This window comes from Streptomyces sp. NPDC031418 (assembly GCF_055581605.1).
This window is the reverse complement of record NZ_JBVIJC010000008.1, coordinates 56425-278694: the sequence shown is the minus strand read 5'-3', so window position 1 is coordinate 278694 and position 222270 is coordinate 56425. Positions and strand designations below refer to the sequence as shown.

The following is a 222270-nucleotide window of genomic DNA, read 5'->3' as shown; positions in this document are numbered from 1 at the left end:
GGTGGAGGAGATCATCGGTCAGGGCCAGCAGGCCCCGTCCGGGCACATCCCCTTCACCCCCCGTGCCAAGAAGGTCCTGGAGCTGTCGCTCCGCGAGGCCCTTCAGCTGGGCCACAACTACATCGGCACGGAGCACATCCTGCTCGGCCTGATCCGCGAGGGCGAGGGCGTCGCCGCCCAGGTCCTGGTCAAGCTGGGCGCAGACCTCAACCGGGTGCGGCAGCAGGTCATCCAGCTGCTCTCCGGTTACCAGGGCAAGGAGACCGCCGCCGCCGGCGGGCCGGCCGAGGGCACCCCCTCGACCTCTCTGGTCCTGGACCAGTTCGGCCGGAACCTCACCCAGGCCGCTCGTGAGTCCAAGCTCGACCCGGTCATCGGGCGCGAGAAGGAGATCGAGCGGGTCATGCAGGTGCTGTCCCGCCGTACCAAGAACAACCCGGTGCTGATCGGTGAGCCCGGCGTCGGCAAGACCGCCGTCGTGGAGGGCCTCGCCCAGGCCATCGTCAAGGGCGAGGTTCCCGAGACGCTGAAGGACAAGCACCTCTACACGCTGGACCTCGGCGCCCTGGTCGCCGGCTCCCGCTACCGCGGTGACTTCGAGGAGCGCCTGAAGAAGGTGCTCAAGGAGATCCGCACCCGCGGCGACATCATCCTGTTCATCGACGAGCTGCACACGCTGGTCGGTGCGGGTGCCGCCGAGGGCGCCATCGACGCCGCGAGCATCCTCAAGCCGATGCTGGCCCGCGGTGAGCTCCAGACCATCGGTGCGACCACGCTGGACGAGTACCGCAAGCACCTGGAGAAGGACGCGGCCCTCGAGCGCCGCTTCCAGCCCATCCAGGTCGCCGAGCCGTCCCTGCCGCACACGATCGAGATCCTCAAGGGCCTGCGCGACCGGTACGAGGCGCATCACCGCGTCTCCATCACCGACGAGGCGCTGGTCCAGGCCGCCACCCTGGCCGACCGTTACATCTCCGACCGCTTCCTGCCGGACAAGGCGATCGACCTGATCGACGAGGCCGGTTCCCGGATGCGCATCCGCCGGATGACCGCTCCGCCGGACCTGCGCGAGTTCGACGAGAAGATCGCCGCCGTCCGCCGGGACAAGGAGTCCGCGATCGACTCGCAGGACTTCGAGAAGGCCGCCTCGCTGCGCGACAAGGAGAAGCAGCTCCTGTCCGCCAAGGCCAAGCGGGAGAAGGAGTGGAAGGCCGGCGACATGGACGTCGTCGCCGAGGTCGACGGCGAGCTGATCGCCGAGGTCCTCGCCACGGCCACCGGCATCCCGGTCTTCAAGCTGACCGAGGAGGAGTCCAGCCGCCTGCTCCGCATGGAGGAGGAGCTGCACAAGCGGGTCATCGGCCAGAACGACGCCGTCAAGGCGCTGTCGAAGGCGATCCGCCGTACCCGCGCCGGTCTGAAGGACCCGAAGCGTCCGGGTGGTTCGTTCATCTTCGCCGGCCCGTCCGGTGTCGGTAAGACCGAGCTGTCCAAGGCGCTCGCCGAGTTCCTCTTCGGCGACGAGGACGCGCTGATCTCCCTCGACATGTCGGAGTTCAGCGAGAAGCACACGGTCTCCCGGCTCTTCGGTTCCCCGCCCGGATACGTGGGTTACGAGGAGGGCGGCCAGCTCACCGAGAAGGTGCGCCGCAAGCCGTTCTCGGTCGTCCTCTTCGACGAGGTCGAGAAGGCCCACCCGGACATCTTCAACTCGCTGCTCCAGATCCTGGAGGACGGTCGTCTGACCGACTCCCAGGGCCGGGTGGTGGACTTCAAGAACACGGTCATCATCATGACGACCAACCTCGGCACCCGGGACATCTCCAAGGGCTTCAACCTGGGCTTCGCCGCCCAGGGCGACACGAAGACCAACTACGAGCGCATGAAGAACAAGGTGTCGGACGAGCTGAAGCAGCACTTCCGTCCCGAGTTCCTCAACCGCGTCGACGACGTGGTCGTCTTCCCGCAGCTGACGCAGGAGGACATCCTGCGGATCGTCGACCTGATGATCAGCAAGGTGGACGAGCGCCTGAAGGACCGGGACATGGGCATCGAGCTGTCCCAGTCCGCCAAGGAGCTGCTGTCCAAGAAGGGCTACGACCCGGTGCTGGGCGCGCGTCCGCTGCGTCGCACGATCCAGCGCGAGATCGAGGACACGCTCTCCGAGAAGATCCTCTTCGGCGAGCTGCGCCCCGGTCACATCGTGGTCGTGGACACCGAGGGCGAGGGCGAGACCAAGACCTTCACCTTCCGCGGTGAGGAGAAGTCGGCGCTGCCCGACGTCCCGCCGATCGAGCAGGCGGCCGGCGGTGCCGGGCCGAACCTGAGCAAGGACGCGTAAGGCGTAGGCCGAAGCAAAGGGGCCGGTGCTTTCGAGCACCGGCCCCTTTCGCATTTCATTGGCGCTCCAGGCGGACCTCCGCGCCCGGGAAGAGATCGGCGAAGCGGGCGGGAACGAAGTGTCCGGGCTCGTTCTGAAGGATCACCGAGCGTAGTCCCGGCAGCTTGAGCGCGAGGGCGGCCAGATTCTCGGAACCCTGCATGTTGGACACTGTGAGCACCTGAATTCCGGGCATTTCCGGCATGAGTTCCAGGGAATCCGCAAATTCGCGGCTGAGAAACGCATTCAGGTACAGATGCTTCAGCTCGGGCAGTCCGGCGACCGCCTGCCAGTCCTCGGCCGTGAGCGCCGTGGTCAACCGTCCGAGGCTGAGGTCGCGGAGTCCAGCCCAGTGCTCGAGCCCACGCAGTCCGGTGCGGTCCGTGCTGTGCCGACCGAGGAAGAGGTTGTCCAGCGGGGCTTCGACGGGCAGGACCTCGGTGAGGTCGCGTCCTGGCAGTTCCTGGAACACGGAGAGCCAGGTCAGCGAACGCAGGGACCCCAGCCCAGCCAAGTCGGCGATCTCACTGAAGCCGAGTTGGGTGACCGGCAGCTCCGCCAGCGAGGCCAGACCTCGCACCCCGGCACACTCGCGCAGCCACAACCCTCTCAGCGAGGTCAGCGGCAGCAGGGCGGTCAGATCGTCGAGCCGTGGATTGTTCTGTAGGTCGAGCGTGATCACCGCATCCGGCTCGGGCAGGGCGGCCAGCACATCGACGAGGTCATGGGGGCCCCGCAGGGTGAGGACGCGCCAGGGGCGCATCCCGGCGAGGGCAGCGACCTGCTCGGGCGTCTCGCAGCTCAGATACAGGTCGTCACGGTCCAGATGGTCCAGGACCTCCGCCGCGTACTCCTCCGTGTCGAACCGGTGCCACGTCCCGGCGAGCTGCCGGCGGACCTCCAGGTCGGGATGCCCGCGGAACCGGCGCAGCACCGCCAGCGCGCCTTCGGGTTCCTCGTCCCCGAGCAGCGAGGCGGTGACGGCAACGCCGTGCGCCTCTTCGTCGGTCAGCCCTTCCGGGGGTGGCAGCAGTTCCAGCACCAGCGGTCCCGCCTCCGCCAGCGCACGGGCGTCCTCCGTCGACCGCGGCGGGATCAGAGTCCCCGCCCGCGCCTCCACCTGCGCCCGCACCGCCGGATCCAGGGCCGTGGCGTGTTCCAGGCAGGCCAGGGCGAGCAGGGTGCGCCGGGGTGAGTCATCGGTCAGCAACTGGCGCAGCATCCAGGCCCGTTCCCGGGGCCGGGCGTGGGCCACCGCCATGCGGATGACGTCCTCCCACTGGGTGTCGTCGGCATGGCTGACCAGGACCTCCAGGTGGCCTTCCGCCACGGCGTAGCGGGCGCCGAGATAGTCCTGGAAGGTGCGGTGGACGAAGTCGACCACGCCCTCGACCGGCTGGCGCAGCAGACCGCTGCGCAGCAGCAGGGTGGCCAGGACCGTCGCCGCGTCGCCGTGCCCGGCCGCCGCGGCCACCGTGGGCAGGCAGCGCTCGACGATCCCCTCGGCCGTGTCGCGGGCCATCTCGGTACGGCCGCCCAGCACCAGGGCGTAGGCCAGCCGCTGGAGCAGCTCCAGCTGGGCCTCCTCGCCCAGCTCCGAGCCGTCCACCGAGCCCATGCCCCGCTCCCGGTCCCGGCGGGCGAGCAGCATCGTGAGGGCGGCGTCGTACAACTCCTTGCGGCCGGTGGGGAGATAGCCGCGCCGCTCGCGGTGGAGTGCGCAGATCAGGCCGCACATCAGCGGGTTGGTCGCCAGCCGGGCCAGGTCGCGCTTGGTGCGCAGGGAGTCCAGCAGCGGTTTCTCGAACTCCGGTGCCTGGGCGGCCCGGTGCCAGCGGTGGACGAAGGTGGCCAGCTCGGAGCGGCGCATCGGGGCCAGGGTCAGTTCCCGGAAGCCCTGCTCGGCCAGCCAGTCGGGGCGTACGGCGGTGGGGCGGGAGGTCAGCAGCCAGCGGTTGCCGGGGTAAGCCGCGAGCAGGGCGTGCAGCCAGTCGCGGGTGCGGTGGCGGTCGGCGGCCGGGATCTCGTCCAGGCCGTCCACCAGGACCAGGCCCCGGCCGGTCGTCAGCACGCGCTCGGTCCAGCCGTCCGGCGGGGTCAGCGGGCAGCTGACGGCGGGCAGGAAGCCGGCGGGCGGCGGCAGCGGGCCGGTGCGGATCAGGGTGCGCAGCGGCAGGACGAAGGGGACGCGGTCGCCGTCGCGGGCCGCCGTGACCGCGAGCCACTGGACGAGGGTGGTCTTGCCGGATCCGGCGTCGCCGCGCAGCAGCACCCGGGTGTCGGCGAGCAGGGCCTCCTCGGCCGGCAGTCGTCCGGGGGCGGCCGGCCGGTGCTCACCGGGCGCCGGGTCGCGGACGGTGTCCTCCGCCGTCGTGGCCTCCAGGCTGAGATACGCCACTTCCAGGGGCCAGCGGTCGGGGGAGTCGCGCAGGTCGATGCCGTAGATGGTGATGTGGTTGTGCTGGTGGGCGACATGGGCCAGGTAGCGGCGTTCGAAGGCGGTGTCGCGGGCGTCGGGGCGCGGGGTGCGGGCGATCAGTTCGTCCACCCTGGCGATGAGTTCCGCCTGCGCCCGCGTCTGCTCCACGAGGGTGCGGGCGACAAAGGTGGACCGCCGGGTGAAGAACTCCAGGATCTGGAGGCAGGCCCATTCGGTGGCGGAGTTGAGGAAGTCGCGCGCGTCCGCGGAGAGGCCGTGTTGGTGCAGAAAGCCGCACGCGTGGCGCAGCTGTCTGGCCAGTTCGCCATGGCCCAGCCGTACGGCCTGTACGTCGTCCATGTCCAGGTCGCCGAGGGCGAGCAGCCGCCGGGCGAGGGCGTCGGCGACGGCCGGTTCCTCGTCGGCCGGGAACGGGGGCTCGCCCGGGGAGCGGACCGCCTGCGCCACGATCCGCTCGGCCAGCCGGTGGACGTCCTTCTCGCCGAGGGTGCGCTTCTCTCCCCGGAAGGACACGAGCGAGGACAGCCGTACGGGTCTGTCGACCACCCCCGCGCCCGGCCCGTCCTGGACGAACAGCTTGCGCACCAGCGGTGCGACCAGGCTGGACGCCAGCTTGCCGCCCAGTACCGTCGGCTCCACCCGCCACCCCCGTGGTCGTACGATCGCGAACGAGCAACGGGTGGAGCCTAGTCAGCGGATCCGCTCCGCGGCAGCGCAATCTCAGGACAGCTGGCCGTTGTAGTCCGGGAGCTTGAAGGTCTTCTCGGCGTGGCCGCCGGACAGGTCGGTGGCGCTGTTGCCGATGTTCGCGATGATCGTGTAGCCGTTGTCCTCGATGTTCTCGCGCTGGGCGGTCTTGTAGGCGGCGACGTCCTTGAACAGGTCGAACAGTCCGCGGACGTAGAGGCCGGAGACCTGGTAGCCGTCGTGCTCGAGGTTGTACTCGGTGGGCCAGGAGAGGACGCCGGGGCGGGCGGTGACGAAGAAGACCGAGACGCCGTGCTCCTGGGCGTACTGGGCGACGTTCAGGACCGGCTTGTTGGCCGGCTGGGGGTAGCTGAAGCCGAAGTCGGTCTCCAGCGCGGTGTTGTCGATGTCGAGGACGATCGCCGGCTTCTCGCCGGGCGCGGCGGCGGCGATGCGGTCCTTCAGGTATGGTAGTGCCTGGTCCATGACCGCCTGGCAGTCCTTCTGCCAGGTGGCGTAGTCGACCTTGGTGGTCGCCGCGGCCGTCGTCTTGGACGTGACCGAGGTGGTGGTGTCGGCGGCCTGGGCCGGGGCGGTCAGCGCGGTGAGCGCGGCGGCGGTGACCACGGCGACGGATATGTGGCGTGCCCAGGGGCGGCTGGTCATCGGTGGGGGTCCTCTCACGTCCGGTACACGGGCCTGATCTTGTGGACTGTCAGGGACATGCTGTGTGGTGTGGGTGGCGTGAGGGGAACCGTAGGGTTACTGAACGGTAGGAGTACAGAGTCGTGCAGCACTTTTACCGGGAGCGGTCGAGACGCTCGGCTGCCAAGGGACGGCCACCGCGGTGACCGTCCCTTGGCAGCCGGAGCCGGAGCCGGAGCCGATGCCCTGGCCGTGCTCGGGACCGGGGTGGCGAACGCCGCTGTTCCGCGCGCGGCACCGTCGTCGAGGCCGGGCCGGGCGGCGCCGGTGACGGCCCCGCGTACGGCAACGCGATCGTCATCAGACGGCGACGGCGCCTACTCGCAGTACGCGCACCTGTCCCGGGTCGACGTACGCGTCGGCCGGATCGTCGCCACCGGCCGGCACATCGGCCTGTCCGGCTCCACCGGCAACTCCACCGGCCCGCACCTGCACTTCGAGATCCGTACGACCCCGGACTACGGCTCCGCGGTCGACCCGGTCGCCTTCCTGCGGGCCAAGGGCGTCCTTGTCTGAGGCGGATGAGGCGGATGAGGCGAAGCAAGCTCTCCGGGGCCTCGCCTCAGTGGGCGTGGTGCTGGAGGAGGCTGCCCTCGCCGCACGCGGAGGGGTCCCCGGTCAGCGGCAGCGGGGAGACGGCCTTGAGCGCGGGCAGCACGGCCAGGTCGGTGGCGCAGCGGGCGGTGTCGGCGGTGGTCCAGTGCGGGTCGGCGTGGGCGGCGGGGGCGAGGGCGGCGGCGGTGGCCGTCAGGGCGGCGGTGGCCAGGAGCTTCTTCATCATGCCCGGGGGAACGAACAGCCGGGTCGGTGCGTCACGCCGGGTGCGGCCGGGTGGGGGGTGCGGCCGGGTGGGGGGGGTGCGGTGCCGTGGCCGGACGGAAGCCGCGGCCCCGGCGCGATGCGGGAGAAGGGCGCTAGCGGGGGCGGCCGGTGGGGGTGCCGAGGAGCCAGGTCGCCGTGAAGCCCACCGCGTAGGCGGTGAGCAGGCCGCCCGCGTACACGGCCGTCGCCCAGCCCGGGCCGCGGTTTCCGGTCAGCAGCGGGAACAGCGCCCAGCCCGAGGGGCCGATCGCCGTCGCGCCGACCCGGGTGCCGAGCATCGCGAAGCAGCCGACGAACGCGCCGCCCGCCGCGCCGCCCGCGCACGCGGTCAGGAACGGGCGGCCGAGGGGCAGCGAGACGCCGTAGACGAGGGGTTCGCCGACGCCCAGCAGCCCGGCCGGGAGCGCCGATCTGATCGTCGTACGCAAGGCGGTCGTACCGGCGGAGACGTCGTGGCGCAGCCGGATGTACACCGCGAGGGCCGCGCCGACCTGGCCCGCGCCCGCCATGGCCAGCAGGGGGAGCAGAACCGTGTAGCCCTGCTGCTCGATGAGGGTGGCGTGGATGGGGATCAGGGCCTGGTGCAGGCCCAGCATCACCAGAGGGAGGAAGAGGCCGCCCAGGACGAGTCCGGCCACGGCGCCGGCCGTGCTCAGCAGCCAGTTCGCGGCCGTGCCGATCGCCGTCGCCACCGCGCCCGCCGCGTACATCAGGCCGTACAGCGTCACCAGGCCGGAGACCAGGACGGTCACGGTCGGGGTGAGCAGCACGTCCAGCGCGCCCGGCACCCGGCCCCGGACCCACTTCTCCACCCGGGTGGCCAGCAGAGCCGCCGCCAGCGCGCCGAGCACCCCGCCCTGTCCGGGGACCAGGTGCGTCCCGAACACCGTCACCTTCGCGACGCCCGGATACACCACCACAGCCGCCACCGCCCCGCCCAGCACCGGGGTGCCGCCGAACTCCTGGGCGGTGAGGTAGCCGACGAACACCGCGATCAGCGCCATGAAGGCGGCGGAGAGGGCGGACAGCGCGGGGGTGAGGAAGGGCAGCCAGCCGGCGTTGCGGAGCAGGCCGTCGAGGCCGGCGAGGATGCCGCAGCCGATGAGGGCGGGGATGAGCGGGACGAAGACGTTCGCGATCCGGCGCAGGAGGTTCTTGAGGGGGGTGCCAGCTGAGGCGGGCGCCGTGGACTCCGCCCTCTGCGCCATCCCACGCGCCTCAGACTCTGCCGTCAGCCCTGCCCCTGCCCCTGCCCCCGCCCCCGCCCCCGCCTCCACCCCCGCCCTCACCTCCGCCGTGACCTCGTCCACCACCCCCGGGCCCAGGACGATCTGCCGGCCGGTGCCGGCGGCGACCACGCCCAGGACGCCGGGCAGGGCGCGCAGCCCCTCCTCGTCCACCGCCGCCGGGTCGGCGAGGTCCAGGCGCAGCCGGGTCAGGCAGTGGGTCACGGAGACGACGTTGGCCGGGCCGCCGACGAGGGCGAGGATGGCGGTCGCGGTGGCGGAGCCGCCGGCGGGGGCGGGGTCGGTGTGCACACCCCGAGCGTGCGGGTCAGCGGGCGGCGTGCGCCAGCGCGGCACGCAGCCGGCCGCCGGACTCCTCCAGAAGGCGGGCGGCCGTCGGGCCGTCGACATCGGCGAGCAGGGCGAGGATCGCCTGCTTCACCTCGCCGCCGGACGCGGTGAGGGCGTGCTCGATCTCCTCGTCCGACGCGCCGGTGGCCAGGGACACGATCCGCCGGGAGCGGGCGCGCAGCTTGTCGTTGGAGGCGCGGACGTCGACCATCAGGTTCCCGTACGTCTTGCCGAGCCGGATCATCGTGATCGTCGACAGCATGTTCAGGACCAGCTTCTGGGCCGTACCCGCCTTCAGCCGCGTGGACCCGGTGATCAGCTCCGGGCCGACGACGACCTCGATGCCGTGCTCGGCGGCGGCCGCGAGGGCGCTGTGCTCGTTGCAGGCCAGGCCGATGGTCAGCGCGCCCAGGGCACGGGCGTGCGCGACGGCGGCGACCGCGTAGGGGGTGCGGCCGGAGGCGGAGATGCCGACGACGGTGTCGTCCGGGCTGAGCTTCAGCGCGTCCAGGTCCCCGCGGGCCAGCTCCGCGGAGTCCTCGGCGCCCTCGACGGACGTCAGCAGGGCGTCCGGGCCGCCCGCGATCAGGCCGACGACCTGGGCGGGGTCGGTGTTGAAGGTGGGCGGGCACTCGGCGGCGTCCAGCACGCCGAGCCGTCCGGCGGTGCCGGCGCCGGCGTACACCAGGCGCCCGCCCCGGCCCATACGCTCGGCCACCGCGTCCACGGCGGCGGCGATGCGGGGCAGCTGGGCGGCGACGGCGCCGGCCACGCCCGCGTCCTCGCCGTTCATCAGGCGGGCGATCTCGAGGGTGGGCAGTTCGTCGATCTCGGCCAGCTCGGGCCGGAAGGCCTCGGTGGTCAGGGAGTCCAGCTGGCTGCGCAGGTCGGAGGAGGAGGTCATGGGGGGCGGCTCTTTCAGGTGCGGGGGGTGTCGTCGGGGGCGTCCGGGGGTGCGGACGCTCACCTGCGGGTCGAGCGGTGCCGGTGGGCCAGCGCCTCGTACGACGCCGCCAGAGCAGGCGCCGCCGTCTCGTACGTACGCTGCGCCACCCCGACGAACAGGCAGTCCACGACCAGCAGTTGACTGGTCCGGGAGGACATCGCGGCCGGCCGCAGCTCGGTCTCCCGGGAGGTGGAGGTGGTCAGCACATGGTCGGCGTACTGGGTGACCGGCGAGTCCGGGCGGCCGGTGATGGCCACCGTCGTCGCGCCGCGCTCGAACGCCACCCGGAGCGGCTCGATGACGTCCCCGGTGGAGCCGGAGTGCGTGATCGCGATCGCCACGTCGCCCGAGCGGAGCTGTACGGCGTTGGTCACCGCCAGATGCGGGTCGCTGTGCGCGTGGGCTATGAGGCCTATGCGCAGCAGCTTCTGGGTGAGGTCCTGGGCGACCAGCCCGGACGCCCCTATGCCGTACACATCGGTGCGCCGGGCGGCGGCCAGCGCGGAGACGGCCGCGCCCAGTTGGGCGGTGTCGAGTCCGGCGGCGGTGTCGGCGAGGGTCTGCTGCTCCTCGTAGGCCAGCTTGGCGACGACGTCGGCGATCGGGTCGTCCACCGCGATGTCGGTGGTGATGGCGGGGGCGCGCCCGGACTGCTGCTGCGCGGCGAGCCCGGCGAGCGCGAGGCGCAGATCGCGGTAGCCGGGATAGCCGAGCAGCCGGGCGGTGCGGACGACGGTGGCCTCGCTGGTCCCGGTGAGTTCGGCGAGGCCGGTGACGGTGAGGGCGGCGCAGCCGGCCGGGTCGTTGGCGACGGCCTCGGCGACGCGCTGCATGGACCGGGTCATGGACGGGGCGAGGGTGCGCACCTTGGCGGCGAGGGAGCCGCCCGGACTTCCGAAACTTTCCTTCACGTCCTTGGTCACAGGTGAAAGCTATTTTCGGTTCGGTGCCGGGGTCAAGAGTGCGCACAATGGGTCGTATGGAGCCCGTCAGCCCCCTCAGCCCCCTGGAACAGGCCCTGCACGCCGCCCGCGCGCTGGTGCTCGCCGATCTCGTTGCGCGGGAGGTCGCCCAGGCGGACGTCGTCTCGCTGGTGGAGGACTCGATCGCGCAGCGGCGCTGGTGGGTCGAGCAGTGGCCGGACGGCGCCGGGTATGTGGCCGGGCTGGTCGCCCAGGACGTGCAGGACGCCCTGCTGGAGCGGTACGGCCGCTGGCCGCTGTGCTCGGTGTGCGGCTCCGGCGACCCGCACGCGCTGGACGTGGAGCCGGAACTGGGCCCCGACCCGCACTGGGTGTGCCACAAGGCGGGCGTGCGGGTCGCGGCGGTGGGCTCGCTCGGGCCGGCCGTCGGCGGGGCGTCCTCGTGAGGCGCCCGTGACGGTCTATGTCGACCCGCCGGCCTGGCCCGGTCACGGCCGTATGTGGTCGCACCTGGTCAGCGATGTGTCGTACGACGAACTGCACCGGTTCGCCGCGACCTTGGGGGTGCCCCGGCGGGCCTTCGAACGCGACCACTACGACATTCCGTCGCACCGGTACGCGGAGGTCGTGGCGGCCGGCGCGGTGGAGGTCAGCAGCCGTGACGTGGTACGGCTGCTGCACGCGTCCGGACTGCGCCGGCGCAAGGGGCGGCGGCAGCCGTAGCCCTCAGGGGTGGCTCTCAGGGGCAGCCCTCAGGGGTGGCTCTCAGGGGTGGCTCTCAGGCGTGGCGGATGTAGAGCTGGAGTCCCTCGTCCATGCCGTGCTCCTCGTGGGCGAGCCGCTCCTCCGCCACGGTCGCCCGGGTGAACCCGGCCCGTGACACCACGCGCTGCGAGGGCACGTTGTCCCGCTCGATGGTCGCGAACACCATGTGGACGTCGTCGCGCGCCAGCGCCCACTCGGCGAGCGCCTTGAGGGCCTCGGTCGCGTACCCCTGACCCCGGGCGTCCTCGACCAGGTCGTAGCCGATCTCGACGCGGCCCTCCTCGTCCGGGACGCCGTGGAAGCCCATGCCGCCGATCGCCAGGCCGTCCTCGTGCCGGACGAGGGCGAAGACGCCGAACTCGGGCCGGTGCACGCCCGCTTCGTACGCCTTGAGCAGGTACGAGGAGGCCTCCCGGGTGCCCTGGTAGGGCTCGCCCCCCAGCCAGGTGAAACCGCCGTCGCCGCCCAGCCGCAGATCGTGGGCGGCGCCCGGGCGGACACCGGTGAGGGTGACCCGCTCGGTGCGGATGGTGAGGTTGTTGTACCAGTGCCACTCGGTCACCGGCGCCCGGCCGGGCAGCTCGCCGCGCCCGGTGGCCCACAGCAGGGTCGGCCAGGGTGCGGGGCCGGGCTGGACGTGCGGGAAGAGCCAGGCCAGCACGGACTCGGCCAGCTCGGCGGGGGGTTCGTAGGCGATCCCGAGGCCCTGCGCGATGTCGTGGGTGTGCAGCAGGATCTCGGTGACGCCCATCGCGGCGCAGCCAGTGCGGTCGGCGCTGCCGAAGGGATAGGGGTGGAAGGTGCGGGCGGTGGGCGCGGCGGTGCGGACGGTGGTGGCGAGGAGCGTGCCGGTGGACTCGATGACCTTCAGCAGGCCCGCGTTGTCGGTCCCGTCGTCCAGGGCGAGGTGGAAGGGGACGCGGACGTCCTCGACGCCGACCGCCAGTCCGCTCGCGTAGCGCAGGAGGGCGTAGCCGATGTGCTCGGCCGTCTTCCGGCAACTCCACTCCAGGCGCCCGGCGCCGGCCTCCTCCCAGTCCCGGTCCAGTGCCGGTCGCAGGGCCGCCGTGCAGCTCGCCACGGCCTCGGTCAGATGGTCAGCGTCTGTCGGTCGCATGCGCGCAGGGTATGGGCCGGCGGCGGTCAGGTCGACAGCATTTCCAGCTCGGAGGCGAGGTTGTGCCGGGCGGTGGCCTCCCAGTTCCGCCGGCCGTACGGGGTGTGGAACAGGCGTGGCAGCGCGAGAAGTTGGCGCAGGACCGCCGAACGGCCCGTGCGGAAGGCGTCGTTGGGCACGAAGTGGTACTCCTCGCGGACCTCGGCGGTGTAGACGGCGTACGCCGACGGAGGCGCGGCCAGGATGGCGAGATCCGCGTCGCACAGCACCTGGCCGTTGCGGTCGTCCTCGGCGGGGTCGTGGCCGACGGTGAGCCGGACCAGCCGGGCCACCTCGGCGGTCGTCGGCTCCGGCACCCCGGCCTCCGGCAGCGCGCGCTCGGCCAGCCGTGCCGACCGCTCCTCGTTCTCGGACCGGTCGGGGAGGTAGACGGCGTCGTGGAACCAGGCGGCGAGGCGTACGGCGTCCGGGTCGGCCGCGTGCTCCTGGAGGAGGTCGACCCGGTCCAGGACGGCGGTGAGGTGGGTGAGCGTGTGATACCGGCGCTGCGGCTCCTGCCAGCGGGCGAGGAGGTTGTCGGCGTACGGCGCCGGGTCGGGCGCGGGGCCGTCGCTTGCGGGGGTGCCCCCCGGCGTGCGGGCTCCTTCGAGTGCGCGGGCGAAACGCAGACGCAGGGCGTCGAGATCGGCCATGTCCTCATTCTCCCGTGAATCTCCCGGGCCCTCCCTCCGCAGGCGCAGCGGGTGAAGCAGGGAGAGGCGTAGTCTTGGATTGGACTAGACCTGTGCCCGCAGCCGACGAATGGGGTCTCATGAGCAAGCGTGCAGTCCTGGAGGTGATCGCCCTCGGCCCCGAGGACGCGGTCGCCGCCCAGGCCGGAGGCGCGGACCGCCTCGAACTGGTCACGGAGATGGCGGCCGACGGGCTGACCCCGTCGGTGCACACCTTCGCGGCGATCCGGGCGGCCGTCGACATCGACCTGCGCGTGATGCTGCGGCTGGCGGACGGGTTCGCGGCGGGGGACACGCACCGGCTGGTCCGGGTGGCGCGGCAGCTGCGGGACGCGGGCGCCGACCAGTTCGTCCTCGGCTTCCTCGACGCCGAGGGCGGGGTCGACCTGGCCGCCGTGGAAGAGGTGGTGGCCGCGCTGGACGGCTGCCCGTGGACCTTCCACCGGGCCATCGACCGGGCCGCCGACCGGGACGCGCTGCGCAGGCGGCTCGCCGGACTGCCCGGCCTGGACACCTATCTCACGGCGGGCTCCGCCACCGGCGTGGACGACGGTCTGGCCACGCTGGTCGCCGAGGCGGCGCGGAGCGGCCGCCCGGGGTACGAGCAGCGGATCATGGTCGGCGGCGGCCTGCGCCTGGAGCATGTGCCGCGGCTGCGGGCGGCCGGTGTCGACGCCTTCCACATCGGCGGCGCGGCCCGCCCCGAAGGCTGGGCGGGCCCGGTCTCGACGGAGGCGGTGGCCCACTGGCGTTCCCTGCTGGACGAACGCATCACGGCCACCGCCTGACCCCCGGCCGCCCCAGCACCCCTCCGACGCACGGGCCCCCTCCGACGCACGGGCCCCCTCCCGGCCGAACGCCCGCCGAGGCGCCCTGCCTTCCTGGCCGAGCGCCTGTCGCCTGGGCGTACGGCCGTCGGGCCGGGGTGGTCTGCCCGGGCAGCCCCTGCCGTCGGGTCGTACGCCCGCCGAGGCGCCCTGCCTTCCTGGCCGAGCGCCTGCTGCCGGGTCGTACGTCCGCCGAGCCGGGATGGCATGCCCGGCCGAGCCCCTGCCGTCGGGCCGTACGACTGCCGAGGCGCCCGGCCGAGCCCTTGCCGATGGGCCGTATGACGGCCGAGGCGCCCTGCCTTCCTGGCCGAGCGCCTGCTGCCGGGTCGTACGTCCGTCGGGCCGGGATGGCATGCCCGGCCGAGCCCCTGCCGTCGGGTCGTACGACTGCCGAGGCGCCCGGCTGAGCCCTTGCCGATGGGCCGTATGACGGCCGAGGCGCCCTGCCTTCCCGGCCGAGCGCCTGCTGCCGGGTCGTACGTCCGCCGAGCCGGGGCGGCATGCCCGGCCGAGCCCCTGCCGTCGGGTCGTACGACTGCCGAGGCGCCCGGCTGAGCCCTTGCCGATGGGCCGTATGACGGCCGAGGCGCCTGCCTTCCTGGCCGAGCGCCTGCTGCCGGGTCGTACGTCCGTCGGGCCGGGATGGCATGCCCGGCCGAGCCCCTGCCGTCGGGCCGTACGGCCACCGGCTGAGCGCCCCGCCCCCCCAGGCACCGGCCTCCCGGGCGAAGCCCTGCTGCGGGTCGGCGCGGCTCTGTGGGGCGGGTCCGGCGTCAGCCTGCCGTCGCGCCGATGATGATGAGCAGGACGAACAGGGCGAAGCCCGTGAGCGGGAGCAGGCCCACCATGCCCATCGGCCGGCGCAGGACCGGGGCGCCCGGGTCCAGCGGGGCGCGCCAGGCGCCGGCCGGCTCGGGGAGGTTGCGGAGCTTCTTCAGGGTGAAGAGATTGATCAGCAGCGTGATCGGCGTGATCAGCGACGACGCCGGACCCCACCACCCCTGCGCCATGGTGTCCGACTGCATCTTCCGGAATATCGCGGTCCCGCAGGTGCGGCAGAAGACGCCCTGCCGCCGCAGGAAGCGCATCATCACGATGAAGCCCTGGTGGCCACGGACGGTCACCTGCTCGGCGGGCGCCGCCCCGCACACCTCGCACCCGACACCGGGGGCCGGCGGATAAGGAGCCGCGGCGGCCTGCGGGTTGTGGGCGTAGCCGGTGGCGCCCTGCGGGGCCGGGACGGCGGCCGGGGGCTGGCCGTAGCCACCGGGCGCGTGCGGGTACGGCGCGGCAGGCTGCCCCACGGGGGCCGCGGCCGGCGGCTGGGCGTACCCGGCGGGTGCCTGCTGGTAGGGGCCCGGAGCCTGCTGGTACGGGCCGGGCGCCTGCTGGTACGGGCCGGGGTTCTGCTGGTACGCGGGGTGCGAAGGCGGAGGCGTGCTCAAGGGAGGCCTTTCAGGGGACGAGCGGGACGGCCGACACCCTACTCATCGCCCGCCGCACCGAGTTCCGCAGGCACCGGTGCCGAGTGCGCCACGATCAGGCCCGACACCGCACGGGTCAGCGCCACGTACAGCCGCCGCAGGCCCGTCCGTTCGTCCGGCTCGCCGTCGACCACCGCCTGCGGCTCGTCCAGGACCACGTAGTCGTACTCCAGACCCTTGGCGAGGGATGCCGGGACCAGCGTCAGCCGGGTCTCGCGGGTGGTCTCCGCGCCGGGGTCGAGATAGGCGATCCCCGCCGCCGTCAGCGCCTCGGCCAGCACCGGCACCCGCGCGTCCGCGGCGATCAGCCCGATCGAGCCCTCGTGCCGCAGCAACTCCTCGCAGGCGGCGACGACTTCCGCCTCCGTGCCGACCGGACGGATCTCGAAGAAGCCCGGGTTCTCCCGGACGGAGGCGACCGGGGTGAGCCCCGGCGCGATGTGCGGGAGCAGCCGGGAGGCGTAGGTGATGACGTCCGTGGGGACACGGAAACCGGCCGTCAGCTCCTCCACGACCCCCTCCGGCTTGCCGAGGTGCCCCAGCGCGTCCGCCCAACTCCGCGTCGCCCAGGGGGTCGTACCCTGCGCCAGGTCGCCCAGCACGGTCGCGCTGCCGGTCGTACAGCGCCGCCCCACGGCCCGGTACTGCATCGGCGACAGATCCTGCGCCTCGTCCAGCACCACATGGCCGAGCGAGTGCGTGCGCTGGATCAGGTCGGCGGCCTCGTCGACCAGTACCGCGTCCGCCGAGGACCACTTGGCCGACTTCACGCTCCGCACCGGCTTCGCCCAGAGGATCGTCTTCTGCTCGTCCTCGTCCAGGATCCCCTCCGCGTGCTCGGCGAGGAACTCCGCGTCGGTCAGCAGCCGCAGCACCAGCTTGGCCGGGTCGACGGCCGGCCAGACCGCCTTCACGGCCGCCTTCACCGCGGCGTTGCGCGCGACCGCGTCCTGCACCCGGTCGTCCGGCGCCTCCCCGGCCCGCTCCATCTGCACCAGCACCGCGTGCGCGATCCGCTGCGGCAGCGCCTCCCGGGCGGCGCCGTACCGGATGTCCCGGTCCAGCAACTCCCGTACCAGCTCCTCGATCTCGTACGCCGGGACCCGCCAGCGCCGCGACCCGCGTACGACCATCACGGGCTCGGTCGGCATGGTCACATGCGCGTACAGCGCCCGGCGCAGCACCTCGGCCATCCGCGCGTCGCCCTTGATCACGGCCGCGGCCGCGTCGTCCGTGCCGCGCACCTCCACATGCGCGACCAGGTCGTCCACGGTGGCCTGCTGGACGGCCAACTCGCCCAGCGCGGGCAGCACTTGCTCGATGTAGTGCAGGAAGGAGCGGTTCGGCCCGATGACCAGGGTGCCGGTGCGGGCGAGCCGCTCCCGGTGGGCGTAGAGCAGATAGGCGACCCGGTGCAGACCGACGGCGGTCTTACCGGTGCCGGGGCCGCCCTGCACACAGACCGTGCCGGACAGACCGGAGCGCACGATCTCGTCCTGCTCCGGCTGGATGGTGGCGACGATGTCCCGCATCGGACCGACACGCGGCCGCTCGATCTCCCGCTGGAGCAGCTTGCTGGTGGCGGCGGTCTCCTCCGGGTCGGAGAGATGCTCGTCCTCGTAGGCGGTCAGATCGCCGCCGGTGTAGCCGAAGCGGCGGCGCAGCCCGACGTCCATGGGGTCCTTCTTGGACGCCCGGTAGAACGGCTGCGAGACCGGCGCACGCCAGTCGATCACCATGGGGTCGCCGTCGGCGTCGTGCACATGCCGCCGCCCGATGTAGAACCGCTCGCCCTCCGCGCCCTCGGCCTGCGCCGCGCCCGGGGCGTGCAGATAGTCGAGCCGCCCGAAGAACAGCGGGGTGTCGCTGAGGTCCGCCAGCGCCTTGATGCGGTCGTCGATCTGGCGGGCGAGCACCTCGGCGTTGACCCAGTTCGCGGTGACGTCGCGGATGTCCAGGGACTCCACGTCCTCGCGCATGGCGCGCAGGGCGGCGCGGGACGCGGCGAGGTGGGCGCGCTCCCGGCCGAGGGGGTCGCTGTGGGCGTCGGAGTGCTGGGCGTCGAGCGGTTCTTGGGCGGGCGCGGACAAGGGAGTGCCTCCGGTGGACCTGCGGGGTGGCTACGACGGTGCCGTCCGGTTTCCGTCCGGGCGGCGGCGCTCCGTGGGGGAGGCGGGCAAGAGCGGAGATTGTAGGGGAGGCGGCACGGCCGCGGCCAACGAATTTCCGGCCGCGGCCGCTGCACGCCGGCCTGCCGGGGAGGTCGGCGCTCTGGTGACCCCTAGGGGACGGAAGGCCCCCGGAGTAGGGGGCCGCCTCCACCCGGAGGTGCAGGCGGAGCCGTCCGGAACTGGCTCCGCAGACCGATGCGGACTACCCGCCGGAAGTTCCACCATGGAGACATGACCGCAGCAACCATCTCCCCATCCCCTGTCCGGCCCCCGAGCGGCGCCACTGCGGTGGACGGCGCCCCCCGCCACCTGATCGGCAGCGCCCTGCGCGCGATCAAGGTGTTCGCGGAGGCGGCGTTCGGCGTGGTCGTGCTCGGTGAGTACGGCGAGGACGTGGGCATACGCAGAAAGTGAGCCGGCTCTACCCGTCGGCGAGGATCTCGTCCGCGTCCATGATCCGGTAGGCGTACCCCTGCTCGGCCAGGAAGCGCTGGCGGTGGGCGGCGAAGTCCTGGTCGATGGTGTCCCGGGCGACCACCGAGTAGAAGTGCGCCTGGTGACCGTCGGCCTTCGGACGCAGCACCCGGCCGAGCCGCTGGGCCTCCTCCTGCCGGGAGCCGAAGGTGCCGGACACCTGGATGGCGACCGTGGCCTCGGGCAGGTCGATGGAGAAGTTCGCGACCTTGGAGACGACCAGGACGCTGATCTCGCCCTCGCGGAAGGCGTCGAAGAGCTTCTCGCGCTGGGCGTTGGAGGTCTCGCCCTTGATCACCGGCGCGTTCAGATGCTCGCCCAGCTCGTCCAGCTGATCGATGTACTGGCCGATCACCAGGATCTGCTGCCCGGCGAACCGGCGGACGATCGCCTCGGTCACCTTCCGCTTGGTGTCCGTGGTGGCACAGAAGCGGTACTTCTCCTCCGCCTCGGCGGTCGCGTAGGCGAGCCGCTCGGAGTCGGTGAGATTGACCCTGACCTCGACACAGTCGGCGGGCGCGATATAGCCCTGCGCCTCGATCTCCTTCCAGGGGGCGTCGAAGCGCTTGGGCCCGATCAGCGAGAACACGTCCGACTCGCGGCCGTCCTCACGGACCAGGGTGGCCGTCAGCCCCAGCCGCCGCCGGGCCTGGAGATCGGCGGTGAACTTGAACACCGGAGCCGGAAGGAGGTGCACCTCGTCGTAGACGATCAGACCCCAGTCCCGGGAGTCGAACAGCTCCAGGTGCGGATAGACGCCCTTCCGCCGGGTCGTCAGCACCTGGTAGGTGGCGATGGTGACCGGGCGGATCTCCTTCTTCGTGCCGCTGTACTCGCCGATCTCCTCCTCGGTCAGCGAGGTCCGCTTCACCAGCTCGTGCTTCCACTGCCGGGCGGAGACCGTGTTGGTGACGAGGATCAGCGTGGTGGACTTGGCCTGCGCCATGGACCCGGCGCCCACCAGCGTCTTGCCCGCACCGCAGGGGAGCACGACCACGCCGCTGCCGCCGTGCCAGAAGTTCTCCACGGCCTGCTTCTGGTACGGCCGCAGCGTCCAGCCGTCCTCCAGCAGTTCGATCGGGTGCGCCTCACCGTCCACATACCCGGCGAGGTCCTCGGCCGGCCAGCCCAGCTTCAGCAGCGTCTGCTTGATCTGCCCGCGCTCGGAGGGGTGCACGACCACCGTGTCCGGGTCGATCCGCGCCCCGACCAGCGGGGCGATCCGCTTGGACTTCAGCACCTCCTCCAGCACCGGCCGGTCGGTGGTGGTGAGGACGAGTCCGTGCGCCGGGTGCTTGCTGAGGGTGAGCCGGCCGTAGCGGTCCATCGTCTCGGCGATGTCCACGAGCAGCGCGTGCGGCACGGGATAGCGGCTGTACTCCACGAGCGCGTCCACGACCTGCTCGGCGTCGTGCCCGGCGGCCCGCGCGTTCCACAGACCGAGCGGGGTCACCCGGTAGGTGTGGATGTGCTCGGGCGCCCGCTCCAGCTCGGCGAAGGGCGCGATGGCCCGACGGCAGTCGTCGGCCCGCTCGTGGTCGACCTCCAGCAGGAGGGTCTTGTCGGACTGGACGATCAGCGGACCATTCACGCGCGGCACACCCTTTCCACACGGCCATTCGATACGGCCAAACGTCCAGTGTGCCTCACCGGCGGCGGCAGGGCCGTATGTGTGCCACAGGGCTCAGTCCTCCGCCAGTTCCGCCACGCCCGTGATGCGGTGGAGGGGGTAGGTGCGGACCTCGTCGGCGGTGTGGTCGTAGGCCGTGACGAAGCCGCCCTCGACACGGATCGGGGCGATGACCCGCTGGCTGGCGGCGCCCTCGGCGTTGACGTAGCCGATCCACAGGGACTCGCCGGTCAGGACGGCCGCCTGGACGGTGGCCAGGGTCTCGGCGGAGGAGGTGCGGGGCAGCTCGCCGCCCGCGAGGGGGGCGGCGGAGCCGGGCGGCTTGCGCGGGGTGGTCGCGGCCAGGTCGCCGGCCCGGATCGCGCGGATCGCCGCCGCGAGAAGCGTGGGGTCGGGCGGCGGCGGACCCTCCGGCACCGGCTCGGGCGCGGTGCGCGGCGGGGTGCGGTGGGCGTGGGCCCGGGTGATCAGGACGTCGCCCTCGGCGGACTCCGCGGCGGGCGCGTAGCCCATCGCGCGCAACCCCTCCAGCAGGGACGCCGGGTCGGTCTGGGCGGCCAGCACGGTCGGGGCCAGGCGGCGCAGCCGCAGCGGGGCGGCGCGCTTGTCGGCGAGGATCTCGCCCAGCAGGGTGTCGTCGTCGCAGCGGACGTACGCGGAGGCGGCGCCGACCCGCAGATGGCCGTGCTTACGGGCCACGTCGTCGATCAGATAGGCGAGCGGCTGCGGGACCGGCGTACGGGAGTGCTGGTTGAGGAAGGCGTGCAGATCGGCGGCGGTGCGGCCGGCGTCCAGGGCGCGCCGGACCGAGGCGGGGGTGAACCGGTACACCGTCGCCCCGCCCTTGGACTCCACGTCCGCGAGCACGCCCAGCATGTCGGCGAGCGGGCGCTGGAGGGGCCCGGGGGCCACCGCCGTCAGGTCGGCCTGGAGCAGGACGTGGTCCAGGGGCTCCGGGAGGAGCGGGGCGAGAAGCCGGGCGGCGGCGGCCGTCGCCACGGCCTGCTCAGCTGGGGCGAGCGGCGCGGACCCGGCGACGGGCCGGCGGTGATGGACGGGGAGCTTGTCGCCGGGACCGGAGGGTTCGAGGGAGGGGGAGGGGGAGGGGGAGGGTTCCCCCGTGGGTGCCGGGCTTCCCGCCGGCCCAGCCCCGGGGTGTCCCGCCGGCCCGGCTGCCGTATGCCCCGCCGGCCCGGCCTCCGTGTGTCCCGGCGGGCCGCCGAGCAGGGCGCGGCCGTGGGCCGACAGGGCGCCGCGGCCGGTGACGCCGAGGAGTTCCGCCTCGGTGAGGGTCCAGCGGGCGAGCCGGGTGCGCAGATCGTCGGCGCCGTCCTGCTGCGGGCCGCGCAGCGGGCGTTCCCAGCTCAGCCGGGCCAGCACCGACTCCTGGTCGGGGGCGGCGCCCTCCGGCAGCGCGGCCAGCAGGGTCAGCACCCGGTGCCGTACCTCGGGGGCGGCGGAGCGGTCGAGGCCGGGGCCGAGCGCGGAGAGCGTACGGTCCTTGGCGTCCCGGCCGCCGACCAGCCCGGAGGTGCGGGTGGCCGTGAGCCAGGCCTCGGCGAGCTGGGCCCAGCGTTCGGCGGGGGGCCGTTCGAGCCACTCGTCGTAGGCGGGGGTGGCCGCGTACCGCTCGTCGGCCTCGCCGTCGGAGGCGACCAGCCCGGCCGTGTAGGCCAGCTCGGCCCAGAAGGCGGCCACCGGTTCGGACACGTCGAGGGCGACGGCGGTCCGCTTCAGGTCCCGCACGCTCAGTCCGCCGGCCCGCAGCACCGCGGGGCCGCCCTCGTCCCAGTCCTTCAGCAGCTCCTCGACGGTGGCGAGCGCGGTGTACGCCTGCCCGGCCGCCGTGGCGTCCACCATCCGGGGACTGTGCGTGGCGGCCGCCTCGACCGCGGGCGGCAGCGGCTCCGGCGCCCGGTGCGCGCGGCCCTCGCGCAGGTGCAGGGCGACCTCGCGGGGCAGGACGACCGTGCCCGGCGTGGTGGGCAGCAGCAGGCCGCGGTCGAGCAGCCAGCGCAGATGGGCGGCCGGTTCCGCGGTGACCTGGCCGTACGGCGGCCCCCACACCAGCCGGGACAGCACCTCGCGGGCGCCCTCCGGTGCGCCGGCGAGCAGCTTGGCCATCTTCTTCCGGTGGCCGAACAGGGCGGACAGCGCACCCACCGCGGACACCGAGTCATGGGTCGAGGGCAGCCCGGCCGCCGCGACGATCTCCTGGATCCGGCCCGGCGACATACCGGAGGTGGCCTCCTGCACGCTGGGTCCGAGCCCGGTCGGGGAGGGCCGCCCGGGGGCGGGCGCGAGCAGTTCGCGGGCGGTGCGGACGAGCCGGAGCCGGTCGTCGTCGCCCCACACCAGCGCCTGTTCGCGCAGGGTGGCGAGGGCGTGCGGGAGCGCGGCGGCCACGGCGGGGTCACCGCTGTCGCCCGCCATCAGACCGAGCAGGACCGGGTACGGGGCCGGGTCCGGGGCGACGGCCAGCGCCTCCGCGGTCTGGAGGGCGAACCGGTCCAGCCGTTCCAGGGCGCGCAGCACCGAGGCGCGGGTGCCGGCGCGGGTGGCCAGCTGGGTGAGGTCGGTGGGGACGGGCGTGATGAGGTCCGGGCGGCTGCGCAGAAGCACGGCCAGGGAGGCGTCGTCCCTGGCGCGGAGTGCCTCCGCCAGGGACCGAGGGGCGGCGTGGGCCTCGGGGCTCATCCGGTCAACGGTAGCGGACGCCCCGGCCCGTCCGGTGGCCGAGAAGGAGTACGGTCCTCACGGGGTTTCAGTCGGCGTCGCCCCGGAGGGGTAGTCCGTTGGGGATCGAAAGCGACCAGGTCGTCTACGAGTATCTGAGCCGCGTCGGGGACATCGCCCAGCAGCGGCAGTTGCCCTCGTCCACGCGGATGCGGCTCGTGTCCGAGCTGCGGAACGAGATCGACCGGCACCGGGCCAAGGTGACGGTGGACTCCCCGGCGGCCGTCCGCCGCATCCTGGAGCGCCTCGGCAGCCCGGACGAGGTGGTCACGGCGGCGGGCAGCGGGTCCGGTGGGCCGGGCGGGGCGGGCGTGCCGCAGCCGCCGGCCGCCTCGGTGCCCGTCCAGCCGGCGCCGTGGGAAAGGACATCGGGCGCTTCGGGCGCTTTGGGTGCTTCGGGTGAGGAGCGGCCGAAGGGACTGCGCCGGGTGCCGCGGCCGCGCCGGAAGCCCGCCGAGCCGGCCCCGCCGTCCGCTCCGCGCGATGTGCCGTCCCCGCCGCATCTCGCCGGGGCGCAGGAGCTCGGGGGCAGCGCGGTGCAGCCGGACTGGTGGCGGGTGGCGCCGGGGCCGGCCGGCTTCGCCGAGACCGACTCGGTTCCGGGCTTCGTGGGGGGAGTGGAGATTCCGGAGCTGCTCCGGCGGCCCCCGCAGCGGGAGGAGGAGGCGGACGGGCAGCTCACGGAGGAGGCGGCACCGGAGCCGGAAGCGGCGGTCCGGCGCCGTGGCCTCTTCGGCCGCCGGACCCCGGCCGCGCCCCCCGCCGCGGCGGTCGCGGACGAACCGGCCGCGGCCCCGGCCCGCCGGCGTCTCCTGGCTCCGGCCGGCGGCTGGTCCAACCCCCTTCTGCTGCTGGCTGCCGCCTCGCTGGTGGCCGGGGCCGTGCTCGGCAGCTGGATCGCGCTGCTCCTGGGCTGGCTGATCGCCTACGGCTCCCGGCGGCTGAGCCCGGCGGAGAGCAAGTGGGCGGTGCTGGTGCTGCCCGGTACGGCGGCGGCCGCCGGGATGGTGTGGCTGTGGGGCAGGCAGACGGGCCGCTGGGGTGAGCCGATCGCCCAGGGGCAGATGAGCGACGCGATCGGGCAGACCTGGCCGTGGGTGGTGCGGGGTGCGGCGGTGGCGTCGGCGCTGTATCTGGTCTGGCGCTCCCAGCGGCAGCGGTAGCGGTAGCGGTGCCGGGCACCGGCCCGGCGGAAGCAAACAGCGTTGGCTGTACCGGGCACCCGCCCGGCGGAAGCAAGCAGCGTTGGCTGTGCCGGGCACCGGCCCGGCGGAAGCAAACAGCGTTGGCTGTACCGTGCACCGGCCCGGCGGAAGCAAGCAGCGTTAGCTGTACCGTGCACCGGCCCGGCCGGATAAACGGTCACCCCGCCCGGCGCGACCCGGCAGAATGATCCCCATGACCCTCACCGTCGGCTTCGATCTCGACATGACCCTCATCGACTCCAGGCCGGGCATCCGCGCCTGCTATCTGGCACTGTCGGAGCGGACGGGGACGTACATCGACGCGGACCTCGTCGTCACCCGGCTGGGACCGCCGCTCGCCGACGAGATGGCCAACTGGTTCCCGGCCGAGCAGGTGCCCGCGATGTCGGATCTGTACCGGGAGATGTACCCGTCGTACGCCATCGCCGCGACCCCCGCCATGGCCGGTGCGCGGGAGGCGATCGCCGCGGTGCGGGAGGCCGGCGGGCGGACGATGGTGGTCACGGCGAAGTACGAGCCGAACGCCAAGCTGCACCTGACCCACCTCGCCCTCGAGCCGGACGTGGTCGTGGGCGACCTGTGGGCCGAGCAGAAGGCGGAGGCGCTGCGCGAGTACGGCGCGGACGTGTACGTCGGCGATCACACCGGCGATGTGCGCGGGGCGCGTGCGGCGGGCGCGCTGTCGGTGGCGGTGGCCACCGGCCCCTGCCCGGCCGACGAGCTGCGCGCGGCCGGTGCGGACGTGGTCCTGGAGGACCTGTCCGCCTTCCCGGCATGGCTGTCCGCCCACCGGGCGGCCGCGGCCTAGCACGGCCCGGGCCCGGCACCCGCCGGATACCGGGCCCACCGCACGGCGGGCTCAGTGGGCGGCCGAGGCGTCCCGTGCCTGGCGGCGGCCCGCGGCGATCGAGCGGAGTACGCCCGCCCCGGCGAGCAGGAATCCGACGGCCATGAGCATGCTCAGGCCGTACATATAGGTCGGAAAAGGCTTCGCGCCGAGGAACAGCGGAACCACCGTGACCAGGGTGGCCAGGGCACCGATGAAGAAGACGACGGCACCGGCGCGGATCAGTCCGTCACCGGGTCCGGCGGAATTCGTTTGGGTTTTGTCACGCACCGGACCAGGGTAGTTCCCTGCGCGAGAGAACAACCGGGGGACGTCTTGTCACCCGCCCGAAGACCATTAGCCTTGGTAGCGGCGGGTCACGGTCGACCCGCTCTAGTGCTATCAAGAGCCGTTTCCGAGCAGTTTTCCCAACGAGTACGAGGACGAGGACAGACGTGCCTACCGGCAAGGTCAAGTGGTTCAACAGCGAGAAGGGCTTCGGCTTTCTCTCCCGCGACGACGGCGGTGACGTCTTCGTCCATTCCTCTGTTCTCCCCGCCGGCGTCGATGCGCTCAAGCCCGGACAGCGGGTGGAGTTCGGTGTCGTCGCCGGTCAGCGCGGCGACCAGGCGCTGTCGGTGATCCTGCTGGACCCGACCCCGTCCGTCGCCGCCGCCCAGCGCAAGAAGCCGGACGAGCTGGCCTCGATCGTGCAGGACCTGACGACCCTCCTCGAGAACATCACCCCGATGCTGGAGAAGGGCCGTTACCCCGAGAAGGCCTCCGGCAAGAAGATCGCCGGCCTGCTGCGCGCGGTCGCCGACCAGCTGGACGTCTGACCAGCTGGACGTCTGACCAGCAGCTAGACCGCCGGGAAGGCGAGCGCATCCGGGCCGAGGGGCGGCAGCAGCCCCTCGGCCGCCGCGCGGGTGAGCAGCCCGCGGACCGCCGCGTAGCCGTCCTCGCCGAGGTCGGCGGTGAACTCGTTGACGTAGAGACCGATGTGCTGGTCGGCGACGGCCGGGTCCATCTCCTGGGCGTGCTCCATGACGTACGGCCGGGAGGCCTCGGGGTCGTCCCAGGCGGCGCGTACCGAGGCGCGGACGGCGTCCGCGAGCCGGCCGAGCGCCTCGGCGCCCAGCGAGCGCTTGGCGATGATCGCGCCCAGCGGGATCGGCAGCCCGGTGGTGTGCTCCCAGTGCTCGCCCATGTCGGCCAGCTTGTGCAGCCCGTAGTCGCGGTAGGTGAACCGGGCCTCGTGGATGACCAGTCCGGCGTCCACCTTCCCGTCCCGCACGGCCGGCATGATCTCGTGGAACGGCATGACCACGATCTCGCCGACCCCGCCGGGCAGGGTGTCCGCCGCCCAGAGGCGGAACAGCAGATAGGCGGTCGACTTCTCGCTCGGCACGGCCACCGTACGGCCCGTCAGGTCCGTGCCCGCCTCCCGGCTGAGCACCAGTGGCCCGCAGCCCCGCCCGAGCGCACCGCCGCACGGCAGCAGCGCGTACTCGTCGAGGACGTACGGCAGGACGGCGTACGACACCTTCAGTACGTCGAACTCGCCGCGCTCGGCCATGCCGTTGGTGAGGTCGATGTCGGCGAAGGTCACGTCCAGCGCGGGGGCGCCGGGGACGCGGCCGTGGGCGAGGGCGTCGAAGACGAAGGTGTCGTTGGGGCAGGGGGAGTAGGCGATCTGCAAGGACCGCTGCTCAGTGGTCGTCATGCTGGTTCCAACTCTCCAGTGCGGGCGCGAGCTTCCCGAAGGCCTCGGTCAGGGCGGCGAGGGCGTCGCCGATGCGCCAGGCGGCGCGGTCGCGGGGGCCGACCGGGTTGGAGATCGCGCGGATCTCCAGGACGGCCGTGCCGTGCGCGTCGGCGGCCTCCGCGACTCCGAACCCCTCCATGCCCTCGGCGAGCGCCCGCGGGTGCCGGGCGCGCAGCTCGGTGGCGCGGGCGGCGGTGCCGGTGACGGTGGAGACGGTCAGGACGGTGCCGGCCGGGGCGCCGGTGGCCTGGGTGGCGGCGCGGACGAGTGATCTCGGCGGGTGGTGCTGGACGGTCCCGAAGCCCAGTTCGGTGACCGGCAGAAAGCCGTCGGCGGTCTCGGCGCCCAGGTCGGCGACGGTGATCCGGTCGGCGACGACCAGCGACCCGACGGGCGCCTGTGGCAGGAATCCGCCGCCGATCCCGGCCGAGACGACCAGGTCGTACGGGGTGCCGGCGAGCCGGGCCGCGGTGAGGGCGGCGGAGACGGAGACGGCGGCGCGGGCCGGGCCGACGCCGGCGTCGAGCAGGTCCCAGCGCCCGGATCCGAAGGTCGCGCGCAGCAGCCCCGTGCCGGGCAGCCACACCTGCTCGAACGGCGAGTCGGGGGACCCCGGCGACTCCGGCGACTCGGGGGACTCAGGCGACTCCGGCGAGCCCGGTGGGAAAAACGCACGCGCCACCGCGTCCCGTTCGGCCGGGACGGCGGTGGCGACGAGGATCCGGTTCCGTGCGGACGTCGGAATCAGGCCTTCTTCAGCTTGAAGGCCCACACGCCCTTGGCGGGGCTGGTGCCCATCTGGATCAGGACGGTGTTGGTGTCGCCCTCGGTGCCGTACTGGGCGTTGAAGAACGCGCTGCCGGGGATCGTGCGGTAGGTCTTCTTGCTGGTGTCCGTGAACTGACGGCCGTTCACCAGGAGCGTCCAGCCGCTGTCCGCGATCTTCGGGTCGACGCCGAAGCGGACGGTGGAGTCCTGGTCGACCTTGATGGACTTGGCGTCGTTGGAGTTCTTGGCGCACTGCACCAGGGACTTGGTGTCCAGCGCCTTCCCGTCGTTGTAGCAGACCGCCTCGGAGTGGACCGAGTCCTCGCCGACGGTGATCGTCGCGACGGGCGTCGGCTTGTCGCAGGCCGACAGCAGAAGCAGTCCGGCGGAAACGGCGCCGGCGGCGGCGACGGCGCGGCGGCGTCGCACAGCGGATTGCAGCGTGGTCATGGCCGAAGGCTATCGGTCGCCCGGAGCCGCCCGCCCACGTGGGGTGCGGCGTGCCCGGTTCGTTACGCCGGGCGGGGCCGGGCGGCGTAACCGTGGCCGGTTCGTTATGCCGGCCGGAGCCCGACTTGCACCTCGTCGGAGCGCCCGCCTGCTGCCGGCCGGAGCGCCCGTGCCTGGTGCCGGCCGGAGTGCCCCTGCCTGCTGCCGCCGGAGTGCCCGTGCCATTGCCGGCCGGCGGCCCCACGCGCCCCCGGTCAGGTCACCCGGCCCCGGGGATAGCCGCCGTGCCGGGCGGAGGACAGCAGCCCCTTCAGCGTGGCCAGCCAGCCGACAGCGACGAAGCAGGCGCCGATCAGCAGGCCCAGAGGGCCGTTGAGCGGCAGCACGATGCCGACCGCGCCACCGAACACCCACGCCATTTGCAGCAGCGTCTCCGAGCGCGCGAACGCCGAGGTGCGCACCAGCTCCGGCACGTCCCGCTGGATCAGCGCGTCCAGCGCCAGCTTGGCCAGCGCCTGCGCGAACCCGGCGACCGCGGCGAGACACGCCACCAGCACCGCCCCGAAGAACAGCGCCGCGACGATCGCCGTGCCCAGCACCACCGCGACGACCGTCACGATGATGATCTCCGGAGCACGTGATTTCAGCCAGGCCCCCACGGCCGTACCGAGGGCGTTGCCCGCGCCCGCCGCGACCCCGACCAGACCCAGCGAGACCGCCGCGCTCTCCCCGGTCAGCGGGTGCTCGCGGAGCAGGAACGCGAGGAAGAAGATCAGGAAGCCGGAGAGGCAGCGCAGCGCGGCGTTGGCGCCGAGCGCGTGGGTGACGGCGGGGCCGACGGTCCGCAGCCCCGGCCGCTTCACCTCCTTGCGGTGCGGCCCGTGCAGATGCTGCGCGTCGGCGGCGAGCAGCGCCACGTCCTCGCCCTTGGCCGAGTCGACCTTCGGGGGCAGCGAGAACGACAGGAACGTTCCCGCGACGAAGATGACGAAGGCGCCGTAGAGCGGCCAGGGATCGCCGGCCCGGTGCAGCCCGGCGGCGATCGGCGCGGCCACACCGGTGGCGAGCAGCCCCGCGAGGGTGACCCGGGAGTTGGCCTTCACCAGGGAGAACCGGGGCGGCAGCAGCCGCGGCACGACGGCGCTGCGGACCACGCCGTACGCCTTGGAGGCGACCAGCACACCGAGCGCGGCCGGGTACAGCTGGAGGCTTCCGGTGGCCACGGCGCCCGAGATGACCAGGGCGAGCAGCGCGCGGGCCAGCATCGCGCCGGCCATCGCGGCCCGGCGGCCGTGCGGCAGCCGGTCCAGGAGCGGGCCGATGACGGGGGCGAGGACGGTGAACGGCGCCATGGTGATGGCCAGGTACAGGGCCACCCGGCCGCGCGCCTCGTCGGTCGGCACGGAGAAGAAGACGGTGGAGGCCAGCGCCACGGTGACCATCACGTCCCCGGCGCCGTTCACGGCGTGCAGCTCGATCAGCTTGCCGAGCCCCGACTCGCCCGCTCCGTGCGCGTGCGTCGCCTTGCGGATACCGCGCGCCGCACCGGTGACCGGCAGGTGCAGGGCACGCCCGACGGAACGGACGGCGCCGCCGACCCGGCTCGCCCCGCCCAACCGAACACCACGCCTGTCCGCGGTTGCCACGTGCTTCATAGTGCCCCGAGAAGGCACCGGATAGTGCGCGACGACCCGGACATCCCGGGCGGGGTTTCGGGTCCGGCGGTGACCGGCACGGTTGTGGAGGGGGTGGGAAAACCTGCCGCGTGGCGGTAACGAATCTTGTTCGGTGTAGCGTGCGTATCTCAGCCATAACGCAGAATGGATGGCAGAGGTGCGCCCGAGCGCGCGGATGCAGACGTCGATGCGGTCCCCCGGTCCGCTCCGTCGGACAGCCCGCCGGAGGCAGCCGCACTCGTGGAGACGGCGTAGGAGAGAAGCGATACCTGTGAGCGCAGCGACAACGCGAAGCCGCACCCCCGACCGCCTGTGCGCCGAGGCCGTCGACCTCGCCCGCACCGCCGCCGAGGAGGCGGCCGCGCCCGGGGTGGTCGGCGAGCACGTCGGCCTGGTGTCGGAGGGCGACCGCGTTGTCACGCACTTCTTCGAGTGCAAGGAGCCGGGCTACCGCGGCTGGCGCTGGGCGGCGACGGTGGCCCGCGCCTCCCGCGCCAAGATCGTGACCCTGGACGAGGTGGTCCTCCTCCCCGGCCCCGACGCCCTCCTCGCCCCCGAGTGGGTGCCCTGGAGCGAGCGGCTGCGCCCCGGCGACATGGGCCCCGGCGATCTCCTCCCCACCGACCAGGAGGACCTGCGCCTGGAGCCCGGCTACTCGGGCGAGGACGAGCCGCTGCCGAACTCCCCGGTGTCCGAGGAGATGGCGGAGCTGGCGGAGGCCGAGGACGCGGACGTCGCCCCCGGCGCCCCCGCCGTCCAGCCCACGATTCCGACCCGGGGCTCGATCGCGGCCGTCGCCGAGGAACTGGGCCTGCGCCGCGCCCGGGTGCTGTCCCGGTACGGCCTGCACACCGCCGCCGACCGCTGGGAGGAGGCGTACGGCCCGAAGACGGCCATGGCCCAGGCGGCCCCCGCCTCCTGCGTGTCCTGCGGTTTCCTCAACCCCATCGGCGGCTCGCTGGGCCAGGCCTTCGGCGTGTGCGCCAACGAGTTCTCGCCGGCGGACGGCCGTGTGGTCTCCCTCGCCTACGGCTGCGGCGGCCACTCGGAGGCGGCGGTCATGCCGAAGCCCCCGCAGCCGGCCCCGCCGGTCCTCGACGAGACCCGGGTCGACCCCTTCCCGCTGCGCCCCGCCCGCGACTCGGGCTCGGTCCCGGAGATCGGCGACGAGGAGACGGCGGAGCTGGGCCACTCCTGAGCCCTCCCGCCACCGCGTCCACCTCCTGCACCTTCCTGTCACCGGGCCGTGGAGAAGCACCTCCGCCGGTCCACGGCCCCGGTGGCGGAAACGGCGCATGCCGGACTGCTCGGCGCTCTCTCCGGCGGTACGGCCCCTGGCCCCACCCTGGGCAAGCCCTCGCCGTCCGCGCTGTACCTTCGTCCCCACGTAGGTGAGGAGAGTGAACGTGAGCAAGTACGTGCGTCCGGCTGCCGAGGGCGCCGACCCCTTCGGCACCGCCCGGCTGCGGCGCGGTGTGCTCGACGCCTGGGCCACCAGCCCCGCGCGGTTCCGCGAGGACGCCAACGCGGAGGAGGACCTGGTCCTCGGCGGCTACCGGGACCGTCTCGTCATCGAGCTGGCGCAGAACGCCGCCGACGCCGCCGCCCGGGCGAAGGTGCCGGGGCGGCTGCACCTCACCCTCCGGGACGGGGTCCTCGTGGCCGCCAACACCGGGGCCCCGCTGGACGCGACCGGTGTCGAGTCGCTGTCCACGCTGCGGGCCTCGGCCAAGCGGGACGCCGAGGCGACGCAGGGGGCCGTGGGCCGGTTCGGGGTCGGCTTCGCGGCCGTGCTCTCGGTGACCGACGAGCCGGCGATCGTGGGCCGGCACGGCGGGGTGCGCTGGTCGCTGGCCGAGGCCCGGGAGCTGGCCCGCGACACGGCCCGGCACAGCCCGGGACTCGGCGACGAGGTGCGCCGGCGGGACGGGCATGTGCCGCTGCTCCGGCTGCCGTTCGCCGCCGAGGGCACCGCTCCGCAGCCGTACGACACGGCCGTCATCCTGCCGCTGCGGGACGCGGCGGCCGCCGGTCTCGCCGAGCGGCTGCTGGACGCCGTCGACGACGCCCTGCTGCTCGCCCTGCCGGGGCTGGCCGAGGTCGTGATCGAGGTCGACGGCGCGGCTCCGCGCACCCTGCGCCGGGAGGCCGACGGCGCCGTCACCGTGGTGGCGGACTCGCGGGGCGGCACCACCCGGTGGCGGACCGTCTCCGCGCACGGCCCGCTCACCCCGGATCTGCTCGCCGACCGGCCCGTCGAGGAGCGGCTGCGACCGCACTGGTCGGTGACCTGGGCCGTACCCGAGGACGGTGACGGGCGCCCCGGGCGGCCCCGGACGTCGGCCGTCGTGCACGCGCCCACCCCCAGCGACGAGCCCCTCGGGGTGCCCGCGCTGCTCATCGCCTCGTTCCCGCTGGACACCACCCGCCGGCACGCCGCGCCCGGCCCCCTCACCGACTTCCTGGTGCAGCGGGCCGCCGACGTCTACACCGAACTGCTCGCCGAGTGGCGGCCGGTGACGGACGGGATCATCGACCTGGTCCCCGGGCCGCTGGGCAAGGGCGAGCTGGACGGCGCGCTGCGGCAGGCGATCCTGGAGCGGCTGCCGCGCACCGCCTTCCTGCCCCCGGCGGCCCCGGCCGGGCGGGACGGCGAGAGCGACAGCGAGCTGAGCGACAGCGAGCTGCCGGTGGCCCTCCGGCCCCGGGACGCCGAGGTCGTGGAGGGCGCCGGGACGGACACCGTCCGGGTGCTCGCCGAGGTGCTGCCCACGCTGCTGCCCGCCGGGCTGGAGCGGCGCGTGGAACTGCGCACCCTCGGTGTCGCCCGGCTGCCCCTGGCCGACGCCGTGGACCGGCTCGCCGGGCTGGAGAAGGACCCGGACTGGTGGTGGCGGCTGTACGACAGCCTCGCCGGGGTCGACCCCGACCGGCTGTCCGGGCTGCCGGTGCCGCTCGCGGACGGGCGGACCACCATCGGGCCCCGCCAGGTGCTGCTGCCCACCCCGGACGGCGCCCGCCTGGACGCGGACGTGCTGGGGCGGCTGGGGCTGAAGGTCGCCCACGAGGACGCCGCCCATCCGCTGCTGGAGAAGCTGGGCGCGCTGCCCGCGACCCCGCGCGCGGTGCTGACCACCCCGCAGGTGCGGGCGGCCGTCGCCGCCTCGCTGGACGAGGACGGCGGGATCGGCGGGTGGGAGGAGGACGCCCCGGACGCCGAGGAGCTGGCGGAGACCGTGCTCTCCCTGGTCCGGGACGCCGGCCTTGAGCCGGGTGACGAGCCCTGGCTGGGCGCCCTGGCGCTGCCCGACGAGGACGGGGAACTGGCTCCGGCCGGTGAGCTGGTGTATCCCGGCAGCGCCTTCGCCCGGGTGATCCGCGAGGGTGAACTGGCCGCCGTCGACCAGGAGTTGGCGGAGCGCTGGGGGGAGCAGCCGCTGACCGCGTGCGGGGTGCTCGCGAACTTCGCGCTGGTGCGGGCCACCGATGTGGTCCTCGACCCGGACGAGCTGGAGCCCCGGGAGGGCGACTACGCCGAGCCGGACGACGCCGGGCTGCTGGACGCCGTGGACGTGTGGTGCGAGGACATCCTCGACCGGTTCCCGGACAGTCCGGTGCCCCCGGTCGCCACCGAACTCGTCGCCGTCCGCGACCTGGATCTCGTCGACGACGACCACTGGCCGGAGGCGCTCGCGCTGCTCGCCCGGCCGCCGCTGCGCGACGCCCTCACCCAGCCGGTCCGCATCCTGCTGCACGACGGCACCCATGAGGTCGTACGGCCGTACACCGCGTGGTGGCTGCGCGGGCACCCGGTGCTCGACGGGCGCCGGCCGGCGGGTCTGCTCGCCGCCGGCGGGGACCCGCTGCTGCGGGGCCTGTACGACGAGGCCGACGCCACCGGGTTCGAGGACGAGCAGGTGCTGCGGGCGCTCGGGGTGCGCACCTCCGTCGGCGCGCTGCTGGACGAGCCGGGCGGGGCCGCCGAGCTGCTGGACCGGATGGCCGACCCGGAGCGGACCGTCACCCCGGCCCAACTGCACGCCCTGTACGGCGCGTTGGCCGAGCTGGACCCCGAGCAGGTGACCCTGCCGGACGAGCTGCGGGCCGTGGTCGACGGGCGGGTGGCGGTCGTGGACGCGGGGGAGGCGGTCGTGGTCGACTCGCCCGACCTGCTGCCGTTCACCTCGGGCGTGCCGCTGCTGCCGGTGCGGCCGTCCCGCGCCGCCGACCTGGCCGAGCTGTTCCAGGTGCGCAGGCTGAGCGAGTCCGTCACCGGCGCGGTCGACTCCGAGGGCGCCGAGCACGACGTACCGGAGCCGGTGCGGGTGCTGCTCGGGCCGCGTACCCCCGAGCGGTACGTCGAGCACGACGAGCTGGTCGTGGACGGCGTGGAGATCGACTGGCGGCTGACCGACGACGGGGTGCTGCACGCGGCCACCCTGGAGGGCGTCGCCGCCGGGCTGGCCTGGGCGGCGGGGCAGTGGCCGCGCCGGTTCGAGGTGGCCGCGCTGCTGGAGGACCCGTCCCGCACCGAGGAGCTGGCCCGCGACCGCTGGTTCGACTGAGCCGCCGAGGAGGGAAAGGGCGCAAAACGGAGCCCTTTCCCTCACTTGTGCAATGGATCAGTAATTCGAGCCCAAAATCGCATCCCGGGGGGCTCCTCTCGTACAACCAAGCGCATCCCCCACGGGTCTCGTCCCGCGAGTCGACCGACTCCTAGGACACTCCTCCCTCCAGGGGAACGCACATGCGCATTCGTGCCACCGTGGCCGCCGTCTCCGGCGCCCTGGCCCTCTCCGCCTTCGCCGTCCCGGCCGCGCACGCGACCGGGACCGACGGCACGCCGTACACGCTGGACGCCCACTTCTCGAACGTCTCGATCGCGAAGGCGATCAAGGTCGGCACCAGCAGCGAGGTCAGCGCCAAGTACACCTACACGCTGACGCACGGCGCCGACGTGGACATCCACGCGAGCGACTTCCACACGGACGTCTTCCTCTACCACGGCAGCTACACCGACACCGCCCCCGAGCTGTACGGCGACAACGACGCCACCTGCACGGACGTCACGTCGACCACGGCCACCTGCACGGGGTACGTCAACATCTACCCGGCCGACGGCGACCTGAAGATCGCCTGGGCGGGCAGCTGGAACGTGGCCGCCGAGGCCATCGCCTTCAACGGCCAGGACGAGCAGAACCCCGCCGACATGAGCAAGGTCGGCTACACGGACGACAGCAGCCTCGGCACCACCCTGGTGCAGCGCTACTCCAAGCAGACCGTCGCCGCCGGCTCGACCTCGGTCTACAAGGGCAAGACCTTCACCGCCTCGGGCAAGCTCTCCCGCGCCGACTGGGACGACCACCTGTACCACGGCTACGCCAACCAGCCGGTCAAGCTCCAGTTCCGCAAGGCCGGCACCACCACGTACACCACCGTCAAGACCGTGTACACCGACTCCTACGGCAACCTGAAGACCAGCGCCACCGCGAACTACAGCGGCTACTGGCGCTACAGCTTCGCCGGCACCTCCACCACCCCGGCGGCCACCGCCACGGGCGTGTACGTCGGCGTGAAGTAACCCCCTTCCGGGCACCTCACTCGGGAACGCGGCGGTCGACCCACTTCCAGGCACCCTCCAGGGCGGCCGCCGCCAGCACCGCGATGCCCACGGCGGTCCACGGCATCGCCAGCCCCACGAGCCTCAGCGCGAAGAACTCCTGGAGCGCCGGGACGGCGAGGACCAGCAGGAACGCCACGCCCATCGCCGCCACCAGGACCACCCGCCACCAGGTGTAGGGGCGGGCGACGATCGCCAGGACCCACATGGAGACCAGGAACAGGGTCAGCGTGGCCGCGCTGGTCTCCGCGTCCAGCCGGCCGGGGCCGGTGTAGTAGTGCCGGGCGGTCAGATACGTCACGAAGGTGGCCAGGCCCGCCACCAGCCCGCCCGGCACCGCGTACCGCATGACCCGGCGCACGAAGTGCGGTCTCGCCCGCTCCCGGTTGGGGGCGAGGGCCAGGAAGAAGGCCGGGACGCCGATGGTGAGCGTGGACAGCAGCGTCAGGTGCCGGGGCAGGAACGGGTACTCCACCTGCCAGCAGACCACCAGCACCGCCAGCAGCACCGAGTACACCGTCTTGACCAGGAACAGCGTCGCCACCCGCGTGATGTTGCCGATCACCCGGCGGCCCTCGCCGACCACCGAGGGCAGGCTCGCGAAACTGTTGTCCAGCAGCACGATCTGCGCCACCGCGCGCGTGGCCTCCGCGCCCGACCCCATGGCCACCCCGATGTCGGCGTCCTTCAGGGCGAGGACGTCGTTCACGCCGTCGCCGGTCATCGCGACCGTGTGCCCGCACGACTGGAGCGCGCCGACCATGTCCCGCTTCTGCCGTGGGGTGACCCGCCCGAAGACGGTGCCCGCCTCCAGCGCCCGGGCCATCCCCGCCGGGTCGGCCGGCAGCCGCCGCGCGTCCACGGCCGACCCGTCGAGCCCCAGCTTGGCCGCGACCGCGCCCACCGACACCGCGTTGTCCCCGGAGACGACCTTGGCGCGGACGTCCTGGTCGGCGAAGTAGCGCAGGGTGTCGGCCGCGTCGGGCCGCAGCCGCTGTTCCAGCACCACCAGGGCGGTGGGCCGGGCACCCCGGGCCGGCTCGGGGTCGTCCAGCTCACGGGCGGCCCGGGCCAGCAGCAGCACCCTGAGCCCCTGCTCGTTGAGCCGCTCGGTCTCGGCCAGCGCGGGGTCCCCGTCGCCGAGCAGCACGTCCGGGGCGCCGAGCAGCCAGGTACTGGTCTCGCCGTCGCCCTCGCTGAACGCGGCCCCGCTGTACTTGCGGGCCGAGGAGAACGGCAGCGACTCCACACAGCGCCAGTCCTCGCTGTCCGGGCAGGCGTCGATGATCGCCTGGAGGGAGGCGTTGGGGCGCGGGTCGGACTCGCCGAGCGCGCCGAGCACCTGCCGTACGTACGGCTCTTCCGCCCCGTCCAGCGGCCGCAGCTCGGTGACGTCCATGCCGCCCTCGGTGAGCGTGCCGGTCTTGTCCAGGCAGACGGTGTCGACCCGGGCCAGCCCCTCGATGGCGGGCAGCTCCTGTACCAGGCACTGCTGCCGGCCCAGCCGGATGACGCCGACCGCGAAGGCGACGGAGGTGAGCAGGACCAGCCCCTCCGGGACCATCGGCACGATCCCGCCGACGGTGCGGGCCACGGAGTCCTTCAGATCGTTGCTCTTGACCACGAGCTGGGTGACGACGAGCCCGATCGCGGCCGGGACCATCATCCAGGTGACGTACTTGAGGATCGTGGAGATGCCGGTGCGCAGCTCGGAGTGGACCAGGGTGAAGCGGGAGGCCTCCTCGGCGAGCTGGGCGGCGTAGGCCTCCCGGCCGACCTTGGTCGCCTGGTAGGCGCCGCCGCCCGCGACGACGAAGCTGCCGGACAGGACGGCGGCACCGGGGCGTTTCACCACCGGGTCGGCCTCCCCGGTGAGCAGCGACTCGTCGATCTCCAGCCCCTCGGCCTCCACGCAGACGCCGTCCACGACGACCTTGTCGCCGGGCCCGATCTCCAGCAGGTCGCCGAGGACGATCTCACGGGTGGGGATCTCCACGGCGGTGCCGTCGCGCCGTACGGTCGGCCGCGTCTCCCCGATCACCGCGAGCGAGTCCAGGGTCTGCTTGGCCCGCCACTCCTGGATGATGCCGATGCCGGTGTTGGCGAGGATCACGAAGCCGAAGAGGCTGTCCTGGATCGGCGCCACGAAGAGCGTGATCAGCCACAGCACGCCGATGATCGCGTTGAACCGGGTGAACACGTTCGCCCGGACGATCTCCCCGAGCGACCGGCTGCTGCGCACCGGTATGTCGTTGACCTGCCCGCGCGCCCGCCGCTCGGCCACCTCGGCCCCGGTCAGCCCGGCCGGCCCGGTCGCCGGCGGGGCCACCGGATGCACGGGGTCCAGCTCGGCGCCCGCGTCTGTGTGGGTCATGCATTCGACGGTACGTACAGATCCGCCGGGCCGCCCACCGATGGCGTCACTCGGCCGGGGCAGCGGTCCTCTTGATCGCCGCGTCCCGTTTGATCGCCGCGTCCCGCCTGCGGACGTACCAGACGCCGATCAGGCCCAGCCCGCCGCCGGCCAGGCAGGTCCACAGCCACCAGGTGTGGTGGTGGTCCGCGAACCAGCCGTAGAAGGGGAGCTGCACCAGGAAGAGGACGAACCACACGATGGTGCCGCCGGTGATCGTGGCGACCACGGGCCCCTCCAGGGGCTCCGGCGCCTCGTGCTTGGGGGTCCACTTAGCCATGGGCACAGCTTAAGCCGACCGGCTGTCTCTCTTGCTGGACGTATCTACGCGCGGAGATAGCGATCTGCGGCTCATACGTTCATACTGAAACCGTTTGTCTTTGACCGCTTCTGTTCGTATGAAACGCCAACGAGGCTCGGGGGAACCCTCTTGGTGATGAGGTCTCGCATGTCCACCTCGGCACCTGCCAAGGTCCCCACCCCCGGCAAGCCGGACGGGGTGCCCGCTCAGAGCGCTCTCGACCGCTACTTCAAGATCTCCGAGCGCGGCAGCTCCGTCGTCCGGGAGATCCGTGGCGGTTTCGCCACCTTCTTTGCGATGGCGTACATCATCGTGCTGAACCCGATCATCCTGGGCAGCGCGAAGGACATGTACGGTCACCACCTGGACAACGGCCAGCTGGTGACCGCCACCGCGCTGACGGCCGCCTTCACCACCCTCCTCATGGGCGTCATCGGCAACGTCCCGATCGCGTGCGCCGCCGGCCTCGGCGTGAACTCCGTGGTCGCGCTCCAGCTGGCGCCCCGGATGACCTGGCCGGACGCGATGGGCATGGTCGTCCTGGCCGGCTTCGTGGTGATGCTGCTCGTGGCCACCGGTCTGCGGGAGCGCGTGATGAACGCGGTGCCGTTCGGTCTGCGCAAGGCGATCTCGATCGGTATCGGCCTGTTCATCATGCTGATCGGTCTGGTCGACTCCGGTTTCGTCAGCCGTATCCCGGACGCCGCCCAGACCACCGTCCCGCTCCAGCTCGGCACGGGCGGTCATCTGCTCGGCTGGCCGGTGCTGATCTTCATCCTCGGTGCGCTGCTGACCTTCGCGCTGATCGTCCGCAAGGTGCCGGGCGCGATCCTGATCTCGATCGTCGGCATGACCGTCCTCGCGATGATCATCGACGCCGTCGCCAAGGTGCCGTCCTGGGGTCTGACGGTCCCGAAGTGGCCCGGCAACCCGGTCGCCAGCCCCGACTTCGGCCTGGTCGGCAAGGTCAGCCTGTTCGGCGGCTTCTCCAAGGTCGGCGTGCTGACCGGCGTCCTCTTCGTCTTCACGGTCCTGCTGTCGAGCTTCTTCGACGCGATGGGCACGATCATGGGCGTCAGCGACGAGGCCAAGCTGACCGACGCCCAGGGCTACATGCCCGGCATCAACAAGGTCCTCTTCGTCGACGGCCTCGCGGTCGCGGCGGGCGGCGCCAGCTCCGCCTCGGCCAACACCGCGTTCGTGGAGTCCACGGCCGGTGTCGGCGAGGGCGCCCGCACGGGCCTCGCGAACGTGGTCACCGGCGCGCTCTTCGCCGTCGCCCTGTTCCTCACCCCGGTCGCCACGATGGTCCCGTCCCAGGCGGCCACCCCGGCGCTGATCGCGGTCGGCTTCCTGATCCTGTCCAACTCGATCAAGGAGATCGACTGGGCGGACTACACGATCGCGATCCCGGCCTTCGTGACGATGCTGATGATGCCGTTCACCTACTCGATCACGAACGGCATCGGCATGGGCTTCATCACCTTCGTGGTGCTGCGCCTGGTCGCCGGACGCGGCCGGGAGATCCCGGTCCCGATGTACGTCGTCTCGGCGGTCTTCGCCTTCTTCTACCTGATGCCGGCCCTGGGTCTGACCTGACCCGCTCCCTACGGCGTCAGGTGACCCCGTAGAACCTCTCCGTCTCCTCGACGGCGGTCTGGAACCGCTCGTCGAAGTCGTCCCGGATGAGCGTGCGGACCACATAGTCCTGCACGCTCATTCCTCTTTTCGCCGCGTGATGCCGGAGCCGTTCGAGCAGCTCCCCGTCTATCCGCAGGCTGAGCACACTGGTCGCCATGCGTACGAGGGTCGCCACACCCGGCCGTCCACTGTGTTCCTTTCCGGAACCGTGTCACCCATACGGGTGATCAAAGGGTTCAGTGGCGGGTGTCACGGGCATTCACGCGCGTCCCGGTGGTCCTTAGTCAGGGTAATGAGTTACTCTAAAGAACATGCAGGACCTCACCCATGGCGACGACGCGGCCGCCGTGAACTCACTCCGCTCCGCCGTGATGCGGCTGTCCCGTCGCCTCAAGCACCAGCGGGTCGACGAGTCGCTGAGCCCCACCGAGATGTCGGTGCTCGGCACCCTGGCCCGCTGCGGCAGCGCCACCCCGGGCGAGCTCGCCCGCAAGGAACACGTCCAGCCGCCGTCGATGACCCGCATCGTCGCACTGCTGGAGGCCAAGGGGCTGGTCCGGCTGGAGCCGCACCCCGAGGACCGGCGTCAGAAGGTCGTCACCCAGACCGAGCAGGCCGAGGCCATGCTCGAGGAGAGCCGCCGCAAGCGGAACGCATTCCTCGCCGGTCTGGTCGAAGGCCTGGACGACGAGGAGTGGGCGACCCTGCGCGCCGCCGCCCCGGTCCTGGAGAAGCTCGCACACCTGTAAGCGCGGCCTGAGGAGGCGAACCCTTTTGAGTACGGGACCCGGAACACCTTCCGCCCCCGCACCGACCACCCACAACCCCCGCACGTCCTCGATGTTCAGCTCGCTGAGGATCCGGAACTACCGCCTCTTCTTCCTCGGCCAGGTCGTCTCCAACACCGGCACCTGGATGCAGCGCATCGCCCAGGACTGGCTGGTCCTGAGCCTCACCGGCTCCTCCGCGGCCGTGGGCATCACCACCGCCCTCCAGTTCCTGCCGATGCTCCTCCTCGGCCTGTACGGCGGCGTCCTCGTCGACCGCCTGCCCAAGCGCCCGACGCTGCTGGTGACCCAGACGGCAATGGCCCTGACCGGCCTCGCGCTCGCCTTCCTGACCCTGTCCGGCCATGTCCAGGTCTGGCACGTCTACGTCGCCGCCCTCGCCGTCGGCCTCGCCACCGTGGTCGACAACCCGGCCCGCCAGTCCTTCGTCTCCGAGATGGTCGGCCCCGAGCAGCTCCAGAACGCGGTCAGCCTCAACTCGGCGAACTTCCAGTCCGCCCGTCTCGTCGGCCCCGCCGTCGCCGGTCTCCTGATCACCGGCGTGGGCACCGGCTGGGCGTTCCTCGCCAACGGCCTGTCCTTCGCCGCGCCCATCGCCGGCCTGCTGCTGATGCGCGCCCGCGAACTGCACGTGGTCGAGCGCGCGCCGCGCGGCAAGGGCCAGCTGCGGGAAGGGTTGCGCTATGTGGCCGGCCGGCCGGAGCTGGTCTGGCCGATCGTCCTGGTCGGCTTCATCGGCACCTTCGGCTTCAACTTCCCGGTCTGGCTCACCGCCTACGCGGACCACATATTCCACGCCGGCGCCGGCTCCTACAGCCTCTTCAACACCCTGATGGCCGCCGGCTCCCTGTGCGGCGCCCTGCTGGCCGCCCGCCGTGGCACGGCCCGGCTGCGCGTCCTGATCGCCGCCGCGCTGGCCTTCGGCGTCCTGGAGACCGTGGCCGCGCTGGCCCCGTCGTACTGGCTGTTCGCGCTCCTCATGGTGCCGATCGGCATCGCCGGCCTCACGGTCAACGTCACCGCGAACACCGCGGTGCAGATGGCCACCGACCCCGCCATGCGGGGCCGGGTGATGGCCCTGTTCATGATGGTCTTCATGGGCGGCACACCGCTGGGCGCGCCGATCGTCGGCTGGATCACCGACACCTACGGCCCCCGGGTGGGTTTCGCCTGCGGCGGCCTCATCTCGGCGGGCGCCGCGGTCGCCATCGGCCTGATCCTCACCCGGGTCGGCGGCCTCCGGGTATCGCTCCGCTGGCATCGCGGCCACCCCCGCCTGCACTTCATCCCGAAGGAGGAGCTGGCGGCGGCCGCCTGAGGGGGGCTGCGGCTCGGATGCCGGGTGCGGGTAGCTGCGGGCCGGTCGCGCAGTTCCCCGCGCCCCTTCGGGCGCGCTAGCTGCGGGCAGTCGTGCCGCTGGGGGCGGCACGGGTGGGCGCAGCGGCACCCCGCAAGCGCGGGTGAGCGGAACACCCCCCGGCCAGCCACAGCACACGGCACCCGGCAAGCCAAGTCCGCTACAGCACCCTCTTCGCCAGCACCTGCCCCGGCCACGCCTCCTCGCCCACCGTGAACGCCTCGGTCCGGATGAACCCGTTGCCCTCGTAGTAGGCGACCAGCTTCCCGTCGTCCCCCGCATAACAGTCCACCCGCAGCAAGGACACCCCGGCCCGCCGCGTCTCCTCCGCCGCGTGCGCGAGCAGCGCCGCCCCCGCTCCCCGCCCCCTGAACCGCCGGTCGGTGGCGAAGAGGTGGATGTACCGCTCGGGCTCGTCGGCGGGCTCCAGATACGCCCCCGGGCGCTTGCTCAGGGTCAGCGTGGCGGCCGGCGTGCCGTCTATCTCGGCGATGTACGGGGTGCCCTCGGCGGCGTACCGGTGCACCAGCTCCACGGCCCGCTCGTTCGTCGACCACGGCTCGGTCCCCCACTGCCCGGTCCGCCCCTGTGAGACGAGCCACTCCACGGCGCTGTCGAGCATGCCGAGGATGAGGGGAGCGTCGTCGCGGCCACCGGTGCGGATGCTGATCGTCATGGGCCCATCCTGCCCGCGCCGTCATGGGGAGGCGACGGCATTTCGGTCTGGGATGGTGAGGGCATGAGACTCTTCGCCGCCGTACTGCCCCCGGAGGACGTCACCCGCCAACTCGCCGCCGAAGTGGACCGGTTGAAGCAGCTGCCGGGTGCCGCCGGCCTGCGCTGGACGGGCCGCCCCGGCTGGCACTTCACCCTCGCCTTCTACGGCGAGGTCGCCGACGATCTCGTACCGGACCTGTCGGACCGGCTGGCCCGCGCGGCCCACCGTACGGACCCCTTCGAGCTGGCACTCTCCGGCGGGGGCCAGTTCGGGCAGGGCCGGGCGCTGTGGACCGGGGCGTCGGGCGGGGTGGAGGCGCTGCGCCTGCTGGCCGACCACGCCGAGGCGGCGGCCCGCAAGGCGGGCGTGCCGATGGGCGAACACCGCCGCTACAAGGCCCACCTGACGCTGGCCAGGAGCCGGGAGGCGGTCGACGTACGGCCGTATGTGCAGCTCCTGCGCGAGTTCAGCTCAGACACCTGGACCGTGACCGACCTGGCCCTGGTGCGCAGCAACCTGCCCCGGTCCGGAGTGCCGGGGGAACAGCCCCGGTACGAGGCGGTCGCCCGCTGGGCACTGGGCGGGGCCGGTTAGGCTCGATGGCGTGGACCCGAAGACGCGGAACCGGATCATGGCCGGTGTGTTGGTGTTGATGTTCGCGGTCGTCGCCTTGGCGTCGGCCGTCAGGTAGCGCCCGGGGGCCTGCGGGGCCGCATCTCGCATGCGCCCCCGCGCCCCCGTGCACCCTCGGTCACCAGGCGAAGGCCTCCGGCGACGGTCCCGGCCCCGGGAAGATCTCGTCCAGGCCGGCCAGCACCTCCTCGCTCAGCTCCAGCTCGACCGCCCGCAGCGCGGACTCCAGCTGCTCGGCGGTGCGCGGGCCGACGATCGGGCCGGTCACCGCGGGCCGGGTGAGCAGCCAGGCCAGGGCGGCCTCGCCGGGCTCCAGGCCGTGCTTGTCGAGGAGATCCTCGTACGACTGGACCCGGGCGCGGGCGGCCGGGTCGGCGAGGACCTGGGCGGCCCGCCCGGAGGCCCGGCGCGCGCCCTGCCCCTCCTTCTTGATCACCCCGCCGAGCAGGCCGCCGTGCAGCGGGGACCAGGGGATGACCCCGAGGCCGTACTCCTGCGCGGCCGGGAGCACCTCCATCTCGGCGCGCCGCTCGTAGAGGTTGTACAGGCACTGCTCGCTGACCAGGCCGAGGGTGCCGCCGCGGCGGGCGGCGGTCTCGTTGGCCTGGGCGATCTTGTAGCCGGGGAAGTTGGAGGAGCCGGCGTAGAGGATCTTGCCCTGCTGGACCAGGACGTCGATGGCCTGCCAGATCTCCTCGAAGGGGGTGTTCCGGTCGATGTGGTGGAACTGGTAGACGTCGATGTGGTCGGTCCGCAGCCGCTTCAGACTGGCGTCGATGGCCCGCCGGATGTTGAGGGCGGAGAGCTTGTCGTGGTTGGGCCAGACGTCGTCGCCGTCCGCGCCCATGTGCGCGTACACCTTGGTGGCGAGCACGACCTTGTCGCGCCGTCCGCCGCCCTGGGCGAACCAGTTGCCGATGATGCTCTCGGTCCGGCCCTTGTTCTCGCCCCATCCGTAGACGTTGGCGGTGTCGAAGAAGTTGATGCCCGCGTCCAGCGCCGCGTCCATGATGGCGTGGCTGTCGGCCTCCTCGGTCTGCGGACCGAAGTTCATCGTCCCGAGGACGAGCCGGCTGACCTTGAGCCCCGTGCGTCCAAGCTGCGTGTACTTCATGGTCCACCAGCCAACGTCCTGGAGTGCGCTCAAGGCAAGGGGAGTTGGTCAGTCGCGGGGGAACTCGTCGGTCCTGAGGGTGAGGCCGAGGGGGGTGGTGGTCATGTCGAGGTCCACCCCGAAGACGACGGTCAGCTCGCTGAGGTACTCGCCGTCCTTGGGCTGGGTGTGCAGATGGCACCTGCCCTGGTACGGGTCGACGATGAGGTAGACGGGGACTTCGGCGGTGGCGTAGGCGGTCTTCTTGGGGCCGTAGTCGTTGCGCGCGGTGTCCTTGGAGATGACTTCGGCGACGAATTCGACGTCCTGATAACGAAAGCGGCCTTTGTCGTCCTTTACGGATCCCTTGGCCAGCGCTGCCACATCACAGGCGAAACCGTTCAGATGCCCCGGGAAGTCGATGCGTACGTCTGATGCCAGCCGCTCGATCGGATACGTGCTCCGCAACTGATCCAGGACGCGGAAAATGATCTCCCAGTGGTTGGCCCGCTGCGGCGACATGAAGATGTGCCCCCCGACGATCTCGACTTTCGTTCCCTCGGGGATGGGCATCTTGTCGAGCCACTCGAACATGACGTCCAGAGTCAGCTCGCCGCTCTCCTCGGCCATCTCGATCCTGTCTTCGAGGACGGTCATCGTGGCGCTCCTCCCCGGCTGCCCACGGACAAGTGCAGCCGCGCGGTTCAACGATACGCACGGTGACGAGGAGACGCCGCAAATCAGGTCAATCCGTTCCGGCCACGAACATCTGTCCGAGTCCCCACGCCTCCCGCATCGCCCCGGCGAACGCCCCCGCGATCCGGTGCTCACCGCTCGCGTTGGGATGGGTGCCGTCGTAGGTGTCGGTGTGGATGTCGTACGGCCGTGGCGGCGAGGCCAGCAGGATGGGCGAGCGGGGTTCGTCCAGGTCGGCGGCCGTTTTCGCGAGGAGGTCGTTGAAGAGGTCGACCTGTGCGGCGAAGGGCTCGTCGGCCTCGGCCCGTATGTTCGGTATGACCGGCAGCAGCACCATGCGGATGCGCGGGTTCGCCGCGCGGGCGCCGGTGACGAAGGCCCGTACGTTCTCCGCGGTCTGCTCGGCGTTGGTGTAGAAGCCCAGGTCGATCAGGCCGAGCGAGACCAGCAGCACATCCGCCCGGTGCTCCCGCACCGCCGGGCCGATCAGCGGGGCCATGTGCAGCCAGCCCTCGCCCCAGCCGGCCAGGTGGGCGCGGGGAAAGTCGGGCTCGGCGTAGGCGAGGGAGGTCGGGGCCTCGGTCTGCTTGTCGTACAGCGTCTCGCGCGGGCCGACGAAGGTGAAAGGACCGTCGTACGCCGTGCACAGATGCCGCCACAGCCGGTAACGCCATGTGTGTTCGCCCGCGCTTCCGATGGTCATGGAGTCGCCTACGGGCATGAACCTGAGCATCCGCTCATGATGGACGATCACGCGTACGCATGGGATGTGAGGGCCGCCACGCGGGCCGCTACGTGGGCCACCCCTGGGCCACCATCCGTGGGAGCCGTGGGCCACCCCTGGGCCACCACCCGTGGGAGCCGTGGGCCACCCCTGGGCCACCATCCGTGGGAGCCGTGGGCCACTCCTGGGCCACCACCCGTGGGGCCCCTGGGTCACCCCTGCGCCACCACCTGGCCGCCTCGGCCGGTGAACGCGGAGCGGGGATGGCAGGCTTGGGGGATGCGTCGATCGTCCGCCCGCCTCGCCCGAGCCCTGTCCGCCGGAGCGCTGCTCGCCGGCGTCTGCGCGCTGCCCGCGGTCCCCGCCTCCGCCGCCCCGGCCGACGGCGCCGGTGACCAGGGGTTCACCCTGAAGGACCCGAGGATCGCCGAGTCCAGCGGGCTCGCCGCCTCGCATCTGCACCCCGGCATCTACTGGACGCACAACGACAGCGGCGACGGGCCGTACATCTACGCCGTGGACAGCGCTACCGGGAAGACGGTCGCCCGTGTCACCCTGCGCGGTGTCGGCTCCCCGCGCGATGTGGAGGCGATCTCCGTCGGCCCGCACGACGAGATCTACGTCGGCGACATCGGTGACAACTTCGGCGGCAGATGGCCGTACGTCTGGATCTACCGGCTGCCCGAGCCGAAGGTCCTCAAGGACCAGACGGTCACCGCCACGCAGTACGTGGTGAAGTACGAGGACGGTCCGCGGGACGCCGAGTCGCTGGTCGTCCACCCGAAGACCGGGCGCGTCTACATCATCGACAAGAAGCAGGACGGCGGGCATCTCTACGAGGGCCCGGCCACCCTCTCCACCTCCGGCGCGAACATCTTCAAGCCCGTCGCCCCGGTCGACCTGTGGGCCACCGACGCGGCCTTCTCCCCGGACGGCCGGCAGCTCGCCGTGCGCGGCTACTTCGGCGGCATCTACTACGACTGGAACGGCGGCCGGATCAAACGCGCGGGCCAGCTGGACGTGCCGTTGCAGGGGCAGGGGGAGGGTCTCACCTACTCCCCGGACGGGGCGAAGCTGCTGTACAGCAGCGAGGGCGCGGAGAGTGCGGTGGAGGCGAAGGACGCGCCCGGCCGGCCCTCCGACGACGAACCGGGCGGCAGCGCCAACGCGGCCTCCGGGGGCGGCTCGGGTCTCGCCGGGTTCGGGAGCGGCTCCGGTGTCGGGGTCGGCGCGGCCGTCATCGCCGTGGGCGCCCTCGCCCTGCTCGGGCTGCGCAGGCTGCGCCGACGGGGGTGAGGGGACTGAGCGGCGCCCGCCGTTCCCGACCGAGATCTTGACGTGCGCATGGTCTCCGGGTTGTCTGGAGGCGAGCGGTTTATGGGAGCGCTCCCATAGTTCCGGGGCCGCACCTCCGAGAGGAGACCAGGCACATGTTCCGCAGTTTGCGAAGAGCCCTGTGCGCGGCCGGGGCGGCACTCCTGTTGCCCCTGGCGGGGCTGGCCGGGGCGCAGACCGCCCACGCGGACACCGCACCCGGGGCCGGTTACTGGCACACCAGCGGCCGTCAGATCCTGGATGCGGCCGGTCACCCGGTGCGTATCGCCGGGGTCAACTGGTTCGGCTTCGAGACCACCAACAAGGTGGTCCACGGCCTGTGGTCCCGGGACTACAAGAGCATGATCGACCAGATGCGGTCGCTCGGCTACAACACCATCCGGCTGCCCTACAGCGACGACATCTTCAAGCCGGGCGCGATGCCCGACAGCATCGACTTCTCCGGCGGGAAGAACGCCGACCTCCAGGGCCTGACCTCGCTCCAGGTCATGGACAAGGTGGTGGCGTACGCCGGCCAGGACGGCCTGAAGGTCATCCTGGACCGGCACCGCCCGGACTCCGCGGGCCAGTCGGCGCTCTGGTACACCTCCTCCGTCCCCGAGTCGACGTGGATAGCCGACCTCAAGGCGCTGGCGACCCGGTATCTCAACCAGGACACGGTCATCGGCATCGACCTGCACAACGAGCCGCACGATCCGGCCTGTTGGGGCTGCGGCGACCAGGCCACCGACTGGCGCCTCGCCGCCGAGCGGGCCGGTGACGCGGTGCTCTCGGTCAACCCGAACCTGCTGGTCTTCGTCGAGGGTGTGCAGTCGTACAACGGCGCCTCGTACTGGTGGGGCGGCAATCTGATGGGCGTCGGCCAGTACCCGGTGCGGCTCAGCGTGCCCAACCGGGTGGTGTACTCGGCCCACGACTACGCCACCAGCGTCGCCCAGCAGAGCTGGTTCAGCGACCCGTCCTTCCCGGCCAACATGCCGGGCATCTGGGACAAGTACTGGGGCTACATCTTCAAGCAGAACATCGCCCCGGTGTGGGTCGGCGAATTCGGTACGACGCTCCAGGCGACGGTCGACCAGAAGTGGCTGGCGGCGCTGGTGAGTTACCTGAGGCCGACGTCGACGTACGGGGGCGACGCCTTCCAGTGGACGTTCTGGTCGTGGAACCCCGACTCGGGGGACACGGGCGGCATCCTCAAGGACGACTGGGCGACCGTGGACACCGCGAAGGACGGATACCTGACCAGCATCAAGGCACCGCTGTTCGGGAGCACGGGAAGCGGTGGCGGCGGGGGCGGTGGCGGTGGGGGCACCTCGGCGAGTTGCAGCGCGACCTACGCCGTCAGCAGCGACTGGGGGAGCGGCTTCAACGCCGATGTGACGGTGCGGAACACCGGCACGACCGCGCTGTCGTCCTGGAAGGTCACGTGGACGTGGAGCGGCTCGCAGCGGATCAGCACCATGTGGAACGCGACGTACACGCAGAGCGGCTCGACGGTCGCGGCCGTGAACGCGCCGCAGAACGGCAGTGTGCCGGCGGGCGGTTCGGTGAGCTTCGGCTTCGGCGCGGCGCCGGGCGGCGCCGCCGTACCGAGCGTGAGCTGCACCGCCTCCTGACGGGCGGCGGATACCGGGCCTGACCACGGCGAGGGGCCGCATCTCCCTCCGGGGGTGCGGGCCCTCGCCGCACAGCTGACGACTTTCGAGCCCGACGCGCAACCAAATCTCAGCTTTCGCCCAGCAATGCGGCAAAGTGTCCACCGGTCCATGACCCACCCACCACACTGGAGGACGCTGCCGTGCTCTCGACCGACTTCGTCCCGGGCGCGCCGAACTGGCTCGACCTCGGAACGCCCGACACCGCTGCGGCCGCCGCCTTCTACGGCGCGGTGTTCGGCTGGGAACTCCAGTCGGCCGGACCGGACGCCGGGGGCTACGGGTTCTTCCGGCTCGACGGCAAGGTGGTCGCCGGGATCGGCCCGCTGACCGAGGAGGGGGCCGCCTCCTCCTGGACGGTCTACTTCCACACCCCCGACGCGGACGCCACCGCCGAGGCAGTGAAGCGGGCGGGCGGCAGGGTGCGCATCGCCCCCGCCGACGTCTTCTCCGCGGGGCGCATGGCCCAGTTCACCGACTCCACCGGTGCGGACTTCGCCGTATGGCAGCCGGGCGAGACGGCCGGTTTCGAGACCGTCGGGGTGCCGGGGGCCCTGTGCTGGACCGAGCTGTACACCACCAACGCGGCGGCGGCTCGGGCCTTCTATGGCGCGGTGTTCTCCTGGCAGTTCCAGGACTGGCCGCTGGACGCGGAACTGGCCTACACGGTGGTGTCCCCGGCCGGGGGCGGCCAGGAGGCGGGCCAGGGCGGCATCATGCAGCTGCAACAGCAGCACCTGGACGCCGGTACCACCCCGGAGTGGCACCCCTACTTCGCGGTGGCCGACTGCGACGCCACGGTGGCCACGGCGACGGAGGCCGGCGCCACGGTGCTCATCCCGGCGATGGACGTCGAAGGAGTGGGCCGCCTGGCGATGCTCCTGGACCCGACGGGAGCAGCCTTCGCTCTGCTGACGCCGGACCCGTCGATGGGGGGCTGAGCGGACAGCCCAGCTCGCGGCGCCCTCGGTTCGGCGAACAGGTCACCAGGGCGAGGGAGAGATACGCGGGGCGTTCGAGATAGAAACCGAGCGACACGTCACCGCCCGCGGCCAGCCGCTCCCGGGCGGAGGCGAGCAGGGCCCCGAGGCGGCGGGCCTCGCGCTGCGCGCCGGAAGCGAACCGGGGGGCGAACTCGGTGAGCCGCTCACCCAGCCAGGCCGTCGCCCCCGCCGGGTCCTGCCACGTGCCCCGCACCAGCGAGCGTGGTTTGACGAGCCAGTAGGAAACCTCCAGCGGCGGCAGATCGGACGCGGGGAACTCGGCGGCGACCATGCGGTACCGCTGGACCAGCTCCGGTCTGCTGCCGGCGGCCGCCAGCTCGGCCGAGCTGAAGCGCAGCGGCTGCGCCTCCGGCCGCTTGCTGTCCCCGAGGGCCCAGGCGTCCTGGCCGATGCGGGCCAGGGTCACGCACGCCTCGCCGTCCGGGTGGGTGCTGCCTCCGCAGGCCCTCACGAACGAGGCGCCGCTGAGATCGAGTGCGTAGAGGTCGCTTCCGTTCACCATCACTGCACCTTCCTGCTGTGCTGTCGCGGCCATGACCGACCGCTTCCGCCTCTTGGGCGGAAGTTCACGAGGGCCTCCGGTGGACGCCGGAGGGGTGGTCCCGGATCTCGGTGGCATGGCGCACGGCCTGAGTGACGTCACCGGCCTGCCGGCAGGCGAGGAGCTGTCGCCAGTTGGCGGCGCAGACGTCACAGCCGGTGGCGGGAGCGCAGTCCAAGAGCCAGGCGTCGTAGCCGGCGGGCACCTGGGGCGAGCGCTGCCGTTGGGTTTTCGCCATGGCGGTCACCGTGATTCCCGAGGGGGTGTGAGTTCGGGACGACGGTAGGAGCCGGGCGGAGAATGGCGAGCGCGATATTCGAGACTATTCTCTTGCGGTCACTCTGGATGCATGGACATTCACTCAGAGGTACCGACATCCTGGGGCCACCAACATCGTCAACGCTCAGGGGGTGGTCGTCGTGGTGCGCAGGTTGCGGTTCAACGGGACGGGGAGTGGTGACGGCGGATGCCCGTCGGTGCATGAGGACTTGGACAGTGGAGAGGTGATCGTGCATGGTCCGCCGCTCACCGACCCGGAGGACATCGCACAGCTTCAGCATCTTTCGGAAGGAGAGGTCGCCGTCGTAGTGCCACGGGACGTGCTGGTCGACTGGACACCGAAGGAGCGGACGAGGCAAATGCGGACGATCGGCCTGGACGAGTTCGGTGCGCTGTTCAGCAAGTTCGAGCACACTGCCTGGCGGCTGGAGACACGTCGCCGGTACGCGAGCGACGAAGCCACCGACACCTACCGACAGTTCGTTGAGACCGGCCAGGTCGACTGGAACTTCGACAACCCCTACTGCCAGGTCATCATCGAGCAGACCGCTCGGGGCAAGCGCGTCGAGCGGGTGCGCATCGTGGATCAGCCGCCGACCACGGGTCAGCTGTACCTCCTCGACAACGCCAAGCGGAACAGTGGCATGGGCGAGGACATCCGCAATCTGACGCGCGCCGAGGCGGACCGACTCCGCCTGCCCGCAGACGACTTCTGGATCTTCGACAGCCGCCTCATCGCGCTGCTGCGCTTTGACGACGACGACCAGCTCACCCACGTGGACCTGATCACCGAGCCCGCGGAGGTGGTGCGCTGCTGCATGGTGCGGGATGCTGCTTGGCATCACGCCGTGCCGTGGCAGAAGTTCACGGCCGATATGGGCATCAGCGCGTAGGAGCAAGAGCGGGTACCGGTGGGCACGGACTATCAGAGGGCGCGGGTGGAACTGGGCCGCAGGCTCAGGGAACTGCGCATCGAGAGCCCGGATGGCCGGCTCACCGGTACGGAACTGGCCCGACGGCTGCGATGGCCCCAGTCCAAGGTCAGCAAGCTGGAGAACGGCCGGCAGACACCTACGGATGACGACCTCCGTGCCTGGGCCGAGGCCACAGGGCAGTCAGCCGCGCTCGGTGAACTGCGTGCACGGCTGAAGGGATTCGAGAGTCACATCCGCTCGTGGCGGCGCCAGCTGGCGGCAGGGCACGCCCCGGTACAGGAAACGTGGAACGCCCTCGTCCGTGATGCCCGCACTTTGCACGTGTGGGACAACTTCGCCGTCAACGGGATGCTTCAGACGGCTGAATACGCCCGGAACCTCTTTGAGCGCTCCGCAGAACTCCGGCGCTCGCCACGGGATGCGGAGGACGCGGTGCGAGCGCGCATGAAGCGGCAGGAGTGGCTCTACCAGCCAGGCAAACAGTTGAACCTGCTCATGTGGGAAGGCGCGCTGCGGGCGCAGGTGTGTCCGCCGGAGGTGCTGGTAGCCCAACTGGACCGGCTGCTGGGAGTCGTGGGCATGGACACCGTCCGCCTGGGGATCGTGCCCTGGGACGTCGCGCTGCGCCTGCCTCCGGCGAACGGGTTCTGGATCCTGGACGACCGGCTGGTCACCGTCGAGGACTGGCACGCCGAACTCTGGCTCGAAGACGCCGAAACGATCGCTCTGTACCGCCGCGTCTGGGACACCTTCGCCGAGTCGGCCGTCTTCGGCGCCGAGGCTCAGCAAGTGATCGCCCGCGTCCGCCGGAGCATCAAGGTCTGAGGACATACGGCCGGACCACGTCATCAGCGGCTTCCCACAGGGGCCCGCCGGGGTGGATCGCGGGGCTCCGCCAGCACTCCTCGTCGTACGGGAACGGCAGTTGGTGACCGGCCGCCCGGTTGAGTCTGGACCAGCGGCGCCACCGGGCGTCGTACGGGCTGGGGAGCGGCCATACGTACGGGTCGGGGGTGCGAACCTCCTGCGCGGGCTGCCAGTGATTCGTGGCGGCGGGCTTGCGGCGCAGGCGAGCGAGCATCTCATAAAGGCGCCGGAACACGGGATACCTCCGGCTTCTCGGTGAGTGAGAAACGGGCCCAGACGCACTTTGCGTACGGCTCCTGCCGATGGCCCCAGGAGTCGGAAAGCTCGTCAACCAGCGCCAGCCCGCGTCCCCGCTCCTCGTCCGGCGACGAGTGGTGAAGCAGGGGGAGCCGGTCCCGGTCGGGGTCGGACACCTCCAGCACGAGTTCCGGTTCCTCGAGTACGAGGGCGATCTCGATCTGGGCGTACGAGGTACGGCAGTGGGTCACGGCGTTGGTGACGAGTTCGTTGGTACCGAACCGACGGTCCAGGCCGTGGCCTTGGAGAATTTGAGAGGCACCTCGGTCCTGGAGGGGCAGGAAGACCTCACCGCTTACGCCAATATGTACGACCAACTACGATCGTCGGCACTGGCGCCGGATGCGAGTGCGAAGCTCATCCGGGACGTAATGCGGAGCTTGAAGGAAGACGCATCGTGACCGAGGTTATAGGCCCCTTCCTGAAGTCGTCGTACTCAGGGGCGCAGAGCAATTGCGTAGAGGTCGCCCCCACCACCGCCAACGGCCGAGCCGTCCGCGACAGCAAGCAACACAACGGCCCCCTCCTCACCGTCTCCCGCGACGCCTGGCAGGCCTTCCTCCAGCAGCTCGCGTAGGCGTCTCGGCATATTCCAGCGGCACATTCACTCATCCGGCTGACTCTGTCGCCGTACACCCCGGCTGGTCGGGCTCCCGTGGCTACGTTCCGTCGCATGGTCAGCTCACCGCATGACACCATGCACCACATCTTCCGCAAGGAGCCGGATCTGCTCGCCCGGCTCCTGCCGCGGGCGGGTATGGAGTTCCCCGAGTACCACTCGATCGAGCCGCTGGACACCGACCTCACCGAGATCAGGCCGTTGGAGCGGAGGGTCGACAGCCTCTTCCGGGTCCGGACGGCCGGGAGCGAGGGCGGTTTTCTGCTCGCCGTCGAGTCGCAGGGCAAGCCGGACCGCGACAAGCACAACAGCTGGACGTACTACGTGGCGCATCTGTACGCCAAGTACCGGCTGCCGCCCATCCTGTTGGTCGTGTGCCAGGACAAGAAAACGGCGTCCTGGGCTGCGGAGCCCATTCGCATCGGTAGCGACTTCCACACCAGCATGCAGCTCTTCCCGCTGGTGCTGGGACCGAAGAACCTGCCGGTCATCACCGACCCGGACGAGGCAGCGAAGGACCTTCCCGCCACCGTGTTCTCCGTGCTCGCCCACGCCAAAGATCCGGGTGTGCTTGCCATACTGGACGAGGTCGGGCCGGTGGTGGGGCCCCATCAGGAGTGGGCAGAAATCATCGAGATGGGTTTGGGTGATGGCCCGGCCCGTGACCACTGGAGGAAGCTGATGGACGTGTACACCCCGGTCTTCCCTGGCGCGGGCACCGTGATGGAGGAGGCTTGGCGGAAGGTCGTCGCCTACGGGGAGGCGAAGGGCGAGGCGAAGGCCGTTCTTCGGGTTCTTGATGCGCGGGGCATCGAGGTCTCCGACGCCGTCCGCGAGCGGGTCATGGCCTGCACCGAGCTCGAGGTGCTGGAAGCCTGGCTCGACCGCTCCCTGACCGCTTCGGTCGCCGAGGAGCTGTTCGCCGGGGAGGGAGAGCAGGGTTCCGGAGCCGCGAAGGGCGCCCGGTGACGATCACCGGGCGCCCTTCGTCGTACATACCGAGAGGTCAGAGCTTCTCGATGACGTAGTCGATGCAGTGCGTCAGTGCCTCGACGTCGGCCGGGTCGACCGCCGGGAACATCGCGATGCGCAGCTGGTTGCGGCCGAGCTTGCGGTAGGGCTCGGTGTCCACGATGCCGTTGGCGCGCAGCACCTTGGCGACGGCGGCCGCGTCGACCTCGTCGGAGAAGTCGATCGTGCCGATGACCTGGGAGCGCTTGGCCGGCTCGGTGACGAACGGGGTGGCGTACTTGGACTCCTCCGCCCAGGTGTACAGGCGGGTCGAGGAGTCCTTGGTGCGGGCCGCGGACCAGGCGAGACCGCCCTGGCCGTTGAGCCACTCCAGCTGCTGGTTCAGCAGGAAGAGGGTGGCGAGGGCCGGGGTGTTGTACGTCTGGTTCTTGCGGGAGTTGTCGATCGCCGTCGGCAGGCTGAAGAACTCCGGGATGTGGCGGCCGGACGCGTGGACGCGCTCGGCGCGCTCGATCGCGGCCGGGGAGAAGACACCGATCCACAGGCCGCCGTCGGAGGCGAAGGACTTCTGCGGGGCGAAGTAGTAGACGTCGGTCTCGGACACGTCCACCGGGAGACCGCCGGCGCCGGAGGTGGCGTCCACCAGGACCAGCGCGCCTTCGTCGGCACCCTCGACCCGCTTGATCGGCATGGCGACGCCGGTCGAGGTCTCGTTGTGGGTGAAGGCGTAGACGTCGACGCCGGACTCGGCCCGCGCCTCCGGGTGGGTGCCCGGGTCGCCGGCGATGACGGTCGGCTCGGCCAGCCAGGGGGCGAGCTTGGCGGCCTTGGCGAACTTCGAGGAGAACTCGCCGAAATTGAGGTGCTGGGACTTGTTCTCGATCAGTCCGTGGGTGGCGATGTCCCAGAAGGCGGTGGAGCCGCCGTTGCCGAGGACGACCTCGTACCCCTCGGGCAGGGAGAACAGGGAGCTGATGCCCTCGCGGACCTGGCCCACCAGGTTCTTGACGGGCGCCTGGCGGTGGGAGGTGCCCATGAGGGACGTACCGGTGGCGGCGAGGGCGTCCAGCGCCTCGGTCCGCACCTTGGAGGGGCCCGCACCGAAGCGTCCGTCGGCGGGCTTGATGTCAGCGGGGATCTGGATGTCGGCCACGAGTCGGAGGGTATCGGCTGGGTGAAACCGGATGGAACGGTGTCCGTCCGATGAGACGAGATCGACGGTCTGTGGACTTGTGAATTTGTACGACGATAGGGGCGGCCCTGTGGAAAAGTTTCGGTGACGGAGCGTGATCGGGCGCATCCTGGACGCATGACGGATCTCACGGATCTCACGGGTCTCGAAGCAGAGCTGCGCGGCGCCGTCCGGGGCGAGGTCGGGTTCGATGTCACCAACCGGGCGCTCGTGACGATGGACGCGTCCAACTACCGGCGGGTCCCGCTGGGCGTCGTCGCCCCCCGTGACACGGACGACGTCGCGGCCGTACTGGAGGTGTGCCGGGCGCGCGGCGTGCCGGTGGTGGCGCGCGGCGGGGGGACCTCGATCGCCGGGCAGGCGACCGGCACCGGGGTGGTGCTGGACTTCACCCGGCACATGAACCGGCTGCTGGAGCTGGACCCCGAGGCGCGGACCGCCGTCGTACAACCCGGCCTGGTGCTGGACCGGCTCCAGGAGGCCGCCGCCCCGCACGGCCTGCGCTTCGGCCCGGACCCGTCCACCCACAGCCGGTGCACGCTCGGCGGGATGATCGGCAACAACTCCTGCGGCTCGCACTCGGTCGCCTGGGGCACCACCGCGGACAGCGTGCGGGAGCTGTCCGTCCTCACCGCGCGCGGGCGGCGGCTGCGGCTCGGGCAGGGCTGGGCCGGGGCGCCGGACGGGCTGCGGGAGCTGGCGGAGGGCGAGCTGGCCCGGCTGCGCACGGGCTTCCCGGACCTGCCCCGCCGTATCTCGGGGTATGCGCTGGACGCGCTGCTGCCCGAGAAGGGCGCCGACGTCGCCCGCTCCTTCTGCGGCTCCGAGGGCACCCTCGGCATCCTCACCGAGGCGGTCGTACGGCTGGTGGCGGCACCCCGCGCCCGCGCCCTGGCCGTGCTGGGGTACGGCGACGAGAGCGCCGCCGCCGAGGCCGCGGCCGGGCTGCTGCCCCTCGGGCCGCTGACCGTGGAGGGCATGGCGGCCGACCTGGTGCGCTCACCGGCCGGGCTGCCCAGGGGCGGTGCCTGGCTGTTCGTGGAGACCGGCGGGGAGTCGCCGGCCGAGGCACGCGCGCGTGCGGAGGAAATCGTCCGCGCGGCCGACGTGTTGGACGCGTCGGTGGTGGTTGACCCGGCCGCCCAGCGCACCCTGTGGCGCATGCGCGAGGACGCGAGCGGCACGGCCACCCGCATTCCCCACGGCACCCCCCGCCGGTCCGTCCCCGACGGGCGGGACACCTCCTTCCCGCCCCTTCCCGACGGGCAGCACACCCCCGACCTGCCCGCGCCCGCCCGCGGACTCGGCGCGGAGGCCTGGCCCGGCTGGGAGGACTGCGCGGTGCCGCCCGCCCGGCTCGGCGCCTACCTCCGCGACTTCCGCGCCCTGCTGGCGGCCCACGGCCTGCGCGGCACGCCGTACGGCCACTTCGGCGACGGCTGCATCCACGTCCGGATCGACTTCGACCTCCTCACCGAGGCGGGCGTGGGCCGCTTCCGCCGCTTCTCCGAGGAACTCGCCGACCTGGTCGTCGGCCACGGCGGCTCGCTGTCCGGGGAGCACGGCGACGGCCAGGCACGGGCCGAGCTGCTGCCCCGCATGTACGGCGAGGAGACGGTCCGGCTCTTCGAGCGGGCCAAGGCGGTCTGGGACCCCGACGACCTCCTCAACCCCGGCATGCTGGTCCGCCCGGCCCGGCTGGACGAGAACCTGCGCTTCTCGGTGCTGCCCCGCGAGCCGGTCGAGGTGGCCTTCGGCTACCCGGCCGACGGCGGCGACTTCCGCGCGGCCGTCCGCCGCTGCGTCGGCGTCGCCAAGTGCCGTACGACGTCCGTCTCCGGCCCCGCCGTGATGTGCCCCTCCTTCCGCGCCACCGGCGAGGAGCGGCACTCCACCCGGGGCCGGGCCCGGCTGCTGCACGAGATGCTCGCGGGTGAACTGGTCACCGACGGCTGGCGGTCACCGGAGGTCAAGGACGCCCTGGACCTCTGCCTGTCCTGCAAGGGCTGCCGCTCGGACTGCCCGGTCGGCGTCGACATGGCCACCTACAAGGCGGAGTTCCTGCACCACCACTACGCCGGCCGCCGCCGTCCCGCCGCCCACCACACCATGGGCCGGCTGCCCGAGTGGCTGCGCGCCGTCGCCCGCACCCGCACGGCCCCCCTCGTCAACGCGCTCGCCGCCGTACCGGCACTGGCGGCCGTGGCGAAACGCCTGGGCGGGATCACCCCCGAGCGGGACCTGCCCCGGCTGGCAACCGGCACCTTCAGCGGCTGGTGGCGGCGGCGTGCACCGGCCGGAGGCGCCGGGGACCTGGTGGTGCTGTGGCCGGACACCTTCACCGAGCATCTGTCCCCGTCCGTCGGGCGGGCCGCCGTCCGCGTCCTGGAGGCCGCCGGGCTGCGGGTGGCCCTGCCGCCGACGCTGCTGCCGCGCCGGGGCGCGATCGGCGACGGCCGGACCCGTTCGGCGACCGCGCTGCTGGCCGCCCGCCGGGGCCGCGTCTGCTGCGGGCTCACCTATGTCTCCACCGGCCAGCTCGACCGCGCCCGCGCGGTGCTGCGCCGCACCCTGGACCTGATGGAACCCGTGCTGCGGGCCGGGGTCCCGGTCGTCGTGCTCGAACCCAGCTGTGCGGCGGCCCTGCGCGCCGACCTGCCCGAGCTGCTGCCCGACGACCCCCGTGCCGCCCACCTCGCCTCCGCGGTCCGCACCTTCGCCGAGACCCTGGAGCGCCACGCTCCGCACTGGACCCCGCCCGCCGTCGACCGCCCGGTCACCGGACAGACCCACTGCCACCAGCACGCGGTCCTCGGCGACACCGCCGACCGCCGGCTGCGCGAGGCCGCCGGACTCAGCGGCGAACTCGCCGGGGGCTGCTGCGGCCTGGCCGGCAACTTCGGCTTCGAGAAAGGTCACTTCGAGGTGTCCCGGGCCTGTGCGGAGGAACAGCTCCTGCCGTCCGTGCGCAGCGCCCCGGCCCAGGCGGTGGTCCTCGCGGACGGCTTCTCCTGCCGTACGCAACTGGAGCAACTGGCAGGAGTGCGCGGCCGCCACCTGGCGGAGGTACTGGCGGAGGCGCTGGACGAGCCTCCAGGCTCATAACGGGCGAACTGCGCATACCGCTGCCGGAGGGGGGAGGTCTCGCCGGATAGTCGATGTCAGCATGTGGGACAGTTGCATAAAGGGTTCACGCACCTGTCCGGGTTCCCTAACCTGGACCAGGTAGTACATCCCGCTGAACGAGCCCGATCGAGCACCTGGACCGCCCGTGACCCCCTCCGGCACCGCCACCCCGACCCCGGCCGCCACCGCCACCGCCACCGCCACCGCCACCGCCACCGCCCGCGCACCGCGGCGCCTCGGCTCGCTCGGCCCCGTCGGACTGGTCCTGGCCGGCGGTGTCTCGGTGCAGTTCGGCGGCGCGCTCGCGGTGACGCTGATGCCGCGGGCCGGAGCGCTGGGCGTGGTCACCCTGCGCCTCGTCGCGGCGGCGGTCGTCCTGCTCCTGGTCTGCCGGCCCCGGCTGCGCGGCCACTCCCGTACCGACTGGGGCACGGTGGTCGCCTTCGGCCTCGCCATGGGCGCGATGAACGGCCTCTTCTACGAGGCGGTGGCCCGCATCCCGCTCGGTCCCGCGGTCACCCTGGAGGTCCTCGGCCCGCTCGCGCTGTCCGTGCTGGCCTCCCGCCGCGCGATCAACGCGGTATGGGCGGCCCTGGCCCTGGCCGGTGTCTTCCTGCTCGGCGGCGGGGGCTTCAGCGACCTCGATCCCGTAGGTGTCGGGTTCGCCCTGGGCGCCGGAGCCATGTGGGCCACCTACATCGTCTTCAGCGCCCGCACGGGCCGCCGCTTCCCCCAGGCCGACGGCCTGGCCCTCGCCATGGCCGTCGCGGCCCTTGTCTTCCTCCCCCTGGGCATCGCCTCGGCCGGCACCCGCCTGCTGAACCCCACCACCGCCGGTCTCGGCGCGGCCGTGGCCCTGCTCTCCTCGGTCCTGCCCTACACCCTCGAACTCCTGGCCCTGCGCCGCCTGCCCGCCTCCACCTTCGCGATCCTGATGAGCCTGGAACCGGCCCTCGCGGCGACGGCCGGCTTCCTGATCCTCGGCCAGACCCTCTCCCCGGCCCAGGTGGCGGCCATCGCCCTGGTCATCGCGGCGAGCATCGGCGCGGTACGCACCCAGGTGGGGCGCGCCCACACGTCGTAGGCCCACACGCCGTAGGCCCCCACGTCGTAGGCCCACATGGCGTAGGCGCACATGGAGTCAGCGCACATCTCCTTGGCGCCTACATCGGCCAGAAATCCATGCAAGCACGCTTGATTGTTTCCACCCCCACTGCCATGCTCCCCTCATGGCCGACCCGACGCCCGTCATCGACGACCTGCGTGCGGAGAGTGAGGAACTCGACCTGCTCGTGGCCGAGTTGAGCGCCGCGCAGTGGGCGCTTCCCACCCCCGCGCCCGGCTGGACCCTCGCCCACCAGATCGCCCACCTCGCCTGGACCGACCACTCGGCGCTGCTGGCCGCCACCGACCCCGCCGCCTTCCAGGCGCTGGTCGAGAAGGCGCTCACCGCCCCGGACTCGTTCGTGGACGAGGGTGCGGCGGAGGGCGCCCGGCGCCCGCCGGACGAGCTGCTGCGGGCCTGGCGCGAGGGCCGCGAAGCCCTCGACCGGGCGCTGCGCGCGGCCCCGCCCGACGCGCGCTTGCCGTGGTACGGCCCACCCATGTCGGTCGCCTCGATGGCCACGGCCCGTCTTATGGAGACCTGGGCCCATGGGCTGGACGTCGCCGACGCGCTGGGTGTGATGCGCCCACCCACCGACCGGCTCCGGCATGTGGCGAGACTCGGTGTGCGCACCCGGGACTTCGCCTTCACCGTCCATGGACTCACCCCACCTGCCGACGCCTTCCGCGTGGAGCTGACCGCCCCGCCCCCGTCCGGCGCGATCTGGGGCTACGGCCCGGAGGACGCCCCGCAGCGCGTCACCGGTCCCGCGCTGGACTTCTGCCTGCTCGTCACCCAGCGGGCCCACCGCGCGGACCTCGCGCTGACCGCCACCGGCCCGGACGCCGACCGCTGGCTGGACATCGCCCAGGCCTTCGCCGGTCCGCCCGGCAGCGGCCGCCCGGCGAAGGGGGGCCAGGCGTGACGGTCCTGCGCGTCGGCAACTTCTCCGGCTTCTACGGCGACCGCTTCACAGCGCTGCGCGAGATGCTCACCGGCGGCGAGATCGACGTCCTCACCGGCGACTACCTCGCCGAACTCACCATGCTCATCCTCGCCCGGGACCGGCTGAAGGACCCCTCGGCCGGATACGCCCGCACCTTCCCGCGCCAGCTGGAGGAGTGCCTCGGCCTGGTCCGGGAGCGCGGGGTGCGGATCGTCACCAACGCGGGCGGGCTCAACCCGGCGGGCCTCGCCGACGCCGTCCGGACGTCGGCCGCCCGGCTCGGCATTCCGCTGCGCGTCGCGCACGTCGAGGGCGACGATCTGACCGGCGCCCTTCCTCAGGTTCTGGGCCCCGCTCGACCAGGGGGGACCCCCTCCGACACCCTCGCCGCCCACGCCTACCTCGGCGGGTTCGGCATCGCCGCGTGCCTGCGGGCGGGCGCGGACGTCGTGGTCACCGGGCGGGTGACGGACGCGGCCCTGGTCACCGGGCCGGCCGCCGCCCACTTCGGCTGGGGCCCGGGGGAGTACGACCGGCTCGCGGGCGCCGTCGTCGCCGGACATGTGCTGGAGTGCGGCACCCAGGCCACCGGCGGCAACTACGCCTTCTTCCAGGAGGCCGACGTGCGCCGCCCCGGCTTCCCGCTGGCCGAGATCCACGCCGACGGCAGCAGCGTCATCACCAAGCACCCCGGCACCGGCGGCCTGGTCGACGTCGGCACGGTCACCGCGCAGCTGCTGTACGAGACGGGCGGCGGCCGGTACGCCGGGCCGGACGTCACCGCGCGGCTGGACACCGTACGGCTCGCCCAGGACGGGCCGGACCGGGTACGGATCGAGGGGGTGGGCGGCGAGGCCCCGCCGCCCACCCTGAAGGCCGGGCTCAACCGGCTGGGCGGCTTCCGCAACGAGGTCGTCTTCGTGCTCACCGGTCTCGACATCGAGGCCAAGGCCCGACTGGTGCGCGAGCAGCTCGGCGACGCCCTGGCCAAGGCACCGCCCGCCGAGGTCCGCTGGGAGCTGGTCCGCACCGACCGGGCGGACGCCGGTACCGAGGAGACGGCCAGCGCCCTGCTGCGGCTCGTCGTACGGGACCCGGACCAGCAGGTGGTGGGGCGGGCACTGAGCGGGGCCGCGGTGGAGCTGGCGCTGGCCAGCTACCCGGGCTTCCATGTGCTGGCGCCACCCGGGAAGGGTGCGCCTTATGGGGTCTTCGAGGATGTGGCCGTCCCCCATGGCGTCGTCGACCATGTGGCCGTCCTCGACGACGGCCGCCGTATCCCTGTGCCGCCGCCCCAGGCCACCCTGCCCCTGACGGACGTACCGGCCCCGCCGCTGCCCGACCCGCTGCCGCCCGGGCCCACCCGCCGCGCCCCGCTCGGCCTGGTCGCCGGGGCGCGCAGCGGCGACAAGGGCGGCGACGCCAACGTCGGGGTGTGGGCGCGCACCGACGACGCCTGGCGGTGGCTCGCGCACGAGCTGACCGCCGAAAGGTTCCGGCAGCTGATCCCCGAGAGCCGGGAACTGCCCGTCACCCGGCATGTGCTGCCGAACCTGCGCGCCCTGAACTTCGTGGTGCAGGGCATCCTCGGCGCCGGTGTCGCCGCACAGGCCCGTTTCGACCCGCAGGCCAAGGCCCTCGGCGAATGGCTGCGCTCCCGCCACCTGGACGTTCCGGAGGCCCTCCTGTGACGGTTCTCAGCACCTCCCTGGACCCCGCGAGCGCCGGCTACCGCGCGGCCCGCGAGGCCATGCTGGCCAAGCTCGCCGACCTGGAGGCGGAGCACGCCAAGGCGCTCGCGGGCGGCGGCGAGAAGTACGTCGCCCGGCACCGCGCGCGCGGCAAACTGCTCGCCCGGGAACGCATCGAGCTGCTGCTCGATCCGGACACCCCGTTCCTGGAGCTGTCCCCGCTGGCCGCCTGGGGCAGTGACTACACCGTCGGTGCCTCGCTGGTCACCGGCATCGGCGTGGTGGAGGGCGTGGAGTGCCTGATCACCGCCAACGACCCGACCGTCCGCGGCGGCGCCAGCAACCCCTGGAGCCTGAAGAAGGCCCTGCGCGCCCATGACATCGCGCTCGCCAACCGGCTGCCCTGCATCAGCCTGGTGGAGTCGGGCGGCGCCGATCTGCCCTCCCAGAAGGAGATCTTCATCCCCGGCGGCGCCCTCTTCCGGGACCTCACCCGCCTGTCCGCCGCCGGCATCCCGACCGTCGCCGTGGTCTTCGGCAACTCCACCGCGGGCGGCGCCTACGTCCCCGGCATGTCCGACCACGTGATCATGGTCAAGGAGCGGGCGAAGGTGTTCCTCGGCGGGCCGCCGCTGGTGAAGATGGCCACCGGCGAGGAGAGCGACGACGAGTCCCTGGGCGGCGCGGAGATGCACGCGCGCGTGTCCGGGCTCGCGGACCACTTCGCCGTGGACGAGCGGGACGCCCTGCGCCAGGCGCGCCGGGTGGTCGCCCGCCTCAACCACCGCAAGGCGTACCCGGACCCCGGCCCGGCCGAGCCGCCCAAGTACGCCGAGGAGGAGCTGCTCGGCATCGTCCCCGGCGATCTCAGGACCCCGTTCGACCCGCGTGAGGTCATCGCCCGGATCGTGGACGGCTCCGACTTCGACGAGTTCAAGCCGCTGTACGGCACCAGCCTGACCACCGGCTGGGCGAGCCTGCACGGCTACCCGGTCGGCGTCCTGGCCAACGCGCAGGGCATCCTCTTCAGCGCGGAGTCGCAGAAGGCCGCCCAGTTCGTCCAGCTGGCCAACCAGCGCGACATCCCGCTGCTGTTCCTGCACAACACCACCGGCTACATGGTCGGCAGGGAGTACGAGCAGGGCGGGATCATCAAGCACGGCGCGATGATGATCAACGCGGTGTCCAACTCCCGCGTCCCGCACCTGTCGGTGCTGATGGGTGCCTCCTACGGCGCCGGGCACTACGGCATGTGCGGCCGCGCCTACGACCCGCGGTTCCTGTTCGCCTGGCCCAGCGCCAAGTCGGCCGTCATGGGCCCGCAGCAGCTCGCGGGCGTGCTGTCGATCGTCGCCCGGCAGTCGGCGGCGGCGAAGGGGCAGCCGTACGACGAGGACGCGGACGCCGCCCTGCGCGCGATGGTGGAGCAGCAGATCGAGTCCGAGTCGCTGCCGATGTTCCTGTCCGGGCGGCTGTACGACGACGGCGTCATCGACCCGCGCGACACCCGCACCGTCCTCGGCCTGTGCCTGTCCGCGATCCACACCGCCCGCTACGAGGGTGCGCGGGGCGGCTTCGGCGTCTTCCGGATGTGAGGCATCACGTGATTTCGACACTCCTTGTGGCCAACCGGGGCGAGATCGCCTGCCGGATCGTCCGGACCTGCCGCGAGCTGGGGATCCGGACGGTCGCCGTGCACTCCGACGCCGACGCGGACGCGCTGCACGCGCGCGTGGCCGATCTGGCGGTACGGCTGCCGGGGGCGGCGCCCGCCGAGACGTATCTCCGTGGCGACCTGCTGGTGAAGGCGGCCCTGTCCGCCGGCGCGGACGCCGTGCACCCCGGTTACGGCTTCCTCTCGGAGAGCCCCGGCTTCGCCCGTGCCGTCCACGCCGCCGGACTGACCTGGATCGGGCCGCCGCCGCAGGCCATCGAGGCGATGGCGTCCAAGACCCGGGCGAAGCGGCTGATGGGGCTGGCGCCGCTGACCGAGGTCACCGAGGCCGACCTGCCGGTGCTGGTGAAGGCGGCCGCGGGCGGCGGGGGGCGCGGGATGCGGATCGTGCGCCGTCTGGAGGAGCTGCCCGGCGCGTTGGAGGGCGCGCGCGCCGAGGCGGCGAGCGCCTTCGGTGACGGCGAGGTGTTCGTGGAGCCGTATCTGGAGCACGGCCGCCATGTCGAGGTGCAGATCCTCGCCGACACCCACGGCACGGTCTGGCCGCTCGGCACCCGCGACTGCTCCCTCCAGCGCCGCCACCAGAAGGTGATCGAGGAGGCCCCGGCGCCCGGACTCACCGAGGGGCTCGCGGCCGAGCTGCGCACCCTGGCCGTGCGCGCCGCGCGCGCCGTCTCCTACGTCGGCGCCGGCACCGTCGAGTTCCTGGTCGCCGACGGGCGCCCCCACTTCCTGGAGATGAACACCCGCCTCCAGGTCGAACACCCCGTCACGGAGGCGGTGTTCGGCATCGACCTGGTCGCGGAACAGATCCGTGTCGCGGAGGGCCGCGCCCTCGAAAAGGACCCCCCATGCGCGCGTGGGCACGCGATCGAGGCCCGCCTGTACGCGGAGGACCCCGCCCGGGACTGGGCCCCGCAGACCGGCATCCTGCACCGGCTCGCCGTACCGCCCGGCGTCCGCCTGGACACCGGCTACACCGACGGCGACACCATCGGCGTGCACTACGACCCGATGCTCGCCAAGGTCGTCGCGCACGCGCCCACGCGCGCGGAGGCGATCCGCAAGCTGGCGGGAGCCCTGGAGCAGGCGGCGGTGCACGGCCCGGTCACCAACCGCGACCTCCTCGTCCGCTCGCTGCGGCACGAGGAGTTCGTCCGGGCCCGCATGGACACCGGCTTCTACGACCGCCACCTCGCCACCCTCACCGAGCCCGCCCCCGACGCGTACGCCCCGCTGGCCGCCGCCCTCGCCGACGCCCACGGCCGGTCCCGCTTCGGCGGCTGGCGGAACGTTCCCGCGCAGCCGCAGGTGAAGCGGTACGCGAGGGCGGGGGAGGAGCACGAGGTCCGCTACCGCCACACCCGGCAGGGACCCGTGGCCGAGGGGGTGCGCGTCGTGCACACCGACGCGCAGCTGGTCGTCCTCGACGTGGACGGCGTGCAGCGCAGGTTCGACATCGCCCGCTACGGCGACGAGATCCATGTCAACGCCACCCGCCTCACCGCCCTGCCCCGCTTCCCCGACCCGGTCGCCCAGCTCGCCCCCGGCTCCCTGCTCGCCCCGATGCCCGGCACGGTCGTACGCGTCGCGGAGGGTCTGGCCGAGGGGACGGCCGTGACAGCGGGCCAGCCGCTGATCTGGCTGGAGGCGATGAAGATGCAGCACCAGATCTCGGCACCGGTCACCGGAACGCTGACAGCGCTGCACGCCGAGCCGGGACAGCAGGTGGAGCCCGGCACGCTGCTGGCGGTCGTCCAGCACACCTCTTCCTAGGAGCCCCATGACCCCCGTCATCGAATCCGAAGAGCACCAGGCCCTCCGCGCCGCCGTGGCCGCCCTCGGCAGGCGCTACGGCCGCGACTACCTCACCCGGACCGTCGCCGAGGGCAAGCCGCCCACCGAGCTGTGGACCGAGGCCGGCAAGCTCGGCTACCTCGGCGTCAACCTGCCCGAGGCGTACGGCGGCGGAGGCGGCGGCATCAGCGAACTCTCCGTCGTCCTGGAGGAGCTGGGCGCCGCCGGCTCCCCGCTGCTCATGCTCGTCGTCTCACCGGCCATCTGCGGCACGGTGATCGCCCGCTTCGGCACCGAGGCGCAAGCGCGGGCCTGGCTCCCCGGACTCGCCGACGGCAGCCGCCTGATGGCCTTCGGCATCACCGAACCCGACGCCGGTTCCAACTCCCACCGCATCACCACCACCGCCCGCCGCGACGGCACCGACTGGCTGCTCACCGGCCGCAAGGTCTTCATCTCCGGCGTCGACCTGGCGGACGCCGTCCTGATCGTCGGCCGCACCGAGGACGCCCGCACCGGACGCCTCAAGCCCTGCCTGTTCATCGTGCCGACGGACGCCGAGGGCCTCCAGAAGCGGCCCATCGACATGGAACTGAAGGCGGCCGAGAAGCAGTTCGAGCTGGCCCTGGACGACGTACGGCTGCCCGCCGAGGCGCTCGTCGGCGACGAGGACGCCGGTCTGCTCCAGCTGTTCGCCGGCCTCAACCCGGAGCGGATCATGACGGCCGCGTTCGCGATCGGCATGGGCCGCTACGCCCTGTCCCGGGCGGTCGAGTACGCCCGCGACCGCACCGTCTGGCAGGCCCCCATCGGCGCCCACCAGGCCATCGCGCACCCCCTGGCACAGGCCCACATCGACCTGGAGCTGGCGCGGCTGATGATGCAGAAGGCCGCCCGCCTCTACGACGCGGGCGACGACACCGGCGCGGGCGAGGCCGCCAACATGGCCAAGTACGCGGCCGGAGAGGCCTGTGTGAAGGCCGTCGACCAGGCCGTGCACACCCTCGGCGGCAACGGGCTCACCCGCGAGTTCGGGCTCGCCTCGCTGATAACGGCCGCGCGCGTGGCTCGTATTGCACCGGTCAGCAGGGAGATGATTCTCAACTACGTCTCCCACCAGACCCTGGGCCTGCCCAAGTCGTACTGATCGCACCCGGCCGTGCGAGGAGGAACCGTGTTCCGCAGCGAGTACGCAGACGTCCCGCCCGTAGACCTCCCCATCCACGAGGCCGTCCTCGGCGGCGCCGCAGCCTTCGGCGACCTGCCCGCCCTGATCGACGGCACGGACGGCACCACCCTCGGCTACGCGCAGGTGGACCGGTTCCACCGGCGGCTCGCCGCCGCCCTCGCCGACGCCGGCGTCCGCAAGGGCGACGTCCTCGCCCTGCACAGCCCGAACACGATCGCCTACCCGACCGCCTTCTACGCGGCCACGCGCGCGGGTGCCGCCGTCACCACCGTGCACCCGCTCGCCACCGCCGAGGAGTTCGCCCGGCAGCTGCGCGACAGCGCGGCCCGCTGGATCGTCACCGTCTCCCCGCTGCTGGACATCGCCCGCCGGGCCGCCGAACTCGCGGGCGGGGTACGGGAGATCTTCGTGTGCGACAAAGCCTCCGGACACCGCTCGCTCGGCGACATGGCGGCCACCACCGCCCCCGAGCCGCGGCTCGCCTTCGACCCGGCCGAGGACCTCGCCGCGCTGCCGTACTCCTCCGGCACCACCGGCGTCCCCAAGGGCGTCATGCTCACCCACCGGCAGATCGCCACCAACCTCGCCCAGCTGGAACCGGCCGTCCCGCTCGGCCCCGGCGACCGCATCCTCGCCGTACTGCCGCTGTTCCACATCTACGGCCTCACCGCCCTGATGAACGGCCCCCTGCGCAGGGGCGCCACCGTCGTCGTGCTGCCCCGCTTCGACCTGGAGACCTTCCTCGCGGCGATCGAGAAGCACCGCATCACCGCTCTCTACGTCGCCCCGCCGATCGTCCTCGCCCTCGCCCGGCACCCCGCGGTCGGCCGCTACGACCTCTCCTCGGTGCAGTACGTCATGAGCGCCGCCGCCCCGCTCGACGCCCACCTCGCGCGCGCGTGCGCCGAACGCCTCGGCGTGCCCCCGCTCGGCCAGGCCTACGGCATGACGGAACTCTCCCCCGGCAGCCATGTCGTCCCCCTCGGCCGGCTGCGCGAGGCACCCGCGGGCACGGTGGGCAGACTCGTCGCCGGCACCGAGATGCGGATCGTCTCCCTGGACGAGCCCGGCAGGGACCTCGGCCCCGGGGAGGCGGGGGAGATCCTCATCCGCGGCCCGCAGGTGATGAAGGGCTACCTCGGCCGCCCCGACGCCACCGCCGCCCTGATCGACAGCGACGGCTGGCTGCACACGGGAGACGTCGGGCGGGTGGATGAAGCCGGCTGGCTGTACATCGTCGACCGGGTCAAGGAACTCATCAAGTACAAGGGCTACCAGGTGGCCCCCGCCGAACTGGAGGCCCTGCTGCTCACCCACCCCGGCATCGCCGACGCCGCCGTCATCGGCACCGACGACCCCGACGGCAACGAGATCCCGCACGCCTTCGTGGTCCGCCGCACCGGCACCGCCGACGACCTCACCGAGAACGAGATCATGGCGTACGTCTCCGCCCGCGTCGCGCCCTACAAGCGCGTCCGCGCCGTCACCTTCCTCGGCACCGTCCCGCGCGCGGCCTCCGGCAAGATCCTGCGCCGCGAACTGAGGGAGCTGCCGTGACCCCGATCGGCCGTACACGCGCGCGTGGCGTGGAAACCCTCAGCCTGGACGCCACCGACACCCGCAACGCCCTGTCCACGGCCCTGGTCTCCGGCCTCGCCGCCGCCCTCGCCGACTGCGCCGCCGACCCGGGCGTCCGGGCCGTCGTCCTCACCCACACCGGCACCACCTTCTGCGCCGGCGCCGACCTGCGCGACCCGCCCCACCCGGACGCGCTGGTGGCGCTGCTCCGGCAGATCGTCGAACTGCCCCGCCCGGTCGTCGCCCGCGTCACCGGACACGTCCGCGCGGGCGGCCTCGGCCTGCTCGCCGCGTGCGACATCGCGGCCGCGTCGACGGCGGCCACCTTCGCCTTCACCGAGGTCCGCATCGGCGTCGCGCCCGCGGTGATCTCCCTGCCGGTGCTCCCGCGCACCGACCCGCGGGCCGTCGCCCGGTACTGCCTCACCGGGGAACGCCTCACCCCCGAGGAGGCCGTGCGCGTGGGCCTGCTGACCACCGCCGCCGACGACGTGGACGCGGCCCTGGCCCCCGTCCTCGACGGCCTGCGCCGCTCCTCACCCGAGGCCCTGGCCGAGACCAAGCGGCTGCTCACGGCTAGGGTGCTGGAGGCATTCGACCGGGACGCGGCCGCCCTGACCGCGCTCTCGGCCCGGCTGTTCGCCTCCGACCAGGCCAGGGAGGGGATGACGGCCTTCCTGGAGAGACGGGACCCGGCATGGGTGGTGTGACCGCGTGAGACCGACGGCGGAACGTGAGCGCGTGCCCAAACAGGACCGCAGCCGGGCCACCCGGCAGCGGCTCCTCGAAGCCGCCGTGGCCTGCCTCGCCGAACATGGCTGGGCGGGTTCCACGGTCGCCGTCGTCGCGGAACGCGCCGGCGTCTCCCGCGGCGCCGCCCAGCACCACTTCCCCACCCGCGAGGACCTGTTCACCGCGGCCGTCGAGTACGTCGCCGAGCAGCGCTCCACCGCCCTGCGCGACCTCTTCCCCGAGGGCGCCGCCGACCGCCGGGCCGTCGTCTCCGCCCTGGTCGACCTCTACACCGGCCCGCTCTTCCGCGCCGCCCTGCACCTGTGGGTCGCCGCCTCCAACGAGGAGCAGCTGCGCCCGCGCGTGACCGAGCTGGAGGCCCGCGTCGGCCGCGAGACCCACCGCATCGCCGTGGAACTGCTCGGCGCCGACGAGTCCCGCCCCGGCGCCCGCGAGACCGTCCAGGGCTTCCTGGACATGGCCCGCGGCCTCGGCCTCGCCAACCTCCTCACCGACGACACCGCCCGCCGCGAACGAGTCGTCGCCCAGTGGGCCGAGCTGCTGGCCCACGCCCTGGACTGAGCCACTGTCAGGGGCGCCGGTCACGGTCTTTCCAGGCCGCGGGGTGAACCGGCCCGCGCACGGGTGATCCGGGTCACATCGGGATCCGGCCAGGGGCAGTACCCTTGCCGCATGCTTCCGATGCTCGTCCGCCGCCGCCACGTGGACTACGTGCGCGTCACGAGCATGGGCTGTCGGCGCTTCTCCGCCTGACCCAGCCCCCTCTTCTTCTTTTCCTTTTCCGGAACCGGATCTCGGCACCGGGGGCCGCCCTCACCCCTCGGCGGCCACCCGTGCCCCGTACACCCCGCGGACGCACCATGACCACGCACAGAGCGACGTCGTACGACCAGCTCCCCATCATCGACCTGTCGGCCGCCGACCGCGGCCCCCAGGCCCGCGACCTGCTCCACGCCCAGCTGCACAGCGCAGCCCACGACGTGGGCTTCTTCCAGCTCGTCGGCCACGGAGTGACGGCGGCCGAGACCGACGCGCTGCTCACCGCCATGCGCGCCTTCTTCGCCCTCCCCGAGGCCGACCGGCTCGCCCTCGACAACGTCAACTCCCCGCACTTCCGCGGCTACACCCGCACCGGCGACGAGCGGACCGGCGGCGCCCGCGACTGGCGCGACCAGCTCGACATAGGCGCCGAACGCCCCGCCCGCGTCCCCGGCCCCGACGAGCCGCCGTACTGGTGGCTCCAGGGCCCCAACCAGTGGCCGGCCGCCCTCCCCGAGCTGCGCACCGCCGCCCTGGCCTGGATCGACAAGCTGAGCGCGGTCGCGGACCGGCTGCTGCGCGAGCTGCTCACGGCGATCGGCGCCCCCGCCGACTTCTACGCCCCGGCCTTCGGCGACCACGCCCACCCGCACCTCAAGCTGGTCCGCTACCCGGGCAGCGCGGGCGACGGCACCGACCAGGGCGTCGGCGCGCACAAGGACTACGGCTTCCTGACCCTCCTGCTCCAGGACGCGGTCGGCGGCCTCCAGGTCCAGCGCGAGGACGGCCGCTTCCACGACGTACCGCCGATCGAGGGCGCCTTCGTGGTCAACCTCGGCGAACTCCTGGAGGTGGCCACCAACGGCTACCTGGTGGCCACCAACCACCGCGTGGTCAGCCCGCCCGGCGCCACCGAACGCTTCTCGGTGCCCTTCTTCTACAACCCCCGCCTGGACGCGCGGATCGAGCCGCTGCCCTTCCCGCACGCGTCCCGGGCCCCCGGCATCACCACCGACCCGTCCAACCCGCTGTTCGCCGAGTACGGCTACAACGAGCTGAAGGGCAAGCTGCGGGCCCACCCGCTGGTGGCCGAGCGGCACCACACAGGTCTTCTGACACCGGCCTGAGCGGCCGGTCCCGAGGGGCGCGGAAGCGCCCCTCGGGCACCCCTTCAGTGGGCGATGTCCACGAACCCCGCCACGTCCTCCGGGCGGCGCGGCCCGGGACCGACATACCGGGCCGACGGCCGCACCAGCCGCCCCGTCCGCTTCTGCTCCAGAATGTGCGCCGACCACCCCGCGGTGCGGGCACACGTGAACATGGACGTGAACATGTGGGCCGGAACCTCGGCGAAGTCGAGCATGATCGCGGCCCAGAACTCCACGTTGGTGGCCAGCACCCGGTCCGGCCGCCGGTTGTGCAGCTCCTCCAGCGCGGCCTTCTCCAGCGCCTCCGCGATCTCGAACCGCGGCGCCCCCAGCTCCCGCGCCGTACGCCGCAGCACCCGCGCGCGCGGGTCCTCCGCCCGGTACACCCGGTGCCCGAAGCCCATGAGCCGCTCACCGCGGTCCAGGGCCTGCTTGACGTAGCCTTCCGCGTCCCCGGTGCGCTCGATCTCCTCGATCATCCCGAGCACCCGCGAGGGCGCACCGCCGTGCAGCGGCCCGGACATCGCGCCCACCGCACCCGACAGCGCGGCGGCGACGTCCGCGCCCGTGGACGCGATCACGCGCGCGGTGAAGGTGGAGGCGTTCATCCCGTGCTCGGCCGCGGAGGTCCAGTACGCGTCCACGGCGGCGACATGCTTCGGGTCGGGCTCCCCGCGCCAGCGGATCATGAACCGCTCGACCACCGAGTTCGCCTTGTCGATCTCCCGCTGCGGCACCATCGGCAGCCCCTGCCCGCGCGCGGACTGGGCGACGTACGACAGCGCCATGACGGCGGCCCGCGCCAGATCCTCCCGCGCCTGGCCCTCGTCGATGTCCAGCAGCGGCTTCAGCCCCCACACCGGGGCCAGCATCGCCAGCGCCGACTGGACGTCCACCCGGATGTCGCCGGAGTGGACGGGGATCGGGAACGGCTCGGCGGGCGGCAGCCCCGGGTTGAAGGCGCCGTCGACCAGCAGCCCCCAGACGTTCCCGAAGGAGACATGGCCGACGAGATCCTCGATGTCGACGCCCCGGTAGCGCAGGGCCCCGCCTTCCTTGTCGGGTTCGGCGATCTCCGTCTCGAACGCGACGACTCCTTCGAGCCCGGGTACGAACTCGGACATGAGGCGGCTCCTCGTGCGTGATGTGGCGGCGGCGGTCACCCCGGTGATGCCCCGACGGACCGGTGGTCACCCAAACCGCGAAGGGACCAGCACGATATCCCCCAGTGCCATACATGGGCAGCCCATAAGACACTGAGTGCCACACACGCGCGCGTGCGATGAGGCCGCGGACGCCCGGTACGGCGCGGACGCCCGGTGGCAGGATGGCCGCGTGACCGACCGCAACCCGCTCCTCGACCCCGCCTTCGACCCCGCGGCCATGCGCAAGCAGTACCGAGCCGAGGGTCTCGACGAGCGGGACCTCGCCACGCACCCGATGGACCAGTTCGCCCGCTGGTTCGAGGAGGCGGCCCGCGCCGCCCTCCACGGCACCCTCTACGAACCCAACGCCATGGTCGTCGCCACCGCGGACGCCGCCGGCCGGCCCAGCACCCGCATGGTCCTGATGAAGCAGTACGACACCGAGGGCTTCGTCTTCTACACCAACTACGACTCCCGCAAGGGTCGCGACCTCGCCGAGAACGACCAGGTCTCCCTGCTCTTCCCCTGGCACCCGCTGGCCCGCCAGGTCGTCGTCACCGGCACCGCCCGCCGCACCGGCCGGGACGAGACCGCCGCGTACTTCCGCACCCGCCCGCACGGCTCCCAGCTGGGCGCCTGGGCCAGTGTGCAGTCCGCGGTGATCGCCTCCCGCGCCGAACTGGATGCCGCCTACGCCGACCTGGAGGCCCGCTACCCGGAGGGCGAGCAGGTCCCGGTGCCCCCGCACTGGGGCGGCTACCGCGTCACCCCGGAGACGGTCGAGTTCTGGCAGGGCCGGGAGAACCGCCTGCACGACCGGTTCCGGTACGTCGCCCGGCCCGACGGCACCTGGACGACCGAGCGCCTCAGCCCCTGAGGAACCTGGCGCCTGAGAACGCAGACGACCCGCGGGCTGGGTTCCTCCGAGGAGGAGCCGGCCGGACGTACCGGCAGCCCGCGGGTCGGGTGACTGCTTGGGAATGGGGCCGGCTGCACGTGTCTCTCACGTGCCGGTCCGGCACCGCACAGTGTGTGGTGACGGGCCGCTAGCCCGCAGCCACCTCACGCGTCCGGTATTCATACATCTGCCGAACCACCTCCCTTCTCGTGTACCGCCACACTAGAAAGTGCCCGGGGACCGCCTCAACTGTTTTTTCGCGGGAACTTCTCGAGGGAACTTCGCGCGGAACTTCTTGAGGGAACTTCTTGTGGGAACAGGGTGTGGGGTGTGTCACGTTCGAGTTGAATGAAGGCAGTGAGCGAACGCGCCGTCAGGGCGTGTGGACGCGGCTTCAGGGGGTCCAGGGTGAGTGCTTCCCGGCGGAGTGGGACCACCGACGAGCTGGGGCCGGAAGACCCCGGCGAGTCCGGTGAGCACGGGGGGTCCGATCTGCTCGCCGCGCTGCTGGACGGCATGGACGCGGCCCTGTGCGCCTTCGACGCCGACGGGGTCGTCACCCACTGGAACCGCGAGGCCGAGCGGATCCTCGGCTGGACGGCGGCCGAGGCGGTCGGGCGGCACGGCTTCGCCGGTTGGGCGGTGCGCAGCGCCGACGCCGAGGAGGTCCAGTCGCGGCTGATGTCGGCGATGCACGCGCCCGGACGCCAGGTGCACGAGTTCGCGCTCGTCACCAAGGACGGCGGGCGGGTGCTGGTGCGGACCCAGGCCGCGGCCGTGCGCGGGCCGGACGGCAAGCCCGCCGGGCTGTACTGCGCGTTCAGCGAGGTGCACGCGCAGATCGACCTGGAGCGGTCCATCGCGCTGAGCGAGGCGCTGTTCGAGGACGCGGCCTGGGGGGTCGTCCTGATCGACGCCGATCTGCGGCCGGCCGTGGTGAACGCGTACGCGGCCCGGGCGCTGGGCACCGGACGCACCTCCGCGCTGGGGCGGCCGCTCGGCGAGCTGCTCGCGCAGGGCGTGGAGGAGCTGGAGGCCGCGCTGACCCATGTGCTGTCCGAGGGCGCGCCCCCGGCACCGGCCGAGATGTGGGTGACGCTGCGCACCGCCGAGGGCGAGAAGCGGCGGTGCTGGCGCAACGGCTTCCTGCGGCTGGCCTCACCGCTGGCCGAGGAACCGGTGCCGCTCGGCGTGGGCTGGTTCTTCATGGACGTCACCGAGGCCAAGCAGACCGAGCAGGAGGCGGCCCTGCTGCGGTTCCGCACCAACCAGCTGCACCGCGCGGCGCGGGCCGCCGCCGAGTGCGAGGACCCGGCCGAGGCCGCCACCGTCCATCTGGACTTCGCCCTCGCCGGTTTCGCCGACCACGCGCTGATCGACCGGGTGGCGCCGGCCCCCGCGCGCGCGGAGGACGGGGCCGAGGAGAGCGCCGTACGGCTGGTACGGCTCGCCGCCACGCCCGCCGGTGCGCCCGGGCCGAGTCTGCTGACGGGCGCGGCCGGGCTGCCCGTGCGCTACCCGGAGGGTCATCCGGCGCTCCAGTGCGTGGCGCGGGCCGGGACGGTGCGGGCGGACGCCGGAGCGGTGCCCGCCGAGCGGGCGCGCGAGTGGGCGCTGGAGCGGCAGTGGCCGGGCGACGCGGTGCACGCGCTGTGCGCGGTGCTGCGCAGCCGGGGCCGCACCCTGGGCGTGGTGACCTTCCTGCGCGGCCCCGGCCGCAGCCGCTTCGAACGCTCCGACACGGCCTACGCCGAGGACGTCGCGGTCCGCATCGCGACCTCCCTGGACCTGGCGGAGTCGACGCGGGAGAAGTCCTAGCCGCCGTTCAGTGGCGGTAGAAGATGCGGTCGGCGTACTCCTTCATCACCCGGCCGTTCCACTCGTGGCCGCCGTCGACGTTGCCGGAGCGCAGCAGCGGGGGTTCGAGGCCGCGGTCGGCGAGGGTGGCGGCGGTGGTCGCCATGACGGCCTGCATCAGGGCGCTGGTGACGACCGTGGAGGCGGGGGCGAAGGGCGCCGGGATGGTGTCGAGGGTGAGTTCCGCGTCGCCGACGGCGATCTTGGAGTCGAGGACGACGTCGCAGTGGTCCTTCAGGAAGGTGCCGGAGGCGTGCCGGGACGTCGTCTCGGCGGCGTAGGCGACCGAGGTCACGCCGATGACCTTCACCCCGCGCGCGCGGGCGCTCTGGGCCATCTCGACCGGGAGGGCGTTGCGGCCGGACAGGGAGATGATCACGAGGGCGTCGCCGGCGCGGACCGGCGAGGTGTCGAGGACGGCGCCGGCGAGGCCGTCGACGCGTTCGAGGGCGGAGCCGAGGGTGGCCGGGGTGACGTCGACGCCGACGACGCCGGGGACGGCGAGCAGGTTCATCAGGGCGAGGCCGCCGGCGCGGTAGACGACGTCCTGGGCGGCCAGCGAGGAGTGCCCGGCGCCGAAGGCGAAGAGGCGGCCGCCGGCGGCGACGGTGTCGGCGAGCAGCGTCCCGGCCGCGGCGATCGCTCCGGCCTCCTCCTCGCGGACCCGTTGCAGCAGGCCGATGGCGGCGTCGAAGAACAGGTCGGCAGGCGTGCCGTCGCTCATGCGGTGCCCCTTCGCAGCGTCTGTGTCGCGGATCACCGTGCGGTCTGGACCAGTGCGGTGTCAATACGGCCGCAGGTCACCGCGGGCACCCGGTTTCCCCGGCACCCCCCGGATGTCAGTGGGATCCGGCAGAATTGGTGGCAGGGCCAGCGCACGCGCCGGGTGACCTTCCGGCAGAGGTAATCGAGGGGCACGTATGTCCGGACTGATCGACACCACGGAGATGTATCTCCGCACCATCCTCGAGCTGGAAGAGGAAGGCGTCGTCCCCATGCGCGCGCGCATCGCGGAGCGGCTGGACCAGAGTGGTCCGACGGTGAGCCAGACGGTGGCGCGGATGGAGCGCGACGGGCTGGTCTCCGTGGCCAGCGACCGCCACCTGGAGCTGACCGACGAGGGCAGGAGGCTCGCCACCCGCGTGATGCGCAAGCACCGCCTCGCCGAGTGTCTGCTGGTCGATGTGATCGGCCTGGAGTGGGAGCAGGTCCACGCGGAGGCGTGCCGCTGGGAGCACGTGATGAGCGAGGCCGTGGAGCGCAGGGTGCTGGAGCTGCTGCGGCACCCCACCGAGTCGCCGTACGGCAACCCGATCCCGGGCCTGGAGGAGCTGGGCGAGAAGGACGGCGCCGATCCGTTCCTGGACGCGGGCATGGTGTCGCTGGCCGACCTCGACCCGGGCACGGACGGCAAGACGGTCGTCGTCCGCCGGATCGGCGAGCCGATCCAGACGGACGCGCAGCTGATGTACACGCTGCGGCGGGCCGGTGTGCAGCCGGGTTCGGTGGTGAGCGTGACCGAGTCGCCGGGCGGGGTGCTGGTGGGCAGCGGCGGCGAGGCGGCCGAGCTGGAGGCGGACGTCGCCTCGCACGTGTTCGTCGCCAAGCGCTGACCTCCCGAGCGCGTCACGGACAGGAGAGGGCCCCGGCACCCTGTGGGCGCCGGGGCCTGTCCTCCCCTTTGCTGACCCGGAGCCCCGAGCTCTCAGGGTCATTCCCCTCGGACCGGTTTCCCCGAGCGGTCCGCCTCCCGCCAGAAGAGATCCCCTCGGCGGCGGCGATCATTCCTTGAGGGGTGTCACTCGAATGAGGGGTGTTGTCCGCAGGGACAGCATTTTCGAATGCGCATTCGATAGTGTGCGGCGGTAAACCACCGATCGAGCAGGCGGAGCTGGGGGGTGCCAGGTCCATGGCGCGGCGTATCGAAGTGACGGGAGCGGGCGGGGTGCGCCTGGCCGCATGGGAGTTCGCCGATCCTCCCAAGGGCGGGCCGGACACCGGCAGCGCTCCCGGAGTGCTGTTACTTCACGGCCTGATGGGCCGTGCTTCGCACTGGGCGTCCACCGCCCGCTGGCTGTCCGCCCGCCATCGCGCGGTCGCCCTCGACCAGCGCGGCCACGGCCGCAGCGGCAGGCCCGCACGGGCCGGCTACACCCGCGAGGCGTACGTCGAGGACGCCGAGGCCGCCGTGGAACAGCTCGGTCTCGCCCCCGTCGTCCTCATCGGCCATGCCATGGGCGCGCTCACCGCCTGGCAGCTGGCCGCCAAGCGCCCCGACCTGGTGCGCGGCCTGGTCATCTGCGACATGCGGGCCTCCGCGCTCGGCGCGGCCTCGCAGCGGGAGTGGGCCGACTGGTTCCGCTCCTGGCCCGCCCCCTTCGCCACGCTCGCCGACGTCCGCACGTGGTTCGGCGAGGACGATCCCTGGGTGGAGCGGCCGAACCCCGCGCGCGGTGCCTTCTACGCCGAGGTCATGCAGGAGGGCGAGGACGGCTGGCGGCCCGTCTTCGACCCCGAGCACATGCTCGCCTCGCGCGAGACCTGGGTGTACGACGCGCACTGGGACGAGCTGACCCAGGTCCGCTGCCCCACGCTGGTGGTGCGTGGCCTGGACGGGGAGCTGGGGCGGGCGGAGGCCCAGGAGATGGTGCGGGTGCTGCCGCACGGGGAGTACGCGGAGGTCGCCGACGCCGGGCACCTCGCGCACTACGAGACGCCGGAGGCCTGGCGCTCGGCCGTCACACCCTTCCTGGACCGGCTGCTCGCGGACTGAGCGCCCCCGGCTAGGGCCCGCGACGCCGGCAAGATCCGAAAGAGAGGCCCTACCGGTCCCGGCCGCACGCGTACGCCAGCGGAGAGATCAGCTCCTCCGCGTCCGGCAGCCAGCGGTTCGCCGGAGTCGGCCGGCGAGCCCACTGCACGGCGCCGCGGGAGCCGAAGCGGGTGGGGGGAGCGGCGACATACGCCCCCTCGCCCAGCGCCACCAGGTCCAGCGAGGAGAGCGACCACCCCAGCTTGCGCACCAGCTCGGCGACCTTGCCCGAGGCCCCCGGCAGCACGAAGAAGTTCATCCGCCGGTCCGGGGTGAGCGTCACCGGGCCGAGCGTCAGCTCCATCCGCTCCATGCGGGCCAGCGCGAGAAACCCCGCACTCTCCGGGACGGACAGCGCGTCGAAGGTCCGCCCGGTCGGCAGCAGGATCGACGCCGTCGGCTGCTTCTGCCACATCCGGCGGGCGACGGTCGCACTGCCGGTCGCCTGGGTCGCCCAGTCGGGGCGCGCGGGGTGCGCACCCGGCGCAGGGCAGGAGGCGTCGTCGCACGAGCAGCGCTGCATCCCGTCGACGGCTTCCAGCCAGGTGCCCGGGAACACGTCCCAGTGCCGCTCCTCGGCGTAGCGTACGGCGGTTTCCAGCAGCGATTCCCCGCGCTGCTGCGGAATCTGGGCGGCTTCGGGGCCGGCGATCGTCTCTTCCACGCCCCTCTCAACTCCCGCACTCACCCGGAGTTACGGCCGTAGCGCGCGCGGGGGAGGAGCATCGATTCCGCAGCCGGGGCGCATGGGTGCATGGACGGGGGCGCGCAGGAGGAGGCGGGGCGTGCGGTGGGTAGCCAGGGGTGGGGTGGGCGTCCGCCTTTACCCCGGCAAACCGCATATGTCACGCATTGACGGTATGTCAGCTGGGCAGTGATCTTTGCAACCGGATCACCGGCCTGATCGTCACGCTCCAGGGTTCCCAACGCAGGGGGTAGCACATGGCCGCAAGGCCTCTCGTGGCGAGGCAGCCGAACGAACGGCTGCAAGCTCTCATCCAGGAAGCGGGGTGCTCCAACGCCGGCCTGGCCCGGCGGGTGAACATGTGCGGCGCCGAGCACGGGCTCGATCTGCGCTACGACAAGACGTCCGTGGCCCGCTGGCTGCGCGGACAGCAGCCGCGGGGCCGGGCGCCGGCGATCATCGCGGAGGCGCTCGGGCGCAAGCTCGGCCGTACGGTCACGATCGACGAGATCGGCATGGCCAACGGCAAGAACCTCGCCTCGGGAGTCGGTCTCCAGTTCTCGCCGACGGTGCTGGGGGCCATCGAGCAGGTCTGTGAGCTGTGGCGCAGCGACGTGGGCCGGCGGGACTTCCTGTCCGGCTCCTCCGTCGCCGCCTCGGCGCTGGTCGAACCCAGCCGGGACTGGCTGATCTCGGCACCGGACGCCCAGGTGGCCCGGCAGGCGGGCCCGCGCGTGGGCCAGGCCGACGTGGCGGCCGTACGGTCCATGACCCAGGCGCTGACCGACCTGGACCACCAGTTCGGCAGCGGGCATGTGCGCCCGGTGGTCGTGCACTACCTCAACAGCGTCGTCTCCGGGCTGCTCGCGGGCTCCTACCGGGAGGCGGTCGGGCGGGAACTCTTCGCCGCCGTGGCCCGGTTGACGGAGCTGGCCGGGTACATGGCCGTCGACACCGGGCAACCCGGCCTGGCCCAGCGGTACTACATCCAGTCGCTGCGGCTCGCCCAGGCCGCCGGCGACCGCGGCTACGGCGGGTATGTGCTGGCCGCCTCCATGAGCCATCTCGCCGCACAGCTCGGGAACCCGCGCGAGATCGCCCAGTTGGCGCGGGCCGCGCAGGAAGGGGCGCGCGGACAGGTGACCCCGCGCGCGGAGGCGATGTTCCACGCCGCCGAGGCACGCGGGCACGCGCTGCTCGGCGATGCGCGCGCGGCGCAGGCGTGCACCGGACGCGCGGTCGCGGCGATGGAGCGGGTGGACCCCGACTCGGGGGACGACCCGGTGTGGATCCGGCACTTCGACGAGGCCTACCTCGCCGACGAGTTGGCCCACTGCCACCGCGACCTCGGCCAGCCCGAGCAGGCCGCCCGGTACGCCGAGCAGTCGCTGGCCGGGCACCCCGAGTCCCGGGCCCGCCGGCGCGCCATCGGCTATGTGCTGCTCGCCACGGCCCAGGTGCAGCAGCGCGAGGTCGAACAGGCCTGCGCGACCGGACTGAAGGCGGTGGAACTGCTGGAGAACCTCCGCTCCACCCGGGGCGCGGAGTATCTGGACGACCTTCAGCAGCGGCTGGCCCCGTTCCGGGAAGAGGCGGTGGTACGGGAGTTCGGGGCGCGCCTCGACCTCCAGCAGGCAGCGTGAACACCCGCCCCGCGATTGCGTGAACGCACGGCCAACACCGCCCGGGTGCGCGTGCGGTGCCCGGGAGCGGGATCGCGGGGCGGTGGTGTTGCGGCCGTCACAGGCCCCAAGGTTGCGCCCTGAGCTGCGTAGCACCCGGCTCGGGGGACCCGGTAGCGTGAGCCGACGATTCACAAGGTCCCCCATTGGTAGGAGTCCCGGTGACGCAGAGTGGACAGGGCGAGGAGCCCTCGGCGCGGCAAGCGCGCGAAGGCATCGTGCTGCCCTCCGACGGAGGCGAGCCGTTGCTGCCGGGCATGGCCGGCGCACCCGCCCCGACGGCACCGGCCGGCGGGCAGGCCTGGAGCGGGCAGTGGGGCCCCGGGCAGCAGACGCCGCAGCCGGGCGAGGGCTGGCCCCCGGCGGCCGACCAGCAGTGGGAGGCCCCGGCCGGCCCCGAGCAGCCGCCGGCCGCGGCCCACCCCGGCCCGCTGCCGCCCGAGGGCGCCCCGGCACCGTCGTACGGCGGCCAGGGGTACTCCTACGGCGGTCAGGACGCCGGATACGGCGCGGCGGCCGGACCGTACGCCCAGCAGGGCCAGTACCCGCAGCAGGACCCCTACCAGCAGGGTCCGCGGCAGGACTCGTACCAGCAGGGCGGGCAGCAGGACTCGTACCAGCAGGGTCAGCACGAGGACCCGTACCAGCAGGGCGGGCAGCCCCACCCGGCGGCGCAGGGGTCGGCCGGGCCGCTGCCGCCCGCCCATCCGGCCGCGGGCGCCCCGCTGCCGCCCGCCGCCGACGCGGCCACCCAGTACCTGCCGCCCGTCCCGGGCGGCCCGGCGGGCGCCGGCCTGCCCGGCATTCCGGGCGTGCCCGGTGCGCCCGGGGGCGAGGCCGCCACCCAGTACCTGCCGCCGATCCCCGCCGCTCCGGCGCCGGCCGACGAGGGCGCCACCCAGTACATACCGCCGGTCCCGCCGGCCGCCTCGGGCGCGCTGCCGGCCGAGTCGGGCGCCGAGGAGACCCGGTACCTGGGGCGCGCGATCCCGCAGTCGGCGCCCGCTCCCGGGTCGTCGGACGCGGAGGCCACCCAGTACATCCCGCCGTTCGCCGCGGCGGCGCAGGCCGACGGGGACCGGCAGCCGCCGGCCGAGTTCGACAGCCTCTTCCGCAGCGGCCCGGGCGGCGGTGACGGTCCGGCGGGCTCCACCCAGCAGCTCCCGCTCGTCCAGCAGCCGGACGCCTACCCCGGCCCGGCCCCGTCGTCGTACGGCCCGGGCCCCTCGTCGTACAGCCCGGCGCAGCCGTCGTACGACGCGGCGCTCGACAGGGACGACCGGCCGCGCGGGCGGTCGCGGGTGCCGCTCATCGCGGCGATCGGGGTCGGCCTCGTCGTCGTGGGTGTGGGCGCCGGTGCGCTGCTGAGCGGCGGCGGGGGCGACAAGAGCCAGGGCAACGACGACAAGACCGTCGCCGCCGCCTCCCCGGCCACCCAGGGATCCGCCTCGCCGTCCGCCGACCCGGCCCGGGCCCAGGCGGTCGAGCTGGACAAGCTGCTCGCCGACAGCGGCAGCAGCCGCGCCTCGGTGATCCAGGCGGTGGGCGACGTCCGCCGCTGCGACAACCTGGACCAGGCCGCCTCCGACCTGCGGGACGCGGCCAAGCAGCGCACCGGGCTGGTCACCCGGCTCGGCAAGCTGTCCGTGGACAAGCTGCCGGCGAACGGACAGCTCACCGACGCGCTGACCAAGGCCTGGCAGGCGTCGGCGGCGGCCGACGACCACTACGCGGCCTGGGCCGACCAGGCCAAGGGCCGCAAGGGCTGCCACAAGGGCCATGCCCGGGTCACCGGGCAGACCCAGGCGGCCAACAAGGAGAGCGGCACCGCCAGCGTGCAGAAGACCAAGGCGGCGGCGCTGTGGAACGCGATCGCCCGGAAGTACGGCCTGACCCAGCGCCAGCCCACCCAGCTCTGACGCCGGGCGCGGGCGTCACTGGATGTCCGCGTCCGCCAGGATCCGGGTCACGTCGGCGGTGCCGCTGCCGGTGCCGCCGAGGGCGCCCCGGGCCGCGACCAGCCGGCCGTCCCGGACCACCTGGAGGGTCACGTCGGCGTTGACCAGGCGCGGGAAGCCGACCGAGGCGAGCTTGCCCTGGTAGGGCCAGTGCAGGGCCGGGGTGAGGCCGCCGGTGGACACCCGCAGGCCGCCGTCGAGGGTGTGCCGCACGGTGTCGGCGCTGACCTCGCCGGAGCCGATCCGCTCCAGGACGGCCTTGAGCACGGTGTAGGCGATCCAGGTGGTCTGCACTCCGGCGTCCGCGGGGTCGATGCGGTTGTCGCCGAAGGCCTCCTCGTTGATCACCTTCTTCATGGTGGCCCAGCGGGCGTCGGACGCCGGCGGGTACCAGCCGGTGATGTACGCCCCCTCGTACGGCCCGCCCGTCCCGCCCGTGGCGTCGATCACCGTCTGGTCGACGCTGCCAAGCACGGTCGCGGTCCGTACCTCGGGGAAGTTCTCGCGGCTGCGCCGGAAGGAGTCCATGAAGGTGTCCGTGCGGTCCCCGAGCGCGGGCACCACACAGCCCTTCTTCGCCAGGCCGGTCGTCCCCGTGGCAATCGTGGTGGCCGTATCCTTCGTCGCGGAGCGCAGTGCCTGCGCGGCCTGGTCGCCGTACTCGGTGGCGTCCTCGGGCGCGAGCTGGTCGACGGCGTCGCGGTGCCCGCCCGCCTTCAGGCCGGAGTTCAGCAGTGTGGGCAGTTCGTCGCCGGCGATGCTGTCGGGGCGGACCAGGGAGACCTGCCCGCAGACGGCCGAGAGGGCCTTGCCGAGACCGGCGAGCAGGGCGGGCTGGCCGCCGTTGACCGGGTACGACATCGGGCCGGTGAACTCGTCGTTGGTGACGCCGTAGCCGCCGATGTAGGGGATGCCGGCGCCCTCCAGCGGGGCGAGGTAGGAGTCGCCGAACTGGCTGTAGGAGCCGACGACCGCGACCACGTCCTCGTCCGCCGCGCGCCGGGCGCACTTCGCCGCACCGACGGAGTCGTTGTGGTCGTTGCAGGTCAGGACCTCGAGCTGGTGTCCCGCGATCCCGCCGTGGGCGTTGATCCACTTGGCGTAGGCGCGGGCCATCGCGGGCATGCCCGGCTTGTTGGTCGCGTCCGTGTTCTCCGGCGCCCAGGTCATCACCTTGACCGGGTCGTCCCCGGAGCCCCCCGTGGCACCGGGGACGACCCCGCACCCGGCGGCGAACGAGGTACACAGCGCCAGGATGGCCGCCGCGCGGGCGGAGGCCCTGACGGGCCGGGATCGGAGGGAGGAGAAGGTGCTGCGCGTATGTCGCCTGCCGGTCATGTCCCCACACCATTCCCCCACACCGGTAACCCGGGAGTGACCCTCGGTCAACGAAAGGTGACGCCGAGGTGAATTACGGGGGCCGGTGTGGCCGGTGGTGCGAAGAACGTACGATCGGTGACCGTGCAAGGTTCGGAGAACTCTTCCCGTCGTGGCCGTCGCTCCTCCACCATGGGCGGCATGCCCCTGAACGACATGCCGTGGTGGCGCTGGCGCAGCAATGTGCGCTCGGCGCTGCACATGCTCTCCGACCCCGTCTTCCAGCGGGAGGTCTGGCTGGCCGGCGTGGACGGGTACGGCGACGTCACCGACGCCGTGTACCGGCTGGTGGAGGACACCTGGCTGGACAACTGGTCCGCGGAGAAATACGTCGGCACCATCTTCCGCGACTCGCAGGAGGCGGCGCTGGTCGACACCGCCGTGCTGCGGGTGCTGCGGATCATGCACCAGGTCGGCCCGGACGCCCCCGTCGCCGCCTATCTCGAGCACGCCGGGTGGCCGGAGGCGGTGCGGGCGGCGCGGGACGCGCATGTGCGGATGTCGGCGAGCGACGGGGAGGACCCGGACGCGCCGCCGAAAACGCTGGAAGTACTGCGGATCATGACCCGGACCGCGTAGCCGGGCCGGTCCCGGCAGGCGGGCAGCCGTCCCGTCCTGCGGGACGACCGCCCACGGGGGTACGGCGGTGTGGGACCCTGTAGTGCATGAACGAGCAGCCCTCGCCCGCCGCCGCCCCGGCCGACCAGTACGTCCTCACCCTCTCCTGCCCGGACAAGCAGGGCATCGTGCACGCGGTGTCCAGCTATCTGTTCATGACGGGCTGCAACATCGAGGACAGCCAGCAGTTCGGCGACCACGACACGGGTCTGTTCTTCATGCGGGTGCACTTCTCGGCGGACGCGCCGGTGACGGTGGAGAAGCTGCGGGCGAGCTTCGCCGCGATCGGTGACTCCTTCCACATGGACTGGCAGATCAACCGGGCCGACGAGAAGATGCGCATCGTCCTGATGGTCAGCAAGTTCGGCCACTGTCTGAACGACCTGCTCTTCCGGGCGCGGATCGGCGCCCTGCCGGTGGAGATCGCGGCCGTGGTCTCCAACCACACCGACTTCGCCGAGCTGGTGGGCTCGTACAACATCCCCTTCCACCACATCCCGGTGACGCGGGAGAACAAGCCGGAGGCCGAGGCCAGGCTGCTGGAGCTGGTGCGCGAGGAGAACGTCGAGCTGGTCGTCCTCGCCCGCTATATGCAGGTCCTCTCGGACGACCTGTGCAAGCAGCTGAGCGGCCGGATCATCAACATCCACCACTCCTTCCTGCCGAGCTTCAAGGGCGCCAAGCCGTACCACCAGGCGCACGCCCGGGGCGTGAAGCTGATCGGCGCGACCGCTCACTACGTCACCGCCGACCTGGACGAGGGCCCGATCATCGAGCAGGAGGTCGAGCGGGTCGGCCATGACGTCACCCCCGACCAGCTGGTCGCGATCGGCCGTGACGTGGAGTGCCAGGCGCTGGCGCGCGCGGTGAAGTGGCACGCGGAGCGCCGCATCCTCCTCAACGGCCGCCGGACGGTGGTCTTCGCCTAGGCATCGCGCCGGCGGGCGAACTTTTCGATCGCCGCCGGGGTGACGGGGGTGAAGAAGTTGACGAGGTTGCCGTCGGGGTCGCGGAACAGCAGCGACCGGTTGCCCCAGGGCATCGTGGTGGGCTCGGTGACGACATCGGTGACGAAGCCGGTCAGGTTCCGGTGCACACGGTCCACGTCGTCCACGAGGAACTCGGTGATCACGCTGTGGTTGGCCGCCGGGCGGGCGGAGCCCGGGGCGAACAGCGGGACCGTGCGGGTGCCGGCGATCGCGAGGGTGGCACCCGTGGTCCTGAGTTCGGCGAAGTCCTCGGTGGCCCACGTCGCCCGCGCCCCGGTGGCTCGCTCGTAGAACTCCACGAGGCGTGCGACGTCGCTGGTGATGATGCGGATCGAGACGAAGTCCATGGGTATCTCCTTGGCTGTGCCGACGGCGTGCAGTTGCAAGCAAGCTAGGAGACATAGAGGACAGATTCGGTCCTGTTTACGGCCTGCCGGGCGGGCTGGTCACATCCGGCTCAGTGAGGCCGTCGCGAAGAGGACGTCTCTGATCGCCTCCCGGTCGCCGAGCTGGCCGGCCGCGGCTTCCTCCGGCGGGATGCGGCCCGCGGCCAGGCGGCAGAACTCCACGCCGTCCAGGGCGACATGGGCCACCTCGAACTCCGCGGAGCCCACCGCCGCCGGCGAGTCCAGCGGGATCAGCCACTCGCCGCCCGCCGCGCCCTCGATCTCCAGGCGCAGGCTGCGCCCGGGCGCGCCCGCCGGCACGAGATGGGGGACCGGCCCGGGCGCGGACAGCCCCGCGCGGCGCCGCTCGGCGAGGGCCGCCGGCAGGGTGCGGGCGGCGAGGTCGATCATGGCGCGCAGATGGCGGGGCGCGGGCGGCTCGTAGGGGTAGTCCACCGCCTCCGCGATGTCCTCCGCGTGCACCCAGCACTCGAAGGCGCGGTCCAGCAGCGCGTCGTGCAGCGGGAGTTCGAAGTCGTCGTAGGAGACCGCGAGGCCGCCGGAGTGGCTGCCCGTGAAGGCCACCGTGCGCACCAGGGCGTGGCTCTGCTCCCGCCAGGGCGCCCGCACCGAGCGGCCCGGCGGGAAGTGCGCGGCCCGCCAGTACGCCTCGGTGCGCTCGGCCGGGCCCAGGGGCTTTGTCCCGGCGTCGGCCGGCTCGGCCAGCGGGTCGGCCAGGCCGAGGGCGGCGGCGACCAGTCCGTCGACCGCGAGGAGATGGGCGATGACCCCGGCGACGGTGGTACGACGGCTCGTCGGGCGGTCGGCCTCGAACCAGCGCAGCCGCACCGGGGCGTGCCACTCCGCGTCCCCGATGTCCTGGAGCAGGGCGTCCAGGCGGGCGGTCTCGGCGTCGTACGGCGCCGCCCACCCGGGTACCGAGATGCGCGGCGGGCGGCGCTCCAGGCAGCCCTCCAGGACCCGGGTGCGCAAGGCGGGGTCGAGGTCGAGGCTCTCCGGCTGGTGCAGCAGACCGACCGCCTCGCGCAGCCGCCGGGCCTCGTCGGCGCAAGCGCCACAGTCACCCAGGTGCTCCTCCACGGCCTCGGTCTCCGCCGCCGAGCAGGCGGCCAGCGCCCAGGCGCCGAGCAGCGACTTCAGCACGCCGTGCGGCAGGTCGAGCGGGGCGGGCGCGGGCTCCTGGCCGGCGAGGTCGGGCAGCGGCCGGCCGCCGTCCTCGACGGAGGCCCGGGGCAGCGGTATGCGGGGCGCCCGGTCCGGACCGGGCCCGTCTCCCGGCGGCACCCGGCCCGCGTCTCCGGAAGGCTGCTGCCCCTCCGGATCCTCCGGACCCTCACCGTCGTACGCCCCGAAGCCTTCCGCGCCGCTCATGCCGCACCACCTCCGTGTCCCGGGGGTGTCCCGGTGTCGTGGGCGGTGGACAGGAGTTGCAGGCCGAGGCGGAGCCTGCGGCGGGCCTCGTCCTCGGTGACGCCGAGGTCGGTGGCGGTCTGGCGGTAGTCGCGGCGCTGGAAGTAGGCCCGTTCGAGGGCGGCGCGCAGCGGGGCGGGCATGGAGTGGACGATGTAGTCGGCGCGGGCGGCGACCGAGGCGCGGCGCACCGTGCGCTCCAGCGCCTCGTGGTCCGGCTCCCCGCCCTCCGGCCGCTCCCGCTCCTGCCGGTCCCGCAGGCGTTGCACGGCGAGCCGGTGGGTCACGGCGGCCATCCAGGTGCGCATCGGGCCCTGTCGGGGGTCGTAGGTCTCGGGGTGTTCCCAGGCGTGCGCGAAGACCTCGCGGGTGACCGCGTCGGCCGCGGACTCGTCGGCGAGGACGCGGTGCGCGAGGCCGTGCACGAGCGAGGCGAACCGGTCGTACAGCTCGCCCAGGGCGGCCGCCTCGCCGCGGGCCAGCCGCTGCTGCATCTTGCGGTCCCAGCGGGGCGGTACGTCCTTCCCGGCCATGCGGTCCCTCCCCTCGCCCGTGTCCGGCCCGTCCAGCGTGTCTGCACCGTCATCCCGAATGTAGTCGGCACCTCTGACAGCGCACGCCCCTTTGTGTCCACGCGCGCCCCCGAGGCACCGCAGGTGATAGTGCCCTCTTCACATAACCTTCACACGAGCCGGGTACAACTCCGTTCCAAGTCCGATCGAACAGGATCGATAGTGACCGGAACAAGCCCTTTGATGATCATCCGTGGTTTGCCAGTGGAAGTTTCAGGGAACGGCCGCTGGGCAGCCGCGCGGAAAGAAGCGTAGGAACTGCTTCCGGTTCTGGGCGGTTCCGGTGGGTTCCGGCGAGCGGAGGGGCTAGGCCGTGGCATTCAACGTGACCGGCGTCGAAGAGGGCGAGTGGGCCGTGCTCCGGGTGTCCGGGGAGCTGGACCTGATGACCTCGCCGGTATTGCGCCAACGTGTGCACGACGTCGTGGCCGAGGGCCACCACAGTCTCGTCGTCGACCTCTCCGACGTCTTCTTCTGCGACTCCAGCGGCGTCGGCGTGCTGGTCGCCGCCCGCCGCCTCATCCGCTCCTGCCAGGGCCGGCTACGGCTGATCCTGCCCGACCGGGGCGCGGACGACGGCTCACACGTCAACCGGGTCCTCGGCGCACTCGGCGTCCGCCGCCTCTTCGACGTCCGCCCCGACCTCACCTCCGCCACCACGGAAGACGCCGACCCCCTCTCCGCCTGACGCCCCCCCCGACAGCCGCCACCTCCGCGACAAGGTCACACCACGGCCGCGGAATTCCCCCGGTCCCGGCACAACCGCCGGTTTCCCGTCGGTTCACCGCCTGTTTTCCGTCATCCGCGTCGTACGCTCGCCGCCAGGGCATCCGCAGGCTTCACACGTAAGGCGGCCGAACAGGCATGGTCAGCATCGAGTACGAGCGCAGGATCGCCGCCCGGTTCACCACGTTCGACCAGGACGGCAACGGCTGGATCGACCGGCAGGACTTCTGTGCGGCGGCCAAGGCGCTGCTCGCCGAGTTCACCGTGGCCGCCCGTTCCGCCGCGGGGCAGTCGCTGTACGCCGGTGCGGAGGCGTTCTGGCAGGGCATGGCCGGGATCGCCGACCGCGACGGTGACCAGCGCATCACCCGGGAGGAGTTCGTCACCGGCGCGGTCCGCCGGCTGCACGACAGCCCCGAGCGCTTCGCCGAGATCGCCCGCCCTTTTCTGCACGCGGCCCTGGCCGTGGCGGACGGCGACGGGGACGGCCGGGTGACGGTCGCCGACACCGTGCGCGCGCTGCGGGTGTTCGGGGTGCCGGAGGAGACCGCCCGGACGGCCGCCGCGGCGCTGGACACCGACGGCGACGGCCTGGTGGGCGAGCCGGAGCTGGTCCCGGCCCTGGCCCGGTACTTCAGCGTCCCCGTGTAGCCGCGGCGAACCGCTCTCTGAGCTTGTACTTGAGGACTTTGCGCAGGGTGTCGTTGCGGGGCAGGGCGTCCACCACCTCCAGGCGCTCCGGGAGCTTGTGCACGGCGAGGCCCTTCCCGCGGAGGTAGGAGACGAGTTCGGGGAGGGTCACGGCTGGTGTGCCGGGGCGCTGTTCGAGGACCGCGCAGACCACCTCGCCGCGCTCGGCGTCCGGCAGGCCGATCACGGCGGTGTCGGACACCGAGGGGTGCCCGGCCAGCAGGTCCTCGATCTCCTTCGCCGAGATGTTCTCCCCCTTGCGGATGATCACGTCCTTGGCCCGGCCGGTGAGCACCAGATGCCCCGAGCCGGTGATCCGGCCCAGGTCGCCGGTGCGCAGAAAGCCCTCGGGGTCGAAGGCCGCCGCGGTGTGCGCGGGGTCGAGATAGCCCCGGCAGACGGCCTCGCCGCGCAGTCGTATCTCGCCGTCGACGATCCGGATCTCCATGCCCGCCGGTGGGCGGCCCTCGGTCGTGGCCAGGTTCTCCGGGGTGTCCTCCGGGTCCCCCATGGTGATCATCGGGGCCTCGGTCATGCCGTACCCGTGAGTGAGCCGGACGCCCATCTCGCGGACCACCGCGTGGTACAGCTCCGGCGGCTTGGGGGCGCCGCCGCCCGCCAGCAGGCGGAGCGTCGGGATCAGCCGCTCGCCGGGCCGCCTGCGCTGCTCGGCCAGGAACAGCGAGTAGAACGCCGTGGAGCCGCCCGCCACCGTCACCCCGTGCCGCCGGTACTCCGCCAGCACCCCGGGCAGCGCGAAGTGCTCGAACAGCACCGCAGGGAAGCCGTACAGCAGCAGCATCACCAGGTAGTCCGGGCCGCCTATGTGGGCGTACGGGAAGGCCATGGAGCCGACGTCGTCGGGGGAAAGGCGCAGCGCGTGGGCCAGGCAGGAGCCGCCCGCGATCAGGGAGCGGTCGGTGTGCAGGACGCCCTTGGGCTCGGAGGTGGTGCCCGAGGTCCAGTAGATCCAGCGCACCGGGGTGCCGTCGCCGGGCGGGGCGGGCAGCGCCGAGGGGTCGCCGTCCGGAAGGGTGTCGTACGCCTCGAAGATCCCGCGCGCGCCGACCCGGCGGGCCGTCTCCGTGTGGTCGTGGCCGCGCCAGACACCCGGTACGGCGAAGAAGCGGGCCTTCGACTCCCGGAGCGCGAAGCCGACCTCGCGGTCGCGGTAGAAGGGGATCAGCGGGGACTGGACGGCGCCCAGGCGGGCCAGCGCGAGGGAGAGGACGACCGTCTCGATCCGGGTGGGCAGCTGCCAGGCGACGACGGTGCCGGGACGTACGCCCATGCCGTACAGGCCCGCCGCGGCGCGCTCGGAGCGAGCCCGCAGCCCCTCGAAGGTGAGGACCCGGTCCCGCTGGAGCAGCACCGGGCGGTCGGGGGTGAGCCGGGCGCGGCGCTCCACCAGCTGCCACAGCGTCGGTGCGGAACTCAGCGAGTGCGGGGTCTCGTTCACGGCGGCTGCCCCCTGCTTGGCTGACGACTCGTCAGCTGACATGCTATCTGACGGACCATCAGATGACGCCGGTCCGGCGCCCGGTCCGGTGGAGGGGAGAGGCCATGACCAGCGAACTGCCCCGCATCATCAGCGTCGACGACCATGTGATCGAGCCCGCGCACCTCTTCGAGACCTGGCTGCCGGCCCGGTACCGGGACCGCGGTCCGCAGCCGCTCACCGCCGGGATCGGCCGGCTCGCCTACGTCGGCGGCAGCTACCAGATCACCATGGACCCGGACGGGCCGCCGACGGACTGGTGGATCTACGAGGACCTGAAGTTCCCGTACAAGCGCAACATCGCCGCCGTCGGCTTCGACCGGGACGAGATGACCCTGGAGGGGATCACCCGGGAGCAGATGCGGCGCGGCTGCTGGGACCCCGTGGCCCGGCTCGCGGACATGGACCTCAACCATGTGGAGGCCTCGCTCTGCTTCCCCACCTTCCCCCGCTTCTGCGGGCAGACCTTCGCCGAGGCGCACGACAAGGAGGTCGCCCTCGCCTGCGTACGGGCCTACAACGACTGGATGGTGGAGGAGTGGTGCGGGGACAGCGGGGGGCGGCTGATCCCGCTGTGCCTGGTCCCGCTGTGGGACGTGGAGCTGGCCGTCGCCGAGATCCGGCGCAACGCCGGGCGCGGGGTGCGGGCCGTCACCTTCTCCGAGATCCCCACCCACCTCGGGCTGCCCTCCATCCACTCCGGCTACTGGGACCCGTTCTTCGCGGTGTGCCAGGAGACCGGGACGGTCGTCAACATGCACATCGGCAGCAGCTCGCAGATGCCCGCCGCCTCGCCGGACGCCCCGCCCGCCGTCCAGGCCTCGCTCAGCTTCAACAACGCGATGGCCTCGATGATGGACTACCTGTTCAGCGGGGTGCTGGTGCGGTTCCCGCGGCTCCGACTCGCCTACTCCGAGGGGCAGATGGGCTGGATCCCGTACGCCCTGGAGCGGGCGGACGACGTCTGGGCGGAGCACCGCGCCTGGGGCGGGGTGCGGGACCTGGTCCCCGAGCCGCCCTCGACGTACTACTACCGGCAGATCTTCTGCTGCTTCTTCCGCGACCGGCACGGCGTCGCCTCGCTGGACGCCGTCGGCCGGGACAACGCCACCTTCGAGACCGACTACCCGCACGTCGACTCGACGTTCCCGCACACCAAGGAGGTCGCCCTCGAGCATGTGAAGGGCCTGGACGAGGAGACCGTGTACAAGCTGATGCGGGGCAACGCCATCCGCATGCTGGGCCTGGACCTCGACCGGTGACGGACCTGTCGTACACGCCCGAGGAGGAGGAGTTCCGGGCCCGGCTGCGGGAGTGGCTCGGCGCGGTGCTGCCCACCCTCCCGGCCCGGCCCTCCCCGGACGACTGGCCCGGCCGCCGCGCCTACGACCTCGGCTGGCAGCGGATGCTGTACGACGCCGGGTACGCCGGCGTGCACTGGGACGCCTCCCCGACCACCCGGCTGATCTTCCTGGAGGAGACGGAGAGGGCGGGCGCGCCCTATGTGGGGGCCAACTTCGTGGGGCTGCTGCACGCCGGGCCGACGATCGCCGCCGAGGGCACGCCGGAGCAGCGGGCGCGCTGGCTGCCGCCGATCCTGCGCGGCGAGCAGGTGTGGTGCCAGGGCTTCAGCGAACCGGAGGCCGGTTCCGACCTGGCCGCGCTGCGCACGCGCGCGTGGCGCGACGGCGACGACTATGTGGTGAGCGGGTCCAAGATCTGGACCTCGCACGCCGAGGTCGCCGACTGGTGCGAACTCCTCGTCCGCACCGACCCGGACGCGCCGAGGCACCGGGGCATCACCTGGCTCGCGCTGCCGATGGACGCCGCCGGGATCACCGTACGGCCGCTGCGCACCCTCGCCGGGTCGGCGGAGTTCGCCGAGGTGTTCCTGGACGAGGTGCGGGTGCCGGCCGCCAACCGGGTCGGCGCCGAGCACGACGGCTGGCGCGTGACCATGGTGACCCTCTCCTTCGAGCGGGGCACGGCGTTCGTCGGCGAGGTCGTCGCCTGCCGCCGGGAGCTGCGCCGGCTCGCCGCCACGGCCCGGGAGAACGGCCGCTGGGACGACCCCGCGCTGCGCCGCCGGCTCGGCCGGCTGGAGGCGGAGTTCCGGGCGCTGTGGCGGCTGACCCAGTGGAACGTGAGCGAGGCGGAGGCGCGCGGCGGAGTGCCCGGGACCGGGGGCTCGGTCTTCAAACTCCGCTACTCGCACGCCCGCCAGGAGCTGTACGACACCGCAGCCGACGTCCTCGGCCCCGACTCCCTCGACCTGGAGCACCCCTGGGTCCTCGACCGCCTGTCCTCCCTCTCCTACACCATCGCCGCCGGCACCTCCCAGATCCAGCGGAACATCGTGGCCGAGCGCATCCTGGGCCTGCCGAAGGGGAGATGAGGGGGTCGCTGGGGGCGGGGTGACGGGTGGTTGTCGGAGAGGAGAGGGAGTGTGCGGTTTCAACTGAGTAGCGAGCAACGGGCGTTGCAGGAGTGGGTGCGGGGGCTGATGGGGCGGTGGTTCGGGCGGGAGGCGCTGCGGGCGGCCGTGGCGGTGCCGGGACGGCTCGACCGGGGGCTGTGGCGGGCGCTCGGGGAGGCGGGATTCTTCGCGCTGCGGGTGCCCGAGGCGGCGGGCGGTGCGGGGCTCGGGCTGCCGGAGGCGGTGCTGGCCTGCGAGGAGGCGGGGCGGGCCCTGCTGCCCGGGCCGCTCGTCGCCACGCAGCTCGCCGCCGGGCGGGTGCCGGGCGCGGCCACCGGGGAGACGGTCGTGGCCGCCGTACAGGGGCGGCTGGTGGAGTGGCTGGACGCGGCGGACGCGGTGGAGGGGGAGGTGTCCGGGGCGGTGCCCCTGCGGTCCGTGGACCCGCTCACCCCGCTGCACCGGCTGCCCGCGGCGGACGCCGGCCCGGCGCCCGAGGCCTCGCTGCTCACCGCCGCGGAACAGCTGGGCACCGCGGCCCGGGTGGGCGAGCTGGCCGTGCAACACGCCCGGACGCGGGTGCAGTTCGGACAGCCCATCGGCGCCTTCCAGGCGGTCAAACACCTGTGCGCGGAGATGCTGGTGCGCACCGAGACCGCCCGCGCCGCCGTCTACGCGGCCGCCGTCACCGCCGACCCCGCCGACATCGCCGCCGCCCGGCTGCTCGCCGACGAGGCCGCCGTGCGCGGCGCCCGGGACTGCCTCCAGGTGCACGGCGGCATGGGGTTCACCTGGGAGGCGGACGTGCATCTGTACCTGAAGCGGGCATGGGTGCGGTCCCAGCGTGGCGGTGGGGCCACGGAGAGTGAGGAGCTGCTCGCCGAGGGGCTGGTGAGCTGATCGGGCGGTACCCCGCTGGGCTGCACCGACGGCCAAGCTTTGGCCCAAGATGTCGCGGATCGTGGCGCTCCGGAATCACTCAGCGTCGATACCGGGTTGTGTCCTGCGCGGGGCTCGTCACGGCCCGGAGTCGACGGTCCGCTCCGGTACCTTGTGTGGGATGCGAGTGGCTGCGAGCACGGGCCGGGTCGACGGCGTCCCAGGGGCGCTGCCGGGTCGCGCGGTGCGCGCCGCTGCTCACGAGGCGGTCGGAACCCCCGTCCCCGCCTGTTCGACTCCCCGGCACGAGCGTCGCACAGTATGCCTCACGCGTACTCCTTCGCGCGGGAATATGCCCGAAGCGCTTGTTGGGGTGACTGTACGTCAACCATGCTGTCTCGTAAGGGAATCACGTTCCGTGACCCTTGCTCTGGCCGTTGTTCTGGCCATGCAGAAAATGGCTACGATCGTGGCCCTCGTCGTGATCGTCGTCGCGGTCCGTGCCGTGGCGTCCGGATGGCGTGGGGTCATGAGTCCGCCGGTTCGGATGGTGTGAGCGGTGCAGGTGCTTCAAGTGCAGCTGGAGATCCGGCCCGACCCCGCGGAGGTGGGGCGGGCCAGGAGATGGGCCCGCTCGCGGCTCGCCGGGTCCGGGATAGCGGCCGACGAGCCGTTGGCCGAGACGCTGATCCTGCTCGTCTCCGAGCTGGTGACCAACGCCGTGGTGCACACCGGCCGTCCGGCCGTGCTGCGGCTGTGTCTGCCGGCTCCGGCGGCCGCGGACGACGCGTCGGTCACGGTCCGGGTGGAGGTGGCCGACGCCAGCTCCCGCGCGCCCGTGCCGCGCTGCGCGGACGGTGACGCCACCGGCGGCCGGGGCCTGGCGCTCGTGGACTGTCTCGCCGACCGCTGGGGCTGGAGCCCGGAGTCGGAGGGCAAGAACATCTGGTGCGAGCTGGACCGCTGTGCCGAGTCCGCACAGAGCGCGGCGACGGCCTGCGGGGGTGCACTGTCCGCGTACGAGCAGCTGGCCTTCGAGGTGGTCTGAGGGCCGCCTCCCGGCCGACGGCGGGTGAGGCTCCTCAGAGGACGGCCACCGGCGCCACCGGTGTTCCCGTCGCGCCCGCGAACGGCTCCGGCGTCGCCGCGAGCAGGAACGCGTAGCGCCCGGCCTCTCCACAGGCTGTGGACAACTCTTCGAGATTCCAGTTCTGGCCCTGGACCATCCCCATCTCCACCAGGTCCAGCGCGTGCACCGGCAGCCACAGATCCTCGATCTCCGGCGGAAATATCTCGAACGTGAGCGTGTCGTTCGCCACGGCGGCCACATCGCGCGCGTGGAACCACTCCGGCGCCCGGATCGACAGCCCCGGCGACGGATAGCCGTAACCGTGCCGGTCCCCGGCGAGGTACACCTGCATCTGTCCGGTGCGGACCAGCACGATGTCCCCGGACCGCACCCGCACCCGGCCGAACTCCTCCGCCGCCGCCAGATCCTCCGGCGTGACCGCGTGCCCGCCCGCGAGCCGGTCCACGCCCCGCGCGCGTGCCACGTCCAGCAGCACCCCGCGCGAGACGATGTGCCGCGCCTTGTCGATCCCGCCGAACTCCGCCCCGCCGTGCGCGGTGACGCTGGCCGCGGGGCGCCCGTTGTAGAGCCGGCCCGAGTGCGAGACATGGCTGAGCGCGTCCCAGTGGGTGCCGGACTGGAGCCCCATGGTCACCGTGTCGTCGCTGCACGCCACCGTGCCCGGCCCGAACAGCTCCTGGTTGATCTGCACCATCGCGTGCAGCGGATTGACCCGGCCCGGGATCACCCCGGTCTGCACCCCGTCCTGCCGGAGCGGGAGGGCCAGCGGGACCCGGCGGCCGGTGCGGACCTCGGCGGCGGCGGCGCGTACGACCTCGTCCGTGATCAGGTTGAGCGTGCCGATCTCGTCGTCGGCGCCCCAGCGCCCCCAGTTGTTCACCCGCTCGGCGATGTCGTGGAACTCCTTCGGCAGTGCCATCCGGTGCCTCCCCGGGGCTTGTGTCCGCGCGTCCGACGGGCCATAAAATCTAACGGACCGTCAGAAACTGCGGGAAGGGGCCGGGCGTGGGGAACTTCTTGGCCGGAAAGGTCGTCGCCGTGACCGGCGCCGGGCGCGGGATCGGACGGGCGGTCGCGCGGGCCGCCGCCGCCGAGGGGGCGAAGGTCGTCGTCAACGACTACGGCGTCTCCGTCGACGGTGCCTCGCCCACCAGCGAGGTCGCCGAGGCCGTCGTCAAGGAGATCGAGGCGGCGGGCGGACAGGCGGTGGCGGTCGCCGACGACATCTCCACCATGGCGGGCGGACAGCGGGTGGTGGACACCGCGCTCGCCGCGTACGGCCGGCTCGACGGGGCGGTGTGCGTGGCCGGGATCCTGCGGGAGCGGATGCTGTTCAACATGACCGAGGAGGAGTGGGACCCCGTCGTCGCCACCCACCTCAAGGGCACCTTCACCGTCTTCCGGGCGGCCTCGGCGGTGATGCGCACCCAGCGGTCGGGCACGCTCATCGGGTTCACCAGCGGCAACCACCAGGGCTCGGTCTCCCAGGCCAACTACAGCGCGGCGAAGGGCGGGATCATCTCGCTGGTCCGCAGCGCCGCGCTGGGCCTGCACAAGTACGGGGTGACGGCGAACGCGGTGGCGCCGGTGGCGCGGACCCGGATGTCCGCGAACGTGCCGATGGAACTGGCGGAGATCGGGGAGCCGGAGGACGTGGCCGCGCTGGTGGTGTACCTGCTGTCCGAGCGGGCTGCCGCGCAGGGCGTCACCGGGCAGGTGTACACGGTCGCCGGGCCCAGGATCGCGGTGTGGGCGCAGCCGAGGGAAATCCGCTCGGTGTACGGGGAGGCGGCGTGGACGCCGGAGCGGATCGCGGAGGTGCTGCCGGGGGCGGTGGGGGTGGATCCGATGCCGATGCTGTCCCAGCTGGGGGCGATGGAAGAGGCTGCCCGTGGCGGGGGCCGGCCTAACGCCTAGTAGCTCGGGGCGCGTTGTGGTGTGGCGGCTGCGGGTGCGTTGTGGCTTGTCGCGCAGTTCCCCGCGCCCCTTGCGGGGCCGCCGTAGCTGCGGGCAGTCGTGCCGCTGGGGCGGCACGGGTGGGCGCAGCGGCACCTTGCCAGCGCCAGTAAGCGATCCAACCCCCCCCCCGCCCAGCCCTGGTGCCGGGCGCTCGACGCAAGGCGGCTGAGATGGACTTCGGGTTCAGTGAGGAAGACCGGGTGTTTCGGCGGGAGGCGCGGGAGTGGCTTGCGGCTCAGGGCGGGGCCTGTGCGGATCGCCGTACCTGGGAACGCACTCTCGGCAAGGCCGGGTGGATCGGGCTCGGGTGGGGTGAGGAGGGGTACGGCAACCGCAGCGCGACCCTCACCCAGCAGGTCGCGTGGGCCGAGGAGTACGCCCGGTCCGCGGCGCCGCCCCGCTCCGGGCACATCGGCGAGAACCTGCTCGCCCCCACCCTCCTCGCCCACGGCGACGACGAGCAGAAGGCCCGCTTCCTGCCCGCCGTCGCGGCCGGCGAGGAGCTGTGGTGCCAGGGCTACAGCGAGCCGGACGCGGGCTCCGACCTCGCCGGGGTGCGCACGGCGGCGGTGCGCGAGGGGCCGTACTACCGGGTGACCGGGCAGAAGATCTGGACGTCGCTCGCCCACGAGGCCGACTGGTGCTTCGTGCTGGCCCGTACCGACCCGGGCTCCCGCCGCCACCACGGGCTGAGCTTCCTGCTCGTGCCCATGGACCAGCCCGGGCGCGTCGAGGTGCGGCCGATCCGGCAGATGACCGGGACCAGCGAGTTCAACGAGGTCTTCTTCGACGGCGCACGCGCACGCGCGGCGCACCGCGTCGGCGCGGAGGGCGAGGGCTGGCGGGTGGCGATGAGCCTGCTCGGCTTCGAGCGGGGCGTGTCGACGCTCGCCCAGCAGATCGGGTTCGCCGCGGAGCTGGCCGAGGTGGTCCGGGTGGCCCGGGAGACCGGCGCCGTCCACGACCCCGTGCTGCGCGAGCGGCTGGTACGGCAGTGGGCCGAGCTGCGGGTGCTGCGCTGGAACGCCCTGCGCACCCTGGGCGGTTCGGCCGACCCGGGCGCGCCCAGCGTGGCCAAGCTGCTGTGGGCCGGCTGGCACCAGCGGCTGGGCGAGCTGGCCGTGCAGGTCAGGGGTGCGGCGGCCACCGTGGGGCCGGCGGACTGGTCGCCCTCGGCGCCGTACCGCATCGACGCGGCCCAGCACCTGTTCCTCTTCTCCCGGGCCGACACCCTGTACGGCGGCACGGACCAGATCCAGCGCGGAATCGTCGCCGAGCGGGTGCTCGGTCTGCCCAGGGAGCCGAAGGGGGCCGGGTGATGCGGGGTGTGGTGTTCGACGGCGAACGGGTCCGGGTGGTGGACGATCTCGCCGTACGGGAACCGGGGCCGGGGGAGGTGCTGGTCGACATCGCGGCGGCCGGGCTGTGCCACAGCGATCTGTCGGTGGTGGACGGCACCATCCCGTTCCCCGTGCCGGTGGTCCTGGGCCATGAGGGCGCCGGGGTGGTGGCGGCGGTCGGCGCGGGCGTCACCCATGTCGCGCCCGGCGACCATGTGGCGCTGTCCACGCTCGCCAACTGCGGCACCTGCCCGGAGTGCGACCGGGGGCGGCCGACGATGTGCCGGCAGGCGATCGGGCGTCCGGCGCGGCCGTTCACCCGGGGCGGGGCGGGGGCGGTGTACCAGTTCGCCGCCAACTCGGCCTTCGCCGAGCGTACGGTCGTCAGGGCGGTGCAGGCCGTGCGGATCCCCGACGACATCCCCTTCCCGTCCGCCGCGCTGATCGGGTGCGGGGTGCTGACGGGTGTGGGGGCGGTGCTCAACCGGGCCCGGGTGGGGCTCGGGGAGAGCGTCGTCGTCATCGGCACGGGCGGGATCGGGCTGAACGTGCTCCAGGGGGCCCGGCTCGCGGGGGCGGGCCGGATCGTGGCCGTGGACACCAACCCGGACAAGGAGGCGGTGGCCCGGCGGTTCGGCGCCACGGACTTCCGTACCTCGGCCGGACAGGTGCGGGAGCTGCTGCCCGCCGGCGCGGACCACGTCTTCGAGTGCGTGGGGCGGGTGGAGCTGATCCGGGCGGCGATCGACCTGCTCGACCGGCACGGCCAGGCCGTCCTGCTCGGCGTGCCCCCGGCCGGTGCCGAGGCCTCCTTCCTGGTCTCCTCGCTCTATCTGGACAAGTCCGTCCTCGGCTGCCGCTACGGCTCCTCGCGCCCGCAGCGGGACATCGCCCGGTACGCCGAGCTGTATCGGCAGGGCCGGCTGCTGCTCGACGAGCTGGTGACGGCCGTCCACCCGGTGGAGGACTTCGAGAAGGCACGGGCGGACGCGGAGGCGGGACGGGTGGCGCGGGCGGTGCTCACGTTCTGACGCCGCTCCGGAACGTCCTGCGGTAGGCGGTCGGGGTCACCCCGAGCGCCTGCTGGAGGTGCTGCCGCATCGACTGGGCGGTGCCGAAACCGGCCTCCCGGGCCACCTGGTCGATGGACAGGCCGGTGGACTCCAGCAGGTGCCGGGCCCGTTCCACGCGCTGCTGGGCGAGCCACTGGCCGGGGCTGATGCCGACCTCCTCGCGGAAGCGGCGGGTGAAGGTGCGCACCGACATGGCCTGCTGCTCGGCCATGTCCCGCAGCTGGATCGGCTCGTGCAGACGGCCCAGCGCCCAGGCGCGGGCGGCGGTCGTGGTCGCCAACTGGGGGTCGGGGACCGGCCGTTCGATGTACTGGGCCTGCCCGCCGTCGCGGTGCGGCGGTACGACCGTGCGCCGGGCCACGTCGTTGGCGACGGCCGTGCCGAAGTCGCTGCGGACCATGTGCAGGCACAGGTCGATCCCGGCGGCCACCCCGGCCGAGGTCAGCACGTCCCCGTCGTCGATGAACAGCACCTCGGGGTCCACCCTGACCCGCGGGAACATCCGCTGGAAGCGCTCGGCGTCGGCCCAGTGCGTGGTCGCCGGGCGGCCGTCGAGGAAGCCGGCGGCGGCGAGGACGTAGGCGCCGGTGCAGATGGAGGCCAGCCGGGTGCCGGGGCGGACCCGGGCGAGCGCGGCGGCCAGTTCCGCGGTGAGCCGGCCCTCCTCGTAGACGGGGCCCATCTCGTACGAGGCCGGGACGATCACCGTGTCGGCCGCCGCCAGGGCCTCGGGGCCGTGGGCGACGTGGATGGCGAAGTCGGCGTCCGTCTCGACCGGGCCGGGAGGCCGGACCGAGCAGGTCACGACCTCGTACAGGTGCCGCTTCCGGGCGTCCCGGGGGCGGCCGAAGATGCGGTGCGGGATGCCGAGTTCGAAGGGGAGCAGGCCGTCCAGGGCGAGGACGGCGACCCGGTGCGGACGGAAGGCGCCGGGGGCGGCGACGGCCCGCCGGTCGTCCGCATCGGCCATATCAGCCATGACTCGGTGGGTCGTATCGGCCATGACCCGGTCGCCTGCTTCCGCCCTGGCCCAGTCGGCTGGTCCTGCCATGGCCCGATCGCCTGCTTCCATCATGGCCCGATCCTAGCGAACGCTGTCCCTCGGGCCACTCGATGGAAGGGAACCGGCCGGGGAAGATCGGTGACGTGACCCAGACAAGTCCAGCCGCAGCCCCCGTCCAGGCCCCGCCCGCCCGGCGCCGCCGAGTGCACCGGGCGTGGTTCGTCGCCGCCGTCACCTTCGTCACGATCATCGGCGCGGCCGCCTTCCGCTCCCTGCCCGGTCTGCTCATCGACCCCCTGCACCAGGAGTTCGGCTGGTCGCGCGGCACGATCGGCGCGGCCGTCTCCCTCAACCTCGCGCTGTACGGCCTCACCGCGCCGTTCGCCGCCGCCCTCATGGACCGCTTCGGCATCCGCCGGGTGGTCGCCGTCGCGCTCACCGTGATCGCGCTCGGCTCCGGGCTGACCGTGTGGATGACGGCGGCCTGGCAACTGTGGCTCTGCTGGGGACTCCTGGTGGGCCTCGGCTCCGGCTCGATGGCCCTCGCGTTCGCCGCGACGGTCACCAACCGCTGGTTCGCCGAGCGGCGCGGCCTGGTCAGCGGCATCCTCACCGCCGCCTCCGCCTCCGGCCAGCTGATCTTCCTGCCGCTGCTGTCCTGGATCGTGGAGCACCACGACTGGCGGCCCGCCGCCGTGACGGTCGCCCTGGCCGCGCTCGCCGTCGTGCCCTTCGTCTGGCTCCTGCTCCGCGACCACCCGGCCGACGTCGGCGAAAAGCCGTACGGCGCCCAGGAGTTCATACCCAAGCCGCCCCCGGTCACCGGTGCCGCCCGGCGCACCCTCTCGGTCCTGTCCGGCGCCGTCCGGACGGGCACCTTCTGGCTGCTCGCCGGCACCTTCGCGATCTGCGGTGCCTCCACCAACGGCCTGGTGCAGACCCACTTCGTGCCCGCCGAGCACGACCACGGCATGCCGGTGACCACGGCGGCCTCGCTGCTCGCGGTCGTCGGCGTGTTCGACGTCGTCGGCACGGTCGCCTCCGGCTGGTTCACGGACCGCTTCGAACCGCGCCGGCTGCTCGCCGTCTACTACGCCCTGCGCGGCCTCTCCCTGCTCTTCCTGCCCATGCTGCTGGGCCCGTCCGTCCACCCGCCGATGATCTTCTTCATCGTCTTCTACGGCCTCGACTGGGTGGCCACCGTCCCGCCGACCCTGGCGCTCTGCCGCGAGCAGTTCGGCGAGGACAGCGCCATCGTCTTCGGCTGGGTCCTCGCCTCCCACCAGGTCGGCGCGGCCCTCGTCGCCTACCTCGGCGGCGTCGCCCGCGACGTCTTCGGCTCCTACGACGTGGTGTGGTACGCGGCCGGCACGCTGTGCGCGGCGGCGGCGCTGATGGCGCTGGTGATCCGCCGCGCCCCGGCCCCGCAGCCACTGCCGGCCGTATCCTGAACCCACCCGTACGAAAGGTGAGTTGATGACATCCGGAATGCCCCTCCCACTGGTCCCCGGCCTGGTCCTGGGCGACGCCCTGCGCGCGCCTGCCCACGACCGACCGCGACCCCGAGGAGCATTCCGTGTCCGCCACACCCACGGTCCGCTGGACCGAGGAGGCCACACCCCTTTCCGCCCGCTGGCACTCTGAGAGCCGGCTTCCGCACCCCCGCCGCCTGGTCGTCGCCGACGACCGCATCCGCGCCGCGACCGCCCACCGCCTCGTCTGCGAGGGCACCGCGCTGCTGTGGCGGGGCGACTACCAGGGCGCCCGCCAGCTGCTGCGCGCGCTGGAGCGCCGTATCGACCGCAAGGCACCGGGGCCGGCGGCCGCCCCGGCCGAGGCCTTCCACCTCCAGCGCCGCTTCCGCGCCCACCGGGCCCGCACCCTGGGCCGGCTGCTGGTCCTGCTGGAGGCGGACCACAGCCTCGCCCTGCGCCGCGCCCCCGACACCCGGCGCGCCTGCGCCGACGCCTACGGACCGCCGACCGGACCCACCCTGGTCCCGCTCCGCGAACTCCTCGGCGTCCTCGGCGCCCGGCAGTGGCGCGAGCGGGGTGTCGAGGTGCCCGCCCTGGGCGCCCGCATCCACCCGCACTACGGCGTCTTCGCCCCGGTCCGCGGTGAGTACGTCGACCTCGTCGCCGAGGCACCGCTGCCGCCCGGCGCCCTGGCCCCGGGTGGCGGCACCGCCTTCGACCTGGGCACCGGCACCGGTGTGCTGGCCGCCGTCCTGGCCCGGCGCGGGGTGCCCCGGCTGACCGCGACCGACATCGGCCCCCGGGCCCGCGCCTGCGCCCGCGCCAACCTGGAGCGGCTGGGGCTGTCCGGGCGGGTCACGGTCACCGGCCCCGAGCTGTATCCGCCGGGCCGGGCCGACCTGATCGTCTCCAACCCGCCCTGGCTCCCGGCGCGCCCCACCTCCACCCTGGAACAGGGGGTGTACGACCCCGGCGGCACCATGCTGCACGCCTTCCTCTCCGGCGCCCGCGCCCACCTGACACCGGGCGGCGAAGCCTGGCTGATCCTCTCCGACCTGGCCGAACACCTCGGCCTGCGCACCCGCACCGAGCTGCTCGAAGCGATCACCGCCGCAGGCCTCCACATCCTGGCCCACACCACCACCCACCCCACCCACCCCCGAGCAACCGACCCCACCGCCCCGCTGCACCAAGCCCGCGCGGCGGAAAGGACCTCGCTGTGGCGGCTGGGGGCGGCATGAGGGGGAGGTCTCACCGCCCCCGCGCCCTCGCCCTCCCTTCGCTCAGCAGCAGCGCGCAGGCCGTCGCCGTCAGTAGGCCGCCCGTGAGGAAGATGGTGTGGAGGCCGGTGAGGGGGAGGGTGAGGGCGCCCAGGGCGGCGCCTGAGGCGATGCCGGCGTTGTAGCTGGCCGAGTTGGCGGCGAGGGCGAGGTCGGTGCGGGCGGGGGCGCAGGCCAGCATCGCGTGTTGGGTGGTCAGGAAGACCGGGCCGAGGGCGGCGCCGGTCAGGAGGAGGAACGGCACCGCCGCGGCCGGGTGGGGGCCGGCGGCGTAGAGGCCGAGCATGCCCACCGACTGGGCGGCCACGGCGGTGGGCAGCGCGGAGCACGGGAAGCGGTCCAGGACCGCCCCGGTGATGCCCGTGCCGGCCAGGCAGGCGGCTCCGAAGGCCATGAGCAGGGCGGCGACGGTGCCGGGGGAGAAGCCGGTTGTTTCGGTCAGGTACGGGGTGAGATAGGTGTAGCCCGCGAAGGCGCCGGTGGCGGACAGGGCCCCGGCCGCGAGGACCGTTCGGAAGCGGCGGGCGTCGGGGTGGGGGGCGTAGGCGGCGGGCTCGGTGTCCGGGGGTGTGGTCGGCAGCAGCGTGGCGATCGTCACCAGTGAGGCGAGGCCCAGTGCCGCCGGCAGGGCGACGGGGGCCGGCCAGCCGGTGCGGTGGCCCAGCCAGGTGCCGGCGGGCACCCCCAGCACGAGGGCGAGCGAACCGGCGACGGACAGCGCCCCGACCACCCGTCCCCGGACCACGGGCGCGAACAGCCCCACCGCGACCGGCCCCAGCACGGCCCAGAACAGTGCCTGCGCGAGCGCGGTCAGCAGCCGGGCCGCGAGGAGCACCGGGTAGGAGGTGGCCGAGGCGGCGAGCAGGCTGGAGCCGGCCAGCGCGGCCAGGACGGCTGTCAGGACATGGCGCCGGGGCACGGCCCGCACGAGCCGGGCGAGCGGCACCGAGGTCACGGCGACCGTCACGCCGTAACCGGTGACCAGCAGCCCGACGGCCGACAGGGACACCCCGAGGCTCGCGGCGATCGGTTCGAGGAGGCCGACCGGCAGGCTCTCCACGGTGTTGAAGGTGAAGGCGGCCAGCATCAGCGCTCCGAGCACGGCGGATCTGCGCCGCAGGGACGGTCGCCGTTCGGCCGCGGGCCGCCGTGACTCCGTGACACCGCTCATTCGCCCAGCTCACCGGGCGCGTCGGTGTCACCGCAACCGAATTGCCGGTCAGGGGGAGGCGAGGCGGGTGAAGCGGCCGCGGTGGAAGAGGAGCGGCTCCGAGGGTTCCTGGGGGGCGCCCAGCGCGGTGACCCGGCCGACCACCACGAGGTGGTCGCCGCCGGTGTGGACGGCGTGCACGGCGCAGTCGATCCAGGCCGTGGCGCCGGTCAGGCGCGGGGCACCGGAGACGGGTGCGCGGTCGTACGCCACCCCCGCGAACTTGTCCGCGCCGCTCACCGCGAAGGCCCGGCACAGCGCCTCCTGGCCGGCGCCGAGCACATTGACGCAGAAGACGCCCGCGCGGGCGATGCGCGGCCAGGTGGTGGACGTACGGCCCACCAGGAAGCAGACCAGGGGCGGGTCGAGGGAGAGGGAGGAGAAGGACTGGCAGGCGAAGCCGGCGGGGCCCTGCGCCGCGTCGGCGGGGGGTGCCGTGATCACGGTGACCCCGGTCGCGAAGGTGCCCAGCACCCGCCGGAACTCGGCCTGCTCCACCGCGGGCCGTTCGTTCTCCCCGACGCACCGCAGCCGCGGGCGTGGCAGCGGCTCCGGCGGTCCGTGGGCCGCTCGCCGAGGTGTCAGGTATCGGACGGCTGCGGCGGCCGCCCCCGCGTGTCCCATCACCCGCCCATTGAAGGTGACGGGCCGTCAGATGGGAAGGGCCGTGCGGGCGGTCAGGGCGCCGCCGCGGCCGCGGGGACGGGCTGGACGCGGTCGGGGTCGAGCCGGGTGCGTACCGCGACCGCCGGGACGGCGATGCCCGGCAGCAGCAGCCGCCACATGCGCAGCACGCGGTCCATCAGGTCCTCCCGGCCGCTGACCGCCTTGGAGTACAGCTGCATGCCGGTACAGGACTCCACGATGTACTCGGCCAGTTCGCGCGGCTCCACACCGGCCTGGAGTTCGCCGTTGTCGGCGGCCTCGCGCAGGTGCGCCTCCATGATCTCGGCCCACTGCTGGTACGGCTTGGCGGCGTCCTCCATGCCGAAGGTGGTCTGCTCGGTGGTGAGGCGCACGCCCGCGCGCAGCATCAGGTCCGCCTGGAGCTGCTGCGCCCAGATCAGGGTGATGTCCACGGCCCGTTGCAGGCCGTGCGAGTCGGAGGCCGGGACGACGGTCTCGGGCTGGGCGAGCATCACCGCGTGCGCCAGCCCCTCCTTGGACTTGAAGTGGAAGTACAGCGCGCCCGCCGTGGTGCCGGCCCGCTCCAGGATCCGGTTGATGCTCGCGCCCGAGTAGCCCAGCTCGTCGAAGACGGCTGCCGCCGCACGAAGGATCGCTTCGCGAGTCTGCACGGCGCGTTGCTGCTTCGGCTGCCGCATGACGCCTCCAAAAAATTAGAACGTTCGCTAGGTAACAGGTATCCGGCTGGGTGGGGTCAGTCAAGTTCGGGCGCCTCTGAGCTGCGGAGAAATGGGGTGGAGCCGGGTAAATACGGGCGGGCGGTCCGTCACTTGGCTGCGGCCTGGCCGAAACTTTGCACGCCGTTGAAAGAAGGAAAAAAGAACGCTCTTTATGTTTGAGGCGGCTCAGGTGCCACTCACGCATGCTTCTAGGGGGAAGCGCATGTCCAGCACTGTGCAGAGCATCCAGTCCTATGTGCACAAGAACGCGGCGTCCGAAGTCCTGGTGACCGGATGGCGCCCCGAGGGGGAGGACACCTTCGTCGTCAACGCCCGGTGGCCGCAGGACCACCCGTTCCACCCGCCGGTCCACGGCTGCCACGACCCGCTGCTCGTTGCCGAATCGATCCGCCAGTCGGTGCTGCTGCTCGGGCACGCGGCGTACGGCGTCCCGTTCGGCAACCCGCAGTCCTGGAGCCAGTTCCGCTACACCGTCGACCCGGTCCCGCTCGCCACCGACGGCGCCGAGGCCGAGGTCGAACTGCATGTCGTGTGCGCCGACGCGGTCCGGCGCGGCGGACGGCTCGCCGCCATGACCGTACGCGTCGACGTGGTCAAGGACGGCGTGCGGGTCGGGGCCGGGGAGGTCGACTACGTCGGCCACACCCCGAGCGTCTACCGCCGGCTGCGCGGCCGGTACGCCGACGCCGCGGAGGCCATGGCCCGGGTGGTGCCGCTCGCACCGCCCATGCCGCCGGCCCGGGTGGGCCGCGAGCACTTCGAGGACGTCGTCCTCTCGCCCACCGACGCGCCCGGCCGCACCCAGCTGCGCATCGACGTCAACCACCCGACGCTGTTCGACCACGCGGTCGACCACGTCCCCGGGATGCTCCTGCTGGAGGCCGCGCGCCAGGCCGCGCACACCATGTCGTACCCGCGCCCGATGATCCCGGCCGCGATGGACGCCGCCTTCTACCGGTACGTCGAGTTCGACACGCCCTGCTGGATCCACGTCAACCCGCTCCCGGCCGACAGCCGGGGCCGCAGCAGAGTCCTCGTGTTCGCCCTCCAGGACCAGGGCTGCGTCTTCTCCAGCATCACCACGCTGGTGCCGGCGGACGAGGGCCCGGCACAGAAGTAAGGGGTCCTCAGGGGCTCCCCTTCCGGCCCGGCCCGGCCCCGCTCGGTCCGGGCCGGGAGCACGTACCGGACATGGTCGGGAGCAGGTACCGGTCCGGGCCGGGAGCACGTACCGGTCATGGTCGGGAGCAGGTACCGGTCATGGTCGGGGGCAGCTTCCGGCCGATTCGCCCGGCCGGAACCGGAGGACTGGAACAGTCGGCTTCGGGGTGCGGACCGGTACGTTTCCACGGCCGTCCGGCCCACCGCCTTCCGGGCGGCCGGTGTGTCGCCGCGGCCGCCCGCCACTCACCCCCCGCGCGGTCTCCGGCCGCGCGGGGGGCGGCGCGCGCGCCGTTCAGCTAAGGGGGAATCACCTATGGGACGCCGGCTCACCCAGCTCGGCCTCGCCGCGCTCAACATCGACGGAGTGCTGCTCAACGACACCTTCAGCCCGGTCATCCACCGCTTCGTCACCACCCGGGGCGGCAGCTACACGGCCGAGACCGAGCGGGCGGTGTTCTCGCAGCCGCAGGCGGTGGCCGCCCGGCGGCTGGCCGACGCGGTCGGCGGCGGGCTCAGCGCCGAGCAGGTGCTCGCCGCGTACTTCGCCGAACGCGACCGCTATCTGGCCGACCACCCGGTCGTCGTCCAGCCGGGCGTGCCCGAGCTGCTGCACCGGCTGCGCGCCCTGGGCCTGCGCGTGGTCTGCTACGGCGGTCTGCCCAAGCACCACTTCGACACCCATCTCGGCGCCTGGGCCGAGCTGTTCGACGGCCCCGGCTATGTGTGCACCGACGCGTTCCGGCCGGGTCTGCACGAGATCACCACGGAGATCTTCGGACTCCGGTACGACCGGGCGCTGTTCGTGGACGACGTGGCCCGGGTCGCCGAGGAGGCCCGCCGGCTCGGCACCGCCTTCATCGGCCTGCCGAGCCCGTACGAGCACGGGCACCAGCGGGAGTTGATGCGCGCCGCGGGCGTACGGCACCTGGTGGACGGGCTGGACGCCATCGACGAGGAACTGCTGCGCACGGTGGACGCCGAGGCGGCCGCCGGCCGGGTCTGGGAGGCGTGACGTGCTGACGGGGAAAGTCGCGATGATCACCGGGGCGTCGAGCGGGATCGGCGCCGCCGCGGCCCGGCTGTTCGCCGCCGAGGGAGCCGCCGTCGTCCTCATGGCCCGGCGGGCCGAACGGCTGGACCGGCTGGTCGACGAGGTGCGTGCCGCCGGGGGCCGGGCGCTGGCCGTCGCCGGGGACGTGACCCGGTCCGCCGATGTGGGCCGGGCGGTGGACGCCGCCGTCACCGAGTTCGGCGGGCTGCACGCCGCTTTCAACAACGCCGGGTACGGCACCGCGGGCGTGCCGCTGCACCTGCTCGGCGAGGACGACTACGACCTGACCATGGACGTCAATGTGCGCGGGGTGTGGAACTGCCTGCGCCACCAGGTGCCGGTGATGCTGCGCGACGGCGCGGGCGGCGCGGTGGTCAACACCTCCAGCGTGGCCGGTACGTCGGCCACCGGGGCGTCGGCCGCGTACGTGGCGGCCAAGCACGCGGTGCTGGGGCTGACCCGGGCGGCGGCCGCGGACTACGGCGAGCAGGGCATCCGGGTCAACGCGCTGGTCGTGGGCGCGACCCGGACCGAGATGCTGGACCGGGCGATCAGCGTCGTACCGGGGCTGGAGCAGACCTTCATGGCGGAGTCGGTGCAGAAGCGGATGGCCGCGCCGGAGGAGGTGGCGCGGGCCGCGATGTGGCTGTGCAGCGACCAGGCCTCCTTCGTCACCGGCGCCGCGCTGGCCGTGGACGGGGGCGCCACCGCGGTGTGAACACCCTGTCCGAAGGGGCAGTTCCGTGACGGGATTCCGTGACGGGGCTGCCCCTTCCGTTTTGCAGCGGCAAGTTTCCAGCCAATAAGAAAGCGAACGATCGCTTTGCTTTTGCGGGCTGCTGGGGCTACCGTCGACGTACGACCTCATCCAACGTGGGAGAGTGGGATGACGCAGGCCAGGGCGGCACGTACGCGCGAGTCACTCATCCTGGCGGCCGCCGCCGAGATCGACCGCAACGGGTACCGGGGCGCGACCGTGAACGGCATCTGCGCCGTGGCCGGGGTCTCGCTCGGTGCGCTGACCTTTCACTTCCGCAGCAAGCTCCAGCTCGCGCTCGCCGTCAGCGAGGCCGGTGCCGCCGCCGCGCGCCAGTGCGCCGAAGGCGCGGCGGCCCGCGGCGGGGCCGCGCTGGCGTCGGTCACCGCGCTGGTCAGGGCGGTCGCCGGACTGCTGGAGGAGGATGTCGTCGTCCGCTCGGCCGCCCGGCTGGAGCGGGAGCGGCCGACGCCCGTCGGCGCCTGGAGCCCGTCCTGGACGGCCGTGCTGCGCCGCTCGCTGGAACGCGCCGAGGCGGCGGGCGAGTTGCGGCCCGGGGCGGCTCCGCAGCTGGTCACGGACCTGGTGGAGTACCTGCTCACGGGCGTCGAGACACACCCCGCCGGGCCGGGGGCGAGCGCCGGGAGCGGCGGGCTGGTGGGCCGGCTGGACCGGATCTGGCCGCTGGTGGAGCGGGGTGTCGCGGCCGAGCGGGGCGTCGCCGCCGAGCGGGTCTGAGCGACGGCCCGCGGTACGGCCAAGTCCGTTATCCGGAGCGGTGGTTCTGCTTTCGAACGGACCTGCCGAGTTCTTTTCCTGATTCTTACCCTTCCCGGCACCTCTCGTCTGGAAAACATAACGAGCGTTCTCTATTCTTCTTGGTGTCAGCTCGCCGGGCCTCTCAGTCGCCCGGCAACGGGGGGACGCCTGTGTGTCCCACGCAGGAAGGCAGGACCGTAGTGACGTACATGGAAGGTGCTCTCGACACGGCAACACGCACCCTGCTGGCCCGCGAGGTGCACGACCGCATCGGCACCGGGCTCGCGGTGGCCCTGCGCCGGCTGGAACTCCTCGAAGCGACCGCCACCTCCCTCGCGCCGGCCGACCGCGCCCGGCTCGTCCAGGCCCGCGACGCCCTCGTCGACACCCTCTCGGTGGCCCGCGAGGTCGCCTCCGCGCTGCGCAGCCTGCCGTCCGCCGCACCGGCCGCCGCCCGCTCCCTGCGGCAGGCCCTGGACGGCTTCCTCGTCTCCATGGCCCCGCTCCGTCCCCATGTCCGGGTCCAGGTGGACGGCGACGACGGCCGGCTCGGCCCGCGCCTGACCGACGAGGTGTTCCTCGTGGTCCGCGAGGCGCTGCGCAACGTGCTCGCGCACGCCGGGGCCCGGCGGGTCACCGTCGACGTCGTCATCGGCGACCACGACGTGCACGCGAGCGTCACCGACGACGGCACCGGGTTCGACCCCGAGGCCGCCCGGCGCGCCGGCGCCGCGAACGGGCTGCACGGCATGGAGGAGCGCGCCCGTGCCCTCGGCGGCGTCACCACCATCACCTCCGCGCCCGGCCGCGGCACCCGGATCACCTGCTGGATCCCGGTCGAGGAGGACCGTCCGGACGACCGTTCGGACGACCGAGCCGAGGAGAACCGGGCATGACCGAGAAGACCACCCGCATCCTGGTCGCCGACGACCACACCCTGCTGCGGGACGCGCTGTGCGATCTGCTCGCCGCCGAGCCGGACTTCGAGGTCGTCGCCCGGGCCGGTGACGCCGAGGCCGCGATCCGGCAGGCCGCCGAGGTACGGCCCGACGTGGCCCTGCTGGATGTGCAGATGCCGCACAACGAGGACCCGGCCGCCACCGTGCGCCGGCTGCTCGCCCGGCGGCCCGAGCTGCGGATCATCGTCGTCAGCATGGACGACCACCCGGTGCTGGTACGGCAGTTGCTCGGGCTCGGGGTGCGGGGCTATCTGCACAAGAGTGTCAGCCGGGAGACGCTGGTCGCGGCGATACGGGAGCGGGCCGATGCCGGGCGGCGGACGGTGACCGTGACCATGCCGACCGGGGGTCCGCACCAGGCGGGGGCCGGGGTGGCGCCGGGGGAGCGGTTGTCCGAGCGGGAGGCGGAGGTGCTGACGCTGGTCGCCGTGGCGCTGAGCAACCGGCAGATCGGGGTGCGGCTCGGGATCACGGAGGGGACGGTGAAGCGGCATATGCGGAAGATTTTTGACAAGTTGGGGGCGGTGTCGAGGTTGGACGCGGTGAACAAGGCGGTGGAGGTGGGGGCGATACGGGTGCCGGGGGTACGGCAGCGGAGGCGGGGGGCGGCGTGAGGTGGGCGTTTCGCTCACCCGCCCGCCAAGCCGCGCTCACACGGCCACGTAGCCGCCGTCCACCGGGAGGGCCGTGCCCGTGATGTAGGAGCTGGCGTTCGAGGTGAGGAAGAGGAGGGCGCCGTTCAGTTCGTCGAGGCGGCCGGGGCGGCGCATCGGGGTGCGGCGTTCCACCCAGGCGCGGCCCTTCTCCGTGCCCAGCATGGACTCCGTCATCTCCGACCAGAACCAGCCCGGGCACAGCGCGTTCACCCGGACCCCGCGCGCTCCCCATTCGGCGGCCAGTTCCCGGGTCAGGTTGACCACCCCGCCCTTGCTCGCGGTGTACGCGGCCTGTGGGAGGCTGCCGCTCGCCACCAGGCCGTAGACCGAGGCGATGTTGACGATGGAGCCGCGGCCGCGTTCCAGCATGCCCGTCCCGAAGGCCTGGCTCAGCGCGAACACCGCCGTGAGGTTGACCGCCAGGATGTTCTGGAAGGTCTCCACCGACTGCTGCTCGGCGGGCACCGTCTCGGACAGGCCCGCGTTGTTCACCAGCACGTCCACCGGCCCGAGTTCCTCGGTGACCGTGCGCACCAGCCGCTCCCGGTCCGCCGCCAGCGTGACGTCGCAGGGCACCGCCAGCGCCCCCGGCAGCCGCTCGGCCAGCTCCTTCAGCGGTGCCTCCCGGCGCGCGGCCAGCGCCACCCGGGCGCCCGCCGCGGTCAGCACCCGGGCGATGTGCGCGCCGAGCCCGCTGGAGGCCCCGGTGACCACCGCGACCCGGCCGTCCAGCCGGAAGAGGTCCACCGGGTCGGTGCTGTCGAAGTCCTCGTGCGTCATGGCTGTGCCACCTCCACTGTCGTCGTTGTGTGCGGGGCCGCCACCGAGCGGGCGCTCGGTGGCGGCGGGGCGGACCGGCTGGTCAGCGCGCATCGCCGGTCACGGCGGGCAGCGCGCTGTCCAGTCGTACGCGCATCCGGGCGACCTCCTCGCCCTGCTGCACGAACGCCACGTCCGTGAGCAGGCCGGTGCCGAGGCCGGCCGGGGTGGTCACCACCGTGATGGGGGTGTCCAGTTCGGCGAAGCGCAGGTACTCGGCGTGCACCCCGGCCAGGAAGGAGGCGCCGGGCGAGACGCCCCGGTGGTCGGCGGCCAGCAGCAGCGACGCCTGCCGGGCGGCCTCCATCATCACCGGGCCCGGCACATGGTCCTGGGCGTGGTCGAACATGCTCGGGTGGTCCACCGGTACCCGCAGCCGGGCGACCAGCTTCCCGCCCTCGGCGCGGGCGTCCTCCAGGACCACGTTCTCGGCGTGCTCCCGGCCCACCAGCCAGGGCGCCGGCGCCACCCCGTCCGTGCGGCCGGTGAGCGTGTCCGACATCGGCGGCGGGCTGGAGCGGTGGCTCATGCGCAACCTCTCGTACACGTCGTTGGGGCGCTGCGCGGTGTCGACGGTGATCACGCCGACCTCGCGGCCCCCGGCCAGCACCCGCACCCGGTGCACCACCCGGGAGATCGCGCCCTGGTACTCCTTGGCCAGGTCCACGGAGCCCTCGAGGGCCAGGTCCAGCGCCCCGCGGGTGCGCAGCGGGGTCACGTCGGTGATGTCCAGCGTGGCGGTGGCGGTGATCGACTTGGTGTCGGCGCCCGCGTCGTGCTGGAGGTGCATCGCGCACAGCAGCATCTGCCGTACGGCCTCGAACACGGCGAGCGGGTCGTGGCCGGCGGGCCGGGTCGTGTGGTCGCCGTAGTAGAAGTGGCGCGGCGGGAGCTGGGCCGCGGCCCGGAAGGTGTGCTCGTCGACCGACTGGAAGTCGGTCAGGAACACCTCGGCGAGCGCCGAGCGGTGCACCAGGTGGCGGGCCAGGGTGCGCTGCGTGGAGAGTGCGGCGGCGGGGCCCGCGGCGGTGCGGGGCAGGGGCAGTACGGTCATGTCGGTACCTCGTCTCGGCGGGTGGGCGGTGCTCAGCGGGTGGCGGCGGCCGGGGTGGGGCGGGCCGCGTCCAGCAGGCCCTGGACCTGGCGGGCGGCCTGCTCGGCGTCGTGGAAGAGCACCGCCTGCCAGCCGGCCTCCATCGCGCCGGCCACGTTCTTCTCCAGGTCGTCCACCAGCACGCAGCGGTGCGGTTCGAGACCGGCCCGCTCGGCGGCGAGGCGGAAGATCTCCGGGTCCGGCTTGCGGGCGCCGACGGCGTGGGAGCAGACGATGTCGTCGAAGAGGGAGTCGTCGGCCATGTAGCGGCGGTGCCGCTCCCAGGACGGCGGCAGGTTGGACAGCAGGCCGACGAAGGCACCCTGGGCGCGGAAGTCCGTCAGGTGCCCGGCCCACGCCTGGTTGGCGGGGCGTCCGGCGAACCAGCGGTCGCCGAAGTCGGACAGGTCGGCGATGATCCCGAACTCGTTGCCGAGCACGTCCTCCAGCTCGCTCGACCAGGTGGCCTCGTCGATCAGCGGGATGTCGAGGGCGCCCATGGAGTCGGTGCCGTACTTCTCGCCGACGATGCGCATGGCCTCCTTCAGCGACCACAGCGGGACGCCGGCCCGGTCGCAGAAGAGGTTGAAGGTGACGGAGACCGGAGGGGTGAGCACGCCGCCGAAGTCGGTCCAGACGGCGAGGGGTGCGGTGGTGGTCATGGTGAAGTCCTTCGCGGTGAGGGCGGTGGTGGGGGGAGGAGCGGGGATCAGAGGCGGTAGAGGAGCCCGCCGTAGTACCAGCCGGAGCCGACCGCGGTGGACAGCACCAGGTCGCCGCTCTTGACCACGCCCTTCTCGGAGAACTCGGACAGCGCGATCGGGATCGACGCGCAGCCGGTGTTGCCGCGCTCGGCGAAGTTGGTGAGGAACCGCTCGGGGTCCAGGTCGAGGCCGTCGCGGACGCCCGCGTGGATGGCGTTGTTGCCGGGGTGCGGCACCAGCCAGTCGAGGTCCGAGGTCTTCAGGCCGTTGCGGTCGAGGACGTTGTCGGCGACGCGCAGGCTGGAGGCGACGGCCAGGTCGATCAGCTCCGGCTTCGGGCGCAGCCAGCCCTCCGGCGGCCGGGCGGCGACCGCGTCGGCCTGCGTCGAGTCGCAGTCCAGCACCGAGTCCAGCAGACCGCTCGGGTCGTCCGGGTCGCCCTTCTCCAGCACCACCGCGCCGGCCGCGTCGCCGAAGACCAGCTGGCCGCGGGTGCCGGGGCGGGCCCGCCGGGTGAAGCGGTCCGCGGCCACCACGACCGCCCGCTTCCAGCCGGGGTGCGCGGTCAGGAACGAGGCCGCGGTCTGCACGCCGTGCACGAAGCCCGTGCAGGCGCCGCACACGTCGAAGGCGAGCGCGCCGTGCGCGCCGAGCGCCGTCGCGACCCCGGGGGCCAGCTCCGGGATCCACTGCCGGTCGGTCCAGTTGGCCAGCACCACCAGGTCCAGCTCACCGGCCTCGCGGCCGGCCCTGGCGAGTGCCGCCCGGGCCGCCTCGACGGCCATGAACTCCACCGTCTCGTCCTCGGCGGCGACGTGCAGGCTCCGGACGCCCAGCTCGGCGGCGGCCTGCGGCGGGTAGGTCCGCCCGTCCAGGGTGACCTCGCCCTCGTGGCTGCGCTGCTCGCGGGGGAAGTAGTGGCCGAGGCCGGTGAACTTCAGACCGCTGCCGGTCCAGGTGCGGCCTTCGGTGCGTGCGTGCATGGTGGGACTCCTTGGATGTACGAGTGGCGTGAGGGGGGTGTCGTCAGCGGTAGCGGCCGCTGGGGTCGAGGGAGCGCAGCAGCGCCAACTCCTCGTCCGTGACCGGCTTCTCGGGGACCACGGCGCTGACGTCCGCGGTCCAGGAGGTACGGGTGGCCACCGCCTCCGCGGCCAGCCGGCGCATCTCCTCGGCGCTGTCGGCTGCCTCCTCCGCGGGCAGCCAGGTCGCCAGCCGGAAACCGGGGCTCTGCGGGCTCTGCGAGGCCTCGGACGTCTCGCGGACGAACCGGCCGAAGTCGCTGACGACCTCGCGGACCCGGTGTCCGGGGCTGGTGCGGTAGGCGACCTCGCGGACGTAACGGCGCCTGGACGACGGGGCGATGACCACGCAGTCCGTGCTGGAGGCGATGTCGTTGGCGCCACCGGAACCGGTCAGCCAGCGGCCGTCGGTGGACCGGCTGGTGTTGATCGTGCCGGTCTCGTCGATCTCGGCGGCCGCCAGCACACCGAGGGCGCGGGGGTTGGCCGCGACCATGCCGCCGAGGATCTCGGGGATGCCGGCGAGCATCTCGCTGCGCTTCGCGTGCCGCAGGCTGAACAGGTACACGTCCCCGGGGTCGGGGGAGAAGCCGTACATGCCCAGTTCCGCGACGACCTTGACGTCGTGACCGCCCGCCCTGAGGAGTTCGGCGGCCAGCCAGGCGGACATGTGGGAGGTGCCGATGCCGGCCAGGAGGGTGTCGTAGCCGTGCTGCCGTACCTGCTCCGCGACGGCCCTGGCGCCCAGGACGATCAGGCGTTCCTGGCGGGTCGCGGCCGGCTCGGCCGTCCCGTCGGCGACGGGCTTCGCGACGGCACCGTCCGCGCGGGACTCGGGTGCGAGGGGCGCCGGCGGGACGTGGTCGCCGTCGGCGGCCGCCCGCCCCTGCGGGGCGATCAGGCCACCCTTGGTGCGCAGCGCCCGTTCCACCGCCTCCTGCTCGCAGCGGTAGACCTCCGACCAGGCCTCGGCGTCGGCCTCGTAGTCGCCGGGCCCGCTCGGCGCCGGCTTCAGCGGGGCCGTCAGGGAGGCGATCCGGGCCTCGCCCAGCCGGGCCAGGTAGCCCTCGTGGGAGCCGGGGCCGGTGACCCAGGTGTCGTACCAGTCGGTGCCGCGGGACGGGCCGTGGCAGGAGTCGACGATCTCCTCCAGGAAGGCGTAGTCGTCCAGGTAGCCGTCCACGCCCGCCAGTTGGCCGGTGCGCAGGGACTGCGGGTGGGCGCCGAGCGGGGCCTCGGTCAGGCCCAGGACGCGCTGGCCCGGGATGACGACCCGGTCGGCGATCTCGCGCAGCTCCGCCCGGGTGACGATCCGCTCCACCGAGGCGATCACCCCGCGCCGGGCCGCGTACGCCGCCCACGCGCCCTCGCCGAGCGGCGGGGCCAGGGCGATGTTGCCGTCCTCGTCGGCGACCGCCCCGTGCACCAGGGTCACATCCGGGCGCAGCGCGGTGACCAGGGTGACCTCGCGGTCCGGGTCGGCCGGGTCGGGCACGACGTGCAGCTCCTCCGGCTTGCCCGCGGCGAGGTCGGTGCCGGCCAGCGAGCCGGTGACCGCGTACGGGGCGCCCTGCGCACCGGCGATCAGCCGCTGGACGTAGGACAGCAGGGACCAGGCCTCGAAGGTGAAGGGCCGGCCCTCGGCGAGGTCCGCGTAGAGCGGGTTGGGGCGGGGGGAGGGGTAGGTGTCGCCCGCGAAGCCCGCGATGACCTTGTCGGCGACGCCGGACAGGGCGAGGGCGTGGGCGGAGGAGTGCACGGCGGTGGTGGAGACCGTCAGACGACCGTCCGCGCCGAAGACCCGGCACAGGGCGTAGGTCAGGGCGTTGGGGCGGGACGGGGTGCCGGCCAGATGGACGTGGTCGCCGGGGCGGACCAGGCGTCGTACCAGCTCGTCGACGTCACGGGCGAGCAGCGGGCGGCTCATGACGGCGCTCCCACCGCGACGACCGCCGTCTGGCTGCCGAAGGCGAAGGACATGGAGACCGCCAGGTCCACCGTGGCGGGCCGGGCGCCCTCGAACACGTGGTCGTGGTCGCACTCGGGGTCGGGCGTGGTGAAGTTGATGGTCGGCGCGAGCGTCTGGTGATGGATCATCAGGCTGGTCGCGGCGACGTTGATGATGCCGGCCAGGCCGAAGGTGTGGCCGTAGATCGGCTTGTTGGAGCTGAGCGGCGGCAGCGCGGCGGGGGTCCGCTCGGGGTACAGGGCGCGCAGCGCGCGGGACTCGGCGATGTCGTTGTAGCGGGTGGCGGTGCCGTGCGCGCAGAAGTAGTCGACGTCCTCGGCGCTGCGGCCGGCCGCGGTCAGGGCGTCCTCGATGAGCGAGGCGGTGACCTTGCCGGTCAGGTCCATGGTGGTCGGGTGGGCGGCCTCGTTCAGGGAGGCGGCGGAGAGGATCTCGGCGTACACCCGGGCGCCGCGGGCCTCGGCGGCCGAGGCGCGCTCCAGGCACAGCACGACCGAGCCCTCGCCGAGCGCGAAGCCCTCGCGGCAGGCGCTGTACGGCCGGACCGCGCGGGTCGGCTCGTCCCGCTCGGAGGAGATCACGCCGTGCCCCATCGCCCGGTAGCAGGCGGCGACCTCGGCGAGGACCGGGAACTCGTGGCCGCCGACCAGCATCACGTCGGCGGCGCCGGAGCGCAGTTCGCCGAGCGCCAGCTGGATCGCCTGGTGGCCGCCGACGCAGGCGTTGCTGACGGTCGTGACCAGGCCCTGGGCGCCGGTGTAGATGGCGGACAGGGTGGCCGGGCAGCCGGCCAGGCCGCGGAACATCGCGCCCTTGTCGCCGTAGGCCGCCGGGTCGCCGCCGGTCATGACGTTCTGCCACCAGGCCAGCGGGCCGCGGGAGGAGGACATCACGATGCCGAGCCGGCGCGGGTCCACGGCGCCGTCGGCGAGACCGGCGTCGCGCCGGGCCTCGGCCACCGCGGACATCGAGATCAGGATCTCGCGGGAGTACTTGGCGGCGTGTGCGTCGGTGAGCCGCGGCAGGAAGGGGCGGTGGTCGAAGCCGTTGATCTCGGCGGCCGCGTGCACCGGCAGCCCGGCCGCGGCGCTGTCGAAGCGGGTGAGCGGGCCGACCTGGGAGCGGCCCTGGGAGACATTGGTCCAGAACTGGTCGACCGAGTAGGTGTTGGGGAGCACGACACCGATTCCGGTGACCACGATCCGGTTGTCGCGGTCATTCGATATTCGCTCGTATTCCGTCATGGGAAAAACAGTAGGAGTGAAGTGCGGGCGGTACATGGGCCGCCGGGTACCGAATAAGCGGAGGACCGGTACTCCCGGTACCGGTCCGTGTTACAAAAGAAAACCGCCCCTCCGGATGGAGAGGCGGTTCTTGGGAAAAGCGGCTCAGTTGCCGGCGTACCGGCGCAGTTCGCGTTTTGCCAGCGAGGCGCGGTGGACCTCGTCGGGGCCGTCGGCCAGGCGGAGTGTGCGGGCGTGCGCCCACAGTTCGGCCAGCGGGAAGTCCTGCGAGACCCCGCCGCCGCCGTGCGCCTGGATGGCCTTGTCGATGACCCACTCGGCCATCGCCGGCACCGCGATCTTGATGGCCTGGATCTCGGTGTGGGCGCCCTTGTTGCCGACGGTGTCCATCAGGTACGCCGTCTTCAGCACCAGCAGCCGGGCCTGTTCGATCCGCACCCGGGACTCGGCGATCCACTCGCGCACCACGCCCTGCTCGGCCAGCGGCCGGCCGAACGCGACCCGGTGACTGACCCGCTCGCACATCAGGTCGAAGGCGCGTTCCGCCATGCCGATGAGCCGCATGCAGTGGTGGATCCGGCCGGGACCGAGCCGGGCCTGGGCGATGGCGAACCCCTCGCCCTCGCCGGCGATCAGGTTCTCGGCGGGCACCCGTACATCCTCGAAGACGACCTCGCCGTGCCCGCCGTGCGGCCCGTCGGTGTAGCCGAAGACGTGCACACCCCGCTTGACGTGCACGCCGGGCGTGTCCCGGGGCACCAGGACCATCGACTGCTGGCGGTGGCGGGGCGCGTCGGGGTCGGTCTTGCCCATCACCACCAGCAGCTCGCACTCGGGTGCCATGGCCCCGGACGACCACCACTTGCGGCCGTTGATCACGTACGAGTCCCCGTCCCGGCGGATCCGGGTGGCGATGTTCGCCGCGTCCGAGGAGGCGACGTCCGGCTCGGTCATGCAGAACGCGGACCGGATCGCGCCGTCCAGCAGCGGCTTCAGCCAGCGGTCCTGCTGCTCCGGGGTGCCGAAGAGGGCCAGCACCTCCATGTTCCCGGTGTCGGGGGCGGCGCAGTTGACGGCCTCGGGGGCGATGAAGGGGCTGCGGCCGGTGATCTCGGCGAGCGGCGCGTACTGGAGGTTGGTCAGTCCGGCGCCGAACCGGTCGTCCGGCAGGAAGAGGTTCCACAGGCCCTGCCGGCGGGCCTCGTCCTTCAGCTCGCCGAGGACCTGCGGGCGGCCCCAGGGGTGTCCCGCCAGGTGCTGGGCGTGGAAGACGGGCTCGGCGGGCAGCACATGCTCGTCGAGGAAGGCGCGCATCCGGCCGCGCAGCTCCTCGGTGCGGGCGTCGTAGGCGAAGTCCATGGCGTGTCTCCGTTGCGTGGTCTGCGAAGTCTGCGTCTGCGTCGGCTGTGTCGTTCGTGGGGAGGGGCGCGGGGTGCGGCGCGGGGTCAGCCGGCCGCGTCCAGGGCCGCGTGGCCGCGCTCCACCAGCAGCGGTACGGCGGCGGCGAGGTCGGCGGTCTCCTCGCCGACGGTCAGGCCCCGCACGGTGCGGCAGTGGATGCCCTCGAGGATCGCGGCGAGCTTGTAGAAGGCGAACGCGGTGTACCAGCCGAGCCGTTCGAGGCCGTCCGGGCGGTGTGCGGCGTACCGCTCCACCAGCTCCTGGCGGCCGGGCCAGCCGGGCAGCGCGCCGGGGGCGGCCACCGGGGCGCGTTCGACGCCGGCGAAGCCGTCCCAGTACATGCAGAGCATCCCGAGGTCGGCCAGCGGATCGCCGAGCGTGGACATCTCCCAGTCCAGTACGGCGGTGATCCGGCCCGGGTCGGCCCGGTCGAACAGCACGTTGTCCAGCTTGTAGTCGCCGTGCACCAGCGCGACCGCCCCGGAGTCCGGGCAGCCGGCCGCGAGCCGGTCGTTCAGCTCGTCGGCGCCGGGCACCTCACGGGTCCGGGAGTCCTCCCACTGGCGGCGCCAGCGGGCGACCTGCCGGGCCATGAAGCCGCGCGGCCGGCCGAAGTCGGCGAGCCCGGCCGCCGCCGGGTCCACCGAGTGCAGCAGGGCCAGGGTGTCGACCAGCGCGTGCGTGGTGCGCAGCGCCGAGACCTGGCCGAGCGGGACGAGATCGCCGTCGCCCCGGTACGTCGTGCCCTCGACCAGTCCCATCAGGTAGAACGGCGCCCCGAGCACCGCCGGGTCGGTGCACAGCCCGTAGGTCGGCGGCACCGGCACCCCGGTCGGGCCGAGCGCGGTCAGCACCCGGTGTTCGCGGGCCATGTCGTGCGCGGTGGCGAGGACATGGCCGAGCGGCGGGCGGCGCAGCACCAGGCTGCGGCCGCCCCAGTCGATCCGGTACGTCAGATTGGACCGGCCGCCGGCCAGCGGGCGCACCGCGCCCAGCGGACCGCGTCCGGGCAGGTGGGCGTCCAGCCACGCGGCCAGCCGGCCGGTGTCGATGCCGTCGGCGGCGGTGAGGGTGTCCGGCACGGTGCGCTCACTCTCCTGCTCGTGTGCTCGGGGCGAAGCGCCGCGGTCCCGGCGCCGTGTGGGGCGACCGGGACCGCGACGAGGGGGAAGACGGGGGAAAGGGGGTGTCCAGATGTGCTGGGGGGGGGAGTGCTCAGCTGTCGGCGACGAGCTTGCCCGCGTTGGCCCAGCTGTCCGCCGGCACCTCCTGGATCCAGACCTGGACCGTCTCGGCCGGGATCTTGTACGCGTCGACGAAGGCGTCCGTGATCCGGGCGACCAGGTCGCGCTTCAGCTCGATGTCGCGCGGACCCTGCTGCACGGTGACGATCGGCATTTCTTCCTCCGGGAATTCAAAAGGGGGGGAGTGTTTATCGCTGTGAGTGTTTATAGCTGTCGAGTGCCGGGGCTTTTCCGGTGGTGCATTCCGTGGTTTCCGGCGTCGCCCCGGGCACAACCAGAACGTTAGGAGCGGGCTGCGGACCCCGGCAAGGAATGTGCCCCCTAGGCGACCCCCCGATGTCTCTTCGGAAACACGGGCCCGGCGTGCTGCCCGGGCCCGTGCCTACATTCGACGCGCCCGTGTCCGCAGAATTCTTCGCTTCCCGAGTGGGGTAAGACCGTGACGCAGACAGAAGACCGCCCCCTTGCCCTGGACCACCCCGGCCCCGTGGACCGCCCCGTGCTGGTCGTCGGAGCCGGCCCCGTCGGGCTGACCGCCGCCACCGAACTGCTCCGCCGCGAGGTGCCGGTGCGCTGCGTGGACCGCGCCCCGGGGCCGTCCCCGCTGAGCAAGGCCCTCGCGGTGTGGCCGCGCACCCTGGAGCTGCTGCGCCGGCTCGGCGGCGCCGCCCGGATCGAGCAGTACGGCCTGCCCATCGAGTCCCTGCGCTACCACTCGCTGGGCCGCGAGGTGGCCCGGGTCCGCTTCACCGAGCGCACCCGCCCGGTGACCCTGCCCCAGAACGACGTGGAGACCCTCCTCGCCGAGTCGCTGGCCGGCGTCGGCGGCAAGGTGGAGTGGGGCACCGAGCTGGTCGCGCTGGACCAGCGGCCCGACCGGGTCTACGCCACCCTGCGCGGCCCCGACGGCACCGAGCTGCGCGAGGAGTTCTCGTACGTCATCGGCAGCGACGGCGCGAGCAGCACCGTGCGCAAGCTGCTCGGCATCCCCTTCGAGGGCAGCACCTACGAGAACCTGTTCGCGCTCGCCGACGTGCGCATCGAGGGCCCGCTGGTGCCCGACGCCAACTACTACTTCTGCGGCCCGAAGGGCATCGTCGTCCTGGTCGGGATGCCCGGCGGCCGGTTCCGGGTGTTCACCGCAGCCCCGCCCGGCACCGACCGCGAGGACGTCGACCTGGCCCTGATCCAGCGCCTGGTGGACGAGCGCTGCCCGGGCGGGCTGCGGCTCCTCGACCCCACCTGGACGGCCGGCTTCGCCGTGCACGCCCGGCACGCGGGCCGCACCCGCGAGGGCCGGATCTTCCTCGCCGGGGACGCCGCGCACATCCACAGCCCGGCCGGCGGGCAGGGCCTGAACACCGGTGTGCAGGACGCCCACAACCTCGCCTGGAAGATCGCCCTCGCGCACTCCGGCCGGGCCGGCGATCCGCTGCTCGACAGCTACGCCGGCGAACGCGAGCAGGTCGCGAAAACCGTGATCCGCCAGGCCGACCTCCAGACCCGTGCCTGGACCCCGAAGAAGCGCAGCCAGATCGTGCTGCGGGACGCGGCACTGCGCACCGCGTCCGCGCTGCGGCTGTTCGGCCTCGGCTATGTGCCGGGTCTCGCCGGTCTCACCACCGTCTACCGCGAGGGCGCCGCGGTCGGACCCGCGGGCCGCTCCGGCGGGTTCACCACCGGCGCCCTGGTCCCCGACCGCCCGGTGTGGGACGAGCGCACCCAGCAGCGCACCCCGCTCCGGCTCGCCCTGGACGACCTGCGGCTGACCCTGCTCGTCACCGCCCCCTCCGACACCGCCGTCCCCGACGCGGCGCTCACGCTCGCCGGTGAACTGGTGTCCCGGTACGGCGACCTGATCGACGTCCGCTACCTGGACACCACCCGGCAGGAGCTGACCGACACCCCGCCGGCCACCCCGTACCTGCGCCGCGACGACCGCCGGGTCACCCTCGCCCTCACCCGCCCCGACGGCTATGTCGCGGTGTGCGGTACGGCCGAGGCCCCGCACCTGATCCGCGACTGGCTCCGCACGGCCCTGGTCTGACCCCGCTCCCGCCTACCCGAAGAAGACCTGGAAGGAACCCCCTATGTCCCTCACCTCGCAGCGGGTCGCCGTCGTCACCGGGGCGGCCCGCGGTATCGGCGCGGCCACCGCCGAGCGGCTGGCCGCCGACGGGCACGCCGTCGCCGTACTCGACCTGGACGCCGGCTCCGGCGCCGAGACCGTACGGCGCATCGAGAAGAGCGGCGGCCGGGCGCTCGCCGTCGGCGCCGACGTCTCCGACGAGGCGCAGGTCGAGGCGGCCGTCGCCCGGGTCACCGAGGAACTCGGCGCGCCCACCGTCCTGGTCAACAACGCGGGTGTGCTCCGCGACAACCTGCTGTTCAAGATGACCGTCGCCGACTGGGACACCGTCGCCGGCGTCCATCTGCGCGGCGCCTTCCTGATGACCCGCGCGGTGCAGAAGCACATGGTGGACGCCGGGTACGGCCGGATCGTCAACCTGTCCTCCTCCTCGGCGCTCGGCAACCGCGGCCAGGCCAACTACGCGGCCGCCAAGGCCGGTCTCCAGGGCTTCACCAAGACCCTCGCCCTGGAGCTGGGCAAGTTCGGCATCACCGCCAACGCGGTCGCCCCCGGCTTCATCGCCACCGAGATGACCCGGGCCACCGCCGAGCGGATGGGCATCAGCTTCGAGGAGTTCCAGGAGCGCGGCGCCGCGGGCATCCCGGTGCGCCGGGTCGGCACCCCCGACGACGTCGCCGAGGCCGTCTCGTTCTTCACCGGCGAGCGGTCCGGCTTCGTCTCCGGCCAGGTGCTGTACGTCGCGGGCGGCCCGCTCTGCTGACCGGGCCGCACACACCGCAAGGGGGCCGGCGCCCGAGCACCGGCCCCCTCAGGGCTGTCGCGGCACACCGGGCACACGGCCCCCTCAGGGCAGCGGCCGACAGCGCATACCCCGCTGCCGGTCCCCGCAGAGCGGTTGCGGCCGGCAGCGCACCTCCCGCTGCCGGCCGCTCAGGTCCTGCCGTCGTCCGCTCAGATACCGCCGCCGGCCGCGATCAGGCCGCCGTCCACGGTGAGCGTCTGCCCGGTCACCCAGGACGCGTCGTCCGAGGCCAGGTAGGCCACCGCGGCGGCGATGTCCTCCGGGGTGCCGAGCCGGCCCAGGGCGTAGCCCGCGGCGACCTCCTGCTCCCGCTCCTCGTACAGCTTGGCCGCGAACCGGGTCTTCACCACGGCCGGGGCGACGGAGTTGACCCGGATCCGCGGGCCGAGTTCCTGGCCCAGCTGTTCGGTGAGGTGGATCAGCGCGGCCTTGCTCGCGCCGTACGCGCCGATGCCCTCGGCCGGCCGCAGCCCGGCGACGGCGGTCATGTTGACGACCGCGCCGCCGTGCTCGCCCATCCAGGCGTCCCGGGCCCGGCGCAGCCAGCCGAGCGCGGCCAGCACGTTCACCTCGAACACCTTGCGCAGCGCGGCGTCCTCCAGGTCCAGCACCGGCCCGAACACCGGGTTGATCCCGGTGTTGTTGACCAGTACGTCCAGCCGGCCGAAGGTCTGCACGGTGCGGGCGACGGCTTCGCTCTGGTGGGCGGGGTCGTCGGCCTTGCCGGCCACGGCGATGGCGTGCTCCGGGCCGCCGAGCAGGGTGACCGCCTCGGCGAGCGGTTCGGGCGAGCGGGCGGTCAGACAGACCCGGGCGCCCTCTGCGACCAGCCGCTCGGCGACGGCGAGCCCGATGCCGCGGCTGGCTCCGGTGACGAGGGCGACCCGGCCCTGGAAACGAGGACGGGAGACAGGGGTGGTCACGGTGGGTTACCTCCGTAGGCGGGGAAATCCGAAACGGGACTAAAGCGTCAGCAATTCACGCCGGTTGGCCACGCCGAGCTTGCGCAGCACATTGCTCACATGGTTTTTCACGGTCTGTCTGGCCACATGCAGCTCGGCCGCTATCTCGTCATTGGAATAACGGGCCAGCAGCAGCCCCAGGACCTGTTGCTCGCGCGATGTCATGCCCGGCGCCCGGGCCCCGTCCGGCGGCTGCGGCGGCTCCTGGCCGCGCTCGCGCAGGTACCAGACGGGCCGGCCCACGGCGAGCGTCTCCACCGCGTGCACCAGCCGCTCGGGGGACGCCGAGCGGTGCACGAAGCCGTCCGCCCCGCCGGTCAGGCAGGCGGCGACCACGGCCGGGTCGTCGGCGCCGGTGAAGACCAGCACGCTCGGTGGCCGGGACAGCCGTTTCACCTGGTGACACAGGTGTACGCCGTCACCGCGGGCGACCAGGTCGACATCGGTCACCAGCAGATCGGCGCGCAGCCGGCGCACCAGCTCCACGGCGGCCGGCCCGCTGTCGGCCTCCCGGGCGTCGTCGAGGGCGCCCGAGTGCCTGAGCAGCGAGGCCACCGCCGTCCGCGAGACCGGGAACGGGTCGGCCACCACCGCCACGCGGTACCGGGACAGCGCACTCGTCGCATCGTCCTGTGCCATCGCCCCTCCTTCCAGCGGATGCGGGGGATGCGAACGTAAACCGGTCGCCCCGTAACCGGCCCGGAAAATGGCGCGAAGGTACCCGGAGAATGTCTCTTTCGACACCCGATCCTGTATTCCCGCACCTCTTTCCGCCTACCGTGAACGGCAGTTGAGAGGAGGCGCAGATGGCGTTGCAGGAACGGCTCGGCGAACTCGCCGAAAGGAAACGGAAGGCGGCCGAAGGGCCCGGCGCGGAAGCCACCGAACGGCAGCACGCCCGCGGCAAACTCACCGTCCGTGAGCGGCTGGAACTGCTGCTGGACAAGGGTTCCTTCACCGAGGTGGAGGGGCTGCGCCGGCACCGGGCCACCGGCTTCGGACTGGAGAGCAGACGGCCGGACGGCGACGGCGTGGTCACCGGCTGGGGCACCGTCGACGGCCGTCAGGTCTTCGTCTACGGCCATGACTTCCGCGTCTTCGGCGGCGCGCTCGGCGAGGCCCACGCCCAGAAGATCCACAAGGTGATGGACCTGGCGGAGGCCGCCGGCGCGCCCCTGATCGCCCTCAGCGACGGCGCCGGCGCCCGCATCCAGGAGGGCGTGACCGCGCTCGCCGGGTACGGCGGCATCTTCACCCGCAACGTCCGCTCCTCCGGGGTCATCCCGCAGATCAGCGTGATCCTCGGACCCTGCGCGGGCGGCGCCGCCTACTCGCCGGCCCTCACCGACTTCGTGTTCATGGTGCGCGGCACCGCGCAGATGTACATCACCGGTCCGGACGTCGTCCAGGCGGTCACCGGGGAGCGGGTCGGCCATGACGAGCTGGGCGGCGCCGACGTCCACTCCGTCCGCTCGGGGGTCTCCGCGTTCGTCCACGACGACGAGGAGTCCTGCCTGGCCGACGTACGGCACCTGCTGTCGCTGCTGCCCGCCAACAACCGGGAGCTGCCGCCCGAGGAACCCACCGCCGACCCGGTCGACCGCTCCTGCGACGCCCTGCTCGACCTGGTGCCCGCGCACCCCGGCAAGGCGTACGACATGCGCCGGGTCGTCGAGGAGATCACCGACGACGGCGACTTCTTCGAACTGCACGAGCGCTGGGCGCCCAACCTGATCACCGCGCTGGCCCGGCTCGGCGGCCAGGTCGTCGGGATCGTCGCCAACCAGCCGCAGGTCCAGGCCGGTGTCCTGGACATCGCCGCGTCCGAGAAGGGCGCGCGGTTCGTGCAGTTCTGCGACTCCTTCAACATCCCGCTGGTCACCCTGGTCGACGTGCCCGGCTTCCTGCCCGGCACCGGACAGGAGCAGGACGGCATCATCCGGCGCGGCGCCAAGCTGCTGTACGCGTACTGCGACGCGACCGTGCCCCGGATATCCCTGGTGCTGCGCAAGGCCTACGGCGGTGCGTACATCGTCATGGACTCCCGCTCCATCGGCTGCGACCTGGCCTTCGCCTGGCCCACCAACGAGATCGCGGTGATGGGCGCCGAGGGCGCGGCCAACGTCGTCTTCCGCCGGGAGATCGCCGCCGCCGACGACCCCGAACAGGCCCGCGCCCGGCGCGTCGCCGAGTACCGGGAGCAGCTCATGCACCCGTACTACGCCGCCGAACGCGGCCTCGTCGACGATGTCATCGACCCCCGCGAGACCCGGGCCGTGCTGATCCGCTCGCTGCGGATGCTGCGCGGCAAGCACGCCCCCCTGCCCGAACGCAAACACGGGAACCAGCCGGTATGAGCGGCGCCGACACCGTACGTGTGCTGCGCGGCCGGGCCGACGAGCGCGAGCTGGCCGCCGTCCTGGCGGTGCTGCACGCGCTCGCCGCCCGCGCCGAAGCCGTCCGCGCCGAAGCCGTCCGCGCCGAAGCCGCCACCCACCCGTCCGCCTCCGGCCCCTCCGCCTCCGGCCCGGGGGCCGCCGCACGGACCCGCGCCGGCTGGCGGCGGCCCCATCAGCGCCCCCGCACCGGCACCTGGCGCACCCCGCCGGCCGGGCCGATGTCACTTAGGTGACACCGGGGCCGTACCTCGGTGGCACTTTCCTTGAGCGGCCCGGGACCGCTTCCTAGCGTGCTGCGTACGGGCGGGAACGCCCCCGCAACGCGGCCGAGTTGAGCTTCCTCACCCGTCAGAGCCCGAATCCCCGCCCCACCACGATTGGAACGTGATGGCTACCACCTCCGTAGACGCGCCCGTCGCCGTCCCGGAGTCGACGCGTATGACCTCGCGGCAGCGCCTGGTCCTGAGCCTGCTGCTCGGCTCGCAGTTCATGCTGTCCGTCGACTTCTCCATCCTGAACGTCGCCCTGCCCGACATAGGCAAGGGGCTCGGCTTCTCGCTGGCGAACCTCCAGTGGATCTCCACCGCGATGATGCTGCCCTCGGCCGGCTTCACGCTGCTCTTCGGCCGCCTCGCCGACCTGGCCGGCCGGCGCCGGATGCTGCTCCTCGGCATGGCCCTGCTGGCCGCCGGCTCCTTCGTCGGCGGTATCGCCAACGGCCCCGCCGTGCTGCTCGTGGCGCGCGTCGCCCAGGGTCTCGCCTGCGCGCTGGCCACCCCGGCGGCGCTGTCCCTGCTGACCACCACCCTCCCCGAGGGCCCGCTGCGGGACAAGGCGCTCGGTCTCAACGGCATGCTGCTGTCGGCCGGGTTCTGCGTCGGAGCCATCTTCGGCGGTGTCCTCACCGACCTGCTGAGCTGGCGCTGGGCCTTCTTCATCAACGTGCCCGTCGCCGCCGCGATCCTGCTCGCCGCGCCGGCCGTGATCCCCGAGAGCCGGGGTGAGCGCACCAAGCTGGACGTCCCCGGCGCGGTCACCGTCACCGGCGGTCTGCTCGCCCTGGTGTACGGCGTCACCGAGGCCGGCCAGCACGGCTGGACCGACCCGGTCGCCCTGGCCACCATCGCCGCCGCCGTCGTCCTGCTCGGCGCCTTCTGGCTGATCGAGCTGCGCGCCAAGGCCCCGCTCGCCCCGGTGCGGGTGCTGACCCGGCAGACCGTGAAGTGGGGCAACTTCGCCGGTCTGATCACCTTCACCATGGAGAGCTCGGTCATCTTCCTGCTGACCCTGTACCTCCAGGAGGTCTTCGGCTACACCCCGCTCCAGACCGGTCTCGCCTTCTGCGGCATCGGTGTCGCCGCGTTCCTCGGCGGCCTGTACGCCCCGAAGCTGATCGGCCGCTACAGCAACCGCCTGGTCCTCGGCTCCGGCATGCTGCTCCAGGCCGTGGCCACCAGCGCGCTGTTCCTCGCCGGCCACGGCGGCGGCGGGGCCCTCGCGGTGATGCTGGCCGCGTCCTCGGCCGGTGCCTTCGGCCATATCTCGGCGGTCGTCGGCTACATGGTCACGGCCACCTCCGGCCTGCCCGACGGCGAGCAGGGCCTGGCCACCGGTCTCGCCTCGATGACCCAGCAGGTCGGCATCACCATGGGCATCCCGGTGCTCAGCTCCATCGCCACCGCCCGGATGAACGCCACCGGCTCCACCCTGGCCGGCATCCACACCGCGCTGCTGGTGGACGCCTCGATCGTCCTCATCGGCTCGATCCTGGTCAGCACCGGCCTGCGCCGCCGCTGACCCGGACCCGCACGGAAGGGCCCCGGCGTCAACGAGGCCGCCGGGGCCCTTCCGGCGTCCGCTACCGCCCCCGGAACTCCGCGTTCCGGCGCTCCGCGAACGCCCGAAGCCCTTCCCGTGCGTCCGCCGTCGACAGGTTGATCTCCTGCGCCCAGGCCTCCGCCGCGAACGCGGACGCGCGGTCGGTGTCCAGGGAGGTGTTCACCAGGTGCTTGGTCAGGGCCAGGGCGCGGGTCGGGCCGGTGGCCAGCCGGGTCGCCCACGCACGGGCGGTCTTCGCCAGCTCGGCGTCGGCGACCACGCGGTTGACCAGCCCGAGACGCTCCGCCTCCGCCGCCGGGACCGTGTCCCCGAAGAACATCAGCTCCTTCGCCCGCTGCACCCCGACCAGCCGCGGCAGCAGATACGCGCCGCCGCCGTCCGGTACGAGTCCGCGCCGCACGAACACCTCGACGAACCGGGCCGACTCGGCGGCCAGCACCAGGTCGCAGGCGAACGCCAGCTGCGCACCGAGCCCGGCGGCCGTGCCGTTCACCGCGGCCAGCACCGGCTTCTCGCAGTCCAGTACGGCCCCGATCAGCCGTTGGGCGCCGGTACGGAGGGTGCGCGCGACGTCTCCGGGGATCCGCTCCCCCGCGGCGGGCGCACCGCGCAGATCCGCGCCCGTACAGAACCCGCGCCCGGTGCCGGTGAGCACCACCGCCCGCACCTCCGGATCGGCCGAGGCCTCGGCCAGCAGCTCGGTGATCCGGTCCCGCATGGCCGGAGTGAGGGCGCCGAGGGCCTCGGGGCGGTCGATGGTCACGTACGCGACCTGCTCCCGCCCCTCGTGCCGTACCCCGCTCACCTGCACACCACCAGCGCGTCCACCGCCACGGCCCCCTGGCCCCGGGGCAGCACCAGCAGCGGGTTGATGTCCAACTCGGCGAGGGAGTCGGACAGTTCGAGGGCCATGCGCTGGACCCGCAGGATCACCTCCACCAGCGCCTCCCGGTCGGCCGGGGGCCGGCCGCGGACGCCGTCCAGCAGGGCCCGGCCGCGCAGCTCGGCCAGCATGGCGTGGGCCTGGTCCTCGCCGAACGGCGGCACCCGTACGGCCGTGTCGTGCAGGACCTCCACCAGCACCCCGCCCAGCCCCACCGTCACCGTCGGCCCGAACAGCGCGTCCTGGCCGATCCCGACGACCGTCTCCACGCCCCGCTCGACCATCTGGCACACCAGGATCCCGTCCAGCCCGATCCCCTCGTAGCGGGCGATGTCGGTCAGCTCCCGGTAGCCGTCGCGGACCTGGCTCGCCGAGGTCAGCCCGATCTTCACCAGGCCCAGCTCGGTCTTGTGGGCGAGCTGCGCGCCGGATGCCTTCATCACCACCGGGTAGCCGATCTGCGCGGCCGCCCGTACGGCCGCCGCGGCGCTGGTCACCAGCTGCTCGCGCGGCACCCGGATGCCGTACGCGCGCAGCAGCTGCTTGGCCGCGTGCTCGCTGAGCTGCCGGCCGGGCTGGAGCAGCGGCTGGGCCTTGCGGAAGGAGGGGGAGAGGGTGCGCGGGGCCGCGTCGAAGGGGGAGCGGTAGCCGGCCACGAAGCGGTGGTGGCCGAGCCAGGCCCGCACCGCGGTGAGGCAGTTGCCGACGGTCCGGAAGGTGGCCACCCGGGCGGAGCCCAGCAGCACCTCCCGGTACGCGGGCTCGGTGCCGACCGGTGAGCCCCACACCACGCACACCAGCTTGTCGGTCTCCTCGGCCGCGTCCACCAGATCCCGCACCAGCCGGTCGCTGAGCGGCGGGAAGGGCCCGGTGACCGGGCAGATCAGCACGCCCACCTCGGGGTCGGCGAGCAGCGCGTCGATGATCATGCGGCCCCGGTGGTCGCCGACCGGGTGGCCACCGCTGTCCACCGGGTTGGCCACGCTCAGGTACTCCGGTATCCACTGGTGCAGCTCGGCCTGCCGGGCCGCGGACAGCCGGGGCAGCCGCAGTCCCGCCGCCGCGGCCAGGTCGGCGACATGGGCGCCGGTACCGCCGGAGATGGAGTACACCGCGACCCCGTCCGCGAGCGGCGCCCGGGCCCGGGCCAGCAGGGCGGCGGTGTCCTGGAGTTCGTCGAGCGCGTCGACCCGTACCACCCCGAACTGCCGCATGGCCGCGTCCACCACGTCGTCGGCGCCGGTGAGCTTGCCGGTGTGCGAGGCGGCCGTACGCGCGCCGGTCTCGGTGCGGCCCACCTTGACCGCGACCACCGGCACCCCGCGGCGGGCGGCCCGGTCGGCGGCGAGCAGGAAGGCGCGGCCGTCCTTCAGCCCCTCCAGATAGGCGGCGATGGCTCCGACCTCGGGCTGCTCGGCGAACCAGGAGAGGAAGTCGGCGGTCTCCAGGTCGGCCTCGTTGCCGGTCGGCGCCCAGTGCGAGAGCCGGATGCCCAGCTCCTGGAGGGCGAAGACCGGGCGGCCCTGGTGCCCGGACTGGGTGATCAGCGCGATCGCCGGGCCGTCGAGGTCGTCGCGGAACCGTTCGAAGGCGTTGAGGTTGGTGTTCGGCCCGAGCAGCCGCACCCCGGACCGCCGTACGGCCTCGGCGAGCCGCTCCTGCGCCGCCGCCCCGGCCGCCCCGGTCTCCGCGAACCCGGAGGCGAAGGCGACCGCGAACCTCACCTTGGCCTCGGCCAGTTCGCCGATCACCGGCAGCGGGTCGGCGACCAGCAGCACGGCCAGGTCGACCGGTTCCGGCAGGGCGGCGACGGAGCGGACGCAGGGCAGGCCGAAGACCGACGGCCGGGCCGGATGCACCGGGTGCACCCGCGCGCCCACCCGCTCGGCCCACGCCAGCAGCTGCCGGGTGATCCCGGTGTGGGGCCGTCCCTCGGCGTCCGAGGCGCCGATCACGGCGACGGACTCGGGGCGGAAGAAGCGGGTCAGGTCGGGCACGTCCGCGTGCAGCGGGCGCCCGCTGACGTCCAGGTCGTCGACCCGGCCGGAGACGACGGGTCCGGGCCGCTGCTCGCCGCAGGCGAGGGCGCGGGCCCGGCGGGAGTCGGTGGTGAGGGTGCCGTGGGTCGATCCAAGCATCGTTCCGCCCGCTCCTCGTGAGACGGCACCGCGGGGGACGGCGCCGTGAGACGGCATTCAACTGACGCTCTGTCAGATTACTGAACTGACGAAGCGTCAGGAACATGCTGGAACGGCAAACTTACGGGCGGGACCCGGGTGTCATCGGCGCGCGCCGACCCCCTTGGCGACCGCCTTCGCGATCTTCACGGCGTCCAGCGCCAGCTCGCGCAGCATCCCGCTGATCGGGTTGGTGTACCCGGTGAAGTACAGGCCGGGCGCCTCGGCGGGACTGCGGCCGCCGTGCACCACCGGCCTGCCGCGCCCGTCCAGCACCCCCAGATGCCCGACCAGCCCCTCCAGCGCCCGGGTGTACCCGGTGGCCGCGATCACCGCGTCCGGCGCGATCCGGCTCCCGTCGGCGAGCACCACCTCGCCGCCCTCGAACCCCTCGACGGCCGCCACGATCTCCACCTTCCCCCGGCGCACGGCGTCGATCAGACCGACGTCCTGCACCGGGATGGCGCCCTCGCGCGCCCTGCTGTACAGCCCGGTGTCCGGCCGTGGCAGCCCGTGCGCGGACAGGTCGGGGACGGCGACGCGGGCCTGGAGCCGGCACAGTCCGTCGACGAGCCGCACCGGCAGCCGTCTGATCAGCACCCCCGAGTGCTGCGCGGGCCAGCCGAGGGTGGAGCGGCGCACGATGTGCGGCACCGTCCGCACCGCCAGCCGCACCCGCCCGGCCCCGCCCTCCACCAGGTCCACGGCGATCTCGGCGCCGGTGTTGCCGACCCCGACGACCAGCACGTCCCGCCCGGCGTACGGCTCGGCGTTGCGGTAGCCGCCCGCGTGCAGCAGTTCGCCCTCGTACGACTGCCGGCCCGGCCAGTCGGGCAGCCGCGGGGTGTGGTTGTAGCCGGTGGCGACGACCACCGCGCTGCCGGTCAGCTCCCGCCCGCCGGAGGCGTGCAGCAGCCAGCCGGTGCCGTCCTCGGCGCGCTCGACCCGGAACACCTCGACCCCGGTGACGATCTCCAGCTCATGGTGCTCGGCGTACTTCTCCAGGTAGCGCACCACGTCGTCGCGGGCCACCCAACGGCCGAACCGGCGCGGTATCGCGAGCCCCGGCAGCGCGGACAGCCGCCGGGTGGTGTGCAGCCGCAGCCGGTCGTAGTGGCCCCGCCAGGACGCGCCGACCCGGTCGCTCTTCTCCAGCACCACCGCCCGCACCCCCTGGCTGCGCAGCGCGTGGGCGGCGGCGAGACCGCCGGGACCTGCGCCGATGACATAGACCGGGCGGTCGGCGGAGGTCTGGTGCAGGGGCGTGGGGGCGGGACGGGAGACGGCCATGAGCGCGAGCGTAATCACACCCTCGCTTGATGGGTCTCGGTCAAGACCGGAATTGGTTGCGGATTGATCACGGATGTGGAAGGAGTGGGCGGACGGGGTGACGTGCGCCACCCGCATGTGTCCGTACGGCGCCCGTTCGGCCTGTACGGAGGTCGGTTCCTGACGTACCGTCAGGTTCCATGGACTCGATATGGCTCGACGGCGCACAGTGGCTGGCGGTCCTGCGTATCGGCCTCGGCCTGTGGTGGCTGGAGAGCTGGCGCCACAAGGACAAGAAGGCATGGTTCCAACGCGGCAGCGGGATCGCGTGGGCGGCGGAGATGGCGGCGAAACACCGCTGGGCACCGGTCCGGACCGGCTTCGACAAGGTCGTCCGCCCCCGCCCCAGGCTGATGGCCTACGTCGTCGCCTACGCCGAACTCGCCCTCGGCCTGGGGCTCATCCTCGGCTTCCTCACCCCGGTCGCCCTGCTCGGCGGCCTGCTCCTCAACGCCCTCTACTTCACCCTCATGATCCACGACTGGGCGGAACAGGGGCAGAACTCGATGATGGCGCTGATCTCGCTCGTCGCGTTCTTCGCCGTGTCGTGGCAGGTGTGGTCGCTGGACGCGTGGCTGGGATGGTTCCGATGACGCCGGAAGGGCCGGTGGCTCGGGAAGGCCCGCTGACTCCGGAGAGCCCGCTGACTCCGGGGGGTCCACGCTATGACTTGCCGGAGCCGGACGCCTTCACCCGCCCCTACTGGGACGCGGCGGCGGCCGGCCGCCTCCTGCTCCGCCGTTGCACCGCCTGCGCCCGCGCCCACCACTATCCCCGCGAGTTCTGCCCGCACTGCTGGAGCGAGGACGTCCGCTGGGAGGAGGCGACCGGCCGGGCCACCCTCTACACCTGGTCCACGGTCCACCGCAACGACCTGCCCCCCTTCGACACCCGCACCCCCTACATCGCGGCCGTGGTCGACCTCGCGGAGGGCCCGCGCATGATGACCGAGGTGGTGGGCTGCGGGGAGGGGGAGCTGAGGGCGGGGATGGAACTGGAGGTGCGCTTCCGGGAAGGCGTGCCGGTGTTCGCACCCCGGCGACCTGCGCAGTAGCGGGCGTTGTCAGTGCTGCTGGATAGCGTGCGTCGCGGACCTGCTGGTGCGACGCGACGGGGGATGTACGGATGCACGGGATGGAGTTCCGGATCGAGCGAGGCATGTTCGCCGAGGCCGTGGCCTGGGCGGCCAGATCGCTGCCCGCACGGTCGCCCGTGCCGGTGCTGGGCGGCCTGACGCTGGACGCGGCGGAGGGACGGCTGCGCATCTCGGGCTTCGACTACGAGGCGTCCGCGACCGTCGAGATCCCGGCGGAGACGCCGACAGCCGGCCAGGTCCTCGTCCCCGGCCGCCGACTGCTCGACATCTGCCGGGTGTTGCCGGACGCGATGGTGGAGTGCGCGCTGGAAGGAGCGCGCTTCACGGTGGAAGGGGGCGGTACGCGCTTCGGGCTGTCGACCCTGCCCCGGCACGAGTATCCGGCCCTCCCCGAGCTTCCCGCCTTTCGCGGAACGCTGGACGCGGCGGAGTTCGCGGCGGCGGTCGCCCAGGTCGCGGTGGCCGCCGGCCGGGACGACTCCCTGCCGGTGCTCACGGGCATCCAGCTCCGCCTGCACGGCGACTCGATGACCTTGTCCGCCACGGACCGCTACCGGTATGCCGTGCGGGTGCTGCCGTGGCAGCCGGAGGAACCGACATCCGAGCCTGTGGAGGCAGTGGAGGCGGTGATCCCCGGCCGCAGGCTGACCGAGATCTCCCGTGCGCTGACGAAGTCGGGGCGGATCCGCATCGGGCTGAGCGGCACGGGCGGCTCGGGCGGCTCGGGCGGTGGCCTGATCGCCTTCGAGGGAAGCGGGGTGCGGACGACACTGCGGCTGCTGGACGGACGACTGCCGCGCCACGACAAGCTGTTCGCACTGGACGCCCCGGCCGTCGTGGTCATGGACCGGGAGCCGCTCGCCGACGCCGTCCGCCGTGTCGCGGTCGTCGCCGAGCCGAACAGCCCGGTCCGGCTCGACTTCTCCGCCCGGGGAACCGTCCTCCTGCACGCGGGCTACCAGGACGACGTCGCTTCGCAGCAGCTCGCGGCCACGCTGACCGACGCCGACGACCTGGCGGTCGCCTTCAACCCCGCCTACCTGCTGGACGCCCTCAACTCCTTCAACGCCTCCCGGGTGCGGCTCGAACTGCTGGGCCCGGGCCGGCGGGCACTGCTCACCGGCGCCCCGGGCCCGGAGGGCGGGGCAACCGAGGACCACCGCCATCTCCTCATTGCGGTACGGCAGTTGAGCTAGCTCAGGATGGCGCAGAGCAACCCGGCGATGCAGAGGAGGGTGAGGGCGAGGACACCCGTCTCGTGCCTGGTGCGGGACGCGGTGGGCGTCCTCGGCATCGGCGGCGTACTCGGCGTACTCGGCGCACTGGCGTACCCCGGATGGAACGGCGGGAGCGCGTACCCGGGCCACGGGCCGGTCCGGTCGCGCGGCGGGGCGTGCTCGGCCTGCCGTCGGCACTCCTCGTACGGCAGGCCCTGGGAGGTGCCCTGGGAGATGTCCTTCACGCGCGGTGTTCCTTCCTCTGGTGCTGGCGCAGCAGGACGTTCGCGTCGGTCTCGGCGCTCCGGTCGTACGACACCCGGGCGGCCTCCCGCTGCTCCGCCAGCTCCGTGCAGGGGGCGCAGCCGGGAACCGGGCGGGGCGGCCGGCTGAGGTCGTCGAGGCACGGCGGCGCCCCGGTGGACGGCTGGCTGCCGGTGCGGTGATTGACGGCCTTGACCTTCGCGCCGAGCCGCTCCCCGTCCGTGGGCGCCCGCAGCGCCGCCGGGTCGGCCTGCCACTCCAGCCCGCCGCCGACCGGGCGGAGCATCGCGTAGGGCCCGGCCCGGTCCCGGTACTCACCGACCTTGCCGGTGCCGGGGTCGTAGAAGAGGGTGCCGGGCTCGGGGGGCTCCGACGTCGTTGTCATCGTGGCCAGCTCCTTTCCGTGAACGCCAGTGCGTAGCGCACGCGCGGCGCTACGCTGCGTGTTCGGGTGCTTAGAGAATGGCGCACGGAAGAGGCGTTTGCGCTGTTGAGAGGCCCACGTTCAACGCTTTGCCGAGCACGTTCACCAAATTCAACATGGAGGTGGGATGCCTCAACGCCTGATGGTCACCGGCCGCAGCCAGGAGCCGAGGGCCCGCTTCGCCGAAGAGTTACGGCGACTGCGCACCGAACGCGGCCTGAGCCTGCGGGAACTGGCGAAACAGGTGGGCTGGGACGCGTCCCAGTTCTCCAAGATGGAGAGCGGGCGAACGCTGGGCGGCCCGGAGGTCGTCCAGGCGCTGGACCAGTTCTACGGGACACCGGGCTTGCTGGTGACGCTGTGGGAGCTGGCGGTGGCGGATCCCACGCAGTTCAAGGAGCAGTATCGGCGGTACATGGTGCTGGAGTCGGAGGCGATCAGCCTGTGGCACTACGCCGTGAGCGCACCGCCGGGCCTTCTTCAGACAGCCGGGTACGCACGCGAGGCACTCGGAGTGGGCTGGATCAAGGGTCTTGAACTCGAGCAGCAGGTCGAAGCGCGCCTTGGTCGGCAACAGTTGCTGGAGGGTGACGATCCGCCACCGTTCCGCGTCATCCTCTCCGAGGCGGTGCTTCGCACGTCGCTGCGCGACATGGGGGCGTGGCGTGAGCAGTTGGAGCACCTGGCCAAAGCCGCCGAGCGCCCGAACATCACCCTTCAGGTGCTGCCGTTCAGCGCTGGTCTCCACGGCCTGTTGAAGACCGCCGTGATGTTCCTGCGCCTGACGGACGGCCGAACAGTCGCCCACACCGAGAACGATTTGCGCGGCGAACTTGTCGAAGAAAACGCCTCAGTTGAGCAGTTGCAGCGTAGGTACGATGCGATGCGCGACCTCGCCCTGTCCCCGGCCGAGTCGCGGACGTTCATCCTGCGAATGTTGGAGGAAATGCCGTGCGAGCCATAGACCTGAGCGGCGTGACCTGGCGCAAGAGCAGCTACAGCAACACGAGCGGCGGCGAATGCGTCGAGGTCGCCGCCAACCTCCCCTCCCTCGTCCCCGTCCGCGACAGCAAGGACACCACCCGCACCCCCCTCCTCTTCACGGCCCCGGCCTGGGCGGCCTTCGTGGACGGGGTCAAGGGCTGAACTCTGTGAGCCGGATGGGGGCACTGGGGATGGCCAGTGCGGTGGCCGCCCTGGCGTTGACGGGCTGCACCAGCACGGCCTCGGATGGGCACTGGGCAACTACCACTAAGCCGGCAGCCACGACGACTTCACTCAGTACACCTGGTACCGCCCGCTCGACCACCGCGGATCCCCGGACTCCGCCTCAGCTCCCTGGGGTGGAGAAGGTGTTCATCCGAGCAGGAGGACGAAGCGGACCTTTCACATTCCCTGTGATCCCTCAAGTCGGGCAGGGAGGTCTGGAGGTCGGGGTGATCTGTTCCGGCTCCGGCACCATCGACGTCAGTGTCGGCTCGATCGTGAGCTACACCGTTGTATGTGCGAACGGTGACCCCGGACAGCTGAACGAAGTGGGGCTGAGGCACATTCACAAGAACGTTGCCGTATCGGTGACGACCAAGACGAACGGCACCTGGGGGCTTTCGGTGGGGTGGACGAGAAGGAGCCCCGCTCACGACTAGCCCGATCGTGAATAGCGGTGCGCGACGCGGCTCTGTCCCCGGCCGAGTCGCGGAAGTTCATCCTGCGGATGTTGGAGGAAGTGACGTGCGAGCCATCGACCTGAGCAGCGTTACGTGGCGCAAGAGCAGCTACAGCAACACGAGCGGCGGCGATTGCGTCGAAGTCTCCGACGACCTCCTCCACACCGCCGACTGGCGCAAGAGCAGCTACAGCAACACGGACGGCGGCAACTGCGTCGAAGTCGCCGACGGCGTCCCCTCCCTCGTCCCCGTCCGGGACAGCAAGGACAACACCCGCACCCCCCTCCTCTTCACGGCCCCGGCCTGGGCGGCCTTCGTGGACGGGGTCAAGTGATCGTGCCCGCCCAAGGAGAAGGCATGCGGTTACGTTTTCTCGGGATCATTCCGAACACGCCTGACACGGACTCGCCGACGATCTGGCTGGACGAGGACACGGGAGACCTGCTGATCCAGTCGTACAAGGCCACGGAGGCGGAGGTGAAGGCGTGCCAGCAGATCGGCTCCATTCCCGGCCACTCCACGGACGTGCCAGATCACGAGACGATCGTCCGGCTGCCCAGGGTCATGTTGCAGTTCATCCCGCGCCCGGAGGACGCTGCCGGTGACGAACCCCGTTCTTGAGGGCCTGGCGAAGGCGCGCCACTCAGCCGTTCACCTTGAAATGCGCGATGCCTACCAGCCCAACGACCCCGAGTTCGTCGCGTGGCAGGACGGCAAGCGCCTCGATCCCGCCGCAGACCGGTCGACGTGGTGGCGTCCGTTCCTGGACGTGGTGACCGAGACGACGGCGCGCGGAGTCGTGATGCGGCGGGCCCGGATCGTCTCGGAGCCGGTGACGGACTACATCAAGTACGAGTACGACGTCACGTTTCCCAACATCGCTGCGGGAGAGCTGGTCCGGTGGCTGCCCCGCAGAAAGGCGGGCGACATCCCGCTCCCAGGGACCGATCTCTGGATGTTCGACAACTCGGCGGTGCTGTTCACGTACTTCTCCGGGGTGGGTGAGGTGGTCGACCGCGAGTGGCGCACCGAGCCGGCCGTCGTGGAGCTGGTCGGTACGGCGTTCGAGACGGTCTGGGAGCGGGCCACGCCGCACGAGGAGTACAAGCCGGTCTGACCGGTCCGCGCCATGCCCGTATCAGGATCGTCGAGCGTTCAGGCAGCACGGAAGGTCCTTGCCGATCGCCTCCGGGAGATCTGCAAGGACGCCGGGTTGGACGGCAAGAGGCTTGCGGAGGCGTGCGGCTGGCATCCGTCGAAGGTCTCTCGGATCTCCACTGCGAAGACCCAGCCCTCGCCTGACGACATCCGGGCCTGGTGCCGGGCCTGCGGCGCGGAGGAGCAGACGGACGACCTGATCGCCTCCCTCCGGGCCGTGGAGGGCATGTTCGTGGAATGGCGCCGGATGGAGCGCACGGGGCTGCGGCAGGCGCAGGAAGCCCGCCTGCCGCTGTACGAGCGAACCCGCTGGTTCCGGTCGTACTCCCCTGGGCTCGTTCCCGGGCTCATCCAGACGTACCGCTACACGGAAGACGTGTTGCGGGCGGTCCAGCGCAGGCGCGTCGAGATCGACGACGTGGCGAATGCCGTGGCCGCGCGTATGGAGCGCCAGCACGTGCTCTACGAAGGGCATCGTCGGTTCGCGTTCCTGATGGAGGAGCCGGCGCTGCGGAACGCGCTGGGTGAGGCGGACACGCAGCGTGAACAGCTCGACCACCTGCTCGCTGTCGCCTCGCTGCCCCATGTCAGCCTGGGCGTGGTGCCCACGCGGCCGCGCCGTTCACGCATGCCGGTGGAAGGGTTCTGGATCTTCGACCGGGAACAGGTCAACGTGGAGCTGGTGTCCGGCTACCTGACGCTCACGCAGCCCGGCGAAATCGAGGCATATGCCGACACGTTCGCCGCGCTGGCCCAGGTGGCGGTCTACGGCGCGAAGGTTCGCGCGCTGATCACGGCCGCGAGGGACTCGCTCGGGTGATCGGCCCGCAATCACGTGCAATCCGCTGGGAGTTGGGGCGCGTCCGTTTCTAGCGTTGTCGTACCGATCGAAGCGAAGGAGACAGCGCGATGAGGGTATCCAGCGACCCGCACGCCCACGGAGACGACGACGACCTTCCCGGGCAGCCGTGGAATCCGCCCCAGGAGCCGCCGAGCCCGGACGGCGGGAGTCCCGAGGGGGACGGGAAGCACCGCAAGTGAAGGGGACCGCCCTGCGCACGGACCGCCCCGGCCGCAAGGAGCTGGGGCGGGTCCTCATGGACTCGGGGGCGCTGTCCTCGGACTGGGCGCCGACATTCGCGGCCGTCGACCGGGCCGTGTTCCTGCCGGATCTGATGTGGCCCTACGACATGGCGACCGGCGCGAGCGTCCCCGTCGACAGGAGGGAGGACCCGGGCGCCTGGTACGCGGCGGCGGACAGCAATGTCCCGATCGTCACCCAGTGGGACGACGGCGCCCACAAGGGCCCCGCCCCAGGGACGCTGTCCACCAGCTCCTCCTCGATGCCCTCCGTGGTCTACGCCCTGCTCCAGGACCTGGACGTGGACGAGGGCATGCGCGTGCTGGACGTCGGCACCGGCACCGGTGAGACGGCCGGCGCGCTGACCCACCGGCTCGGGCCCCGCCATGTGACGACCATCGAAGTGGACGCCACCGTGGCGGCAAGGGCTCGCGAGCGGCTGTGCGGGCACGGACTGTATCCGGAGGTGGTCGTCGGCGACGGGTTCGCGGGCCACCCGGACACGGCGCCCTACGACCGCATCCTGGCCACAGCGGGGGTGCGTGAGATCTCCCCGGCATGGCTGCGGCAGACTCGCCCCGGCGGCGTGATCCTCGCCCCCTGGGGCACGCCCTACGGCAACGCCGACGCCGTCCTCCGCCTGGTGGTGAAGGGCGAGGTGGCCACGGGACGCTTCGTCCGGCCCGTGGAGTTCATGAAGCTGCGCGCCCAGCGGGGACCGGCCATCGTCCACGGCGACTATCTGGCGGCGGGCCCGCTGGAGGCGGCGGAGCGGACCACGACGGCCCTCACGGAGGAGGAGTTCGTCACGGGGCGGTTCACCGACCTGCCGTTCGTGCTCGGTCTGCGGGTGCCTTGGTGCCGTCAGGCCGTGGCGGAGAAGCGGGACGGCGCCCGGCCCGTCTGGTTCTACGGCCTGACGGACACCTCGTGGGCCTGCGTCCTGTTCCGGGACGGCGAACGGCACGCCACCGTCTGGCAGTCCGGTCCCCGGCGCCTCTGGGACGAGGTGACCGACGCCTACCGGTGGTGGCTGGACCGGGGCTTCCCGGACCTCACCCGCTTCGGTCTCACGGCCGACGCGCACGGACAGCTGGCATGGCTCGACGACCCGGCGAACGAAGCCTGGCCTGTTCCGGCGGGACGTTCTCAGGGACCGCCGGAAATCGGTGGCTCATAGCCGACCCCCGCCCAGATCATGACCGCATGAGCCCTGACGCCTGGCACCTCACCGAAGACCTCGACGACTTCCTCTCCCGCGCGGGCGATTTCCTCCGCTCCCGGCCCGCCCTGCACACCGTGCCGTTGTCGGTGGTGGACGCGTTGCAGCGGCGCGGGTTGCGGCACTTCGGGGGTGAGCCGCCCCGGTTCGGGGTGCTCGCGGGGGAGGACGGGACCGTGCGCGCGGTGCTGGTGCACACCCCGCCCTACCCGCCGAACCTCACCCCGCTCGGGCCCGGGGAGGCCGACGCGCTGGCCGCCCGGCTGGTGGAGCTGGGGCACCCGGTCTCCGGGGTCTCCGCCGAGCGGGACACGGCGGCGGCCTTCAGCGAGGCATGGCAGCGGCGGACCGGGGTCACGGCCGCGATCCGGACCCGCCAGCGGCTGTACCGGCTCACCGAGCTGACCGTCCCCGAGCCCGCGCCCGAGGGGCGGCCGCGCGTGGCCGTACCGGCCGACCGGGACCTGGTCGCCCGCTGGTACGAGGAGTTCGCCGAGGAGACCGGCTCGCACACCGGCGCCGACGCCGCCGAGTGGGCCGACGCGCGTATCGCCCATGGCGGCATCACCCTCTGGGAAGCCGCCGACGGCACCCCCCTCTCGCTGGCCGGGGTGACCCCCGAGATCGCCGGCCAGGTCCGGGTCGCCCCCGTCTACACCCCGCCCGGGCTGCGCGGACGCGGCTACGCGGGCGCCGTCACGGCCGAGGTGAGCCGCGCCGCCCGCGCCGCCGGCACCGCCGAGATCCTCCTCTTCACCGACCTCGCCAACCCCACCAGCAACGGCCTCTACCAGCGCATCGGCTACCGCCCGGTCGGGGACTTCACGGTGTGGGACTTCGAGGGCTGAGCCGTCCTCACGGCCACAAAAGCCCCCTGCTCCAGCCGAAGCCCGTGCTCCGGTACTCCAGCCGGACATGGCGTCGCTCGGGGTCGCCCTGGAAGAACTCCACCGTGTCCGGGGAGAGGTGGTAGAGGGTCCAGGTGGGGGAGGGTTCGGAGGGGTTGGCGCGGGCCTGCCGCCAGGCCGCCTCGGAGGCGTCGCGGAGTTCCTCCAGGGAGGACAGCTCCGCGCTCTGGCGGCCGGTGAGGGCCGCCGCCAGCGCGCCGGTGGAGCGGGCGTGCAGATCGGCCTGGCTGTCCTCGGCGGGGGCCGCCGCCACCGGGCCGCGCAGCCGGACCTGGCGGCCCAGCACCGGCCAGTAGAAGACGAGGGCCGCGTACGGGCGGGCGGCCAGGGCCTGGCCCTTGCGGCTCGTGGCATGGCTGGCGAAGGACCAGCCGGCGGCGTCCGCGCCGTGCAGCATCACGATCCGCGAGTCCGGCCTGCCCTCCGCGTCCACCGTCGCCAGCGACATCGTGTGCGGCTCCGGCTGCCCGGCCGCCACCGCCTCCGCGAACCAGCTCGTGAACAGCGCCAGCGGGGTGGGCGGGGCGGTGTCCGGGTCGAAGGGCCGCAGCTCCGTCACCTTGGTGTCCCAGACCCGCAGGGACCGGAGCAGTGAGTGGAGATCGTCGTGTGCCATGCGCCGAGTATCGCCCGGGCCTCCGCGCCCGTGCCGTCTGCCCTCGCCCACCGCACCCGGCGATTTCCGTCACTCCCGGCCCCCCCACCCCCTTCACTCCCGCCCCAGCACCACCGTCCCCGACGAGCAGAACCACCCCCCGGTGCCCGACGCGACCCCCAGCCGGGGCACGCCGCCGCCGGCCCCGCGCACCTGGCGTTCGCCCGCCTCCCCGCGCAGCTGCCGTACCGCCTCCACCAGCAGGAACAGGCCTCTCATCCCCGGGTGCTGGGCCGACAGGCCGCCGCCGTCCGTGTTCACCGGCAGCCCTCCGCCGCGCACCAGCAGCCGCCCCTTCGCCACGAACGCCCCGCCCTCGCCCTTGGCGCAGAAGCCCAGGTCCTCCAGGGTCACCAGGGTCATGTAGGTGAAGGCGTCGTAGATCTGGGCGAAGTCCATCTCGGCGGGTCCGACCCCGGCCCGGGCGAAGGCGAGGCGGCCGCTCACCGCCGCCGGGGACACCGTGAAGTCGGGCCACTCGGACATCGCCGCGTGCGAGACGTGCTCACCGGTGCCGAGGATCCAGACGGGGGCGGTACGGCAGTCCCGTACGTACTCCTCGGCCGCCAGCAGCACCGCCGCGCCGCCGTCCGAGCGCAGACAGCAGTGCAGCTTGGTGAAGGGGTCGGCGATCATCGGGCCGGAGAGGACGTCGGAGACGGTGAGGGGGGTGCGGAACATCGCCTCCGGGTTCAGCGCCGCGTTGGCCCGCGCCTGCACCGCCACCTCGGCGAGCTGCTCGACCGTCGTGCCGTACTCGGTCATGTGCCGGCGGGCCGCCATCGCGTACTTGGCGATCAGCGTATGGCCGTACGGCACCTCGAACTGGAGCGGACCCCGGGCGCCGAAGGACAGGTTGCCCGTCCGCCGGCCCGCCCTGATGTCCGCGCGGGCCGTGGAGCCGTAGGCCAGCAGGACCACGTTCGCGTGGCCCGCCGCGATCGCGTCCGCCGCGTGCGCCGCCATCACCTCCCAGGTCGAGCCGCCGACCGACGTGGAGTCCACCCAGGTGGGCCGCAGCCCCAGGTACTCGGCGACCTCCACCGGGGCGAGGGTGCCGAGCCCGGCGGAGCCGAAGCCGTCGACCACCGAGCGGTCGAGACCGGCGTCCGCGAGGGCCCGGCGGGCGGCCTGGGCGTGCAGGCGGTACGGCGTCGCGTCGTCCACCCGGCCGCAGTCGGACAGGGCCACGCCGACCACGGCGACCTTCCGCTTCCCGCGCGTCATGAGGGCTCCTCCCCCTGGGCATCTCGCTCCGGCCCCCCTAATATGACGACCCGTCAGATACGGGGGAAGGGTGAGGGAAGAAGCCATGGACACGCGTCTCACCGCCGAGCAGGACGAGATCCGCCGCACCCTGCGCGAGCTGCTGCGCGCCCGCTGCGGCTCGGCCGGGCTGCGGGCCGCCCTCGACAGCCCGGCCGGGTACGACCCCGCGCTGTGGTCCGCGCTCGCCGGCCGGCTCGGGCTGCCCGGACTCGCCCTGCCCGAGCGGTACGGCGGTGTCGGCTGCTCGGTCACCGAACTCGCCCTCGCCTGCGAGGAGACCGGGCGGGCCCTCGCCCCCTCCCCGCTGCTCGCCACCTCCGTCCTCGCCGCCCCGCTGCTGCTCGCCCTCGGCACCGACGCCCAGCGCGCCGAGCTGCTGCCCCGGCTGGCGGCCGGCACCCTCACCGCCGCCCTCGCCGTCCCCGGGCCCGCCCTCGCCACCGCCCTCGCCCTGACCGGCCCCAACGCGGGGTACGCGGCCGGCGGGGGCCGGGCGGGCGGGGTGCAGGCCCGGCGCACCGACTCCGGCTGGACCCTGTACGGCCAGGCCGACCAGGTGCTGGACGGGCACAGCGCCGGGCTGCTGCTGGTCGCCGCGCACACCGGGGGCTTCGCCCGCTCCCGCACCCGGCTGTTCCTGGTGCAAGGGGACGCGCCGGGGCTGGTCCGCGCCCGGCACACGGCGCTGGACGCGACCCGCCCGCAGGGCCGCGTACAACTGCGTGACGTACCCGCCGAGTTGCTCGGTGAGCCGGACGCGGACGTGCTGCCCGCGCTGGCCGCCCTCGGCGACACCGCCGCGACCGTGCTGGCCGCGGAGGCGGTGGGGGCGGCGGACCGGGTGCTGGAGCGGACGGTCGAGTACGTCGGACAGCGCGAGCAGTTCGGCCGGCCCGTCGGCTCCTTCCAGGCCGTGAAGCACCGGCTGGCCGATGTGTATGTGGCGGTGCAGGCGGCGCGCTCGGCCGCCTACTACGCCGCGTGGGCGGCCGGGCGCGGGGAGGGCGTCGGCGGGCTGGCGCTCGCCCAGGCGCTGGAGGCGCTGCGCTTCGCCGCCGCCGAGGCCGTCCAGGCGCACGGCGGCATCGGCTTCACCTGGGAGCACGACGCCCACCTGTACTTCAAGCGAGCCGCCGGCGACGAGCTGCTGTTCGGGCCGACGCACCGACTGCGGGACCGGGCCGCCGAGATGGCGGGGCTCTTCGAGGGTGCGGGGGTGGCGGTGTGAGGGGCGGGTTCGGTGTGCGTGTCGTGCAGCGGGTGTCGGGCACGCGCGGCTTCGCCAAGGTCGCCCGGCACGTGATCCCGGCCCTGGGTCGAGCCGTCCACCGGCTCACCGGGGGCCGGGTGCCGCCCGGGGTGCCGCATTGCCCCGAGCGGGCCGCCGAGATGGCGGGGCTCTTCGAGGGTGCGGAGGTGGCGGTGTGAGGGGCGGGTTCGGTGTGCGTGTCGTGCAGCGGGTGTCGGGCACGCGCGGCTTCGCCAAGGTCGCCCGGCATGTGATCCCGGCCCTGGGTCGAGCCGTCCACCGGCTCACCGGGGGCCGGGTGCCGCCCGGGGTGCCGCATTGCCCCGAGCGGGCCGCCGAGGCGGCGGGGTTCTTCGAGGGTGCGGGGGTGGCGGTGTGAAGGGCGGGTTCGGTGTGCGGAGCGTGCAGCGGGTGTCGGGCGCGCGTGCCGGGGGCATGCACCGGTTGCGGGACCGGGCCGCCGAAGTGGCGGGGCTCTTCGAGGGTGCGGAGGTGGCGGTGTGAGCGGCGGGATCGGCGTGCGGATCGTCCAGCGGGTGTCGGCCACGCGCGGCTTCGCCAAGGTCGCCCCGCATGTGATCCCGGCCCTGGACCGGGCCGTTCACCGGCTCACCCGGGGCCGGGTGCTGCTCAGCGCCCAGCTGTTGCCCGGGGTGATCCTCACCTCCACCGGTGCCCGCAGCGGACAGCCCCGCAGGACGCCGCTGGCCTGTATGCCCGAGGGGCGCGGCTGGCTGCTCGTCGGCTCCAACTTCGGCCGTACCGACCACCCCGCCTGGACCCACAACCTGCTCGCCCACCCCGACGCGGTCGTCAACTGGCGGGGCCGCGACATCCCGGTCACCGCCACCCTGCTCACCGGGGAGGAACGGGCCGCCGCCTGGAAGACCCTGCTGTCCTTCTGGCCGCCGTACGCCACCTACCAGGCCAGGGTCCGGCGCGAGATCCGCGTCTTCCGGCTCACCCGGCGCGAACCCTAGCCGTCGGGCGGCTCCCCGCTAGCCGGCGGCCGGCTCCTCGACCACGCGGAACCGCTGGGCGACCACCGGCGTGTCCCCGTCGATCTCCGGGGTGCGGCCGAGGAATGCGCGCACGCCCTCGCTGCGGAAGAACTCCTCGTGGGCGGCCCGCCATTCGGCCGCGTCGGCATAGCCGCGCCCCTCGGCGCGGGCGAAGTCGTCGTCGATCTCCCGCATCGGTACGACGCGTACCTCGACCAGTTCGACGACGACCGCCGGTCGGTTCGCCGAGTCGACCACGCAGAACCGCTGTCCGGCCCGCGGCAGTGGTTCTCCGGCGTGCTCGTAGAGCGCCGGGAGCCCGGTGAGCGCGGTCTTCTGCCCGCTGAGGATCGCCGCGACGCCGCTGTCGCGGAGCGGGCCGGGCAGGGCGAGTTCGAGGGTGGGCAGGCCGGTGTGCGTCATCGGGTGAGGCTACAAAGGGTCCGGCGGGGCGGACAAGGGATCCGCCGGGGGACCGGCGCGGCGCCGTAGCTGCGAGCTAGAGCGTCGCCAGCCGCTCCACCAGCAAAAACGCCCCGATCCCCAGCATCGCCGCCCCCGACGTCCGGGTCACCGCCCGGGCCGCCGCGGGCCGTGCGGCGAGCAGGACGCGGGCGAGGGTGCCGACCGCGAGGTACACCGCCGCGCAGCAGGCCATGTGGAGCAGGCCGAGGGTCGCCGTCTGCACCGGCACGGGCAGGTGGGCGCCGCGCAGGGTGAGGAACTGGGGGAGGAGGGAGAGGTAGAGCAGCAGCCCCTTGGGGTTCAGACCGCTGATCGTCGCCCCGCGCAGAAAGAGCCGCCCCTCCGCCGCGTCCCCGGACCGGGAAAGCCGCCCCTCCTCCGTCGCCCCGGTGTCGCCCGCCCCCGGCACCGCCGGCCGCCGCAGCACGCTCCAGCCCAGCCAGAGCAGATAGCCGGCGCCCGCCACGGTCAGGCCGGTCAGCAGCCCCGGGGAACTCGCGACGAGGACCGCCAGGCCCGCCGTCGCCAGGGCCGTGTGCAGGGCGTACCCGGAGACCAGACCGGCGACCGCGCGCGGCACCGAGCGACCGCGCAGGGCGGTGGCGATCACATAGGCCCAGTCGGCGCCCGGCACACACACCAGCAGCAGGTCGAGAAAGAGAAAGGAAAGGAGGAGTCCCGCGTCCATGGAAGGGACATTAGGCGCGATCAGCCCAAAGGTGTTCCTGAAATTACCCCTGAGTGCGAGACGATGGGCAAGAATCTTCTCCATGGACGACGTGGACCGGAAAATCCTTGCAGAGCTTCAACAGGACGGGCGGCTGACCGTGACCGAGCTGGCCGCCCGGGTGCGGCTCAGCGTCTCGCCCTGCCACCGCCGGCTGCGCGAGCTGGAGCGCTCCGGCGCCATCCAGGGCTATCGCGCGGTGGTGGACCCGGCGTCGCTGGGGCTGAACTTCGAGGCGCTGGTCTTCGTCTCCATGCGGCAGGAGGACCGGGACACGGTCGCCGAGTTCGAGCGGGCGGTCAGCGAGCTGGATCACGTACTGGACGCCCAGCGGCTCTTCGGCGAGCCGGACTATCTGCTGCGCGTCGCCACCGCCGACCTGGCGGCCTTCCAGCGGCTCTACGACGACCGGCTCGCGGCCCTGCCGGGCGTGCAGCGGCTCACCTCGACGCTGGTGATGAAGCACGTGGTCCGGGACCGTCCACTGCCGGCATAGCGAGCGCTCAGCGACCCGCACAGCCACCCGCACAGCCACCCGCACAACGCCCCGCACAGCCGCCCGCACAGCAGCGCGGGCGGCGGCTCACCGGAAGTGAACCACCGCCCGCCAGACAGGACGCGTGGAAAACGGCACTACAGAAAACGGCGTGACAGAAAACGGCGTTACGGAAAGCAGCCTTACTTGCTCGGCTTTCTGCCGGTCACGCCCAGATGCACCAACAGCGCCAGATTCGGCTTGAGTTCGGCCTGCTTCACACCCCACGACGTGAACCCCTTCTGGTGCGAGGCCACCGCCGCGAGCATCGCGACCAGGGATCCGGCCACCGCGGCCGGGTTCACGTCCTTGTCGACCCGCCCCTTGGACTGGAGTTCCGCGATGGAGTCCGCGAGGGAGTTGTTGACCGAGTTGAGGATCTTCATCCGGATCTTGTAGAACCGTTTGTCCCCTTCGGCCGCGCCCAGGTCGACCACGCGCAGGATCGCATCGTTCTTGCGCCAGAACTCCAGGAACCCGTCCACGAGTTCCTGCGCGGTCTGCCACCCCGACTTCCCGGCCCAGGACCGCCCTTCGAGCAGTTCGGTCAACCCCGCGCCCTCCGAGGCCATGTGCTCGGCGATCTCCAGGACGGCGCCCTCGACGTCCGGGAAGTACTGATAGAAGGTCGCGGGCGAAGTGCCCGCCTTCCGGGCGACATCGATGACCTTGACGTCCCGGTAGGGGGAGGAGCTGAGCATCTCGCTGAGGCAGTCGAGCAGCTTCTGCCGGGTCGCCTGCCCTCGCCGGCCGGCCACCCGGCCGTCGACGGTACGCACTTGTCCTGTCATGCCGTCAGCTTACCGAGGGGTGATCGGAGCGCGATTCGGCCGACTGCAAATGGGGTGCGCGGGGGTGCAGAGGATGGTGTGCCTGGTCTGCGGGGTGCGCGCGGCCCGGTTACTTTGACGGCATGGCCGAAAACAGGGCATCCGCGAACGAAGAGGTCTACCGGGAGGGCGTCCCGTGCTGGGTGGACGCCCAGCTGCCCGACGTGGAGGCGGGCAAGCGGTTCTACGGTGAGCTTTTCGGGTGGACCTTCGCCGAGCCGGGGGACGAACCGGAGGACGAACCGGGAGGCGAGCCGGGGGAGGGGCACGGAGAGGGGCGCGGAGAGAGGTACGGCGAGGGGTACGGCTCCTCCGTCTGGGCCCGGCTGGGGGGCGACCCGGTGGCCGCGCTCGCCCCCAAGACCGACGGCCGGATGCCCACCGTCTGGACGGTCTACTTCGCCACCCCGGACGCCACCGCGCTCGGCCGCCGGATCACCGCGGCCGGCGGACAGCTGGTCATGGCCCCCTTCCCGGTGGACGGCCTCGGCACGGCCGCCCTCGCCGCCGACCCCGACGGCGCGGTGTTCGGGCTGTGGCAGCCGGGCAGCCATCGCGGCTTCGGGCGGCGCCACGAGCCCGGCACCTTCGTCTGGGCCGAGCTGTACACCCGAAACACCGCCGCCGCGAACGCCTTCTACGGCGGCCTCTTCCACGACGCCCTGTTCGGCGGCGGTGCCGAGCCGGACTTCGGCCGGGCCGACGTCACCGAGGTGTTCCCGGCCGAGATGCCCCCGCACTTCCTCGCCCACTTCCGGGTCACGGACCTGGAGGACGCCCTCGGGGCCGTACAGCGGCTGGACGGGCGGGTGCAGGCGCCACCCTTCGAGACGTCGTACGGACGGGTGGCCGTCGTCACCGACAATCAGGGGGCGTCGTTCGCGCTGCTGCACCGCTGACCGGTCCGGTTCGGGGCTGATCGACACGATTAAGGTGGAGACACCCTGATTGTTACCGGGTTCGCAACCAGCCGCCCGGCCAGGAAGAATCGGGGTGCGTGCCGCCATGGCGGTGCGGTGGTGAGACGCTGCACTTCGGCCGCGTACATATGTGGGTGGCGCGGCTCGTACGGGGAGGTGGCAGGCAAGTGGTGGATCAGCTGACGCAGCACGATCCGCGGCGGATCGGGCCGTTCGAGGTGCTGGGCCGGCTGGGTGCCGGCGGCATGGGGCTGGTCTATCTCGCGCGGTCGGCGTCGGGCCGGCGCGTGGCGATCAAGACGGTGCGCACCGAGCTGGCCGAGGACCAGCTGTTCCGGGTCCGCTTCACCCGCGAGGTGGAGGCGGCCCGCGCGGTCTCCGGCTTCTACACCGCGGCCGTGGTCGACGCCGACCCGCGCGCCGCCGTGCCCTGGCTGGCCACGGCGTACGTCCCCGCGCCCTCCCTCGAGGAGATAGTGAACGAGTGCGGGCCGCTGCCCGCGCAGGCGGTGCGCTGGCTGGCGGCCGGTGTCGCGGAGGCCCTCCAGTCCATCCACGGCGCCGGGCTGGTCCACCGCGACCTGAAGCCCTCCAACGTCCTGGTCGTCGAGGACGGCCCCCGGGTGATCGACTTCGGTATCGCCTCCGGCGTCTCCAACACCCGGCTGACCATGACGAACGTCGCCGTCGGCACCCCCGCCTACATGTCGCCCGAGCAGGCCAAGGACTCCCGCAGCGTCACCGGCGCCAGCGATGTCTTCTCGCTCGGCTCCACCCTGGTCTTCGCGGCCACCGGCCATCCGCCCTTCCACGGCGCCAACCCGGTCGAGACCGTCTTCATGCTGCTGCGCGAGGGCCCGGACCTCAGCGGCCTGCCGGACGAGCTGCGCTCGCTGATCGAGGCGTGCATGCAGATGGAGGCCCCCGCACGGCCCAGCCCGGCCGATCTCCAGGCCCAGCTGGCACCGCATCTCTTCGCCGCCGGTTCGGACGACAGCGGCACCGCCTCCGCCTGGCTGCCGGAGAAGGCCGTCGCCCTCATCGAGTCCCGCCGCAACGGCGGCCGCCACACCGCCCAGCCCGCCCAGGTGTCGACCGGTGGCCCGCGCAGCGGCAGCCGCGCGGCCGTCCCCCCGCCGCCGCCGTACGACCCCGCGCCCCAGGCCCCCGCCCCGTCGCGGGTCACGGCCGGCGCCCCCGACACCGGCCCGGTCCGGCTGGCCGGCGCCAAGGTGCCGATCGGCCCCGGCCCCCGGGTCGCCGACGCCCGCGCCGCTGCCGTGAAGGCGCCCCCGCCGGAGGCCGGGCTGGTCGCCAGCTGGTCCCGGCCGCGCCCCGGGCTCGCCGGCGCCGACCCGGCCGTACCCACCCCGCCGCCCCAGCAGCCGGAGCCGGCGAACGGCTGGCGCCCCTGGCGTTTCCGCATGTCGAACGATGTGTGGGGCACCCCTGCGGTGGACGGCGACCTGGTCTACGTCACCTCCTTCGAGGTGCACGCCCTGGACGTGGGCACCGGCCGCCGCCGCTTCAAGACCCGGGACGTCGCCTGGTCGATGGCGGTGGCGGACGGCCGTATCCACGCCTCCGACGGCCCCACCCTGTTCGCCCTGGACGCCCGCGAGGGAGGCGACCTGTGGCGGCTGTCCATGGACGGCTGGGTGTACTCCCTGAAGGCCGACCACGGCACGGTCGTCACCGGCACCCGTGGCGGCGGTGTGCAGGCCTGGGAGGCGTCGGGCGGGCAGAAGCTGTGGGAGATCACCGGCTGCCAGACCGACTTCGAGTCTCCCGAGGCGGGCCCGCTCGTCCACGACGGCACCGTCTACGTCTGGCAGGACGCCCGGCTGCGCGCCCTGGAGGCCCGCACCGGCGAGGAGCGCTGGTCGTACCCGATCGGCGACGCGGCCTCCTGCGGCGGTGTCCCGGTCCGCCTGACCCCGGCCCCCGACGGCTATGTCTACGTCAGCGCCGGCACCCGTGTCCTCGCCATCGAGACGGTGAGCGGCATGGTGCGCTGGCACTTCGAGGCGCCCGCGGTGTTCCTCAGCCCGCCCGCCTTCGCCCCCGGCCCCTCGGTGACGGGCGGCGGTGTCTACCTCGCCGACTACCTCGGCACCGTGTACGCCCTCGACGCCACCGACGGCCGCGACCGCTGGCGGATCGCGACCGAGGCCCGCACGTCCGTCGAGCCGGTGCTGGTGGCGGCGGGCCATGTGCACGTCGGCAGCGGCAAGGGCCTGTACACCCTGGACGCGGTCACCGGCACCCCCAAGTGGCGGTTCCAGGCAGGCGGTGACGTCGTGGGCGCGCCCGCGGTGGCCGAGGGCCGGATCCACTTCGGCTCCACCGACCACCTGCTCTACACCCTCAAGGCCGACGACGGCCGGCTGCGCTGGAAGCTGGCCACGGGCGGCGAGATCACCGGCTCGCCGGTGGTCCGGGACGGTGTGGTGTACGCGTGCAGCAAGGACCGCTGTGTGTACGCGCTGGACGCGGAGAAGGGCACGGGCACCGCGCGTACGGCGTGAGACGCGTCCGGTGCGGCCGTCGTACCGCGCGTACGGCGTGAGACGCGTCCGGTGCGGGTGACGGCCGTCGCACCGGCGTACACGGAAAGGGGCTCCGGACGGCGGCCGTCCAGCCCCGACGCTACCCCCGCCCCCGGCCACCCGCCAGACGCTCCCGGCGGGCAACCGGGGACCGGTACGGGTCAGTCCCGCAGTCCGGTCAGGAACTCGATCAGCGCGGCGTTCACCTCGGCGGGACGCTCCTGCTGGGTCCAGTGGCCGCAGCCCGGCAGCACGATCGGGTCGCGGACCAGGTTCGGCATCAACCGGGGCAGCTGCGCGATCAGTTCGGGGGTGCCGGGGAACGCCGGGACGAGGTCACGGTCGCCGTACATGTACAGCGCGGGCGGGCTGACGACCGCGCCGTGCCAGGGGCTGGTCAGCTCCCAGTTGCGGTCCAGGTTGCGGTACCAGTTCAGGGCGCCGGTGAAGCCCTGGGAGTAGCTCTCGGTGAGCTGGTCCAGGTCGTCCTCGGTGAGCCAGTCCGGCAGCACCTCCGGGTCGGTCATGTCCGCGAGCCAGCCCCGCTCCAGGTCGCCGACGAAGGCCGCGTCGGGGCGGCCGGCGTCCGGGGCGTCGCCGGAGGCGGAGTAGAACATCTTGCGCAGGGCGGTGCGGGTGTCCTTGCCGAACTCGGCGTCGGCGACCCCGGGACGGGCGAAGTAGTTCCAGTAGAACCGCCCGCCGAACGCCTCCTGCATGGTCTTCAGCGGCGGCCGCTCCCCGCGGAACGGCGGCGGCACGCTCAGCCCGGCCACTCCGCGCACCACGTCGGGCCGCAGCAGCGCGGTGTGCCAGGCCACCGGCGCCCCCCAGTCGTGCCCGACGACGAACGCCTGCTGCTCGCCGAGGGCGTGCACCAGCCCGACCACATCGCCGACGAGGTGCAGGATGCTGTACGCGTCCACGTCCTCGGGGTGGTCGCTGCGCCCGTATCCGCGCTGGTCGGGGGCGACGACCCGGAAGCCGGCGGCGGCCAGCGGGCCGAACTGGTGGCGCCAGGAGTGCCAGGACTCGGGGAAGCCGTGCAGCAGCACGACGAGCGGTCCCTCGCCCTCCTCCGCGATGTGCAGCCGGATGCCGTTCACGTCGATCATGCGATGTTCAACCATGCACTGAGCATACGCTTGAGTAGTACACCTAATTGCTAACGCAACCTGAAGTCGCGCCGGCGTCCCTCGAACAGCTCAGCCTGTCGCCCGCCCGGCAGATTCCCCAGCGCGATGAGGTGCGGGGCCTGCGCGAACGCCGCTGCCAGCGCGGCCTCCCGGGCGGCCCACAGCGCCCGCACGGTGCCCTGGGTGGCCTCCGCCGGATACCCCGCGATGACCCCGGCGGCGGCGGTTGCGGCCGCCAACGCCCCGCCGGGCTCGGTGAGTTCCGTGACCAGCCCGACGGCATGGGCCCGTGCGGCGGACATCCGCTCCGCCGTCCCCATGAGCGCCGTCCGGGCCGCCTCCCCGTGCGGCAGCACCTGCGCCATCAGCATGGACTCGTACGCGCTGACCATGCCGTACGTCGTGTGCGGGTCGAAGAAGACGGCCGTGGTGTCGGCGACCAGGAACTCGCACTCCCCGAGCAGGTAGAACGCCCCGCCGCAGGCCATCCCGGACACGGCGGCCACGACCGGCTTCCACAGCCCGTTCGCCTTCGGTCCGACGGTCAGCAGCGGATCGTCCAGCATGTACGGCGACGAGGGCTGCGGCACCACGGCCCCCCGGTCGATCCCGGTGCAGAAGGCCCGCTCCCCGGCCCCGGTGAGCACCACGGCCCGTACGGCGTCCTCGAACCGCAACCCCCGCCAGATCTCCCGGAGTTCCCCGGCCGTCTCCAGGTCGATGGCGTTGAGCCGGTGCGGCCGGTCCAGGGTGACCACGGCGACCCCGGAGTCCCGGTCGGCCTCGACCCGCACGCCCGCGCTCACGAGGTCAGCACCCACTGCGGCAGCCCGTCGCAGAACACGGCCCGCACCCGCGCCCCGATCCGGATCCGCCCCGGGTCGACGGAGTCCAGCCGGTCCCCGGCCCGCGCCACGACGTTCCCCACGAGCCGTATCCGGGGCCACTCCTCCAGCTCCACCACGACCACGTTGTACGGCGCCTGCGCCGCGTAGTCCGGCAGCAGCGGCGGATGCGGCACCACGTACGACCACACCCGCCCGCGCCCCGACACCGGCCGCCACTCGCTCGCGAAGGACTGGCAGTGCGGGCAGCACGGCCGGGGCGGGAAGCGGGGCTCGGCGCAGTCGCCGCAGACCTGGACGCGCAGTTCACCCCGGCCGGCGTACTCCCAGAAGGGCGCGCCGTCGGGGTCGGTGACCGGACGCAGCATGCTCGTCTCAACTCCTCAGCAGCAGCGCGGAGGTGGGCACGCCCTCGCCCGCCGTGACCAGGCAGGCGGTGGCGCCCGGCACCTGCGCGGTGCTGGTCCCGCGCAGCTGCCTCACCCCTTCGGTGATCAGGTTGAAGCCGTGCACATAGGCCTCGCTCAGTCCGCCCCCGCCGGTGTTGAGGGGCAGCCGCCCGCCGATCTCCAGCGCCCCCTGTTCGGTGAAGGCGCCGCCCTCCCCCCGCCCGCAGAAGCCGTACCCCTCCAGGGACAGCGGGACCAGGGCGGTGAACGCGTCGTAGATCTGCGCCACGTCGACGTCCTCCGGCGTGAGGTCGGCGTGCTTCCACAGATGCCGGGCGGCGGTCCAGGCGGGCCCGGTGAGCGGGTCGTCGCTCCAGTAGTTGACCATCCCGTGGTGCTGGGCGGGCAGGCCCTGCGCGGCGGAGTGCACGTACACGGGCCGCTGACGGCAGTCCCGGGCCCGCTCCCGCCCGACCACGACGCACGCCAGCGCCCCGTCCGTCTCCAGGCAGTTGTCGAAGAGGCACAGCGGCTCGCTGATCCACCGGGAGGTCATGTACATCTCCCGGGTCAGCGGCCGGTCGTACATCACGGCGGCCGGGTTCTGGTTGGCCCGGTTGCGGCAGGCGAGGGCCACGTTGAAGAGGTGGTCGCGGGTGGCGCCGTACTCGTGCATGTAGCGGCGGGTGAGCATGGCGATCTCGTCGGCCGGGCGGAGCAGCCCGAAGGGCCGCGTCCACTGGGCCGGAGTGGGCAGCTGCACGGTGGTGTTCGTCCACGGCCGGGGCCCGCTGCCGCGCTTCCGGGACCGCCAGGCCACCCCCACGGTCGCCTGCCCGGCGGCGATGGCGGCGGCGAGCAGCGCGACGGTCGCACAGGACCCCCCGCCCCCGTACCCCACCTTGCCGAAGAAGGTCAGGTCCCCGAAGCCGACCGCCTTCGCCAGCTCCACCTCGTCGGTCTCCTCCATGGTGTACGAGGCGAGCGCGTCGACCTCGCCGGGTGCTATCCCCGCGTCCTCCAGCGCGGCGAGCACGGCCCGGCAGGCGAGCGTCCGCTCGTCCTCGGGGAGGTGCTTCGCGAACGCGGTCTGCCCGATCCCGACGATCGCGGTGGCGTCCTTCAACCCCGTGCCGTCCGCCGCCATGGTGGCCCCCTTCCCCGACCTGACAGCACGTCAGGTTACCGCTAATCTGACGAGTCGTCAGGTATGCGGGGACGGGGAGGTCCGCCATGGCCGAGTGGAACACCATCGCGGACCTGGTCCGCCGGTCCGCCGAGCGGTACGCGGACACCGAGGCGGTGGTCGACGGCCGCACCAGGATCAGCTACGCCGAGCTGGGCGCCCGGGTGGAACGGGCGGCCGCCGCCTGCCTCGCGACCGGGCTGCGCCCCGGCGACCGGGCCGCCGTCTGGGCCCCCAACTCCCTGGACTGGATCGTCGCGGCCCTCGGCGCGGTGACGGCGGGCGGCGTCCTGGTCCCGCTGAACACCCGCTTCAAGGGCCCGGAAGCCGTCGACGTGCTGCGCCGCAGCGGGGCCCGGCTGCTCTTCGTGACCGGCACCTTCCTGGGCACGTCCTACGTGGCCTCCCTGCGCAGGGCGATGGAGGCGGGACTACCAGGCCTGGAACGGGTGGTGGTGCTGTCGGGGGACGCGCCCGCCGACTACTGCACCTGGAAGGAGTTCCTGGCGGGCGGTTCGGCGATACCGACGGCTGAAGTCCGGTCGCGCGCGGCCGAGCTGAAGGGCGACAGCCTCTCGGACATCGTCTACACCTCCGGTACGACGGGCCGCCCCAAGGGCGCGGTGATCACCCACGCACAGACGCTGCGCGCCTACGACATCTGGGCGGACCTGGCCGGCCTCCGCCGCACCGACCGCTACCTCATCGTCAACCCGTTCTTCCACACCTTCGGCTACAAGGCGGGCGTGCTGGCCTGTCTGATGCGCGGGGCGACGATGATCCCGCAGCCGGTGTTCACCGTGGACACCGCCCTCGCCAACATCGCCACGGAACGCGTCTCCGTCCTCCCCGGCCCCCCGGCCCTCCTCCAGTCCCTCCTCGACCACCCCTCCCGCGCCGCCCACGACCTGGCCGGCCTCCGCCTGGTCGTCACCGGCGCGTCGGTGGTCCCCCTCACCCTGGTGGAACGCCTGCGCACGGAACTCGGCATCGGCACGGTCCTCACCGCGTACGGCCTCTCCGAGGCGTCCGGCATCGTCACGATGTGCCGCCGGGGTGACGACCCCTCCGTGATCGCCACGACCTCCGGCCGCCCTATCCCCGGCACCGAGGTGCGGGTCGCCGAGGACACCGGCGAGATCCTGGTCCGGGGCTTCAACGTCATGCGCGGCTACCACGAGGACGACCGGGCGACCCGGGAAGCCGTCTCGGCCGACGGCTGGCTGCACACCGGCGACGTCGGCGTCCTGGACCCCTACGGCAACCTGCGCGTCACCGACCGCATCAAGGACATGTTCATCGTCGGCGGCTTCAACGCCTACCCCGCCGAGATAGAGCAACGGCTGTCCGCCCACCCCGATGTGCGCGAGGCCGCCGTGATCGGCATCCCCGACCCACGCCTCGGCGAGGTCGCCAAGGCGTACGTGGTCCGGCGCGCGGGCTCCGTCCTCACCGCCGACGACCTGATCGCCTGGTCCCGCCGCGAGATGGCGAACTACAAGGTGCCGAGGGCGGTGGAATTCGTCCCCGAGCTGCCGAGAAACGCGAGCGGGAAGGTGGTGAAGGGGGTGCTGAGGGGCCTCACTTGAGGGAAGCGGTGAAGGCGGCCCAGGTGGCGGGGTCGAGGGTGAGGGTGGGGCTGGAGGAGGGGTGCTGCTTGGAGTCGCGGATGTGGATGGAGTGGGGGCAGGTGGCGACTTCGAGGCACTGCCCGCCTTCGTCACCGCTGTAGCTCGACTTCCGCCAGTTGACAGCCACTTCGAGGCACTGGCCGCCTTCGCTGCCGCTGTAGGTCGACTTGAACCACTGAAGCGCTTCCGTGCTCATTGCTCTCCTAGTAGGCGGTCGAGCAGGCCCTTCGAGTCCTGGGTGGTCAGGGCCTGTGTCCGCAGCATCGCATACTTGCGCGTCAGGCGAGACACCTCTTCCGGGTCGGAAACCCACTGGCTGCCGCGCTGCGATTCGGTGTAGGCGAGGTGCTGGTGATCCGGGGTTTCGATGAGGGTGAATGGCCCGTTGAGACCCGCATGGAAGGGACTGTCGAGCGAGAGGACCTGAAATGAGACGCAAGGGAGTTCGGCCGCTTCGCGCAGGAAGCGCAGCTGGTCCTTGCGGATGTCCCGGGTGCCGATCCTGACGTGGAGCGCTGGTTCCCACACCACGAAGCTCAGCGTCGGCGGGTTCTTGCGGTGCAGGATCTCCTGGCGGTCGAGCCGCAGCCGGAGCGTCTTCTCCAGTTCCTCGTCCTCGTACGCCGGAACGCGATTGCGCAGGACGGCACGGGCGTACGCCTCGTTCTGGAGCAGACCCGGGATGACGGCGTTGTCGTACCAGGACAGCGTGATGGCGACCTTCTCCTGGTCCATGTACTCCTCGGCCCACAGCGGGAACTGGTCGATCTCGGGGAGGTTGGCCACACCCGCCGCCAGCGTCCCCTTCGTATCCAGGTACTCGTCGCACTGCTCGGCGATGTCCTGCTTCAGCGGGCGTCGGCCCTGCTCGATGCTGGCCAGCGTCTCCTCGTTGATGTGCAGGACATGGGCCAGACCCGCCTGGCTCAACCCCTTCGCCCGCCGAGCCGCCGCCAGTTGACGGCCCAGCATCTTCATGGCCGACTGGTTCTTCCTCCGTGTAGGCGTCATGCCTGCTGAACTCCCCACACCTGTCCGAACACCACCCCGCACGAACCCGTACAAACAATCTGTACGGGATCACGTACTGATCCAGGCTAGTTACCCTGCGCGACATTCGCCCCGTGAATGAGCACATTGAACTCCCCTTCCAACGCGACCAGTACTACGGCCGCGCCCGCCGCTCGGTCCCCGCTGCCAGGCGGTTCACGGAGTGGTCGCTGCACTACTGGGGACTCTCGGCCTGGGAGCGGAGCGGCGACGTGTCGCTCTGCGTGAGCGAGTTGGCCACGAATGCGGTGCTGCACGGGGTGCCGCCGGGGCGGGGGTTCCTGCTGCGGCTGGGATACGACGGCACGGTCGTACGGGTGGAGGTGCACGACAGCGGCCCCGGCACCCCTGTCGTCGCGGAGGAACAGGACGAGGGCGGCCGGGGTCTGCTGCTGGTCGCGGCCCTGGCCGACAAGTGGGGGGTGGGGGAGCGGCGGCCGGGGAAGGCGGTGTGGTGCGAGTTCGGGCTGTCCTGAACCCGCGCGGATCACCCCGTCCCGGTCTCGTCCTCCAGGCGACGGCGAAGAGCCCGCTTGTCCGTCTTGCCGGTGGGTGTCAACGGCATTGCGGCCAGCCACCGTACGGTCGTCGGCCGGTGGGCCGGAGCGAGCGCCTCCACCACCAGGTCGCACGCCTCGGCCGCCGCCTCTCGGCTGGGGGAGTGATCGGGGGCGGGGACGAGGAACGCGACGACCTCCTCGCCGGTGCTCGGGTGGTCGCGGCCGACGACGGCGGCCTCGGCGACGGCGAGATGGCGGGTGAGGGCGGCCTCGACGGGGCCGCTGTAGATGTTGCGGCCCTCCACGACGACCATGTCCTTGAGGCGGTCGACAATGTGGAGGTAGCCGTCGGCGTCCAGGCGGCCGATGTCGCCGGTGCGCAGCCAGTCGCCGTCGAAGGCTTCGGCGTCGAGGTCGGGGCGGTTCCAGTAGCCGTCCATCATCGCCGGGGACCGGACCCAGACCTCCCCTGCCCGGCCGGTGGGCAGCGATTTCCGCTCGGGGTCGCGGATCTCGACGTCGACGCCGGGCAGGGGGCGGCCGGCGGAGCCGAGCAGGCCCGGTTTCCCGTCCAGGGCGGCGGCGTGGTCCTCCGGCGTCAGCCGGGCGATGACACCGGTCTCGCTCGTGCCGTAGCCCTGGCGGAACGCGGCGCCGGGAAACCGGCGGAGGGCCTCGGCGAGCCGCGCGGGGTGGATACGGGAGTTGCCGTAGCTGACCGACACCAACTCGCGGATCCCGTCCCGGGTGTCGGGGTGTTCGAGCAGCCGGTAGATCTGGGTCGGCGAGAGGTAGGTCGCGGCGGTCCCGGCACGGCGGCAGGCGGCGGCGAACTCCTCGGGCGAGAACTCCGGCAGGATCTCCACGCGCCGCCCGGACAGCAGGTGCTCCAGACACCGTCCGCCCGCGCGGTACGCCAGCGAGGTCGCGGAGACGAACACCAGCTCCTCGAAGCCGCTGTCCGTGCGGGCCCACGCGGTCCGCGCACCCAGGGCGCGGAACCGTGACGCCACACCCTTGGGCAGTCCGGTGGTGCCACCGGTGTACATGACCCGGGCGATGTCGTCGTCCTCGGCGAGCACGGGCACCGGATCGGCCGCCTCGGAAGCGGCCCGCTCCATCAGCTCCCCCAACGACAGGGCGGGCCTTCCGACGGCGGGCACCGGGCAGTCGTACACCACCACCGCCGGATCGCAGTCCCGCAGGACATGGGCCAGCCCATGGGTGTCGGGGGCGATCACCACGGTGGTCATCCGGGCCCCCAGAAGATGGGCCGCCAGCCGGACCAGCAACACCTCCGGCCGGTTCCCACTCACACACGCGACCCCGTCCCCCCGCCGAACCCCCAGCTCACCCATGGCCCGCGCGATCCGGTAAGCCCCGTCCCTGACCATCCCGAACGACAGCTCGGCCCCCTGAAAGACGACCGCAGGCCGCTCCGCGTACCGCTCAAACGCCTCGAACAGGCGGGCGACGTACTGAGCGGACACCCCGCCACCTCCCACGCCTAGGTGGTACAGACCGTCCGAAAGTCTCCCATAGGAGGTGCACGCCCACCCCGTTCCGCGCCAGCCGGAAAAAGAGTGGGCGCACCGATGAGCCCGCTGCTAGCTTTCGGGTGGCCGTGAAACCCCACCGAGGAGGTGAGACCCGTGAACGCAGTTCGTGTGAGGGTGCTCCCCCTTGTCTCATGGTCGGGCGACTGACGTAGGCGTCGCCGGGAGTGCCCCGCAGTCAGGCACTCTCGAAAGGCGACACGCCATGAATACTCTTCAGTTCACCGCGCAGACGACCTCGGACGGCGTCCTCGAGCGCGAGTTCACCGTCGGTGACATCCCCGGCCTTCTCTGGTCCCCCGCGGGGGACCCCGTGGGCGGTCTTCGGCGCGCACCTCTGGTCCTGCTGGGCCACGGCGGCGGCACCCACAAGAGGTGGCCGGCGATGACCGGGCGGGCGCGGCTCCTCGTGGCCGGGTTCGGTTTCCATGTGGCCTGTATCGACGCGCCCGGACACGGTGACCGGCCGCGTACGGCGCACGACGAGCGCGAGATCGACGCGCTGTTCGCCGCGCGGGAGGCGGGCGAGCCGGAAGGACCGGTCGTCGTCCGCTACAACGCCCACCTCGCCGAACGCGCCGTACCCGAGTGGCGGGCGACCCTGGACGCCCTCCAGGAACTCCCGGAGATCGGCACCGACGGGCCGGTCGGCTACTACGGGCTCAACATGGGCACCGCGATCGGTGTGCCGTTCGTGGCGCAGGATCAGCGGATCACCGCCGCCGTGTTCGGGCTGCACTGGCCCGACGCGCTGGCCGAGCAGGCGCGGCGGATCACGGTCCCGGTCGAGTTCGACATGCAGTGGGACGACGAGCACATCCCCCGCGAGGCCGGTCTGGCACTCTTCGACGCCTTCGCCTCGCCGGTGAAGTCACTGCACGTCAACACGGGCCGGCACAAGGAACTGCCCAGGTTCGAGTCCGACAGCGCGGCCCGCTTCCTCGCCCGGCATCTCGTCTAGACGAGGGTCGTGATGCAGAAGGGGTGACCGGCCGGGTCCAGCAGTACCCGCCAGCGGTCGGGGTCCGGCTGGAAGTCCGGCTTGGTCGCGCCGAGTCGGAGCAGGTGCCGTTCGGCGGCGGCCAGGTCGTCCACGCCGAACTCCAGGTGCGCCTGCTTCTCCTGGGCCGGGTCCGGCCAGGTCGGGCGGCGGTAGTCGGCGAGCCGGTTGAAGCCCAGGCCGGGGGCGCCCTCCCGGCCGAGGAGGACGAAGTCGTCGGTGGCGTACAGGACGGGCTGGCCGAGCAAGGCGCCGTAGAAGGCGGCGAGTTCGGCCGGGTCGGCGCAGTCGAAGGTGACGGCGGCGTAGCGGAAGACGGGCGCGGTGGAATTGGTGTCCGTGGTCATGAGGGAGACAGTAGGACGGGACCAGGACAGTTCCGGTCCTGGTTGGCTCGGTTGCCGTGTCAGACTTCCCGGTGTGATCGCCGCCTCCGCCCGCCTGCTGCGGCTGCTGTCCCTGCTGTCCGCCCGGCCCTCCTGGACCTGCGCCGAACTGGCCGGCCGCATGGGCGTCACCGACCGCACGGTCCGCCGGGACGTCGCACGGCTGAGGGAGATCGGCTACACCGTCGACTCCGAGGCCGGACCCTGGGGCGGCTACCGGCTCCGGGCCGGCTCCCGCGTACCGCCGCTGATCCTCGACGACGAGGAGGCGCTGGCCGTGGCCGTCGGGCTGCGCGAGGCCGCGCTGAGCGGCGCCCTCGGCGGCGACCAGGCCGCGCTCTCCGCGCTGCTGAAGCTCCGCCAGGTACTGCCCCGCCGGATCGCCGACCGGCTGGGCGAGCTGGACGACACCTTCGTACGGCTGCCCGGGGCGGACGGCGCCGCCATCCGCCCCGGGCTGCTGCTGGAGCTGGCGGCGGCCTGCCGGGCCGGTGAGCGGGCCCGGCTGTCGTACACCGACGGGCAGGGGCGGGCCACGGTCCGGGACGTCGACCCCTACCGGCTGGTGCACACCGGACGCCGCTGGTACGTCGTCGCCCGGGACGTCGACCGGGGGCAGTGGCGCACCTTCCGCGCCGACCGGGTCGAACGGCTCCGCCCCACCGGCCGGCCCGTGGAGATCACCGACCCGCCCGACCCCGCGCACCTCGTCTCCCGGAACATCGCCAACGGGCCGTACCCGCTCACCGCGACCGTCCGCCTCCCGCTCCCCCTGGAGCAGGCGCTGCGGCTCGTCCCCGCGACCGTGGGCACCCACCGGCCCGACGGCCCCGACGCCACCCTCGTGGACATCGGCGGCCCCGACCCGGACGGCCTCGCCCGATACCTCCTCGGCCTGGGCACGCCGGTGCGCGTCCTCGCCCCGGACGAGGTACGGCAGGCCCTGCTGGACCGGGTCCGGGAGCTCGCCGACGAGAACGGTTAGGCGGCGGAGAGGGCGTCGGCCGCGTTCGGCTGCCAGACCGAGATGTGCGGGGCGTGGACGTACGCCTTCACCGGGATGCGCACGGTGTCGCCGCTGTCCAGCTTCACGGTCAGGGAGGAGACAGCGCTGCCCTTGCCCGGGGCGTCCTGCTGGTCGAGGGCGACGCCCTCGTAGTTCGAGACGCCGGGGCGCAGGATGTTGGGGCCGCCGCCGAGCCCGCCGGGCGGGGTGGCCCGGACCCGGCCGTCGAAGCTGACCTGGCCGATGATGCCGAGGTCGCAGGGGACGCCGCTGGTGTTCTTGGCGGTGATCAGCAGGTGGTTCAGCGGCTGGGCGACCGGGGCGGCGGTGAGGGTCAGCTGGCCCGCCCGGCACAGGGCGGGATGGGTGCTCGCGCCCGTCCCCGCCCCCGTGCCCGCACCCGTGCCCGTGCTCTTGCCCGATCCGGACGGCGCCGTGTGGGACGTGGTGCCGCCGTGCGTCCTCGGGGCGGCGGCCGGGGTCTTCGCCGCGACCGTGGCCGCCACCGTGGCGGCGGCCGTGGGCGCGGTCGTGTGCGTTCCGCCGGTCTTGGCGGCGGTGGGGGCGGCGCCCGCCGCGGAGTTCGGGTCGCAGGCGATGAGGGCGAGGGAGCCGAGGGCCAGGGTGGCCGTGGTGGTGAGGACGCGTCGGATGGACATGAGGTGCTTCTCCCGTTGGTGGTTCGTCCGGGGCCGGATCGGGTGAACCGGCCGATGACCGAACCGTGCGGGACGATCCGTCCCAGCCGCCATACTTGGCTGGGGAGTTGGAACCCTGAAACGGTTCCACCCCGTCTGAACTGGGGAAACATCGGGGCCTGGAACGCCGTTCCGGGACGGTGGGGGAGAGGCGATGGCGGACGAGTCCCGGGAACTGGCGGCACTGCTGCTCGCGTTGAAGGAGCGGTCCGGCCGCAGCTACGGCATGCTCGCCAAGCGGCTGCACGTCGGCACCTCGACGCTCCACCGGTACTGCAACGGCACCACGGTGGCGAACGAGTACGCCCCGCTGGAGCGGTTCGCCCGGGTGTGCGGGGCCACCCCCGAGGAACTGGTGGAGCTGCACCGCCGCTGGATCCTGGCGGACGCCGCCCGGGGAAGAGCGGCGGAGACACCCCGCCCGGCCGACGCCGACACCCGGGGCGGCGAACACGCCGATGCCGACGCAGCCGTCGTACCGGCCGATCCGGTCACCGACCTCCCTCCGCGGCCCCGCATGCTGCCGCGCCGGCGGACGGCCGTCGTGGCCGCGGCCGCCGTCGTCCTCTGCGCCGCCGCAGCCGCCGCAGCCACTCGGTTCACGCCGGAGTCGGGTACGGCGGCGGCCTCCGGCGAGACCCGGGGAGCCTCCGCGCAGCCGGCCGAACGCCACCCCGCCACCCACCCGACGCCGACCGCCCCCCGCCGGACCACGGCATCGCCGTCCGCCTCGGCCGGTGCCGGGACGCCGTCCCCCTCCGCCCGCACCGAGCCACCGGCCCGCCGCACCACGGCCGCCGACTCCGCGCCGCCCTTCCACGTGAACGTCCTGACGAACAACTGGGACAGCCCCTGCGACCAGTGGTTCCTGCTGAACAGCGGGCCGCGCAGCGTGCCCCCGCCCCCGGCGAGCCAGGCCACCGACGGCTGGGCCGCCGCGCTGCACGCCGTACCGGCCGGACATCTGCGGCTCCAGGTCACCGTGCAGGGCACCAGCAGCCGGCCCGTCGTCCTGCACACCCTCCGCGTCGTCACCACCAGCAGCCGTACGGCCCCCACGGGCAACGCCTACATGATGGGCGCCGGGTGCGGCGGCGGTCTGAACCCCGCCTCCTTCGCCGTGGACCTCGACTCCCCGTCCGCCAACCCCCGCCCGATGCCCGGCGAAGGGGGCACGACGAACTTCCCCTACAAGGTGTCCGTCGACGACCCCGAGGTGCTCGACATCGACGCGAGCACGAACAGCCACGACGTCGGCTGGTACCTCGAACTGACCTGGAGCAGCGGCGACCGGCAGGGCAGGACCCGGATCGACGACCACGGACAGCCGTTCCGCACCGTCGCCATGCGCGGCGACAAGGCCTACTGGTACAACGGCGCCGACGGCGCCGGCGCCTGGCAGCCCTACCCCGGCGCCGACGCGAGCGGCCCGCCCTCGCAGTGAGAGCGGGCCGTCGGTGAGCCGGTGAGCGTCAGAGCTTGTCAGGCGTCCGGATGCCCAGCAGGGCCATGCCCCGGTGCAGGGTGCGGGCCGTGAGGTCCACCAGGAACAGCCGGTTCTCCACCTGCTCCGGGGTCTCCGCCTTCAGCACCGGACACTGGTCGTAGAACGCCGTCAGCAGCGAGGCCAGCTGGTAGAGGTACGCGGCGAGCTTGTGCGGCTCGTAGGCCGCCGCCACCTCCAGGACCGTCTCCGCGAACTGGTCCAGGTGCAGACCCAGCGCACGCTCCGCCGGGGCCAGCGCCAGCTCCGGGTGGGCGGCGGGGCGGGCCTCGCCGGCCTTGCGGAGGATGGACTGGATCCGGGCGTACGCGTACTGGAGGTAGACGGACGTGTCGCCGTTCAGCGAGACCATCTGGTCCAGGTCGAACTTGTAGTCCCGGACCGCAGAGGTGGACAGGTCCGCGTACTTCACCGCGCCGATACCGACGTACCGGCCGTTCTCGGTGATCTCGTCCTCGGTCAGGCCCACCTTCTCGGCCTTCTCCCGGACCACGGCCGTGGCCCGCTCGACGGCCTCGTCCAGCAGGTCCTCCAGCCGGACCGTCTCGCCCTCACGGGTCTTGAACGGCTTGCCGTCCTTGCCGAGCACCGTGCCGAACGCCAGCTGGTGCGCCGTGACGTCGTCGCCCAGCCAGCCGGCCCGGCGCGCCGTCTCGAAGACCATCTTGAAGTGCAGCGACTGACGCACGTCGACCACGTACAGCAGCGAGTTCGCCTTCAGGTTGAACACGCGGTCGCGGATCGCCGACAGGTCGGTCGCCGCGTAGCCGTAGCCGCCGTCCGACTTCTGCACGATCAGCGGCACCGGGTTGCCGTCCGGGCCCTTGACGTCGTCGAAGAAGACACAGAGGGCGCCCTCGGAGCGGACGGCGACGCCCGACTCCTCCAGCAGCCGGCAGGTCTCGGCCAGCATGTCGTTGTACCCGGACTCGCCGACGATGTCGGGGTCCCGGATCTCCATGTCCAGCTTCTCGAAGACCGAGTAGAAGTAGATCTTCGACTCGTCCACGAACTTCTGCCACATGGCCAGCGTCCGCGGCTCGCCCGCCTGGAGGTCGACCACCCGGCGCCGGGCCCGCGTCTTGAACTCCTCGTCGGAGTCGAACAGCTTCCGCGCGGCCTTGTAGAGGCGGTTGAGGTTGGACATCGCCTCCTCGCCGCTGACCGCGTCGGCCTTGTGGTCCAACTCGTGCGGGTGCTCGTCCAGATACTGGATGAGCATGCCGAACTGGGTGCCCCAGTCGCCGATGTGGTGCCGGCGGACCACGGTCTCGCCGGTGAACTCCAGCAGCTGCACCACCGCGTCGCCGATCACCGCCGACCGCAGATGACCGACGTGCATCTCCTTCGCCACGTTCGGCTGGGCGTAGTCGATCACCGTGGTGCCCGGGGCGGCGGCGGTCGGCACACCGAGGCGGCCGGACTCGTCCGCGTACCGCGCGGCCAGGTTCGCGGTGATCGCCCGGTCCGCGATCGTGATGTTCAGGAAGCCGGGGCCGGAGACCTCGACGTCCTGGATCAGCTCGTCACCGGTCACCACCCGGGAGACGACCTGCGTCGCCAGCTCCCGCGGGTTCGCCTTGGCCTTCTTGGCCAGCGCCAGGATGCCGTTGGCCTGGTAGTCGGCCCGGTCGCTTCGTCGCAGCAGCGGGTCCGCGCCGGCGGCCTCCGGCAGGGTGGCCGAGAGGGCGGACGCGAGGTGCTGCTGGACGGAATCGCTGAGGGACGTGACCGAGGCCATAGGAATGGGTGCCGTTCTCCTCGTGGGAATGGATAGTCCCAGCCAGTATCCCATGACGGGTAAAGCCGTTTTTCCGTGCGCGCGTGCGTCTGTGACAATGGGGTGTCACCCGTTCAGAAAGAAGGACGTGCCGATCGTGGCTCAGAGCACCGAGACCACCGACTGGGTCTCCCGTTTCGCGGATGAGGTCATCGAAGAGTCGGAGCGCCGGGCCCCGGGCAAACCGGTCGTCGTCGCGTCCGGCCTCTCCCCCTCCGGACCCATCCACCTGGGCAACCTCCGCGAGGTCATGACCCCGCACTTCGTCGCCGACGAGATCCGCCGCCGCGGCTACCAGGTCCGGCACCTGATCTCGTGGGACGACTACGACCGCTACCGCAAGGTCCCGGCCGGCGTCGCGGGCATCGACGAGTCCTGGGCCGAGCACATCGGCAAGCCGCTGACCTCGGTCCCGGCGCCGAAGGGGTCGCCGTACCCGAACTGGGCCGAGCACTTCAAGGCCGCGATGGCCGAGTCGCTGGCCCAGCTCGGCGTGGAGTTCGACGGCATCAGCCAGACCGAGCAGTACACCTCCGGCGCCTACCGCGAGCAGATCCTGCACGCCATGAAGCACCGCGGTGACATCGACGCGATCCTCGACCAGTACCGCACCAAGCCCAAGGCCGCGAAGAAGCAGCAGAAGGCCGTGGACGAGGCCGAGCTGGAGGCCGAGGAGGGCTCCGGCGCCGCCTCCGAGGACGACGGCAGCTCCGGCTCCGCCGGGTACTTCCCGTACAAGCCGTACTGCGGCGGCTGCGGCAAGGACCTGACGACCGTCACCTCCTACGACGACGACACCACCGAGCTGTCGTACACCTGCACCGCGTGCGGCTTCGCCGAGACCGTCCGGCTCAGCGAGTTCAACCGCGGCAAGCTGGTCTGGAAGGTCGACTGGCCGATGCGCTGGGCGTACGAGGGCGTGATCTTCGAGCCGAGCGGCGTCGACCACTCCTCGCCGGGCTCCAGCTTCCAGGTCGGCGGCCAGATCGCCCCGATCTTCGGCGGCGCGCAGCCCATCGGCCCGATGTACGCCTTCGTCGGCATCTCCGGCATGGCCAAGATGTCGTCCTCCCGCGGCGGCGTCCCCATCCCGGCGGACGCGCTGAAGATCATGGAGCCGCAGCTGCTGCGCTGGCTCTACGCCCGCCGCAAGCCCAACCAGTCCTTCAAGATCGCCTTCGACCAGGAGATCCAGCGGCTCTACGACGAGTGGGACAAGCTGGTCGCCAAGGTGGCCGACGGCTCCGCCCTCCCGGCCGACGTCGCCGCCTACACCCGCGCCGTGGGCACGGCCGCCGGTGACCTGCCGAAGACCCCGCGCCCGCTGCCGTACCGCACCCTCGCGTCCGTCGCCGACATCACCGCCGGACACGAGGACCAGGCGCTGCGCATCCTCTCCGAGCTGGACCCGGAGCAGCCGCTGGCCACCCTGGACGAGGTCCGGCCGCGCTACGACCGCGCCGAGGCGTGGATCAACACCCACGTCCCCGCCGACCAGCGCACCATCGTCCGCGAGGAGCCCGACGCCGAGCTGCTGAAGTCCCTCGACGAGGCCTCCCAGCAGTCCGTACGGCTGCTGCTCGACGGCCTCGCCGAGCACTGGTCCCTGGACGGGCTGACCCACCTCGTCTACGGCGTGCCGAAGGTCCAGGCCGGCTTCCCGGCCGACGCGACCCCGAAGGAGCTGCCGCCGGAGATCAAGACCGCCCAGCGGACCTTCTTCGCGCTGCTCTACCACCTGCTCGTCGGCCGCGACACCGGCCCGCGCCTGCCCACCCTGCTGCTGGCCGTCGGCCAGGACCGGGTGCGCCGCCTGCTCGGCGAGTAACCCGCCCGCTCGAGGCGACGAAGGCGCCCGGTGCTCAGGGAGCACCGGGCGCCTTCCGTTTGCCGCATCGCACCTGGAGGCTCAGGCGATGTGCTCGTCCTCCATCTCCGCTTCATGCCGCTGCTGGAAACGGTTGACCAGGGCCTTCAGGGCACCGGGGGACAGGGTCGTCCCGTAGGTCGCCTGGATGTTGTCCCCGAGCGTCCGGGGCGTGGGGTAGCTGCCGTCGATCGACTGCCGGAACACCTGGTAGTAGTCGTCCTCGGTCGGCTCCTGCGCGGCCTCGGGCTCCGGGGTACCGCCGCCCTCGCCCAGTTCACGGGTGCGCTGCGGGGTGACCGGGATCGGGAAGCTGCCGGTCTCCTCCGGGCCGGGCTGCTGGAAGGCCTCCGGCGCCTGCTCCTCGTACCACTCCTCGTACTGCTCCTCGGGGGCGTACTGAGGCTCCTGCATCATCGGGTCGTAGGTGGGGTCGTAGCCGCCGTGGTACTCGATCTCCCGCGGCGCCTGGAACCAGGGACTCTCCTCGTCCACCGGGGGCTCCGGCTCGGCCGCGCGCTGCTGCGGCAGCCGCAGCCGCTGCTCGGCGGCGGGCGCCTCCCGCCCGGAGGCAGGCCCGGACACCGCCTGCGCGCCCCGGCCGCCCGCGGGCACCGGCTGTGCGGCACGCCCGCCGCCCGCGGCCACGGCCGGCCGCTCCGGCGCCGCCTCCACCGCACGGGCGGACGCGGGCGCCACCGGGATCAGATCCGGCTCGATCCCCGCCGCGGCCAGCCCCGCCGGGGCCGTCTCCGCCAGCGGAACGCCGTACCGGGCCAGCCGCAGCGGCATCAGCGACTCCACCGGAGCCTTACGGCGCCACGCCCGGCCGAAGCGGGAACGCAGCCGCGCCTGGTAGACGAGACGTTCCTGCTCCAGCTTGATCACCTGGTCGTAGGAGCGCAGCTCCCACAGCTTCATCCGGCGCCACAGCAGGAACGTCGGCACCGGCGACAGCAGCCAGCGGGTGAGCCGGACGCCCTCCATGTGCTTGTCGGCCGTGATGTCGGCGATCCGGCCGATCGCATGCCGGGCCGCCTCCACGGCGACCACGAACAGTACCGGGATCACCGCGTGCATCCCCACACCCAGCGGGTCCGGCCAGGCGGCGGCGCCGTTGAACGCGATCGTCGCCGCCGTCAGCAGCCAGGCCGTCTGGCGCAGCAGCGGGAAGGGGATGCGGATCCAGGTCAGCAGCAGATCCAGGGCGAGCAGCACACAGATGCCCGCGTCGATACCGACCGGGAACACATACGAGAAGTTCCCGAAGCCCTTCTTGAGGGCCAGAGCGCGGACGGCCGCGTACGAACCGGCGAAGCCGATACCGGCGATGATCAGGGCACCGGTCACGACCACACCGATGAGAACGCGGTGCATCCGAGTCAGCTGCGGCGCGGCCACTCGTACTCCCCTCCCCTTGCGTGTTCTTGCGCGCAACAGAGTGGCACACGTGTGCGGGGAACGCCGCGCCGGTCAGGACTTAAAGCTTCCGCTTCGGTCCTTCTCCAGTTCTTACTTCAGTCCTTCTTGGCCGCGGCGGCGGACGCCGAGGGCGACTTCGACGCCGACTTCGAGGGGGACTTCGACGCGGACGGCGAGGACGACGCGGACGGTGAGGACGACGAACCCGACCCCGCACCCCCCTTGTTGGCGGCCGTCACCGCCGCCACCGCCTCCTTGAGCGCCTTCTCCGCCGCCTTCGTCAGATCGGCCGCGTCCGGCGTCTTGTCGCCCGCGAGACCGGCGCCGTTGTAGTCGACGGTGACGACGACGTTCTCCACCCGGGCCACGACGGTCTGCTGCTTGAACAGACCTTCCTTCTTCTTCAGGTCGTAGTGCACGGCCGTCGCCTCCGCGCCCGCACCGGACACCGGCTCGGCCTTCGCGCCCTTCGCGCCGTCCACCGCCTGGGCGTCCCGGACCTGCTTGGTGTAGTACGTGTGCGCCTGCGCGTCGGCCGGACCGCGCGTGGCGTCCGAGTCGAAGCGCAGCAGCGAGACGTTGAGCCAGCGGAACTGCGAGCCCTTGACGCCGTTGTTGTCCAGGCTGTTCCAGGCGCAGGAGGCACGCGACGACGGATCGTCCGAACTGCCCTTCTTGCCGGACTTCACGCCGTTCGGCACCAGATCGCCGAGGGTGTCCTTCGACAACACCCCGCACGGGTCGGGAAGCTTGAGATACGCGGCCGGCGCCACCGACGGCGACGCGCTCGCCGAGGGCGTGCTGCTCCCCGTGGACGGCTGGGCGGAGCTGCTGCCGCCGCCGCTCTTCGCCTTGGAGTCGCCCGAGTCCGACGAGCAGGCGGCGGTGATCAGCATCGCCGGAACGGCGGCCGCGCAGACAAGAGCGCGGCTCAGGCGCCTGGTTCGCCGGTCTCGCGGGGCACGGTCGTCTCGCTGGGCTGCTCGCTGCATGGTTCCTTCACTCATGACGCTCGGTGTTCGTGCGGGTGTTCGTGCGGGTTCCTGCGGGGGCCACGGTACGCGGTGAGGCAGCCGCGCGGATTCCGTTCCCGCGCTTTGCACGCGCGGGCCGGCGCGGCCCCGACGGCCGTCACCCGCCGAGCGCGTCATCCAGCCGAGCCGCCAGATTCCGGGCCCTGTCCTGCATTTCCTTGCTGTCCGGGACCGTCCCGAGCGCCGTCGGCTGCTCCTCGTACTCGATGGTGACGACGACATTGGACGTGCGGAACACCACAGTCACGGTCCGCTGTTCGGCCGTCGAACCGGAGGCGGACAGCTGGTCGTCGATATACGCCTCGTCACCGAGATCGGAGAGGGTGCGCGGCTGGAGATCGGCGGTGTCGGAGGGCGACGCGCCGGAGGAAGGCGGGGACGGGGAGGAGGACGCCGGGTGGCTCGCGGCGGCCCCGGAAGCGGAGGAACCCGGCGACGCGGACGCACCGCTCTTCTTCGCCGCGCTCGTCGGCGAGCCGCTGCTGCTGCTCTCCGGGCTGCTGCTCTCCGTACCCCCGCTCTCCGTGCCACCGCTCTCCGGGCCGCCGCTCTTCGGCTCCGGCAGGTGGGCGCCCGTCTCCCGCTGCTGGAAGAGCTGCTCGGCCTCGTCGTCGTCGCTGACCGTGTTGTCGTACGACACCACGCGCTCCAGGTCGACCGAGAGCCGGTCGGTGGCGTCGGCGGACTCCACCTTCCAACGGCAGCCCACCTTGCGGTCGGTGTCGTAGGTGAGCGCGGCCTCGCCCTGGTACGCCTTGTCCTGCTGCTGGGGGTCGGTGATCTGCCGGATGCCGGGCAGCAGCGCGTCGAGGGTGTCGTGCCCGACGGCCCCGCAGGGCTCCGGGAGGGTGCGGTACCGGCCGGGCTGGGCGGCGGCGCTCGCGCCCGTGTCGCCGGGGTTGGCGTCGTCGGTCGAGCCGTCGCTCCCCGAGCCGCTCGTGCAGCCGGCCAGCAGCGCCGCGAGGAGGGCGGCGGTGCCGGTTACATACGCCTTCCGCTGCACGGACGGGCTCCTCTCGACGGGTCGATCGCTCTGCTGCTCCAGTGTCCCCGCTGGTTAATCGCTTGCCGAAGCGGGGCGCCCCCTGGAGACAATGTGTATCGCACGCGCTGCCGCGGACGCCGGTCCAGTGTCCCTTTCCTCACTGTTCGTTCCGCATGTTCTCTTTGTTGCTGCTAAGTCATTTTGTTGTTGTTTCCGGGGGAATGAGGAAGCTATGTCGTACGTCGAGATGCCCGGCGCGAAGGTCCCGATCCGCATGTGGACCGACCCGGCGACGGTCGAGGACGTGGCCCTGCGCCAGCTCCAGAACGTGGCCACCCTGCCCTGGATCAAGGGCCTGGCCGTGATGCCGGACGTGCACTACGGAAAGGGCGCGACGGTCGGCTCGGTCATCGCGATGCAGGGCGCGGTGTGCCCGGCGGCGGTCGGCGTGGACATCGGCTGCGGAATGTCGGCGGTGAAGACCTCCCTGACGGCGAACGACCTGCCGGGCGACCTGTCGCGACTGCGGTCGAGGATCGAGCAGGCGATTCCGGTGGGCCGGGGGATGCACGACGACCTGGTCGAGCCGGGCCGGTTCCACGGCCTGCCCACCTCCGGGTGGGACGACTTCTGGGGGCGGTTCGAGGGGGTCGCGGAAGCGGTCAGGTTCCGTCATGACCGGGCGCAGAAGCAGATGGGAACGCTCGGATCCGGGAATCACTTTGTTGAAGTTTGTACGGATACGGATGGTTCCCTCTGGCTGATGCTCCACTCCGGTTCCCGGAACATCGGCAAGGAACTCGCCGAGCACCACATCGGCGTGGCCCAGAAGCTCCCCCACAACCAGGGCCTGGTCGACCGCGACCTCGCGGTCTTCGTCGCGGACACCCCGCAGATGGCGGCCTACCGCAACGACCTGTTCTGGGCGCAGGAGTACGCCAAGTACAACCGCACGCTCATGATGGCGCTGCTGAAGGACGTGATCCGCAAGGAGTTCAAGAAGGCCAAGCCGGTCTTCGAGCCGGAGATCTCCTGCCACCACAACTATGTGGCGGAGGAGCGCTACGACGGCATGGACCTGCTGGTCACCCGCAAGGGCGCGATCCGGGCCGGCTCCGGCGACTACGGCATCATCCCGGGCTCGATGGGCACCGGCTCGTACATCGTGAAGGGGCTCGGCAACGAGAAGTCCTTCAACTCGGCCTCGCACGGCGCGGGCCGCCGGATGAGCCGCAACGCGGCCAAGCGGCGCTTCACGACCCGGGACCTGGAGGAGCAGACCCGGGGCGTGGAGTGCCGCAAGGACTCCGGCGTGGTGGACGAGATCCCGGGCGCCTACAAGTCGATCGACCAGGTCATCGACCAGCAGCGGGACCTCGTCCAGGTGGTGGCGAAGCTGAAGCAGGTCGTCTGCGTGAAGGGCTGACGACCCGTCAGTGCCCGTGCCGCACCGCGTAGATCATCACGAACGCCACGATGTGGATGCCGAAGAGGAAGTAGCCCAGGAAGTACCAGACCTTGCGTTCGTCCCTGGTCTCCTGGGCCAGGCGGCGCTGTTCCAGGGTGTCGGGTGCGGCGGGGGGCTCGGCCGGGTCGGGCATCACAGCTCCCGGTGCACCTTGGTGTTCGAGGCCTGGGCGCGGGGGCGCAGGACGAGGAGGTCGACGTTGACGTGGCTGGGGCGGGTCACCGCCCAGGTGATCGTCTCCGCCACGTCCTCCGCGGTGAGCGGCTCGGCCACGCCCTGGTAGACCTTCTCCGCCCGCTCCCGGTCGCCGCCGAAGCGGGTCAGGGCGAACTCCTCCGTCTTCACCATGCCGGGCGCGATCTCGATCACCCGGACCGGCTGGCCGACGATCTCCAGGCGCAGGGTCTCGGCGAGGACATGGGCGCCGTGCTTGGCGGCGACATAGCCCCCGCCGCCCTCGTACGTGCCGTGCCCGGCCGTGGAGGAGACGACCACGACCACTCCGTCGCCGCTCGCGACCAGCTTGGGCAGCAGCGCCTGGGTGATGTTCAGGGTGCCGATGACGTTCGTCTCGTACATCGTCCGCCAGTCCGCCGGGTCCCCGGTGGCCACCGGGTCCGCGCCCAGCGCGCCGCCCGCGTTGTTGACCAGGACGCCGATCGTCTGGAACGCGGTGGCGAACTCGTCCACCGCCGCGCGGTCGGTGACGTCCAGCTGGTAGGCCACCGCCGAGTGTCCGGCCCGGGTCAGCTCCTCCGCCAGCGCCTCGATGCGGTCCTTGCGGCGGGCGGTGAGGACCACGCGGTGACCGGCCTCGGCCAGTGCGCGGGCCGTCGCGGCGCCGATGCCGCTGCTCGCACCGGTGACGACGGCAATGCGGGAGGCGGGGGCCATGGGCAGCTCCTCGGTACGGCCTTTCGGCGGGGCGCGGTCCCGTTTAGCCTAAGTGAGCCTCAGCCGCCGTTCCGCGGCGCCCACATGATCACGGCCATCCCGGCGAGGCAGATCAGCGCCCCGGCGATGTCGAAGCGGTCCGGGCGATAGCCGTCGGCGACGACACCCCACAGGATCGACCCGGCCACGAAGATCCCGCCGTACGCGGCCAGGATGCGGCCGAAGTGGGCGTCCGGCTGGAAGGTGGCGACGAAGCCGTAGGCGCCGAGCGCGAGGACCCCGCCGGCCGCCCAGAGCCAGCCCCGGTGCTCCCGCACGCCCTGCCAGACCAGCCAGGCGCCGCCGATCTCGAAGAGCGCGGCGACGACGAACAGGGCGGCGGAGCGGAGGATCGGCATGCGGGCAGCTTCGCACGGGCGGGTGCTGTCACCTGTTGGAGGGCGCCTGGCCGCCGGCGGGCGTGGCATACGTCCTACGTACGGGGACCAGTGGCCCAGGGCGAAGGTGATGGTGAGGGTGAGCGGCGTGCGGATCAGAGCGTGGGGGCCGGCGGTGGTGTGCGGTGCCGTCCTTGTGGTGCCGGGAGCGGCGGGGACCGCCGTGGCCGCCCCGGCGCCGGTGCCGGAGGCGGATCTCGCCCTGCACGGCACGGCGGTGATGGACGGCGACCAGGTGGAGGTGCGGCTGACCCCGCGCAACAACGGGCCCGCCGCGGTCCCCGACGCGACGGTACGGCTGCGCTGGTCGGTGCCGCCGGCCGACCGGCAGCAGCTGCCGGCCCGGTGCGCCCGGGAGGACGAGCGGACGGTGGTGTGCGGCACGGGCGCGCTGGCGGCGGGCGCGGTGGGGGAGCAGCTGCGGGTGCCGGTACGGCTGCGGGAGCAGCCTTCGGAGGTGACCCTGGAGGTCGACACCGCGTGGGGCGGCGGCGCCGTGGACAAGGACCGTACGAACGACCGGCTGACGGTCCTGGTGCTGGACACGGGCGACACGTACGCCTTCTGAGGCGCGGACCGGAAGACCCGGGGTGAGAGGACGGCAGGGGCCCTGGTCCGGGTTGCCCCTGTGACGGTGAGAGGCCGGTAAAAAGGGTGATCGTAGGCCCGCCCGCCCCGGCCGAATCCGCGCTGGGCTTGGCAGACTGGGAGGGTGCCCCAGACTGTGCTGCTCGCCGAAGACGACCGTGCCATCCGTCATGCCCTGAAGCGTGCCCTGACCCTGGAGGGGTACGAGGTGACGGCGGTCGCCGACGGTGTGGAAGCACTGGCACAGGCCCACAAGACGCCGCCGGACGTCCTGGTGCTCGACGTGATGATGCCGGGCATCGACGGCCTCCAGGTCTGCCGGGTGCTGCGCGCCGAGGGGGACCGCACACCGATCCTGATGCTCACCGCCCTCGTGGAGACCGCCGACCGGATCGCGGGTCTGGACGCGGGCGCGGACGACTACGTCGTCAAGCCCTTCGATGTGGAGGAGGTCTTCGCCCGGCTGCGCGCGCTGCTGCGCCGGACCACCCCGGTGGCCGTCGCCGCCGGCACCTCCGAGGGGGCCGCGGGCGGCCGGGAGGCGCAGGTCTCGGACCGGCAGATCGAGGCCGCCGGGCTGCGCATGGATCTCCAGGCCCGCCGGGCGTGGCGCGGCAAGCGCGAGCTGGAGCTGACCCGTACCGAGTTCGAGCTGCTGGAGCTGCTGGTCCGCAACGCCGGGATCGTGCTGGACCACTCCACCATCTACGACCGCATCTGGGGCTACGACTTCGGTCCCGGCTCCAAGAACCTCGCCGTCTACGTGGGCTATCTGCGCCGCAAGCTGGACGAGCCGGGTGCTCCGCAGCTGATCCACACCGTGCGGGGCGTGGGTTACGTGCTGCGGGAGGACTGAGTGCGGCGCCTGCGCCGGATGCTGGCCCGGCGCCGGCCCAAGCTGGTCTCGCTGCGCACCACCTTCGCGGTCTCGTTCGCGGCCGTCACCGCCGCCGTGACGATCCTGACCGGCATCCTGTCGTACGGCTCGGCCGCCCGTCTGGTCCGGGTCGACCAGCAGTCGGTGTTCACGCAGGTGGTGCAGGACGTCCGGGACGAGGTGCGGCAGCACGAGATGGTCCCGGAGGACTTCTCCTCGTCCCGCCCGGGGCACGACCTGGTCCGTCCGGCCCGCACCGATGTCCAGGTGCTGGGCGCGCAGGGCCAGATCGTGGACCACGGCAATCCGGTGCTGCCCGTCACCTCCCGGGACAAGGCCATGGCGCTGGCCCGGTCGGCGGGGCGGGTGGTGGAGCACAAGGACGTCCGGGTGGACGCGGACCTGTTCCGGATCGCCACCGTCTCGCTCGGGGACGGGCGGGGCGCGGTGCAGGTCGCGCAGGAGTTCAGCGACACCGAGGATCTGCTGAAGGCGCTCCAGCAGCGGACGCTGATCCTGATGGCGGCCGTGGTGGTGGGCGCGGGTCTGTTCGGCTGGTGGCTGGCCCGGCGGATCACCCGGCGGCTGGTGGTCCTCACCTCCGCCGCCGAGGACGTCGCCCGCACCCGCCGGCTGGGCATCGAGGTGCCGGTGGCCGGGCTGGACGAGGTGGGCCGGCTCGGCCGTGCCTTCGACCGGATGCTGGGCCGGCTCGCCCAGTCGGAGGAGGACCAGCGCCGTCTGGTGCAGGACGCGGGCCACGAGCTGCGCACCCCGCTGACCTCCCTGCGGACCAACATCTCCCTGCTGCGGCGCATCGACGAGCTTCCGCCCGCGGCCCGCGAGGAGCTGGTCGCCGATCTCGGCCAGGAGGCCCGCGAGCTGACCGACCTGGTCAACGAGCTGGTCGATCTCGCCGCCGGGCAGTCCGACACCGAGCCGCCGCAGCGGCTGGACCTCGCCGACATCGCGGAGGAGGTGGTGGGGCTGGCGGTGCGCCGTACCGGGCGGCAGATCGTGCTGCGTACGAGCGGTGACACGACGACGGACGGGCGGCCCGGGATGCTTCAGCGGGCGCTGTCCAACCTGGTGGAGAACGCGGCCAAGTTCGACCGGGGCGGCAGCGCGCCGATCGAGGTCAGCGTCACCGGGCCGGCGCGTGCGGGCACCGTGCGGGTGGAGGTGCTGGACCGGGGGCCGGGGATCGCGGAGGCGGATCTGATCCGTATCTTCGACCGCTTCTACCGGGCCGCGGACGCCCGTTCCCTGCCCGGTTCGGGTCTCGGCCTGTCCATCGTCCGCGAGGTGGCGCTGGCGCACGGCGGGGCGCCCTTCGCGTACTGCCGGGAGGGCGGCGGCGCGGGGATCGGTTTCACGGTGGGCGGCATGGCGGGCGCGACCGGGTTGAGTACCCGTACCTAGGCTCCGGCGGGTACCGGCGCCCATCCGGGGGAGGGGCCGGGCGTTCTAGCGTGCCGGGCATGCCCGAAGAGACCGCTGAGACCCCTGAGACCGCTGAGATCGTTCCGAGTGCGGCGTCCGCCGCCTCCTTCGCCCGTGCGGCCGGGTGGGGGTGCCTCGGGTGCGTGGGGGTCGCGCTGATCGCCGTACTCGTCGTATGCGCCGTGCTCGCGGGGCAGTCGGCGGGTTCGACGGACTTCGCGCGGGTGGCGCCGCAGGAGATGGCGGACCGGGTCCTGAAGCACAGCCAGGAGGCGTACGACGTCCTGGGCTTCACCCGGACCGTACGGCCCGGCGTGGAGCGCGTCGGGGTCGGCCCGGAGAACACCCTCGGCGCCGACTACTGCTACGACGGCGGGACCTTCGGGCTGGAGGACAAGACGGTCGACGGCGCCTACCGGATGTCCCACGAGTGGGCGCTGGACAAGGTGCCGGCGAGCCGGGCGGTGCCCGGGCTGCGCCGGCTGCACCGGCGGCTGGTGGACGAGGGCTGGGAGGTCACGTCGTACCACGAGGGCGGGAAGGACGGCCGCCCGGGCGACTGGTCGCTGTACGTCCAGAAGGACGGCGGCGACGAGCGGATGTCCTTCGACTGGTACCCGGACCGCGGGTACTTCACGGGCGGTGCCACCGCGCCCTGCGCCTACGACCCGGGGTGGGACGGCTCGGGCGGGCAGGCCTACTACCCGGACGACGCGGCGAGGTCCGTGTCCCTGCCCGATCTGGCGCCCTCGGCCGCGCAGTAGGCCCGCCCCTTCCCTCCTCGGCTACGACCTTCCGCTACGAACTTCCGCTACGACCTTCCGCGCAGCCTCGGCAGGGTGAGGAAGCCCTCCGCCTGCGCGCTCGCCAGGCCGATGCGGGGGATGTCGCTGGTCTTGGCGAACAGCAGGAAGCGGGGCTCCCACACCGGGCGGTACTTGGCGTTGGCGCGGTACAGGGACTCGATCTGCCACCAGCGGGAGAAGAAGGTGAGGATCGAGCGCCACAGCCGCAGCACCGGGCCGGCGCCGAGGCGGGCGCCGCGCTCGAAGACCGAGCGGAACATCGCGAAGTTGAGGGAGACCCGCTCGACACCCAAGTCCTTCGCCTGGAGGAGGAGTTCGACCACCATGTACTCCATCAGGCCGTTCTCGCTGTTGCGGTCGCGGCGCATCAGGTCCAGGGAGAGGCCGCGCTCGCCCCACGGGACGAAGCTGAGCACGGCGCGCGGTTCGCCGTCCCCGTCCAGGCACTCCAGCATCACGCAGCGGCCGTCCGAGGGGTCGCCGAGCCGGCCGAGGGCCATGGAGAAGCCGCGTTCGGTGGCTCCGTCGCGCCAGCTGTCGGCGCGGTCGACGAGAAGGGCCATCTCCTCCTCGGGGATGTCCTCGTGGCGCCGGACGCGGACGGTGTAGCCGGCCCGCTTGACCCGGTTGTGGGCCTGGCGGACCACACGCATGGCGCGGCCCTCCAGGGTGAAGTCGGCGATCTCCACGATCGCCTCGTCGCCGAGTTCGAGGGCGTCCAGACCGTGCCGGGCGTAGACCGTCCCGGCCTCCTCGCCGGCGCCCATGACCGCCGGGATCCAGGCGTGCCGGCGGGCCTCCGCGAGCCAGGCCTCGATCGCGCCGGGCCAGGCCTCGGGGTCGCCGAGCGGGTCGCCGGAGGCGAGGGAGACGGCGCCGACGACGCGGTAGGTGATCGCCGCCTTGCCGGTGGGGGAGAAGATGACGGCCTTGTCGCGGCGGAGCGCGAAGTAGCCGAGGGAGTCACGGGCGCCGTGCTTGTCGAGCAGGGCGCGCAGCTTCTCCTCGTCCTCCGGGGTGAGCAGCCGGCGGCCGCGCGGGGAGCGGAAGCAGGCGTACAGGGCGAGGCAGAACAGGCCGGCGAGCAGCAGGTTGATGACGATGTCGACCCAGCGAGGGGCGTGCACGGAGTCGACCCGGTCGGCGAGCGGGCCGACGCTGATGCCGCGCAGCAGGGTGTAGGCCAGCTCCTCGTACAGGGAGGCGCCCGGCAGCTTGTTGGTGGCGTGCACCAGCAGGGTGCCGAGTCCGCCGGTCACCACGGAACCGCCGACGCCGACGGCCAGCGCCAGCTTGATGTTGGAGGGGTCGCCGACGGCGTTGAACTCGCGCCGGCCGATCAGCAGCGCGAGCACGAAGAGGCCGGTGAGAGCGGTGGAGACCCAGTTGAAGGCGTGGTCGCGGAACGGGTGCTGGGTGAGCGCGAGGACGTAGAGCACGAACAGGGGCGCGGCCAGCAGCAGGTTGACCACCCAGGCGGCGCGCTTGCCGCGCCGCATCACCAGCGCCAGGAAGATCGCCGCCGCGGCCGAGGCCAGGCCCGCGGTGGCCAGGTAGGGGGTGAAGAACTGGCCGGTGTGGTGGGTGTGCGCGTGGACGTGCCGGGCGGTGAAGAGGGTGCCGTCGTTGTGTTCCTGCACTTCCTTGCGGAACGGCAGCGAGATCACGGCGACGATGTTGAACAGGGCGATCAGCCGCAGGTACCACACAGTGGCCGAGGCCGCCGCCGCGCGCAGCCGGGGGCTGGGCGTGGGCAGCGGGAACTCGCGGCGCTGACCGCGTTGAGCGGGAACGTGCGGGGACGGCAGGGTCGACTGCTGTGCGGGCATGGTGACTGGTCACCTTGGAGAAAAGGGATGGGGACGGAAGGAGAGTACCGGCAGCGGCTCTTACCCGGTCCTTCCCGAGTCATGTCATCCCATATGTGATATCAGCCGGTCCGGTCGGCGTCGCGGCGGGCCGTCGCCAGACACCAGGCCAGATTGCCCGCGGCGGCGCCGGCCGCCACCGCGGCGACGATCACCCCGCCGGTGGCGAGCCCGTCGCTGAACAGGTGCGGGCGCCGGGCGAGGCTGTGCAGACCGAAGCCGCACAGCTCGTACACGCCGACCGCGGCGACGAGCAGACTGCCGACCAGCAGGGCCAGCGTCGGCGCCAGCCCGCGTACGTGCGTGGCCGGCGCCGGGCTCGTTTCCGTTTCCGTGTCCTGCATCGTGTCCCCCGTTGAACAGACGTCTGACCGTTGGCGGTTGGGAAAACTACCCTACGGAGGGCGGGGGGAGGCCGCCGCGCACGGCGCGCTGGCGGCGGCGGTGCGGCGGGAAGGCGGTCACCCGGCCGATCACGGAGTTCGGGGCGGCGGGCCCGGCGGACCGGCGCCGGCCGGACTGACATCCGTGCCGGAGGGTCTGCTTGTCGGCCTCCTGAACGGCCTCCTGAACGGCCGTCCGGACGGCCTCACCCGAGGCAGTTGAAGCGTGGCGAACCAGGCGGAGCCCGCGATCCACCGGCCGATGACAAGACCCGACACGATGACCACGAAGACCGCGATGAGCCAGGACAGGAAGGTGAAGACCGGCCCCAGCGGGCCGAACTCCTCGAGGCTGCGCTGCATGGCCGTGGGCATCAGCAGCCCGCCGAACCTGCTCAGCGCCCCACTCCCCAGCCCTGCCAGCAGCGCCCCCGGCGCCAGCTCGCGCCAGCCGATCCGGCCGCCCAGCAGCAGATGCTGCGTCCACCACCACAGCAGGACCGAGGACAGCAGGGACAGCACCAGCCCCACGACCACGCCGGTGCCGAACCCGCTGCGCAGCGGAGCCTGGAAGAGCAGGACGCCGACCCAGACGACCAGCCAGACGATCCAGCGCCAGGCCGCCGCCCCCACCGGGGCCCGGGGCAGCGACCAGCAGCGTTCGCACACCGCCTGAAGGGCGCGGGTGAAGGCGGTGGCCGAGAGGAGCGCGAACAGCACACCCAGCGCTCCCACGGTCTGCCGTGGTGTACCGGTGGCCTGGAAGGTGTGCTGTACCTCCGCCAGCGTGTCCCCGCGTACCCCCAGGAGGGCCGACAGCGAGTCCATCATCAGGTCCTGCACACCGCGCGGGGCGAAGGCCGCGACCGTCATCAGCAGCGGCAGGACCGCGAGGAACGACTGGGCCGCCAGCCGCATCGCGCCCTCCACGACGTTGACCGCCGACAGCACCGGCAGCAGCCGGCCGACGTCCACCGTCCGCCCCCACGCCGTGACCCGTCGCCTCGCCCGGCCCCGGTACGCGGACGCCGCTCTGCCGCCCCGGCGGGCGGCGACCGGCGGCGTGCGCGTGCCGCCGTCCCGCCGGTCGGAGGTTCGGGCCCGGTGTGCGGACCGGGACCACGCGAAAGTCATGGCTCCTCCTCGCGTGACACGGCCGGCCATCGGACCGCCGACGCGACGCGGCGGCACCCGCACACCACCAGCCTTCCGCGCACCGCACACCCCCGGGTCACCCGTGACGGGTGATCCGCGCAGGGCGCCATGGCTATGGGGTGTACGGGTAGCCGCACCGACCCCGGACAGGTATCGCCCCCATGACTGACCCAGCCCCCACCCACCCGGACGGAACCCCCTCACGCCGAGACGAGGCGCCTCCGCGGCCGGGCGGGGCGGGTCCGGGACGGGGCGAGACGGATCCGCGGCCGGAGGGGGCGGGGTCGGGGCGGGGCGAGACGGATCCGCGGCCGGGCGGGGCGGGGTCGGGGCGGGGTGAGACGGATCCGCGGCCGGGCGGGGCGGGGCCGGGGCCGGACGTGGTGGCAGAGCGGCGAGCCGAGACGGATCCGCGGCCGGAGGGGGCGGGGTCGGGGCGGGGCGAGCGGGGTCTGCGGCCGGGCGATGCGGCTTCCCTGCCGGGCGATGCGGCTCCCCTGCCGGAGGAGGGGGCTTCCCGGCCGGAGGGGGCGGGGCCGGGGCGGGGCGAGCGGGGTCTGCGGCCGGGCGATGCGGCTTCCCCGCCCGACGCGGCAGGTTCGCGCCCGACCGGGGCGGCTCCCCAGCCGGGCGGGGCGGGTCCGGGGGCGGCCGGGGCGGCTCCCCAGCCGGGCGGGGCGGGTCCGGGGGCGGCCGGGGCGGCTTCCCTGTCGGGCGGGGCGGGGCCGGGGCCGGACGTGGTGGCAGAGCGGCGAGCCGAGACGGATCCGCGGCCGGAGGGGGCGGGGCCGGGCCCGGGGCGGGGGTCTGGGCGGCGGGCCGGGGTGGTGTCGCTTGTGCGGGCCTGTGCGTTCGCGGCCGTGCTCGTCACCGGGTACTACCTGCTGCCCCTGGACCGGCCCCGTACCAGCGGTGCCGCCCTGGTCCTCCTGGTCGGCCTGCTGGCCGCGGCCGGCATCTTCGCCTGGGAGGTGCGGACGATCGTCCGCTCGCCGTATCCGCGGCCCAGGGCCGTCGAGGCCCTGATCGTCACGGTGGCGCTGTATCTGGTCTCCTTCGCCAGCGGCTACTACCTGCTGGAGCAGTCCGAGCCCGGCTCCTTCAGCGAGGGGCTGACCAGGACCGACGCCCTCTACTTCACCCTGACCACCTTCTCCACCGTCGGATACGGCGACATCACCGCCCGGTCGCAGGCCGGACGGATGATGACCATGGTCCAGATGACCGGCGGCCTCGTCCTCGTCGGCGTCGCCGCGCGGATCCTCGCCCATGCCGTGGAGACCGGACTGACGCGCCGGAGCGGGCAGCGCCAGGAGCCCGGCGAGGCCCGGGACGACAGCGAGAGGTGAGCCATGACGGCACCGATGTCCCCGACCGCCCGACTGTCCCCGGCGGAGAGGGCGGCGTACGGCAGGAACGCCCGCAAGCGTGCCCCGAGGTCCTGCCACGGCCGGTTCGAGCCGGCCCAGGACCGGCCCGACCCGGTCGCGGTGCTGGAGGAGCAGGGATCCACCCGCCTGCCGGAGCTGGTCCCGGTCCGGTACGGCCGGATGCTCGCCTCTCCGTTCAGCTTCTACCGCGGAGCCGCGGCCGTCATGGCGGCCGACCTCGCACCGCTGCCCGGCACCGGGCTGACGGTACAGCTGTGCGGGGACGCCCATCTGCTGAACTTCGGCCTGCTGGCCTCGCCCGAGCGGCATCTGGTCTTCGACATCAACGACTTCGACGAGACCCTCGCCGGCCCCTTCGAATGGGACGTCAAACGCCTGGCCGCCAGCCTCGTGGTGGCCGCCCGCGCCAACGGGTTCTCCGCGCGGGACCAGGACCGTACCGTCCGGGAGTGCGTGCGGACGTACCGCACCCGGATGCGCGCCTTCGCCGGCATGCGCACCCTGGACGTCTGGTACGCCCAGGACGACGCCGACCGGATGCGCGAACTGCTGGCCTCGTCGATGACCGGAAGAGCCAGGCGGCGGACCGCCGCGGCCACGGCACGCGCCAGGACTCGCACCCATCTGGAGGCCTTCGCCCGCCTCACCCGGCTGACCGCCGAGGGCCGGCGAATCGCGCCGGACCCCCCGCTCGTCACCCCGCTCCGGGACCTCACGACGGGCGCCGGCCCGGAGGAGCTGCTCCGGACCGTCCTGGAGGGGTACGCGGACAGCCTCTCCTCCGAGCGCCGGTATCTCCTGGGCCGCTACCGGCTGGTGGACATGGCCCGCAAGGTCGTCGGTGTGGGCAGCGTCGGCACCCGCTGCTGGATCCTGCTGCTGCTCGGCAAGGACGACGGCGACCCCCTGCTGCTCCAGGCCAAGGAGGCGCAGGAGTCGGTGCTGGCCGCGTACACGGGTGACCACCACCACGACAACCAGGGCCGGCGGGTGGTGGAGGGGCAGCGGCTGATCCAGGCGGCCAGTGACATCTTCCTGGGCTGGACGCGCGTGGCCGGCCTCGACGGACGCGACCGGGACTTCTACGTCCGCCAGCTGCGCGACTGGAAGGGCACCGCACGGCCCGAGACCATGGACCCCGGCCTGCTGCGTCTGTACGGGCACCTGTGCGGGGCCAGTCTGGCGCGGGCCCACGCCCGCTCCGGCGACCCCGTCGTCCTCGCCGCCTACCTGGGCGGCAGCGACCGCTTCGACCGCGCCCTGACCGGATTCGCGCAGGCGTACGCCGACCAGAACGAGCGGGACCACAAGGCGCTGCGCGCGGCCGTCCGCAAGGGCGGGATCCGGGCGGCCACCGGCTGAACCCGCCCCCTCAGTGGGTGACGGCCAGCTTGAAGCCGACGATCAGCAGGCCGAGGACCAGGTTGACCACCGCCGTGAGCGCGGTCAGCCGCCAGGACCCGCCCGACCGCCGTGCCGCGGCCACCGACCAGCCCACCTGCCCGGCCACGGCCACGGAGACGGCCAGCCACATGGTGCCGGGCAGGTCCAGGCCCAGCAGCGGGCTGACGGCCACGGCCACGGCCGGCGGCACGGCCGCCTTGAGGATCGGCCATTCGTCCCGGCACACGTGCCAGATCGCCCGGCGGTGGAGCGGATGCATGGCCAGCCGGGCACCGAACAACTGGGCGTGCACATGGGCCACCCAGAAGACCACACCGGTGACCAGCAGCAGCACGACCAGCTCCAGCCGGGGCCAGGGCCCTAGCGTGCCGGCGCCGATCACGACCGAGGCGGCGAGCAGGGAGCCGTAGACACCGCCGGTGTAGTCCGTCCGGGCCCGCTGTTCGGCCGTACGCTCCTGACGGGCGGACTCCACCAGGTCTCGTCTGCGCGCTGTCACGGCGATCACCGCCCCCTGTACGGGATGACACCCGCCAGCATGACAAGCCCGCCGCGTGCGCACACCCTGGAGACAGAAGGCGTCTTCGGACACCTCTTCGGACACCAGGGAAAGCGGGGCCGCAGCATGTGCCGCTGGATTGCCTACTCGGGTTCCCCCATCGCTCTCGGCCAGGTCCTGTTCCAGCCGAAACACTCCCTGATCGACCAGAGCCTGCACTCCCGCATGGGGGTGGAGACGACCAACGGCGACGGTTTCGGCGTCGGCTGGTACACGCCCGACGCGGACACCCCGGCGGTGCTGCGGGACGTCGGCCCGGCGTGGAACAACCGCAACCTCCAGGAGATCGCCCAGCACGTCCGCTCGGGTCTCTTCTTCGCCCACATCAGGGCCTCGACCGGTACGGCGGTGCAGCAGACCAACTGCCACCCGTTCCGCCACGGACGCTGGCTGTGGATGCACAACGGCATGATCAATGAGCATCACCGGATCCGGCGGGACCTCGCCCTCGCCGTCGATCCGCTGCTCTACCCCGACATCGAGGGCTCCACCGACTCCGAGCTGATGTTCTTCCTCGCCCTCACCTTCGGCCTTGAGGAGGATCCGCCCGGCGCGGTCGCCCGGATGGCCGGCCTGGTCGAGGAGACGGCACGCGCCCACGACATCCCCCACCCCCTCCAGATGACCGTCGCGGTCTCCGACGGCGAACGCCTCTGGGCCTTCCGCCACTCCAGCGAGAACCGCTCCCGCTCCCTGTACGTCAGCGCCGAGGTGGCGTCCCTGCGCGCACTCCACCCGGACGCCGCCTTCCTCTGGGACGTCTCCGACGACACCCGCCTCGTCGTCTCGGAACCCCTGGGCGACCTCCCGGGCGCCTGGAAGGAGTTCCCGGAGAACAGCTACGGCGTCGTCCAGCCGGGCGAGGACGTCATCAGGCCGTTCAGCCCGTCACCGGCGCCGGTGTGACGCGGCGCGGACATGAGGTAGGCGAGTACGGCGAGCACACGGCGGTTGTCGTCGTCGGAGGGGGCGAGCCCCAGCTTGGCGAAGATGCCGGTGCTGTGTTTGGACACGGCCTTGTCGCTGATGAAGAGCCGGCTGGCGATGGCGCTGTTGGAGCGTCCCTCGGCCATGAGTTCCAGCACTTGACGTTCCCGTTCGGTGAGCCGGGAGAGGGGTTCGCGTGCGCCACGGCCGCGGCGGCCGAGCAGCTTGGTGACCACTTCGGGGTCCATGACCGTGCCGCCCGCGGCGACCGTACGGATCACGTCGACGAACTGGTCGTCGCTGAACACCCGGTCCTTGAGCAGATAGCCGACCCCGCCTGCCTGGTCGGCGAGCAGTTCCTGGGCGTAGATCTGCTCGACGTACTGGGAGAGCAGCAGGATCGGCAGCCCGGGTATCCGCTCCCGGGCGGCGAGTGCCGCACGGAGCCCGTCGTCGGTGTGGGTGGGCGGCAGCCTGATGTCCACGATCGCGAGGTCCGGCCGGTGCTCCAGCAGCGCGTCGAGCAGGCCCGGAGCGCTGTCGGTGGCCGCCACGATCTCGAAGCCACGCGCCGTGAGGAGCCTGACCAGCCCTTCACGGAGCAGGAAGAGATCCTCCGCGACGACTACGCGCACGGCACCTCCATGGCCACGATCGTCGGTCCCCCGGGCGGGCTGCTGACTGCCAGGATGCCGTCGAAGGCCGCCAGCCGTCGCTCCACCCCGGCCAGCCCGGTGCCCCGGGCGGGTTCCGCGCCGCCGACCCCGTCATCGACGACCTCGATGCGCAGCAACCCTTCCGTCCGGGCCATCCGGATCACGAGACCGCGCGCGGAGGCGTGCCGGACGGCGTTGGTGACCACTTCGGCGACGGCGAAGTAGCAGGCCGACTCCAGCGGGGCGGAGAGCCGTTCGGGCAGGTCGATCTCGGTCTCGCAGGGCAGGGGCAGGTCCAGTGAGAGCGCCCGGACCGCCTCCCCCAGGCCCCGGTCGGCCAGCATCGGCGGGTGCATTCCCCTGATCAGGCCGCGCAGTTCCGCCAGTGCGGTGGTCGACGCGACACGGGCCTCCACGACGAGCGCGGCGGCCTCGTGCGGCGCGTGGTGGATCAGCGCCTCGGCGACCCGGAGGTTCATTCCGATGGCGACCAGCCGTCCCTGCGCGCCGTCGTGCAGGTCCCGCTCGATCCTGCGCAGCTCCGCGGCCGCGGAACTGAGCGCGTCGGCCCGGGTCGCGGTCAGCTCCCGCACCCGCCGGGCCAGCGCCGGGTCGGGCCCCCTGCCGAACAGCCGGCCGGCATCCGCCAGCACGGTTCGGGGCAGCAGCCAGAGCCCGAGGGCCAGCAGTACCGCGCCCTGGATACCGCCGAGGACCGACGCATGGTGGGCGATCACCAGGGGGAGGTCCGGCGCCGGCCCGGTCGGCCTGCCCACCTTCGTGACGACCACGAGGTGTTGTCCGAACCCGCTCTGGGCGACGTCGTACGCCCCGATCCCCACCAGACCCAGGACGGCCAGGTTCGCGGCCGCCCGGGGCCACCGCACCAGCCCGGCCACGACGGCCACCAGCAGCGCCAGGCCCGCCAGATAACCCACCACCGCCGGCCCCGCCCCGGTGCCCGGCGGCGCGAACCGCCACAGATCGAAACCGAGCAGGTCACCGATCATCACCACGACGGCGGGCAGCAGCAGTGCCCAGCGCGCGGACCTCGACGCATCCGCTCCGACCAGACACGCGGGCCCCCCGTTCGCCGGCCGGCGCAGCGCCGCACCGGCGAGCGCGGCGAGCACTGGCACGCTCACACAGCCCACCAGGACATTCAGCAGGTCGCGCCCGTAGCCGACAGAGGAATGCGTGAGCCAGTACGTCCCTTCCAGCACTTCGCCGGTTGCCGCCGCGACCCCGGGCAGCAACCACCGCCCGGGCACATCCGTCGCGGCGGGCAGCGCGGTGGCCAGCAGACCGGCCGCGAGCAGCGCCGCCGGGAGCAGCCCGTCGGGTTGCAGATCCGGCACGGTGACGACATAGCCGTTCGATCCGGCGGAGTTGTGCAGGGCGAACACCAGGGCCGGCACACTCCCGTACGCGGCCGTCCCCACCAACCCCGCCACGACCCGCCAGCCGACCCGCCCACCCGGCCGCGCGACCCGCCCCGACCGGTCCCGCGCCTGCTCCGCCCTGACGGCCAGCACCGCACAGACCGCGGTCAACCCCACGAGCACCCCCGCGGGCCACGGCACCCCACCCACCGGAATCGGCCACATACCGGCCCCCCGTCTCCTCACCCAGGCCACACGCTGTGACCTGCACGCCATGCTGCTGCGAGGAACGTGGCACGCGCCATGGACCGACACCTACTCCGGGGGTAGGCAAACCCCTACCCGGGCGGGGGAGCCCCCTCAAAACCGGCTGGGGACCGGACAAGGTTCCGTCGGCAGGATCACATAGGTGGTCGGTTCACCGACGGGCTGCGCGACATGCCAGCCCGCCTGTTGCAGCAGAACAAGCATGATTTGGACGTCCGTGCTGTCCGGGACGTTGCTCAATCGGACCGGGCGACCGAAGGCCGCCGCAGCGGCGAGAAGCGGCAGAGCGGCGTTCTTGGAGCCGTCGACGCTCACGGTGCCGGCGAGCGGCGGTCCAGGGCGTACGGCGATCACCTCGGCGGCCACGCTGGGGACGTGGGTGGTCGTCATCCTCAACTCCTCTGGAGGGGAGGGAAACAGGAGAATTCCTGGCTGGGTGTGCTGGTCAGGTCGATTTCGGCCCAGCAGCGCTTGCCGGTCTCGGTCGGTTCGGCGTGGTACCGGTCGGCGAGAGCGGCGACGAGGAACAGGCCCCGGCCGCCCTCGCTGTCCGCGTCGGGCAGAGCCGGCTGGGGCAGTACCGGGCTCGTGTCGCAGACCTCGATCCGCAGGACGGCCTCGTCGAGACAGACCGCGAGCGAGACGGATCCGGTGCCGGCGTACTGGACCGCGTTGGTGACGAGTTCGCTGACCAGCAGTTCGGCCGTGTGCACCACCTCGGTGCCCAGCCCCGCGTCCCAGCCCGCTATCGCGGCCACGGCCTGGTGCCGAGCCGTGGTCGCTGCGACAGGCGTCGCGGGCAAAGAAAGAGCGAGCTGGTGCGCGTCCATGAGTGGCCTTCCGAGGTTGGTGGGGCCACACCAAGCAACCAGCCCGTCGCCGTGAGTGGCGAGCGTTGGCACGGGCGCTGCATGAGTTATGCGGGAGCTGCATCACCGCCAACTACGGCTGATTTATGCTCGATTGAGCAGGCAGGATCAGCGACGGCGGAAGGAGCCGTGGCAGATGGCCGACGCGCATGGAGGAGCGAGACGGAATCGGAGAACGGATCCGTCGCGCACGGGTGTTACAGCGGCGTTCACAGCACGACGTGGCCGCAGCGCTCGGGTATCACCAGTCCAAGGTGAGCCGTCTGGAGAGCGGTCGCGGCACGGAGGACATCCGTGTACTACGCGCCATCACGCAGGAACTGAGCATTCCACCTGATGAGTTGGGCCTCGCCCCAGCTCCGGACGTCTCCGCCGCCGATCAAGAAGCTGACGACATGCACCGCCGCACGTTTCTTGCCGTGAGCATCGCAGCGCTCGCTGCCCCGGCCGGCTCTTCGGCCTCGCACACCGCCCTCGTCCAGGCACTTCTGCCCGGCCCCGGGCCTGTGGGTACCGGTGGCCCCCAGGACACGGCCGCCCTGTACGAACGCGTCGGATCAGCACTCAGGCTCTTCCACACCTGTCACTACACGGAGCTGGAGCGCATCCTCCCGAGCCTGATCGCCGACCTGCGGGTGGCCGCCGACGATTCGACGGACAGGGACATGGTGTCCCGACTCCTGGCCACGGCGTACCAGACGACGACGAGTCTGCTGCTCAAGCGGCACGACCAGGGCAATGCCTGGCTTGCCGTCGGCCGGGCGATGGCCGAGGCCGAGCGCTCGGGGGATCCTGTGGTCCTCGCCTCCAGCGTCCGTGTCCAGGCCCACGTCCTGGTCCGAGAGAAGCACGCCACAGAGGCCGTCACGCTGGTCCGGCACACCGCGGACCAGCTCACCGGCTCCTACGACCGGCGTTCACCGAAGTACCTCGCTGCCATCGGACTGCTGCTCCTGCGCGGTGTGACCGCGGCCAGCAGCCGCGGTGACCGCGCGGCCACGAAGGAATTCCTCACCGAGGCGAAAGAAGTCTCGCGGTACGTCACTCTCGACCGGCCCGACGCCTGGGCCACCTTCAGCCCGACCAATGTTGCCCTGCACGAGCTGAGCGCTTTGGTGGCCTTCGGCGACGCCGGTCTCGCCCTTCAGGCGGCCCGGCACCTCATGCGCCGGCACATCCCGGTCCCCGAGCGCCGGGCCGCACTGTGGGTGGAGGCGGCCCGCGCCTACAGCCAGCAGGGTCGCCTGGCCGACGGCTACCAGGCCCTGAGGATCGCCGAGACCTGCGCCGCCCAGGACATCCGCCGCCCCGACGTCCGCAACCTGGTCGCCGACATGGCCGCCCGCGACCGCCGACGTACTCTGCCGGAACTGCACCGCTTCAGCCGTCAACTGGGAGTCCCCGCGTGACCGAACCGACCGCTCCGGACAAGAAGCCCTTCCTGTACGTCGTCGTGTGCGCGGCAGGCGTGGCCCGTGACGTCGGCAAGCTGATCACAGCCGCCCAGGAGGCGAACTGGGATGTCGGCGTCGTCGCCACACCGCAGGGATGTGGCTTCATCGACGCTACGGCGATCGAAGCACAGACCGGTTACCCGATCCGCTCCGCCTGGCGTTCACCGGGAGATCCGCGCCCACTGCCGCCCGCGGACGCAATCGCCGTCGCCCCGGCCACCTTCAACACGATCAACAAGTGGGCCGCCGGGATCTCCGACACCCTCGCCCTGGGCATCCTGTGCGAGGCGTACGGCATGGGCATCCCGACGGCGGCCCTGCCGTACCTGAACTCCGCGCAGGCTGCCCACCCCGCCTACCAGCAGAGCCTGGACCGGCTGCGGGGGATGGGTGTCCTGATCGGCTCCTGCGAACCGCATCGGCCGAGGGCCGGCGGTGCGGCGGACCGCTTCCGCTGGGAGGAGGCCCTGGAACTGCTGGAACCCATGGTCAGCACGATGCGGTGAGGGGTCGTTCTTCACCGGCCCCGTAGAGGCACGGGTCAGGGCGGAGCCGGAAAGCTCCGCCCGCCGGCAGAGAAACCCCACCTCACGGCCAGACCAGGCAATACGCCTGATGCCCCGCCTCATGCAGCCGATGGCTGAAGTCCTGCCATTCGTGGAGCAACTGGTACACGTTGAACGCGTCCCGCGGCCCTCCGCGGTCCGGGACCGTGGACCAGATGAAGGCCGCCGCGCCGACCGCCTCCTCGCCGATGCCGCGCAGCGGGTCGACGACCGTCATGGGGAGCTTGACGACCGCGTAGTCGGGGTGCAGGACGACCAGTTCCAGCGGCGGCACCTTGTGCAGGGGGACGCCTTCGATGCCGGTCAGCACCATCGCGGCCACCGTCTCCGGCTTGATCCTGGTGAACATGCCGTTCATGCCCAGCTCGTCGCCGCCGAGCTCCTCGGGCCGCATCGAGATGGGGACGCGGGCCGCGGTCGCTCCGTCCGGCGCGCCGAAGTATTTGTACGTCACCCCCACCCGACCACCATTCCTGCTCCCTGCCCGAAGGCGGTCGGCCCGCCGGTCGTGCCGCTCGGGCTCACCCGGTACACCCTGTGTCTGACGTGTTTCGGTCGCTTCCTCCGCGTCGCGCCGGTGCCTTCCCCGCCGGGCACGCCGAGGACCCAGGTCATCAGTCCCCTCGCCCAGTCCGCCACCGCGATGCATATCTCCACCCGACTGCTTTTCTAGGACGCGTGGCCCCCGCCGCGCAACCCGATCATCGTGTCAGTGACCTCCCCCACGGCCGCCCGCCGAAACGTGCGGTGGAACAACAGTCCGCGGAGCGATGCCCGGCCCTGAGCATCCCCTGATCATTACGTGCGTGAGAGCTGTGTGTATCAGGTCTCAGTCTCGCAGATGGCGGATGACGGTGCCGCGTTCCCGAGGCGGGCCGTCGTGCCGGACGGGGCGCGGCCTACCCTGAGGGGGTCACCACGCAACCGGAGTCCGAGAAGCCGGAGAAGCCGCACGTCATGAGTGCACTGAGCGAAACGCCCTATCCCTACGACGCGCCGGTGTCCCAGGCGCTCTTCGACCGCGCCTCCGAAGTCACCCCGGGCGGGGTGAACTCCCCGGTGCGCGCCTTCCGCGCCGTCGGCGGTACGCCCCGGTTCATGGTGTCCGGCAAGGGTCCGTACCTGACCGACGCCGACGGCCGTGAGTACGTCGACCTCGTCTGCTCCTGGGGACCGATGATCCTCGGGCACGCGCACCCGGAGGTCATCGCCGCCGTACAGGAGGCCGTCGCGCGCGGTACGTCCTTCGGCACGCCCGGTGAGGGCGAGGTCGCGCTCGCCGAGGAGATCGTCGCCCGGGTGGCGCCGGTCGAGCAGGTGCGGCTTGTGAGCAGCGGCACCGAGGCGACCATGTCGGCCATCCGGCTGGCCCGCGGGTTCACCCGGCGGAGCAAAGTGATCAAGTTCGCCGGGTGCTACCACGGGCATGTGGACTCGCTGCTCGCCGCGGCCGGGTCCGGGGTCGCCACCTTCGCGCTGCCCGACACGCCCGGTGTCACCGGTGCGCAGGCCGGGGACACGATCGTGCTGCCGTACAACGATCTGGAGGCGGTGCAGGAGGCGTTCCACCGGCACCCGGGGGAGATCGCCTGTGTGATCACCGAGGCCTCGCCGGGCAACATGGGCGTCGTGCCGCCGGACCCCGGGTTCAACCAGGGGCTGAAGGACGCCTGCCACAAGAACGGCGCCCTCTACATCTCCGACGAGGTCATGACCGGCTTCCGTACCAGCCGCGCCGGCTGGTACGGGGTGGACGGGGTCACGCCGGACCTGATGACCTTCGGCAAGGTCATGGGCGGCGGGTTCCCCGCGGCCGCGTTCGGCGGGCGGGCCGATGTGATGGGCCACCTCGCTCCGGCCGGGCCCGTCTACCAGGCGGGGACGCTGTCCGGGAACCCGATCGCGACCGCCGCGGGCCTCGCCCAGCTGCGGCTCCTCGACGACGCCGCGTACGACACGGTGAACGCCGTGTCGCAGCAGATCCAGGGCCTGGTCACCGAGGCGCTGAGCAAGGAGGGCGTCGCCCACCGGCTCCAGACCGCCTCCAACATGTTCTCGGTGTTCTTCACCGACCGGCAGGTGCGCGACTACGAGGACGCCAAGCGGCAGGAGTCGTTCCGCTTCACCGCGTTCTTCCACTCGCTGCTGTCGAACGGCGTCTATCTGCCGCCGTCGTCCTTCGAGTCCTGGTTCGTGTCCACGGCCCACGACGAGCGGGCCATCCAGAAGATCGCCGACGCCCTTCCGGCGGCGGCCCGGGCGGCTGCGGAGGCCACCGCATGAGCAGCAGGGACAAGGACGTCACCGTCGTCCATCTGATGCGGCACGGCGAGGTGGAGAACCCGACCGGGATCCTGTACGGGCGGCTGCCCGGCTACCACCTCTCCGAGCTGGGCCGGCAGATGGCCGAGCGGGTCGCCGAGCACCTCGCCCCCCGGGACATCACCCATGTCTGCGCCTCCCCGCTGGAGCGGGCGCAGGAGACCGCCACCCCGATCGCCAAGGCGCACGGGCTGGACCTGGCCACCGACGAGCGGCTGATCGAGGCCGACAACGTCTTCCAGGGCAAGACCTTCGGGGTGGGCGACGGCGCGCTGCGCAAGCCGGGCAACTGGCAGCACCTGGTCAACCCGTTCAAGCCGTCCTGGGGCGAGCCGTACGTCGACCAGGTGGTGCGGATGATGGGCGCGCTGAACGCGGCCAAGGACCAGGCGCGCGGCCACGAGGCGGTGCTGGTCAGCCATCAGCTGCCGATCTGGATCGTGCGCTCGTACGTCGAGCGGCGCCGGCTGTGGCACGACCCGCGCAAGCGGCAGTGCACCCTCGCGTCCCTGACGTCGTTCACCTACCTCGGCGACAAGATCGTGTCCGTCGGCTACAGCGAGCCGGCGATCGATCTGGTCCCGGAGCATCTGCGGGCCGGCGCCAAGCCGCAGAAGGGCAAGGGCACCGCACAGGGCAAGGCCTTCGGCGCCTAGAAGCGCCGGGAGCCGCCAAGAAGCGCCGGGAGTCGCCCAGAAGCGCCGAGACGCCGGGTGCCGCCGCGAAGCGCTTAGAGCGCTTTTGCCGGTTCCGTTACGAAAAACATAAGAATCATGGGAACCTCCCCGATCGTCACGTCCTCTCCCTGGGTGACACCAGCAGGCGTGACGAATCGGGGATTTCCATGCGCACCTTCTCCCGGCCCCTTTCCAGGAGGGGAATGCTCGGCCTCGGCGCGGGAGCCGCGGCCGCCGCCTCCCTCGCCGGCTGCGGGAGCCTCAAGTCCTCGGACGGCGGCGGGCACTCCGGCGGTTCCGGCAAGGACGGCTCCGGCAAGGACGGCACGGACGGTGCGCGTCCGGCCAAGCTCATCGGCGACGGCTCCACCTCCTTCACCGGCAAGCAGCCGCACCAGCCGGCCAAGCCGGAGCCGCTGGAGCCGGGGCAGATGCCGCCGCAGTTCGTCATCTTCTCCTGGGACGGCGCCGGCGAGGTCGGCAACGGCCTCTTCCCGCGCTTCCTGGACCTCGCCAAGCAGCACGGGGCGAGCATGACCTTCTTCCTCTCGGGGCTGTATCTGCTGCCCGAGTCGAAGAAGCGGATGTACGCGCCCCCGAACAACCCGCGCGGCGCCTCCGCCATCGGCTATCTCACCGACGAGCACATCAAGTCCACGCTGGCCAACGTGCGCCGGGCCTGGCTGGAGGGCCACGAGATCGGCACCCACTTCAACGGGCACTTCTGCGGCGAGACGCACGGCTCGGTCAAGTGGTGGACCCCGCAGCAGTGGAAGAGCGAGATCCAGCAGGCCACGTCCTTCGTCAAGGAGTGGAAGACCAACACCGGCTGGCACGACCTGCCCGCACTGCCCTTCGACTACGACAAGGAGCTGGTCGGCGGCCGTACGCCGTGTCTGCTCGGCCAGGACAACCTGCTGCCCACCGCCCGCGAGCTGGGCTGGCGGTACGACGCCTCCTCGCCCGGCGGCCGGCAGGTGTGGCCGGTGAAGCGGCAGGGGATATGGGACCTGCCGCTCCAGCAGGTGCCGTTCCCGGGGCGCAGCTTCGAGGTCCTGTCGATGGACTACAACATGCTCGCCAACCAGTCCCTGAACACCACGAAGGCGCCCTCCTACAACTACCCGGGCTGGCGCAAGCAGTCCGCGGGGGCGTACATCGCCGGCTTCGAGCGGGCATACAAGACAAACCGGGCGCCGTTCTTCATCGGCAACCACTTCGAGCAGTGGAACGGCGGCATCTACATGGACTCCGTCGAGGAGGCCTTCAAGCACATCGCGCGCGAGAAGGAGAAGGGCGCCGACGTCCGGATGGTGTCCTTCCGGCAGTTCGTGGACTGGATGGACGTCCAGAAGCCCGAGGTGCTCGCCAAGCTCCGCACGCTGGAGGTCGGACAGCAGCCGGCCGGGGGCTGGAAGACCTTCCTCGCTTAGCCCAGTGAGCCGCCCGCGCCCCGCCCCCTGCCGGAAATGTCCCGTGTAAATACGCCCTGAAATGCGGTTTTCCGCCCGGCAGGGGGGTGCGCGAGAGTCCTGGAACGGCCATGCGAAACTTTTCACATGAAAACCCGTAGCCGCGCCGTCCTGCTCAGCGCCGTGGCCGCCGTCGCGGCCCTGACCGTGTCCGCGTGCGGCAGCGGCACCTCGGGCGGAGGCGGCAACACCAACTTCATCACCGGCAACAACGGCATCGACACCGTCCCGCAGGGCAAGCGGGTCGCCGCCCCCGACCTGTCCGGCCGGACGATCGACGGCAAGCGCCTCGACATCGCCGACTACAAGGGCCGGATCGTCGTCGTCAACTTCTGGGGCTCCTGGTGCGGGCCGTGCCGGGAGGAGGCCCAGTACCTCGCCAAGGTCTCCGAGCAGTACAAGGACAAGGGCGTGCAGTTCGTCGGCGTCAACACCCGGGACACCAGCACCACCCCCGCGGTCGCCTTCGAGAAGGAACACAAGATCGGCTTCCCGAGCCTGTACGACCCGAGCGGAAAGCTGATGCTGCGCTTCGAGAAGGGCACGCTCAACCCGCAGCTGATCCCCTCCACGCTGATCATCGACCGGCACGGGAAGCTCGCCGCGCGGGCCCTGGAGGCGCTCGACGACACCGCCCTGCTGAAGATGCTCAAGCCGGTCCTGGCGGAGAAGTGACGTGAGCGCACTCGTCACCCTGGCCGTCGGCCAGAACCAGACCGTGCTCCACGGCGCCCTGCTGGTCGCCGCGCCGATCGCGCTCCTCGGCGGACTCGTCTCCTTCTTCTCGCCCTGCGTGCTGCCGCTCGTCCCCGGCTACCTCTCCTACGTCACCGGGGTCGCCGGCACCGACCTGGGCGAGGCCCGGCGCGGACGGATGGTCGCCGGGGCCTCCCTGTTCGTACTCGGCTTCAGCGCCGTGTTCATCTCCACCGGAGCGCTGTTCGGCTCCTTCGGCTGGACCCTCCAGCAGCACAAGGACGTCCTGTCCAAGGTGCTCGGCGTCTTCATGATCCTCATGGGCGTCTTCTTCATGGGGCTGATGCCCTGGTTCACCCAGCGCGAGTTCCGCTTCCACAAGCGGCCGGCCACCGGCCTGGTGGGCGCGCCGATCGTCGGAGCGCTGTTCGGTATCGGCTGGACCCCCTGCCTCGGCCCGACGCTGTCCTCGGTGAACATCCTCGCCATGAGCGAGTCCAGCGCCGCGCGCGGCGCCCTGCTGATGGTCGTCTACTGCCTCGGACTGGGCCTGCCCTTCGTGCTCGCCGCCGTCGCCTTCCGCAAGGCGCTCGGCGCCTTCGCCTGGGTCAAGCGCCACTATGTCTGGGTGATGCGCATCGGCGGGACCATGATGATCGTGACCGGTGCGCTGCTGCTGACCGGCGCCTGGGACAGCCTCGTACAGCAGATGCAGACCTGGTCCGGCGGCTTCGATGTGGGGATCTGACCGATGAGCAAGACCGAAACCGACACCGCCCGCGACCAGGAGGACCTCGGCGCGGCCGGCTCCCAGCTGTCCACCGCGCCGACGGAGGAGCTGTCCACCCCGCCCGGCCTCGGCGTCATCGGCTGGGTCCGCTGGTTCTGGCGGCAGCTGACCTCCATGCGGGTGGCGCTGCTGCTGCTCCTGCTGCTGTCGCTGGCCGCGATCCCCGGCTCGCTGATCCCGCAGTCCGGCGCCGACCTCAACAAGGTCGACGACTTCCGCAAGGCGCACAAGACGCTCGCGCCCGTCTACGACAAGCTCGGCCTGTTCCACGTCTACAGCTCGGTGTGGTTCTCCGCGATCTACATCCTGCTGTTCGTCTCCCTCATCGGCTGCATCGTCCCCCGCACCTGGCAGTTCGTCGGCCAGCTGCGCGGCCGTCCGCCGGGCGCGCCCAAGCGGCTGAACCGGCTGCCCGCCTACACGACCTGGCGGACGACGGCCGATCCGGAGCAGGTCCGCGAGGCCGCGCTCGCCCTGCTGAAGAAGCGCCGCTTCCGCGCCCATGCGGCCGGGGACGCGGTCGCCGCCGAGAAGGGCTATCTGCGCGAGCTGGGCAACCTGGTCTTCCACCTCGCCCTGATCGTGATGCTGATCGCCTTCGCCTGGGGCCAGCTGTACAAGTCCGACGGGACGAAGCTGGTCGTCGAGGGCGGCGGCTTCGCCAACTCGCTCGCGCAGTACGACGACTTCAAGTCCGGCAGCCTGTTCCGCAACGACGACCTGGTGCCGTTCAGCTTCGACCTGAAGGACTTCACCGGCACCTACGAGGTCTCCGGCCCGAACCGGGGCACCCCGCGCACCTTCGAGGCGAAGCTCGACTACAGCGTGGGCGCCTTCGGCAAGCAGAAGTCGACCACCGTCCAGGTCAACAAGCCGCTGCACATCGGCGACTCCAAGGTCTACCTGGTCAGCCACGGCTACGCGCCGGTCATCACGGTCCGCGACGGCAAGGGCAAGCAGGTCTTCCACGACGCCGTGCCGCTGCTGCCGCTGGACGGAAACGTCACCTCCAACGGCGTGGTGAAGGTGATGGACGGCTACAAGAACCCCCAGGGCAAGACCGAGCAGCTCGGCTTCCAGGCCTTCTTCGTGCCGACCTTCGACCCGAAGAGCGGCACCATGCTCTCCCAGTTCCCGGCGCTGGTGAACCCGCTGCTCGCGGTGAACGCCTACCACGGTGACCTGGGTGTGGACGCGGGCACCCCGCAGAGCGTGTACCAGCTGGACAAGACGCACATGAAGGCGTTCAAGGACAGCAAGGGCCAGCTGCTGAAGAAGCTCCTCCAGCCGGGTGACACGCTGACGCTGCCGAACGGCGCCGGGTCCATCACCTTCGAGAAGGACGTCAAGGAGTGGGCCGGCTTCGAGATCGTCCAGGAGCCGGGCAGCGGCTGGGCGCTCGGCGCCGCGATCGCGGCGATCTTCGGCCTGGCGGGCTCCCTGTTCATCCAGCGCCGCCGGGTGTGGGTGCGGGCGGTGCGCGGTGCCGACGGCGTGACCGTCGTCGAGATGGCCGGGCTCGGCCGCAGCGAGTCCGCCAAGGTCCCCGAGGAGCTGGGCGACCTCGCCGGGATCCTGTACGACCGGGCGCCCGGGGCCCCCGACGATTCCGGCTCCGCACCCGACGACGACCCGGACGAAGCCTCCGGCGCCTTTGCCACCTCCACCGAATCTCCCGTCGTACCTGCCGAAGGGTCTGAGAAGTGACTCTCGCCGCCGCAACCAACGAACATCTCGCGAGCATCAGCAACACGCTGATCTACTCGTCGATGGCCGTCTACACGCTGGCATTCTTCGCGTACATCGCCGAATGGCTCTTCGGCAGCCGCAGCAAGGTCGCGCGGACGGCCGCCGCGCTGACCGCGGACGCGGCACCCGCCAAGGCCGCCAAGGGCCCGGCCGTCACCGTCCAGCAGGCCGGCGGCACGGCCGTGCTGGAGCGGCCGAAGGTCGTGGTCCGCTCGGCGTCCGGCGCGCGTGACGTGCCGGACGGTCCCGGCGCGCACGGCGGCGACGCCCAGGGCGACCTCTACGGCCGGATCGCGGTCTCCCTCACGGTCCTCTCGTTCCTGGTCGAGCTGGGCGGCGTGATCGCCCGCGCGGCCTCGGTGCAGCGGGCGCCGTGGGGCAACATGTACGAGTTCAACATCACCTTCTCCACGGTCGCCGTCGGCGTGTACCTCGGGCTGCTGGCGCTGAAGAAGAACGTGCGCTGGCTCGGCCTGTTCCTGATCACCACGGTCCTGCTGGACCTGGGCCTCGCGGTCACCGTCCTCTACACGGCCAGCGACCAGCTCGTCCCGGCCCTGCACTCGTACTGGCTGTACATCCACGTCTCCACCGCGATCTTCTGCGGTGCGGTGTTCTACGTCGGCGCGGTGGCCACGATCCTGTACCTGTTCAAGGACGCGTACGAGACCAAGCTCGCCGGGGGCGGCAAGCCCGGCGCCTTCGCCACCTCGGTGCTGGAGCGGCTGCCCTCCTCCGCCTCGCTGGACAAGTTCGCCTACCGGGTCAACGCGGCCGTCTTCCCGCTGTGGACGTTCACGATCATCGCGGGCGCGATCTGGGCGGGCGACGCCTGGGGCCGGTACTGGAACTGGGACCCGAAGGAGACCTGGTCCTTCATCACCTGGGTCGCCTACGCCTGCTACCTGCACGCCCGCGCCACGGCCGGCTGGAAGGGCCGCAAGGCCGCCTATCTGGCGATGCTCGCCTTCGGCTGCTGGCTGTTCAACTACTACGGCGTGAACATCTTCGTCACCGGAAAGCACTCGTACGCGGGCGTGTGACCCCCGTGCCGCTCCGGCTGCGCGGGCGGCCGGGGCGAAGGGTGCCCACACTGGTGTCATGAGCGGTTCCATCGCACAGGGCACCAGTCAGACCCACGGGAACACGCACATAATCCACCTTCTGGTGCGGCTCCCGAGGTCCATGGAAGACATCTGGCCGGCGGTGGCCAGCCCCGAGGGGCTCGGGGCCTGGTGCACCCCCGTCGACGTGCTGCAACCCCGGCTCGACGGCGCGGTCACCCTGCCCGAGCTGGGCTCCGGCCGGGTGACCGCCTGGGACGTGGACCGGGTCGCCGAGTACACGGTCGGGGCGGGCGGCCGGATCCGGTTCCACCTGGAGCGCGACGGGGCCACGGAGTGTGTGCTCCGCTTCACCCACGAGTTCCAGGGCGAGCAGGCCGAGCAGACCTCCGAGGAGGCCTGGCGCCGCCGCTTCGAGCGCCTGATCGCCTGGGCGGGCAGCGCCTAGGAGCCTCTTCGGATCTACCGGATGTACCGGATGTACCGGATCTACGACGGCGGCAGGCAGGCCTTGTTCGGCGGCTTGCCCTCCGGCCAGGCGATCCGGACGAACCGTGCGCCGCCGTCCGGGGTCAGCTCCACGATCGGCACGGCCTTGTCGTACGGGTTGCCGTGCGCCGTCAGACAGATCCAGCCGCTCGCCCCGTTCACCCGCAGCGGCCCCTTGACCTGCGGCCACTGGAGTCCGACGTCCCGCAGCTCGGGGACGTAGGCGCCGTCCGGCACCGCCTGGCGGATGCCGTCCACCGCGAGGTTCACGGTGTCGTAGCCGATGATCAGCTGTCCGTCGTCCAGGGCGACCGGGCCGATCGGACCCACCGGCTTCCGGGCGGCGGCCGTCACCAGCTTCTCCATCGTGGCGTAGTCCGCCGCCGAGCCGCCCGTGGCCGGCGGGTTGGTCCGCCAGGCGTCCGGATGGGCGAGGGCCGTGTAGCGCACCGAGAGGTTGTGCCGCAGGGCGTCCCGGTCCAGCAAGCCGTCATGGGTGAGATAGGACGCCTCGTCGCCGGTCAGCACCGTGAACCTCCGGTTCTGGCAGCCCCGCGCCCCGAGCGCGTTGATGAACTGCCGCAACTGGGTGTGCCGGCCCGCGAACAGCACCGTGTCCGTCGTCTGCGAGGTGCCGCACAGCAGGGTGGTGATCTGCCGGAAGGTGTTCGGGGTGGTGCCCTCCTGACTGCGGTCGGCGGGCGGGGTGAACGGCTGCGCCCCGTACGGCGAGCCCTTGATCAGCGCCTGGAACGAGCTCTTGAGCGTCTCGGTGTACGGGTCACCCGGCTTGTCGTACACCAGCACCGCCCGACCCGCGTTCACCTTGGCGAAGGAGGCCAGCGCCCGGGCCTCGTCGGTGTTGGTCGGCGACACCCGGGCCAGGCCGGGGAACGGGTCCTTGTCGTGCTGCCCGTTGGCGAGGTCGTCGGCGGAGATGGAGGAGCCGATCACCGGGACGCCCTGCCGGGTCAGGGCCCGGACGACCGCCTTGCCGATGTCGGTGCTCTGCCCGATCCCCGCGACCGCCCGCAGCCGGTCCGCGCCCCGGGCCATGGTCACCAGCTCGTCCACCGTCCGCTGCCAGGGATGCGAGCCGTCGTCGGCCGTCCCCGGGCTGGCGAGCACCAGCCGGATCTGCGGAGTCTGCCCGTTCGCCCGGTGGTTGGCCTGGTACTGCGCCAGATAGGCGCCCTGGAGCTGGTGCCGGATGTCCGTCAGGCTGGTGGCGGAGGTCGCGGTGTACGGCAGCATCATCGCCACCGTCACATAGCTGCCCTGCTTCAGCGTGGCGTTCTCGTCCGCGATCGCCTGGGCGACGGGCCGCAGCGCCGGCTGCCCGAAGTCGTACGGCTCCCCTCCCGTCGCCACGCCCACGCACTCGTCGCCCGCCGCGGCCCGGCTCACCCCGGGTGCGCACGACAGGTCCTCGTGGGTGAGCGCCCGCACCGCGAACACCACCCCGGCCACCAGGGCCGCCGCCACCAGCAGGGCGAGCACACGGCGCAGCGGGATCTCCCACACGCTCTCCCGCAACCAGGTCCCCACGCGTGCCATCACGCCTCCCCGCGGTCGTCGTCCGGCCCGTCCCGAAGCTCCTCGGGATCCTCCATCGGGCGCCCGGCCAGCGCCGCCGCCGGCCAGTCCCGGGACGCCCGCCACAGCAGCGCGTTGCCCGCGGGGCGCAGATTGGACAGCTGCTCCAGCTCGAACCGGAGCCGGTCGCACACCTGCGGGTCCGGCAGCACCAGCGGATCGCCCAGCTGCCACACCGCGTGCAGCAGCCGCCGTATCCGCAGGTGCAGTACGGCGTCCACGTCCTCCGGCACCGGCCCGGCGTCCGTCCGGCCGAGCGCCACCGCCGCCCGCCGGTCCCCGCGCCCGGTGAAGTCGCGGCCCTCGGCGTCGTGCGCGTGGAAGTACGGCGCGGACGCGACGAACCGCAGGGTGCGCAGCCACTCCCGGGTGTCGGCGGTCGGGAACGAATCCCGCAGCTCGGCCACCGCCGGCTCGGTGACACCGAGGGCCAGCTCGTGGTGGAGCCGGTAGCGGGCGTCCTCGGCCTCGGTGTAGTGGGTGATCAGCGTCTCGTGCGCCTTCCGCCACATCCCGTGGTCCGGGTCCGTCAGGTGCAGCCGGAGCAGCAGCAGGGTGCGCACGAACGGGTCGCCCACGAACTGCCCCGGCACCGCCGGCAGCCCTTCCTCGGCCAGCAGCGTCTGGATCTCCCGCACGCTCGCCGGGCCGAAGGTGTCCGGCAGCAGCGCCGCCGCCAGCGCACTGGCCGAGCCGTGGTCGTGCGCGGCGGCCAGCACGGTCAGCTCCGCCAGCCGCTCGGCCGGCACCAGCCGGTCCAGCAGCGCCTCGTAGGCGGCCACGGTCGGCCGGTCCTCGGCGGGCCGCACCGGCGCGGTGAGCAGCTCGCCCAGCGAGGACACCCCGGGCAGGTGCTGCGCGGCCGACTCGGCGACCAGCTCGATGCCCAGCGGATTGCCGCCGGTGAGCCGGTGGATGGCGTGCGGCAGCTGCGGCGGCACGGCGGTGTCCGCGCAGACCGCGCCGACGATGTGCAGGGTGTCGTCCGGGTTCAGCGGCGGCAGCGCCACCACCAGCGCCCGTGCGGAGGGCGCCGCGTCCGGCACCCAGTCGGTGCGCCGGGCCACCTCCGCCAGCTGCCGCCGGGCCGCCCCGGGCAGCTCCTCCCGGGCCTCCCCGCGCCGGGCCGCGACGAACACCACCTGGTCCCGCAGGCCCTCCGCCCGGTCCCGCAGCACCGCCGCGGTCAGCCCGGGCCCCGGCGCCGACTGGGCCTCGTCCAGCAGCACCAGCGGCCGCCCGAGCCGCTTCATCCGCGGCAGCACCCCCTGGTACGCCTCCGACAGGTCGGCCAGCAGCGCCCGCACCAGATACCGCTCGGCGTGCTCCCGCGAGGTGCCGCCCGCCCGGAAGTGCCCGGACAGCAGGATCAGCCCGCGCTCGGCGTTGCCGCCCGCGTTCGGATACGTCCGGTACCACACCGACGCCTTCTGGTGCCGGCGGCTGGTGAAGCCCTCCGCGACCGACTCCAGGGTCGCCTCGATCGCGCCGGACACCAGCGGCCCGGTGCCGGTGGCCGCCGCGACCACCTTCGCCGCCACCTTCCCGGCCCAGCGCCCGGCGAAGCCGCTGATCCACGACCCGCTCTCGTTCAGCAGCAGGATCCGCTCGACCTCCCGGCGGATCCGCTCCCCGTCCGCGTCGCCCCAGCCGCCCGCGGCCACCGCGACCAGGCCCGACATCAGCCGCGGGAAGGTGATCCGCCCGGCACCGGTCACCGGCGCCGCCAGCTGCTCGGCGATCACCAGCAGCCCCTGGGCGAGCGGCGACCACGACTCGGCGGGCCGGTCCGCGGGCGGCCGCGCGAACTGCGGCTCCGCGCAGTCGACCAGCGCCACCGGGGTGTGCCCCCGGTAGGCCTCGCGCAACTCCGCGAGCACCGCGCTCTTGCCGAGACCCCGGGCCCCGGTCAGCACCACGAAGGGCGGCTCCTCGGGATGCTCGTACGGATGGGCCCGGTGATGACCGGGCCGCAGCCCCACCAGGCGCGGTGCGAGACCCGCCGGATCCACGTCGAACAGGGCCCCGCGCCCGTGCAACCCTCTGTGCACCGCATCCCCTCCCCCTCAACGGCAGTGTAGGAAGGGGAAGTTGTATCGGACCAGGGCCAGTGATGTCCGTTGGATTACGAAACCGCCGGAAGCGCTCCGTCCGCCAGGGCTGCGATGTGGTCGCGCAACCGCTCGACGTACAGCCGCATGTTCTTCGCCGCCACATCCGTGTCCGGGTAGCGGCTTGCCAGCCACAGCCCCTCGGGCGTCCGGTTCACCCACACGCACACCTGGTCGCCGTACGACACCCGCAGCAGCGCGTGCGCCCGCTGCTCGGCCCACCGCTCGGCGCCGGGGACGGAGCGGGTGTCGACGTACGACACGATCGAGTACAGGTCGGGGGAGGTGGGCCGGAAGTCCGCGCCCAGCAGGCGCAGCACCCGCGCCAGCGGCATCCGGGACAGCGGCCGGGCCGCCCGCAGCTCGTCCCGGACCGCCCGCATGGCGTCCCGCAGGCCCGTCGTGCCGTCGACGGGCACCTCGATCGGGGCGCCGCCGACGTACCAGCCGACCGAGTCGCTCCACCGGGACTTCACCCGGGTGTGGAACGGCACCACCGTCCGGTACACCGGCTGCCCGCCCAGCTCGTGCACGATCAGCCCGGTCGCGGCCAGCAGCCCGACCTGGCTGCCGCCGTAGGGGCGGCAGTACGCCTCGAACGCCGCCGCCTCCGCCGCGTCGGCCAGCGGCTCGCACAGCATCCGCTGGCGCGGCAGCGGGCCGCCCGGCTCCAGGCCGAGGTCCACCGGGAAGCTCGGCAGTCCGCCGTCGCAGCGCCGGATGAACTCGCGCCAGCGGGCCACGATCGCGTGCTGCGCGTCGATGCCGTCGGCGTCCGCCCGCTCCAGCTCGCAGAAGTCGACGTAACTCGCGGCCGGGGCCCGCTCCTCGGGGGCCAGGCCGGCCAGCCCCGCCGCGTACAGCTCGCTCACCTCGGCGGCGATCCGGGTCAGCGAGTAGGCGTCGACATTGCTGTGGTCGAACGCCATGTACACGCTGGTGTCGTTCTCCCGGACCACCGCCGTGTAGATCAGATTCGGCCAGTGCAGAGCGTCCGCCACGGTGTCGAAGCGGTCCTGGAGATGCCGGACCAGGCCGTCCGCGTCGGGGAAGTGGCCGGCCTCCTGACGGTGCAGCAGGACGGCGTCGGCGTCGAGCGTGAACCGGCGCAGCTCGTCTCCGCCGGGGCCCGCCCAGCGGAAGCCGCTGCGCAGCGTCTCGTGCCGTACGGTCCAGGCGCGCAACGCCTCCTGGAGCACATCGAGGTCGACCGGACCGGGCAGGTCGAAGGCGGTGCCGAGCCAGGTCGGCACGAACAGGCCGTCGTCCCGTACGCGCTTGGCGGTCCGGATGTGCGACTCCTGGATGTAGGCAGGCGGCCGGGAGTCCTCCGGCAGCGCGGTCGCCGCCGCGACGGTGGCCGGGCTCAGCGTCCACTCGACGAGCCGTCCCGGCCGGACCTCGCAGCGCTGGATGTCAGTGATTCGCACGCCTCTCCTATCGCAGAAGGGGCCCCTGGCTGGATGTGGGCCCCCTCAAGGCAATGCCGTGGGAGGCGGCGGGGACATGCCCGTCCGGTTCATTTCCACTCAACGGGTGGCGGGGCGAACGCGGGGCTGATTAACCGACGGTGGCGCTCACCCCTCCGCCGCCACCGCCCGCCAGATCCGCTCCGGCAGCAGCAGCGCCGCCTGGTCGAGATCCACCGCGTCCGGGGCGTCCGCCCCGGACAGATGGCGGCGGGCGACCGCGGTGACCGGGCCGAGGATGAGCGACTCCAGCAGCGGCGCCGGGAGCGGGGCCAGCTCACCTGCGTCGACATACGCCTGCGCCCACTGGGCCAGGGGGGACAGCCGGGCCTCCTGGGCGTCCCGGAGCCGCCGCCCGTCGGCCATGCCCTGCCGGTCGGCGTAGGCGGAGTGCAGCAGCCGGCCGGCGTCCGGGTGGTCCTGGACGAAGCGCAGATAGGCGCCGACCAGCGCGCGGATGCCGGTGTGCGCCGTGCGCGTGCCCTCCAGCGCCTGGACCAGGTCCCCGAGCAGCCGCTCCAGCCACCGCATCACCAGCGCGTTCATCAGTCCGTCGATGCTGCCGAAGTGGTGGTAGAGGCTGCCCAGGCTGACCCCGCTGGCCCGGGTGACGGCGCCCACGGTCAGCCCCTGGTCGCCCGCCTCGGCGTACACGCGCAGGGCGGCGTCCAGAAGGGTCTCCACGGTTGCTTCACCGCGTTGCTGCTTTCGGCTCATAGTGGAATGCTTTTCTAGAACGGTATTTTAGAAACAGTGGTCCGCCGTCGCGCCGCCACCGGTGCACATCCTCACACCCAGGAGCCGCCCATGTCGTCGCCCACGCCCCCCGAGCCGAAGAGACCGGGCATGGCCTGCCTGGGCGTGCTCGGGGTCATCGCCTTCGTGGTGATCCTCCTGGTGGTGGTCAACCAGGGCGGGAACGGGGACGGTTCGTCCGACGACGCCGGCACGTCCCCGTCGCCGTACACGCTGACCAGTGGCCCGTACACGCCGAGCAGCGAGCCCAGCGATGCGTACAGCAGCGACCCGTACCCCAGTGACCCGTACTCCAGCGACCCCTACAGCAGCCCCACCCCGGAGCCCAGCCCCTACACCTCCGGCACCTGCCTCAACGGCACCCTGCCCGACTCCACGACCGCCCAGTCGGTCAGCGGGGTGGACGAGGTCTCCTGCTCGGCGTCCGACGCGCACTACAAGGTCATCGAGACCATCCCGCTGACCTCGGACATGAGCCGCTGCAACGCCAACCCCCGTACGCAGTACGCCTTTTCCTCGCGCTACACGCTCAACGGAGCCACGGTCAACGAGTACGTTTACTGCCTCGTGGGACTCGGGTCCTACGCGCGCTGAGCCAGGGGGAGAAACGTGAACGGGGAAAACGGGGAACTGCACGGGGTGGAGCCGCTGGAGGCCGACGACCCCCCGCGGATCGGGCCCATCCCGCTCGTCGGCCGGCTCGGGGCCGGCGGCATGGGGCGGGTCTACCTCGGTGTGCACGAGGGGCGGTACGCCGCCGTCAAGCAGGTGCTGCCGTCGGTCGTCGCCGAGGACCAGGACTTCGTCCGCCGCTTCGGCCACGAACTGGACAACCTCGCCCGGCTGCCCGCGGACGCCACCGCGCCGCTGCTCGCCGGGGACCGCGACGCCCGGCCGCCGTGGTTCGCCACCGCGTACGTGCCCGGCCTGACCCTGCGCGAGGCCGTCGAGGCGCACGGCGGGCCGCTGCCGGCCGAGTCGCTGTGGCTGCTGCTGCGCGAGGCGGCGGCGGGGCTGGCCGCGGTGCACGCCCTCGACATGGTCCACCGGGACATCAAGCCGTCCAACGTCATGCTGACCCTGGACGGGGTCACCCTGATCGACTTCGGGGTCGCCCGGGCGGCCGAGCAGAGCCAGCTCACCCGCACCGGGATGGTGGTGGGCACCCCGGCCTACATGTCCCCCGAACAGGCCTCCGGCGCCCGGCGGCTGACCGGCGCGGTGGACGTCTTCGCGCTCGGCTCGGTGGTGGCCTACGCGGGGTCCGGGCGGCCGCCGTTCGGCGAGGAGTCCGGGCACGGGGTGCTGTACCGGATCGTGCACGAGCAGCCCGATCTGACCGAACTCCGGGAGCTGGACCCGGCGTTGGCCGACGTGGTCGCCGACTGCCTGGACAAGGATCCCGAGGGCCGGCCCACCGCGGCGGAGCTGGTCGAACGGGCCGCCGCCCGGGTGCCGTCCGCCGAGCCCCTGTGGCCCGCCGCCGTCACCGAACGCCTGCGGTCCCGGGCGGAGTTCGCCGCCCGGGTGCCCGAGGTGCCGCCGGTCACCGCGGAGGAACCGGCCGAGGAACCGGTCGTGGGGGAGAAGGGCAAGGCGCCGGAGCCCGAGCACGGGTCCGGGTCCGGGCCGGCGGTCGTGGTGCGGGGCGGGGCGGTACGGCCGGAGCGGCGCCGCCGTACCCGGGTGCTCGTCGGGGTCGTACCGATCGTGGTCGGTGCCGGCGTGGCCACCCTCGCCTTCCAGCTGGCGCCGTACGTCCGCGACAGCCACCGGGACGGCAGCGCCGGCCGCCCCGGTCCCTCCGCCGCCGTGACCGCCGAGCCCGTGCCCGGTGCCTCCTCCGGGAGCCCCTCGGCCGCCTCACCGAAGCCGAGCGGGAAGCCGGGCGGTAAGGCGAGCGGCAAGGCGTCGGCGTCCCCGGCGGGCGCGAAGAAGGGCGGCGACCGGACGGCGGGTCAGGACCACCGGGGCGGCGGCGGGTCAGGCGGCACGAGCACGACGGACGGCGGCTCCGGCACGGGCGGCGGGACGAGTACGACCGGCGGGTCGGGCAGCACAGGGGGCGCCATCGGGGGCTCCACCGGCGGAACCGGCGGGACCGGCGGCAGCGGCGGTTCGACCGGCGGCGGCGGTTCCACCGGCGGTTCGACCAGCGGCGGCGGCTCCACAGGCGGCGGTTCCACCGGCGCCAGCCCCTTCCGGCTGAAGAACGGCGAGAACGACAAGTGCCTGATCCAGGTCTACGGCTCCACCGCCTTCGGTGAGTGCACGGCCGCGTCCGCCCGCTGGACCTTCCGCAGCGCCTCCGACGGCACCGTGAAGGTCGTGAACGTCTCCACCGGCTCCTGTCTGAGCGCCAACGGCAAGAACCAGGCCGTCTTCGTCGGCGACTGCGCCCAGGGCGGCAGCAACCTGCGCTGGCGCACAGGGTCCGGGAACTCCCTGAGCACCGCCTTCGACGGCGGCTGCCTCGACATCGCCTACGGCGGCGGAGTCGGCGAGGCGACCTGCGCCTCCGGTGCCGCCTCCCAGAGCTGGGCCAGGATCTGACCGACCGCCCTGACATGGGCCCATCGGCACCGCCGATGGGCCCATCGGCAGGACGCCCCAGCGGCCCGTGGACCCGGGCCCGCGGACCTCCGTAGCGTCCCTGCCATGACCCCGGAGAACAAGGGCACGGCCCAGCTCACGACCGCGATGGTGCTGTCCGGCACCCTCGGTGTCTTCGTCGTCCAGTCGGGCGCTTCGCCCTTCGACGTCGTCTTCTTCCGCGTGCTGTTCGGCGCCCTGGCGCTGGGCGGCTATGTCCTGGCCCGCGGCTGGCTCCGCGACCACGGCTTCACCCCGCGCACCCTCGGACTCGCCGTCCTCGGCGGGGTGTTCATCGTCCTCAACTGGGTGCTGCTGTTCCAGTCGTACCGCAACACGTCCATCTCGGTGGCCACCGTCGTCTACCACACCCAGCCCTTCTACGTGGTGCTCCTCGGCGCCCTCCTCTTCCGCGAGCGGCTCACCGCCGCCAAGGCCGGCTGGATCGTGCTCGCCTTCGCGGGCCTGATCCTGGTCTCGGGCGTCACCCCCGCCGACTTCACCACCGGCGGCAGCTACCTCACCGGCATCGGCCAGGCTCTGCTCGCCGCGCTCCTGTACGGCCTGTCCACGCTGGTCACCAAGCGGATCAGCGGGGTCCGCCCGCATCTGATCGCCCTCGTCCAGGTGCTGGTCGGCATCCCGCTGCTGCTGCCCTTCGCCGACTTCGGCGCCATGAGCGGCACCGGCTGGCGCTGGGGCTGGCTGGTCGGTCTCGGACTGATCCACACCGGCGTGATGTACGTCCTGATGTACGCCGCCTACGCCAAGCTGCCCACCGCCAAGATCGCCGTGCTCGCCTTCGTCTACCCGGCGGTCGCGATGCTCATGGACTGGGCGGTGTACGGCCACCACATCGGAGCCGTCCAGGCGCTGGGCGTGCCGCTGATCGTCACGGCCAGCCTCAAGGTCACGCTGGCTCGGCCAGCAGCGCCCGCGCCCGCTCCACGAACAGCCGGGCGTGCGCCGGAAGCCGCTTCCCGGCCCGCCACGCGAGCTGCGTGCGAAGCGTGAACGGAGGCTCCCAGCCGAGCCGGACCAGCGAGCCCCCGGCGAGTTCCGCGGCGACCGTCACCTCGGGCAGCAGTGCGATCCCGAGGCCGGTCGCCACCGCGCGCTTGGTCGCCTCGATCGTGCCGAACTCCATGAACTCCACCGGCCCGACGGCGGCCAGCTTCCGTTCGAACAGATCCCGGTAGGCGCAGCCCGGCTCGGTCGCCAGCAGCCGCTCCCCGGCCAGCTCGGCGGTGGTCACCGAGGAGCCGGCCCGCGCGTGTCCCGGGGCCGCGACCAGCGCCAGCGTCTCCTCCGTCAGTACCAGGGCCTCCAGCCCCGGGTGGACGGTCTCCTCCTCCATCAGGAACCCGACGTCGTAGGTGCCCTGCCTGAGCGCCTGCCGGGTCTCGTCGCCGATGGTGGTGCGCAGGGCCAGCCGCACCCGGGGGTGACGGTGGTGGAAGTACTCCAGCAGCGGCGGCAGCCGGTAGGAGGTGAGCGACTCCATGGTGCCGACGGTCAGGGTCCCCTCCGGCTCCTCCGGCTCCGCGACCGCCGCCCGGGCCTCCGCGGCCAGTTCGATGATCCGCCGGGCGTACGGCAGCAGCCGCTCGCCCGCCTCGGTGAGCCGGATCCGGCCGCCCAGCCGGTCGAACAGCTCCACCCCGAGGGACGACTCCAGCGCCCGCACCTGGCTCGTCACACTCGACTGGGCGTACGACAGCTCGGCCGCGGCCCGGGTGAAGCTCAGGACGGTGGCGACCTTCTCGAAGGTGACGAGCAGCCGGAGTTCCACGCCTCAGCCCTTCCCGGGGTCGTCGTCCCTCCCGAGGGACCGGAGGAAGTCGGGGTTGTCGTCGGGGGCGACCCAGCCGGGCCCGGAGACATCCGCCGCGGTGCGCCGTACCCGGCCCGTGATCAGCCAGGCGACCGGCCCGACCAGCACCTCGCCGAAGAGCAGGATGATGATCACCCACGCCACCTTCGGCAGGTGGCGCACCTCGTCCTCGGGAGTGTTCAGACAGTCCACGAACGCGTAGATCCACAGCGCCAGGACCAGCAGGAACGGCAGATACCTGAGCATGGTGGTGTGATCTCCCCGAGAGGTGAGCCGGGCCCCGGTGACCGGCCCAGGTTAGCGGGTGGCAGATACTGGGACGCATGGCTTACGACGATCTTCGCTCCCTGCTGCGGGCGCTGGAGCGCGAGGGAGACCTCAAGCGCATCAAGGCCGAGGTGGACCCCTACCTGGAAGTCGGGGAGATCGTCGACCGGGTGCAGAAGTCCGGCGGCCCGGCGCTGCTCTTCGAGAACGTCAAGGGCTCCGCGATGCCCCTGGCGATGAACGTCTTCGGCACCGACCGCCGCCTCCTCAAGGCGCTCGGCCTGAAGTCGTACGGCGAGATCTCGGAGCGGATCGGCGGCCTGCTCCGCCCCGAGCTGCCGCACGGCTTCGTCGGCGTCCGCGAGGCCTTCGGCAAGCTCGGCGCGATGGCCCACGTACCGCCGAAGAAGGTCAAGGAGGCCCCCGTGCAGGAGGTCGTCCTGCACGGCGACGAGGTGGACCTCGACCGGCTCCCCGCCCTGTTCACCTGGCCCAAGGACGGCGGCTCCTTCTTCAACCTGGGGCTCACCCACACCAAGGACCCCGAGACCGGCATCCGCAACCTGGGCCTGTACCGCCTCCAGCGGCACGACCGGCGCACCATCGGCATGCACTGGCAGATCCACAAGGACAGCCGGAACCACTACCAGGTCGCCGCGCGCCGGGGCGAGCGCCTCCCGGTCGCCATCGCCTTCGGCTGCCCCCCGGCCGTCACCTACGCCTCCACCGCGCCGCTCCCCGGCGACATCGACGAGTACCTCTTCGCCGGGTTCATCGCGGGCAAGCGGATCGAGATGGTCGACTGCAAGACGGTCCCGCTCCAGGTCCCGGCCAACGCCGAGGTCGTGCTGGAGGGCTGGCTGGAGCCGGGCGAGATGCTCCCGGAGGGCCCCTTCGGCGACCACACCGGCTTCTACACCCCGCAGGAACCCTTCCCGGCGCTGAAGATCGACTGCGTCACCATGCGCAGGCGCCCGCTGCTCCAGTCGATCGTCGTCGGGCGTCCGCCGACGGAGGACGGCCCGCTCGGCCGCGCCACGGAACGCTTCTTCCTGCCCCTTCTCAAGATCATCGTCCCGGACATCGTGGACTACCACCTGCCCGAGGCCGGCGGCTTCCACAACTGCGCGATCGTCTCGATCGACAAGAAGTACCCGAAGCACGCGCAGAAGGTGATGCACGCCGTCTGGGGGGCACACATGATGTCCCTGACCAAGCTGATCGTGGTGGTCGACGCCGACTGCGACGTGCACGATCTGCACGAGGTCGCCTGGCGCGCCCTCGGCAACACCGACTACGCCCGTGACCTCACGGTCGCCGAAGGCCCCGTCGACCACCTCGACCATGCCTCGTACCAGCAGTTCTGGGGTGGCAAGGCGGGCATCGACGCCACGAAGAAGTGGCCGGAGGAGGGCTACACCCGGGACGGCGGCTGGCCGGACATGGTGGAGTCCGACCCGGCTACGGCGGCCCTGGTGGACCGCCGCTGGAGGGAGTACGGACTGTGACCAGCGCCTCCGCCGCGATCCCCCGACCGGGACGCACCAAAGCCTTCCTGCGCCTCGTGATGATCGAGCACTCGGTCTTCGCACTGCCCTTCGCCTACATCGCCTCGCTGACCGCGATGTACCAGTGGGACCGGAACATCCACTGGGGCCGGCTGCTGCTGGTCACGGTCTGCATGGTCGGCCTGCGCACCTTCGCGATGGCGGTCAACCGGATCATCGACCGCGAGATCGACGCCCGGAACCCGCGCACCGCCCAGCGCGAGCTGGTGACCGGCGCGATGTCCGTCCGGCACGCCTGGACCGGCGCCCTGATCGCCCTGGTGATCTTCCTGGGCGCCGCCGCCCTGCTCAACCCGCTGTGCCTGGCGCTGGCCCCGGTCGCGGTGATCCCGATGGTGGTCTACCCGTACGGGAAACGGTTCACCAACTTCCCCCAGGCCATCCTCGGCCTCGCCCAGGCCATGGGCCCGGTCGGCGGCTGGCTGGCGATCAGCGGGGAGTGGTCCTGGGACGCGGTGATCCTCGGCCTCGCCGTGGGCATCTGGATCGGCGGCTTCGACCTGATCTACGCCTGCCAGGACGTCGAGACCGACCGCGAGACCGGCGTCATGTCGGTACCGGCCCGCTTCGGCATCCCGGCGGCCATCTGGGGCGCGCGGGTCTGCCACACGGTCACCACGGCCCTGCTGGCCTGGTACGGCGTGGCCACCGGCGCCGGGGCCTTCTTCTGGCTGGGCCTGCTGATCGTCGCGGCCGCCTTCTGCTACGAGCACCGCATCGTCCGCCCCCACGACCTCTCCCGCCTGAACAGGGCCTTCTTCTCGGTCAACGGCTTCATCGGCATTGCCCTGTTCGTGTGCGCCCTGCTCGATCTCCTGGTGCGGGGCCTGACCGTCTGAGTAGCCTCCGGCGGTGTGGGCGCTGCCCCTCGATCCCACGGCGCCCCACCCGTCCTGAGCGGTTGCCGACCCACCGGTACGCTCAAGGGGTGAACGCAGGAGAAAAGCAGCGCGTGCCTTGGATCGTAGGGGTGTCCGGTGCGTCCGGCACCCCGTATGCCGCCGCTGTCCTGCGTGCGCTGCTCGCCGCCGGGGAGAGCGTGGACCTCGTGGTGTCCCGGGCCTCCCGGCTGACGCTGCTGGACGAGACGGGACTGCCGTTCCGGGACGCCCACTGGCAGGACGACCTGCGGGAGTGGCTGAGCCGGGGCGCCGACGGCAAGCCCGGCACCTTCGAGACGGACGTCAGCGGCGTGCGGTACTGGAGCGCGGGCGATCTCGCCGCCGGTCCGTCCTCGGGGTCGTACCCGGCGAAGGGCATGATCGTCGTCCCGGCCTCCACGGCCTGTGTCGCGGGTGTGGCGCTCGGCCTGTCCAAGGACCTGCTCCAGCGCGCGGCTAGCGTCACGCTCAAGGAGCGCCGGACGCTGGTGGTGGCCGTACGGGAGACCCCGCTGACCGGCCAGACGCTGCGCCACCTGGTCACGCTGGACGACGCCGGCGCCCATGTCGTGCCGACCTCGCCCGCCTTCTACGCGGGGGCCACGCACATCCAGGACCTGGTGGACTTCGTGGCCGGGCGGGTGCTGGACGCGGCGGGCGTCGAGCACGGCCTGTACCGGCGCTGGCGGGGCGAGCTGGGCGGCGGCGCGACGGACCACCCACCGGGCGGCTAGGGCAAGCAGAGCAGTACCCCCATTCACTTCATTCGCTTCAGGAACTTTCACCGGAAGGCTTCGATCGCATGGACGCGGTGGACAGGCAGCTCATCCAGGCCCTGAGGGAGAACGGCCGGGCCTCCTACGCGGAGCTGGGACGCCTCGTCGGACTGTCGGGACCCAGCGTCACCGACCGCATCAACCGGCTGGAGGCGGCCGGTGTCATCACCGGCTACCGCGCCACGGTCGACGCGGCCTCGCTGGGCCTCGGCGTCACCGCGCTGATCGGCATCTCGCTGTCCGACGCCGCCGACCACGAGGACGTGGCGCAGCGGCTGCGGGACCTGCCGGAGATCGAGGACTGCTGGTTCATCGCCGGTGACGACTCCTTCATGCTCAAGGTGCGCTCGACGGACGTCGACGGTCTGGAGAAGACCATCCGGCGGCTGAGCGGCACCAAGGGCGTCTCCCGGACCCGCACCACCATCGTGCTGTCCACCAAGTGGGAGAACCGGGTCGGGGAGCTGCCCGAAGAGGTGTAGGGATACCGTTGGTCGGAACTGTCGTGGAAAGGGCGTGTTGGCATGGACGTCGGGCTCAAGCGCGAGCTGGAGGAGAAGGTCCGCTCCGGTGAGCGGCTGACCCGCGAGGACGGCATCGCGCTGTACGAGTCGGACGACCTGGCGTGGCTGGGCGGTCTCGCGCACGAGGTCCGCACCCGTAAGAACGGTGACGTGGTCCACTTCAACGTCAACCGGCACCTGAACATGACCAACGTGTGCACCGCGTCCTGCGCGTACTGCTCGTTCCAGCGCAAGCCGGGCGAGAAGGACGCGTACACGATGCGCATCGAGGAGGCCGTCCGGCTCGCCAAGGCGATGGAGTCGGAGAACCTCACCGAGCTGCACATCGTCAACGGCCTGCACCCCAACCTGCCGTGGCGCTACTACCCGCGCTCCCTGCGCGAGCTGAAGGCCGCCCTCCCGAACGTCTCCCTGAAGGCCTTCACGGCGACGGAGATCCACCACTTCGAGAGCATCAGCGGCCTGTCCGCCTCGGAGATCCTGGACGAGCTGATCGACGCGGGCCTGGAGTCCCTCACCGGCGGTGGCGCGGAGATCTTCGACTGGGAGGTCCGCCAGCACATCGTGGACCACCGGACCCACTGGGAGGACTGGTCCCGGATCCACCGGCTGGCGCACGAGAAGGGTCTGAAGACCCCGTGCACCATGCTGTACGGCCACATCGAGGAGCCCCGCCACCGCGTCGACCACGTCCTGCGCCTGCGCGAGCTCCAGGACGAGACCGGCGGCTTCCAGGTCTTCATCCCGCTGCGCTACCAGCACGACTTCGTGGACATGAAGGACGGCAAGATCCGCAACCGGCTCCAGGCGCGCACCCAGATGGCGACCGGCGCCGAGGCGCTGAAGACCTTCGCCGTCTCCCGGCTGCTCTTCGACAACGTCCCGCACGTCAAGGTGTTCTGGGTGATGCACGGCGTGCAGACGGCCCAGCTGGCCCTTCAGCACGGCGCCGACGACATGGACGGCTCGGTCGTGGAGTACAAGATCACCCACGACGCGGACAACTACGGCACGCCGAACAAGCTGACCCGTGAGGACCTGCTGGAGCTGATCCGCGACGCGGGCTTCCGCCCGGTGGAGCGCAACACCCGCTACGAGATCATCCGCGAATACGACGCCCCCGACCCCACCCGCCGCGACTCCCCCCAGCCGATGCGGGTCTGACACCAGTACCTTTCGAGGCGCCCTAAGGGGCGCGGGGCTGTGCCTGATATGCGGCTCCGCCGCGTGGGCGCGACCAGCCCACACGCACCCGCATCCGGCGACGGCCAATCGCACCCCCTCGTTCCCCGCGCCAAACACCGGGTACTCGCCAAGACATGGCCAAGGCACCGGAATCCGCCTACACGGCGGAGCCCTTCGTGCCGGAGGGCGCCGATCTCCGCACCCTCCGGCAGGCCGCCGCCGACTGCCGTGGCTGCCCCCTGCACGAGAACGCCACGCAGACCGTCTTCGGCGCCGGGAACGCCCACGCCCGCGTGATGCTCGTGGGCGAACAGCCCGGCGACCAGGAGGACCGGCAGGGCAGGCCCTTCGTCGGCCCCGCCGGCAAGCTCCTCGACCGGGCGCTGGAGGAGGCCGGCCTGGACCCGGCGGACGCCTACGTCACCAACGCGGTCAAGCACTTCAAGTTCACCCGGGCCGAACCCCGCAAGCGCCGGATCCACAAGGCGCCGAGCCTGCGCGAGATGACCGCGTGCGGCCCCTGGCTCGCGGCGGAGCTGGCGCTCGTGGAGCCGGAACTGATCGTGGTGCTCGGCGCGACGGCGGGCAAGGCGCTGCTCGGCTCCTCCTTCCGGGTGGGAGAGGCGCGCGGCACGGTCCTGGAGCGGGAGATCCACGGGCGGCCCGAGCGGCTGGTGCCGACCGTCCATCCGTCCTCGGTGCTGCGGGCGCAGGACGACGCCGACCGCAAGGCCGCCTACCAGGGACTCGTCGCCGATCTGAAAGTGGCTGCACGCGCCCTGAAGTAATGGCTACGATCGGCGCATGGCCCTTACCTTCACCCTGGACCCCGCCGTCACCCCGGCCCTGCGCGACGGCATCCTCGACCTGTGGACCGATGTCAGCAACGCGGGCGGAGCGGTCGGTTTCGTCCCCCCGGTGGACCGTGCGGAGGTCCGCCCGGAGCTGGTGAAGCACTTCGCGGCCATGGCCGAGGGCCGGCACCGGCTGCTCGTCGGCCGGGACGAGACGGGCGCGGTGGCCGCGACCGCCTTCTTCTCCTTCAACACGCACCGGCTCATGGCGCACTGGGTGTGGCTGTACACGGTGATGGTCCACCCCTCCCACCAGGGCAAGGGCTACGGCCGTGAGCTGCTGGCGGCGGCCGAGGACGCGGCCCGCACCTTCGAGGGCATCGAGGCGATCCGGCTCACCTGCCGGGGCGGCCTGGGACTGGAGCGCTTCTACGCCTCCTGCGGCTACAAGGAGGTCGGGCGGGTGCCCGCAGCGATCCGGGTCGCGCCCGGCGACGACCGCGACGACATCTTCATGCTGCTGCCGCTGGGCTGACCCACCGCCCCCGACCCCCCTGCAAGATCCCTTCCGGTTCGTGCTTCACTGGACGATGACCCCTTTTGGAATCGGACGAGTGGATTGAGATGCTCCGCTACACGCTGATGCGCCTCGGTATCTTCGCGGGCTGCCTCGTGGTCGTCTGGGGAGCCGTCTACTCCGGCATCTTCCCGCGCGGCTTCGGCGACTCCAACGGCCTGTGGATCCTGCTGCTCGCCCTGATCGTCTCGGCGCCGATCAGCTGGGTGGTGCTGCGCCGGGAGCGCGACCGCGCCTCCGAGAAGATCGTGGGCAGGGTCGACCGGATGAAGGCCAACCTGGAGGCCAGCCGCAGCCAGGAGGACGGCGCCGACGACACCGCTCGGGCGCAGGGCGAGGCCGCCGCGTCCAACTAGTCTTGCCCTCATGGGTGGGGCGAAGACCAAGCGGATGCCGAGGGCGGTGCGGGAGCAGCAGATGCTCGACGCCGCCGTACGCATCTTCGGCCGGCGGGGCTATATGGCCGCCTCCATGGACGAGATCGCCGAACTGGCGGGCGTGTCCAAGCCGTTGGTCTATCTCTATCTGAATTCCAAGGAAGACCTCTTCACCGCCTGCATCCGCCGGGAGGCCGCCGCGCTGACGGGGGCCGTGCGGGCGGCGGTCCGTCCCGGCCTGTCCGCCGAGCGGCAACTGTGGGACGGGCTCCAGGCGTTCTTCGCGCACACCGCCGAGCGTCCGGACGGCTGGACGGTGCTGCACCTCCAGGCCCGTACGCACGGCGATCCGTTCGCGGCCGAGGCCGCCGCGATGCGTGCGGAGATCGTCGCGTTCGTCACCCGGCTGGTCGCGGTGGCGGCACGGGAGGTCCACCAGGACCCCGATCTGCCCGAACACGAGGTCGCCGGGCTGGCCGAGGCGCTGGTCGGCGCCGCCGAGTCCCTCGCCGCCTGGGCCAACGCCACCCCAGGAGTCACCGCCCGTCAGTCGGCCTCCACCCTGATGAACTTCGCCTGGTCGGGCCTGGGCAACCTGATGCGGGGACGCCCCTGGATCCCGCCGTCCGGGTAAGCGCCGTTGGGGCTGCTTCCTCGTCGGACCAGCCGCCATGGACGACTCCCGTACGCCTCGGTCCCAGACCCTTACCGGGGAGTAGGGTCACCGGAGGCAAGGAGGGGGTGCACCTTGCACATCCCCGTCCCCGGACCATCCCGGAACCCGCACAATCCCCCCACGAGGGACCCGTACGATCACCTGCCTACCGCCGGTAACCGGTCTCTTCCGCTCTTCACCGGTGAACGCCTCTGCGCGCGAGGCGCGTACGTCACGGAATACCCGCAGCACATGCAGCACAGCGGTGCACCGCCGCCCGCCCGAGGAGCCGCCCGTGTCCACTCCGTACCCGCCCAGCCCCGTCTCCTCCGGCTCCGCCGCCCCGCAGGCCCCGGTCTCCGCCACCGACTACGACGGCCGCCCGGTCCTGGTCGAGCCCTCGGTCCAGCGGCTGGACGGGGCCGTACGGGAGGTGTCCGTACCGCCGTTCGCGCCGCCGGTCACCCATGGCTCCCTCGCCGACCTGCCCTTCGACAACGCCGAGGCGGCCCCCGCCCAGGTCGTCCTCAGCCGCAGGCTCCCCGACGGCCGCTGGACGGACGTGACGGCCGCGCGGTTCGCGGAACAGGTGCTCGCGGTGGCCAAGGGGCTGATCGCCGAGGGGCTCGCCCCGGGCGACCGGATCGCCGTCTTGGCCCGCACCCGGTACGAGTGGACCCTGCTCGACTTCGCCGCCTGGGCGGCCGGCCTGGTGACCGTGCCCGTCTACCCGACCTCCTCGGTCTTCCAGACCCGCTGGATCCTGCACGACTCCGGCGCGGTCGCCCTGGTCACCGAGACCCCCGCCCAGGCCGCCGCCCTCGGCCCCGAACTCCAGCACCTGCCCGACCTGCGGCATGTGTGGGTGATGGACCAGGGGCACGTGGAGTGGCTCGCCGAGACCGGCGCGCAGGTGCCGGACGCCGAGGTCGGCGTACGCCGGGGCATGCTCGGACCCGGCACCCTCGCCACCCTCGTCTACACCTCGGGCACCACCGGCCGCCCCAAGGGCTGCGCCCTCTCCCACGGCAACTTCCTCGCCGAGACCGACAACGCCGTCGAACTGCTCTACCCGGTCTTCAAGGCGCAGGACGAGAGCCCGTCGGTACTCCTCTTCCTGCCCATGTCCCATGTCTTCGGCCGGATGGTGGCCATCGCGTGCGTACGGGCCCGGGTGCGCCTCGGGCACGCCCCGAGCCTGGCCCCCGAGGACCTCCTGCCGGACCTCGCCGCGTTCCGGCCGACCTGTCTGCTGACCATCCCGTACATGCTGGAGAAGATCTACAACTCCGCCCGGGCCAAGGCCGAGTCGGGCGGCCGGGCGGCGGTCTTCGACCGGGCGGCGACGGTGGCCCGGCGCTACGGCGAGGCGCTGGAGGCCCGCCAGACCGGCACCGGCAGCGGCCCGAGCCGCGCCCTGAAGACCGCCCGCGCCTTCTACGACCCGCTCGTCTACCGCAAGATCCGCACCGCCATGGGCGGCCGGGTCCGGCACGCCATCTGCGGCGGCTCCCCGCTCGGCCGCCGCCTGGCCGCCTTCTACGCCGGCGCCGGCATCGAGATCTTCGAGGGGTACGGCCTGACCGAGACCACCGGCGCCACCACCGTCACCCCGCCGCTCAAGCCCCGCCTCGGCACGGTCGGCTGGCCGCTGCCCGGCACCCGGGTGCGGATCGCGGCGGACGGCGAGATCCTGGTCGCCGGCGACCATGTCCTGCGCGGCTACTGGGATCCGCAGGCCGGCGGTGTCGTCCCCGCGACCCGGGACGGCTGGCTGCCGACGGGCGACCTCGGCCACCTGGACGACGAGGGCTATCTCACCATCACCGGCCGCAAGAAGGAGCTGCTGATCACGGCGGGCGGCAAGTCGGTGGCGCCGGCCCCGCTGGAGAACTGGCTGCGCCAGCACCCGCTGATCTCCCAGGTGATGCTGGTCGGCGACGCCCGCCCGTATGTGGCGGCCCTCATCACCCTGGACCCGGACGGCGTCGGCCACTGGCGCCAGATGATCGGCAAGCACCCGGTGCCGCCGGAACTGCTCATCGGCGACCCCGAGTTGGAGGAGGTCCTGCAACGGGCGGTGGACGAGGCGAACAAGCTGGTCTCCCGGCCCGAGTCCATCCGCCGGTTCGCCGTGCTGCCGTACGACTTCACCGAGGCGGCGGGCCATCTGACCCCGTCGATGAAGCTCCGCCGGGAGCGGATCATGGCTGACTTCTCCCACCGGATCGAGGAGTTGTACACGCGCTGAGGGCCGACGGGCCCGCGCCGGTGGTCGGCACCCGCTCCACGCTGTTCCCGCGTCGTCCGGACTCGGCGAGGGCGCGGAGCGGGTTGCCGCCTGGGTCGGTCGCGGCCCGCAGACGATCCTCGTACCGCCCTGACACCCAGTCAATCCTTGGGTTTTCTCCTCAACTCCAAGTGTTAGCTTGGGGACATGACCCTGGAGGACCTGCGTGTGTTCGTGGCCGTGTGCCGGGCCGGCAGCCTGAGTTCCGTCGCCCGGGACCTCGGCTGCACCCAGTCGGCCGTCAGCCAGCACGTCAAGCGGCTGGAGAAGGAGACCGGCGTCGCCCTGCTGGAGCGGCAGCCGCGCGGAGTCGTCCCGACGCAGGCCGGGCGGATGCTGGAGGCGGCCGCGGCCGAGGGCATCTCCGGCCTCGACCTCGCCGTACGGCAGCTGCGCGACCTCCGCGACGGCCACAGCGGCTATGTCCGCGTCGCCACCGGCGCCACCACCGTCCGGCACTTCATGTCCGACGCCGTCGTCACCTTCCGCCGCCGCCACCCCAGGGTCAACCTCGAGTTCCGCACGGTCAGTTCGGGCCGCAGCAGCTTCGACGCCCTCGCCGACGGCACCCTCGACCTGGCCTGGGTCACCGTCGGCCCGCCGGTGCGCGGCATCGAGCAGCGCACGGTCGTCGAACTCCCCTGGCTGCTCGCCGTCCGCGCCGACGACCCCCTCGCCGGGCGGCACCGCCTGGACCCGGCCGACCTGGCCGGCGTACGGCTCATCCGGCTGCCCCCGAACTCCACCTCCGCCGTCCACCTCGACACCGCCTGCGCCGAGCTGGGCGTCCGCCTCGCCTACGAACCCAGCGTCGCCGACTGGGACACCGCCCTGCTCCTCGCCGAGCTGGGCGTCGGGCGGGCCGTGGTCCCCGCCGTACCCGGGCTGCCGGCGCCCGGCGACGGCCCGCTGCGCCTCGTCCCCCTCCCGGGCCTGCGCCCCCTCCCCGTCGGCTGGGCCGTCCGCCGCTGGGACGCGCTCAGCCCCCCGTCCCGCGCCTTCGCCGACACGGTCGTGGAGTGCAGGACCGCCGCCGCGTCCTGACCGGCCGCCACGCTCGCGAAAACCGCCCGCGCATCCCCGTCACATCTGCCCGCGCCCGTCCGTCAGTGCGGTGAGAACGCCGAGCAGACGATGCGAAGGAGCACAGCCATGGCGCACACCCCGATCTCCCGGATGCCGGACCCCACCGAGTTCGTGCCCGAGCTGGCCGACGTCAGCGCGGCCCTCTTCCGGGCCACCGGCAACCGCTCGGTGCCGCGCACCACGATCAGCCTCGTCCACCTGCGGGCCGGGCAGATCGTCGGCAACACCTATCTGACGGTGCTGAACACCGGCTTCCTCCGCAAGGCAGGGGAGTCCGAGGAGCGCATCACCGCCGTCTCCTCGTGGCAGGACGCCCGCTGCTTCACCGACGCCGAGCGGGCCGCCCTGGCCCTGGTGGAGGCCACCCTCCAGCCCGCCCCGCCCGGCCGGGAGCGCGTCACCGACGAGCTGTACGCCGAGGCGGCCCGGCACTACGACCAGAAGGCGCTGGCCACCCTCACCATCGCCATCGGCCAGATCAACTTCTTCGTCGCCCTTGCCGTGATCGGCAAGCCGCAGCCGGTCGCCTCCCTCGCCGAGGCCCAGTGGGCCTGAGCTGCGCCGCTCAGGCCGGGCGCACCGGCTTGCGCGCCAGCAGGAAGGCCTGCGGTACGGACTCGCCGAGGTCCTCGTCCGGCTCGCGGACGGTACGGGAGCCGAGCGCGAACCCGGCCTCGGCCAGCAGCGCCGCCATCCGCTCCGGGCGGCGGCGCTCGAAGTCCAGGGTCACCGGCTGCCCCCACGGCTGGGCCAGCCGCAGCGGCTCCT

The 222270-nt window shown here is 72.6% G+C and carries 213 protein-coding genes and 6 pseudogenes (2 of these 219 cut by a window edge); 124 read left to right on the top strand and 95 right to left on the bottom strand.

The window, feature by feature from the left end:
- On the top strand, positions 1-2341 hold the 3' portion of the coding sequence (locus ACZ5CZ_RS14035) for an ATP-dependent Clp protease ATP-binding subunit (RefSeq protein ID WP_468942536.1). 185 nt of this gene lie to the left of the window's left edge; only the last 2341 of its 2526 coding nucleotides appear in the window; its start codon lies beyond the left edge, outside the window; the stop codon is at positions 2339-2341.
- 55 nt (positions 2342-2396) lie between these two features.
- On the opposite strand, the gene ACZ5CZ_RS14030 is transcribed toward ACZ5CZ_RS14035, so the two are convergent.
- Positions 2397-5459 carry an NACHT domain-containing protein gene (locus tag ACZ5CZ_RS14030; RefSeq protein ID WP_468942534.1) on the bottom strand — a complete coding sequence of 1021 codons (3063 nt, stop codon included), beginning with the start codon at positions 5457-5459 and terminating at the stop codon, positions 2397-2399.
- An 81-nt stretch (positions 5460-5540) separates the two neighbouring features.
- Positions 5541-6173 carry an HAD family acid phosphatase gene (locus tag ACZ5CZ_RS14025; RefSeq protein ID WP_468942533.1) on the bottom strand — a complete coding sequence of 211 codons (633 nt, stop codon included), beginning with the start codon at positions 6171-6173 and terminating at the stop codon, positions 5541-5543.
- Positions 6174-6445: 272 nt separating this feature from the next.
- Between ACZ5CZ_RS14025 and ACZ5CZ_RS14020 the strand changes: the two are divergent.
- Positions 6446-6728: pseudogene (locus tag ACZ5CZ_RS14020) on the top strand (M23 family metallopeptidase); the annotation flags it as partial.
- Positions 6729-6774: 46 nt separating this feature from the next.
- On the opposite strand, the gene ACZ5CZ_RS14015 reads toward ACZ5CZ_RS14020, so the two are convergent.
- The 4 genes from ACZ5CZ_RS14015 to ACZ5CZ_RS14000 all read right to left on the bottom strand — a co-directional run bounded on the left by ACZ5CZ_RS14015 (position 6775) and on the right by ACZ5CZ_RS14000 (position 10480).
- Positions 6775-6993, bottom strand: coding sequence for a hypothetical protein (locus ACZ5CZ_RS14015; protein ID WP_467544802.1), 219 nt, complete (start codon positions 6991-6993; stop codon positions 6775-6777).
- A 133-nt stretch (positions 6994-7126) separates the two neighbouring features.
- Positions 7127-8572, bottom strand: coding sequence for a PTS transporter subunit EIIC (locus tag ACZ5CZ_RS14010; protein ID WP_468942531.1), 1446 nt, complete (start codon positions 8570-8572; stop codon positions 7127-7129).
- A 16-nt stretch (positions 8573-8588) separates the two neighbouring features.
- Positions 8589-9515 carry an N-acetylmuramic acid 6-phosphate etherase gene (murQ, locus tag ACZ5CZ_RS14005; RefSeq protein WP_468942529.1) on the bottom strand — a complete coding sequence of 309 codons (927 nt, stop codon included), beginning with the start codon at positions 9513-9515 and terminating at the stop codon, positions 8589-8591.
- 59 nt (positions 9516-9574) lie between these two features.
- The gene (locus ACZ5CZ_RS14000; protein WP_385842095.1) at positions 9575-10480 is read right to left on the bottom strand and encodes a MurR/RpiR family transcriptional regulator; all 906 of its coding nucleotides are present in this window, start codon (positions 10478-10480) and stop codon (positions 9575-9577) included.
- Positions 10481-10536: 56 nt separating this feature from the next.
- On the opposite strand from ACZ5CZ_RS14000, the gene ACZ5CZ_RS13995 reads away from it, so the two are divergent.
- Together ACZ5CZ_RS13995 and ACZ5CZ_RS13990 are read left to right on the top strand one after the other, a co-directional pair.
- Entirely contained in the window at positions 10537-10926 is a 390-nt protein-coding gene (locus ACZ5CZ_RS13995) for a hypothetical protein (protein ID WP_385842093.1), read from the top strand.
- Positions 10927-10933: 7 nt separating this feature from the next.
- Positions 10934-11203, top strand: coding sequence for a DUF4031 domain-containing protein (locus ACZ5CZ_RS13990; RefSeq protein WP_468942526.1), 270 nt, complete (start codon positions 10934-10936; stop codon positions 11201-11203).
- A 55-nt stretch (positions 11204-11258) separates the two neighbouring features.
- Here the strand turns inward: ACZ5CZ_RS13990 and ACZ5CZ_RS13985 are convergent, their stop codons facing one another.
- Both ACZ5CZ_RS13985 and ACZ5CZ_RS13980 read right to left on the bottom strand, forming a co-directional pair.
- Positions 11259-12338 carry a GNAT family N-acetyltransferase gene (locus ACZ5CZ_RS13985; RefSeq protein WP_468942646.1) on the bottom strand — a complete coding sequence of 360 codons (1080 nt, stop codon included), beginning with the start codon at positions 12336-12338 and terminating at the stop codon, positions 11259-11261.
- A 50-nt stretch (positions 12339-12388) separates the two neighbouring features.
- Positions 12389-13054, bottom strand: coding sequence for an HD domain-containing protein (locus tag ACZ5CZ_RS13980; RefSeq protein ID WP_385842090.1), 666 nt, complete (start codon positions 13052-13054; stop codon positions 12389-12391).
- 119 nt (positions 13055-13173) lie between these two features.
- Here ACZ5CZ_RS13980 and ACZ5CZ_RS13975 point away from each other — a divergent pair, with 119 nt between their 5' ends.
- Positions 13174-13881, top strand: a complete 708-nt coding sequence (locus ACZ5CZ_RS13975; protein WP_468942524.1) for a copper homeostasis protein CutC — start codon at positions 13174-13176, stop codon at positions 13879-13881.
- Between the two features lie 815 nt (positions 13882-14696).
- Here ACZ5CZ_RS13975 and ACZ5CZ_RS13970 read toward each other — a convergent pair.
- Both ACZ5CZ_RS13970 and ACZ5CZ_RS13965 read right to left on the bottom strand, forming a co-directional pair.
- Positions 14697-15368, bottom strand: a complete 672-nt coding sequence (locus ACZ5CZ_RS13970; protein ID WP_468942523.1) for an LppU/SCO3897 family protein — start codon at positions 15366-15368, stop codon at positions 14697-14699.
- Positions 15369-15406: 38 nt separating this feature from the next.
- A complete protein-coding gene (locus tag ACZ5CZ_RS13965) occupies positions 15407-17497 on the bottom strand; it encodes a HelD family protein (RefSeq protein ID WP_385842086.1) in 2091 nt (696 codons plus the stop codon).
- A gap of 312 nt (positions 17498-17809) precedes the next feature.
- On the opposite strand from ACZ5CZ_RS13965, the gene ACZ5CZ_RS13960 reads away from it, so the two are divergent.
- A complete protein-coding gene (locus ACZ5CZ_RS13960; RefSeq protein WP_385842085.1) occupies positions 17810-17992 on the top strand; it encodes a hypothetical protein in 183 nt (60 codons plus the stop codon).
- 7 nt (positions 17993-17999) lie between these two features.
- Here ACZ5CZ_RS13960 and ACZ5CZ_RS13955 read toward each other — a convergent pair whose 3' ends face one another.
- Positions 18000-19643, bottom strand: coding sequence for a DNA repair helicase XPB (locus ACZ5CZ_RS13955; RefSeq protein WP_385842084.1), 1644 nt, complete (start codon positions 19641-19643; stop codon positions 18000-18002).
- Between the two features lie 93 nt (positions 19644-19736).
- Positions 19737-22379, bottom strand: a complete 2643-nt coding sequence (locus tag ACZ5CZ_RS13950; protein ID WP_468942516.1) for a helicase-associated domain-containing protein — start codon at positions 22377-22379, stop codon at positions 19737-19739.
- A gap of 98 nt (positions 22380-22477) precedes the next feature.
- Here ACZ5CZ_RS13950 and ACZ5CZ_RS13945 point away from each other — a divergent pair, with 98 nt between their 5' ends.
- Entirely contained in the window at positions 22478-23581 is a 1104-nt protein-coding gene (locus ACZ5CZ_RS13945; protein ID WP_468942513.1) for a hypothetical protein, read from the top strand.
- A 235-nt stretch (positions 23582-23816) separates the two neighbouring features.
- On the top strand, positions 23817-24431 hold the full coding sequence (locus ACZ5CZ_RS13940; protein ID WP_468942510.1) for an HAD family hydrolase: 615 nt from the start codon (positions 23817-23819) through the stop codon (positions 24429-24431).
- A gap of 51 nt (positions 24432-24482) precedes the next feature.
- On the opposite strand, the gene ACZ5CZ_RS13935 is transcribed toward ACZ5CZ_RS13940, so the two are convergent.
- Positions 24483-24740, bottom strand: a complete 258-nt coding sequence (locus ACZ5CZ_RS13935; protein ID WP_385842078.1) for a hypothetical protein — start codon at positions 24738-24740, stop codon at positions 24483-24485.
- A gap of 164 nt (positions 24741-24904) precedes the next feature.
- Between ACZ5CZ_RS13935 and ACZ5CZ_RS13930 the strand changes: the two genes are divergently transcribed.
- Positions 24905-25288: a cold-shock protein gene (locus ACZ5CZ_RS13930; protein ID WP_385842077.1), complete on the top strand. Its 384-nt coding sequence runs from the start codon at positions 24905-24907 to the stop codon at positions 25286-25288.
- Between the two features lie 23 nt (positions 25289-25311).
- Here ACZ5CZ_RS13930 and ACZ5CZ_RS13925 read toward each other — a convergent pair whose 3' ends face one another.
- The 4 genes from ACZ5CZ_RS13925 to ACZ5CZ_RS13910 form a co-directional block, all read right to left on the bottom strand.
- Positions 25312-26175 (bottom strand): 1,4-dihydroxy-6-naphthoate synthase, encoded by an 864-nt coding sequence (locus ACZ5CZ_RS13925; protein ID WP_468942505.1) that lies wholly within the window; start codon positions 26173-26175, stop codon positions 25312-25314.
- Positions 26162-26989 (bottom strand): futalosine hydrolase, encoded by an 828-nt coding sequence (locus ACZ5CZ_RS13920; RefSeq protein ID WP_385842074.1) that lies wholly within the window; start codon positions 26987-26989, stop codon positions 26162-26164. Before ACZ5CZ_RS13920 ends, ACZ5CZ_RS13925 begins: the two co-directional genes overlap by 14 nt.
- The gene (locus ACZ5CZ_RS13915) at positions 26962-27435 is read right to left on the bottom strand and encodes a DUF2771 domain-containing protein (RefSeq protein WP_385842073.1); all 474 of its coding nucleotides are present in this window, start codon (positions 27433-27435) and stop codon (positions 26962-26964) included. Before ACZ5CZ_RS13915 ends, ACZ5CZ_RS13920 begins: the two co-directional genes overlap by 28 nt.
- 254 nt (positions 27436-27689) lie before the next feature.
- Positions 27690-29090: an MFS transporter gene (locus ACZ5CZ_RS13910; protein WP_385842071.1), complete on the bottom strand. Its 1401-nt coding sequence runs from the start codon at positions 29088-29090 to the stop codon at positions 27690-27692.
- A 292-nt stretch (positions 29091-29382) separates the two neighbouring features.
- Between ACZ5CZ_RS13910 and ACZ5CZ_RS13905 the strand changes: the two genes are divergently transcribed.
- The 3 genes from ACZ5CZ_RS13905 (at position 29383) to ACZ5CZ_RS13895 (ending at position 34692) form a co-directional block, all read left to right on the top strand.
- Positions 29383-30309 (top strand): DUF3027 domain-containing protein, encoded by a 927-nt coding sequence (locus tag ACZ5CZ_RS13905; RefSeq protein WP_385842070.1) that lies wholly within the window; start codon positions 29383-29385, stop codon positions 30307-30309.
- Between the two features lie 208 nt (positions 30310-30517).
- A complete protein-coding gene (locus tag ACZ5CZ_RS13900; RefSeq protein WP_468942500.1) occupies positions 30518-33676 on the top strand; it encodes a sacsin N-terminal ATP-binding-like domain-containing protein in 3159 nt (1052 codons plus the stop codon).
- Positions 33677-33858: 182 nt separating this feature from the next.
- Positions 33859-34692 (top strand): hypothetical protein, encoded by an 834-nt coding sequence (locus ACZ5CZ_RS13895; RefSeq protein WP_468942497.1) that lies wholly within the window; start codon positions 33859-33861, stop codon positions 34690-34692.
- 16 nt (positions 34693-34708) lie between these two features.
- On the opposite strand, the gene ACZ5CZ_RS13890 is transcribed toward ACZ5CZ_RS13895, so the two are convergent.
- Positions 34709-37105 (bottom strand): cation-translocating P-type ATPase, encoded by a 2397-nt coding sequence (locus ACZ5CZ_RS13890; protein WP_468942494.1) that lies wholly within the window; start codon positions 37103-37105, stop codon positions 34709-34711.
- Between the two features lie 46 nt (positions 37106-37151).
- On the bottom strand, positions 37152-37424 hold the full coding sequence (locus ACZ5CZ_RS13885; protein WP_450791469.1) for a DUF2530 domain-containing protein: 273 nt from the start codon (positions 37422-37424) through the stop codon (positions 37152-37154).
- 168 nt (positions 37425-37592) lie between these two features.
- On the opposite strand from ACZ5CZ_RS13885, the gene ACZ5CZ_RS13880 reads away from it, so the two are divergent.
- On the top strand, positions 37593-39044 hold the full coding sequence (locus tag ACZ5CZ_RS13880) for an NCS2 family permease (protein ID WP_468942490.1): 1452 nt from the start codon (positions 37593-37595) through the stop codon (positions 39042-39044).
- 16 nt (positions 39045-39060) lie between these two features.
- Here the strand turns inward: ACZ5CZ_RS13880 and ACZ5CZ_RS13875 are convergent, their stop codons facing one another.
- The gene (locus ACZ5CZ_RS13875; protein WP_385842063.1) at positions 39061-39243 is read right to left on the bottom strand and encodes a ribbon-helix-helix protein, CopG family; all 183 of its coding nucleotides are present in this window, start codon (positions 39241-39243) and stop codon (positions 39061-39063) included.
- Positions 39244-39397: 154 nt separating this feature from the next.
- Between ACZ5CZ_RS13875 and ACZ5CZ_RS13870 the strand changes: the two genes are divergently transcribed.
- Both ACZ5CZ_RS13870 and ACZ5CZ_RS13865 read left to right on the top strand, forming a co-directional pair.
- Entirely contained in the window at positions 39398-39835 is a 438-nt protein-coding gene (locus ACZ5CZ_RS13870; protein ID WP_385842062.1) for a MarR family winged helix-turn-helix transcriptional regulator, read from the top strand.
- Positions 39836-39860: 25 nt separating this feature from the next.
- On the top strand, positions 39861-41192 hold the full coding sequence (locus tag ACZ5CZ_RS13865) for an MFS transporter (RefSeq protein WP_385842061.1): 1332 nt from the start codon (positions 39861-39863) through the stop codon (positions 41190-41192).
- A 199-nt stretch (positions 41193-41391) separates the two neighbouring features.
- Here the strand turns inward: ACZ5CZ_RS13865 and ACZ5CZ_RS13860 are convergent, their stop codons facing one another.
- Complete coding sequence (locus ACZ5CZ_RS13860) at positions 41392-41907, bottom strand: GNAT family N-acetyltransferase (RefSeq protein ID WP_468942485.1); 516 nt, start codon at positions 41905-41907, stop codon at positions 41392-41394.
- 63 nt (positions 41908-41970) lie between these two features.
- Here ACZ5CZ_RS13860 and thpR point away from each other — a divergent pair, with 63 nt between their 5' ends.
- Entirely contained in the window at positions 41971-42543 is a 573-nt protein-coding gene (gene thpR / locus ACZ5CZ_RS13855; protein WP_468942482.1) for an RNA 2',3'-cyclic phosphodiesterase, read from the top strand.
- Between the two features lie 157 nt (positions 42544-42700).
- Here the strand turns inward: thpR and ACZ5CZ_RS13850 are convergent, their stop codons facing one another.
- The 3 genes from ACZ5CZ_RS13850 to ACZ5CZ_RS13840 all read right to left on the bottom strand — a co-directional run bounded on the left by ACZ5CZ_RS13850 (position 42701) and on the right by ACZ5CZ_RS13840 (position 45104).
- A complete protein-coding gene (locus ACZ5CZ_RS13850; RefSeq protein ID WP_468942479.1) occupies positions 42701-43696 on the bottom strand; it encodes an aldo/keto reductase in 996 nt (331 codons plus the stop codon).
- Between the two features lie 48 nt (positions 43697-43744).
- The gene (locus ACZ5CZ_RS13845; RefSeq protein WP_468942477.1) at positions 43745-44332 is read right to left on the bottom strand and encodes a Uma2 family endonuclease; all 588 of its coding nucleotides are present in this window, start codon (positions 44330-44332) and stop codon (positions 43745-43747) included.
- Positions 44333-44420: 88 nt separating this feature from the next.
- Positions 44421-45104 (bottom strand): SGNH/GDSL hydrolase family protein, encoded by a 684-nt coding sequence (locus tag ACZ5CZ_RS13840; RefSeq protein ID WP_468942474.1) that lies wholly within the window; start codon positions 45102-45104, stop codon positions 44421-44423.
- Positions 45105-45374: 270 nt separating this feature from the next.
- On the opposite strand from ACZ5CZ_RS13840, the gene ACZ5CZ_RS13835 reads away from it, so the two are divergent.
- The 3 genes from ACZ5CZ_RS13835 to ACZ5CZ_RS13825 all read left to right on the top strand — a co-directional run bounded on the left by ACZ5CZ_RS13835 (position 45375) and on the right by ACZ5CZ_RS13825 (position 49026).
- Positions 45375-46391, top strand: coding sequence for a WD40 repeat domain-containing protein (locus ACZ5CZ_RS13835; RefSeq protein WP_468942471.1), 1017 nt, complete (start codon positions 45375-45377; stop codon positions 46389-46391).
- Positions 46392-46525: 134 nt separating this feature from the next.
- Positions 46526-48046 carry a cellulase family glycosylhydrolase gene (locus ACZ5CZ_RS13830; protein ID WP_468942469.1) on the top strand — a complete coding sequence of 507 codons (1521 nt, stop codon included), beginning with the start codon at positions 46526-46528 and terminating at the stop codon, positions 48044-48046.
- 182 nt (positions 48047-48228) lie between these two features.
- Positions 48229-49026, top strand: a complete 798-nt coding sequence (locus ACZ5CZ_RS13825; protein ID WP_468942466.1) for a VOC family protein — start codon at positions 48229-48231, stop codon at positions 49024-49026.
- Here ACZ5CZ_RS13825 and ACZ5CZ_RS13820 read toward each other — a convergent pair.
- From ACZ5CZ_RS13820 to ACZ5CZ_RS13810, 3 genes and pseudogenes are all read right to left on the bottom strand, one after another.
- Positions 49025-49396 (bottom strand): annotated as a pseudogene (locus ACZ5CZ_RS13820) (hypothetical protein); the annotation flags it as partial. The gene ACZ5CZ_RS13825 and the pseudogene ACZ5CZ_RS13820 sit on opposite strands and share 2 nt — an antisense overlap.
- A pseudogene (locus ACZ5CZ_RS13815) lies at positions 49382-49591 on the bottom strand (DUF397 domain-containing protein); the annotation flags it as partial. The pseudogenes ACZ5CZ_RS13820 and ACZ5CZ_RS13815, both read right to left, overlap by 15 nt.
- A gap of 64 nt (positions 49592-49655) precedes the next feature.
- Complete coding sequence (locus ACZ5CZ_RS13810; RefSeq protein WP_468942463.1) at positions 49656-49868, bottom strand: hypothetical protein; 213 nt, start codon at positions 49866-49868, stop codon at positions 49656-49658.
- Positions 49869-50049: 181 nt separating this feature from the next.
- Between ACZ5CZ_RS13810 and ACZ5CZ_RS13805 the strand changes: the two genes are divergently transcribed.
- Positions 50050-50802: a DUF6879 family protein gene (locus ACZ5CZ_RS13805; RefSeq protein WP_468942644.1), complete on the top strand. Its 753-nt coding sequence runs from the start codon at positions 50050-50052 to the stop codon at positions 50800-50802.
- 18 nt (positions 50803-50820) lie between these two features.
- Positions 50821-51669, top strand: coding sequence for a helix-turn-helix domain-containing protein (locus tag ACZ5CZ_RS13800; protein WP_468942460.1), 849 nt, complete (start codon positions 50821-50823; stop codon positions 51667-51669).
- 257 nt (positions 51670-51926) lie between these two features.
- Here the strand turns inward: ACZ5CZ_RS13800 and ACZ5CZ_RS13795 are convergent, their stop codons facing one another.
- Positions 51927-52199: an ATP-binding protein gene (locus tag ACZ5CZ_RS13795; RefSeq protein WP_468942458.1), complete on the bottom strand. Its 273-nt coding sequence runs from the start codon at positions 52197-52199 to the stop codon at positions 51927-51929.
- Between ACZ5CZ_RS13795 and ACZ5CZ_RS13790 the strand changes: the two genes are divergently transcribed.
- From ACZ5CZ_RS13790 to ACZ5CZ_RS13780, 3 genes are all read left to right on the top strand, one after another.
- On the top strand, positions 52083-52409 hold the full coding sequence (locus tag ACZ5CZ_RS13790; protein WP_468942455.1) for a Scr1 family TA system antitoxin-like transcriptional regulator: 327 nt from the start codon (positions 52083-52085) through the stop codon (positions 52407-52409). The two genes, ACZ5CZ_RS13795 and ACZ5CZ_RS13790, sit on opposite strands and share 117 nt — an antisense overlap.
- Positions 52406-52585, top strand: coding sequence for a DUF397 domain-containing protein (locus ACZ5CZ_RS13785; RefSeq protein WP_468942453.1), 180 nt, complete (start codon positions 52406-52408; stop codon positions 52583-52585). The genes ACZ5CZ_RS13790 and ACZ5CZ_RS13785 overlap by 4 nt, the downstream gene beginning before the upstream one ends.
- 96 nt (positions 52586-52681) lie before the next feature.
- On the top strand, positions 52682-53596 hold the full coding sequence (locus tag ACZ5CZ_RS13780; protein WP_385842045.1) for an RpnC/YadD family protein: 915 nt from the start codon (positions 52682-52684) through the stop codon (positions 53594-53596).
- A gap of 37 nt (positions 53597-53633) precedes the next feature.
- On the opposite strand, the gene serC is transcribed toward ACZ5CZ_RS13780, so the two are convergent.
- A complete protein-coding gene (gene serC / locus ACZ5CZ_RS13775; protein WP_468942450.1) occupies positions 53634-54752 on the bottom strand; it encodes a phosphoserine transaminase in 1119 nt (372 codons plus the stop codon).
- Between the two features lie 156 nt (positions 54753-54908).
- On the opposite strand from serC, the gene ACZ5CZ_RS13770 reads away from it, so the two are divergent.
- The 11 genes from ACZ5CZ_RS13770 (at position 54909) to ACZ5CZ_RS13720 (ending at position 70537) form a co-directional block, all read left to right on the top strand.
- Positions 54909-57896 (top strand): FAD-binding and (Fe-S)-binding domain-containing protein, encoded by a 2988-nt coding sequence (locus ACZ5CZ_RS13770; RefSeq protein ID WP_468942447.1) that lies wholly within the window; start codon positions 54909-54911, stop codon positions 57894-57896.
- A gap of 166 nt (positions 57897-58062) precedes the next feature.
- Positions 58063-59001, top strand: a complete 939-nt coding sequence (locus tag ACZ5CZ_RS13765) for an EamA family transporter (protein ID WP_468942445.1) — start codon at positions 58063-58065, stop codon at positions 58999-59001.
- 145 nt (positions 59002-59146) lie between these two features.
- Entirely contained in the window at positions 59147-59947 is an 801-nt protein-coding gene (locus tag ACZ5CZ_RS13760) for a TIGR03084 family metal-binding protein (protein ID WP_468942442.1), read from the top strand.
- Positions 59944-61659: an acyclic terpene utilization AtuA family protein gene (locus ACZ5CZ_RS13755; protein ID WP_468942440.1), complete on the top strand. Its 1716-nt coding sequence runs from the start codon at positions 59944-59946 to the stop codon at positions 61657-61659. Before ACZ5CZ_RS13760 ends, ACZ5CZ_RS13755 begins: the two co-directional genes overlap by 4 nt.
- Positions 61656-63254 carry an acyl-CoA carboxylase subunit beta gene (locus ACZ5CZ_RS13750; protein ID WP_385842037.1) on the top strand — a complete coding sequence of 533 codons (1599 nt, stop codon included), beginning with the start codon at positions 61656-61658 and terminating at the stop codon, positions 63252-63254. The genes ACZ5CZ_RS13755 and ACZ5CZ_RS13750 overlap by 4 nt, the downstream gene beginning before the upstream one ends.
- Positions 63255-63262: 8 nt before the next feature.
- A complete protein-coding gene (locus ACZ5CZ_RS13745) occupies positions 63263-65110 on the top strand; it encodes an acetyl/propionyl/methylcrotonyl-CoA carboxylase subunit alpha (protein ID WP_468942437.1) in 1848 nt (615 codons plus the stop codon).
- Positions 65111-65117: 7 nt separating this feature from the next.
- Positions 65118-66278 carry an acyl-CoA dehydrogenase family protein gene (locus ACZ5CZ_RS13740; protein WP_468942434.1) on the top strand — a complete coding sequence of 387 codons (1161 nt, stop codon included), beginning with the start codon at positions 65118-65120 and terminating at the stop codon, positions 66276-66278.
- A 27-nt stretch (positions 66279-66305) separates the two neighbouring features.
- The gene (locus tag ACZ5CZ_RS13735; RefSeq protein ID WP_468942431.1) at positions 66306-67877 is read left to right on the top strand and encodes a 4-coumarate--CoA ligase family protein; all 1572 of its coding nucleotides are present in this window, start codon (positions 66306-66308) and stop codon (positions 67875-67877) included.
- The gene (locus ACZ5CZ_RS13730; RefSeq protein WP_385842033.1) at positions 67874-68608 is read left to right on the top strand and encodes an enoyl-CoA hydratase family protein; all 735 of its coding nucleotides are present in this window, start codon (positions 67874-67876) and stop codon (positions 68606-68608) included. The genes ACZ5CZ_RS13735 and ACZ5CZ_RS13730 overlap by 4 nt, the downstream gene beginning before the upstream one ends.
- Before the next feature lie 31 nt (positions 68609-68639).
- Positions 68640-69212 (top strand): TetR/AcrR family transcriptional regulator, encoded by a 573-nt coding sequence (locus ACZ5CZ_RS13725; protein WP_385842032.1) that lies wholly within the window; start codon positions 68640-68642, stop codon positions 69210-69212.
- Between the two features lie 299 nt (positions 69213-69511).
- Positions 69512-70537 (top strand): isopenicillin N synthase family dioxygenase, encoded by a 1026-nt coding sequence (locus ACZ5CZ_RS13720; protein ID WP_468942428.1) that lies wholly within the window; start codon positions 69512-69514, stop codon positions 70535-70537.
- Positions 70538-70581: 44 nt separating this feature from the next.
- On the opposite strand, the gene ACZ5CZ_RS13715 is transcribed toward ACZ5CZ_RS13720, so the two are convergent.
- Complete coding sequence (locus ACZ5CZ_RS13715) at positions 70582-71682, bottom strand: citrate synthase 2 (protein WP_385842029.1); 1101 nt, start codon at positions 71680-71682, stop codon at positions 70582-70584.
- 211 nt (positions 71683-71893) lie between these two features.
- On the opposite strand from ACZ5CZ_RS13715, the gene pdxH reads away from it, so the two are divergent.
- A complete protein-coding gene (gene pdxH, locus ACZ5CZ_RS13710; protein ID WP_385842028.1) occupies positions 71894-72580 on the top strand; it encodes a pyridoxamine 5'-phosphate oxidase in 687 nt (228 codons plus the stop codon).
- A gap of 429 nt (positions 72581-73009) precedes the next feature.
- Positions 73010-74419 (top strand): PAS domain-containing protein, encoded by a 1410-nt coding sequence (locus ACZ5CZ_RS13705; protein ID WP_468942423.1) that lies wholly within the window; start codon positions 73010-73012, stop codon positions 74417-74419.
- A gap of 7 nt (positions 74420-74426) precedes the next feature.
- Here ACZ5CZ_RS13705 and ACZ5CZ_RS13700 read toward each other — a convergent pair whose 3' ends face one another.
- On the bottom strand, positions 74427-75182 hold the full coding sequence (locus tag ACZ5CZ_RS13700) for an SIS domain-containing protein (RefSeq protein ID WP_385842025.1): 756 nt from the start codon (positions 75180-75182) through the stop codon (positions 74427-74429).
- A gap of 196 nt (positions 75183-75378) precedes the next feature.
- Between ACZ5CZ_RS13700 and ACZ5CZ_RS13695 the strand changes: the two genes are divergently transcribed.
- Both ACZ5CZ_RS13695 and ACZ5CZ_RS13690 read left to right on the top strand, forming a co-directional pair.
- Positions 75379-76071 (top strand): metal-dependent transcriptional regulator, encoded by a 693-nt coding sequence (locus tag ACZ5CZ_RS13695; protein WP_385842024.1) that lies wholly within the window; start codon positions 75379-75381, stop codon positions 76069-76071.
- Between the two features lie 296 nt (positions 76072-76367).
- Entirely contained in the window at positions 76368-77231 is an 864-nt protein-coding gene (locus ACZ5CZ_RS13690; protein WP_385842023.1) for an alpha/beta fold hydrolase, read from the top strand.
- 49 nt (positions 77232-77280) lie between these two features.
- Here ACZ5CZ_RS13690 and ACZ5CZ_RS13685 read toward each other — a convergent pair whose 3' ends face one another.
- Positions 77281-77934, bottom strand: coding sequence for a bifunctional DNA primase/polymerase (locus ACZ5CZ_RS13685; RefSeq protein ID WP_385842022.1), 654 nt, complete (start codon positions 77932-77934; stop codon positions 77281-77283).
- Between the two features lie 278 nt (positions 77935-78212).
- On the opposite strand from ACZ5CZ_RS13685, the gene ACZ5CZ_RS13680 reads away from it, so the two are divergent.
- Both ACZ5CZ_RS13680 and ACZ5CZ_RS13675 read left to right on the top strand, forming a co-directional pair.
- Entirely contained in the window at positions 78213-79598 is a 1386-nt protein-coding gene (locus ACZ5CZ_RS13680; RefSeq protein WP_385842020.1) for a tetratricopeptide repeat protein, read from the top strand.
- A 200-nt stretch (positions 79599-79798) separates the two neighbouring features.
- Positions 79799-81556 carry a hypothetical protein gene (locus ACZ5CZ_RS13675; RefSeq protein ID WP_468942419.1) on the top strand — a complete coding sequence of 586 codons (1758 nt, stop codon included), beginning with the start codon at positions 79799-79801 and terminating at the stop codon, positions 81554-81556.
- Between the two features lie 15 nt (positions 81557-81571).
- Here ACZ5CZ_RS13675 and ACZ5CZ_RS13670 read toward each other — a convergent pair whose 3' ends face one another.
- The gene (locus ACZ5CZ_RS13670; RefSeq protein ID WP_468942417.1) at positions 81572-82933 is read right to left on the bottom strand and encodes an ABC transporter substrate-binding protein; all 1362 of its coding nucleotides are present in this window, start codon (positions 82931-82933) and stop codon (positions 81572-81574) included.
- A 117-nt stretch (positions 82934-83050) separates the two neighbouring features.
- Between ACZ5CZ_RS13670 and ACZ5CZ_RS13665 the strand changes: the two genes are divergently transcribed.
- Entirely contained in the window at positions 83051-83551 is a 501-nt protein-coding gene (locus ACZ5CZ_RS13665; protein ID WP_385842017.1) for an SCO4402 family protein, read from the top strand.
- 86 nt (positions 83552-83637) lie between these two features.
- Positions 83638-84519 (top strand): formyltetrahydrofolate deformylase, encoded by an 882-nt coding sequence (gene purU / locus ACZ5CZ_RS13660; RefSeq protein ID WP_385842016.1) that lies wholly within the window; start codon positions 83638-83640, stop codon positions 84517-84519.
- On the opposite strand, the gene ACZ5CZ_RS13655 is transcribed toward purU, so the two are convergent.
- From ACZ5CZ_RS13655 to ACZ5CZ_RS13645, 3 genes are all read right to left on the bottom strand, one after another.
- The gene (locus tag ACZ5CZ_RS13655) at positions 84516-84926 is read right to left on the bottom strand and encodes a VOC family protein (protein WP_385842015.1); all 411 of its coding nucleotides are present in this window, start codon (positions 84924-84926) and stop codon (positions 84516-84518) included. The two genes, purU and ACZ5CZ_RS13655, sit on opposite strands and share 4 nt — an antisense overlap.
- A gap of 99 nt (positions 84927-85025) precedes the next feature.
- Complete coding sequence (locus tag ACZ5CZ_RS13650) at positions 85026-86357, bottom strand: maleylpyruvate isomerase mycothiol-dependent enzyme family protein (protein ID WP_468942413.1); 1332 nt, start codon at positions 86355-86357, stop codon at positions 85026-85028.
- The gene (locus ACZ5CZ_RS13645) at positions 86354-86929 is read right to left on the bottom strand and encodes a sigma-70 family RNA polymerase sigma factor (protein WP_468942410.1); all 576 of its coding nucleotides are present in this window, start codon (positions 86927-86929) and stop codon (positions 86354-86356) included. Before ACZ5CZ_RS13645 ends, ACZ5CZ_RS13650 begins: the two co-directional genes overlap by 4 nt.
- A gap of 352 nt (positions 86930-87281) precedes the next feature.
- Here ACZ5CZ_RS13645 and ACZ5CZ_RS13640 point away from each other — a divergent pair, with 352 nt between their 5' ends.
- Both ACZ5CZ_RS13640 and ACZ5CZ_RS13635 read left to right on the top strand, forming a co-directional pair.
- Positions 87282-87656: an STAS domain-containing protein gene (locus tag ACZ5CZ_RS13640; RefSeq protein ID WP_385842011.1), complete on the top strand. Its 375-nt coding sequence runs from the start codon at positions 87282-87284 to the stop codon at positions 87654-87656.
- A gap of 176 nt (positions 87657-87832) precedes the next feature.
- Positions 87833-88345, top strand: coding sequence for an EF-hand domain-containing protein (locus tag ACZ5CZ_RS13635; RefSeq protein ID WP_385842009.1), 513 nt, complete (start codon positions 87833-87835; stop codon positions 88343-88345).
- Here ACZ5CZ_RS13635 and ACZ5CZ_RS13630 read toward each other — a convergent pair.
- A complete protein-coding gene (locus ACZ5CZ_RS13630) occupies positions 88329-89843 on the bottom strand; it encodes a class I adenylate-forming enzyme family protein (protein WP_468942406.1) in 1515 nt (504 codons plus the stop codon). The two genes, ACZ5CZ_RS13635 and ACZ5CZ_RS13630, sit on opposite strands and share 17 nt — an antisense overlap.
- 104 nt (positions 89844-89947) lie before the next feature.
- Here ACZ5CZ_RS13630 and ACZ5CZ_RS13625 point away from each other — a divergent pair, with 104 nt between their 5' ends.
- The 4 genes from ACZ5CZ_RS13625 (at position 89948) to ACZ5CZ_RS13610 (ending at position 94225) form a co-directional block, all read left to right on the top strand.
- Positions 89948-91144: an amidohydrolase family protein gene (locus tag ACZ5CZ_RS13625; protein ID WP_385842006.1), complete on the top strand. Its 1197-nt coding sequence runs from the start codon at positions 89948-89950 to the stop codon at positions 91142-91144.
- Complete coding sequence (locus ACZ5CZ_RS13620; RefSeq protein ID WP_468942403.1) at positions 91141-92277, top strand: acyl-CoA dehydrogenase; 1137 nt, start codon at positions 91141-91143, stop codon at positions 92275-92277. Before ACZ5CZ_RS13625 ends, ACZ5CZ_RS13620 begins: the two co-directional genes overlap by 4 nt.
- A gap of 51 nt (positions 92278-92328) precedes the next feature.
- Positions 92329-93198, top strand: a complete 870-nt coding sequence (locus ACZ5CZ_RS13615) for an acyl-CoA dehydrogenase family protein (RefSeq protein ID WP_468942400.1) — start codon at positions 92329-92331, stop codon at positions 93196-93198.
- Between the two features lie 553 nt (positions 93199-93751).
- Positions 93752-94225: an ATP-binding protein gene (locus ACZ5CZ_RS13610; protein WP_385842208.1), complete on the top strand. Its 474-nt coding sequence runs from the start codon at positions 93752-93754 to the stop codon at positions 94223-94225.
- Positions 94226-94259: 34 nt separating this feature from the next.
- Here ACZ5CZ_RS13610 and ACZ5CZ_RS13605 read toward each other — a convergent pair whose 3' ends face one another.
- Positions 94260-95186, bottom strand: coding sequence for a cyclase family protein (locus ACZ5CZ_RS13605; protein WP_468942398.1), 927 nt, complete (start codon positions 95184-95186; stop codon positions 94260-94262).
- Positions 95187-95272: 86 nt separating this feature from the next.
- Between ACZ5CZ_RS13605 and ACZ5CZ_RS13600 the strand changes: the two genes are divergently transcribed.
- The 3 genes from ACZ5CZ_RS13600 (at position 95273) to ACZ5CZ_RS13590 (ending at position 98597) form a co-directional block, all read left to right on the top strand.
- On the top strand, positions 95273-96184 hold the full coding sequence (locus ACZ5CZ_RS13600) for an SDR family NAD(P)-dependent oxidoreductase (RefSeq protein ID WP_468942395.1): 912 nt from the start codon (positions 95273-95275) through the stop codon (positions 96182-96184).
- A gap of 212 nt (positions 96185-96396) precedes the next feature.
- Positions 96397-97545, top strand: coding sequence for an acyl-CoA dehydrogenase family protein (locus ACZ5CZ_RS13595; protein WP_468942394.1), 1149 nt, complete (start codon positions 96397-96399; stop codon positions 97543-97545).
- On the top strand, positions 97545-98597 hold the full coding sequence (locus tag ACZ5CZ_RS13590) for an alcohol dehydrogenase catalytic domain-containing protein (protein ID WP_385841999.1): 1053 nt from the start codon (positions 97545-97547) through the stop codon (positions 98595-98597). The genes ACZ5CZ_RS13595 and ACZ5CZ_RS13590 overlap by 1 nt, the downstream gene beginning before the upstream one ends.
- On the opposite strand, the gene ACZ5CZ_RS13585 is transcribed toward ACZ5CZ_RS13590, so the two are convergent.
- Positions 98587-99618, bottom strand: coding sequence for a GlxA family transcriptional regulator (locus tag ACZ5CZ_RS13585; RefSeq protein ID WP_468942390.1), 1032 nt, complete (start codon positions 99616-99618; stop codon positions 98587-98589). The two genes, ACZ5CZ_RS13590 and ACZ5CZ_RS13585, sit on opposite strands and share 11 nt — an antisense overlap.
- A 167-nt stretch (positions 99619-99785) precedes the next feature.
- Here ACZ5CZ_RS13585 and ACZ5CZ_RS13580 point away from each other — a divergent pair, with 167 nt between their 5' ends.
- Complete coding sequence (locus ACZ5CZ_RS13580; protein WP_468942387.1) at positions 99786-101093, top strand: MFS transporter; 1308 nt, start codon at positions 99786-99788, stop codon at positions 101091-101093.
- A gap of 125 nt (positions 101094-101218) precedes the next feature.
- Positions 101219-102358 (top strand): methyltransferase, encoded by a 1140-nt coding sequence (locus ACZ5CZ_RS13575; protein WP_468942384.1) that lies wholly within the window; start codon positions 101219-101221, stop codon positions 102356-102358.
- A gap of 10 nt (positions 102359-102368) precedes the next feature.
- On the opposite strand, the gene ACZ5CZ_RS13570 is transcribed toward ACZ5CZ_RS13575, so the two are convergent.
- The 3 genes from ACZ5CZ_RS13570 to ACZ5CZ_RS13560 all read right to left on the bottom strand — a co-directional run bounded on the left by ACZ5CZ_RS13570 (position 102369) and on the right by ACZ5CZ_RS13560 (position 104932).
- On the bottom strand, positions 102369-103484 hold the full coding sequence (locus tag ACZ5CZ_RS13570) for an MFS transporter (protein ID WP_468942639.1): 1116 nt from the start codon (positions 103482-103484) through the stop codon (positions 102369-102371).
- A gap of 132 nt (positions 103485-103616) precedes the next feature.
- The gene (locus tag ACZ5CZ_RS13565) at positions 103617-104231 is read right to left on the bottom strand and encodes a flavin reductase family protein (protein WP_468942382.1); all 615 of its coding nucleotides are present in this window, start codon (positions 104229-104231) and stop codon (positions 103617-103619) included.
- Between the two features lie 53 nt (positions 104232-104284).
- Positions 104285-104932: a ScbR family autoregulator-binding transcription factor gene (locus ACZ5CZ_RS13560; RefSeq protein WP_468942379.1), complete on the bottom strand. Its 648-nt coding sequence runs from the start codon at positions 104930-104932 to the stop codon at positions 104285-104287.
- Between the two features lie 244 nt (positions 104933-105176).
- On the opposite strand from ACZ5CZ_RS13560, the gene ACZ5CZ_RS13555 reads away from it, so the two are divergent.
- From ACZ5CZ_RS13555 to ACZ5CZ_RS13530, 6 genes are all read left to right on the top strand, one after another.
- Positions 105177-106094, top strand: coding sequence for a ScbA/BarX family gamma-butyrolactone biosynthesis protein (locus ACZ5CZ_RS13555; protein WP_385841992.1), 918 nt, complete (start codon positions 105177-105179; stop codon positions 106092-106094).
- A gap of 357 nt (positions 106095-106451) precedes the next feature.
- The gene (locus ACZ5CZ_RS13550) at positions 106452-107150 is read left to right on the top strand and encodes an HAD family hydrolase (protein WP_385841991.1); all 699 of its coding nucleotides are present in this window, start codon (positions 106452-106454) and stop codon (positions 107148-107150) included.
- A 1-nt stretch (position 107151) separates the two neighbouring features.
- Positions 107152-107907, top strand: a complete 756-nt coding sequence (locus ACZ5CZ_RS13545; RefSeq protein ID WP_385841990.1) for an SDR family NAD(P)-dependent oxidoreductase — start codon at positions 107152-107154, stop codon at positions 107905-107907.
- Between the two features lie 168 nt (positions 107908-108075).
- Positions 108076-108684, top strand: coding sequence for a TetR family transcriptional regulator (locus ACZ5CZ_RS13540; RefSeq protein WP_468942375.1), 609 nt, complete (start codon positions 108076-108078; stop codon positions 108682-108684).
- 230 nt (positions 108685-108914) lie between these two features.
- Positions 108915-109601, top strand: a complete 687-nt coding sequence (locus ACZ5CZ_RS13535) for a sensor histidine kinase (protein ID WP_468942373.1) — start codon at positions 108915-108917, stop codon at positions 109599-109601.
- Complete coding sequence (locus ACZ5CZ_RS13530) at positions 109598-110278, top strand: response regulator (protein ID WP_385841986.1); 681 nt, start codon at positions 109598-109600, stop codon at positions 110276-110278. Before ACZ5CZ_RS13535 ends, ACZ5CZ_RS13530 begins: the two co-directional genes overlap by 4 nt.
- Before the next feature lie 36 nt (positions 110279-110314).
- Here ACZ5CZ_RS13530 and ACZ5CZ_RS13525 read toward each other — a convergent pair whose 3' ends face one another.
- The 9 genes from ACZ5CZ_RS13525 to dmpI all read right to left on the bottom strand — a co-directional run bounded on the left by ACZ5CZ_RS13525 (position 110315) and on the right by dmpI (position 119970).
- Positions 110315-111100, bottom strand: coding sequence for an SDR family NAD(P)-dependent oxidoreductase (locus ACZ5CZ_RS13525; protein WP_385841984.1), 786 nt, complete (start codon positions 111098-111100; stop codon positions 110315-110317).
- An 82-nt stretch (positions 111101-111182) separates the two neighbouring features.
- Positions 111183-112193, bottom strand: coding sequence for an AfsA-related hotdog domain-containing protein (locus tag ACZ5CZ_RS13520; protein ID WP_468942371.1), 1011 nt, complete (start codon positions 112191-112193; stop codon positions 111183-111185).
- A gap of 32 nt (positions 112194-112225) precedes the next feature.
- Positions 112226-112894 carry an HAD-IA family hydrolase gene (locus tag ACZ5CZ_RS13515; RefSeq protein ID WP_385841981.1) on the bottom strand — a complete coding sequence of 223 codons (669 nt, stop codon included), beginning with the start codon at positions 112892-112894 and terminating at the stop codon, positions 112226-112228.
- 47 nt (positions 112895-112941) lie between these two features.
- The gene (locus ACZ5CZ_RS13510) at positions 112942-113919 is read right to left on the bottom strand and encodes a ketoacyl-ACP synthase III (protein ID WP_385841979.1); all 978 of its coding nucleotides are present in this window, start codon (positions 113917-113919) and stop codon (positions 112942-112944) included.
- A 43-nt stretch (positions 113920-113962) separates the two neighbouring features.
- Positions 113963-115885 (bottom strand): CoA-transferase, encoded by a 1923-nt coding sequence (locus tag ACZ5CZ_RS13505; protein ID WP_468942367.1) that lies wholly within the window; start codon positions 115883-115885, stop codon positions 113963-113965.
- Positions 115882-117171 carry a beta-ketoacyl-[acyl-carrier-protein] synthase family protein gene (locus tag ACZ5CZ_RS13500; protein ID WP_385841976.1) on the bottom strand — a complete coding sequence of 430 codons (1290 nt, stop codon included), beginning with the start codon at positions 117169-117171 and terminating at the stop codon, positions 115882-115884. Before ACZ5CZ_RS13500 ends, ACZ5CZ_RS13505 begins: the two co-directional genes overlap by 4 nt.
- Positions 117172-117315: 144 nt before the next feature.
- Positions 117316-118530, bottom strand: a complete 1215-nt coding sequence (locus ACZ5CZ_RS13495; RefSeq protein ID WP_385841975.1) for an acyl-CoA dehydrogenase family protein — start codon at positions 118528-118530, stop codon at positions 117316-117318.
- Positions 118531-118616: 86 nt separating this feature from the next.
- The gene (locus tag ACZ5CZ_RS13490) at positions 118617-119654 is read right to left on the bottom strand and encodes a phosphotransferase family protein (RefSeq protein WP_468942363.1); all 1038 of its coding nucleotides are present in this window, start codon (positions 119652-119654) and stop codon (positions 118617-118619) included.
- Positions 119655-119787: 133 nt separating this feature from the next.
- On the bottom strand, positions 119788-119970 hold the full coding sequence (gene dmpI, locus ACZ5CZ_RS13485) for a 4-oxalocrotonate tautomerase DmpI (RefSeq protein ID WP_385841972.1): 183 nt from the start codon (positions 119968-119970) through the stop codon (positions 119788-119790).
- A gap of 285 nt (positions 119971-120255) precedes the next feature.
- On the opposite strand from dmpI, the gene ACZ5CZ_RS13480 reads away from it, so the two are divergent.
- Both ACZ5CZ_RS13480 and fabG read left to right on the top strand, forming a co-directional pair.
- Positions 120256-121863, top strand: a complete 1608-nt coding sequence (locus ACZ5CZ_RS13480) for an FAD-dependent monooxygenase (RefSeq protein ID WP_468942360.1) — start codon at positions 120256-120258, stop codon at positions 121861-121863.
- 43 nt (positions 121864-121906) lie between these two features.
- Positions 121907-122668 carry a 3-oxoacyl-ACP reductase FabG gene (fabG, locus tag ACZ5CZ_RS13475; protein WP_385841970.1) on the top strand — a complete coding sequence of 254 codons (762 nt, stop codon included), beginning with the start codon at positions 121907-121909 and terminating at the stop codon, positions 122666-122668.
- A 191-nt stretch (positions 122669-122859) separates the two neighbouring features.
- Here fabG and ACZ5CZ_RS13470 read toward each other — a convergent pair whose 3' ends face one another.
- Positions 122860-123633: an SDR family oxidoreductase gene (locus ACZ5CZ_RS13470; protein ID WP_385841969.1), complete on the bottom strand. Its 774-nt coding sequence runs from the start codon at positions 123631-123633 to the stop codon at positions 122860-122862.
- A 39-nt stretch (positions 123634-123672) separates the two neighbouring features.
- Entirely contained in the window at positions 123673-124311 is a 639-nt protein-coding gene (locus tag ACZ5CZ_RS13465; protein ID WP_385841968.1) for a LuxR C-terminal-related transcriptional regulator, read from the bottom strand.
- A gap of 167 nt (positions 124312-124478) precedes the next feature.
- On the opposite strand from ACZ5CZ_RS13465, the gene ACZ5CZ_RS13460 reads away from it, so the two are divergent.
- From ACZ5CZ_RS13460 to ACZ5CZ_RS13450, 3 genes are all read left to right on the top strand, one after another.
- Complete coding sequence (locus ACZ5CZ_RS13460; protein ID WP_468942356.1) at positions 124479-126029, top strand: acyl-CoA carboxylase subunit beta; 1551 nt, start codon at positions 124479-124481, stop codon at positions 126027-126029.
- Positions 126026-126304 (top strand): acyl-CoA carboxylase epsilon subunit, encoded by a 279-nt coding sequence (locus ACZ5CZ_RS13455; protein ID WP_468942353.1) that lies wholly within the window; start codon positions 126026-126028, stop codon positions 126302-126304. Before ACZ5CZ_RS13460 ends, ACZ5CZ_RS13455 begins: the two co-directional genes overlap by 4 nt.
- A 154-nt stretch (positions 126305-126458) precedes the next feature.
- Positions 126459-127868, top strand: coding sequence for an MFS transporter (locus ACZ5CZ_RS13450; protein ID WP_385841964.1), 1410 nt, complete (start codon positions 126459-126461; stop codon positions 127866-127868).
- A 61-nt stretch (positions 127869-127929) separates the two neighbouring features.
- Here the strand turns inward: ACZ5CZ_RS13450 and ACZ5CZ_RS13445 are convergent, their stop codons facing one another.
- From ACZ5CZ_RS13445 to ACZ5CZ_RS13435, 3 genes are all read right to left on the bottom strand, one after another.
- The gene (locus tag ACZ5CZ_RS13445; RefSeq protein ID WP_468942350.1) at positions 127930-128721 is read right to left on the bottom strand and encodes an enoyl-CoA hydratase/isomerase family protein; all 792 of its coding nucleotides are present in this window, start codon (positions 128719-128721) and stop codon (positions 127930-127932) included.
- Positions 128712-130931 carry an acetate--CoA ligase family protein gene (locus ACZ5CZ_RS13440; protein WP_468942348.1) on the bottom strand — a complete coding sequence of 740 codons (2220 nt, stop codon included), beginning with the start codon at positions 130929-130931 and terminating at the stop codon, positions 128712-128714. The genes ACZ5CZ_RS13445 and ACZ5CZ_RS13440 overlap by 10 nt, the downstream gene beginning before the upstream one ends.
- Before the next feature lie 141 nt (positions 130932-131072).
- Complete coding sequence (locus ACZ5CZ_RS13435; protein ID WP_468942345.1) at positions 131073-132260, bottom strand: flavin-containing monooxygenase; 1188 nt, start codon at positions 132258-132260, stop codon at positions 131073-131075.
- A 179-nt stretch (positions 132261-132439) separates the two neighbouring features.
- Here ACZ5CZ_RS13435 and ACZ5CZ_RS13430 point away from each other — a divergent pair, with 179 nt between their 5' ends.
- From ACZ5CZ_RS13430 to dnaN, 3 genes are all read left to right on the top strand, one after another.
- Positions 132440-132892, top strand: coding sequence for a DoxX family membrane protein (locus tag ACZ5CZ_RS13430; RefSeq protein WP_385841960.1), 453 nt, complete (start codon positions 132440-132442; stop codon positions 132890-132892).
- A 77-nt stretch (positions 132893-132969) separates the two neighbouring features.
- Entirely contained in the window at positions 132970-133353 is a 384-nt protein-coding gene (locus tag ACZ5CZ_RS13425; RefSeq protein ID WP_385841959.1) for a Zn-ribbon domain-containing OB-fold protein, read from the top strand.
- An 80-nt stretch (positions 133354-133433) separates the two neighbouring features.
- Complete coding sequence (dnaN, locus tag ACZ5CZ_RS13420; RefSeq protein ID WP_468942636.1) at positions 133434-134591, top strand: DNA polymerase III subunit beta; 1158 nt, start codon at positions 133434-133436, stop codon at positions 134589-134591.
- On the opposite strand, the gene ACZ5CZ_RS13415 is transcribed toward dnaN, so the two are convergent.
- Positions 134588-134857, bottom strand: a complete 270-nt coding sequence (locus ACZ5CZ_RS13415; RefSeq protein WP_450791588.1) for a hypothetical protein — start codon at positions 134855-134857, stop codon at positions 134588-134590. The genes dnaN and ACZ5CZ_RS13415 overlap by 4 nt on opposite strands.
- A complete protein-coding gene (locus ACZ5CZ_RS13410) occupies positions 134854-135261 on the bottom strand; it encodes a hypothetical protein (protein ID WP_450791590.1) in 408 nt (135 codons plus the stop codon). The genes ACZ5CZ_RS13415 and ACZ5CZ_RS13410 overlap by 4 nt, the downstream gene beginning before the upstream one ends.
- Positions 135262-135427: 166 nt before the next feature.
- Between ACZ5CZ_RS13410 and ACZ5CZ_RS13405 the strand changes: the two genes are divergently transcribed.
- The 10 genes and pseudogenes from ACZ5CZ_RS13405 (at position 135428) to ACZ5CZ_RS13360 (ending at position 141276) form a co-directional block, all read left to right on the top strand.
- Entirely contained in the window at positions 135428-136264 is an 837-nt protein-coding gene (locus tag ACZ5CZ_RS13405; RefSeq protein WP_468942340.1) for a helix-turn-helix domain-containing protein, read from the top strand.
- On the top strand, positions 136252-136446 hold the full coding sequence (locus ACZ5CZ_RS13400) for a DUF397 domain-containing protein (protein ID WP_468942338.1): 195 nt from the start codon (positions 136252-136254) through the stop codon (positions 136444-136446). The genes ACZ5CZ_RS13405 and ACZ5CZ_RS13400 overlap by 13 nt, the downstream gene beginning before the upstream one ends.
- A gap of 514 nt (positions 136447-136960) precedes the next feature.
- A pseudogene (locus ACZ5CZ_RS13395) lies at positions 136961-137050 on the top strand (XRE family transcriptional regulator); the annotation flags it as partial.
- Complete coding sequence (locus ACZ5CZ_RS13390; protein ID WP_468942336.1) at positions 137032-137301, top strand: DUF397 domain-containing protein; 270 nt, start codon at positions 137032-137034, stop codon at positions 137299-137301. The pseudogene ACZ5CZ_RS13395 and the gene ACZ5CZ_RS13390, both read left to right, overlap by 19 nt.
- 23 nt (positions 137302-137324) lie before the next feature.
- The gene (locus ACZ5CZ_RS13385; protein ID WP_468942334.1) at positions 137325-137588 is read left to right on the top strand and encodes a hypothetical protein; all 264 of its coding nucleotides are present in this window, start codon (positions 137325-137327) and stop codon (positions 137586-137588) included.
- A complete protein-coding gene (locus ACZ5CZ_RS13380) occupies positions 137569-138084 on the top strand; it encodes a DUF6879 family protein (RefSeq protein ID WP_468942332.1) in 516 nt (171 codons plus the stop codon). Before ACZ5CZ_RS13385 ends, ACZ5CZ_RS13380 begins: the two co-directional genes overlap by 20 nt.
- 12 nt (positions 138085-138096) lie before the next feature.
- A complete protein-coding gene (locus ACZ5CZ_RS13375; RefSeq protein WP_468942329.1) occupies positions 138097-138945 on the top strand; it encodes a helix-turn-helix domain-containing protein in 849 nt (282 codons plus the stop codon).
- 89 nt (positions 138946-139034) lie between these two features.
- On the top strand, positions 139035-139166 hold the full coding sequence (locus tag ACZ5CZ_RS13370) for a hypothetical protein (protein WP_467544946.1): 132 nt from the start codon (positions 139035-139037) through the stop codon (positions 139164-139166).
- Complete coding sequence (locus tag ACZ5CZ_RS13365; RefSeq protein ID WP_468942325.1) at positions 139163-140386, top strand: methyltransferase domain-containing protein; 1224 nt, start codon at positions 139163-139165, stop codon at positions 140384-140386. Before ACZ5CZ_RS13370 ends, ACZ5CZ_RS13365 begins: the two co-directional genes overlap by 4 nt.
- A gap of 26 nt (positions 140387-140412) precedes the next feature.
- Positions 140413-141276, top strand: coding sequence for a GNAT family N-acetyltransferase (locus tag ACZ5CZ_RS13360; RefSeq protein ID WP_468942323.1), 864 nt, complete (start codon positions 140413-140415; stop codon positions 141274-141276).
- Between the two features lie 7 nt (positions 141277-141283).
- Here ACZ5CZ_RS13360 and ACZ5CZ_RS13355 read toward each other — a convergent pair whose 3' ends face one another.
- Positions 141284-141952 carry a pyridoxine/pyridoxamine 5'-phosphate oxidase gene (locus ACZ5CZ_RS13355; RefSeq protein WP_468942320.1) on the bottom strand — a complete coding sequence of 223 codons (669 nt, stop codon included), beginning with the start codon at positions 141950-141952 and terminating at the stop codon, positions 141284-141286.
- Positions 141953-142045: 93 nt separating this feature from the next.
- Positions 142046-143218 carry a thiolase C-terminal domain-containing protein gene (locus ACZ5CZ_RS13350; protein WP_468942318.1) on the bottom strand — a complete coding sequence of 391 codons (1173 nt, stop codon included), beginning with the start codon at positions 143216-143218 and terminating at the stop codon, positions 142046-142048.
- A gap of 85 nt (positions 143219-143303) precedes the next feature.
- Here ACZ5CZ_RS13350 and ACZ5CZ_RS13345 point away from each other — a divergent pair, with 85 nt between their 5' ends.
- From ACZ5CZ_RS13345 to ACZ5CZ_RS13330, 4 genes and pseudogenes are all read left to right on the top strand, one after another.
- The gene (locus ACZ5CZ_RS13345; RefSeq protein ID WP_468942316.1) at positions 143304-144488 is read left to right on the top strand and encodes an acyl-CoA dehydrogenase family protein; all 1185 of its coding nucleotides are present in this window, start codon (positions 143304-143306) and stop codon (positions 144486-144488) included.
- Positions 144485-144610: pseudogene (locus ACZ5CZ_RS13340) on the top strand (nitroreductase family deazaflavin-dependent oxidoreductase); the annotation flags it as partial. The gene ACZ5CZ_RS13345 and the pseudogene ACZ5CZ_RS13340, both read left to right, overlap by 4 nt.
- A gap of 92 nt (positions 144611-144702) precedes the next feature.
- Entirely contained in the window at positions 144703-144888 is a 186-nt protein-coding gene (locus ACZ5CZ_RS13335; protein ID WP_468942314.1) for a hypothetical protein, read from the top strand.
- Positions 144889-145009: 121 nt separating this feature from the next.
- Complete coding sequence (locus tag ACZ5CZ_RS13330) at positions 145010-145489, top strand: nitroreductase family deazaflavin-dependent oxidoreductase (protein WP_385841946.1); 480 nt, start codon at positions 145010-145012, stop codon at positions 145487-145489.
- 18 nt (positions 145490-145507) lie between these two features.
- Here ACZ5CZ_RS13330 and ACZ5CZ_RS13325 read toward each other — a convergent pair whose 3' ends face one another.
- Complete coding sequence (locus tag ACZ5CZ_RS13325; protein ID WP_468942311.1) at positions 145508-145933, bottom strand: ASCH domain-containing protein; 426 nt, start codon at positions 145931-145933, stop codon at positions 145508-145510.
- Between the two features lie 76 nt (positions 145934-146009).
- Positions 146010-146663 carry a LysE family translocator gene (locus ACZ5CZ_RS13320; protein ID WP_385841944.1) on the bottom strand — a complete coding sequence of 218 codons (654 nt, stop codon included), beginning with the start codon at positions 146661-146663 and terminating at the stop codon, positions 146010-146012.
- Positions 146664-146745: 82 nt separating this feature from the next.
- Between ACZ5CZ_RS13320 and ACZ5CZ_RS13315 the strand changes: the two genes are divergently transcribed.
- Entirely contained in the window at positions 146746-147198 is a 453-nt protein-coding gene (locus tag ACZ5CZ_RS13315; protein ID WP_385841943.1) for an Lrp/AsnC family transcriptional regulator, read from the top strand.
- 182 nt (positions 147199-147380) lie between these two features.
- Here the strand turns inward: ACZ5CZ_RS13315 and ACZ5CZ_RS13310 are convergent, their stop codons facing one another.
- Positions 147381-148016 (bottom strand): TetR family transcriptional regulator, encoded by a 636-nt coding sequence (locus ACZ5CZ_RS13310; RefSeq protein ID WP_385842204.1) that lies wholly within the window; start codon positions 148014-148016, stop codon positions 147381-147383.
- 134 nt (positions 148017-148150) lie between these two features.
- On the opposite strand from ACZ5CZ_RS13310, the gene kbpA reads away from it, so the two are divergent.
- Both kbpA and afsK read left to right on the top strand, forming a co-directional pair.
- Positions 148151-148966, top strand: a complete 816-nt coding sequence (gene kbpA / locus ACZ5CZ_RS13305; RefSeq protein ID WP_468942307.1) for an AfsK-binding protein KbpA — start codon at positions 148151-148153, stop codon at positions 148964-148966.
- A gap of 188 nt (positions 148967-149154) precedes the next feature.
- Positions 149155-151515: a protein serine/threonine kinase AfsK gene (afsK, locus tag ACZ5CZ_RS13300; RefSeq protein ID WP_385841941.1), complete on the top strand. Its 2361-nt coding sequence runs from the start codon at positions 149155-149157 to the stop codon at positions 151513-151515.
- A gap of 182 nt (positions 151516-151697) precedes the next feature.
- Here the strand turns inward: afsK and ACZ5CZ_RS13295 are convergent, their stop codons facing one another.
- The 4 genes from ACZ5CZ_RS13295 to ACZ5CZ_RS13280 are packed head-to-tail and all read right to left on the bottom strand — an operon-like array spanning position 151698 to position 155053.
- The gene (locus ACZ5CZ_RS13295; protein ID WP_385841940.1) at positions 151698-152666 is read right to left on the bottom strand and encodes an alpha/beta fold hydrolase; all 969 of its coding nucleotides are present in this window, start codon (positions 152664-152666) and stop codon (positions 151698-151700) included.
- Positions 152667-152701: 35 nt separating this feature from the next.
- Positions 152702-153493, bottom strand: a complete 792-nt coding sequence (locus ACZ5CZ_RS13290; RefSeq protein WP_468942305.1) for an enoyl-CoA hydratase/isomerase family protein — start codon at positions 153491-153493, stop codon at positions 152702-152704.
- Positions 153475-153885 (bottom strand): Zn-ribbon domain-containing OB-fold protein, encoded by a 411-nt coding sequence (locus ACZ5CZ_RS13285; RefSeq protein WP_467544973.1) that lies wholly within the window; start codon positions 153883-153885, stop codon positions 153475-153477. Before ACZ5CZ_RS13285 ends, ACZ5CZ_RS13290 begins: the two co-directional genes overlap by 19 nt.
- Before the next feature lie 7 nt (positions 153886-153892).
- Complete coding sequence (locus tag ACZ5CZ_RS13280) at positions 153893-155053, bottom strand: lipid-transfer protein (protein ID WP_468942302.1); 1161 nt, start codon at positions 155051-155053, stop codon at positions 153893-153895.
- A gap of 86 nt (positions 155054-155139) precedes the next feature.
- Here ACZ5CZ_RS13280 and ACZ5CZ_RS13275 point away from each other — a divergent pair, with 86 nt between their 5' ends.
- Positions 155140-156681: a FadD3 family acyl-CoA ligase gene (locus ACZ5CZ_RS13275; RefSeq protein WP_468942300.1), complete on the top strand. Its 1542-nt coding sequence runs from the start codon at positions 155140-155142 to the stop codon at positions 156679-156681.
- Here ACZ5CZ_RS13275 and ACZ5CZ_RS13270 read toward each other — a convergent pair.
- Complete coding sequence (locus ACZ5CZ_RS13270) at positions 156674-156919, bottom strand: DUF397 domain-containing protein (protein WP_468942297.1); 246 nt, start codon at positions 156917-156919, stop codon at positions 156674-156676. The genes ACZ5CZ_RS13275 and ACZ5CZ_RS13270 overlap by 8 nt on opposite strands.
- Positions 156916-157701, bottom strand: a complete 786-nt coding sequence (locus ACZ5CZ_RS13265) for a helix-turn-helix domain-containing protein (RefSeq protein ID WP_468942295.1) — start codon at positions 157699-157701, stop codon at positions 156916-156918. The genes ACZ5CZ_RS13270 and ACZ5CZ_RS13265 overlap by 4 nt, the downstream gene beginning before the upstream one ends.
- Before the next feature lie 146 nt (positions 157702-157847).
- Between ACZ5CZ_RS13265 and ACZ5CZ_RS13260 the strand changes: the two genes are divergently transcribed.
- Complete coding sequence (locus tag ACZ5CZ_RS13260; protein ID WP_385841932.1) at positions 157848-158249, top strand: ATP-binding protein; 402 nt, start codon at positions 157848-157850, stop codon at positions 158247-158249.
- Positions 158250-158260: 11 nt separating this feature from the next.
- On the opposite strand, the gene ACZ5CZ_RS13255 is transcribed toward ACZ5CZ_RS13260, so the two are convergent.
- Positions 158261-159763, bottom strand: coding sequence for a class I adenylate-forming enzyme family protein (locus tag ACZ5CZ_RS13255; RefSeq protein WP_468942292.1), 1503 nt, complete (start codon positions 159761-159763; stop codon positions 158261-158263).
- Positions 159764-160034: 271 nt separating this feature from the next.
- Between ACZ5CZ_RS13255 and ACZ5CZ_RS13250 the strand changes: the two genes are divergently transcribed.
- Complete coding sequence (locus ACZ5CZ_RS13250; RefSeq protein ID WP_468942289.1) at positions 160035-160790, top strand: alpha/beta fold hydrolase; 756 nt, start codon at positions 160035-160037, stop codon at positions 160788-160790.
- Here ACZ5CZ_RS13250 and ACZ5CZ_RS13245 read toward each other — a convergent pair.
- Entirely contained in the window at positions 160787-161176 is a 390-nt protein-coding gene (locus tag ACZ5CZ_RS13245; protein ID WP_468942287.1) for a VOC family protein, read from the bottom strand. The genes ACZ5CZ_RS13250 and ACZ5CZ_RS13245 overlap by 4 nt on opposite strands.
- Before the next feature lie 73 nt (positions 161177-161249).
- Between ACZ5CZ_RS13245 and ACZ5CZ_RS13240 the strand changes: the two genes are divergently transcribed.
- Positions 161250-162200: a helix-turn-helix transcriptional regulator gene (locus ACZ5CZ_RS13240; RefSeq protein ID WP_468942284.1), complete on the top strand. Its 951-nt coding sequence runs from the start codon at positions 161250-161252 to the stop codon at positions 162198-162200.
- Here ACZ5CZ_RS13240 and ACZ5CZ_RS13235 read toward each other — a convergent pair.
- Positions 162197-162880: a hypothetical protein gene (locus ACZ5CZ_RS13235; protein ID WP_468942281.1), complete on the bottom strand. Its 684-nt coding sequence runs from the start codon at positions 162878-162880 to the stop codon at positions 162197-162199. The genes ACZ5CZ_RS13240 and ACZ5CZ_RS13235 overlap by 4 nt on opposite strands.
- A gap of 193 nt (positions 162881-163073) precedes the next feature.
- Here ACZ5CZ_RS13235 and ACZ5CZ_RS13230 point away from each other — a divergent pair, with 193 nt between their 5' ends.
- Complete coding sequence (locus ACZ5CZ_RS13230; RefSeq protein ID WP_468942278.1) at positions 163074-164363, top strand: helix-turn-helix domain-containing protein; 1290 nt, start codon at positions 163074-163076, stop codon at positions 164361-164363.
- Positions 164364-164391: 28 nt separating this feature from the next.
- Here the strand turns inward: ACZ5CZ_RS13230 and argS are convergent, their stop codons facing one another.
- A complete protein-coding gene (gene argS / locus ACZ5CZ_RS13225) occupies positions 164392-166164 on the bottom strand; it encodes an arginine--tRNA ligase (RefSeq protein WP_385841922.1) in 1773 nt (590 codons plus the stop codon).
- Between the two features lie 127 nt (positions 166165-166291).
- On the opposite strand from argS, the gene lysS reads away from it, so the two are divergent.
- Positions 166292-168031: a lysine--tRNA ligase gene (lysS, locus tag ACZ5CZ_RS13220; RefSeq protein ID WP_385841921.1), complete on the top strand. Its 1740-nt coding sequence runs from the start codon at positions 166292-166294 to the stop codon at positions 168029-168031.
- 81 nt (positions 168032-168112) lie between these two features.
- On the opposite strand, the gene ACZ5CZ_RS13215 is transcribed toward lysS, so the two are convergent.
- The 3 genes from ACZ5CZ_RS13215 to ACZ5CZ_RS13205 form a co-directional block, all read right to left on the bottom strand.
- Positions 168113-169447, bottom strand: a complete 1335-nt coding sequence (locus tag ACZ5CZ_RS13215) for a DUF2637 domain-containing protein (protein WP_385841920.1) — start codon at positions 169445-169447, stop codon at positions 168113-168115.
- 140 nt (positions 169448-169587) lie between these two features.
- The gene (locus ACZ5CZ_RS13210) at positions 169588-170499 is read right to left on the bottom strand and encodes a DUF3558 family protein (RefSeq protein ID WP_385841919.1); all 912 of its coding nucleotides are present in this window, start codon (positions 170497-170499) and stop codon (positions 169588-169590) included.
- Positions 170500-170623: 124 nt separating this feature from the next.
- Positions 170624-171529, bottom strand: a complete 906-nt coding sequence (locus tag ACZ5CZ_RS13205; RefSeq protein ID WP_468942271.1) for a DUF3558 domain-containing protein — start codon at positions 171527-171529, stop codon at positions 170624-170626.
- Positions 171530-171743: 214 nt separating this feature from the next.
- On the opposite strand from ACZ5CZ_RS13205, the gene ACZ5CZ_RS13200 reads away from it, so the two are divergent.
- The gene (locus tag ACZ5CZ_RS13200; protein WP_468942267.1) at positions 171744-172937 is read left to right on the top strand and encodes an RtcB family protein; all 1194 of its coding nucleotides are present in this window, start codon (positions 171744-171746) and stop codon (positions 172935-172937) included.
- 7 nt (positions 172938-172944) lie between these two features.
- Here ACZ5CZ_RS13200 and ACZ5CZ_RS13195 read toward each other — a convergent pair whose 3' ends face one another.
- From ACZ5CZ_RS13195 to ACZ5CZ_RS13185, 3 genes are read right to left on the bottom strand one after another with little or no spacing between them, the layout of a single operon-like run.
- Positions 172945-173112 (bottom strand): hypothetical protein, encoded by a 168-nt coding sequence (locus ACZ5CZ_RS13195; protein WP_385841914.1) that lies wholly within the window; start codon positions 173110-173112, stop codon positions 172945-172947.
- Positions 173112-173873, bottom strand: coding sequence for an SDR family NAD(P)-dependent oxidoreductase (locus tag ACZ5CZ_RS13190; RefSeq protein ID WP_468942260.1), 762 nt, complete (start codon positions 173871-173873; stop codon positions 173112-173114). Before ACZ5CZ_RS13190 ends, ACZ5CZ_RS13195 begins: the two co-directional genes overlap by 1 nt.
- Before the next feature lie 59 nt (positions 173874-173932).
- On the bottom strand, positions 173933-174271 hold the full coding sequence (locus ACZ5CZ_RS13185; protein WP_385841911.1) for a YnfA family protein: 339 nt from the start codon (positions 174269-174271) through the stop codon (positions 173933-173935).
- 127 nt (positions 174272-174398) lie between these two features.
- Here ACZ5CZ_RS13185 and ACZ5CZ_RS13180 point away from each other — a divergent pair, with 127 nt between their 5' ends.
- The 4 genes from ACZ5CZ_RS13180 to ACZ5CZ_RS13165 all read left to right on the top strand — a co-directional run bounded on the left by ACZ5CZ_RS13180 (position 174399) and on the right by ACZ5CZ_RS13165 (position 177982).
- Entirely contained in the window at positions 174399-174878 is a 480-nt protein-coding gene (locus ACZ5CZ_RS13180; RefSeq protein WP_385841910.1) for a hypothetical protein, read from the top strand.
- 144 nt (positions 174879-175022) lie between these two features.
- Positions 175023-175754 (top strand): response regulator transcription factor, encoded by a 732-nt coding sequence (locus ACZ5CZ_RS13175; RefSeq protein WP_385841909.1) that lies wholly within the window; start codon positions 175023-175025, stop codon positions 175752-175754.
- Positions 175755-175772: 18 nt separating this feature from the next.
- Positions 175773-177197, top strand: a complete 1425-nt coding sequence (locus tag ACZ5CZ_RS13170) for a sensor histidine kinase (protein ID WP_385842203.1) — start codon at positions 175773-175775, stop codon at positions 177195-177197.
- Positions 177198-177256: 59 nt separating this feature from the next.
- Positions 177257-177982, top strand: coding sequence for a hypothetical protein (locus tag ACZ5CZ_RS13165; RefSeq protein ID WP_468942256.1), 726 nt, complete (start codon positions 177257-177259; stop codon positions 177980-177982).
- Between the two features lie 47 nt (positions 177983-178029).
- On the opposite strand, the gene ACZ5CZ_RS13160 is transcribed toward ACZ5CZ_RS13165, so the two are convergent.
- The 3 genes from ACZ5CZ_RS13160 to ACZ5CZ_RS13150 form a co-directional block, all read right to left on the bottom strand.
- Positions 178030-179853 carry a phosphatidylglycerol lysyltransferase domain-containing protein gene (locus tag ACZ5CZ_RS13160; protein ID WP_385841907.1) on the bottom strand — a complete coding sequence of 608 codons (1824 nt, stop codon included), beginning with the start codon at positions 179851-179853 and terminating at the stop codon, positions 178030-178032.
- Positions 179854-179954: 101 nt separating this feature from the next.
- On the bottom strand, positions 179955-180236 hold the full coding sequence (locus ACZ5CZ_RS13155) for a hypothetical protein (RefSeq protein ID WP_385841906.1): 282 nt from the start codon (positions 180234-180236) through the stop codon (positions 179955-179957).
- Positions 180237-180365: 129 nt separating this feature from the next.
- Entirely contained in the window at positions 180366-181409 is a 1044-nt protein-coding gene (locus ACZ5CZ_RS13150; protein WP_468942252.1) for a YhjD/YihY/BrkB family envelope integrity protein, read from the bottom strand.
- Between the two features lie 857 nt (positions 181410-182266).
- Here ACZ5CZ_RS13150 and ACZ5CZ_RS13145 point away from each other — a divergent pair.
- Both ACZ5CZ_RS13145 and ACZ5CZ_RS13140 read left to right on the top strand, forming a co-directional pair.
- Entirely contained in the window at positions 182267-182779 is a 513-nt protein-coding gene (locus ACZ5CZ_RS13145) for a potassium channel family protein (RefSeq protein ID WP_468942250.1), read from the top strand.
- A gap of 3 nt (positions 182780-182782) precedes the next feature.
- Positions 182783-184183 (top strand): DUF2252 domain-containing protein, encoded by a 1401-nt coding sequence (locus tag ACZ5CZ_RS13140; protein WP_468942247.1) that lies wholly within the window; start codon positions 182783-182785, stop codon positions 184181-184183.
- A 10-nt stretch (positions 184184-184193) separates the two neighbouring features.
- On the opposite strand, the gene ACZ5CZ_RS13135 is transcribed toward ACZ5CZ_RS13140, so the two are convergent.
- Positions 184194-184724, bottom strand: a complete 531-nt coding sequence (locus tag ACZ5CZ_RS13135; RefSeq protein ID WP_450791918.1) for a hypothetical protein — start codon at positions 184722-184724, stop codon at positions 184194-184196.
- A gap of 126 nt (positions 184725-184850) precedes the next feature.
- Between ACZ5CZ_RS13135 and ACZ5CZ_RS13130 the strand changes: the two genes are divergently transcribed.
- The gene (locus ACZ5CZ_RS13130) at positions 184851-185690 is read left to right on the top strand and encodes a class II glutamine amidotransferase (RefSeq protein WP_468942631.1); all 840 of its coding nucleotides are present in this window, start codon (positions 184851-184853) and stop codon (positions 185688-185690) included.
- Here the strand turns inward: ACZ5CZ_RS13130 and ACZ5CZ_RS13125 are convergent.
- From ACZ5CZ_RS13125 to ACZ5CZ_RS13110, 4 genes and pseudogenes are all read right to left on the bottom strand, one after another.
- Positions 185624-186346, bottom strand: a complete 723-nt coding sequence (locus tag ACZ5CZ_RS13125; protein ID WP_468942243.1) for a LuxR C-terminal-related transcriptional regulator — start codon at positions 186344-186346, stop codon at positions 185624-185626. The two genes, ACZ5CZ_RS13130 and ACZ5CZ_RS13125, sit on opposite strands and share 67 nt — an antisense overlap.
- Entirely contained in the window at positions 186337-187920 is a 1584-nt protein-coding gene (locus tag ACZ5CZ_RS13120; RefSeq protein WP_468942241.1) for a sensor histidine kinase, read from the bottom strand. The genes ACZ5CZ_RS13125 and ACZ5CZ_RS13120 overlap by 10 nt, the downstream gene beginning before the upstream one ends.
- A gap of 216 nt (positions 187921-188136) precedes the next feature.
- Positions 188137-188406 (bottom strand): annotated as a pseudogene (locus ACZ5CZ_RS13115) (UDP-N-acetylglucosamine 1-carboxyvinyltransferase); the annotation flags it as partial.
- A gap of 2 nt (positions 188407-188408) precedes the next feature.
- On the bottom strand, positions 188409-188846 hold the full coding sequence (locus tag ACZ5CZ_RS13110) for an ATP-binding protein (protein WP_385841899.1): 438 nt from the start codon (positions 188844-188846) through the stop codon (positions 188409-188411).
- A 188-nt stretch (positions 188847-189034) separates the two neighbouring features.
- Between ACZ5CZ_RS13110 and ACZ5CZ_RS13105 the strand changes: the two genes are divergently transcribed.
- Entirely contained in the window at positions 189035-190294 is a 1260-nt protein-coding gene (locus ACZ5CZ_RS13105; protein WP_468942238.1) for a helix-turn-helix domain-containing protein, read from the top strand.
- Positions 190291-190845 carry a flavoprotein gene (locus ACZ5CZ_RS13100; RefSeq protein ID WP_385841896.1) on the top strand — a complete coding sequence of 185 codons (555 nt, stop codon included), beginning with the start codon at positions 190291-190293 and terminating at the stop codon, positions 190843-190845. Before ACZ5CZ_RS13105 ends, ACZ5CZ_RS13100 begins: the two co-directional genes overlap by 4 nt.
- An 82-nt stretch (positions 190846-190927) precedes the next feature.
- Here ACZ5CZ_RS13100 and ACZ5CZ_RS13095 read toward each other — a convergent pair whose 3' ends face one another.
- A complete protein-coding gene (locus ACZ5CZ_RS13095; protein WP_385841895.1) occupies positions 190928-191365 on the bottom strand; it encodes a hypothetical protein in 438 nt (145 codons plus the stop codon).
- 506 nt (positions 191366-191871) lie between these two features.
- On the opposite strand from ACZ5CZ_RS13095, the gene hemL reads away from it, so the two are divergent.
- The 8 genes from hemL (at position 191872) to ACZ5CZ_RS13055 (ending at position 200123) form a co-directional block, all read left to right on the top strand.
- Entirely contained in the window at positions 191872-193188 is a 1317-nt protein-coding gene (hemL, locus tag ACZ5CZ_RS13090; protein WP_385842200.1) for a glutamate-1-semialdehyde 2,1-aminomutase, read from the top strand.
- Complete coding sequence (locus tag ACZ5CZ_RS13085) at positions 193185-193883, top strand: histidine phosphatase family protein (RefSeq protein ID WP_450791912.1); 699 nt, start codon at positions 193185-193187, stop codon at positions 193881-193883. Before hemL ends, ACZ5CZ_RS13085 begins: the two co-directional genes overlap by 4 nt.
- Before the next feature lie 188 nt (positions 193884-194071).
- Positions 194072-195337 carry a polysaccharide deacetylase family protein gene (locus ACZ5CZ_RS13080; protein WP_385841893.1) on the top strand — a complete coding sequence of 422 codons (1266 nt, stop codon included), beginning with the start codon at positions 194072-194074 and terminating at the stop codon, positions 195335-195337.
- A gap of 126 nt (positions 195338-195463) precedes the next feature.
- Positions 195464-196051 carry a TlpA family protein disulfide reductase gene (locus tag ACZ5CZ_RS13075; protein WP_468942232.1) on the top strand — a complete coding sequence of 196 codons (588 nt, stop codon included), beginning with the start codon at positions 195464-195466 and terminating at the stop codon, positions 196049-196051.
- Position 196052: 1 nt separating this feature from the next.
- A complete protein-coding gene (locus tag ACZ5CZ_RS13070; protein ID WP_385841890.1) occupies positions 196053-196820 on the top strand; it encodes a cytochrome c biogenesis CcdA family protein in 768 nt (255 codons plus the stop codon).
- 3 nt (positions 196821-196823) lie between these two features.
- Positions 196824-198569, top strand: a complete 1746-nt coding sequence (gene resB / locus ACZ5CZ_RS13065; RefSeq protein ID WP_468942228.1) for a cytochrome c biogenesis protein ResB — start codon at positions 196824-196826, stop codon at positions 198567-198569.
- Positions 198566-199654, top strand: a complete 1089-nt coding sequence (gene ccsB, locus ACZ5CZ_RS13060) for a c-type cytochrome biogenesis protein CcsB (protein ID WP_468942226.1) — start codon at positions 198566-198568, stop codon at positions 199652-199654. The genes resB and ccsB overlap by 4 nt, the downstream gene beginning before the upstream one ends.
- Before the next feature lie 58 nt (positions 199655-199712).
- Positions 199713-200123 (top strand): SRPBCC family protein, encoded by a 411-nt coding sequence (locus ACZ5CZ_RS13055; protein WP_468942223.1) that lies wholly within the window; start codon positions 199713-199715, stop codon positions 200121-200123.
- 41 nt (positions 200124-200164) lie between these two features.
- Here ACZ5CZ_RS13055 and ACZ5CZ_RS13050 read toward each other — a convergent pair whose 3' ends face one another.
- The 4 genes from ACZ5CZ_RS13050 to ACZ5CZ_RS13035 all read right to left on the bottom strand — a co-directional run bounded on the left by ACZ5CZ_RS13050 (position 200165) and on the right by ACZ5CZ_RS13035 (position 206057).
- A complete protein-coding gene (locus ACZ5CZ_RS13050; RefSeq protein WP_468942220.1) occupies positions 200165-201721 on the bottom strand; it encodes an ABC transporter substrate-binding protein in 1557 nt (518 codons plus the stop codon).
- Complete coding sequence (locus ACZ5CZ_RS13045) at positions 201721-203811, bottom strand: hypothetical protein (RefSeq protein ID WP_468942217.1); 2091 nt, start codon at positions 203809-203811, stop codon at positions 201721-201723. The genes ACZ5CZ_RS13050 and ACZ5CZ_RS13045 overlap by 1 nt, the downstream gene beginning before the upstream one ends.
- 74 nt (positions 203812-203885) lie before the next feature.
- The gene (locus ACZ5CZ_RS13040; protein WP_468942214.1) at positions 203886-205301 is read right to left on the bottom strand and encodes a condensation domain-containing protein; all 1416 of its coding nucleotides are present in this window, start codon (positions 205299-205301) and stop codon (positions 203886-203888) included.
- A 147-nt stretch (positions 205302-205448) separates the two neighbouring features.
- Complete coding sequence (locus ACZ5CZ_RS13035; RefSeq protein ID WP_385841881.1) at positions 205449-206057, bottom strand: TetR/AcrR family transcriptional regulator; 609 nt, start codon at positions 206055-206057, stop codon at positions 205449-205451.
- A gap of 90 nt (positions 206058-206147) precedes the next feature.
- On the opposite strand from ACZ5CZ_RS13035, the gene ACZ5CZ_RS13030 reads away from it, so the two are divergent.
- From ACZ5CZ_RS13030 to ACZ5CZ_RS13020, 3 genes are all read left to right on the top strand, one after another.
- Complete coding sequence (locus ACZ5CZ_RS13030) at positions 206148-206690, top strand: LppU/SCO3897 family protein (protein WP_385841880.1); 543 nt, start codon at positions 206148-206150, stop codon at positions 206688-206690.
- A 15-nt stretch (positions 206691-206705) separates the two neighbouring features.
- Positions 206706-208649 carry a protein kinase domain-containing protein gene (locus ACZ5CZ_RS13025; protein ID WP_468942210.1) on the top strand — a complete coding sequence of 648 codons (1944 nt, stop codon included), beginning with the start codon at positions 206706-206708 and terminating at the stop codon, positions 208647-208649.
- A 105-nt stretch (positions 208650-208754) separates the two neighbouring features.
- Positions 208755-209702: a DMT family transporter gene (locus ACZ5CZ_RS13020; RefSeq protein ID WP_468942208.1), complete on the top strand. Its 948-nt coding sequence runs from the start codon at positions 208755-208757 to the stop codon at positions 209700-209702.
- On the opposite strand, the gene ACZ5CZ_RS13015 is transcribed toward ACZ5CZ_RS13020, so the two are convergent.
- Both ACZ5CZ_RS13015 and ACZ5CZ_RS13010 read right to left on the bottom strand, forming a co-directional pair.
- Complete coding sequence (locus ACZ5CZ_RS13015; RefSeq protein WP_468942206.1) at positions 209599-210480, bottom strand: LysR family transcriptional regulator; 882 nt, start codon at positions 210478-210480, stop codon at positions 209599-209601. The genes ACZ5CZ_RS13020 and ACZ5CZ_RS13015 overlap by 104 nt on opposite strands.
- 3 nt (positions 210481-210483) lie before the next feature.
- Positions 210484-210768 (bottom strand): PLD nuclease N-terminal domain-containing protein, encoded by a 285-nt coding sequence (locus ACZ5CZ_RS13010; protein WP_468942203.1) that lies wholly within the window; start codon positions 210766-210768, stop codon positions 210484-210486.
- 77 nt (positions 210769-210845) lie between these two features.
- Between ACZ5CZ_RS13010 and ACZ5CZ_RS13005 the strand changes: the two genes are divergently transcribed.
- From ACZ5CZ_RS13005 to ACZ5CZ_RS12950, 12 genes are all read left to right on the top strand, one after another.
- Positions 210846-212297, top strand: coding sequence for a menaquinone biosynthesis decarboxylase (locus ACZ5CZ_RS13005; RefSeq protein WP_385841875.1), 1452 nt, complete (start codon positions 210846-210848; stop codon positions 212295-212297).
- Positions 212294-213196: a menaquinone biosynthesis prenyltransferase MqnP gene (gene mqnP, locus ACZ5CZ_RS13000; RefSeq protein ID WP_385841874.1), complete on the top strand. Its 903-nt coding sequence runs from the start codon at positions 212294-212296 to the stop codon at positions 213194-213196. The genes ACZ5CZ_RS13005 and mqnP overlap by 4 nt, the downstream gene beginning before the upstream one ends.
- Before the next feature lie 113 nt (positions 213197-213309).
- Entirely contained in the window at positions 213310-213972 is a 663-nt protein-coding gene (locus ACZ5CZ_RS12995; RefSeq protein ID WP_468942199.1) for a UbiX family flavin prenyltransferase, read from the top strand.
- Positions 213973-214040: 68 nt separating this feature from the next.
- Entirely contained in the window at positions 214041-214496 is a 456-nt protein-coding gene (locus ACZ5CZ_RS12990; protein WP_103812702.1) for an Lrp/AsnC family transcriptional regulator, read from the top strand.
- A 42-nt stretch (positions 214497-214538) separates the two neighbouring features.
- On the top strand, positions 214539-215702 hold the full coding sequence (mqnE, locus tag ACZ5CZ_RS12985; RefSeq protein WP_385841872.1) for an aminofutalosine synthase MqnE: 1164 nt from the start codon (positions 214539-214541) through the stop codon (positions 215700-215702).
- 155 nt (positions 215703-215857) lie between these two features.
- Positions 215858-216511 carry a UdgX family uracil-DNA binding protein gene (locus ACZ5CZ_RS12980; RefSeq protein ID WP_387056281.1) on the top strand — a complete coding sequence of 218 codons (654 nt, stop codon included), beginning with the start codon at positions 215858-215860 and terminating at the stop codon, positions 216509-216511.
- 16 nt (positions 216512-216527) lie between these two features.
- A complete protein-coding gene (locus ACZ5CZ_RS12975) occupies positions 216528-217052 on the top strand; it encodes a GNAT family N-acetyltransferase (protein WP_468942195.1) in 525 nt (174 codons plus the stop codon).
- A gap of 89 nt (positions 217053-217141) precedes the next feature.
- Entirely contained in the window at positions 217142-217450 is a 309-nt protein-coding gene (locus ACZ5CZ_RS12970; RefSeq protein WP_385841869.1) for a DUF4229 domain-containing protein, read from the top strand.
- Positions 217451-217460: 10 nt separating this feature from the next.
- Positions 217461-218105 (top strand): TetR/AcrR family transcriptional regulator, encoded by a 645-nt coding sequence (locus ACZ5CZ_RS12965; RefSeq protein WP_468942192.1) that lies wholly within the window; start codon positions 217461-217463, stop codon positions 218103-218105.
- Positions 218106-218421: 316 nt separating this feature from the next.
- Positions 218422-220377, top strand: a complete 1956-nt coding sequence (locus ACZ5CZ_RS12960) for an AMP-dependent synthetase/ligase (protein ID WP_468942189.1) — start codon at positions 218422-218424, stop codon at positions 220375-220377.
- 186 nt (positions 220378-220563) lie between these two features.
- Positions 220564-221460 (top strand): LysR family transcriptional regulator, encoded by an 897-nt coding sequence (locus ACZ5CZ_RS12955; protein WP_385841865.1) that lies wholly within the window; start codon positions 220564-220566, stop codon positions 221458-221460.
- A gap of 108 nt (positions 221461-221568) precedes the next feature.
- Entirely contained in the window at positions 221569-222057 is a 489-nt protein-coding gene (locus ACZ5CZ_RS12950; RefSeq protein WP_385841864.1) for a carboxymuconolactone decarboxylase family protein, read from the top strand.
- Between the two features lie 10 nt (positions 222058-222067).
- Here ACZ5CZ_RS12950 and ACZ5CZ_RS12945 read toward each other — a convergent pair whose 3' ends face one another.
- On the bottom strand, positions 222068-222270 hold the 3' portion of the coding sequence (locus tag ACZ5CZ_RS12945) for a class I SAM-dependent methyltransferase (protein WP_385841863.1). 457 nt of this gene lie beyond the right edge of the window; the window shows 203 of its 660 coding nt (coding positions 458-660); its start codon lies beyond the right edge, outside the window; its stop codon occupies positions 222068-222070.

What these genes read in the sequence shown, in the direction of transcription:
- ACZ5CZ_RS14025 (WP_468942533.1), bottom strand. Translation starts at nt 6,173, where the DNA reads ATGACCAGCCGCCCCTGGGCACGCCACATATCCGTCGCCGTGGTCACC.
- ACZ5CZ_RS14015 (WP_467544802.1), bottom strand. Translation starts at nt 6,993, where the DNA reads ATGATGAAGAAGCTCCTGGCCACCGCCGCCCTGACGGCCACCGCCGCC.
- murQ (WP_468942529.1), bottom strand. Translation starts at nt 9,515, where the DNA reads ATGACCTCCTCCTCCGACCTGCGCAGCCAGCTGGACTCCCTGACCACC.
- ACZ5CZ_RS13995 (WP_385842093.1), top strand. Translation starts at nt 10,537, where the DNA reads ATGGAGCCCGTCAGCCCCCTCAGCCCCCTGGAACAGGCCCTGCACGCC.
- ACZ5CZ_RS13980 (WP_385842090.1), bottom strand. Translation starts at nt 13,054, where the DNA reads ATGGCCGATCTCGACGCCCTGCGTCTGCGTTTCGCCCGCGCACTCGAA.
- ACZ5CZ_RS13975 (WP_468942524.1), top strand. Translation starts at nt 13,174, where the DNA reads ATGAGCAAGCGTGCAGTCCTGGAGGTGATCGCCCTCGGCCCCGAGGAC.
- ACZ5CZ_RS13960 (WP_385842085.1), top strand. Translation starts at nt 17,810, where the DNA reads ATGACCGCAGCAACCATCTCCCCATCCCCTGTCCGGCCCCCGAGCGGC.
- ACZ5CZ_RS13950 (WP_468942516.1), bottom strand. Translation starts at nt 22,379, where the DNA reads ATGAGCCCCGAGGCCCACGCCGCCCCTCGGTCCCTGGCGGAGGCACTC.
- ACZ5CZ_RS13940 (WP_468942510.1), top strand. Translation starts at nt 23,817, where the DNA reads ATGACCCTCACCGTCGGCTTCGATCTCGACATGACCCTCATCGACTCC.
- ACZ5CZ_RS13925 (WP_468942505.1), bottom strand. Translation starts at nt 26,175, where the DNA reads ATGACGACCACTGAGCAGCGGTCCTTGCAGATCGCCTACTCCCCCTGC.
- ACZ5CZ_RS13915 (WP_385842073.1), bottom strand. Translation starts at nt 27,435, where the DNA reads ATGACCACGCTGCAATCCGCTGTGCGACGCCGCCGCGCCGTCGCCGCC.
- ACZ5CZ_RS13910 (WP_385842071.1), bottom strand. Translation starts at nt 29,090, where the DNA reads ATGAAGCACGTGGCAACCGCGGACAGGCGTGGTGTTCGGTTGGGCGGG.
- ACZ5CZ_RS13895 (WP_468942497.1), top strand. Translation starts at nt 33,859, where the DNA reads ATGCGCATTCGTGCCACCGTGGCCGCCGTCTCCGGCGCCCTGGCCCTC.
- ACZ5CZ_RS13890 (WP_468942494.1), bottom strand. Translation starts at nt 37,105, where the DNA reads ATGACCCACACAGACGCGGGCGCCGAGCTGGACCCCGTGCATCCGGTG.
- ACZ5CZ_RS13885 (WP_450791469.1), bottom strand. Translation starts at nt 37,424, where the DNA reads ATGGCTAAGTGGACCCCCAAGCACGAGGCGCCGGAGCCCCTGGAGGGG.
- ACZ5CZ_RS13880 (WP_468942490.1), top strand. Translation starts at nt 37,593, where the DNA reads ATGTCCACCTCGGCACCTGCCAAGGTCCCCACCCCCGGCAAGCCGGAC.
- ACZ5CZ_RS13875 (WP_385842063.1), bottom strand. Translation starts at nt 39,243, where the DNA reads ATGGCGACCAGTGTGCTCAGCCTGCGGATAGACGGGGAGCTGCTCGAA.
- ACZ5CZ_RS13870 (WP_385842062.1), top strand. Translation starts at nt 39,398, where the DNA reads ATGCAGGACCTCACCCATGGCGACGACGCGGCCGCCGTGAACTCACTC.
- ACZ5CZ_RS13860 (WP_468942485.1), bottom strand. Translation starts at nt 41,907, where the DNA reads ATGACGATCAGCATCCGCACCGGTGGCCGCGACGACGCTCCCCTCATC.
- thpR (WP_468942482.1), top strand. Translation starts at nt 41,971, where the DNA reads ATGAGACTCTTCGCCGCCGTACTGCCCCCGGAGGACGTCACCCGCCAA.
- ACZ5CZ_RS13850 (WP_468942479.1), bottom strand. Translation starts at nt 43,696, where the DNA reads ATGAAGTACACGCAGCTTGGACGCACGGGGCTCAAGGTCAGCCGGCTC.
- ACZ5CZ_RS13845 (WP_468942477.1), bottom strand. Translation starts at nt 44,332, where the DNA reads ATGACCGTCCTCGAAGACAGGATCGAGATGGCCGAGGAGAGCGGCGAG.
- ACZ5CZ_RS13840 (WP_468942474.1), bottom strand. Translation starts at nt 45,104, where the DNA reads ATGCTCAGGTTCATGCCCGTAGGCGACTCCATGACCATCGGAAGCGCG.
- ACZ5CZ_RS13835 (WP_468942471.1), top strand. Translation starts at nt 45,375, where the DNA reads ATGCGTCGATCGTCCGCCCGCCTCGCCCGAGCCCTGTCCGCCGGAGCG.
- ACZ5CZ_RS13830 (WP_468942469.1), top strand. Translation starts at nt 46,526, where the DNA reads ATGTTCCGCAGTTTGCGAAGAGCCCTGTGCGCGGCCGGGGCGGCACTC.
- ACZ5CZ_RS13810 (WP_468942463.1), bottom strand. Translation starts at nt 49,868, where the DNA reads ATGGCGAAAACCCAACGGCAGCGCTCGCCCCAGGTGCCCGCCGGCTAC.
- ACZ5CZ_RS13780 (WP_385842045.1), top strand. Translation starts at nt 52,682, where the DNA reads ATGGTCAGCTCACCGCATGACACCATGCACCACATCTTCCGCAAGGAG.
- ACZ5CZ_RS13770 (WP_468942447.1), top strand. Translation starts at nt 54,909, where the DNA reads ATGACGGATCTCACGGATCTCACGGGTCTCGAAGCAGAGCTGCGCGGC.
- ACZ5CZ_RS13760 (WP_468942442.1), top strand. Translation starts at nt 59,147, where the DNA reads ATGGCCGACCCGACGCCCGTCATCGACGACCTGCGTGCGGAGAGTGAG.
- ACZ5CZ_RS13740 (WP_468942434.1), top strand. Translation starts at nt 65,118, where the DNA reads ATGACCCCCGTCATCGAATCCGAAGAGCACCAGGCCCTCCGCGCCGCC.
- ACZ5CZ_RS13720 (WP_468942428.1), top strand. Translation starts at nt 69,512, where the DNA reads ATGACCACGCACAGAGCGACGTCGTACGACCAGCTCCCCATCATCGAC.
- ACZ5CZ_RS13715 (WP_385842029.1), bottom strand. Translation starts at nt 71,682, where the DNA reads ATGTCCGAGTTCGTACCCGGGCTCGAAGGAGTCGTCGCGTTCGAGACG.
- ACZ5CZ_RS13700 (WP_385842025.1), bottom strand. Translation starts at nt 75,182, where the DNA reads ATGAGCGACGGCACGCCTGCCGACCTGTTCTTCGACGCCGCCATCGGC.
- ACZ5CZ_RS13695 (WP_385842024.1), top strand. Translation starts at nt 75,379, where the DNA reads ATGTCCGGACTGATCGACACCACGGAGATGTATCTCCGCACCATCCTC.
- ACZ5CZ_RS13690 (WP_385842023.1), top strand. Translation starts at nt 76,368, where the DNA reads ATGGCGCGGCGTATCGAAGTGACGGGAGCGGGCGGGGTGCGCCTGGCC.
- ACZ5CZ_RS13680 (WP_385842020.1), top strand. Translation starts at nt 78,213, where the DNA reads ATGGCCGCAAGGCCTCTCGTGGCGAGGCAGCCGAACGAACGGCTGCAA.
- ACZ5CZ_RS13670 (WP_468942417.1), bottom strand. Translation starts at nt 82,933, where the DNA reads ATGACCGGCAGGCGACATACGCGCAGCACCTTCTCCTCCCTCCGATCC.
- purU (WP_385842016.1), top strand. Translation starts at nt 83,638, where the DNA reads ATGAACGAGCAGCCCTCGCCCGCCGCCGCCCCGGCCGACCAGTACGTC.
- ACZ5CZ_RS13655 (WP_385842015.1), bottom strand. Translation starts at nt 84,926, where the DNA reads ATGGACTTCGTCTCGATCCGCATCATCACCAGCGACGTCGCACGCCTC.
- ACZ5CZ_RS13650 (WP_468942413.1), bottom strand. Translation starts at nt 86,357, where the DNA reads ATGAGCGGCGCGGAAGGCTTCGGGGCGTACGACGGTGAGGGTCCGGAG.
- ACZ5CZ_RS13645 (WP_468942410.1), bottom strand. Translation starts at nt 86,929, where the DNA reads ATGGCCGGGAAGGACGTACCGCCCCGCTGGGACCGCAAGATGCAGCAG.
- ACZ5CZ_RS13635 (WP_385842009.1), top strand. Translation starts at nt 87,833, where the DNA reads ATGGTCAGCATCGAGTACGAGCGCAGGATCGCCGCCCGGTTCACCACG.
- ACZ5CZ_RS13625 (WP_385842006.1), top strand. Translation starts at nt 89,948, where the DNA reads ATGACCAGCGAACTGCCCCGCATCATCAGCGTCGACGACCATGTGATC.
- ACZ5CZ_RS13605 (WP_468942398.1), bottom strand. Translation starts at nt 95,186, where the DNA reads ATGGCACTGCCGAAGGAGTTCCACGACATCGCCGAGCGGGTGAACAAC.
- ACZ5CZ_RS13595 (WP_468942394.1), top strand. Translation starts at nt 96,397, where the DNA reads ATGGACTTCGGGTTCAGTGAGGAAGACCGGGTGTTTCGGCGGGAGGCG.
- ACZ5CZ_RS13590 (WP_385841999.1), top strand. Translation starts at nt 97,545, where the DNA reads ATGCGGGGTGTGGTGTTCGACGGCGAACGGGTCCGGGTGGTGGACGAT.
- ACZ5CZ_RS13585 (WP_468942390.1), bottom strand. Translation starts at nt 99,618, where the DNA reads ATGGCTGATATGGCCGATGCGGACGACCGGCGGGCCGTCGCCGCCCCC.
- ACZ5CZ_RS13570 (WP_468942639.1), bottom strand. Translation starts at nt 103,484, where the DNA reads ATGCTGGCCGCCTTCACCTTCAACACCGTGGAGAGCCTGCCGGTCGGC.
- ACZ5CZ_RS13565 (WP_468942382.1), bottom strand. Translation starts at nt 104,231, where the DNA reads ATGGGACACGCGGGGGCGGCCGCCGCAGCCGTCCGATACCTGACACCT.
- ACZ5CZ_RS13560 (WP_468942379.1), bottom strand. Translation starts at nt 104,932, where the DNA reads ATGCGGCAGCCGAAGCAGCAACGCGCCGTGCAGACTCGCGAAGCGATC.
- ACZ5CZ_RS13555 (WP_385841992.1), top strand. Translation starts at nt 105,177, where the DNA reads ATGTCCAGCACTGTGCAGAGCATCCAGTCCTATGTGCACAAGAACGCG.
- ACZ5CZ_RS13550 (WP_385841991.1), top strand. Translation starts at nt 106,452, where the DNA reads ATGGGACGCCGGCTCACCCAGCTCGGCCTCGCCGCGCTCAACATCGAC.
- ACZ5CZ_RS13540 (WP_468942375.1), top strand. Translation starts at nt 108,076, where the DNA reads ATGACGCAGGCCAGGGCGGCACGTACGCGCGAGTCACTCATCCTGGCG.
- ACZ5CZ_RS13535 (WP_468942373.1), top strand. Translation starts at nt 108,915, where the DNA reads ATGGAAGGTGCTCTCGACACGGCAACACGCACCCTGCTGGCCCGCGAG.
- ACZ5CZ_RS13530 (WP_385841986.1), top strand. Translation starts at nt 109,598, where the DNA reads ATGACCGAGAAGACCACCCGCATCCTGGTCGCCGACGACCACACCCTG.
- ACZ5CZ_RS13525 (WP_385841984.1), bottom strand. Translation starts at nt 111,100, where the DNA reads ATGACGCACGAGGACTTCGACAGCACCGACCCGGTGGACCTCTTCCGG.
- ACZ5CZ_RS13520 (WP_468942371.1), bottom strand. Translation starts at nt 112,193, where the DNA reads ATGACCGTACTGCCCCTGCCCCGCACCGCCGCGGGCCCCGCCGCCGCA.
- ACZ5CZ_RS13515 (WP_385841981.1), bottom strand. Translation starts at nt 112,894, where the DNA reads ATGACCACCACCGCACCCCTCGCCGTCTGGACCGACTTCGGCGGCGTG.
- ACZ5CZ_RS13510 (WP_385841979.1), bottom strand. Translation starts at nt 113,919, where the DNA reads ATGCACGCACGCACCGAAGGCCGCACCTGGACCGGCAGCGGTCTGAAG.
- ACZ5CZ_RS13505 (WP_468942367.1), bottom strand. Translation starts at nt 115,885, where the DNA reads ATGAGCCGCCCGCTGCTCGCCCGTGACGTCGACGAGCTGGTACGACGC.
- ACZ5CZ_RS13500 (WP_385841976.1), bottom strand. Translation starts at nt 117,171, where the DNA reads ATGACGGAATACGAGCGAATATCGAATGACCGCGACAACCGGATCGTG.
- ACZ5CZ_RS13495 (WP_385841975.1), bottom strand. Translation starts at nt 118,530, where the DNA reads ATGGACTTCGCCTACGACGCCCGCACCGAGGAGCTGCGCGGCCGGATG.
- dmpI (WP_385841972.1), bottom strand. Translation starts at nt 119,970, where the DNA reads ATGCCGATCGTCACCGTGCAGCAGGGTCCGCGCGACATCGAGCTGAAG.
- fabG (WP_385841970.1), top strand. Translation starts at nt 121,907, where the DNA reads ATGTCCCTCACCTCGCAGCGGGTCGCCGTCGTCACCGGGGCGGCCCGC.
- ACZ5CZ_RS13465 (WP_385841968.1), bottom strand. Translation starts at nt 124,311, where the DNA reads ATGGCACAGGACGATGCGACGAGTGCGCTGTCCCGGTACCGCGTGGCG.
- ACZ5CZ_RS13460 (WP_468942356.1), top strand. Translation starts at nt 124,479, where the DNA reads ATGGCGTTGCAGGAACGGCTCGGCGAACTCGCCGAAAGGAAACGGAAG.
- ACZ5CZ_RS13455 (WP_468942353.1), top strand. Translation starts at nt 126,026, where the DNA reads ATGAGCGGCGCCGACACCGTACGTGTGCTGCGCGGCCGGGCCGACGAG.
- ACZ5CZ_RS13450 (WP_385841964.1), top strand. Translation starts at nt 126,459, where the DNA reads ATGGCTACCACCTCCGTAGACGCGCCCGTCGCCGTCCCGGAGTCGACG.
- ACZ5CZ_RS13440 (WP_468942348.1), bottom strand. Translation starts at nt 130,931, where the DNA reads ATGCTTGGATCGACCCACGGCACCCTCACCACCGACTCCCGCCGGGCC.
- ACZ5CZ_RS13435 (WP_468942345.1), bottom strand. Translation starts at nt 132,260, where the DNA reads ATGGCCGTCTCCCGTCCCGCCCCCACGCCCCTGCACCAGACCTCCGCC.
- ACZ5CZ_RS13430 (WP_385841960.1), top strand. Translation starts at nt 132,440, where the DNA reads ATGGACTCGATATGGCTCGACGGCGCACAGTGGCTGGCGGTCCTGCGT.
- dnaN (WP_468942636.1), top strand. Translation starts at nt 133,434, where the DNA reads ATGGAGTTCCGGATCGAGCGAGGCATGTTCGCCGAGGCCGTGGCCTGG.
- ACZ5CZ_RS13410 (WP_450791590.1), bottom strand. Translation starts at nt 135,261, where the DNA reads ATGACAACGACGTCGGAGCCCCCCGAGCCCGGCACCCTCTTCTACGAC.
- ACZ5CZ_RS13405 (WP_468942340.1), top strand. Translation starts at nt 135,428, where the DNA reads ATGCCTCAACGCCTGATGGTCACCGGCCGCAGCCAGGAGCCGAGGGCC.
- ACZ5CZ_RS13385 (WP_468942334.1), top strand. Translation starts at nt 137,325, where the DNA reads ATGCGGTTACGTTTTCTCGGGATCATTCCGAACACGCCTGACACGGAC.
- ACZ5CZ_RS13375 (WP_468942329.1), top strand. Translation starts at nt 138,097, where the DNA reads ATGCCCGTATCAGGATCGTCGAGCGTTCAGGCAGCACGGAAGGTCCTT.
- ACZ5CZ_RS13370 (WP_467544946.1), top strand. Translation starts at nt 139,035, where the DNA reads ATGAGGGTATCCAGCGACCCGCACGCCCACGGAGACGACGACGACCTT.
- ACZ5CZ_RS13360 (WP_468942323.1), top strand. Translation starts at nt 140,413, where the DNA reads ATGAGCCCTGACGCCTGGCACCTCACCGAAGACCTCGACGACTTCCTC.
- ACZ5CZ_RS13355 (WP_468942320.1), bottom strand. Translation starts at nt 141,952, where the DNA reads ATGGCACACGACGATCTCCACTCACTGCTCCGGTCCCTGCGGGTCTGG.
- ACZ5CZ_RS13350 (WP_468942318.1), bottom strand. Translation starts at nt 143,218, where the DNA reads ATGACGCGCGGGAAGCGGAAGGTCGCCGTGGTCGGCGTGGCCCTGTCC.
- ACZ5CZ_RS13345 (WP_468942316.1), top strand. Translation starts at nt 143,304, where the DNA reads ATGGACACGCGTCTCACCGCCGAGCAGGACGAGATCCGCCGCACCCTG.
- ACZ5CZ_RS13325 (WP_468942311.1), bottom strand. Translation starts at nt 145,933, where the DNA reads ATGACGCACACCGGCCTGCCCACCCTCGAACTCGCCCTGCCCGGCCCG.
- ACZ5CZ_RS13320 (WP_385841944.1), bottom strand. Translation starts at nt 146,663, where the DNA reads ATGGACGCGGGACTCCTCCTTTCCTTTCTCTTTCTCGACCTGCTGCTG.
- ACZ5CZ_RS13315 (WP_385841943.1), top strand. Translation starts at nt 146,746, where the DNA reads ATGGACGACGTGGACCGGAAAATCCTTGCAGAGCTTCAACAGGACGGG.
- kbpA (WP_468942307.1), top strand. Translation starts at nt 148,151, where the DNA reads ATGGCCGAAAACAGGGCATCCGCGAACGAAGAGGTCTACCGGGAGGGC.
- ACZ5CZ_RS13295 (WP_385841940.1), bottom strand. Translation starts at nt 152,666, where the DNA reads ATGGTTGAACATCGCATGATCGACGTGAACGGCATCCGGCTGCACATC.
- ACZ5CZ_RS13285 (WP_467544973.1), bottom strand. Translation starts at nt 153,885, where the DNA reads ATGCTGCGTCCGGTCACCGACCCCGACGGCGCGCCCTTCTGGGAGTAC.
- ACZ5CZ_RS13280 (WP_468942302.1), bottom strand. Translation starts at nt 155,053, where the DNA reads ATGGCGGCGGACGGCACGGGGTTGAAGGACGCCACCGCGATCGTCGGG.
- ACZ5CZ_RS13275 (WP_468942300.1), top strand. Translation starts at nt 155,140, where the DNA reads ATGGCCGAGTGGAACACCATCGCGGACCTGGTCCGCCGGTCCGCCGAG.
- ACZ5CZ_RS13270 (WP_468942297.1), bottom strand. Translation starts at nt 156,919, where the DNA reads ATGAGCACGGAAGCGCTTCAGTGGTTCAAGTCGACCTACAGCGGCAGC.
- ACZ5CZ_RS13265 (WP_468942295.1), bottom strand. Translation starts at nt 157,701, where the DNA reads ATGAAGATGCTGGGCCGTCAACTGGCGGCGGCTCGGCGGGCGAAGGGG.
- ACZ5CZ_RS13250 (WP_468942289.1), top strand. Translation starts at nt 160,035, where the DNA reads ATGAATACTCTTCAGTTCACCGCGCAGACGACCTCGGACGGCGTCCTC.
- ACZ5CZ_RS13245 (WP_468942287.1), bottom strand. Translation starts at nt 161,176, where the DNA reads ATGACCACGGACACCAATTCCACCGCGCCCGTCTTCCGCTACGCCGCC.
- ACZ5CZ_RS13235 (WP_468942281.1), bottom strand. Translation starts at nt 162,880, where the DNA reads ATGTCCATCCGACGCGTCCTCACCACCACGGCCACCCTGGCCCTCGGC.
- ACZ5CZ_RS13230 (WP_468942278.1), top strand. Translation starts at nt 163,074, where the DNA reads ATGGCGGACGAGTCCCGGGAACTGGCGGCACTGCTGCTCGCGTTGAAG.
- argS (WP_385841922.1), bottom strand. Translation starts at nt 166,164, where the DNA reads ATGGCCTCGGTCACGTCCCTCAGCGATTCCGTCCAGCAGCACCTCGCG.
- ACZ5CZ_RS13215 (WP_385841920.1), bottom strand. Translation starts at nt 169,447, where the DNA reads ATGCACCGCGTTCTCATCGGTGTGGTCGTGACCGGTGCCCTGATCATC.
- ACZ5CZ_RS13210 (WP_385841919.1), bottom strand. Translation starts at nt 170,499, where the DNA reads ATGAGTGAAGGAACCATGCAGCGAGCAGCCCAGCGAGACGACCGTGCC.
- ACZ5CZ_RS13200 (WP_468942267.1), top strand. Translation starts at nt 171,744, where the DNA reads ATGTCGTACGTCGAGATGCCCGGCGCGAAGGTCCCGATCCGCATGTGG.
- ACZ5CZ_RS13195 (WP_385841914.1), bottom strand. Translation starts at nt 173,112, where the DNA reads ATGCCCGACCCGGCCGAGCCCCCCGCCGCACCCGACACCCTGGAACAG.
- ACZ5CZ_RS13190 (WP_468942260.1), bottom strand. Translation starts at nt 173,873, where the DNA reads ATGGCCCCCGCCTCCCGCATTGCCGTCGTCACCGGTGCGAGCAGCGGC.
- ACZ5CZ_RS13185 (WP_385841911.1), bottom strand. Translation starts at nt 174,271, where the DNA reads ATGCCGATCCTCCGCTCCGCCGCCCTGTTCGTCGTCGCCGCGCTCTTC.
- ACZ5CZ_RS13170 (WP_385842203.1), top strand. Translation starts at nt 175,773, where the DNA reads ATGCTGGCCCGGCGCCGGCCCAAGCTGGTCTCGCTGCGCACCACCTTC.
- ACZ5CZ_RS13165 (WP_468942256.1), top strand. Translation starts at nt 177,257, where the DNA reads ATGCCCGAAGAGACCGCTGAGACCCCTGAGACCGCTGAGATCGTTCCG.
- ACZ5CZ_RS13160 (WP_385841907.1), bottom strand. Translation starts at nt 179,853, where the DNA reads ATGCCCGCACAGCAGTCGACCCTGCCGTCCCCGCACGTTCCCGCTCAA.
- ACZ5CZ_RS13155 (WP_385841906.1), bottom strand. Translation starts at nt 180,236, where the DNA reads ATGCAGGACACGGAAACGGAAACGAGCCCGGCGCCGGCCACGCACGTA.
- ACZ5CZ_RS13150 (WP_468942252.1), bottom strand. Translation starts at nt 181,409, where the DNA reads ATGACTTTCGCGTGGTCCCGGTCCGCACACCGGGCCCGAACCTCCGAC.
- ACZ5CZ_RS13140 (WP_468942247.1), top strand. Translation starts at nt 182,783, where the DNA reads ATGACGGCACCGATGTCCCCGACCGCCCGACTGTCCCCGGCGGAGAGG.
- ACZ5CZ_RS13130 (WP_468942631.1), top strand. Translation starts at nt 184,851, where the DNA reads ATGTGCCGCTGGATTGCCTACTCGGGTTCCCCCATCGCTCTCGGCCAG.
- ACZ5CZ_RS13110 (WP_385841899.1), bottom strand. Translation starts at nt 188,846, where the DNA reads ATGGACGCGCACCAGCTCGCTCTTTCTTTGCCCGCGACGCCTGTCGCA.
- ACZ5CZ_RS13105 (WP_468942238.1), top strand. Translation starts at nt 189,035, where the DNA reads ATGGAGGAGCGAGACGGAATCGGAGAACGGATCCGTCGCGCACGGGTG.
- ACZ5CZ_RS13085 (WP_450791912.1), top strand. Translation starts at nt 193,185, where the DNA reads ATGAGCAGCAGGGACAAGGACGTCACCGTCGTCCATCTGATGCGGCAC.
- ACZ5CZ_RS13080 (WP_385841893.1), top strand. Translation starts at nt 194,072, where the DNA reads ATGCGCACCTTCTCCCGGCCCCTTTCCAGGAGGGGAATGCTCGGCCTC.
- ACZ5CZ_RS13075 (WP_468942232.1), top strand. Translation starts at nt 195,464, where the DNA reads ATGAAAACCCGTAGCCGCGCCGTCCTGCTCAGCGCCGTGGCCGCCGTC.
- resB (WP_468942228.1), top strand. Translation starts at nt 196,824, where the DNA reads ATGAGCAAGACCGAAACCGACACCGCCCGCGACCAGGAGGACCTCGGC.
- ACZ5CZ_RS13055 (WP_468942223.1), top strand. Translation starts at nt 199,713, where the DNA reads ATGAGCGGTTCCATCGCACAGGGCACCAGTCAGACCCACGGGAACACG.
- ACZ5CZ_RS13050 (WP_468942220.1), bottom strand. Translation starts at nt 201,721, where the DNA reads ATGGCACGCGTGGGGACCTGGTTGCGGGAGAGCGTGTGGGAGATCCCG.
- ACZ5CZ_RS13035 (WP_385841881.1), bottom strand. Translation starts at nt 206,057, where the DNA reads ATGAGCCGAAAGCAGCAACGCGGTGAAGCAACCGTGGAGACCCTTCTG.
- ACZ5CZ_RS13030 (WP_385841880.1), top strand. Translation starts at nt 206,148, where the DNA reads ATGTCGTCGCCCACGCCCCCCGAGCCGAAGAGACCGGGCATGGCCTGC.
- ACZ5CZ_RS13020 (WP_468942208.1), top strand. Translation starts at nt 208,755, where the DNA reads ATGACCCCGGAGAACAAGGGCACGGCCCAGCTCACGACCGCGATGGTG.
- ACZ5CZ_RS13010 (WP_468942203.1), bottom strand. Translation starts at nt 210,768, where the DNA reads ATGCTCAGGTATCTGCCGTTCCTGCTGGTCCTGGCGCTGTGGATCTAC.
- ACZ5CZ_RS13005 (WP_385841875.1), top strand. Translation starts at nt 210,846, where the DNA reads ATGGCTTACGACGATCTTCGCTCCCTGCTGCGGGCGCTGGAGCGCGAG.
- ACZ5CZ_RS12990 (WP_103812702.1), top strand. Translation starts at nt 214,041, where the DNA reads ATGGACGCGGTGGACAGGCAGCTCATCCAGGCCCTGAGGGAGAACGGC.
- mqnE (WP_385841872.1), top strand. Translation starts at nt 214,539, where the DNA reads ATGGACGTCGGGCTCAAGCGCGAGCTGGAGGAGAAGGTCCGCTCCGGT.
- ACZ5CZ_RS12980 (WP_387056281.1), top strand. Translation starts at nt 215,858, where the DNA reads ATGGCCAAGGCACCGGAATCCGCCTACACGGCGGAGCCCTTCGTGCCG.
- ACZ5CZ_RS12975 (WP_468942195.1), top strand. Translation starts at nt 216,528, where the DNA reads ATGGCCCTTACCTTCACCCTGGACCCCGCCGTCACCCCGGCCCTGCGC.
- ACZ5CZ_RS12970 (WP_385841869.1), top strand. Translation starts at nt 217,142, where the DNA reads ATGCTCCGCTACACGCTGATGCGCCTCGGTATCTTCGCGGGCTGCCTC.
- ACZ5CZ_RS12965 (WP_468942192.1), top strand. Translation starts at nt 217,461, where the DNA reads ATGGGTGGGGCGAAGACCAAGCGGATGCCGAGGGCGGTGCGGGAGCAG.
- ACZ5CZ_RS12955 (WP_385841865.1), top strand. Translation starts at nt 220,564, where the DNA reads ATGACCCTGGAGGACCTGCGTGTGTTCGTGGCCGTGTGCCGGGCCGGC.
- ACZ5CZ_RS12950 (WP_385841864.1), top strand. Translation starts at nt 221,569, where the DNA reads ATGGCGCACACCCCGATCTCCCGGATGCCGGACCCCACCGAGTTCGTG.